Source organism: Natronorubrum texcoconense (assembly GCF_900100335.1).
GTDB lineage: Archaea > Halobacteriota > Halobacteria > Halobacteriales > Natrialbaceae > Natronorubrum > Natronorubrum texcoconense.
In genome coordinates, this window is sequence record NZ_FNFE01000001.1 from 1,016,639 (window position 1) to 1,238,521 (window position 221,883).

Here is a 221,883-nt window from a genome sequence, read left to right on the forward strand (position 1 = left end):
ACGAAAGACCGTGACCGTCCTCGAGACGCCTGAGGAAGACGCCACGTTCGACGAACTCGATCTATCAATCTATCGATCGTTCGCACGTCAGTCTCTTCGCGACTCGTGAGATGCACCGCGACGTATCCGGATGTCGAATCCCGAGCCGGAGGCGGTACCTCTCGAGTCTACGCAGTGCTCCCGTCCGTATCGAACGAAGAGCGGTTCGGCGTCGTGGTCACCCCTTGATGTTACACACGGGGAACGTCCGCGCCACCCTGTCGCCGATGCCGAGTTCGTCCGAGACGCGGACGACCTCGTCGACATCCTTGTAGACGCCCGGCGCCTCCTCGGCCACCGTCGCACCCGACTGCGCTTTGACGTAGATCTGATCCTGCTCCTCGAGGTCCTGCTGGACGTCGCCGCCCCAGAACTCGTCTTTGGCCTGCGTGCGGCTCATCAGCCGGCCCGCGCCGTGGGCCGTCGAGCCGAACGTGAGGTCCATCGAATTCTCGCCGCCCCGAAGGACGTAGCTGCCGGCACCCATGCTGCCGGGGATGATCACCGGCTGGCCGACGTCGCGGTAAGCCGCCGGAACCTCGGGGTGGCCCGCAGGGAAGGCCCGCGTCGCGCCCTTCCGGTGGACGTAGAGTTCCCGCTGGTCCCCGTCCTCGCCGACCGTGTGAGTCTCCTTCTTGGCGATGTTGTGCGCCACGTCGTACAGCAGGTCCATCTCCATCTCCTGCCACGAGCGGTCGAAGACCCGCTCGAAGACCTCCCGCGTGCGGTGCATGATCAGCTGGCGGTTGACCCACGCGAAGTTGATCGCCGCGTTCATCGCGCCGTAGTAGTCCTCGGCGAGCTGTGAGCCGGCCGGCGCGGCCGCCAGCTCCTTGTCCGGAAGCTGATCGAGGAGCCCCTGGTGTTGCTTCTCGATTTTGCGCAGGTAGTCGTTACACGTCTGGTGGCCCAGCCCGCGCGAGCCGCAGTGAATGAGGACGACGATCTGGTCTTCCTCGAGGCCGTACGCCTCCCCTACGTCGCCGTCGAAGACGTCGGTCACGCGCTGGACCTCGAGGAAGTGGTTCCCCGAGCCGAGCGAGCCGATCTGATTCTTCCCGCGATCTTTGGCCTTCTGGCTCACCTTGTCGGGATCTGCACCCTTGCGCATCCCCTCGTCCTCGCAATGCAGGAGGTCCTCTTCGACGGCGTGGCCGTTCTCGAGGGCCCAGTCCACCCCACGAGAAAGGATCTCGTCGACGGTGTCGATGCCGGCTTCGACGATGCCGCCGCCGCCGAGACCCGACGGAACGTTGGCGAATAGCGAGTCGACGAGCTCCCGTTCGTTGCCCTGTAGCTCGTCGTAGGTCAGGTTCGTCCGCATCATCCGGACGCCGCAATTGATGTCGTATCCGACCGCGCCCGGCGAAATACAACCGTTCTCGGCGTCGAGTGCGCCGACCCCGCCGACCGGGAAGCCGTAGCCCTGGTGGCCGTCGGGCATACAGATCGCGTAGTTGGTGATTCCGGGCAGGTGGGTCGTGTTTTTGATCTGCTCGAGCGTTTTGTCGTCCTGAATCTGCTCGAGGAGCGCTTCGCTCGCGAGCACTCGCGCAGGGACGCGCATGTCGCCCTCCCGCGGAATCTCCCAGACGTATTCACGCACTTTCTCGAGCGTGATGCCGTCGGCGTCGAACGTGGTGTTGCTCATACGTACAACTGGACGCCGGACGGTGAAAGAAGTTCGTCTCTGCCGCCGCCGTCGCGAGTCGGAATCGCCGTCACCGAACGTTCGAAACCGATCTCGTGCGGTCGATCGGTAACGGGGTTTGACCGCCCCGTCCGTATTTGGTCGTCCCTCGAGTTGGGAGGCGTATGAAGCGACGAACTGCGCTCGCGGCTGCGGGGACCGGCGGATTCGGCCTCGTCGCCGGCTGTCTCGGCCGGCTTCCGCTCGTCGGCTCGAGCGTGCAGACGGAGTTCGAACTCGTCGATCCCGAACTCGAGGTCGAGGACGATCCGGACGTGAGGGTCGAGGACGATACCGTCAGGGTTTCGGGAACGGTCGAGTACGCCTCGAGCGAGTGCGGCACGGTCGATCTGGCACACGTCGAGTACGAGGCCTCACAGGACCGACTGGACGTGCTCGTCGTCGCCGCGGACGACGGCGGCGGACTCCGCGGGTGTACGGACGATATCGTCCAGACGGGTTATCGTCTCGAGGCCGTGGTCGACGGACGGCTTCGCCGCGTCTCGGCGACCGAACATCACGCCTTCGGCGACACGTACTCGACGTCCGTCGACGGACTCGACCGGTGAGACGTGCGGGTCACTCGGTGCTGGTCGAGAGGGTCTCGACGCGCTCGTCGTCGATCCCGAGCCGCTCGAGGTGGCCGTCGGCGGCGTACGGACCGCCGCCCGTGATGAGCAAAACGGAGGCCATTCCGAACAGCGCGACGTGGGCGAGCACGGGATCGTCGGGGAGGGCAAACAGCGTGAGCGTGAAGATCGCGATCGCCGTCCCGGCGCTCGCTCGGGTGAACAGACCAGCGATCAACGCCAGCCCGAGGGCGACTTCGGCGAGGCCCGCGCCCAGGACCCACAGCTCGGGGCTGGCAGGAACGGTCGCGGTCAGATCGTAGCGATCGACGACCGCGAGCGCGAGTCCAGGTTGGAGGAGTTTCTGTGTCAGGCCGAGATAGATGAACGTCGATCCAAGACCGAGTCGGACGACCGTCGGGAGGTAGCGTCGGTAGTCGTCGACCCGCTCCTGTAGCGCTCGCGCGCGGTCGTACACCGGATCGACTCGGCCGTAGACGGTCCCCCGCGTCCCCGCGACCCGTTGGAGGACGTGATCTGCGCTCGGCCGGCCGCTCCCGATCAGCGCGATCGCGAGCAGGCCGCCGACGAACTCCAACTGTAGGAGGAGTATCGGCCAGATCGAGACGCCGACGAGATAGGCCGCGAGAGCGATCAGCGCGACGACCCGCGTCGCAAGCCCGAACAGCAGGCAGAAGCCGAGCGCCACCTGCAGAATCCGCAGGTCGACCTCGAGTGCGGGACTGACGAAGTAGCCCGTGAAGCCGGCGCCGATCAGCGGGATCCCCAGTGAGATGCGCAACAGCCAGGGGACGTAGTCGGTGTACTCTCCCATCGCCGTCTGGAACGCGCCGAGGTCCCGCTGGAACGGCCGGAAGCGGAGATAGCCCGCGATGACGGCGACGACGGCGAGCGCGCCCGCTAACAGGGGCCCGACGACGAACGGGTCGGTGAGCGCGTCGTCGAAAAACGTCGCGACGTCGACGTCGCGTTCCTCGTCGACGACGTACTCCTCGTGTGCGGCGACCGTGCCAGTAGCGACGACTGCGAGAGAGGCGATACTCGCGGCGAGAAATCTCGAAACCAGGCGACGTCTCTGATCCACTCTCGAGCGTACCGTGGCGAGCGTGAAAACACGTCTGCCGTTCGGCCGTGCGTGCGAATCGGCGTCCAGCTGCGTTGGGCGTCCAGCCGCGGATGGGTGCGAAGACCTGGAAGGTCACACGTCGAAGACGACGTACGCCTCCCAGCCGCCCTCGTCGGTCGCTCCAGCCTCGACTCGCTCGAGGCGCATCTCCGAGTAGGTCACGGCCTTCACCTCGCGCGCGTCGACCTCGTCCAGTGGGACGCCACGCGTGCTAGCCTCGAGGGTCCACTCGGTCTCGTCGTCACCAGCTGTCCCGTCTCCCGGACTGATTTCGCCGACCGTCTCGATCCGTTCGACGCGGTGATCGACCGGGAGCGCCGCTCGTACGTCCCGTTCGTAGATCAGTTCGTCGAGATAATCGAACAGCAGGGCCTCGCGGCTCTCCGCGCTCACGGAGAGCGGAAATCGGTCCCCCGCCGCCTCGGGGATGTCGTCGGCCGAGGCGGCCGCGAGGCCGTCGGCGACCGCGGCGAAGACGGCCTCGAGCGTGTCGCCGGTCGCCGCGACCGCGATGTCTGCCGTGTGGTCGCGGAGTTCGAATCGTCCGCCCTGCGCTCGTGTCATCGGTTGCTGGCTCGGACTTCGACGACCGGGATGGTATGCCCGTCGGTTTCGCCGGCGCATGGTTTCGCCATCCCGAGATCCCGCAGGGACGTTTCGGTCGACGACCGATTGACGCTGCGGTTCTCGAAGCCGGTCACTCGTTTGACGATACGAACCGCCGAGTGCCGGTGGAATTATATTGGCGACGATGGTAGGGTGAAATAGTGAGCGTCAATATCGACAGCTGCGTCGTCACGCCGGGGAGTGACGACTACGTCGACGAAGCCTGGCAGCTCAAAGAGGAGATCAACGAGCGGGAAGGCGTGCTCAAACAGCGCCACGATTTCTTCTCCGACGCCTACCGTCGGTCGACGGTCCACTGCTACGTCCGAGAGGGGGAGCTGATCGGATTCGCGGCCGTTCGACGCGACGGCTACATTCTCTTTCTGGCGGTCTCTCCGAAGCTCCGCGGCGAGGGCATCGGCAAACAGCTCGTCGCCCGCGTGGCCGAAGACCACGACACGATCACGTGCCACGCCCGGACGAGCAACGAGAACGCCCTCCAGTTCTACGAACACCTCGGCTTCGAGATCAAACGCCGCATCGACGACTATTACGAGGACGGCGGCGACGCCTACTACCTGAAACTCGGCTCCGACGTCGGCATCACCGACAAGATTTCGGAACTGATGCGTCGCTAAAGCGGCCGTTTTCCAATCGGAGTAAACCGGAACTCGATCTCGTATTGGATCCGACAGCGCTCGAGACGTTCTCGTTCCGAGTCGCGATATCTTCGACCGTGAGCTCCGACGTGAGTCCGGCATCGCGAGGTGATCGGGAGCAGACTCGTAGCCGTCGTTCAGCGGAACGGCCGCAAGGGCCAAAGTGTATGTCTCGTGCCAACTGATCACACTCATGACTGAGCACGGGGACACGGTCGAGACCGGTTCACTCCAGCGTCGAGGCACCGTCGACTACATGCGGATGGCCGGCCGGCGCAGCGTCGTTCACGGACTCGTCGAGGTCGACGTCACCGAGGCAAAACGGCGCATTCGCAACCGAGAATCGAACACGGGAGAACGTCTCTCGTTCACGGCGTTTCTCGTGTGCTGTCTGGCTCGAGCCATCGACGCCCATCCACACGTTCAGGCGTACCGGGACTGGCGAGGTCGGACCGTCCAGTTCGACGATGTCGACGTAAACGTCCTCGTCGAACGGCAGATAGACGGCGAGCAGATCGGGGTTCCACACGTCGTCAGGGCGGCCGATCGGCGTTCACTGCAGTCGATCCACGACGAGATACGAGCGGCCCAGACGGATCCGGTCGGCGGACGACTGACCGGAACGGCGTCTCTGGGTCTCCGGCTACCCGGCCCGATCCGGCGGCAGTTGTGGCGCATTCCGCAGCTGTTTCCTCGGCGCTGGAAACGCATCGCGGGCACCGCCGCCGTAACGTCCGTCGGAATGTTCGGTACCGGCGGCGGCTGGGGAATCAGCCCGACGAACTACACCCTCCAGCTCACGGTCGGCGGAATCGAACGGAAGCCGGGAATCGCCGACGACGAAATCGTGCCTCGAGAGCTCTTGAGCCTCACCGTGACGTTCGACCACGACGTCGTCGACGGCGCGCCCGCCGCCCGATTCGTCCGGCACTTGACGGAACGCATCGAAGCGGCCGACGGGATCGAAACGGAACTCGAGTCGTTGTGATCGGGATCCCTCGAGCGCGCCACCGCCACCGAACGCGTCGAGCGTGCAGGGCACCAGTACGGTCGGGAGTTCACGTCTCACTCCGGTTCGCCACCGAGTAGGTACCTGAACGCAACGTACAACACGGCGAACAGCACGACGAAGACTAATAGCCCCTGAGCGACCATCGTGAGCCGGCTCTTGGCGCCGGTCTCGGCTTTCTCGTCAGCAGTCGGTTCGTCGTCTGCAATCGGTTCGTCGCCGGCAGTCGCCTCGTCGTCGCGTCGTTCGTCGAGTGATTCACCGATCGTTTCGTCGACGGCCTCGAGAATTGGGTCACGTAACGGCGTCTCCAGTCCAGCGCGCACCGCTTCCGAGACGAACAGTTGGATCAGGTCGTTCTCCAGGTCGACGTCGTCGAGTACCGCATCGAGTGACGGAGCCATTGGTCTGTCACGTGAGTACACTGTGCAGTCGGATAACTGTTACACGAGAGGCCGGATCGGTAGCACGCCTATCGTCCACCGATTCGAGCGTGAGATCGAATCGGCTCCCACCGGGTACGATCTCTGCCAGTCTATGGAGAACTCGTAATCGGGTGACGTATCGATGGACGAGACAACTGTACTCGAGGGGGTCTGTGACAAGCATCTAATCGCCGTCCTAACAGCGAAAAACCAGCATTCGAAAACCTGTTTTCGCCTTACGACAAGCACATCGTGATTGTAGCGGATGAACGCGGCCCGAACGGGTTACTACTAATCCTCATACGGTCTGCTGTAACTGTTTTCTGGAACGACCGTAAGACGGCCCGCTGTCACTCCGGAAATGACTTACAGTAGACCGTATCAGCACCTCACAAAGCCGTTAGTTGAGAAACCCGTTTGCCGAGTTGTGTGTAACGATCAGAAACAAGCGGACGGTGAACTCCACGAAGACCAGCTCGTTGACTTTCTCGCCACCGTTCTCATCAAAGCATTACACGCTATACCTCGGTGAGAACGCAGAAGTCGATCCAGGCCATCTTCGAGGGTCTCCTCGGCGTGACCGCCGGCGGGACCTCAATTTTTCACTCTGCGAGAAGAGTACGGGAGCATCCGAAGGAAGACTATTGTCCTTAATTAGTTAATTATTCATCATTTGGTGAGGGGACTCCCTATTCACCGTCATCATCATCATGATTATTTAGACATCCACTTGGGCCACAAATCGGCGGGCTATAAATCTCTGGCAAATTAGAGGGTTCACCTTCACTATTTTCTGGGAATTCCACTGTCCAAGAAGTGTGTTCTCTATTTTCGAGCCAATTTTCGAGATTTATGTCATCCGCTAATTTTTCTCCTCTGACAAATGAATCCGCCACGTTGTATTCATCCTCAAAACGGATTCGATAGGACTCTCCAACTGGAACAAATATCGAGAAATAACAGTGGTGCTCAAATGCCCATTGGCCAGTACTTACTCCACCAGATTCATACAAGTAGGAGTCTCCGCTAAATTCCTCAGAACCGCTATCTGGCTGCCCCACTAACTCTGCGGCGAGAGCAGTTCCACTGAGTGCTATACCGCCGGTCTTAAGAACGGTAGCCAACCCTCCCGTTCCAACCGTTGAACCAACTCCAAGAAGAAGCCCTATTCCGTTAGTAAGTGCTCCTGGTTCACCCATATTATAATCTGCCTCGTCAAAGTCTACATCTGTTACCCAATCAGAACTACTACCCAGTACATCTTCACCATTTATTTCTCCAAACATATCGTCCCCGACTTTAATCAACTGATCATCAGGGCGCATAACATTTTCGAGACTGCGTGGACCACTCACACCTTCTACCCCGATTTTATGTCCGCTTTGTGAGAAGGTACAGACTGAACGGCCAGGATCATCATTGGTAGAACAATTGATGATTGTGTCACTTCCTGATTTTTCTGCATCAGCGCCGAAAGATGTTAGCGCAAAATCATATTTATGGCATGGTCCAGTATCAAGTCGATCATCACCTCTTGAGAGATAATTCCAGTTTCGGAATTGAAGAGCTCGGTGAACACCAACACCATATTCTGAAGTGGGGCTTGGACCACTCCGATAAGAAAAGTCTTGAAGCCCATCATCACAGGACCATTCTTCATTGAGATAATAGGTCTGTGTTTTATCCCAGCCATCGACGTTTTCTACGTCATTAAATATTGACGATTCTGAGTCTACAGCAGAACCGACTGCAGAAAGACCACTAAGCCCAATTATTGTAGCGGCACTCGTTTTAAGAACGGATCTCCTATTTGTACTATTGAATTTCTCTCTTATACAATTAATAGCTATATTATAGAATAATAAACCTTCTGGTAAGCCATCTCTTTCCCACCACAGTTTTATCGGCCACTGAATTACCATTGTTATATTCAAATATAATATATTTTATTATAATAGCCCTGTATCCAGGGCTATAGAAAAGTATATCTTCAAATAGTTGGCATCGTATTATATGGAAGAACGCAACCAAAATCCGGTCTTAGGCAGTCTCACCTTCGCTATCTTTGCGGTAGTGATGTATCTCCAGAGCAATTTCATTGCTATGACTATGTGCTTAGTTTTGCTTGTATGGTCTTTAATATACTCGTTATCAGAAAACGTAAACAAGTGGGTAGATGACAACCTTGCGGTTGTGGTCTCTATAGCAGTAGTTGTTGTACTAATTGCGGTTGTAGATATGATGAATTAGAACTATTGTTACGGCTGCGTTAGCATACCGGCTACTTGGGCCCGACGAACTCCCGTTCGCACAGGGCCTTCCACTAGAGTACGAATTTGCGGGTAGGTGTAAGAAGGCTGCTCGCAACAGATTGGGAACGCCGTCCCGTTCGGTCTCGCGAAGTCATTGGCACAGCACATCCTCACCGATGAGGCGCCGAGTCTCAAGATCGACGACAGTGAACCACAGTGACGATTCTCCGCCGCGACCGGCACCCCGAGAATGTGTTCACCGCTGTAGATTCACCTGAGATAAACCCACGCTAGTTACTTGGTACGCTTATTCCCGGAGGCGATCGTCTCGACGCCGGGGCTGTAGAAGTGAACCGGGTCGGACTCCGGCGTCGAGAACCCGTTGGCGCGAAAGAGCGTGTTGGTCTCGATCTCGACGGCGGCGTCGTACAGTGGCCACGGCTCGTGATCGATGGTTGCGTAGCGAAGCGTTCCGTCCGGGGCTTCGGTGTAGTAGCGGTAGCGTGCCGTGAGAAACGCGGCGAGCGTGCCCGGTTCGGCACTGTAGCGGTCGCCGACCGGGCCGTAGGTCGCGTCGAACTGGACCGGTCTGGCCCCCGGATGACGTCGGCGATTCGTGAATCGAACACGACCGTTTGTCGTGCGAAGATCGATCTTCGCGTAGTAGTACGGGAGATAATGGAAGAGCCGAGCGCCGAGCACCGCGAGGAGCCCGTCCGCGTCGAGGCTGAAGAAGTACACGCCCGGCGCGCCGTCGTGGCTCACGTAGGTCCGGAGGTTGAGTTCGGGGAGCGGAATCCCCGCGCCGGACGGGAGCATTCGCGGTCGGACATCGACGTTCGTAAACGGAACGACCGAGAGCCACGCCCGTCCGTCGTGGGTCTCGAGTGTGAGCGCCTCCGGGAGGTGGGGTTCGACTACGGCCGGATCAACCGGCCAGTTCGCGAAGAGGACGTGACGCCAGCCCATGTGCAGTGACCCGAGCATCGGTTCACGATAACGGAAGACGACGAGACGGAAATAGCTGCGTTCGGAGTCGACCATCCGGCAGGATTATACCCCCGCACGCACGACTACCCCAGACGCATGGAGGAGCGAACGAGGGCCTATCTTCGCGGTCGATTTCGTGATCACTACCGGCGGACGGAGATCACGCCGCCGCCCGCGGCCAACGAACGCGAGTGGGGCTACATCCCCTGGACCGAGGGCCCGGATACGACGATGGTCCGCCACCGGTCGCTCCTCGAGCTAGGCGATCTTTCGGAGTTTCTCGTTCGAAAACGACCGCAGCACGTCTACTTCTCGGCGGGACGGTTTCGCGATCCCGGCGCCAGTTCGATGCACGCGAAAGATTGGCAGTCGGCAGATCTCGTCTTCGACTTAGACGCGGACCACCTGCCGAGTGTGACCCTCGGCGAGGACTCCTACGCCGAGATGCTCGCGAAGTGTAAGGACGCACTGTTCCGGCTGATCGAGTTCCTGGAGGACGATTTCGGCTTCGAAGAACTCGAGTTCGTCTTCTCGGGCGGCCGCGGCTATCACGTCCACGTCCGCGACGAGAACGTCCTGCATCTGGATCGAGAACACCGCCGAGAGATCGTCGACTACGTTCGGGGAATCGGAATGGACTATGAGGAACTGATCGACACCGAGACCGTCGCAGGGCTCGGGCGAAAGACGCCGACGGAGCGACGAACGCTCGAGATCGACGGCGGCTGGGGCGCCCGAACCCACGACCACCTGATGGCGTTCGTCGAAGACCTGCTTGCGATGGACGACGAGGACGCCTTGGAGCGCCTCCAAGAGTTCGACGGCATCGGCGAGGGGAAGGCGACGGCGACGCTCAACGCGGCCCGGAACAACCGCGAACAGCTCGAGGCCGGTAACGTCACCGTCCACACCGCGGTCTCCCAACTGGCAGAGCGATTCGCCAGTCAGGCGGTCGAGCGCGACAACGCGCCGATCGACGAGCCGGTGACGACCGACACGAACCGGCTCATCCGCTTGCCGGGGAGTCTCCACGGTGGCAGCGGACTGAAAACGGTGCGACTCGAGCGGGACGAGCTCGTGGAGTTCGACCCCTTAGACGACGCCGTCCCCGAGACGTTCCGGGGCCACGAGATCACCGTCGACGTCACCCGCGGCGGCGAGGTCGAACTCGGGGGGGATAGTTTTACGGTCACGGAGGGTGACCAGTCACTACCAGAGTACGTTGCCGTGTTCCTGATGGCACGCGGCCGCGCCGAGAAGGAGAAAGAATGAATTTAGACGAGTTGCGTTCGGTCCAGAGCAAGGAGCGCCAGAAGGATAGCCTCCAGAATCTGCGCCCCTCGTTCTACCAGGAGGTCGGCGAGTATATCGCCGATCTCGAGGACGAACGCGACCGCGTTGCAGAACAGGCCGACGACCCCTTTTCCTCGCCCGAAGTCGGCCGGCTCACCGACGAGATCGAGACTGCCAAGGACGTCGTCGAAGCCGTCTACGAGCGACGCATGGGCAAACTCGTCAAACAGGCCAGCCTCGCCGCGGCGGGGATGCCGGCCGACGACGACGGGCTGACCGCGGAGGAGGCCGACCTCTTCGACGACCTCGTCGATCGCATCTCGTCGAACAAGACTCGTGTGCTCGACGTTCTCGAGGGACTGGATACTGAGCCAGCGGCAGGTGCAACTGACGAAGCGGCTCCCGAAGCTGGAACGGACGCCAGTGTTGACCCCGATCCCACGACCGTCGAACGCGACCCCACGGCCGTCGATCCGATCGACGATTCCGGCACGACGGAGCCAAAGGCCCCGCCCGAGGACGCGCCACCGGTGCCACCGCAGGATGCGCCGACCGACGTCGACTCGGGCCCCGAACCCGACGGAAGCGAGACGGCCGACGATGGGTCCGACGACTCGAGCGGCGTCACGCCCGCGGACGTCATGGGCGGCAGCGGACCGGAGATCGACGATTCAGCGTCGCCGTCGGAGGGGGCTCCGGCACCGCCGGAGGACGTCGGCGACGACGGGAATGCGGGTGCAAACGATGGCAGCGAAACCGACGTCGACCGCGTCACCGTCAAAATCACCCGCGACATCGGTTCGATTCTCGGTGTCGACGACCGCGAATACTCGCTGTCGACGGACGACATCGTCACCCTTCCCGAACAGAACGCGACGCCGTTGCTCGAGCAGGAAGCGGCCGAACCGCTCGAGTAGCATCTCTGAACCTGGTGTTGTTGTGAGTATCCGGTCCGCTCAAGCGGGCTGTAGACACTGCCAACGGTGATCTCTCCGACCTCTCCAACCGAGTTTCGCTCACGGATGCTCCGAGACGTCCAAGTTTGTGCTCACAGAGTTCGCGTATTATCGATCTAAAAGTAGTCTTATTTCCTCCGTATTCTACTTCCCATCGCTTCGATTATGGTTTCGAAAGCCCTCAGCGGCCTCGCGGTCGCTGCGGCGGATATCCTCCTTTCAGTCGGATAGGGCCGCCGCAGCGACTCCACTGCGACGCGAGCCCACTTCGCCCTTTCAGTCCGCCAGGGTCGGCTGTATGCCTACCCTCCCCCGGTGAGGGGAAGCTTTGCTTTCGCGATGCTCGGAAGCGCACGCGCTTCCGTAGGATCGTGCGGCTCTCGCAGCGCTCGAGCCCCACTCTCGGCCATGGCGCGCGCTGACGGCGCGCCCGAGCACTACGAGGGTGCGCCGTCGACATTGTGCGAGGGGCGAGTGAGCGTAGCGAACGAGTCGGCTGGGGAGGATGGGGGCCTGTGGGTGGGACTGAAAGGGGCCGGCGCGTTGAGCGAACGCGAAGCGTTCGCGATGCTCGGGAGAGCTTGCTCTCCCGATGTTCGAGGAAGGCAGGCGACGCAAGGACCGCAACCGACTGCAAGGAGGTGAGGCCCGCAGCGAGCCTCCCGACTCGAGCGCGCCGGGGGCTTTCGAGGTCGTTCCGTCTATTTTCCTCTTCTCTCCGTTACATACCGTGGACTGATGTTACTACAAACCAACCGATAACGCCTTCGTCGATACCGAATACGAGTATCGATCCGAAATCAAGCCGTCCCTAAACCACAACGCATACATCGACCCTCGCTAACAGACGGCCATGCTCGACGTCGGCGACGAAGCACCCGAGTTCGAACTATCTAACCAGCACGGCGAGACCGTCCGCCGCTCAGATTTCGACGGCGAGCGACTCGTCGTCTACTTCTACCCGCGCGCGAACACCGACGGCTGTACCACCGAAGCCTGCGGGTTCAACGACGCGCTCGCCGAGTTCGACGACCGCGACGTGAACGTCGTCGGCATCAGCGACGACCCGGTCGAGGACCTCGAGTCGTTCGCCGCAGAGTACGACCTCGAGTTCGATCTCCTCTCGGACGAACTCGGCGAGGTCGCGACGCTGTACGACTCCTACGGCGAAAAGAAGATGTTCGGTAACACCTTCGACGGCGTCTTCCGCAACACGTACGTCGTCGGCCCGGACGGCTCCGTCGAGGCCGTCTACGAGGGTGTCACCCCCGAGGGACACGCCGAGGAGGTGCTCGACGATCTCGAGGACTCGTCGGCAGAACTCGCGCAGTAACCGACTCGCAAGTTCCGTTCGCGGTGGCTCCCTGACTGACTTCAGCAGCCGCTTTGCCGACTGGTCGTCGCTCGAGACCGGTGTCGCCAGTCGTCCTCCGAGACCCGGTCGACCAGGTCGGTTTGCTCGAGTCCATATCACCGAAGCCGTCGCTACGCGGGGTTCGATGCGTCAGAAAAATCGCACGCGGTAACTGAGAACGTCTCAGTTCGCCTTCGATCGCTCGAGACCGCCCTTACTGGAAGGTGCGGCCGAGCTGATCCTGTTCCTGGGCCGGTTCGGCCTGCTGGAACTGCTCTTCGATCTCCTCGTAACGCTCGCGCGTCTCGGGAGTCACGCTCGGGAGGACTTCATTGAGCGCGTGTTCGAAGTGCTCCTTGCTGATGCGGACGTTACCGATGGAGTCGGGCATGTCCTCGGGATCGACGGAGTTGATGAACTCGCGGCTGGCGGCCATCGACGCCTCGCGGCAGACCGCTTCGATGTCGGCACCGACGTAGCCTTGCGTCTCGCTCGCGAGCCAGCCGAGGTCGATCGCGTCGGCCAGCGGCTTGTTGCGGGTGTGGACCTCGAAGATCTTCTCGCGCGCCTCCTCGTCGGGGACGGGAACGTGCACGTGTCTGTCGAGGCGGCCCGGCCGGAGCAACGCCTTGTCGATCAGGTCGGGACGGTTGGTCGTCGCGATGACGACGACGTCCTCGAGCTCCTCGAGGCCGTCGAGCTCCGTCAGGAGCTGGCTGACGACCCGTTCGCCGACGCCGGAGTCGCTCTGGTTCTTCCCGCGTTCGGTGGCGATCGAGTCGATCTCGTCGAAGAAGATCACGGTCGGTGCGTTCGACCGCGCCTTCTCGAAGATCTCTCGGACGCCCTTCTCGGACTCCCCGACGTACTTGTTCAGCAGTTCGGGGCCCTTGATCGAGATGAAGTTCGACTCGGCCTCGTTGGCGACGGCCTTGGCGAGCAGGGTCTTCCCCGTGCCCGGCGGGCCGAACATCATGACGCCCTTGGCGGCTTCCATGTCCATGGCCTCGAAGACCTCGGGGTAGTCGAGGGGCCACTGGATCGTCTCGCGGAGGCGTTCTTTGGTGTCGCCGAGTCCGCCGACGTCGTTCCAGGTGACGTCGGGGACTTCGACGAAGACCTCGCGCATCGCGGAGGGCTGGATGCCCTTGAGCGCCTCCTTGAAGTCTGCCTTCGTGACCTGCAGCGACTCGAGCACCTCGGCGTCGATCTCGTCTTCCTCCAAGTCGAGGTCGGGACGGATGCGACGCAGCGCGTTCATCGCGCTCTCGCGAGCGAGGCTCTCGAGGTCGGCACCGACGAAGCCGTGCGTGTTGGACGCGTAGTGGTCCAGGTCGACCGAGTCCACGAGCGGCATGCCGCGGGTGTGGACCTGCAGGATCTCCTTGCGGCCGTCCTTGTCCGGGACGCCGATCTCGATCTCGCGGTCGAACCGACCGCCGCGACGGAGCGCGGGGTCGATGTCGTCGACGCGGTTCGTCGCGGCGATGACGGTGACGCGGCCGCGTTCCTCGAGCCCGTCCATCAGGCTCAGGAGCTGAGCGACCACGCGCCGTTCGACGTCGCCGCCGGCGTCTTCACGTTTCGCGGCGATCGAGTCGAGTTCGTCGATGAAGACGATCGCGGGGGCGTTCTCCTCGGCCTCTTCGAAGACCTCGCGGAGCTTCTCCTCGCTCTCGCCGTAGTACTTCGACATGATCTCCGGGCCGGAGATCGTCTCGAAGTGGGCGTCGATCTCGTTGGCGACGGCTTTCGCCATCAGGGTCTTCCCGGTGCCCGGTGGGCCGTGCAGGAGGACGCCCTTCGGCGGTTCGATCCCTAACTGCTGGAACAGTTCGGGGTGGCGCATCGGCAGTTCGATCATCTCGCGGACCTGATCGAGTTCGCTGTCCAGGCCGCCGATGTCCTCGTAGGTGACGTTCGGAACGCCCTCGGCGGAGCCGCCGGGGCCGCCCGAGCTAACCTGTTCGGCCGGCGTTTCGGAGATCTCGATGTTCGTCGAGTCCGTGATGACCACGGTGCCCGACGGCGACGTGCTCGCGATCTTCAGCGGCACCGACTGGCCGGAGCTGGCCATCGGACCGAACGAAAGCGAGAACGGGACGGTCTGGCCTTCGGTGACGGCCTGTCCCGAGAGTTTGTCGCGGACGAGCGGGCCGATGTCTCCGCGAATACGGAGATTCTGGGGGAGCGCGACGGTGACCGATTTGGCGGGGTTGACGTCCGCGGGCTCGATCTCGACGCGGTCGTCGATCCCGACGTCGGCCTCCTGGCGGAGGCGACCGTCGATGCGGACGATCCCGCGACCCTCGTCTTCGGGGTAGCCGGGCCACACTCGCGCGACGGCCTGGCTGTCGCCCTTGCCGTCGATGACGATGTAGTCGCCGTTCTCGAGATCGAGTTCGCGCATCGATACGCGGTCGATCGCGGCCAGTCCACGCCCTGCATCCTTCTGTTTGAGTGGTTTAACTGTGAGTTTCATAGGTCACCTTCTAGCTCGACAGTGAGGACGCCGTTTTTCATAAACGTGTGCGCGTCGTCTGCACCGTCGGGAAGATCGAATTCGTACTGCTGATCGTCAGCGACTACGATAACCGTGTCGTCGACGAGGTCGACCGTGGCCTCGATTCCGTGGGCCCCGAAGTCGACGGCCAGCACCGAACTGTCGTCGTACTGGTACTGGCGTGCTAACTGCCCTTCGTTCCGGGTGAATTGTTCGAGTGTCATGCTTCAACTAACCCAAGGTAAGCATCCAAAGTATATAAATCTTTCGCCAACTAAGGCGCAGACGGGGCCGTTTTCGGAGAAAGAGCATTGTTCGTAGTTCACACCAAATCGTGGCCGAGTTAGATGACCGCTTCTCTCGAAGAACGGGGCTCGGGTCGACCGGGCTGTGTCCGCCCACGAGTTCGTCGACCGGCTGGTTCCGATTCGGACTCGAGGCGAACTGAGCGAGGACTGGCATCGGTGCGACGCTCCTCGAGAATTTAAGCCACCACCCCTCGTTCGAACGAGTATGGAGACGGTAACACACCACGGCCGAGAGACGGCCTACGACGTCGCCGACCGCGGCGGAGACGGCTCGCCGATCTGTTTCGTCCACGGAAGCGGCGGGTCGCGAGACGTCTGGTCCGCCCAGCATCGCCTTGCCGACCGAAACCCCGTCGTCACGCTCGATCTGAGCGGTCACGGCGAATCCGACGATATCGACGCCCAGGCCGGCTACACGACGCTCTCCGCCTACGCTGACGACGTGTTGGCCGTCGTCGAGGCGACCGAGAGCAGGGTTCTGGTAGGCAACTCGCTGGGTGGTGCCGTCGTCATGCAACTCCTGATCGAGCGCGACCCGGATATCGACGCCGCCGTGCTGGTGGGGACCGGCGCCCGTCTGGGCGTCCTCGAGGATCTTCTCGACTGGCTCGAAGACGATTTCGAACGCGCGATCGAGTTCTTACACGGGCCGGATCGCCTCTTTCACGACCCCGACCCGGCGCTCCAGGAGGAGTCGATCGAACAACTCCGCGAGACCGGCCAGGCAGTCACCCATCGGGATTTCTTGACGTGCCACGAGTTCGACGTTCGCGGCGAGCTGTCGGCGATCGACTGTCCCGCGCTCGCAGTCTACGGCGAACACGATAAGCTGACGCCGCCGAGATACCACGACTACCTCGCCGAGGAGATCGACGACGCCTGGATCGCGGCGCTCGAGGACGCCGCACATCTGGCGATGATCGAGCAACCCGAGGCGTTCAATGCGGCGATCGACGAGTTTCTGGATATCGTCTCCGAGCAGGGTGGAGACACCACCGAGGAGTGACGGCAGCCGACCGACCCGACGCGAGAACAGTCGACGATTTCGGCGACGACTGCGTCCCGACGAAAGCGGGAAACGCGTGGCGTCCTCGGAGGCGATAGCGATGTCTCGACGCCGAAGCCACATTTCGAATCTGCGGCCGAACCGTGCGTGTCTGCACCAGCGGAACTCGTTTCTGCGGTTGCGAAACTCGCCTCGTTGCGATCAGTAGAGCTCCTCGAGGTCGCTCTCCTCGTGGCTGTGTTCGTCGGCGGGGAACTCGCCGGATTCGACGGCCGAGACGTAGTCGTTGACGGCCGACTCCATTTCGGCGCGGACGTTCCCAAACTGCTCGGAGAACGTGGGCGTCCACTCGCTGATACCGACGGCGTCGTCGAAGACCAGCACCTGGCCGTCGCAGTGGGGCCCCGCGCCGATGCCGATCGTCGGAATGTCCAGCGCGTCGGTGATTTCGGCCGCCAGATTCGAGGGCACGTGCTCGAGCACCAGCGAGAACGCGCCCGCCTCCTCGTGTTCGATCGCGAGTTCGAGCATTCGTTCGGCGGCCGCCTGATCGGTTCCCTGTCGGGGGTAGCCGCCGTACTGGTTGACGTGCTGTGGCGTGAGGCCGAGATGGGCCATCACCGGAATGCCAAGCTGAACCATCTTCTCGGTCAGTTCGACGGTGTGGGGGCCGCTCTCGAGTTTGACCGCCTCCGCACCCTCCTCTTTGAGCATCCGTCCGGCGTTCTCGAGGCTGTCTTTCTCGTCGACGCCGAAGGAGAGAAACGGCATGTCGGCGACGACCAACGCGTCTTCGGTCGCGCGCGAGACCGCGCCGACGTGATGGGCGATCCCGTCGACGGAGACGGGAACCGTCGTCTCGTGGCCGAGCACCACGTTACCGACGCTGTCGCCGACGAGAATAACGTCGACGCCGGCGTCGTCGACGATTCCGGCCGTCGGCGCATCGTAGGCCGTCAACATCGTGATCCGTTCGTCGCCTGCTTTCTCTCTGATATCCCGCACGGTAGCCATACCCACAGGTTCGTCGCCGACGATTAAATGCCACCGTTCTTCGGCGAGACCGACAGGAGGGGGTCGAGACTGCCGTACGACCGACTCGTTCGCGGACGAACGTGCACTCACGCCTACGTTCGAGCGGAACGCCGAAGCGTCGAACACGGAGAAATTAAGAGGGCTGGGTCGCCACTGTCGGTCGTGCCAGAACCCGTCGAAACGACCACCCCCGAGGGCGTCGACTACGGCTGGGTGATGCAGGTCACCTTCGTCGCCACGATCCTCGTCGGTGCACCGATCGTCGCCCTGCTCTCGGTGAACGCCGATCTCCCGAGTTGGGGCGCTCGAGCCGAGTTCGCGATCCGCGTCGGAGCCCCGATCTGGTTTCTGACGGCGATCGCCGTCTTCGCGTACGCGAAGCGAACGCAGGGGTAGTCGACGGAGCCGAACAGCCCGTTAGACGCCCGCCGGACCGTCGTCCACGAACTCGAACGCGACGCCCGCTCGTTCTGCCGTCAGTCGATCTCGCGGCGAATCTCCGACGAACAGCGACGTTTCAGGCTCCGCCTCGAGCGTCCGAACCGTCTCGAGCAGCGGCTCCGGATGGGGCTTTTGCGTGCCGACCGTATCTCGGCCGACGACTGTATCGACCGCGTCGAGCAGATCGTGCGTCTCGAGTGCGATTCGACAGGCCGCCTCGCAGTTGAGCGAGCAGACGCCGACGGGGACCGTTTGCTTGAGTAACTCGTCCGCGTGAGTGAGCCGCGGTGCGGTCTCGGCGCCGGTCCGTTCGTGGGCGGCGATGGCAGACTCGACGTCCACACCCAACCCCACGTCGCTCGCGGTCTCGAGCAGTTCCCACAGGTCCTGGCCCGGTGGCTCGACGTCAGCGCGCTCGTAGACCTCGAGGACGTCGGTAGCCACGGCGTCCCAGTCGACGTCGAGGTCGACGAGCGTTCCGTCCAGATCGTAGACGACAGCGTCGTAATTGGTCACGCCTCGTGATACGAGCGGTGAACGAATAGTGACTTCGGTCGCGAGAGCGAGGTCGACTGCGAACGCCGTGCGAGGATCTGGAGTGACAGTTGTTAACATGACTGTGGCGCTTCAATTATTGACCGTGGCAGATTACCATAGGTACAGGAGAATCGGAAATACTATTTAATTATACTATTATCAGTGACACGATGGTGGAGGATATTTCACGACGGAACTTCGTCCGAAACGCAAGCGCAAGTGCACTCGCAGTTGGGATAGCCGGACTCGCCGGCTGTACGAGCAGTCTCCCGGTCGTGGGCGATAGTTCCAGTGGACCTGGGGTGGAGAACTGGCTTGCTGCGCCTTCGTTTGCCGATATTCTCGACGAAGACGAACTAGGGGAGTACTACGAAGACCCCGAGTTCGAGGCGGCCGAAGCAGGAACGCGGGCGTTCGAGTACACCGTTCCCGAGCCGTTCTTCGACAACGAGGAGGAGACGAACGCCTACTCACAGCTCAGTACCGGTAGCGAGTTCCGAAGCAGAGTCGGCGTGTCGGCGACCGAGATCGACTGGCAGCTCTCCTCGCGTACGAACTGGGAGTTCGAGTTTACACACACCGAGCGAGACAGAAGCGGCGAGGAGTACGAACAGGACGGGTCCGCTAGCACGAACGTCGAGATGCGGGGGATCTCGGGAGCGTTTGACCCTGAGGATATCGAGGAGAGTCTCGAGCGCTGGGCGGAAGAGGAGTACGACGACGAGGAGGAACTCTCGAGCGAAGGCAACCGCGAAGGGCTCGACCTCTACGAGATCGACGACAGTGCGCTCGCCGTCGGCGAGGAGTACGTGCTGCAGGTAACCGTCGGCCAACACGTCGAGCCGATCGCCGCGCTCGAGACGGTCATCGACGCTCGTTGGCACGGCGACGAGCTCTGGGTCGACGATGACGACGACGCCCGGACCCTCTTGGACCAACTGCCGTCGGGGGACGACGTCAACGGGTTGTTCTTCGAGCCGATGACGCTCGAGAACGCCTTCGAAGACGAGTTCGGTGACGAGTACGACGATATCGACGAGCTGCCTGACTACCAGCGCGAGTCGTTCGAAGACCAACACGACTACGACGACTGGCAGTCCGGCCTCATGGGTACGATCTCGGCGAGCGAAATCGACGGCGAGACGACCGACATCACGACCGTCTTCCTGTACGAAAACGAACGGGACGCGGACGCGGATGCCCTCCGTGAGCACGTCGACGCCAATCGGAATCTCGGAGAGGAGTGGGAAACGCTCGAGGACCAGTCCGTCAGCGACGAGGGTCGAACGCTGATCCTCACCGGAACCGTCCGCTCGCGGGCCGTCTTCTAGACTGGCGACGACTGATTTTTTCAGCGACGTCGAACGCTGCGATTCGATCGCGACACGACGGTCGAACTGCGAGGCGTGTTTCCCCGGTTCTCACACGTTCGTGAGGATGATTCGTCGGGAGCCAGCGCGGATCGAGGACCGAAATATGCGTCATAATAACATGCAAGATAGCCAGAAATACTATTTAGAGATACTGTCTCTTCAGACGTGATGAGAGGGGACATTTCACGACGGACGCTTCTTCGAAACGGGGGGATCGGGCTCGTTGCGATGAGCAGTGCAGGACTGGCCGGCTGTACGAGCAGCCTTCCGGTCGTCGGCGACGACGGTGCATCGGGGCCGGCGGTCGACCGCTGGCTCGTCGATCTCTCGTTTGCCGATCTCTTCGACGAGGACGAACTGACCGACGAGTACGACGACGCTGAACTCGAGGGGTACGACCGGACCGGGTTCGAGTTCGACACCGTCGTTCCACAGGCGGTCTTCGACAACGAAGAAGAACTCGTCGTCTACTGGCCGCTCGAGCAGGGGTCGGAGCTTCGAAGCACGGCCGGCGTGGCCGCGACGGATCTCGACTGGGAGCTCACCCAGCGCGTCGAGTGGGAGTACGACGTAAGCTACACGCGAGAAACCTGGGACGGGACCCAGTCGTCCGAGGACGAGCGGAGCGCATCGATCGATATCGGGACGCTCGCCGGTACGTTCGCTCCCGCGGACGTCGAGGAGAGTCTCGAGGACTGGGCCGAAGATCGGTCCGTTGAGGATGCGGAACTTTCCAGCGAAGGTGAGTACGAGGGGTTCGATCTGTACGCCTTCGAGGGCTACGCTTTCGGCGTCAGCGAGGCGTACGTCGTCAGGGTCGCCGGCAGCCAGCCTCTCGATTCGCTCGAGGCGCTCGAAGCCGTGATCGACGTCCAGACGACGTCTGTCGGCGGCCTGTCCGAGACGGACGACGGCGACGCGCTGCTGGCGCAGTTCGAATCGGCCCACCTCGCGAGCGGCGAACTCCACGAGCCGCGGTCGGTCGAGTCCGAAATAGAGCGCCAGTACGGCGATATCGACGACGTTCCGGAGTGGCAGCGCGACGACCTCGAGGAGGAGTTCGAAGATCGACTCGACGACTGGGAGCTGGGGCTCGTCGGGTCGGCGAGCGCGTACGAGTTCGACGGCGACACGACCGACGTCCACGAGGTCTACCTCTACGAAACCCAGAGCGATGCGGACGCGGGCGAACTCCGCGCCCACGTCGAGTCGAACCGCGATATCACCGATCAGTGGGCGACGATCGAAGAGCTCTCGATCGACGACGCGGGACGGGCGCTCGTCCTGTCCGGACGGGTTCGAACGCGGGCGCTGCTGTGAACGGGAGCCGCTGAGCGACACGATCTCGGACGCCTAGTTGCTCGCGCATCGTCGGAGCCCGAATCGTGAACGGGCACGACAGGGTCCGCGACGAGCCTGTATCATTGTCGGCCGTCAGCTGCTTGAACGGCCGTGCTGGCGGTACTCACCGCCTTAGTCGGTTGCCAACTCTCCCGATGGGTCGTCCAGTTGCTCGCTCGCGAGCACGCGGTTCGCGCGGCGAAGCCGCTCGGAGAGCGCCTGATGGGAGATGTCGAGTTTGTCCGCCAGTTCCTCGAGCGAGATTTCGCGCGGCACGTCGTAGTAGCCCTGCCGGTAGGCCTCGGAGATAGCCTCCTGCTGGGGTTCGGTTAGTGCGGCCGTCGTCTCGAGGTCGTCGTCCTGGCCGGCTTCGACCATCCGGCGGACGTCGACGCGAACGCCCTGGTTCTCGATGGCGGAGACGGTTTCGGAGAGCTCCTCTCGCTCGGGAAAGAGCAGTCGGAGCGTCCACTGGCCGTCGGCGACCTGCGCGTCGAGGACGGTGCCGCCGTTGGCGTAGACCGATCCGCAGACGGAGCTGACGTCTTCGCCGTACTGGAGGCGGTAGAACCACTCGCCGTCGTCGGCGGTCTCGAGCAGACACTGGAAGTCGTCGACGGTCGGATCCGCGTCGAGCGCCGCCTCGAGGTCTTCGGGATCGTCGGTCGAGAACCAGACGAGGGGCATCGTTCGCGTCGGCCCCTCGGCGACGACGCTCTCGACCCTGACCGTCAGGTCCGGCAGTCGGTGGAGCGTCTTCGCGAGCGCGAACTCGTCGGTCGACAGCGTGAGTTCCGCAATCGTCGTCATCGGTCGATCACCCCGTACGCCAGGCTCGAGTCCGGTTGATGAACGGTGCGGCTATCGTAGGTAGATCGGGACTCGAATCGTGTCATAGTACCACGTCGATCCGCGCGTCGGGGTGGCGAGCACGTCTCGTCAGCGTTTCGTCGATGAGAGTCGCTGCCCGCCCGTGACACTCCCGCTTGGATCGTGCTACCACTCGATAGCGCGCCGATCCGATTGATGAGCGGGCTTTTGTGTTCCAGCCGTTTAAGACAGCACCTCACGGTCGGTGACGGTCAGTGAGGCGTCAGTGTCGAACGGACGCGGTGGGACGGCGGTAGTATCGAACGGTCTCAGAGAGACGGTATCGAACGGTCTCAGCGAGTCACCTGAACCGTCTTAATCGAGGCGGGCCAGCCGGTTCAGCGCGTACACCGTCCGGAGGATGTCGACGCTCTTCCCGCGGTCGAAGACGAGTTCGTCCGTCTCGAGAACGTGCTCTAAGGTATCTTGCGAGGCGTGTTCGGGTGCGGCCGCGATTCCCGCGTCGGTTTCGTCGACCCACTGCATGACGCGCAGATCGCTCTTCGAGTCGCCCATCACGAGGCTAAACGGATCGTCGACGTCCAGGACGTCGAGCGCCCGCTCGACGCCGACGACCTTGTTCAGTTCGAGACTACCGATTTCGGCCGCGTCAGCCTCGTAGTAGGCGACGTCGATCCGCTCGAGGACGTCAGCGAGCGTGTCGGGGACGGCGTCGGGTTCGAGGTCGGGGTACGCTCCCTCGCTCTCGAGGACGCCCCTGATTTCGGGGTCCTGATCGGCGTAGAAGGCGCGCGTCCAGTCGACGACCGTCTCGTCGTCGAGTACGGCCGTACCGTTCCCGTCGTCGTTCGACTCGAGTGCCGTTCCGACGGCGTCGGCGAGCAGGTCGATCAGGTAGACCAGCGCCGTATCGATGGTCTCTCTGGCCTTCGTCGAGCCGGTCTCGTAGTTCGGCTTCATCGTGACGTTGAACTCGTTGCCCTGCAGGTGACAGCCCCGCCGGAGGTCCTCTGGGGCCTCCGGGAGCACTCGCGAGCGAACGTCGTCGAAGACGTCCCGGATCTCGTCGTCCAGTTCCTCGTAGAGGAGCTGTTTCGTGTCCGCACCGTGGCCCGGCGTGAAGACGCCCGTTCCGGCCTCGTAGACGATAGAGAGCTCACCCGAGTGGACGATTTCGCTTCCCAGTCCCTGAATCGCGAACCCCTTGACGTTCTCCAAGGTCTGGCCCGTACAGATGACGATGGGAACGCCGGCCTCGTGGAACTCGGTCAGTTCGTGAAGCGTGTCGCGTGGAATCTCGTTGTCGGTGCTGCCGGCCGACCGTAGCGTCTCGTCGACGTCCAAAACCAGTACGTTCACCGCGCGGCCGTACTTGGCCTCGAGATCCAGCGCCGTGAAGGCCTGATCCCGGTTGGCTCGAGAGGCGACCTCCGCGAACGTCTCGCCGGATGCGAAGTCGGATCGAATCTCGTTCTTCCGGTGCTCGAGTTCCTCGTTCGCACCCTGCCAGTGCTCTAACGCGACGCGGGAGTCGACCGCCGGGAAGACGTCGACGAACGCCTGATACTCACGTAGCGTCTCGGTATCGTAGTCGTCGTACAGCTGATAGACGAGATCGTAGCGCTCCATGCGTACAACAGGCGGGAGCAGGCAGATAATCGTTTTCAGTACCAGTCGTCCGGGAAGGGTCACTCGAGGACGGGGCGTACAGGGTGTACTGGGGACGGTCTCTTGGACTCTACTGGTCGGCGAATCTTCGATTCGGCTCGATATCGGACCGGTTTGCGTTCTGCGGACGGCTAACGCCGTGGGTTTTCACCTCGCAACTTCTATAAAAACGGCGCTCGAAATCCCAGTTATATGAAAAACGTCGACGACCTGATCGAGAGCGCGGCCGAGCTCGCAGCGCGCGGGCTCTCGAAGGGGGAGATCGCGGACGAACTGAACGTCTCGCGGGAGACTGCGAGCTGGCTCGTCGAACGCAGCGGCGCGACGACGGAGCCGACGGATCAGCCGACACAGGCCACCCAACCCGCGGGCGGCCCACAGGACATCCACGTCGACTGGTCCGCGATTGGAAGGGACAGCAAACGGATGGGAGCGATCGCGGAAGCCATGGCCGACATGCTCGCCAAACACGGCGAGGACGTCGATCTGACGATCGGTATCGAGAAAGCCGGCGGTCCGATCGCGACGCTCATCGCGCGCGAGCTCGAGACGGATCTGGGGACGTACACTCCGGCGAAACACCAGTGGGAGGAAGGCGATATCGAGGAGCTCGGCGGTACGTTCAGCCGGAACTTCGCGGGGATCCGAAACCGCGAGTGTTACATCGTCGACGACACCATCACCAGCGGAACGACGATGCGCGAGACCATCGAGGCCATCCGGGCCGAAGGCGGCGAACCGCTCGCCTGTGTCGTCCTCGCGGACAAACAGGGACTCGAGGAGCTCGAGGAGGTCCCGGTCTACTCGCTGTTGCAGGTCATCAGCGTCGGGAAGGAGGAGTAGCCGAGTCGGACGCGATCGACGTATCAGACCCTGTTTACGAGTTTCTCGAGTGAACCGATCAAGGCTGCAACGATGCGGGTAACTACCCGTTTTCGGACGCCGTATCGATCGACGCCCACTGCGGGTTTCGGCTGAAACGGTCGCCAGTCGAACCCATCAGTGTGCCAATCAAAACGTCGTCGACCCACGTCTATTTTCACGGCACAATCAGTTCGATATAACAGCCGTTTGTCGCCCAATCACTGATACTAGGCTCCGAATTCTATTGACCATCAGTCGCCCCGTGTTGAGTGGAGAGAGATGACAGATCGACTCACACGCCGACGACTGATCGCACTAAGCGGCGCAGTCAGTTTCGCTGCGATCGCTGGATGTAACGACAACGGGGAAGGCCCCGGCGAGGACGAGGAAGATGTCGAGGACGACGTGGAGGACGACGAAGAGGACCTCGAGGACGATGCGGAAGATGAGGAAGACGACCTCGAGGACGATGAAGAGGATCTCGAGGACGACGCGGAAGATGAGGAAGAGGATCTCGAGGACGACGAAGACGATGCAGAGGACGACCTCGAGGACGACGAAGACGACGTATAGGAGTCTTCAGTCGGGGAGTACGAGCAGTCGGAAGCGATTCGCGGAACGGCTCGTTCTTCTCTCGTCCCGCTTCGATGCGAACGACGCTTCGGACGGGATCGGCTGCGCGTTCTGGGAGGGCCGATTTGCCTAGCGACAGCGACGACTGGCAACGGAAACGAAGCCATAGCAAGGGCAGGGCGTGAGCTTTTCGACGCGAAAGCGCGAGCTAGCGGTACCGCTCGTCGGCTCACTGCCGTGCTCGCAACCGGTGAGGGACAGGCATCTCAGGCGCGGGACTGGTCGCCTGCTGGAGTACGCCCCCAGAAATGTGACCGCCCGATTTCGAGCCGCAGTGTGGACCGAGCGATCGAGTTACTATGACACGATCATCGACACGACGACGATATCTCACGGCGAGCGTTACAGCCAGTATTGTGGCGCTCGCAGGCTGTAGCGATCTGATAGAAGATTACGACGAAGACGACGGTCCCGAGGAGGAAAACGGCGACGGGGAGCAGGTCGAAGACGTCGATCACGAGAATCCGGAGGGCGAACTCGAGGTCGTGAGTCCGGACGACGGCGACGAGGTGACGTCCCCCGTCGAGATCGAGATGGACGTCGAGGACTTCGAACTGCAGGCGGTCGAAGACGACGACGGCGACGACGATGAGGCCGACGCTCCCGACGACGGCGCCGGACACCTTCACGTCATCGTCGACGAGGGCTGTGTCGATCCGGGGTACCTGATCCCGCTCGAGGACGGCTACCACCACCTGAGCGAGGGCGAAACCGAGACCGAACTCGACCTAGAGCCGGGAGAGTACGACCTCTGTGCACAGGCCGGCGACGATCAGCACAACGCCTACGACATGACCGACGAGCTCTCGATCGAGATCGTCGAGGAGGATGCCGACACTGACGACGAAAGCGAGACCGACGATGACGGCGGAACTGGAACTGGTGACGGCGACGACGATGGCAATGACGAGAACTGAGGCGACGATATCTGACGCCCGACGACGAAACAACACCGCCACGGCCGGCATCCGTGAGGGGAATAGATCGATGCGGATGGCGCCGGTGCGGACGACATCGATGCGGACGAGTAATCACACGATCCGTCGGGACGCGTTGCTCGCTGCAGATGCTGGCTTCCGATCGATCGTGTAAAAATGATGAACTGGTGAGCGGACGAGTTAGCCGTGGATTCCCATCGCTTCGATCTGTTCCTGATAGCGGTTCCGGATCGTGACCTCGGTCACCTGGGCCACGTCAGCGACTTCACGCTGGGTCTTCTTCTCGTTGCAGAGCAACGATGCAGCGTAGATCGCGGCGGCGGCGTAGCCGGTCGGCGACTTGCCCGAGAGAAGCCCTTCTTCGGCCGTCTTCTCGATGATTTCGTTGGCCTTGGTCTGGACCTCTTCGGAGAGTTCGAGTTCGGAACAGAAGCGAGGGACGTACTTTTTCGGGTCGACGGGGCGCATCTCGAGACCGAGTTCCTGCGAGATGTACCGATAGGTGCGACCGATTTCTTTGCGTTCGACGCGTGAGACTTCCGAAATCTCCTCGAGACTTCGCGGGATTCCTTCCTTACGACAGGCGGCGTACAGTGCGGACGTCGCCACACCTTCGATCGATCGGCCGCGGATGAGGTCTTCTTTGAGCGCGCGTCGATAGATGACGGACGCGACCTCGCGGACCGAGCGCGGAACACCCAGTGCGGACGCCATTCGATCGATTTCGCTCAGTGCGAACTGCAGGTTTCGCTCCCCGGCGTCTTTGGTACGAATGCGTTCCTGCCACTTACGCAGGCGGTGCATCTGGCTGCGCTTTTTCGAGGAAATAGACCGGCCGTATGCGTCTTTGTCCTTCCAGTCGATCGTCGTCGTCAGTCCCTTGTCGTGCATCGTCTGCGTCGTCGGCGCGCCGACGCGGGACTTCTCCTGGCGCTCCTGGTGGTTGAACGCACGCCACTCAGGACCCGGATCGATCTTTTCTTCCTCCACGACGAGCCCACAGTCTTCACAGATGAGCTCACCCCTGTCGGAGTCCTTTACGAGATTGTCCGATTCACACTCGGGGCAGGCACGCACCCCTTCCTGATCCTCGGTCTCGTCCGTCTCACGCGTTCGCTCCCGCTGGCGGGTGGACCGTGTCATCGCACTTTTATAGTAGTATCACCATAGTATATAAATCCTTGGTGGGCGCTTTGGTCTATCCACGCTAATGTGCCGAAATGGGGCGACAGAGCTCTTCAAGATCGGGATTTACAATTCGGAACCGGAAAGACTTTATCCGGCTCTCGACGACAACAGCCACGAATGCCGGTTATCGAGTGCGACGTCGAGACGGCTCGAGAGCGACTCGAGGAAGCGGGTGTGACGGTCGAATCCGGAAACACGGACCACGAGCGCTGGCGTGCGAGCCGCGGTGGCGCGACCGCTGTCGCGTACGACGACAAAGTCGTCATCCAGGGCGGGGACCCACAGGATATCGAGGCACTGCTACGCGAGGGTGGTGGTCGCGCACACGCATACTTCGACGGCGCGTGTCGCGGGAATCCCGGTCCCGCAGCGACCGGCTGGGTGATCGTCAGCGGCGACGGGATCGTCGCCGAAGGGGGCGACCGGATCGGCACCGCGACGAACAATCAGGCCGAGTACGAGGCGCTGATCGCGGCTCTCGAGGCCGCTCGCGACTACGGGTTCGACGAACTCCACGTGCGCGGCGACTCCGAACTCATCGTCAAGCAGGTTCGCGGCGAGTACGACACCAACAACCCCGAACTGCGGGAGAAGCGCGTGACCGTCCACGAACTCCTCGCCGCGTTCGACGAGTGGTCCTTAGAACACGTTCCCCGGGAGGTCAACGACCGCGCGGACGAGCTCGCCAACGAGGCGCTGGATCAGGGCTGAGACCGAGAGCAGACGTCACCACCGAAGCCCAGACCAGCAAGGGAAAAAACCCTCGAGCGCGTACCGATCGTTAATGTCCGATTCGAACGACCCGTCCGCCGGCTCCGGTCGGGAGCCCGAGGGGTCCCAGCCTGGGAGGGATACTACTGCCGACGAAGAGCTTCCTGCCGAAATCGTCGACGAAGCGGAGCGGCTCACGCGGCTCGAGCGCACCGTCTCCGACGAGGGCGAAGCACAGGCTCACGCCGAGCGACGCGACAAGCTTCTCGACGACCACGACTTCACCTTTCGGATCCGCGAGGACGATGGCGACGACGTACTCGTACTCCACCCCGATGAGTGGCACGACGACGAGGCGGGCGTCATCCGAACCGACCGCATCGACGACATCTCGCGGGGCGTCGAGATCCCGCTCGAAGGCGCGGCGGATCCCGACGACTGGGACGCAGTGGAAACGCACAACCGCGACCTCGTCGAACGCGTCAGGGAACGCCACGGCGACGTACACGGTGATAATGCCTCGCTGCTCGCCGACTTCGTCGGCAACCACTACGCGAAGCACATCGAGGACCTGGCCGGCGCGGAGCTACGGGAGTTCCGGTCGGAGTACTTCGTTAGAAACGCCTGGCCGTCGGACGCACAACGAGACGCGCTCGAGGAGTCGATCACGCTCGTCTACGAGACGGCCGGGGTATCGGTCCCTGAACGGCGGGTCCGGTGAATCGCCTCGGGGTCAAGTGGTTCGAGAATCGAAGATTCTCGTCATCACGAGAGACCTTTGCTCTCTCGATCGACCCCGAGGCTTCCTGATTCAACGACGCGCTTTGCAGACACGCGCTGAAAGTCAGCGGTGTCCGTAGGGAGCGCAGTCTCCACAGGCGTGTCTTCGGGCCATCCCAACCCTAATTTAGAAAATCCACGTTGTAGGACGTTCATCGCCGTCGCAAAATCGCACGCGATTTTGCTGCCCGTCAGACGTAGTCTGACGACCGCGTTCGCATCTCTATCCGTCTCAAACCCGCAAGACGGACACGAATGTTCACGTACCCAGATAGGCTTTGCCGTCTTCACGCCACACGATGCACACTCTTTCGTCGTTCCACGAGCAGGTACTTGCACAACGTGTGTACCGTACAAGTCGCCCTTATATTCGAGGAGTGTGATGAACTGTCGCCACGCTACATCCTGCTTATTCCGAGCGTTCCCATCGCTCTGGAGCATTCCAGCTACGTCGAGGTCTTCGACGAATACGGCGTCGTACTCTGTGACGAGCCACGTTGTGATTTTGTGCTGGTAGTCCAGCACTTTTCGCTGAATCTTCCGCTTGACCTTGGCGACTTCTTGGCGTTGTTTCTCCCAGTTGTTCGACCCTTGCTCCTTGCGCGAGAGTTTGCGCTGTTCTCGGCGCAAGCGTTCGTACTCATCTTCGAGGTCGATCCAATCCACGGTCTTACCGTCGCTGGTGTGGATGTAGTTCAAGATACCGAGGTCGATTCCGACGCTATTTCTCGCGTTAAGCGAGTCTACGTCGGGTTTCTCTGGAACGTGTTCGTCGTCCGTTTCGAGACTGAACGAGACGAACCACTCACCCGTTACTTCCTTCTTCAGCGTGACTTCTTTGATAGTGGAGTGTTCGGTGAGTGGGCGGTGGTATCGGATTTTCACCCAGCCGATTTTACTGAAGCGGACGTACGCGAACCCGTTTCGGCCCCTCTTGTTATCAAGGTCGAAGCCTGACTGGTTGTACGTGACGCTTCGGTATTCGGCGGGTGATTGCCGTTTGAGCCATCCTACGTTGTATCCTTTCTCTTTCTTCTTGCGAAGGTTTGAGAGGTTGTCGTGGAAGCGTGCGACAGTGGCTTGGGCGGCTTTCGAGTGAAGTTCCGCGAATACGGGCCACCGCCGTTTCCACTCTGGGAGTTTGTTGTTCTGCTGGTATTCGCTTGGTTTGTCGTCGTCGGGACTGATAGTGTAGTCCCATCGGACGTGGTTGTAGAGTTGGCGATGAACATCCAGGTGATGTTCGGCAGCCGTCGCTACCTCGCCGCTTGGATAGGCGCGGTAACGGTGGCTGTATTCCATCGCTATCTACGTGTTAGAATTTTGTCTACTTAATGGTTAGCTTCGCTATGCCTATCGGATTCATCCCCGACCTCAAGGGTCGGGATATTCTCCTCTACCGCTGATAAAAACGTCTGGTGGAGTTGGTCGGGTCGCGCGTTCAGTAGCTGTTCTCGACGATCTCGCTGATCTCTTCGGCGCGGTCGTCGCCGGTGACGACCTTCGAGAGCGTCCACTGGATGCCGTCGAGGACGGCGTCGTAGCCGTCGTCGGTCAGCGAGTACTGGTTCGTTCGCTTGTCGAGTTCGCTCTTCTCGACGAGACCCAGATCGACGAGTTCGTCGAGGTTGGGGTAGAGACGGCCGTGGTTCACTTCGGTCCCGTAGTACTCCTCGAGTTCGCGCTTGATAGCCAGCCCGTACATCGGCTCTTTCGCGAGGATAACGAGGATGTTGTTCTGGAACGCGGTAAGTTCGCGTGCAATACTCTGATCGCCGCTGATTGATTGTGCCTCTGACATACCTGTGCAAATGTCATCAGACTATTTAAGACTTGTCAACCATTTCTCGGTATCCACCGATCGCCCGCGGGCAGATCGGGTACCGCAACGCCGAATACTGGTGGATTCGGTCGAATCACGTCTTGGTGGTATCTGATGACCTTCACCCGTAAGCTGACATCGATTACGAAAATACTTTTTGATCGGCCATGAAGCCTCGGGTGCATGGGTAATCTCTGGGAAGATCTCGAGACTGGACCGAATCCACCCGAAGAGATTTACGCCGTCGTCGAGTGCCTCAAGGGCGAACGCAACAAGTACGAGTACGACAAGGACGTCCCCGGCGTCGTCCTCGACCGCGTGCTTCACAGCAACGTCCACTATCCGAGCGACTACGGCTTCATCCCGCAATCGTACTACGACGACGAGGATCCCTTCGACGTACTCGTCCTCGTCGAGGACCAGACGTTCCCCGGCTGTATCATCGAAGCTCGCCCCGTCGCGCTGATGAAGATGGACGACGACGGCGAGCAGGACGACAAGGTCATCGCCGTTCCCTCCGAGGATCCGCGCTACGATCACATCGAGGACCTCGAGGACATCACCCAACAGCAACTCGACGAGATCGACGAGTTCTTCTCGAGCTACAAGAACCTGGAGGAAGGAAAGGAAGTCGAAACCCAGGGCTGGGAGGATAAACAGGCCGCCTACGACGCGATCGAACACGCGCAGGAACTCTACGAAGAGAACTTCTAAGAGCCGTCTACCGGTTCGTTACGCGCCGTTTTTTGGATCAACACTCCCCAAGCCTCCGCTCTCGCTCTCTCATCGCACCACAGCGTATATCGCCACCATGATACACCCGTCCTCGTGTCGCGTTTGGTACCGTTCACGTCTCGTTACTCTTTGACTTCGTTCAGTCTCCCGTGACCGGAACACCTCACAACTCGCCCCGACACCGGACCCGTGCGGATGCACTGACGGTCACCGCTCTGTCGTCGCGGTAGCCACCGGATTCACGAGAGTTATGTTCGCCTGTTCGGCTCATGCATTATGAGCATGAGTAATTTTATCCGGCTTCCCGTCGTAGCTAGACTCGTTATGGCAGCAACCAACCCGTCCGCACGAACGTCCGCTTCGGCAGACGATCCAGCCGAATCCGGTGCCGGTATGGCCCATCTGACGGTCGTCCCCGCGAACTTCGAGGCGTCCGAGCAGGACGGGGACGAGGACTGAGTTCGTCAGTCGAGGAGGGAGTTTCAGCCAGTTCGCTCGAGCCGGCCCGGACGAGCGCGCACTCGAACGCGTACGAACGGAGAAGTACGTGAGGAGATGGCACGCCGTCTCAATACAGTGTCTCGAAACGAACCTTCTTGTATGCGGTCGAACTACGTCCGTCCATGGGTCTGTTCGATCGATTGCGGGGCGACGGAGCTCCCCGAGTCGCATTTATTGGGGTCGACGGCGTGCCGTACAGTCTCCTATCGGAGAACGAGGAACTGTTTCCAAACTTCGCTGCGATCGCCGACGAAGGGACGGCTGGCGAGATTTCGAGTATCGTCCCACCGGAATCCAGCGCCTGCTGGCCGTCGCTGACGACCGGGATGAACCCCGGCGAAACGGGTGTCTACGGCTTCCAGGACCGGGAGGTCGGTACCTACGACACCTACGTCCCGATGGGACGAGAGGTCCAGGCCGACCGGGTCTGGGACCGCGTTCAGGAGGACGGTCGCCGCGCGACCGTGATGAACGTCCCCGTCACCTTCCCGCCCCAGCGAAACGTCCAGCGGATGGTCTCGGGCTTTCTCTCGCCGGGGCTGGACAAGGCGGCGTACCCCGACGACGTCCGCGACTACCTCGAGACGCTCGACTACCGAATCGACGTCAATCCGAAACTCGGCCACCAGGGCGACAAGGCCGAATTCATCCAGGACGCCCACGAGACGATCGACGCTCGCTTCGAGGCGTTCGAACACTACATCGAGGAGGACGACTGGGATCTGTTCTTCGGCGTCTTCATGACGACCGACCGAGTCAACCACTTCCTGTTCAAAGACTACGAGCGCGACGGCGAGTACCACGACGAGTTCATCGAGTTCTACCAGAAGGTCGACGACTACATCGGCCAGCTCCGCGAGGCGCTGCCCGACGACGTCACCATGATCGTCGCCTCCGACCACGGGTTTACGAGTCTCGACTACGAGGTCCACTTCAACGAGTGGCTCCGAGAGGAGGGCTGGCTCTCCTTCGGCACGGACGAACCGGAAGAACTTGGCGACATCTCCGACGACACCAAGGCCTACTCGTTCATCCCCGGACGGTTCTACATCAACCTCGAGGGTCGCGAACCTCGCGGTGCCGTCCCTGAGGACGAGTACGACGCGGTCCGCGACGAACTCAAGGCCGATCTCGAGGCGCTCGAGGGGCCGGACGGCAAGAAGGTCGTCGAGCGCGTCGTCGAGAAGGAAGCCGCGTTCCGGGGCGACCACGACGATATCGCGCCCGATCTGGTCGCGATTCCGAACAAGGGCTTCGACCTCAAGTCCGGCTTCAAGGCCGATTCGGACATCTTCACCACCGGACCCCGAAACGGTATGCACAGCTTCGACGATACCTCGCTGTACATCGACCACCCCGAGGCGACGATCGGCGACGCGGACCTCTTCGACATCACGCCGACGATCCTCGATCTACTGGACGTCGAGTACAGCCGCGGCGAGTTCGACGGCGCGAGTCTCGTCTGAGCGTCGTCCCCCGGTAGCGATCGAAACGGTTTTTGTCATTCAGTTGGACTGTAACGCGTGAACGATTCGAGAGTCGTCGGTTTCTCGCTCCTCCTCGCCGTCGGTCTCGCTGGCGTCGTCAGCGTCGTGACCGACAGTCTCGCAATTCTCGGGCAGACACCGATCGGGCTGGCGATCTACCTCGCCGTCGGGATCGGACTGCCCCAATTCGTACTCGCTCGACGAACCGGATCGCCGCTTCGGCTCGGGCTGGCAGCGCTCGCAATCGGCGGGGCCGCGTTAGCCGTCCTCGGCGGCGCTGCGATGGGCTCGCTGACCGAGGAGTGGCGCCTCGGAATCGTGCCGATCCTCTTCCTCGCCGTGTTCGGAATGCTGATCGGCAGCATCGTTCGTGAGTTTCGTACCGGTTTTCGGACGCGGTCGTGACGTGGGCACACCGACAGTGATCGAATTCGAGGCCGTTTTCCGGCCCGCAACGAACTGCTGGGCATGGAAGAGATCATCCGCGCCCGCGGCCACGAACACGTTAGCGCCGAACACTCGAGCACGTTCGAAATTACGACCGACGACTTCCTCACGCCAGCCGGCGACTGCATTCTCGCGATCGAGGCCGACCGAGCGCCGGCCGATTTCGACTCCGAGTTCGTGGAGGCCTGCCGGGATGCCGACGCGACGATCACCGTGACCATCGAGGCCGGCGAGTACGCGGATTCGGTGACGGGACGGGGAGATCCCGACCTCGAGTTCACGAACGAGCGCAGCGCGGTGGGTCGAACGAGCGAGTACGTCGACGACCGAACGATCGTCAACGACGCCGAGTTCGCGGCCGCGGGGTTCGACCGGAATCTGGTTACCGCGCTGGCCGATGGGACCGAGGTGACGGTAACGATCAGCGTCGAGTGACCGGAGCGGAATCGTCCGTCGCGGTTTTGATTCGCGAGACCGTACGCGGTGGTATGAGCGACGAGCCGGACCTCGAGTCGGATCGCGAACCGTCGATGAACATCAGCGGCGGCGTCGAGGGCGGCGGTATCGCGGCTGACTTCGATCCCGCGACCGCGGACACCCGCGCCGAGGAGGTCGTCGATCGACTCGGCGAACTGTACTGGCAGAAGACCTACGGCGGACAGGATGCCTTCACCTGTCTCGTCCGGACGATACTGAGTCAGAACACCAGCGATAAGGCGAGCCAGCCGGCCCACGACGCGCTGATCGAGCGGTACAATGCCGAGGACGTCGATCTCGCGGGGTCGCTCGCGAACGCGGAACAGTCCGAACTCGCCGAGACGATCAGCGGTGCAGGGCTCTACAACCAGAAATCCGAGACGCTGATCGACACTGCAGAGTGGGTCTTAGCGGAGTTCGGCTCCGCCGCCGCGTTCGACGCCTACGTGAAAGACGAGGAACCCTCGGACGTCCGCGAGACGCTCCTCTCCGTCCGCGGCGTCGGGCCGAAGACCGCCGACTGCGTCCTCCTCTTTGCGGGCGGCCGCGGCGGCGTCTTCCCCGTCGACACCCACGTCCACCGGATCTATCGCCGGCTGGGAATCGCCCCGGCAGACGCGGATCACGAGGAAGTCCGTGCCATCCTCGAGCGCGACGTTCCCGCCGCGAAATGTGGCTTCGCCCACACGGCGACGATCCAGTTCGGCCGCGAGTACTGCACGGCGCGGAACCCGGCCTGTCTCGAGGATCCCGACGCCTGTCCGATGGGCGATCTCTGCGATCAAGTCGGGGTCTATCCCGAGACGAACGAGGTCGTCGACCCGGCTGAGGCACCCGAAGCGGACGACTGACATCGAACGAGCGTGACCACGCTCTCGAGTCGCTGCAACTGTTCGGTATCGATCGACGCCCGCCCCGATCACTGCGTTTATACAACCATGCTTTATCTACTGAATCAATGGTTTCATTTACGGCGGCCGAGCGGGACGCGGTCTACAAGACCATCTACGCTCGGCGTGATATCAGACGGTTTCGGCCGGAGCCGATTCCCGAGGACGTTCTCGAGCGACTGATTCAAGCCGCCCATCACGCCCCGAGTGTCGGCTTCTCGCAGCCGTGGGACCTAATCGTCGTCCGAGAGGACGAGACGAAAACCGAGGTCGCCGAGATCGCGGATCGGGCTATCGCGGCGGCTCGCGAGGGCTACGAGGAGCCCCGCCGATCCGACTTCGCCGACCTGAAACTCGAGGGAATCCGTGAGTCACCGATCAATATCTGCGTGACTTGCGATCCGACGCGCGGAGCGCCCCACGTCCTCGGTCGAAGTTCAATGAGACGCACGGACGTCTACTCGACCTGTCTCGCGGTCCAAAACCTCTGGCTGGCCGCCCGCGCGGAGGGCGTCGGCGTCGGCTGGGTGAGCGTGCTCTACCCCTACGAGGTCCAGGAGGTGCTGGGGATCCCGCCACACGTCAAGCCGGTCGCCTATCTCTGTCTGGGTTACCCCGAGGACGGCTTTCCGGACGAACCCGTGCTCCAACAGGAGGGCTGGCGCGAGCGCCTCGCGGTCGAGGAACTCGTCCACGAGGAGGGTTGGGAGGGCGAGCGGAACCGCGACGACGACGCGTAACCTGCGTTCGTGAACCCGACGAGGGTTAGCTCGCGAGCAGGACGACCGCCAGTATTGCGAAGGCGATCCCGAGCAGGTCCGTCGGTGCGAGCGACTCGCCGAGGAACACCGCGGCGAGAATTACGGCGACGATGAAGTACATCGCCGAGACGGTCGTGACGATCCCCGCCCGCCCGGCGTTCAGACCGACGTAGAACGCGACGGCACCGATACCGGCGAACACCCCCGCGACGAGCGCGAGCACCACGCCCGTTCGCTCGAGCGAGACGGGGTCGTTCAACACCGAGACGTAGCCGACGGCCACGGCGACGGCGGCGGAGTAGGACAGAATCATCGCGAGTTCGGGATCGATCGTTCGGGTGGCCTCGTTCGCGATCACCGTCCAGACGCCCCAACTGAGCATCGCGACCACGGCCAGTGAGACGGCGTATCGACTCATGATCGAACGAACGGTATCCGGCTCCGAATAGGCGTCGAAAGAGCGCCCGTAACAGCCGTCTATTGCGGCGTTCGGCCGGCACTCGCAGGCCAACCGCGAATGAAATTTCGAACGTGAGAGACGATCCCGAGGCGGTTAGAGGAACCGGAACGTCTCGAGGTTCTTCGGCGCGAAGGTGCGCATGTTGTAGTCGTGGTAGAGCGCCGAGGAGAGATCCTGCGTGGATCGCTCGTCGCCGTGGACACAGAGGACCTTCTCGGGTCGGGGGTTCATCGTCTTGACGAAGTTCTCGAGGCCGGCGCGGTCCGCGTGGCCGGAGAAGCCGTCGACGGTTTCGACGTTCATGTTCAGCGACAGCGTCCCGCGGCCGTTGCCGCTCGAGCCCATCGCACCGACCTCGCTGGTCGGAATCTCGTCCCAGCCGTTCTGGATTCGGCGGCCGAGGGTTCCCTGGGCCTGGTAGCCGACGAAGACGAGCGTCGAGTCCGGGTCGGGGCCGAGGTGGCCGAGCCAGGACATGATCGGACCGCCGGTAACCATACCGGACGTCGAGAGGATGATGCAGGGTTCGCCGTCGGCGACCTCCTGTCGCTCCTCCTCGCCGGCGTCGATGTGATTGAACTCCTCGGCGAGGAACGGGTTCTCGTCGTCGTGGAAGATACGATCTCGGAGGTCGTCGCGCAGATACTCCGGATAGGTCGTGTGGATCGCGGTTGCCTCCCAGATCATCCCGTCCAAGTGGACCGGCATCTCGGGGATGTCGCCGCTGCGCATCGCCTGCTCGAGAACGAGCATAATCTCCTGTGAGCGACCCACCGCGAACGCGGGGATGACGACTTTACCGCCCCTCTCGTAGGTCTCCGTGATGACCTCTTTGAGCTTTGCTTCGGAGTCTTGCTGATCGGTCTGGTAATCGTTGCGACCGCCGTAGGTCGACTCGAGGACGAGCGTCTCCACCCGCGGGAAGTCGTTGGTCGCGCCGTTGAACAGCCGCGTGTCCTCGTAGTGAATGTCACCCGAGAAACAGACGTTGTAGAGGCCGTCGCCGATGTGGAAGTGCGAGACGGCCGAGCCCAGAATGTGACCGGCGTTGTGGAAGGTGAGTTTGACGTCGGGTGCGATGTCCGTGACGTCGCCGTACTCGAGCGGGATACAGTGTTTGATCGCCTCACGAACCTGCTCCGACTCGTACGGCGGCGCGCGGCCTTCCTTGGCCGCGACGTCAAGGTAGTCAAGCGTGAGCAGCCCCATCAGATCTCGCGTGGGCTCGGTACAGTAGATCGGGCCGTCGTAGCCGTACTTGAACAGCAGCGGGATGAGCGCGGAGTGGTCGAGGTGGGCGTGAGTGAGGACGACCGCGTCGATGGTCTGGGGACCCGCACCGAGCGCCTCGGGGGCGTGGAGATACGGCACTTCGCCTTCCGCGCCGGGCTTGTCTCCGCAGTCGATGAGAATGCGGGTTTCCGAGGTCGAGAGGATAAACGAGGCGCGACCGACCTCGCGACAGCAGCCGAGCGTAGTGATGCGGACGTACTCGTCGTCGGACATCTCCTCGCGGTGGATCTGTCGACCGACCTTCTCTAAAATGTCGCGTCGCTCGTCGCGTTCCTGTTTGAGGAAACTCCGAACGTTCGAGACCGTCGAGGACTCGATCGGCGGCGTGCGGACGACTTCCGGCGTCCAGCCGACGCTCTTCGTGATATCGCGAAGCGTCGAGCCGTGACGGCCGATCACCATCCCGGGCTTTTCGGCTTCGATGACGACCTCGCCGGTATCGGCGTGGAAGTCCAGATCCGTGACCCCCGCCTCCTCGGGGATGACGTTCATAATCTGCTCGCGAGCCTCGTCGGGCCGCGAGAGGACGCTCGGGTCCGGGCGAACGGTGATCCGCTTTCGGAGTTTACTCGCGAGTTTTCGAATGAGGTCGCCCTGCTGGGCGAACTTCTTCGGGTCGCGGGTGTAGACCACCAGTTCGGGGCCTTCGTACTTCACCGAGGAGACCGAGATATCGGTCGGTAACTCGCTCGTGATCTCTGCTTTCAAATCGTCGAGTTGCTGCTCTACAGTACTCATAATCGCCAATTGTGGCTTGCGTGAACTCGCCGCCAGGGAGCGGACGTCCAACAGGATACGTGGAGTCGGGATCCAGTCCTCGAGTCAGTGGCCGCGCGAGAACCGCCACGCGCCGGCTGCGTCGTCGAGAGCCGTGGTTCTGAAACAACGTCGGTCGTCTGCAGTCCAGTATCCCGGATCATCGCGTTGTACCGTGCTGTGACAAACACGCTCCCAGAACGGTTGTCCTGGTTCGTGCGGGAAGATTCCAGGGAGAACCCGCTTATTCGACGCTATTCTTTGCGTCGTATATAAGCCTTCGCAAAACCCAGGGCCGTTCGGCACGAACGGGGGGTATGCACCTGACACCGGAGCGCGTCGCAAACGAGCGTACCTGGGTCGCTGAACGGGTCGAGACTGTCGTTCCGATCATCAACGGCGTCCGCGACGATCTCGGCGAGATCTTCGACACCGACGTCGACCACGTTACCGAAAGTCAGTATCTCGAGGAAGTCGACGTCGTCTTCGCGGACGGGGATCTGGCGGTCAACGTCGCCGCGATGGTCGCGATTCTCCGGGATCTCGACGTCGAGGGCGACTATCCCGGCTTCGTCGTCGACGAAATCCTCGGGCGAGAGCTCGCCGCGACGATCGCCGGCACGCAACCGTTGCGGACGCTCGGCGAGGCGACCTTTCACTACGCCGATCTGCAGGTCCACGGTGACGGCGACGAGAATGCGGGGGTCGACGACTGCGAAGCCGCGCTCGCGGCCGGCTTTCAGGAGCGAATTCCGGGCTGGAACTGGACCGAGCGCGAGAGTCCGTTCAGCGTCGAGTAATTAGTCCGACTCTTCGTCGTCCGCGTCGTCGCTATCCGATCCATCACCGGATTCCGCGTCCGTGTCGTCATCGGAACCCTCATCGTCCGCGTCGTCGCTGTCCGAATCCTCGTCAGCATCATCATCCGAATCGTCGTCGATGTCTTCGTCGGGTTCGGGTTCTGGCTCGGGTTCGGGCTCTGGTTCAGCGCCGGCCTCCTCTTGGGCCTGCAGTGCCTCCTCGTACTCTTCGCCGGGAAGCAACGCGTCGACGTCGTTGTTGCGGAGCAGATCCATCAGCTCGTCGTCCGACCCCGTCATCAAGAACGCACCGTGTTCGCCAAGCGCGGCTTCGATCGAGATATTGGTGTCCGCCATCTCTTCTTCGAACTCGATCGACCGGGACATGAACAGCTCCTGCTGTCGTTCCTGCATCTCGAGCTGGGCCTCTTGTTGGTCGAGCTCGCCGTCTTCGGCGTCGGCCATGACCTCCTGTTGGGCCTCCATCAACGCCTCATCGGTGGGGCGGACGACAGCCGTAATTCCCTCCGACGGATCGATATCGGGCTCCGAATCCGCGTTGAGTTCGCCCTCCGACTCCGAAAAGATGCTCGTACAGCCGGCGATCGATGCGGTCGCACCGGCGCCGGATAACTGCAGCACGCGGCGTCGAGTTGGATCGGATGTCATCGTGTCCGATTTCCGGGACGGGCGCGAATAAACCCTCGTGATATCCGACAGAACCCGATCCATTTCTAACACTATTTGGCTGATAGAAAAGGCGTAGATCACCGAAATACCCGTCCAATCCACCACGTCGCCCCAGTCCGGGGTCCTTTTATTCGCTCGAGAGCTACGTCGTCGCAGTGACATCCGGGACACCGACGACGCAGCGGTCGCAGGCGATCACCCTCGAGCAGCCCACCCTCGAGGCGGCCTGCGAGGCGATCGCCGACGGACTCGAGCGCGAGGCGTTGGTGACGGTCTTCGGCCGCTGTACGGTCGAGTACGACGGCCGCGCCTCGAGTACGCTCGAGGCCGGCGACCGTCACCTCATGCTCAAACCCGACGGCGCGGCGCTGGTCCACACCGACGAGGGCCAACAGCCGGTCAACTGGCAGCCGCCGGGCTGTGACCACGACGTTCGCTGTGATGGTGGGGCCGACGGCGAGAGCGACTCCGAACTCGTCCTCGAGAGCGTCCGCTCGACGCCGAACGAGCGACTGTGCGTTCGCTTCGAGGAGGTCCTGCAGGTCTCGACGTTCTCCGGCGCGGACGAGAACGAACTCGCGCTTTCGGGGACTGAAGAGGATCTCCGCCAGCGGATCCTCGAGGATCCCGCCCTGCTCGAGACCGGCTTCACCCCGCTCGCGACGGAGCGCGATACGCCAGCCGGCGCGATCGACATCTACGGCGAGGATGCGGCGGGACGGAGCGTCGTCGTCGAACTCAAACGTCGCCGCGTCGGGCCGGACGCGGTGAGTCAGTTACGGCGGTACGTCGACGCCCTCGAGCGAGATCTCCACGCCGACGCGTCCGTCCGCGGGATTCTGGTCGCCCCGTCGGTCACCGATCGAGCGGACGGACTGCTGTCCGACCACGGACTCGAGTTCGTCCCGCTCGAGCCGCCTGCGGAGTGAACGTGATTGCCGTCTTGGCGTCTGGTATCGGGATACGTGCTGTACGTAGCGTCAAGATCACGGTGTGACTACCACGGAAGGAGTGACAGTGGGTAGCGGTGACCGGGCACGATCACGCTTCGTTTTCGAACCAGTGTTTTGCGGCTTGGACGGCCTCTGAGATCGTGTCTACGATCGCGTACTGCTCTGCAGTTTCGTATCCGCGTTGGGTACCGTACCCAACCGTGATCGCGTATGTATCATACTCGCTCTGTATGGTGATCGTTGCAGCGGGTTCACCGTCTTCAAATCCGGCCCGTTTGCCAGTGGTCTTGTCTGAACTGTCCAATTCAGTCCCGAACGTAACGACACCGTACTCACCCCCGGGGTGACCGACATCGAATGTATCGATAGACACATCGTCAAAGCCGTGATCGTTGAGCCCCGCTACGAGGTCGTCACTCCGTTGCTCAATTGTCCCATCTCCATTACTCTCACCATCATCAGTTTGGTTCTTTCGTGTCATCCCACCTATTCCGAGGGACCGATCTATTAATCTTTGTAACACATCTATCGGGAGAAGCGAGAATGCTGTCCAAACAGTTTGCAGACTGGAAACCGCTGCGAGAGATCGGCGCGTCCGTCGAGGATACGGCCAGCGACTCGACGAAGCACTCGAGGACGGGTTCGAGAGTATGGGTATACAGAGACCGTCCTCGACACGATGTCAACCCTGACCGCAGCGCGTGAACTGACCGGTCGGATGCTGACGACCGCGTCACTCGTCGAGTAGTTGTTTTAGCCGGTCTAGCTCAGTCAGTGCCTCGACGGGCGTGAGGTGCGCGAGGTCGAGCGCCCGCAGTTCGGCCGCGACATCCGTTGGGACATCGCCCCCGTCCGGAGTGGTCGCCGCCATCCCGCCCGCCGAAGCCGCTGGCTCGGCCACACCGGCACCGGCGGCGTCGTCCTCGAGTGCAGTGCCTGTCTCACCAGTTGCGTCCGTTTCCGTAACCAACTCCCTCGAACGCTCGACGACGGCCTCGGGCACGCCCGCCGCGGTCGCGACCTCCACCCCGTAGGAGCCCGTGGCCGCCCCCGGCGCGATATCGTGGTGGAAGACCACCTCGCCGTCGACCTGATCGACCTCGAAGTGGAGCGTGAAGGCTGCCTCGAGTTCGTCCGCCAACTCGGTCAGCGGATGGTGGTGCGTCGCGAACAGCGCCGTCGCACCGACGGCGTCGTGGAGGTACTCGGTGATCGCCTGCGCGATGGCGAGGCCGTCCGCGGTCGACGTGCCTCGACCCACTTCGTCCAGCAGAACGAGCGAGTGTTCGTCGGCCTCGCGCAAGATGGTCGCGAGTTCGTCCATCTCGACCATGAACGTCGAGCGGCCGCCCGCGATGTCGTCGCTGGCCCCGACGCGGGTGAAGATTCGGTCGATCGGGGTGAGCCGCGCCGCCCTCGCGGGAACGAAGCTGCCGACCTGCGCGAGCAGGGCGATCTGGGCTACCTGCCGCATGTAGGTCGACTTCCCTGACATGTTGGGTCCCGTGATGACCGCCAGTCGCTGGTCGTTCGTGAGGCGGGCGTCGTTCGGAACGAACGACTCCTGGGTGCGCTCGACCACGGGGTGACGGCCGCCTTCGATGTCGATCTCGAGGCCCTCGCGCCCAGCCCCACCGCCACCTCCGTCGCGCTCGAGAATCTCCGGCCGACAGTAGTCGTACTGCGCGGCGACCGTCGCGAGCGAGACGAGCGCGTCGAGGGTTGCCAGCGCCTCGGCCAGTTGCTGTACGCGTTCGACCTCCTCGGCGATCTCGCGGCGGACGTCACAGAAGAGTTCGTACTCGCGCTCGTCGGCGCGCTCCTCGGCGCCGACGATTTGGTCCTCGCGCTCCTTGAGCTCGGGCGTGACGAACCGCTCTGAGTTTTTGAGCGTCTGGCGGCGCTGGTAGTCCTCGGGGACCGACTCGAGGTTCGGGTTCGTCACCTCGATGTAGTAGCCGTGGACCGAGTTGTAGCCGACCTTCAGCGAGTCGATTCCGGTTCGCTCGCGCTCGCCGTTCTCGAGGTTGTCGATCCACTGCTTCCCGTCGCGTGCGGTCGCACGAAGGTCGTCCAGCCCGTCGTCGTACCCTTCGGCGACGATGTCGCCCTCGGTGATCTCGATCGGGGGGTCCGAGACGATCGCGTCCTCGATCAACTCGCGGACGTCGACGAGCGGATCGAGACTCTCGTGGAGCGCTCGCAGCCGCGTACAGTCGGCGTCGGCGATCTCCTCGCGAATCTCGGGGACGACGGCCAGCGTGTCCCGGAGCGAGCGCAGATCGCGCGCGTTCGCCCGCTCGCGAGAGATACGGCCGATCAGCCGCTCGAGGTCGTAGACGTTCCGGAGTCGGTCGTGCAGCGACTCCCGCGTCTGGACGTCGCCCGTCAACTCCTCGACGGCGTCGAGGCGCGCCTCGATTCGATCGGGCTCGAGCAGCGGCCGCCGAACCCAGTCGCGGAGCGTTCGGCCGCCCAGCGCGCACGCAGTTTCGTCCAGCACGCCGACGAGGGTCGCCTCCTCGCGGCCCTCCACGGCTCGCGGCTCGAACAGTTCGAGGCTCCGCATGGCGACCGCATCGAGCAGGAGGTACTCGCGGGGATCGTATCGGGTGAGATGGGTGATGTACTCGAGGCGGTTGCGCTTCGGACCGTCGGCGTCGGTGTCGTTTTCACCGTCTTTCGCTTCCTCCTCGAGCGTCGTGTCGCGTTCCCCCTCGTGTTCGCCGCCGCGGACGTACTCCGCGTAGGCGAGCAACGCGCCACAGGCTCGAATCTCGGCGTCGCTGGCGAGCAGGGCGTCGGGGTTCCGGAAGTACCGCGAGACGGTTTCTCCAGCGCGCTCGCGGTCGAACGCCGTCGCGTCGTAAGGCGTCACCATACAGCCTTCTGCGAAGACGTCGGTCGGCGCGTTCGGGCCGACGACGGCCTCGGAGGGATCGAACCGGCTCACCTCGTCGGCGATGGCCTCGCTCGAGGTCGAACTCGTTGCGAAGAAGTCGCCGGTCGAGACGTCGAGCAGGGCGAGCGCGAGTTCGGCGTCGTCGTTTTCCGCTTCAGAGCCGCGTTCCTGAGCCACCGCGGCGACGAAGTTGTTGTCGTCGCTCGCGAGCAGTTCGTCCTCGGTGAGCGTCCCGGGTGTGACCACGCGCGTGACCGCGCGCTCGACGACGCCCGGCGACTCGCCGGGCTCTTCGACCTGATCCGCCACGGCGACCCGGTAGCCGGCCTCGAGCAACGTCTCGACGTACGATTCGGCGTTGTCGATCGGAATGCCGGCCATCGGATACTCGCCAGTGCTGTCCTCGCGGCTCGTGAGTGCGATCTCGAGCAATCTCGCGGTCCGCTCGGCGGCGCCACAGAACGTCTCGTAGAAGTCTCCTACCTGAAAGAGGACGATCGCGTCGTCGTAGCGGGCACAGAGGTCGTGGTACTGCGCCATCATGGGCGTCAGCTCGTCGCGTTTCTCGGCCATCGCCTCGGGAGGGCCAAGCGCCGGATCCATATCCGAAATCCGGCTTCGGACGCGGAAATAGCTTGCTGGATCGACCGCGTTCTGCACGGGGGTGAGGACCTCACAGTGACGGTCGGAGCGCTCGAGGATAGAGCCGGCTTCTACGTCGAAGACGACGGGTCGGGAATCCCAGACGACGATCGCGACTCCGTCTTCGAGAGCGGCTACTCGACCGAACCGGCGGGCACCGGTCTCGGACTCGCGATCGTGAGCGACATCGTCGACGCCTACGGCTGGGACTGTACATTGACTACGGGCACCGCGGGCGGTGCTCGGTTCGAGATTACCGGCGTGAAGTGGGCGGATGCCGACCCGCTTGCCGACGACTACGCTACGGAGCCGTCGGTCTCGAAGTAGCGGTCGGCGTGTGCCCGACAGCCCGGATTGAACGGCGCGTCACAGGACGGGCAGTGATGGTCGGCCCCGAGGTACTCTGGAACGGTGAGTTCGGTTTCACAGACGCCACAGAGTACCGAGCGCTCGTCAAAGCGCTCGCGGGGCCAGGGAACCGCCTCGTGGTCCGCCGTCTCCTCGTGACACCGGTAGCAGGGATAGTACTCCTCACAGCAGTCAAATCTGAAGGCGACGACGTCGCGATCGGTGTGATAGTGGGAACACCGAGTTTCCGAGTCGACGTCGACGCCGTGTACGGATGGGCCAGTCACAGGTTGTAATCGAACCTACGTACGGGAGGATTCTCAGCGTTGCGCCCCTCGAAGACGTGAGTACTGTCCCTGAATATCTAATAAACCATATTCGGCTACATGAAATTGGCGACGTCCGAACGCACAGACTATCGGAGGATGGATTTCTACAAATCATAAGAAACCTAATATCTGTGTGTGCTCTCACGTAACCTTACTGTTGACCCGCTACGAACCGTCTCCCCTCATCTCTATCTGTTGAGAGGTCGTTCTGAAGGAAGTCCGAGTATCAAATCACTAGGAACGGTGGTTCCACAACTAACCTGCTGAACAGACACATATCGACGGGCCTCTGCGAAAGGTGGAATTGCTACGTCTGCTTACTAAGCGTTACGGGTTTCGCCACATATAGACAAGCGGTGGTACGAATGAATACACAATCATGACAAGACTAAGGAGAAATAGGTAGAAATCCGTGTCAGATGGAGTGCTGCTAATAATATACGCGGCTGCGAGTACTGCAAGTGCCAAGCCGACTATTGCAGAGCGGATTGCACGAAGATGTGCAGAAAGCATCGAAGAGTGTTCATCATCCATACATAACATGCGCTGTTGCTACTATATCTATCTTTTGTCGATAAAGTCTGCTTGTCAAGTGATACATGAATCTTCTATACTGAATTCGAGTTTCACGACCCTCACTGGATAAAGAAATAGGGATGCCAACTACGTTAACGTAGGAATCATAGTGCAACATAGGTTCGACCGCGATTCTCTCCAGTCGCTTTGATAAGATTATATCGCTGCATCTTCTGTAGGTAATTCCGTACCATTCGGTCGCTTTTCGGTTCTTCAGCCCGCTCTCGGTACTGCTCGTATAGGTCACTTGGCGCAATCTCCTGCTCCTCTGTAATAATCTCGTAGAGGATGCGCTGCTCTTCGATGAGTTTCTCGACGTTCCGCTGGCGGATTTCCGATTTCGCTTCCGATACCGAGGTCTCGATGACCTCATCAGAAATGGTATCCAATCCTTGCTGAGTCGCTCGCCGCGCCGCCACGCGCAGCACTTCGATGCCGACTCGGGCGTCGCCCGCCGCAGCGTCCGCAATCAGCTCTAACTGCCCGTCTGTCACTGTATCTTCTCGGAGACCCCAGCGAACGCGGTCCTCCAGAATCGCCACGAGTTCCTCGACGCTGTAGCGGTCGAAGTCGATGCGGATGGCTGTTCGCAGGCGACTCGTCAGGCGCTCGTTCAGAGAGGCGAACAGTTCCGTCTCCTGGTTAGCAATGAGCACCATCGTTAGCCCCCGCGTGCGGTACAGTTCGTACAGGACGCTCTTGTCCTCCAGCTGGTCCACCTCATCGAGAATGATAACATACGGTGCCCCCTCATGCGCGTGAAGCCGTTCGAGGAGTTCGTCTTTCGGAGTGGACTGGCGGTGGATGTCCAGCGTGCGGTCAATCCCCTCCAGAATGCGGTATAGGGTTTTGAATCGAGAGTAGTCCTCCCAGCAGTTCACGTACTGGTAGTTGATGTCGATGACGTTCTCACGGAGTCGCTCGGCCACGAATTGAGCGATGCAGGTCTTCCCTGTCCCCGACGGACCATAGAGAAACGCGGTCTCGCCTGCATTCCCTTCCATCACGGGCTCTAGGGCGTTGGAAAGCGTGTTGACTTCTTGGGTGCGGTGGACGATGTCTCTGGGAACGAACTCGGGCTGGAGCACACGAGCATCCCGTATCATAGGTCCGTGATATGCTATTCGATAACATAAGTGGAAGCGTGTGATTTCCACTTTTCCGAAATCCGTTCGGCCATTGCTGGGCTGTATTGGAATTCTGGAAATCACACGCCCGAACTTACGAAGCGGTCAACCAATAACGTCGATATGGGCGACCTCACCCCACTCGCGTTCGACATCGAAACCTCAGGATTGGAACCTGGTTCTGTCATCACGGTCGGTGGACTCGCCTTTGACCTGGGCGCATGGCTCGTGCTGAACACCAGCGGGCGACATGCCGATGCGAATCGTCTCGAAACGGTCCTTGAAGACCAAACTGGGTCAACTGTCCACGTAACCGTCGTTGACGATGAACGAGCACTACTCACCGCTCTTGCTGATTGCGCAGCCGAGCGTGTTGATGGTGACCGCCACTACCTGACCGCGTTTAACGGCGAGGTCTGGAAAGGCGGGTTCGACTTACCATTTCTGCGCACCGCTTGTGTCCGTCACAACGTTGATTGGCCGTTCCCCGACGTTGCGTACGCTGACACAATGACGATGATGGACCGCTTCGATACGGGTGACGCGTCCGACTTGGAAGGAGTTTACGAGGTGCTTATCGGAAACGACTATTGTGACCCATTTGCTGATAGTGGGGCTGCGGTGGACGCGTTCAAGAACGAGGACTGGGTGCCCCTATTACTGCATAACCTTGCGGACATCCAGCGCACGCGTGAGTTGGCCGTCCTCGCTGGGCGCTACATCCCGAAATCAGACTTCAAGATGAAGAATTTAGAGCCGCCTAATCTCTGATATGAATTAGAAGTTGCTGAAATCAGAATTCCTTCAGCGTGTTCTCGAAACATCGAACGCACTCAGTCACCATCATCACCTTTCTCGCCATTTTCCAAGCTTTGCGCAAAGCATCTCAGTGCTTTTACCCCATCCGTATATCGGGAATTGGGACTTTCAACCGTTGCTTCAGAGGCTATTTCGCGTATCTCTTCTTTCTTCTCGTCCCATTGCTGCCTAGAGTCATTATACTGATGATATTTTGCGACTCCTTCTGGTTTTATCAGCTGCATTCGGAGAAGTATTCCTTTCTCAGATAATACGTGCTTGTGACTTGTCCCTCGCTCCCCCTGAATGGTTTCCTGCTCAATTAGGGAGGCTTCGCTCGCTTCACGTAGACGAACTGCAAGAGTCTGGCGGCTAACTGGGAGGTCGTCATTCAAATCTTCAAACCGTGACCCGTCAAGGTCAATTTCGCACAACAACTCGATAGCTCCTGTTTTGGAGAGAAACTCGTCAATAGGGCGTTCCATCTCGTTCAGCATTTCTCCATGAAGAATTATAACATCTTGACTTCGGTCTGTTTTAGACCAAAATATTGCCCTGACCTGGATATGGTATAGAGCCAAGTCTACGCAGAGTTCCTATTAACCCGCTTACCGTGACTCAGTATATCGGAAAAGCGGAAGCAGCACGCCGATAATTTAGTCAAAATCATACTAAATCATCCTACAGAATGAACGGCTCTGATACTGGCTCATCAGATTCCCTGTCCGAGGTCGCCGACGACCTCGTTACCCAGGCAGAAGACCTCTGTCGTATCCACGACCATATCACTCGTGTCATCGCTGACCTCGAATTACCCGAGGATGGCTTTAAAGACCCGTTCACTACGTCTCGGTACGAGTTCGAGCCGATGCTACGAGTCCTGCTATACATGGAGGCTTCTGGCTTTAGTCAAGCTGAAACGCAGCAACGGCTCGAACACTGGCCGTTTCTCCAAGTCCGCTTCGGATTGAATGGAGCCCCACGTCAGCAGACTATCTCCCATAACGTGCGAAATCGATTGTCACGCCGTGGGCGGCAAGCGCTCAAAACAGCAGCAGAGAAAATCCGCGAGATTGCGGCTGACCATGACCTTGTAAGTGCTCCAGATGAAGGACCGACAATCGACCCCAACGAGATGGGAGAGAAAGGACTTACCGAAGCGGAAATCCTGCGGGCTGTTCGGGTTGCACGTGACCGTGTGTTCACGGAATTCGTCACCGAACGCGCTCCAAACGCGAAATACGAGGACGAAGTCTTTTGGGAACTCCAGGGATACCTCTCGATGACTGCGAGCGGGAAACGGAAAATGAAACGTCGGTCCGCTCGCTTCAGTTGGCGAGGTGAAACGCCGCACGGTGATACACATACGCGGACAATCAAGAAACTGGGCGCTCCCGACCCACAGACCAGTCTGTCAGAGTTCAGTGACGCAACGACCCCTAAGAATTGGAAACGGATTCGGAAAACGCTGCTCGACCCGTTCGATGCGGCTATCGAGAACCTCATCGAGGGAACAGACTTCGGAGACGCGCTGCGTGAGCCAGTGAACGTTGCCATCGACGTGACTCCCTGGGTGTTCTACCCGTCACCGTGGAAGAACCGCGACCTCGAAATCCCCAAAGAGGATTATCCAGAGATGGTGAGCGGACTCAAAGACGAGCACGCACGCGGATACAAGTTTGCGACACTCACGGTGATAGGCAAGAATACGCCGATTGTACTGGCAATCGAGCCCGTGAAAGAGAATTCAGATTGGGAATCCGATACAGCTGAGAGTATCAAGAAAGCAGCAGTCGTGGAGCGCCTCTTAGCGAAGGCCCAAGAGTACGTGGATATTCACAAGGTCATGGCTGACCGCGAGTTCAGTACCCACACTGTTCGAGATGTGATTGACCGTAACGGGCTGACCTATCTCATTCCGAAGCCCGCGCAGGCAGACCAAGACCTCGAAAACATTGAGAAGGTAAAGACGCATCCAGACGCTGATGTTGGTGTGGTGAACGACGTGCTATTAACTGTTGATGGGCGGACCCACGGAGTGGACTTCATGTACGTTCCATCACGAGAGGAGACTGGAAGCTATGCTATTTTCACCACGAACGCTGATGTACCGCCCGACCGAATACAGGGTCTGACCGCCCAGTATCGGGACCGTTGGATGATTGAGAACGAGTACAAATCCATCAAGAAACACTTTCTGCCAACGACGGCATCAACGGATTATCGAGTGCGCCTGTTCTACTTCGTCGCTGGCGTCCTAATGTACAACGTGTGGCGATTGACAAACCTCCTGTTGCGGTCGTGGGTAGACGTGCATCACGGAGAGTCGCCACCAGTCCCTGCTGGGGAAATAACGGAGATTCTCTTGCTTTGTCTCGGCCCTGACGGGATTGGATAGCGGCGTTATATACTCCTCTAGTGAGCTTAACCCTGAGTGACAACTTTCGCTACGATAGATTGTTTTCGTCCGTTTGTGGCATGATTCTGATGGTGGGCGGGTAGCGAGAGTTGAACCAGTTCACGAACTGTTCTCTCTGAAGCAGAGAAGGTCGAATTACCCTCGTTTTCGTTTGTCAATCGGCCAAACTCCGAACTTCTGGAACGCACAGAGTTTCGGAGGGGAGGCTATTTTCGCGTGGGTTACGGACTGATCGTAGTCCGACGGGGCTGCTATGGTGAGGACTCAACCGTTCTCCTCGCCAGATCATATCGAGTACGTAGATACGGCCCAAAATTCTGCGTCTCTCAGAGTGTCGCCACTCACGATGAGTGGCCCGAGTCGGCGTTGAGCGTTATTCCGGCGAGATTAGTGCTGCACAGACCAACTCGACACATTCACCCGCCGTCAGAGTCGGCGCGTAGTTCATCTTGCCGTCGACACCAGCCTTCTACAAGAAATCGGTGAGCCACCAGATGTTGTGCAGTAACACCGCGAACACGAAGTAGAATAGCCGTACGCGGTAATCCTTGGAAGATGTCTTCGCTAAAAAGTCGTTCTTGATGCTCTTGTACTCGTTCTCGATCTGCCAGCGACGACTGTATCGACGACAGAACGTCTCAGCTTCCTTGGGACCGGCTGAGAGGTTCGTCGCAAAGACCGTTGTGCCCTCGCTCTTCTATCAGTTTTCTATCATCTAATATTAAGGGGGGAGGCTATTGTTCTATTCAGAAGAATGGTCCTTGACATACGTATCCCGGAACTCCTGAATGAGTTGACCAGTCTCAGCGTACCACTGATTGAGCATTCGTTGGAGCTCATTCGCGATCTCGTCAGGGTCAGAGACTCTATACACGTGGTGATAGCCTCCCTTTGGACAACTTTCTTGCTCTTCTACAGCAACCCCTGCTTCTTCGAGTCGTTTGACTGAACGGTAGGCAGTCGTCCGCTCTTTCCCAATAAACTTCGCAATGTAATCCACGGTAAGCGGCTCAGAAGATTCCGCTAACAGTCGAAATACGGCTCTGTCGAGCTCATTCAGTCCGAACATACAGTCAAGAAGACCCTCACACTCTCGTTCATCCCGGAGTTGATTTTGTACGGCGTCTGGCATTGTTATCAGCTCTTAGTGCTGCGACCACATAAAGTTTGCATTTGGTATGCACTTAGGAGCGAATTCGAAATCGATGTGAAGCAGTTCTGCGGAGAGGAAACCAAACAAATTCATCGACTGATACGGGCCATACAGGGCAAATTAGTCCAATATATCCTATTTAACGAGGGTCGCCCTCGACAGCAATAGCCTTATCAGCACACTCCTCATTGCATTAGGTATGCAAACAACTGATGGCAGTGAGTTGGAATACGACGTTCTCATTATCGGGGGCGGGCCTGCGGGCTTGAGTGCAGCCCTCCAGTTAGGGCGCTCGCTCCGTAGCGTCTTGGTCTGTGACAACGGCGAACCACGTAATGGTCCCGCAGCTGAAGCCCACGGATACCTGTCGAGAGACGGTATTTCACCGGAGGAACTCCGTCAACTCGGTCGTGAGGAAGTTCTGAAATACGGTGGTGAGTTCCGAGATACGAAAGTAACGGATGTCAGTAGAGACAACAACGGATTCACTAGTACCCTGGATTCCGGCGAGACCGTCACAAGTCGGAAGATCGTACTCGCGACTGGTGTCAGAGACAATCTTCCAGATACCGACGGTTTTGAAGAGTTCTGGGGAAGTGGCGTGTATCACTGTCCCTACTGTCACGGCTACGAAGTCCGTGATGAACCCCTCGGCGTAATCGTCACGAATCAACACATGGTCGAGTACGCGAAGCTCATCTACAACCTGAGTGAGGATCTCATCGTATTCGCCGATGGACAGGACGTCTTCGACGAAGAATTGCGGTCGCTGTTCGGCGAGCGCGGAATTAAAATCGAGGACGAACCGATTACCGCCCTCAACGGTTCCGATGGTGAACTTGAAAGCGTTACACTCGCGGATGGCCGCGACGTAGCTCGTCACGCCTTGTTCTATGTCCCACCGATGAGGCAGCACAGCGAACTGGCTGAACAACTCGACCTTCAGGTCAACCAGGCTGGACTCGTCGACGCAACGCAATCTCAGCGTGGGTTTGGGTTCACGTCGATCGAGGGTCTCTTCGTTGCAGGCGACGCCTCTAGTGGGTCCCCTCCCTCTATACCGTCCGCCGTCTCCGATGGATACGCAGTCGGCACGACCGTCAACATGGAACTATCAACGGAAGACTTCGAAGGGAGGTGGTAATAATGGATAAGCGCCTTCAGGATCTTGCCGATCGCTTCTCGCAGATAGCTCACCAGTACGACGACAAACACGGTAGTGAACAGAAGACAATCTACAATGCGTGCGCCTCGCTCGTCGTCGAGCACGCCAACCCTGGGCCCGAGGACGTCGTCCTCGACCTCGGAACGGGGACAGGCCTCATTGCACTCGCGCTGGCCGGAAACGCCGGCCACGTCGTCGGTCGTGACATCAGTGACGGAATGATAGAGCAGGCGCGGTCGAAGGCCGCCGATAGGGGTATCGAGAACGTGGAGTTCGGCTTTGGCCAGTTCCGTGACCCGCAGTACGACGGTGAGGTAGACATCGTGGTCTCGAACTTCGCCCTGCACCACCTCCCCGATGAGGAGAAACGCGAGGCTATCGAGGCCATCGCCGACCTCGGCCCGCGTCGATTCGTCCTCGGTGACGCGATGTTCTTCGGCTCGCCCGACCCTGAAGAACCGCTATTCGGCCACGGGGTGGATGGGGCGACCGTCGGAATGCTCGTGGACGCACTCACTGACGGCGGATTCGCGGTTACTGCACTCGAGCGTGTGCATGACCAAGTGGGTGTTCTTGTCGCCGAACGGGTCGGTGGCGATTAGAGATGGATACGCTCTCCACAGCGTGGATACCCGAGAAATAGGATGTTCTATGAACGGTCGGAGCTAGTCCTGGTACGACTGTCTGGGCCGCACCAAATGCCCTCGCTGGTTGATCGTATAGGCACGTACGCGAGCAAGCTCACCGGCCGAATCTAGTTTATCCAATCTACAAGGAAAATACGCATCAAAACCATCCGCCGAGATTGTGGAACGCGACTCCGCCAAAAAATACCGACGGATCGGACACGACTCGAGCGATACCCACGGCTCGAGCGGCCATGATGGCCACAGACAGGCGTGCAGAACCGTCTCGGTGAACGGACGATCGTTACTCGAACGTCGCCGTATCGCCGCGACGATACCGGTCGAGGCGACGGTAGCCGTGGACGGTCGCGTCTTCGTTGAGTTCGATTTCGTAGCGTCCGACGATGTCCTGCGTGTCGGGGACGGCCCGCCGTTCGACGACTTCGACGACCGCGCGCCAGCCGTCGTCGGTTGGCGCGATCTCGCTGACCGCATCGAACTCTCTGCCGATGAGTTCGCCCGCCGTCGATTCGACGGTGCGTCGAACCGCGAGGACGCCGGCGATTTCGTCGTGGTCGGTTTCGACGTCGGCGTCGACGTCATCGGGATCGGTTTTCTCGTCGGCGGTCATGTCGACCGTCCCTAACTCTTGACTCTCGGCCTCCTGCTCGGATCCCTCATCGCTCTCTGCGTCCTGTTCTTGCTCGTCCTGTTCGTCCTGCTCTGCCTCGGCTGTCTGACTGTCGCTCACAGTTTGATCACTCTCGTCGTGTTGGTAGCAAAACCCGTCGTCTCGGGCCGGCCGTGAACAGCGCTCGCCGTCCTCGGTGAGCGCCTTACACTGGTCCGTCGATTGGTGGGTGTCGGCTTCGGCCATTGGCGTGTGGTGAACCTATTCTCGGTTTCGCGTCTGGTGTCGGGGCCGTCGATCGGTCAGAGCGCTTCGGCGATCTGCGACCGGAGCTGTTCGACGTCGTCCGGGCCTTCGCCGGCGATCTTCGGCGCCAGCACGTCCATGAAGACCTCCGTCAGCAACTCGTCTTTGAACTCGCCGTTCTCGCTGCCGCTGTCGAACACCGTGAGCCCCTTCGCGGCTGTGATCGCCGCTCGCGTGCCGACGACGACATCGAGTTCGTCGCGCAGCGCTCGCGTCGTCTCGACGATCGTCTCGACGTCTTCCTCGGAGAGGTCGACGTGTGAGTTGACGATCTCGCGTTCGGTCTCCGCGTCGTAGTAGTCGATGTGGACGCCGACGAACCGATCGAGCAGCGCGTCCTGTTGGCGGTGGACGCCTGCGTACTCGACGTCGTTCGAGGTCAGGATCATCCGGAACTCGGGGTGGACGTCGATCGATCGATCCGACCCCTTCTTTCCCGGTCGCTCGAGGACGCCCTCCTCGAGCACCGAGAGCAAGACGTTGTGGGCGGAGGGATCGCTACGGGAGAACTCGTTGTAGACGAGCGTCGCGCCCTCTCGGACGGCCACCGAGAGTGGATTATCGACCCACCGCTCCCGGACTATCTCCGTCTGTTTGCTGACGCCGCTGACGAACTGGTCGCTCTCCTTGTAGCTCTCTCCGCCGGCGTTCGCGCCGACGAGCGCGGCCGTGTCGACGGATTCGTCACCGTTGATCCAGACGACCGGCCGTCCGCGTTCGGCGGCAGCTGACAGCGCAAGCGCCGTCTTCCCACAGCCCGTCGGGCCGATCAGGTGGACCGGCTGATCCGCCTGGAGCCAGCCGTTGATTCTGCCTCGTAGCGAGGCGACGGCGTCCGTCTCGACGAACGGCTCGGGCGCGACCTCCTCGGGGTCGGAAAGCGGGCTGTCGCCGTTCTTTTTGCCCACGCTCGAGGATTTTCGAGCGAGTTCCTTTTTTGCGCGCCGTCCCTCCTTGCTCGAGCGGCTGCTCGCGATCTTTCGTCCTCTGACCTTGCGCTTGCGCGAAGAATCGTCGGCCATGGAGTGTTATTCGGCGGACTGTGGTGACGATTCCGGTCGCGGTTCGACCTCGAGTTCCTCCAGATCTTCGAGGTCGCCCTCTGCCGTCGCTTGCTCAATTTTTGCGATCTCCTCCGCGTAGTGCAGGAAGGTGTCGACGGAGGCGACCACGACGCGGGCCTCGATCGTCAGCAGTTCGATTCCGACGACCGAAACGCGAGCCCAGACGTCGATGACGACGCCCTTGTCGAGGATACGGTCCAGTACCTCTGCGAGACTCGAAGAGTCGGGTCTTCGGCCTGATGATGCTGCCATGATACGGTCACAGGTTCACGCCGACTTCGTAACACGGCTTGCACTGCGACTGCAAGCCAGTTCACTGAATTCTCGGACAAAACGGCCGAAATCCTCCGATACCGGATCCGACACCGACTCGGATGGAACGACGTTCGCGCCTGCTGCGTTCTCGTCTCGGTCGTCGGCTGCAACTGCAAGCACCACGATAACCCGTCGGAGCGTCGAATTTCAGGTGACGAGTTCCTCGGCTACCCGCGGGTGACGTCCGTTCGCGTCCGACTGGTGCTGTGTTCGGGCTCGCGGCGAGTAGTCGAATTCCGTTCCCATGATATTCCGATCGATCCGTCTCGAGACCGGCGACGAATTACGCCCGCGCCTGCGGGCACGAGTATCGAGCGACAGCCGTCGGGTGTCGAACGCCGACACGCAGGTGATCGAGCGATGACCAACCGGTACGTCTACGGTGTGATGAACGACGATCCCGTCGAGTTCGAGACCGACGCCGTCGGTGGGGCTGACCGCGTGTACACGGTCTCGCACCGTCGTCTCAACGCTGTCGTCTCCGATATCGACACGACCAGTCCGGAGGAGACCGACGAGGACGCCCAGCGACACGACGACGTGCTCCGGGAGATCATGGAGCGCGACGGCGGCCGCGCGATCGTCCCGATGCAGTTCGGGATGGCCTTCGAGAGCGATCGAGCGCTGAAGAACGTTCTTCGCGGCGCCAGACCGGCGTTTCGGCGCGCACTGAACGACGTCGAGGGTCGGATCGAACTCGGGGTCAAGATCGTCCGCGAAGAGGACGCCGAGGTCGACGACGACGCGGTCGAGGAAGCCGTCGCGGACAAACTCGAGTCCATCGCCGCCCAGTCGGTCCCGAACGACCTGTTCAGCGATCGGCTCGTGCTCAACCGCTCGTATCTCGTCGAGCGCGAGGACCGCGAGGCGTTCGACGACGCCGTCGCCGAACTCGAAGAACAGTACGACGACCTCATGTTCCGGTACACGGGGCCGTTCGCGCCGTACAGCTTCGTCGACGTCAAGATCGGCGCCCAACAGTAACCATGTTCATCCTCGACGACCTCCTGATTCGACCGTTCGTCGGCATCGTCGACACGCTGCACACGATGGCGCTCAGCGAGTTGTACGATATCGAGGGCCTCGAGGACGAACTCAAGGAGAACCAGTTGCTGTACGAACTCGGCGAACGCTCCGAGGAGGAGTACCAGCGTCGAAAGGAAGAGATCGAAGCGGAGATCGAGATCGCCCGCGACGTCCACGAACGACTCGCGAGCGGCCGCGTGGAGGTAAAATCGTAATGACAGAAGAGGACTCCGATCCGGACGACCGACGCGACGAATCGAGCGACGAGTACGACGATACCGTCGACGACGCGAGTCCCGCTAACGACGACTCTGTGGACGACTCGACGGACGTCCCGATCGACGACTCACCCTCGAGCGACGAGTCCACGGCTGATGGGCCCACATCCGACCAGGGGCCGAGCGAGGGAGAATCGGACGACTCGCGAATCGGCGTCTCGGTGTCCGGAACGGATGCCGGCCCGGAATCCGACGATCACGAAGCGAACGACGGGGGAACACACTGGCTCTCGAGCCTGTTGTCCGCTCTCGAGTCACTCGACAGCGGCTCGACGTCGGGCCGCCGCCGGACCGACCGAACGATCCTCGATTACGATATCTCGGTTCGTTCGGGTGACGACCTCACCGACGAGTCGGGGTTCGAGCGGACATCGTTCACCGATGCGGGATCCGACGACCGGAATCGACACGCCGATTCCGATACGGGTCGGGCCCGAAAACGGCGTCGTCGGTCGTCCTCCTCGGAGGGGCACCTGACGACCCGCCGGCACGACGACGAACTGCTCGTCACCGCCGACGTAGCTGGCACCGATCCGGACGACGTCACCGTCGGCTTCGACGACTCGACGCTCGTGGTCGCCGTCTCGGGGAGCGAACTCGACCGGGTCGACGTCCCTTGGCGGGATCGAACATCGAAGGCAACGATCAAAAATGGCGTCCTCACCGTCCTGATCGAGCCGGCGACCGACGAAGCGGCGAGTACGGAGACCGAGGGAGGGGACGGTGATGAGTGACGAGACCGACGGCTTCGATGCCCTCCTCGACGAGGCGGAAGACGCCCTCGGCAACGTCGACGAACTGCTCGGCGGCGTCGAGAATATCGACGAACTCGACGACAGTGCGCTCGAGTCGGTGATCGGAGACGTCGAGACGCTCGTAACCGTCGTGAAAGAGACCGAAGATCTGCTCGAGGCGATCGATCTCACCGATCTTCCAGACGCCGTCGACGGCGACGAACTGCTCGAGGCGATCGAAGTGGGAGAGATCCCAGAAATAGTTGCGGACGACGAGCAGGGCGCGAGCGACCTCGTCAACTTCACGCAGCTGTTTCGGGCGATCGACCTGCTCAACGCCTGGGACGCCACCGATCTCTCCGATCTGTGGCAGGAGAAACGCGAACTCCAGGACGCGGTCGACGAGCTCGGAGACGGCGACGACGCAGGGATGGTCGAAGACGCGATCTCGGACGTTACCGACGGTGAGGACGGCGACTTGATCGGAAGCGACGACGAGGACGTGATCGAGATGGACGCTGGCGACGCGAAGGAGGCGCTCGGCGATATCGACGTCGCGGAGGATCCCGAGGCCTACCAGATCGCAATCCAGGAGCAGGCGATGAAGGGAATCGACGCCTTCCGCTCGGCGCTGCTCGAAACCCACGAGAAGTTCGAGGAGCTGTACGAGATGAACCGCGAGAAGATGCGTCGGCAGGATACGAGCACCAACTCGCGGAACCCGACCGCGGCGGCGACGATTCCGACCGACCGGCGCGATCTCGGTGGCGGCGCTCGCTACTCGACGGTACCACAGCAGGTCAAACTCTCGACGGCACCGACGCGAAAGCGGATCTACGGCCGCCGATTCGAGATCGAGCGGGAAAAACAGCGGAGAGCTAACAATGAGTGATCTACCACAGCGCACGACCGGACGACGCGGGGTGAGCCAGACGACCGATTCGAACGCGAACGCGGAATCGACCGGCTGTGGAGGTGAGTGCGATGGTTGACGACTTCCAGCCGAGTCGACAGAAGGCCGACCTCGCCGAGGTCGTCGAGATGCTGCTCGACAAGGGGATCGTCATCAACGCGGACATCGCCGTTTCGATCGGCGACACCCAACTGCTCGGCGTGCAGGTCAGAGCCGCCATCGCTTCGTTCGAGACCGCGGCGAAGTACGGGCTCGAGTTCCCCGAGGGAACCGACATGCGCCGGGTCGCCGCGGCGGTCGACGAACCCGAACTCGCGGAGATGGACCGACCGAAGCCGCCGATCGATCCGACCCGCGGCGTCAACGTCACGCCGGACGAGCGCTACGCGGACGAGACGCGCGATGAGTTTGCAGACGACGCGGACGACCGCGAAGCCGAGGACTCGAGCGACGGGAGCGAGAACGACGAGAGCGACGAGCAACCCGACCGCGGAACCGAACACGTCGGCGCGCGGCCGGACCCGGAGCGGCCGACGAGCGGCGGGTTCGATCTGCTCAGTGACGACGCGGAGTCCGGTGACAACGCCGACGAAGGAGCCAGTGAGAGCACCGATGCCGAGGGCGAAGAAACCGAAGACACCGAAACGGCGGACGCGGAGGCCGAGGACGCATGAAACAGATCGACGTCGGCGACGGTGAGGACGCACGCCAGGGGCTGGTCACGCTCGTCATCACGGTCGTCGAGATCCTGATCGACGCCTTAGAGCGCGAAGCGGTTCGGCGCATGGAGTCGGGGAACCTCTCCGACGAGGAGATCGAACGGCTCGGACAGCAACTCGCGTCGATCGAGGCCGAGATCGAACAGCTCAAAGACGACGAGGGGATCGAAGAGGGCGTCGACGACCTCCGCGGCGACCTGGACGGGCTGGTCAACGATGCCATCGAACAGCTCCACGGCGATCACACCGTCGCGAACAAACCCGGCTACTCCGTGTTCGGGGGTGACGAACAGTGAGCTCCGACCGCGCCTCAGATCGGCTCGAGGAACTCGAGGACGTCGACGGCGTCGATAGCTTCGACGCTCTCGAAAGCGGCGATTCGGACGACGTCGAGACGGCCGTCGACGACGACGTCATTCCCGATTTCGACGACGGGCGATACCTCTACTGCATCGTGCGAGTCGACGATGACGACGAGGTCGATGCGTTCGAGACGACCGGCGTCGACGGCGAACCCGTCTCGGTCGTCGTCGAGGACGGCATCGGCGCGGTCGTCCACGCCTGCGACGGCATCTACGACTCGGGGAACCTCACGCAGGTAAGACGCTGGCTCGTCCGCCACCAGACGGTGGTCGACGAGGCCGGCGAAGCCTTCGGGACGCCGATCCCGTTCCAGTTCGACACGATCCTCCGGGACGACGACGAGGGCGTCCGAGAGTGGCTGCGCGAGGAGTCCGACACGCTCGAGCGCGCGCTTTCGGGATTGGCGGACCACTGGGAGTACCGCGTCGAGGTCGTCGAAACCGACCCCATCAGCGACGAGGCGCTGATCGATCGGGACGAGCGGCTGGCCGAACTCGACGCCAAGATCGGTGACTCCGGGGAGGGGACGGCGTTCCTCCTCGAGAAGAAGTTCGACCAGCGGCTCACGGAGCTGCGGGCGGCCCGCCGCGAGTCGATTACGGGCGACCTGCAGGCGCGACTCGACGAGCACGCGAGAGAGGTACACCAACTCGAGCGGTCGCCGAGCGCCTCCCTCTCCGACGAGGTCGCGGGGGACGCGAGCGACGGCGAGACGCTCTGCCGACTCACCCTGCTCGCCCACGAGGACGACGAGGGAGCCGTCGGATCGGTGCTCGACGACGTGGCCGCGAACGACGGCATCGAGGTCAGGTTCACGGGTCCGTGGCCGCCGTACACGTTCGCGCCGGAACTGGGTGGTGACTCCGAGTCGGCCGACCAGCCCCGATCATGAGACCGCAAAAGAACGAAGAGACCCTCGTCGACGTCCTCGACGTCCTGCTCAGGGATGGAGCCGTCCTCCGTGCGGACGTCGTCATCTCGGTCGCGGAGATTCCGCTCGTCGGGCTCAAGCTGACGGCCGCCCTCGCGGGCATGGAGACGATGAACGAGTACGGCCTGTTCGAACAGTGGGATATCGAACGCCGACAGACGGCCGTCACTCGTCGACAGCACAGACAGGCCGGTCAGCAAGAGAAGCGCACCCGACGGCTGGAAGAACGGGAACAGGAACGAGACCGAGAGCGAAGCCGTGAGTTCGAGGGTCTCGACGAGATTACGGTCGACGACGAGCAGGATCGGGACTGATCGCCGAACGGATCCGATTCGGCGTATGCTGTCGACGGACGAACCGAGAGTGACACACGCGACGAATACGACCGACCGTCCAGTCTCGTATTCGATCCTCCCGGTGCTCGCGACTCGAGTCGCTGACTCCGATCGTCGACACGCGAACACAGAACGAGACGTTCGACCGCACGAATCGGGCGGCTGTCCGTCGAACGAGACCGCACCAGTCCGTCGCGCTGTCAGGCGAACTTCGGTCGCTCCGTCGTGAGTTCGACGTCGCCGGTGACGGTTTCCTCGTCGTGGTCCTCGTCGTAGATGTACTGTCCGGTCGCCCCGCAGAGCGTACACTCGTAGGTTTCGGAGATCTCGTTGATCATTTCGCCGTCTTCGAAGTAGACGCGGCTCTGCGTGATCTGCAGGAATTGGGCGGTCTCGCAGTTACTGCAGGTGATCATACTCGACCGAAAGCGAGGACCAGTTGTAGTTATCCGGCTTGTAACGGAAAGCCGCGACCTGCTATGCGTTTCTTACCCGGCGGTCGTCGACGGACCGGCCGCCGGCACCTGTGCCAACCGATTCCGTTCTCGCGACGCCGTCACATGGGAGAGTAAACAGCACATAACCGCACGACTGCGCCGGGATAGACTTGGGTTTTCGAAACTGAATTAGCTGCCGGTAAACTCCGTTCGATCTGACAGTTTATCGCGTTATTCGGACACTTCTCGTGGCCGTTTCCACACCCTCTCTGGGACGAATCAGTCGCGGCTACGGGGCGCCCGACCGCCACCGTTCGGCGACGACGTCACCCGCTGCTACCGTCGCGATGTCGTCCTCAATTCTCGAGCGAGACCGACACTCGATCGCCGGTTCGCGCCGCTTCGTAGGCCGCCTCCGTGAGTGCTGTCACCCGGAGTGCGTCTCGAGCCGTGGCCGGCGGCTCCTCGCCCGTCCGAACGCTCTCGAGGAAGGCCTCGGCGCGGTTCTGTTCGGTCCGAAAGTCGATGTAGGGGTCGTACTCGCCCGCGTCGGAATCGATCTCCGTGACCGTTCGCGAGCCCCACTGGCGGCCCTCGAGGTAGACCGCTCCCTCGTCGTCCCAGCAGTGGATGTGTTCGCGGACCGACGGAGCGTCGCCGTTGAACGAGAAGGTCCCGGTCGCCCCGTTCTCGAACCGAACGTCGAGATGCGCGCGTTCGTCGATCCGTTCCGCCTCGTCGTGAAACGTCATACTTGCGGCGACGGATTCGGGCTCGAGACCGGTCGTCCAGAGCACGCCATCGAGGACGTGGCTGCCGGTGTCGTAGAGGAAGCCGCCGCCGGAGAGGTCGGGGTCGAGCCGCCACGTTCCCATCGAGTCGTCGATCCAGTCCTGCGTAATGGAGGCCGTCAGCCAGTTCGGCGAGCCGTCGAGAAACCGCTCTCTCGCGGTTCGAAACGCCGTCTGGAGATGGCGCTGGTAGCCGACCATCAGCGTCTGCTCGCCCCGTTCGGCGCGCTCGGTGAGGTCGCGAGCGTGCTCGAGGTCGGTCGCGAGCGGTTTGTCGCAGTAGACGTGGTAGTCGTGTTCGAGTGCGGCGGCGACCTGCTCGTAGTGGAGGGTGTGGGGCGTACCGACGAGCACGGCGTCAAGTGGCTCGTCCTCGAGCATCGTCGCGTAGTCGGTGTACCGTCCGTCGGTCGGGACGCCGAACTCGGTTCCCGTCTCTTCGAGCCGGGCCGAATCGAGGTCACAGAGGGCTCGGACGGTTGCGTGCGGGTGTCGATGAAGCTGTCCGCCGACGGTCGTGCCGATGTATCCGAGTCCGACGATACCGATTCGAAGCGAGGCGGAAGCCTGATCGTCGCGCATGGCCCAGCGGATGGGCTACAGTACCATCGTTTGGGGGTCGTCACAGGCAAGCATCCGTGATTCGGGCGAGGTTCGGCGATCAGACGTGGCGGCCGCTCGGCCACCCGCGGCCGAAGGCAGCGCCAACCACGTCGAAGGGAGACGTTGTACGACGGTATCCGCCGCCTGTCGAGGTTTTGCCCCTGCCACCATCGCGCAAGTGGCTGCATAACAATGGGTCGGACTTGCAATGTACTGGTTGCGGGGACGCAAGCCCCCGCCGGGTACACGCTCCAACAGACGACGCGCTACCCAGTCGATTGCGTGTTCGTGCCCGGATCGCTCGAACGTGGACTCGCCCCCGCTTCGAGTTAGCTCATGTCTCTCACGCCGGGGCGGGCTCCCGCCCCCGCCCGGGTTTTCGACCCTGACTCGCCGCCGAACCGCGGTTGCGAACCCTGTCAAGGCGAGTCGGGACTCGATCCGAACGCTACTCCGACGCACTCTCGAGCGACGCAAAAACGGATTCGCGTTCGAAAACTGTCGGCGCCGCGTCGCCTCAGAACTCTGTGACGACGGGAATGCCGACCGTCTCGTAGTCGTCCATCGAGGCCAACGTCCCCGGGAGTTCGTCGAGACTTAGGGTTTCGCCGATGATCTTGCCCGGCTCGAGGGTCCCCTTCGCGATCAGTCGGAACAGCTCCTCGTAGCGGACCAACGGCATGCCGAAGGAGCCGTGGAAGTCGATCTCCTGCATCGTCATGACGTCGACGGGCAGGTCGATCTGGCCCTGTTCCTCGCCGGTCGTCAGGCCGACTTGAACGTGGCTGCCCCGCGTTCCGAGGCTGTTGACCGAGTTCTGGCAGGTTTCCGCGATACCGAGCGCGTCGATCGAGACGTCGGCGCCGCCACCGGTCAGTTTCTTGATCTCCTGTGGCGCGCTGTCGACGTCGGCCCCGTTGACCGTTTCGATGGCGCCGAGTTCCTCGGCGCGCTCGAGTTTGGAGTCGAGTACGTCGACGGCGATCGGATGGGCGCCCAGCGCCTGTGCGATGTGGATCGCCGAGAGACCGACGCCGCCGCAGCCGTGGACAGCGACCCAGTCGCCGGGCCGAAGGTCGGCTCGGTCGGCTAACGCGTGGTAGGCTGTCATGAACCGGCAGCCGAGCCCGGCCATCTCGGTGAAGTCGACTTCCTCGGGCAGTTTGACGCAGTTGAAGTCGGCTTCGCGGACCGCAAAGGCCTCGGCGAACGCGCCCTGGGAGTACTCAGAGAGACCGAGCGGCAGGACCGTTTCGCAGTTGTTCGCTCGCCCCTCACGACAGTGTGGACAGGTTCCGTCGCCGAGGTGGAACGGAACGGCGACCCGGTCGCCCGCCTCGAGCGTCTCGACGTCCTCACCGACTTCGGAGATGATTCCGGCGGGTTCGTGACCGAGAATCTGCCCCTCCGGGACGCCCGCGCCGATCCAGCTCCAGTCGCCCTGCCAGGCGTGCCAGTCACTGCGGCAGACGCCACAGGCTTCGGTCTCGACGACGACCTGATCCGGGGCTGGCTCCGGATACGACACGTCTTCGATCTCGAGCGGTTCTCCGTGCTCCTGGATTACGGCTGCTCGCATACGTTCATGGTTCTTCCTGATAGTACAAAAGTGTGCGACATGTGATTCGACGGTCGGCTGCGATAATCCGGTGCTCGAGCGTCTGAAACAGTTATAAACGCAACTTCCGTTTTTCGGACCGAGATCGTTTGCCACTCGTGATACACGAATCGCGAACGGCCGATAGGAGCTACTCAGTTCGATCATCGGTTGTACTGCGTTGGGTTCAGTAGCTGTCTGCTTGGGAATATGAAATTTTAGGAGAATACTATTTATTAATATGATTGTTATCTGTTTATTCTCACCTCGTCAGTAGCAAAGGCACTCAATTGAGCCGGTATATGGCCCATTCGCTCGAAATTGGCTATTGGGCTGTGCGTTTGGGATTCTCGAGAGGTATCTCGGTTTACTTGGAGAATACCCTGCTGAGAGCGACCAAAGGGCACATCTAGTTGAATATGTTCGACCGATCGCTTCCCGGACTGAGTGATTAATTATCTGACTATTGTGGCTAATAATCGAAAATATATCACTTCAAGCTCGAGCAGAGGACCTGATAGATTCAGGCGTATCGAACGCCGCTCACTCGTCCGCCGCCTCGCCGTCGCGATCCTCGAGTTTGAACTTCTGGATCTTGCCGCTGGTCGTCCGCGGAAGTTCGTCGATGAACTCGACCTCCCGTGGGTGTTTGTAGGCGGCGACACGCTCGAGGAAGTAGTCCTTGATGTCCTCCTCGGTGACGTCCACTCCGGCTTCGATATCGGGTGCGGGAACGACGAACGCCTTCGGTACCTCGTTGCGTCGGTCGTCCGGAATGCCGACGACGGCGCCCTCGGCGACAGCGTCGTGTTCCGAGAGGAGTTCCTCGAGTTCGCTAGGATAGACGTTGTAGCCGGCCGTGTTGATCATGTGCTTTTTCCGATCGACGATCTCGTAGTAGTTCTCTGCGTCCCGGCGGGCGATGTCACCGGTCCGGAAGTAGCCGTGTTCCGTAAAGGCCCGGTCGGTCGCGTCGGGCATGTTGTGATAGCCGTCCATCACCTGCGGTCCGCGGACGACGAGTTCCCCCTCCTCGCCCGCCGGAACTTCCTCGCCGGAGCTATCGACGATCTTGCAGTCGGTCTGTCGGGTCGGCTGGCCGATCGTCCCGTGGCGCAGGCCGAACGTCGAACTCCCCTGGGTGTGGGTCGCGCCGTGGGTTTCGGTGAGCCCGTACCCCTCGGTCATCTCGACGCCGGCGACCTCCTCGAACTCCTGTTGGACCGCGACGGACATCTTCGCGCCGCCCTCGCCCGCGGACTCGAGGCAGGTCAGATCGTAGTCGCCGAACTCGTCGCTGTTGACCATGTCGACGTACATCGCGGTGACGCCGACGTAGTGGGTGATCCCCGCCTCCTCGATGAGTGCCATCGCCGCGTCGGCGTCCCAGTTCGCCGCACTCCGGAGGAAGATACTGCCGCCGCGGAGCAGGGGCTGCCACGCGGTGTGCGTAAAGCCGGTGATGTGGTACAGCGGGAGCCAGACGAGGCTGCGGACGTCCTCGTCGTCGAGCTCGCTCGGTTGGGAGAGCACCGAGAACATCTGCGCGCGGAAGTTCCGGTGGGTGAGCCGGACGCCCTTCGGCTTGCCCGTCGTCCCCGAGGTGTACGGTAGGAGCGCCAGATCGTCGTCCGCGCGCTCGACGAACGTCTCCTCGCCGCGAACGTCGGAGAACATCTCGACGCCCTCCTCCGTGCTTCCGACGCCGATCACGACGGGGTCCCAGTCGATCTCCTCGAGCGCCTCCTGCAGGTACGGTAACAGCGCCGCGTGGGTCAGGACCGCCGTCGCCTGCGTGTCCTCCAGCTGATAGGCTAGTTCTCGCCGCCGGTACTGCGGATTGACGGGCGAGACGGCGACGCCAGCTTTGAACGCCCCGAGCGCACCGATCAGGTACGGCGGACAGTTCGGGAGATACTGGAGCATCACGTCGCCGGGCTCGATTCCGAGGTCGGCCAGCCCCCCGGCGAACTGCGCGCTCTCCGCGCGAAGCTCCTCGTGTGTCAGTTGCGTTCCGTGATATTCGATGGCCGTCGCCGACCCGTGGTGGCGCGCGGTTTCGTCGTGCAATCGAGCCGCATTCCCCGCTCTCGCCTCCTCGCGAACGTCTTCCAGATCCATGTTCTCACATAACACTGTGTGGTACTAAAGCGTATCCCGAGTGATCGGTCTCGAGACCGACGGGCCGATGCTCGGTCCACTATCGCTGGAACCGGCCGCCTCGAGAGTTGTGGGTCAGGAATCGCCGATCACGAACTCGAGTACACGCCGCTTCTCGGTTCGTCCGAGGCTCCCGGTCTGTCGACTCTCATCGCCTCGAGAGAGTTCGGTTTGCAACGTTGTATCTGACCGCTTTGTTGTACATTTACAATGTTGTATGTCTATTCCCTGGTATGGAGTACCACGACTCCGAGAAAGCGACGGAGGTCGCCGGGCGGGTAGAGGCGTTCATGGACGACGTCGTCATCCCGCGCGAGCGCGAAGCTCTCGCCACGGGCGAGCAGATCACGATGGACGAGATCCACGACTTCTGGGAGCAGGCGAAAGAGCGCGATCTGTTCGCGCCCCAGGTTCCCGAGGAGTACGGCGGGCAGGGACTCGACTTCAGCGACATGCTGCCGTCGTTCGAACAGGTCGGACGCTCGCTCATCGGTGCACTCGCCATCCGCGCGAACGCGCCCCAGGAGGGGAACATGCACACCTTAGAGATGGTCGGCTCCGAGCAGCAGAAAGAGGAGATCCTCCGACCGCTCGTCCAGGGTGAGATCACGACCGGGTTCGCGATGACCGAGCCGAAACAGGGCGGCGGCTCGGACCCCAAAATGCTCCAGAGCACCGCCGTCAAAGACGGCGACGAGTGGGTCATCAACGCCCACAAGTGGTGGACATCGGACGGACTGGACGCCGACTACTATCTGGCGATGGTTCGGACCGACCTCGACGCCCACCCCTACTCGGGGACGTCGATCATCCTCGTTCCGTCCGACGCAGACGGCGTCGAAGTCGTCCGGAACATCCCTCACGTCGGTGGGCACGGCATCACCGAACGAACGGGCGGCCACGCCGAGGTGAAGTTCAACAACGTCCGCGTCCCCGTCGAGAACACGGTCGGTGAGGAGAACGAAGGGTTCCAGATCGCCCAGATGCGACTCGGCGGCGGGCGACTCACCCACTGTATGCGCTACTCCGGGATGGCCGAGCGCTCGCTCGAGATTGCGAAAGCCTATCTCGCCGAACGCGAGGCTTTCGGCACGACGCTCGAGGAGAAACAGGCGCTCCGACACCGGATTGCCGACGCCGAAACGCGCCTGCACGCCGCCCGCTGTATGGTTCGCCACGCTGCGCGCGAACTCGACCGCAGCGACGCGCGCATCGAGGTCGCGATGTCGAAGATGTTCACCGCAAACGTCACGAACGAGACGATCGATCTCGCACTCCAATGTCTGGGGGGCAACGGCATCGGCAAAGACCTCCCGATCGCGCACTTCTACGAGAACGTCCGCGCGTTCCGAATCGTCGACGGGGCCGACGAGGTCCACCGCCGATCGATCGCCCGCTGGGCCTTCGAGGACGTCGACGAAGCCGAGGTCGAGAACGCGCTGCAGTTCGACGAGGACCTGCGCATCGACGCACTCGACGAGTAGGCTCTCGACCGTAAGACCTGATTTTTCACGCTTCTGACGGCCGTTTCGGGAGCGAACTCTGTCACGTGCTCGCTCAACGGACCGACGTCTCGTCTTCGCGCGAGTATAGACGCTTTCGGGGAGTCGATACCGGTAAACACTTTCCAACTAATGCGAACGAACACCTATGTATTTACATTGCTGTGTTCGGTTGTGGATGATATGGAATATCACGACTCGGAGAAAGCGAAAGAGGTTGCCGGGCGGGTAGAGGCGTTCATGGACGACATCGTCATCCCGCGCGAGCGCGAGGCTCTCGCCACGGGCGAGCAGATCACGATGGACGAGATCCACGAGCTGTGGGAGATGGCCAAGGAACGCGACCTGTTCGCACCGCAGGTCCCCGAGGAGTACGGCGGGCAAGGATTGGACTTCAGCGACATGCTGCCGTCGTTCGAACAGGTCGGCCGCTCGCTCATCGGTGCACTCGCCATCCGCGCGAACGCGCCACAAGAAGGGAACATGCACACCTTGGAGATGGTCGGCACCGAAGCACAGAAAGAGGAGTGGCTTCGACCGCTCGTCCAGGGTGAGATTCAGACGGCGTTCGCGATGACTGAGCCGAAACAGGGCGGCGGCTCGGACCCCAAGATGCTCCAGAGCACCGCCGTCAAAGACGGCGACGAGTGGGTTATCAACGCCCACAAGTGGTGGACGTCCGACGGGCTGGACGCGGACTACTATCTGACGATGGTTCGGACGGATCTCGACGCCCACCCCTACTCGGGAACGTCGATCATCATGGTTCCCTCCGAGGCCGACGGCGTCGAAGTCGTCCGTAACGTCCCGCACCTCGGTGGGCACGGCATCACCGAGCGCTCGGGCGGCCACGCCGAGGTGAAGTTCGACAACGTTCGCGTCCCCGTCGAGAACACCATCGGCGAGGAGAACGAAGGGTTCCAGATCGCCCAGATGCGCCTCGGCGGCGGCCGACTCACCCACTGCATGCGCTACTCCGGGATGGCCGAGCGTTCGCTCGAGGTTGCGAAGGCCTACCTGCAAGAGCGCGAAGCGTTCGGGACGACGCTCGAGGAAAAACAGGCGCTCCGCCATCGGATCGCCGACGCCGAAACGCGACTCCATGCCGCCCGCTGTATGGTTCGCCACGCCGCGCGCGAACTCGACCGCAGCGACGCGCGTATCGAGGTCGCGATGTCGAAGATGTTCGCGGCGAACGTCACCAACGAGACGATCGACCTCGCGCTGCAGTGTTGTGGCGGCAACGGCATCGGCAAGGACCTCCCGATCGCGTACTTCTACGAAGCCGTCCGCCGGTTCCGTATCGTCGACGGGGCCGACGAGGTCCACCGCCGCTCGATCGCCCGCTGGGCCTTCGAGGACGTCGACGAGGCCGAGATCGAGAACTCGCTGCAGTTCGACGAGAATCTACGTATCGACGAACTGGACGAGTAACAGCAGCGTCCGTATCGTCACCGACGTTTTTCAACGGACCGTCATCCATCGTCGCTACTCGATCGACAGGCGTACGGTGGCGCGCGCTGTCGGCCGACCGAACGAACGTGAGGTCGGCCGATGTCACTGCGCGAGGGATGAGCGAGCGACCAGTGGGAGCGAGCGAATCGGCTGGGGAGGGAGTGGCCCCTCATCGTTGCCACGGTAGCAGCGTGTTAGTCCTCCGTCCAGACGGTCTCGAGTACACCGCTTGAGTCCACGTCGAAAACCGGTGAACACGATCTGAGTTCCGGTTCCGGAACCGTCAGAAGACGACTACACCCGTTCGATAATCGTCGCGATGCCCTGCCCGAAGCCGATACACATCGTCGAGAGCGCACGGTCCTGCCCGGTACGCTCGAGTTCGTGCGCCAGTTTCGTCATGAGCATCGCGCCGGTCGCCCCCAGCGGGTGGCCGTGGGCGATTGCTCCGCCGTTGACGTTCACGTTTTCCCAGGAGACGCCGGTCTCCTCGAGCCAGGCGGCGACGACCGCAGCGAACGCCTCGTTGACCTCGAAGAGATCGATGTCCTCGAGTTCGAGGTCGGTTTGCTCGAGCACCTGCTCCGTCGCCGGAATCGGGCCCGTAAGCATCGTGACGGGATCGACGCCGACGACCTCGGTCTGGACAATTCGGGCCATCGGCTCCCAGCCGTGTTCCTCGGCGGCTTCCTCGCTGGCGACCAGCAGGGCCGACGAGCCGTCGACGATGCCCGAGGCGTTGCCCGGATGATGCCGGCCGTTGCCCTCCTCGCGGAACGAAAGCGGGAGGTTCGACAGCGTCTCGAGGTCGGTCTCCGGCCGCGGGTGTTCGTCCTGCTCGACGGTGATCGACTCGCCGTCCAACTCGGTCTCGACGGGAACGATCTGGCCGTCGTACCGACCCGCTTCCCAGGCCTCGCCCCACCGTCGTTGGGAGTCGACCGCGATCTCGTCGAGCTCCTCGCGGGAGAAGCCGTACTCTTCGGCGATCCGTTCAGCGCCCTCGCCCTGGTGGGTCAGCTCGTCGAAGTGCTCGAAGTAGGTGTCCGTGACGGCGCTCTTGCCGTCCACGCCGTCGGCCCCGTCGGACCCCATCGGGACGCGAGTCATGTGCTCGACGCCGCCGGCGATCAGCACGTCGTGCTGGCCGGCCATGACGTTCGCCGCGGCGAAGTTGAGCGCCTGCTGTCCGGAGCCGCACATTCGGTTGAGCTGCACGCCGGGAACGACGTCGCCCCAGCCGGCGACCATCGGCGCGAGCCGTCCGATGTTGAGCCCCTGCTCGTCGATCGGCGTCACGCAGCCGTAGATCACGTCCTCGATCGTCTCGGGCTCGAAGTCGTTGCGCGCTCGAACCGCCTCGAGCGGTTTCGCCGCCAGATCCTGCGGATGCGTGTCGCGGAACGAGCCGTCTCGCTTGCCGAAGGGCGTTCGAACCGCGTCGACGATGACTGCCTCGTGCATGGTATAGATCGACTACCACGGCGAGCCTGAAAATGGTTCTGTCCGGTCGGGACCGAAACGGCTCCGTCCGGCGAGGCACGATCGACGTACTCCGTCCGGCGAGGTACGGTCGATCCACTGTCGGCCCGCTTGACTTACGCCGAATCGTAGTACCGAACTCCGTCCTCGAGCCGCGATCGAACCGTCCCTTCGCGCTCGAGTACCTCGAGCGCGCCGACGAGTTCGGGAAGCACCCGCGCCCGTTCGCTGAAACTGTCGGTCAACTCGTCTGCGAGGTCCGTCGCGGTGGTGGTCCCGTCGCGGCCCGCGAGGGCGTCGGCGCAGCCGTCGATCCGGTCCTCGAGGTCCGCGACCGAGCGCTCGAGGGTCTCGTGATAGCTCTCGTGGATCGGGCCGTGGCCGGGATAGACGCGGTCGAAGTCGTAGCGTTGCAGTCGCTCGAGCGCGTCGATGAAGGCGTCGATCCCGTCGCGGACGCCGTCGTCGAAGTTGACGTGGATCGCCGCCGCGCGGAACGGCTCGACGGCCATGTCGCCGGCGAAGACGACCCGTTCGTCGCCGAGCGTCGTCCCGTAACAGTGGTGGGTGACGTGGTGGCCCGGCGTGTAGATGGGGTCGAACTCCCGTTCCCCGACGCGTATCGGCTCGTCGTCGTCGACCCAGACGTCGACCGCCTCGAGCGCCAGGGCGTCGCGATTCGATTCGTGGGCCTCGACCAGCCGGTCGACCGCGGAGTCGATGTACGCCGGGTCGACCCCCGCCTCGGCCAGATTCCGCCTCGTCGCGGCTTCGACGGTCTCGAGATCCCGCGCGAAGCGCTCCCGAATTCGCGTCGGCGCGTGAACGGTCGGATCGCCGGCCTCGCACAGCGTTTCGATCTGCCCGACGTGGTCCGTATGCGAGTGGGTGAGCAGCAGATGGTCGACGTCTTCCGGGACGTATCCGTGGCTGTCGAGCCCGTCGATCAGCTCCGCTCGGCCCTGCTCGCCGGCCATTCCGGCGTCGATCAGGATCGGTTCGTCACCGTCGAGGAGATACGCCGCCGCGTGGCCCGGGGGCCAGTCGACGGTGAACTCGAGGCGGTGAACGCGTGACCGGTCGTCCGCCGCGTCCGGCCGGTTCGTCCGTGACACGAACTCCCATACGGACGCCACCGCTGATACGTTTTGCGACCCGGCAAGCCGTACACGGTTCCGTGACCGTTTCCGGTCGGCTCGTCGGAGCGATTCGCGTACTTATTTAGTGATCGATAGTGACCATCAGACATGGACGACAGCCTCGACACGGTCGTAGTGGAGTTCGACAGCGAAACCGGCGTCGGCACGCTCACGATGAATCGACCGGACGCGCTCAACGCGCTCAGCGGACAGCTCAGAGACGACATCGTCGCCGGCCTGCAACAGCTCGAGGCCGAGAACGACGACGCCGAGGGGATCGCCCTGCGAGCCGTCGTCCTCGAAGGCGCCGGCGAGAAGGCCTTCTGTGCCGGCGCGGATATCGGCGGCTTCTCGGACGAATCGGCAGGCGGGAGTTCCGCGCCTTCCCACTACGATTTCGTCCGCGAGTTCCCGGTGCCCGTCGTCGCCAAGATCGACGGCTACTGTCTGGGCGGCGGCCTCGAGACCGCGCTCGCGTGTGACTTCCGACTGGCGAGCGAGGGCAGCACGTTCGGCTTCCCGGAGGTCAACCTCGGCATCCTCCCCGGTGCCGGCGGCGTCCAGTACGTCTCGAAACTCGCCGGCCCGTCCGTCGCGAAGGAACTCGCGATGTTCGGAAACCACATCTCGGCCGAGCGCGCCGCCGAGGAAGGCATCATCAACCACGTCTACGACGAGGACGCGTTCGACGACGAGGTCAAGGCGTTCGTCACCGAACTCGCCGGGCAGGCGCCGCTCTCGATTCAGGCGATCAAGAAATCCGCCGATATGGCGGTCCACTCGGGACTCGAGGAGGGAATCGCGTACGACGGTCAGCTCTTCGCGGAGCTCCTGAAGACCGAAGACCACGCGGAAGGCGCGGCCGCGTTCGGCGAGGACCGCGAGCCCGAGTTCCAGGGTAGATAAGCGGTCGAACGAGCACGCTGCAGATTTCTCCAGCCCGGTCAACCGCTTTGCGGTGGCGCGCGCTGTCGATCGGACCCGAGCGAAAGCGAGGGCCGAGCGACGACACCGTGCGAGGGATGAGCGAGTAAGCGAGCGAATCGGCTGGGGAGGATGTGGGACTCCTAGCCGCCAGCATGAGTAGCCATCACTATTGGCCTCTACGTCTATGAAGTTGTGACCACACTACTCAAACTGGCACCGATGATTTCCACGCCCTCCCCAGCCGATTCGCTTACTCCTTTTAGTCGTTCGCTCATCCCTCGCACGGCTTCGCGCCGTGGTTCGTCGACGGCGAACCACGACACAGCGCGCGCCACCGCCGATGGATTGCTCCGGCCGCGTAGTACGGCTCTTGCTTGATCGGCTCACCCACGAAAAAATCACGACGGATAGTGCAGCGATTCTAGTCCCACTCCTCGCCGATACCGCGCAGCGAGAACGGCCCGACGGGGAGGTTGTATCCTTCCTCGAGCGCCTTATCGACTTGGTCCTCAGTCGCGATTCCCTCGTCGACGATCTTCTGGGCCTCGGCGCGCATCGCCGCGTGACAGCGGTTCGCGATGAAGCCGTAGGAGCCCGGATCGTCGTCGATGGTGACCCGCGTCTTGTCGAGTTCGTCGACCAGTTCCTCGGCGCGCTCGACGACCGCCTCGTCGGTTTCGGGGGCTTTCACGACCTCGACCATCGACATGATCGGGACCGGATTGAAAAAGTGCATCACGGCCACGCGCGAGGGATCCGAGACGGCGTTCGCGATCGACGTCACGGAGAAGCCGCTCGTGTTCGAGTACAGCGGCTGATCGTCGGTGACCTCGTCTAAGTCACGAAAGACCTGCCCCTTGATCGAGAGCTTCTCGGTAACGGCCTCGATGACGAACTCGGTGCCGTCGGTGGCCTCCTCGAGATCCGTCGTGAACGTGAGTCGCTCGAGCGTCTCCGCCTTCTCGTCCTCGGAGAGGTAGCCGCCCTCGACGGCGTCGTTGAGACCGTAGTTCCCCTCGATGATGCGCTCTTCGGCTTCGGCGGCCAGTTCCTCGTTGATCTCCCGGACGCGAACGTCGTAGCCGTTGCGGGCGAGTACCTGCGCAATTCCAGCACCCATGATGCCGCCTCCGACGACGGCGGCTGCTTGTTGTGCCATGTCCACAACCTCCACAGTAACATTGTTAACGGTTTCGAATGGGTGCTGTGATTCCCACAAGCGGCAAGCGGACGGTCCGAGCCGAATCCGGTGGTCGAAGCCGAAACCTGAGACGCTTCAATCCGCCTTGACGGCGGACGTCGTGACCTTCGGATTCCGGAGTAACGGAACGGAGACGACCAGCAGACAGCTGAAGACGAGCGCGGCACAGAGCGCGTAGGTCCACTGGAAACCGATCGCGTCGACGGCCGGCAGCGCGACGAGCGGGCCGAGACTCAGTCCGATATCCCCCATCACGTTGTAGACGCCGCCCATCCGACCGAGTTCGTCGCCGGGCGTCAGATCGCCCAGGATCGCCATGAGCGCGGGTGCGGCGGCCCCCATCCCAAGCCCGATGAGGAAGATCGCCGCGAACAGGGCCTCGAGCGTGGGTACGTACGCGATAACCAGGAAGCCGACGCTCATCGCACAGAACGCGGGCAGCGTCAGCAGCGTCCGGTCGCTGACGCGGTCCGAGACCCGGCCCATGATCACCGTCGTCGTTCCGGACGTGAGCACGCCGACAGCCATGACGACACCGCTGACGCCCGCGGCCTCGAGCAGCGATAGCTCGAGACCGAAATCGCTCGCGTAGCGGGCGAGCGTCGCGAGGATGACCCCGCCCCAGAGGAACTGAAGGGTGAAGTTGCCGAAGCCGATGACGAGCACCGCCGGACGACCCCGGAGCAAGGTCGGCAGCTCCCGCAGCTTCGCGGAGTCGGTGTCGGCGCCGCCGTGGATGTCCGGGAGAACGAGCGTCGCGACGGTCCCCGCGATCAGCGCGAGGAGGCCGGCGGCGAGGAACGCGATCTCCATGCTCGCGATGTCGGTCAGCACCCCGCCGAGGATGAGTCCGGCCGGGAAGCCGAGCGACTGCCCGCCGCGCAGGTAGCCGACCCAGCGACCGCGATTGTCCGACGTGGTTACGTAGGTGACCGTCGCGAACGCGCCGATGAAGACGAACGCGCTGCCGATCCCCCAGAACAGCCTCGAGAGGACGAAGACGAGACCCGGAAGCGATACCTGTCCGAAAATGGGAATCGTCCCGAGTACGACTTCCGGAACGTACAGCCCGAGAATGTAGCCGAAGGGCGCGAGCGCCTGCGTGAAGAGCCCGACGATCATCGGCGTTCGCGCGCCGACGCGGTCGATGATCGTCCCGGCCGGCGTGTTCATGAACAGCCGCGCGATGCGGTTAGCCGAGAGGATCACGCTGAGCATCAGCGTCGAGATGATCAGCCGCTCGTCGAGCAGCGGCAGCGTCGGAAAGGCGACGCCGGTGGCGACGCCACCGAAGAAGATCCCGGCGATGACCGCGAGGGCGATCGTCCTGATCTCGCCGGACGAGTACGTGTCGTCGTCGGTCATCTGGTTCGGTTCACCGTTTCGGTCTCGCTGTGTTCAAGGTTGTGTTCGATCGGTGTGGCGATTGCCGGTTCTCGCAGCCATCCTGCAGATCGCCGTCGTTGCTGTTGGCGGATCTCGATTCGAGTTCCGTTTCGGAGTCGACGCACGGACGACGTGATACCACGCGTATCGCCTCAGTCCGTGTCGTAGCACGTCTGTCGCCTCAGTCCGTGTCGTACGTCTCCCGAAACTCCTCGCGAAGGATCGTCTTGCGAATCTTGCCGCTCCCGGTCTTGGGCAGTTCCTCGCGAACCTCGACGTACCGCGGGTGTTTGTACGGGGCGAGTTCGCCGAGGACGTAGGCTTCGACCTCGTCCGCCTCGAGTGATTCCTCGTCGGTCGGGACGACCGCCGCGGCGACGGTCTCGCCCCGGCGCTCGTCGGGGACGCCGAAGACGGCGGCCTCGAGCACCGCCGGATGGTCGTAGAGCGCGTTCTCGATTTCGCGGGGGTAGACGTTGTACCCAGCCGTGAGGATCATCTCCTTCTCGCGGCCCTTAATGTAGTAGTAGTTGTCCGCGTCTCGGGAGCCGATGTCGCCGCTCCGGAAGAACCCGTCCTCGGTGAACACCGCCTCGTTGGCTTCGGGGTTCTCGTAGTAGCCTTTCATCACCTGCGGTCCGGCGATGAGGATTTCGCCCTCCTCGCCGACGCCGACTTCCTCGCCGTCTTCGTCGACGATCTTCGAGCGCGTGTGGCCGACGGGCTGGCCGACGCTGCCCGGCCGATTCCCGAGCGTCGACCAGCGGACGGTGTGCGTCGCCGCCGTCGTCTCGGTCAGTCCGTACCCCTCCGAGAGCGACACGCCGAACGTCTCCTCGAACTCCTGTTGTACCGGCTTCGGGAGTTTGTCGCCACCCTGTCCGGCCCGTTCCAGCGCCTCGAGATCGTACTCGTCCGGATCGTAGGCCTCGAGCAGATCGTTGAACATCGTTGCGACGCCGACGAACGCGGGGATATCGTGCTCCTCGACGAGTTCGAGCACCCGTTCGGGATCCCACTGATCGGGCCGCATGAGGTGCAGCGTCCGACCGGCGCACAGCGAACTCATCATCTGGAGCAACCCGGTGATGTGGTACATCGGGAGGATGATCAGCCCGTCGCCCTTGATGGGACTCGCGCTGTAACTCGAGACGCTCTGGGCGATCTGGACTCGGAAGTTCCGGTGGGTAAGTAGGACGCCTTTCGGATCCCCCGTCGTCCCCGACGTGTACGGCTGGAGCAGCACGTCGTCGTCCGACCGTTCGACGAGGCCGCCGTCACCGTCGGTTGCACGATCGCTTGCTGCGAGCGCGGGCAGAGACTCGTGACTGCTGTCGGCGCTCGTGCTGACGAGTTCGGCCTCGAGGTCCGCGACCGCACTGACGACGTGATCGCTAGCCTCGTCCGCGACGACGACGGCCGCCGCGTCGGCGTGGTCAACCTGGTACTCGATTTCGCGGCGTCGATAGGCCGGGTTCAGCGGGCTGGCGACGATACCGCCCCGACAGCACGCCCAGACGACCGCACAGAAGGCGATGCCGTTCGGAATGTAGACGCAGACGCGGTCGTCGGGCTCGAGTCCGAGCGCTCGGAATCCGCGCGTGTATCGTTCGACGAGATCGGCGAACGCCCGGTACGTAACGGTCTCGCCGGCGTGCTCGATTGCAATCTGGTCGGGCCGTTCGGCGACCGCTCTGTCCAGTAGTCGGGCGACGTTCCCATCGTACGGCGACTCGAGGAGCGTCTCCGCTGGAACCAGCTCGAGGTCCTCCATATGACCGCAGATTTGTCGATAACACTGAAAAGCGTATGGGTTCTGGTAACATGGGTCGATCTAAGGATCGAGTGCGGACTCGGTCGGCTCACTCCGACAGTCGCGGCGTTCCCTTGATCGTCATCGTCTCGCCGACGATGTACGACGAGGCGGGACTCGCGAGGAACTGCGCGAGGTCGGCGACCTCCTCGGGGGTGCCGATCGTTCGATCGGCGGTCGTCCGGTCGATTTCGGCGGCGTCGTCCTCGACGCCCATCTGGGACTTGACGCCCTCCGTCGCGACCAGACCGGGCGCGATGCAGTTGACCCAGACGTCGTCTTCGGCCCAGTCGGCGGCGAGCGACGACGTGAAGTTGATGACCGCTGCTTTCGCGGCGCCGTAGGGGCTCATCCGCCTCGAGCCGCGCTGGCCGGCGACGCTCGCGATGTTGATGATCTTGCCCCCGCCGTTCTCGCGCATGTACGCTCCCGCAGCCTGACAGCCGTGGAACGTGCCGTGGAGGTTGATGTCGACGATGGTCTTCCAGCCGTTCTCGCTGATCTCTGCCACCGGGGCCTGAAAACTCGCGCCCGCGTTGTTGATGAACACGTCGAGCGAGCCGAATTTCTCAACAGTTCGCTCGACCAATTCGTCGACCGACTCGCGGTCGCGAACGTCGCACTCGATGGCGAGCGCTTCCCCGTCCGCTTCGCTCTCGTTGATCCCGTCCGCGACGGGTTCGACGTTCTCGAGTTCCCGGGACGTGACGACGACGTTCGCGCCGTCGTCGGCGAACTGTTCGACCATCGCCTTCCCGAGACCGCTCGAGGAGCCGGTGACGACCGCCGTCCGTCCCTCGAGGCTGAACTGGCTGGTCGTCATCCGTCGGTCCTCTCGATCGGTCGGGAGCGTTTCGACTCCAGCGTGGTATTTGCTGACATGGTGCAACAGTTGGTTCGACGATCCGTCAAATAAGTCATTCGACCGGTCACGTACTCGAGAGTCGGGTGCAGGTCACCGCGCGTTCGCCATCCGGATGCGAGGTGAAACCGAGATCACCCGCGAGGAATACAATTATGCGTGCCGTCGAGAAACCAATCCGGCATGGAACGAACCCGGATCGAGACCCCGTCCCGAACGCGGCCGACGGATCGTCAGCACGGATCACCGCAGCGCTCGCTCGCTCGAGGTGTCGCCCGTGCCGAATAAGCCGCTGGCCGACCTCGAGGCGATGGTCGGCGACTCGAAGGTCACCGTCGAGGCGTTCCGGATCGAGGCCGGGAAGGTCGAGGAGTTCGCGCGCTCGATCACGGAGCCCGATCCGGTGTTTCGCGACGCGGACGCCGCGGCGGACCGCGGCTTCGACCGCGTTCCCGCGCCGCTGACCTATCCCCGCGTGAGCCGGTTCCCGCGATATCGGCCCGAGGATATCGAGATGTACGGCTTCGACCTCGGCTTCCAGCCCGAGTACGTTCTCCACGGCGAACAGGCCTACGAGTACGAACGCCCGCTGCAGGTCGGCGACGTGCTGACGGGGACGACGACGCTCGCCAACGTCTTCCAGCGCGAGGGCGGCCGCGGCGGGACGATGACGTTTGCCGTTTACGAGACCGAATACCGGGACGAAGACGACGACCTCGTGCTCACCGATCGCGCGACCGCCATCGAGACGTCAGGGGCCGTCCAGGACGATGGCGACGACGGCGGCGGCGAGGAGTCGACGGACTCGAGCGACGCTGATGATGCGGAGGCCGAAGCCGTCGCCAACGGCGGACGGGTTCCGGAGCCCGAATCGCTCGAGACGGTGTCGTCCGTCGACGACGTCGGCGTCGGCGATACCGGCCCGACGGTCGTCGTCGAGGACCTCGAGCGCAAACACTTCGTCAAGTACGCGGGTGCCAGCGGGGACTTCAACCCGATCCACTACGACGAGCCCTACGCCCGCGGGGCGGGCAACGAGAGCGTCTTCGGACAGGGGATGTTCACGGCCGGCGTCGCCTCTCGAGTGGTGACCGACTGGTTCGGTCTCAAATCCGTCGACTCGTTCGGCGTGCGGTTCCAGTCGCAGGTCTTCCCCGGCGACGCTATCGTCGCGACCGGCGAGATCGTCGACGGCGAGTCCGACGACGGTGTCGTCGAAGTGGATCTCGAGGCGACGAACCACCACGGCGAGACGCTGCTGACCGGGTCGGCGACGGCGACGCTCGACGAGGACTGAACGGAACTGGCGTCTCGAGTCGCTGATTTTCGCGACGAGGTACTGCAGGCCGGTATCTTTCTCCGCGGTGGCGCGCACTGGCGACGGTTCCGAGCACTGCGAGGAAGCGTCGCTATCGTTGCGCGAGGGATAAGTGAACGAGCGAAGCGAGTGAGCGAATCGGTCGGGGAGGGCGTGGATATCCCTAGCCGCCAGTGTGAGTAGTTTACTCGAGTTGCAAGCATCTCAATCTAATCTGCTCGAGTTACCATCAATCCCGATTCAAACAAATGCGAAGAAGACCACCGATTCCACTCACTGCGGTACGAACACGGGTAGCGCAGCCTCGTCGGAGACCTGCCAGAACGTGACCTCGAGCGCCATCCCGATCTCCACCCTATCTGGGTCACAATCCACCAGCGCCAGCAACCGCGGCCCCTCCTCGAGATCCACCGCCGCGACGACGTACGGCGTCCGATCCCCGAAACCGGGTTCTCCCGGGACGTGACACACGGTGTACGTGTACACTTCGCCAACGCCCGAACTCGCCTCGAACGGAGGATCCACAGCCCCACAGTCGGTACAGACGGCTCGCGGGTACAACTGGGCGGTCCCACACTCCTCGCAGTGCTGGTGCACCAACTCCCCCTCGAGCGTCGCCGCCCAAAACTCGCTATTCGCCCCAGTTGGTACCGGAACCGGCCCCTCCCAGGAGTCGCGGCGATCCTCGACGGGCCCCGACTCAGCCCCCGTCATGCTTCCCTCCGGAGGACGACGGTGCTACTCGAGGACAACACGCCACCCGTCCCGTGGGCCACGGCAACCTCCGCTCCATCGACCTGCCGATCGCCGGTATAATCCCCTCGCAACTGCCGGACGGCCTCGATGAGGACGAAGACGCCGAAGTGGCCCGGATGGCAGTACGAGAGCCCGCCACCCTGCGTGTTCATCGGCAACTCGCCGCCCGGTGCGGTTGTTCCGCCCTCGACGAACGACCCGCCCTCGCCGTTCTCGCAAAAGCCGAGCTCCTCGAGGGTCACGAGCGCCGTGTAGGTAAACGAGTCGTAGAGCTGAGCCACGTCCACGTCCGCGGGCGTGATCCCGGCTTCGTCGAACGCCTTCGGCCCGGTTACCGCTGCCCCGGTCGTCGTCATATCCGGCATCTCGCTGATGTCCTGGCGGTGCGTACTGGTCGAGGCTACGCCTGCGACCGAGATCTCCGGCACGCCCAACTCCCGAGCTTTCCCCGCCGAAACCAGCACGACGGCCCCACCGCCGTCCGAGACGAGACAGCAGTCGAGCAGGTTGAACGGCTCGGCGACCGGCCGGGACTCGAGGACGTCGCCGACCGTGATTTCTTCTTGGTGGGCCGCCTTCGGGTTCATCGACGCCCACTCGCGGGTCGAGACCGCGATTTCGGCGAGTTGCTCCTCCGTCGTGCCGTACTCGTGCATATGCCGTTTCGCGGCCATCGCGTACGCACCCGGCGGGCGGAACAGTCCCGTCGGCCGGAGGAAGCCGTCGACGGGGTGGGTTACCTCGAGCGAGCGATCCCGCCCCGGACCGGTCTTGCTGGTCGAGCCGTAGGCGATTACGACGACGTCCGCCCGACCGCGGGCCATCGCGTCGCCGACGTGCCCACAAAAGTGTTCGAACGAGGAGCCGCCGATCTCGGTGCCCTCGAGCAGCGAGGGTTCCTCGAGGTCCAGATACTCCGACAACACGAGCGCGGGCATGTAGTCGTCGCCGCCCGCGACGGCGACGCCGTCGACGTCCGAGAGGGCGAGTCCGGCGTCCTCGAGCGCTCGCACCGTCGCGATCCCGGCGTTGTCGAGCCAGTTCCGATCGGGCGTCTCGCCGAGGTCGCTCTCGGCGACGCCGGCGACGATCGGCTCAGCCATGGCAGTGCCTCCGGACGGCGAATGCGGTCATACCCTGCGTTTTTCCGACGGTCGCTAAATAGGTTGTGGTAGTTTACCACGGTGGGTGGTGGCACGATCCTCATCACCCGAATTTTGGGCGTCCCTCCCGTCAGGTGGTTCGAGCGAGACAGTCGTTGAACCAAGTCGACTCGTGAGCACGCAAACTATTATGTGAGTGGGTTGAGTTATCACGGACCGTACCATGTCCGAGCCCGACGTCGAAGAGATTCGAGCACAGCTAGTCGACGCGTTCGAGGGTGCAGACTACCCCGTATCGAACCCGATGGAGTTCCTGCCGGCGCTGCCGAACGGTCCCGCCACGACGTTCGAGTCCGGCGACTTCTCGATGTCGATCATGGAGCTCCAGAACGCCTCCGACGGCGGCGACGACCGATTCCCCTACCACGGTCCGGAGGAAGTCGCCGACGACATCGTCGAGGGACTGCAGGACGCCGGCGAACTCCCGTCCGAGTAGGTCTGGGTGGTCGTTTTTTTTTTTGGCGATAGCGTCCTCGAGAAGCGAACTCGGGCGTCACCTGAGCAGTCGTATGTAGCGATCGTGTTGCGTGGGAAGATTTAATCTCGTCTGGCAAGATAGTTGGCTCGCTGTCACGAGTGACAACACAATGATGCTCACTGACGAACAAGAGATGATCCGCGACTCCGTCCGCGAGTTCATGGACGAGGAGATCGCACCCGAGTTGCCCGAAGCCGACCGAGAGCCCCTCTCGAAGGACGACGCGATCAGCTACATGCAGCAGATGGCCGAAATCGACGTCGGCCCCTACGCCGAGGAGCGCTTCGACGACCCGCTGACGAGTACGATCGTCAGCGAGGAGGTCTCGAGAGTCTGGCCGAGCCTCCAGGTGACGATGGGGATGTCACTGCCCGTAACGATGTTCGAAATCTTCTCCGAGCGGACGCGAGACGCCTACGCGGAGGAGTACGAGGACGACAGACTCGTCGGCTGTTTCGCCATCACCGAACCGGCCGGCGGCTCCGATACGAAGGTGCCGAACACCACTGCGAAAAAAGACGGCGACGAGTACGTCATCAACGGCGAGAAGACGTGGGTGTCGAACGCCCCCATCGCCGACATCGCGCTCGTCGTCGCGTGGGACGACGAGGCCGACCGGCGGGACATGTTCCTCGTCGACCAGAAAACGGCCGGGTTCGATACCCGTCCCCTCGAGAAACTCGGCTGGAAGGGGTCGCCCACGGGCCAACTGTTCTTCGACGACTGCCGCGTCCCACAGGAGAACAAGCTCTCGCGGGCGGTGATGGAGGCCATGAGCGACGGTCGGATGGGCCCGAGCGAGTCCTCGTTCGCCACCGGTGGCGGTGCCGGCGGCAATCCGCTAAACACGATGTTCGCCTCGATGCGCAACGGCATGGCCGCTATCTCGGTGGGGATCATGCAGGCGGCCTACGAGGCCGCACTAGAGTACGCGACCGACCGCGAGGTCTTCGGGAAACCGATCGGACAACAGCAGCTGATTCAGGAGAAGCTGTACGATATCCGTGCAGGTCTCGAGACGGGACGGCTCCTCACCCGCCACACCGCCCAGAAGATCGCCGAGGGCGACGAGGAGGCGCGGATGCTCTCCTCGCTGTCGAAGGGCTGGGTCTGCGAGAAATCGGTCGAGGTGGCCGACGATGCGATGCAGATCTACGGCGGGAACGGGCTGTCGACGGACTATCCCCTCGAGCGCTACTACCGGGACGCCCGCACGATGACGATCCCTGATGGCACGACCGAGATTCAGAAACTCATCGTCGGCTACGAACTGACGGATATGCAGGCCTACAAGTAGTCGGCATTCGGTCCGTTGGTATTCGGTACTGGTGATGGGTGTCCTGACTGACCGACCACCGAGAACCCGTTGCAACGATTCGTCTCAGCCGTTGGCTGACGACTCTTTTCGGATGAGGATTACGGTGTCTGTTCCCTTTCATCGTGAAAGCTGACCGCTAGATTTACGCCGTTCTGTGCATATGTTTGTCGTATGACTTTCCAGTCGTGGGTGGGGCCCGCCCGGGGGAGACGGATGGCCACGTGCGCCCATAGTGGACGCCAGTTCGACGTCTGTACGAGTCGCAAACTCGAGGGTCGGCTGTGTACGAACCGCGGACTCGAGGACCGGCGACTCAGAACCGGTGTCGCCAGTCGACGGTGCCACCGCAGATCGGATCAGCGCGGCGACGGAGTGACCGCCTGAGATGTCGGACGCAGAGTTCAGCCTGATCGACGAGAAGATCGGGCTGTTCGGCGGTACCTTGCTGATCGTCGGCAACGTCATCGCGATGACGGCGTTTCTGTTGCCCGCCCACCTCATCGCCGACGACGGACTCGGTCCCGAGGTCGCGGTCGCGATGTTGCTCGTGATCCTCCCGGTCACGTTCAGCATCCTCAGCACGCTCCAGATCGGCGGAGCCATGCCGGCCGCCGGCGGGAGCTACGTCTACGGCTCGCGGCTGATCGGCCCCTTCTTCGGCTTCCTGCTGCCGTGGCTCGTCATCCCGTCGATCTGGCTGGGCCAGCTCTATCTCGCCTTCGGCTTCGCCGAGTTCATGCAGTTTTTCCCCACCTTCGACTGGATTCCGATGTGGGCCCTGATGTACGCCGTCATGATCCCGTTTATCGCCCTCAACATTCTGGGGATACGGCTGGTCACGCAGGTCCAGATCGTGCTGGTGTCGATCATCATCGGAGGCATGTTGCTCTTCATCGTCCCGGGAACCTTCGAAATCGACACGGCGAACTACTCCGGAATGTTCGAGTCGGGGACCGGGGCCTTTTTTGTCGCTCTCGTCTCGCTTTCGATCGCGATGCACGGCTTCAACCTCGCGACGGACCTCGGTGAGGAACTCGAGGATCCGGTGACGAACATTCCGCGGGTGCTCGGACTGAGCGCCATCATCTCGATCTCGCTGATGACGGCGCTCGTCGTCGTCGCCGTCGGCGTCGTGCCGCTCGACTTCTACGTCGAGAACCGCGACGCGGGGGTCGCCTACGCCGCCTTCGAGTTCCTGCCGACCGCGGGCGCCTACCTCGTCGCGACCGCGGCCGTCGTCGGCGCGTTTACGTCGCTCAACACGCTCTATACGGCCTACTCCCGACAGCTGATGCGAGCCGCCCGCGACGAGGCGATTCCGCTGTTCTTCGCGAAACTCCACCCCGAGTACCAGACGCCCTACCGCGCGATCCTCCTGCTGGCCGTCCCCGCACTGATCATGGTCCCGCCGATCAGTTCGACGACGCCGGTCTTGATGGCCTCGGTGCTCGCGATGACGTCGCTGATCGGAGCGATCATCAGCTCCGTCGCGCTGTGGAATCTGCCCAAGCGATTCGAGCGACGCTACGAGTACTCGATCTACAAGCTGCCGTTGCCCGTCCTGAAGTTCGTCGCCGTCGCGAGCGCGCTCGTGGCGACCGTTTTCCTGGCCGGCGTCTCACTGGAGCTGGGATGGGTGCTCGGGATCATCCTCGGTTGGATGGTACTCGCCTATCCGGTCTACAAGTATCGCGTCCGCTCCCTTCGAGCGAAGAAGGGCGTCGACCTCGAGAAGCGGATGAAATCGTTACACGACTACGAGGAGGAACGCGCCGAAGCCGGTTCGCGCGCCGGTCGTGAGAACGAGTCCGACTCCGGTCGGGAAGTCGAGACCGATGCCGAAGACTGACGACCCCACCCTGCGTATCAGCTCGCGTGGACCGTCCGAAACCCACTCTCGGCCGATCAGCCGACCGCTGTCGTGCGGGTGAGCGACGATGAGCGTATTAGACTGGATTCCGACGAAACGAGTGCCCGACCCCGACCCCGAGTCGGCGTCGCCAGCGCTGCTCAAGCGTCGCGCGATCGCCACCGTGATCGATCTCGTGATCTGTTACGTCCTCATCGAGACCGCGATACTGGCGGTGTTGATGGTCGTGTTCCTCGAGTACTTCCTTGCGAACACGGGTGAAGCGATCGCACTGAGCATCGTCGGACTCGTGCCGGTGTATCTACTCTATACGTTCGTCTTCGAGTGGCGGTACGCTCGGACGCCGGGGAAGAAACGAATGGGAATTCTCGTCGTCGACGACGACGGAAGCCGGCTCTCAGCCCGTAGTGCGGCGATTCGAAACGTACTGCGGTACGTCGATTGGCTCCCCGTCGGCTACGCCCTCGGCTGGCTGTCCGTTCGCAGATCTCCACGCGGTCGGCGACTCGGTGATCGGCTCGCCGGGACGCTCGTCGTTCGTCCAGTTACGGAGGCCCAACCGCTGTATTCGACGGATCGAGCTACAGAAAACGCCGACGAACAGCCCGCTGAGTAGCGGTCAGTAGTCCGCCTGCTGATTGACCTGTTCCCACCGATCTTCGTACTGATCGACACCCCACTCGTAGACGTCTTCGGCGTCGTTGTCGTCGACGAGCAACCGGTTGACCATCTGGGCCTGAATGTCGAACGTCTGTACGTGAAGGGTCTCAGGACTCGAGACCACCTCGGGGCTGTCCATTTCGGGAACGAGCTCCTCCATGATGTACTCGTTCTTTGCGAGGAACGCGCCGTCGTGCATCTCGAAGACCTCGGCGCTGCGGTACTCCTCGTCTTCGATGATATCCTCGTACGGCGGGATAAAGCGCATCGGTTCGACGAGCGAGACGTCGACGTGATGGTCGGCACCGTACATCATCCGTTTGAAGTCGCCAGCCTCGTCGGGGTTGCTCGAACCCTCGATGATCGGCGTCCCGTTGACGAGTACCCACCCGCGCGTGATCGGATCGGATCCTTCTCGAGCCGGGATCAACGCCTGCTCCGTCGCGAGGCCGATCGGCTCCGCGGGGGTCCCGATCGTCGGGCCACAGAGCCACGCGTTGTTCATGAAACACTGGCCGAACCGGCCGCCGATCCAGTACTCGATGGTTTCCGACCAGTTCAGGCTCGACGGATCGGGCGAATACTCGGACAGTTCCTCGAGCATCTCGAGGACGGGCATGACGTGCTCTTCGTCGAACCACAGTTCGATGTCGCCGCCGTTTTCTTGCCAGACGTCGCCTCCGGAGTTGTACAGCCAGTTCGAGAAGTCCGACCCCGCTTTCCCATCCGGCTGACCCGGGATTCCGAACCCGCGCATCTCTTCGAAGTCGCCGCCGGCTTCGTCGATCGCTTCGGCGTTTGCGAGGAGTTCGTCCCACGTCTCGGGAACCTCGAGGTCGAGCGCCTCGTAGACGTCCGAGCGGTAGTTGAAACAGCCGCCCACGTAAACGCCGTGGGGGATCGAGTGCGTTTCGTCGTCCCGGTCGCCGGTCATCGGCTGGAGCGTGTACTTGAACAGTGCGTCGCCCCACTCGTCTTCTAAGTCGTCGACGACGTCGTCGACCTGTCGCGTCAGCCCCTGGTTGATCAGGTCACCGATCTCGGAGGTCGTCGCGTGGTAGAACTCGGGTGCATCGCCGGACTGCATCAGCGTCGCGAGTCGTTGTTCTCCGGTTCCCTGGAAGCCGGTGTACTCGACCTCGATCGGGACGTCCGACTGATCTTCCCAGGCTGGAATGAGTACGTCATCCCAGTGATTCTCCCAGTCATCACCGTCGAAGTCGGTCAGAACGTGTATTTCGTCGTCGTCGTCACCGCCGCCGAGACACCCCGCAAGGAGTCCAGCCGCACCGACTCCAATTCCTTGTAGTGCTCGCCGCCTGTGAATACCATTACCCGGCATGTATCGTGTGTGTTGTTAACAATCATTATAAAACTATCGTTTATTTTACCGCTTCTTTGCCGAGAAGCCGTCGTTACAACCGAACGAGACGCGTTTGGATACGGATCAGTACATCGTTCAACCGGTGTTCGGTCGGACACGGCAGCGATCACCGGTACCGAATAACGACGGACCGATCGCGATCGGCAGGGCTGTGACTACTGGATTCGGAGACCGCTTTTCGGATCGAACGCTTTCATCGCGTCCGTGTCGAACTGCAGGCCGTACTGTTGTTCTCCGCCGCGGAACCGCGGCGGCGTGACGACGGTGATCCGACCGAGCGGCGTGTCGAAGAGACTGTGGGTCTGATCACCGAGCGTTTCATCGAACACGTGGTCGCCGGTTACACCGTCGTTCGGATCCTCGACAACCGTAATGTCCTGCGGTCGAATCCCGATCCGCACGTTCCCACCCGAATACTGCGCGAGTGCGTCCGTCGTCGTGATCTGGTGGACGTCGTCGCCGATACTGAGATCGATGGTTCCGTTCTCCCGATTGACGCCCGCGTCGAAAAACTCCATATTCGGTCGTCCGATGAACTCGCCGACGAACGACGTCTGGGGTTCGTCGTACACCTCCTCCGGCGGACCGACCTGCTCGAGTTCCCCGTCGTTCATGACGGCGATCTGGTCGCTCATCGTCATCGCCTCCTCCTGATCGTGCGTCACGTACATCGTCGGACAGCCGACCTTGTCGGTCACTTCCGCGAACAGCGGCCGCAGTTCGTGTTTGAGTTTCGCGTCCAGGTCACTCATCGGCTCGTCGAACAGGAACATCGCAGGCTCTCTGACGATGGATCGTCCCAACGCGACGCGCTGTTGCTGTCCCCCCGAAAGCGAGCTTGGATGTTTGTCCAGCTGATCGACGATCTGGAGCATCTCCGCGGATTCGCGCACTCGCTCGTGGCGCTGTTCCTTGCTCATCCCCTCGAGTTTCAGCGGGTAGGCCATGTTCTCGCGGACGGTCATGTGGGGGTAGAGCGCGATATCTTGGAACAGCAGGGCGATTCCCCGTTGCTGGACCGGGAGATCGGTGACGTCGTGGTCGCCGAACATGATTTGCCCCGAGGTCGCGCTCTCGAGGCCAGCGACACAGCGTAGCGTCGTCGTTTTCCCGCATCCGGATGGACCGACGAGCGTGATGAACTCCCCGTCCTCGATGGTGAGGTTGAAGTCGTCGACGGCGACGAGCGATCCGAACTTCTTCGTGAGGTTCTGAATGTTGATTTCGACCATGGGTTCGTGTTGTGTGTGGTGTTGAAGTGGTGTGTGGTTGTCTAGCTGTGCTTCAGAGCGCCCGGATCTTGAATCCCTTCAGGAGATACGACTGCAGGAAGAACGCGAACAGCAACGCCGGTAGCGAGACGAGCAGGCTGATCGCCATGAACTCGGCCCAGCCGGTCTCCCACGAGGAGGTAAACACGCGGAAGATGCCCGGCGGGAACGTCGTGGCCTCGTTCGACGGCATCAGGATGTAGGAGATGGTGAAGTCGCCCCACGCGATCGCGAACGCGAACACCGAGTTGGCGATCATCGCCGGCTTGGTCTGTGGGACGATCACGTCCTTGAACCCCTGCCATCGCGACGCACCGGCGACCCATGCGGACTCCTCCAGCGAGGTCGGTATGGTCTGGATGTACTTCCACATCAGCCAGACTGCAAACGGCATCGACAACGCGCTCAGCGCGATGATCAGTCCGACGTACCTGTTCAGGAGCCCGAGGTAGTCCCAGATGAGATACAGGGGGATCGCGATCACGATCGGGCTGAACATGTAGCCCACCAGCAGGAAGCGGGCCACCTTGACCTTGTGTTTGTAGTCGAACCGCGCGAGACCGTAGCCGGCGATCAGCGAGACCACGATAACGGTGATGACGACCCCAGTGGTAACGATGATACTGTTGAGGAGGTATCGACCGACCGTTGGGTTGAAGACGATATCGAACTGCTCGACCGTGAACGTCTCCGGGGTCGGCAGGAACGTGATCCCGTCCTGAATACCCTCACGCGTCGTGAACGCGCTCTGGGCCATCCAGTACAGCGGGAACGCGAGGATCAGCAGCAACGTTGCCACGCTGCCGTAGAGGCCCGCTCGGTAGATGATGCTGCGGTAGGTGTGTGAGACCCGGAACGTGCGACCGAACGCCGGCTGGTCGGATTCCTCTTCGGTGCTCATGTTTCCACCTCCTCGCTCGGATTGGCGTACTTCAGGTAGACCAGCCCGAACGCGAGCAGGAACAGGAACATCACGATGGCAATCGCGTTACCCATGCCGTAGGCGCCCAGATCGAACGTCTCCCGGTAGGCGAGGATCGGCATCGTCGTGGTTGCGCTGCCCGGCCCACCCTGGGTGAGCTGCCAGATGATGTCGTACTTGTTGAACATGAACACCGCGCGGAGGAAGATCACGACCAGTATGGCTCCGTAAATACGCGGAAGCGTGATATCCCGGAACATCTCCCACGTCGTCGCCCCACAGACCTTCGCCGCCTCGTAGAAGCGGTCCGGAATCGACTGGAGTTGGGCGAGCGTAAACAGCGTCACGAACGCCGAGAACTTCCAGCTACTGATGATGACGACCGTGATCATCGAGAGGCTCGTGTTCCCGAGCAGGTAGTCGTCCCAGAGACCCAGTGAGCTCCCGGCCGCGTGTAGGACACCGTCGTAGGGATCCAGCATGAACAGGAACATCATCGTGACGATGATCGTCGGAATGAGGTACGACGTGAACACGAGCGTACTCAGGATTCGGCTCCCGCGGGAGATCTTGTTCAGGACGAGCGCCATCCAGATACCGACCGTGAGCTGAATGACCGTCGATCCGATCATGAACACGAACCCGCGCCACATCGAGCCCCAGAATCGATCGAGCTGGAAGACCTCGATGTAGTTGTCGAATCCGACGAACTCCCACTGTGGGTTCAACAGGGGAACGCTGTGGAGTGATGCCAGGATTGCAAAGCCAATCGGGATCAGTGCAACGAGCGTATACAGGGCCACTACTGGCAGAATTGTCAGCCAGCCCCAGAAGTCGTCTGAGGTAATTTCGAACCTCCCGATCGAAAACCCGTCGTCGTAGAACCGACGAGATCGATCTAGTGGCTCGAGATCGGTTGCCATGCCATCACAATACACAAGGTATATGTTAACAGTTTCGCTGTTGGCAGGATGAGTAGCCGTTCACAGATTCTTACAAAAGCCACACTATCTCGACCACTATCCGATTTAGTCGAGTATACAGTACCTTATTCGCCAAGAAGTGTCTAAAAGGCCATTTCCTTCCACAACGAGTCGTTCGAAGTTGGCACGATGATCGGTCGCAGATTACCAAATACAACCGGTTTACAGTTCCTCTAGCGGCGCCACTCGAGCGACGGAACCACCTGATGACGAGACGGCAGCTATCTCTGGGGCGGGGATACCAGCTATCCCTAGGGCCGAGATACCAGTGATACCAGGTATCGACACGCACTATTTTACCAGTTCCGGCAGTACGGTAGGCCATGGAACGACGACACGGGCCTCAGTTGCGAAGACGGTGTCAGCTACTCAGCAAGCGGTCACGGTCGACCGACCATCGACGCGGTCGGCAACAGCGGACGGATACCGCCGGCCGGAACCGGCAGGAACGAGCCGACGGGGCAGGCTCCCGGACGGTGAGCGTATGACCATCGTCGTTACACCCTACGTATTCGGGGGCGGTGGCCCGATTCTGCTCGAGGAGATCCGCCACCGCCGGTCCGACATCGACCTGGTGCATCCCGACGAGGACGATCTGCTCGAGGTAGTCGCCGAGGCGGAGATCGTCGTGACCGGTCGACTCCCCGAGGAGGTGCTGGCCGCGGCCGACGATCTGCGTTGGGTGCAGGCGCTCAGCGCCGGGACGGACGCCTACGATCACGACGCGCTCGACGCTCGCGACGTCGCGCTGACGACGGTTTCGGGGATCCACGCGAAGCCGATCGCCCAGCAGGTGTTGGGCTATCTGCTCCACTTCGAACGGCGATTCGATCGCGCGATCGCCCAACAACGAAGGAAGACGTGGGAGCGATACACCGGCGGTGAGCTCGGCGACCACACGGTCGGAATCGTCGGCCTCGGCGCGATCGGGTCGCAGATCGCAGACTACTGTACCGCGTTCGACGCCCGCGTGATCGGAACGAAACGCGATCCGACCGACGCTCCGGCGGCCGTCGACGCCGTCTACGGTCCGGACGGGCTCGAGACCGTCCTCGCCGAGAGCGACTACCTCGTGCTCGCCTGCCCGCTCACCGAGGAGACGCGCGGACTGATCGACGCGGAGGCGCTGGCGACGCTCGCCGACGATGCCGTCCTCGTCAACATCGCCCGCGGCGAGGTCGTCGATCAGGAAGCGCTCGTGGACGCCCTCGAGGCCGACGAACTCGGCGGTGCTGCGTTAGACGTCTTCGAGGAGGAACCGCTGCCCGAGGCGTCACCGTTGTGGGACCGCGACGACGTGCTCGTGACGCCACACATGGCCGGATCGACCCCCCACTACTGGGAGCGCTGTGCCGACGTGTTCGTCCGGAACTACGACCGATTCCGGGACGGCGAGGCCCTCGAGAACCGGGTCGTCTGAGTCGAGTGCCCGATCGACCGACGGTCGGTTACCGACCCGTCGACGTCCCGTTTCGGCGGTAGATTCAAGCCTCGAACCGTCGATCACACCGTATGTCAACGCTTCGCATTGACGCGAACGTGCCGCATCTTTCAACCGAGACCGGCGACGCCGCCGAACGCGCCGAGGAACTCGGCTTCGACGGCGTCTGGACGGCGGAAACTGACCACGACGCCTTCCTCCCGCATCCGATCATCGCGGATCGGACCGAGCGGATCCAACAGGGCACGCGCATCGCGCTCGCATTTACTCGGAGTCCGATGGCCCTCGCCTACACGGCCTGGGATCTCGCGCAATACTCCAACGGGCGGTTCGTCCTCGGTCTCGGCACGCAGGTCAAGGGACACAACGAACGACGGTTCAGCGTGGACTGGGAGTCACCAGGTCCCCGACTGCGCGAGGTCGTCGAATCGCTGCGCCACATCTTCGACGTCTTTCGGGGCGAGGCCGAACTCGACTACGAGGGCGAGCACTACTCGTTTTCGCTGATGACCGAGACGTTCGATCCCGGGCCGATCGACCACCCCGACGTGCCGATCTACATCGCGGGCGTCAACGAGTACAACATCCGGCTAGCGGGCGAACGCTGTGACGGACTGGCGATGCATCCGTTCAACACACCCGCGTACGCGAGCGACGTTATCGCCCCTACGGTCGCCGAGGGAGCGGACCGCGCCGACCGATCTCTCGAGGACGTCGCCCTCTCGGCGAGTCCGTTCGTCGTGACGGGCGCAACCGAAGACGAGCGTGATCGCTCGCGCGAGGAGGTTCGCCGTCGAATCGCGTTCTACGGCAGTACGAGGACTTACCACGACGTCCTCGAGCACCACGGCTGGGGCTCGATCGGCGAGGAACTCCACGACCTCTCCAGAGACCAGCGATGGGAGGAGATGGCCGACCGCGTCACGGACGAGATGCTCGCGACGTTCGCGATCGAAGCGCCGCCCGAGGAACTCCTCGACCGTGCTCGAGACGCCTACGGCGGGATCGCGGACCGACTCGTCCTCCCCCTCGATCAGGGTGCAGCCTTCATGAACGAGTAACGACGAACGCCGTCGGAGCTGTCGAACGAGACGCGGCCCCGTCGCTCCAGCGTTCCGAGCGCGCCGAGGGTGTCGAGCAACTGCGCCGGATACCGAACCTCGCCGGCGCGGTTGCGGGTGATCTCCATCGGCGTCGCCGGCCCAACGGTCACGACGGCTTCGAGGGTCGCCCCAGTGAGCGACTCGAGTTCGTTCCGCGTGAACTCGATGGTCTCCTGGTACGTCGTGAAGACCGGCCCGTGACCGGGGAAGATCCGATCGTACGACCGGGACTCGAGTCGGTCCATGGCGTCGTGAAACGCGTCGACAGCCTCGTAGGCGCCGTGGTCGATCCCGACGTGGATCGCCCCGGGTCGGAACGGTTCGACGAGCGCGTCGCCGCTGAAGAGAACGCGCTGGTCGCCGACCGTCGTTGCGAGGCTCGCGTGATCGATCTGATGGCCGGGCGTGTGGATGGGGTCGAACTCGAGATCCGCGACCGAGAACGAGTCGTCGAACGCGAAGCCGACGGCCTCGTCCGGGGCGAGCAGTCGCCGGTTGCGTTGCAACGAACTCCTGGCGCGTTCGACCTCGCGTTCGATCGCCTCGCCCCGGTAGCCCGCCGAGCGGCCGACTTCGCGGACGCCGTCCGCCAGATCGTCAGGATTTCGCTCGAGTCGCTCGAGGACGGGTTCGGGCGCGTAGACGGTCGCGCCCGCCTCGCGCAGCAACGGCACCTGGCCGATGTGGTCGCTGTGGGGGTGGGTAACGACGACCGCCTCGACGTCTCCCGGCTCGTAGCCGCGTTCGGCCAGCCCCTCCCGGATCGTCTCCTCGGCCCGGTCGCTGGGGTCTCCGGCGTCGACGAGGATCGGTGCCGGCGTCTCGAGCAGGTAGGCCGCCGCGTGTTTCGGCGGCCACTCGATGTCGAACTCGAGTCGCGTGATCTCCGTTTCGGCTGGTCCCGTCGCCGGGTCCGTCGGTTTGCTCATCGGCCCGCCTCAGATTAGCTCGCGGGCGATCGTTCGTTTCTGGATCTCGTCGGTACCCTCGAAGATGCGGAACACCCGCGCGGAGCGGTAGTTGCGTTCGATCGGAAGCTCCTTCATAAAGCCGGCGCCGCCGTGGACCTGCATGGCGATGTCGGCCGCGTCGTTCGCGAGTTGGGCGCCGCGGAGCTTCGCCATCGACTCCTCCTTGCGGGCGCGCTCGCCGTTGTCCATCTTCCAGGCCGCATAGCGGTAGAGCTGGCGAACCTGCTCGATGTCCGTCGCCAGTTCGGCGAGCTGGAAGGAGACGCCCTGTCTGTGCCCGATCGGCTTGTCGAAGGTTTTCCGGTCGCGGGCATACTCGACGGAGATATCGAGTAAGTACTGGGCGGTGCCGACGGAGCCCGCGGCGATGTTGATCCGGCCGCCGCCGATCCAAGACATCGCCGACTGGAACCCGCGGCCAACTTCGCCGAGCACCTGATCCTCGCCGACTCGGCAGTCGTTGAAGTAGAGTTCCGAGTGCGTTCCGGGGGTCATCCCCATCGCGCGGTGGATCGTGCCGACCTCGAAGCCGGGGTTGTCCGCGTCGACGAGGAAGCAGGTGATCCCCTCGAGATCGCCGTCATCACCGCTCGTTCGCGCGAAGACCATCGTGAAGTCCGCGTACGGGCCGTTCGTGATGTAGCACTTCTGACCGCTGATCACCCACTCGTCACCGTCCTTCTCGGCGGTCGTGTCCATGTAGTGGGCGTCGCTCCCGTGGCCCGGCTCGGTGAGCGCGAAACAGGTCGTGATCTCGCCGTCCATCAGCGGTTGAAGGTACTCCTCGCGCTGGTCTTCGTCACAGGCCAGCAGGATCGGAGTTGGGCCGCCCGCGCCGCCGAAGATGGCGCTGTGGAACCCCGGCGGCCGGTTCGACATGTGTTCGCCGACGATCGCCCGCGTGAGGATATCGACGTCGCCGCCACCCGCCTCCTCGGGCATCGTCATCCCGTAGAAGCCCGCTTCGACTGACTTCTGCCGGATCTGTTCGACGATGTCGCGGTATTCGGGGACCTGCCGGTGATTCTCGTCGACGATGTGTTTCTCGTAGTCCGCCCCGAGGAACTGATCGTACTCGTTCTCGAGCGGTTTGACCTCCTGATCGACGAAGTCGTCGAGTGCCTGCTTGATCTGCACCGCTTCGGACGGTTCGCTAAAGTCCATAGCCTATATGACAGAACGTGGTACATAAGTGTTATCGTGTCGCATACGTCTGCCGGGAGGAGATGAATCGGTCTCTCTCGAGCGCCAATCGAACGCAAGCGTTCGACAGAACAGAACAATTATGTCACCCCAGCGGCAACCTATTGGTATGACAATCCAGGGCACGGATAAGGGCGACAGGGTGCAATCGGTCGTCAAGACGCTCGATATTCTCGAGGCCCTCTGGCAGTCCGAGGGCGCGGGCGTTACCCAGTTGACCGAGCGGACTGGCCTCCCGAAGAGTACGGTTCACGCCCACCTGACGACGCTCCGCTCGAAGGGGTACGTGGTCCAGGACGGCGACGAGTACCGACTCGGCGTTCGATTCCTCTCCTTTGGCGAGCACGTGAAACACGCCGAACCGCTGTACGCTGCGTCCGAGACGCCGATCGAGGACCTCGCGGACTGGACCGGCGAGCGCATCCTCTGTTCAACTGAGCAGAACGGCCTCGGAACCGTCATTCGGGCCTGCGACGGAGAGCGATCGGTCTCCTCGAGTATCAGCGTCGGGACGCCGACGTACCTCCACTGTTCGGCCGCTGGAAAGGCGATGCTCGCTCACTTCGATCGGTCGAAAGTTGATCGAATCGTCGACACCTGGGGGCTCCCGGCCTTTACGGACGAGACGATTACGGATTGGGCGACGCTGGAAGCCGAACTCGAAGCCGTCCGCGAAGACGGTGTCGCGTACAATCAGGGGGAGTATCTTCCCGGTATCAGCGCGGTCGGCGCTCCTGTACTCGACAACGACGGTGACGTTCACGGCGCACTGACAGTCGTCGGCCCACAACATCGACTCGAGAACGAGTGGGAACACGAGGAACTGCACAATCAGCTGCTCTCGGCTGCGAACACGATCGAAGTCAACCTCCTGTTCTCGGAGTGAGCCCGCATCGCAGTCTGTCTCGATCGTCGGCGTTCAGCTCGACTGAACAGCACTCAGAGGCGAGATCGACTGCCAGGTCCGTGTGTCTTAACATCTCAGCGAAGATTGTGCTCGATTACCGCGTTCCGTCTGTCCGAACGAAGTCTAATTTACAACCATATGGTTGTAATTTTCCCAACCGTCGATCGACAGTTGTCGTCGTTCGCGGAACCGGCAACGTCCCTCGAACGTAGTGGAACGCCATCACGATTGTTCACGGGAACGCTCCGTTTTTAGAGTTATATAGCGGTAGTAGTGGCCCCTGTAGGCGGTTTTCGTCGACTCGGAAATGAAGATTTTGAGGAAGTCGATGCTGTATATGTATTCTAAACTATTATATTAAAATCAAATAATTTTATAACATTCTCAATAGTGTTTCGAGCTACTACCAGAATATGTATATTATGATCGACTGTTTGTGGACCAGAGACTATTTCCGCTCCGTTTTGAGCTCGAGACCGACCAATTTGAGGGCGCAAAAATATCCGCCATACATGGCCCTATACATCGATATCGATTAGAGTGGTCATTGGCATTTCGCTTCGTACGACACGAGCACCGATACAAGGTCGCTCGTTCCGTGCTAAACTATCAGAAAGACATCTATCACAAAAATCACTCAACTCAAAATAATTATGTGTGTTTAGTATATTATTTATTTCGAGGAATGTATTTTCGGTCGGATGGTCTGCGAACTTGTTACCTTTCGCACAATGCTGGCAGTTCGATTAATGGCCGTCTGGGCCAAACGGATCGATGGGATGGGAGTGGTCACAAGACTTCGACTGATCATCGGCGACGACGGAGAGTTGTACGAGTGTCGCAACTGTGGGTCGAAGTTCGACCACGAACCGGACACGTGTCCGACCTGTGGGTCGGCCGAAATCGCTCACTACGAGTTTTAAACGAGTCGCCATTTTCAACGCCGCTGGCCGTTGAGATCCGTCCATACAGACGGTAGTCCGGAACCGACTGTGCCGGTCGATTGCGCGTCGCAGTGTCGATCTCCGGCGGCGACGAAGCCATCCGTCTGGACGGCGAAAAACGGGCATGAATCACTCGAGTGCGGATGCGACGACCGCGCCAGCGAGCGAGCAGGACGCGAGGACGCCGACGGCGGACGAGACGAGAACGGCGACGCTCGGAATGGGCTGCTTCTGGGGTCCCGACGCCCGCTTCGGTGCGATAGAGGGCGTCGTTCGAACGCGTGTCGGATACGCTGGTGGGACGTCGCCGACCCCCAGCTACCACTCGCTCGGGGACCACACCGAAGTCGTGCAGGTCGAGTACGATCCTGATACACTGGGCTACGACGATCTACTCGAGGTCTACTGGACGAACCACGACTGGGGATCGACGGCGCCCAAACGCCAGTATCGGAGCGTCGTCCTCGCGGCTGACGACGACCAGTTGGCGGCTGCCGAGCGGTCCCGAGACGTACTCGAGGAGCGGACCGGCCGATCGGTCGCGACCGATCTCGAACGACTCGAGGCGTTCACCCGCGCCGAAGACTACCATCAGAAGTACGAACTCCGCTCGACGCCAGTCGTTGGCGACGAACTCGCGACCCGCTACGGCGACGCGTTCGTCGACTCGACGGTCGTTGCACGGCTCAACGGCTTCGTGGCTGGACACGGCGAGCCGTCACAGCGTGCGGCCCTGTTTGAGCGTGTCGAACTCGAGCCGACACAGCGCTCGGAACTGCAGCGGCGCTTCTGATCCGGGCGTTTGGTGACCCTATAGTAGACACTGAAACGATTTACACGCCGATCGCAACGCCGTCCGACGAACGGGTGTGCATTGACTTTCAGTGTCTACTATACTTGTACGTCGACCACGAAGGAGGAGGTATGACCGACGACGATCGGTACAAACTGTTCGGCGTCTACCTGTCGGAACCAACTGTCGACGCGCTCGCCGAGTCGCTGTACGAGGAGGCAGGCGTCGTCGACCTCGAGACCTATTTCGACGAGACGGCGGATTTCGTCCCCGCCGGCGATCCGGGTGCCGACGCGACCGACGCCCTGCTCGCGGACGTCCTCGAGTCGTTCGCGACGCGCTACGATGAGGCAGCGTTTGAGACGGCGGAAACCGTCGATCCCGACTCGTTCACGCTCGTCCATCTCGCGGCCAAGCCGCGACGCGTCACGGAGCTTCGCGAGCGTTTTCAGGCCGCGGCAACGATTCAGGAGACCGACCTGCGGACGGTCCAGACGGCGATTCTCGCGGCACACCTCGAGACGGAACTCGAGGCCTAGCAGCGAACGACGGCTACTGTTCCGGCTCTCGTCGCTCGATCATTCCTAAGGCGATAAAGGAGACCACGACGTCACCGTCCTGGTTGTATCCCTCGACGTGGGTATCAACGTACCCCCGCTTTTGGTCGCTCTCCGAGACGCGCTTGTCCAGGATCTCTGTTCGGACGGTGAGCGTGTCGCCGGGTTTGACCGGCCGTTTCCAGCGCAGTTCGTCGACCCCGCGAGCACCCATGCTCGCGCGGTCGTCGATCGGGCCGTCGACGAGCAGCCGCATACACATCGAGGCGGTGTGCCAGCCCGAGGCGACGAGCTCGCCGAACGCGGACTCCTCCGCTGCGTCGGCGTCGGTGTGGAACGGCTGCGGGTCGTACTGCTCGGCGAACTCGACGATTTCGTCGGCCGTGACGGTGTACTCGCCGAATTCTCGAGTGTCTCCGATCTCGATGTCTTCGTAGTACTGCATTTCCCCCAACTGTGGCGCACGCGACCAAGAGTGTATGGAAAGGCGAACGGGCGACGGCCGATCGCTCGTCAGGCCGCCTGGAGATCGTGGATGCTCACCCAATGATCGGGATACTCTCGCTCGTGGTCGCTCGCATCGCGGTTCGCGTCGGGCCAATCGGCACACTCGCGCTCGAGGTCACAGCTGTCGCAGCGAAGTTCGTATGCCATAAGTTCTCGTATGACAGAGGGAGCTGTAAGCGTTTGTCGGGACGTGACGGACTGTCTTTCAGTTGGACTCGTGGTGTCGTGGATTTTTTGTTTGTGGCTCGAGTCCCACTACCTCGATTCGTGAGGACTGGGCGAAGTAGATTTGCGACGTACACAGCGTACTGGGCGGATGCGATTAGTAACTCTCTCTACTGAGTATTAGCACACCAACCATTACGGCCGCTCCACCAGCAGTACAGAGGAGAGCTGTCAGAAACGGATTGATCGCTTCAAACCCGAGTCGATACGCACAAAGGCGACCGATTGCTCCCCCGACAGCAATCGCAGCATAAAATTCCAGTCTACTGAGAGCGGATACGCGACACAAATCCATATGGTCGTACTGGATTGGTGTCACGATAACTATGTCGCCCGTGCTGACAATACGTTCTCACGGACGAACTGAGCGAGTAGGTTGGGGCAGATTTGAACCACGGTCGTTCCGCTTCGCTCCACTCCCTGATTCAAATCTGCCTAACGTAACGAATTTGCTGCTCGCGGATTGCTCGCAGCAAAATTAGTGGGTTGGGGCAGATTTGAACTGCCGACTTCCTCCGTGTGAAGGAGGTATCATAACCAGACTAGATCACCAACCCGCACGGGATTGTATCCGTGCGTTTAACTTAAGACTTCCTTTCAGCGGTCGTCAGCTGGGTCTGCCGCGTCGGACCGTGAGAGCGTCGCTCGAGCGTTCCCAACGACTGCACGGGCCTGCCCGGCGGCGTTGCGCTCCAGATCGGACACGCCGTCCCGAACCGCCTCGAGGCGGCTCGGTTCGGGTTCCGGTTCCGACTCGCGGCCGACCAGGTCGCGGAGTCGCGTCGCGTAGGGCTCGAGGGCTTCACTGAGACCGAGTTTCGCGTGTTCGCCGGCGCGGCTGAGGTAGTAACGGCTGTCGTCGAAGTGCTTATTCATGTGACCTTCTACCAAGGGGAGGACCCCATCCGATATAGCCCTTTCGTAGGCAACAGGATGGGGTCGGTACCGATCCCGACGCCGACCTGCGAGTCTGTCTCGAGCCCAGGGCGAACGGACGGCGGTGTCGAGTTCGGTCGAGTGCCAGCGAATTAGTACTGCGGCGAGTCTTCCGGCTCGCCGTCGCGTTTGTTGACGACGCGACCGAAGGTGAACAACCCGTCCGAGAGGCGGTTCAGGTACTGCACGGCTTGCTCGTTGATCTGCTCCTCGCTCGCGAGGGCGACAGCCCGACGCTCGGCGCGTCGGCAGACGGTTCTGGCGTGGTGGAGCGCCGCCCCGTGTTCGCTGCCCGTCGGCAGGATGAAGGAAGTCAGCGGCTCGAGTTCCTCGTCGTACGCGTCGATCCAGTCCTCGATGGTTTCGACGTGATCGGCGCGGACGGCGGGATCGTCCTCGTCGGGGTCGGGGTTCGCGAAGTCAGCCTGCACGACGTGGAGGTGGTTCTGAACCGTTCGTAGCTGCTCGTCGACGTCGTCGTAGCCGGTCGGTCGGATCGTCCCGATCAGGGCGTTGAGTTCGTCGACGGTTCCGTAGGCCTCGATGCGCGCACTGGTCTTCGAGACGCGAGTCATATCCCGGAGATCGGTCTGTCCGTCGTCGCCGCGACCGGTATAGATCGTCATACGCGAGTCGACGGACGGCGGCCACTTAACTGCTGACGCATCGGTAGGTCGTCAGATTGGGTCCGCTCGCAGTACGGACAGGCGATACGATATCGGGACACGACTGGAAAATGGCCGTTCTCTCGAGGAGACCTCATTCCCCCGGGTAGCGCAGCTATGAACGTATCAGTTTGGACCGGACGCAACTTATGGTCCTGCTCGGTATACGAGACCCCCGTGACTGAAAATAACGCACCCGTGGCCCGGGATTGCGGAGGTCGATCGTAGATGTGCACGCGATTAGTGTATCTGGGACCCGACGACGTCGTTATTACCGGTCGGTCGATGGACTGGCACGACGAGATCGGAACCAACATTTGGGTGTTTCCACGTGGGATGGATCGAACCGGTGCGGTCGGTCCGAACTCGGTGGAGTGGTCCGCAGAGTACGGCAGCGTCATCGCCTCTGCGTACGACATTGCGTCGACAGACGGGATGAACGAGGCAGGCCTGGTCGCGAACCTTCTGTGGCTCACCGAATCCGACTACCCCGAGTGGGACGGCGACTCACCTGGACTGGCGATTTCGATGTGGGTACAGTACGTCCTGGACAACTTCGAGTCGGTAGCCGAGGCGGTCGAGAATCACCGGGAAGACGAGTTCGTCGTCGTCTCCGAGGAAATCCCCGACGAAGGCCGGTTCGCCACCTTGCACCTGTCTCTGTCGGACGCCACGGGTGACAGCGCCATCTTGGAGTACGTCGATGGCGAGCTAACGATCCATCACGGTCGGGAGTACCAGGTGATGACGAACTCCCCACCGTTCGATCAGCAACTCGCACTCGACGAGTACTGGTCGGAGATCGGCGGCACGGTCATGTTACCGGGAACCAATCGCCCGGCCGACCGGTTCGCCCGGGCGAGTTTCTACGTGGACGCGATACCACAAACCCAGGACCGTCGAATCGCGACGGCGAGCGTCTTTGGCGTAATCCGGAACGTCTCCGTTCCGTACGGTATCAGTACGCCGGACGAACCACACATCTCCTCGACGCGCTGGCGTACGGTCGCGGATCACCGAGACCGACGCTACTACTTCGAATCCGCGCTCTCACCGAACGTCTTCTGGCTGGATCTCGACGAACTCGACTTCGCCGCCGACACCGGTGTTCGAACGCTTCCGCTCGGTCAGGACCAAGCGAACGTCTTCGCTGGCGACGTCGCCGGAGAGTTCGTCGACACCGAGCCGTTCGAGTTTCTCGGCGTCCCCGCTCCTTCGAGTTAATCTCGATCGAGAGACGAGCGCCGGCGGTAGCGATCGGTACGTTAAACACGCGCCGCGCCAAACGCCCGCGTATGGCCATGGAACTCGACCACGACTGTCCGAACTGCGGTGACGAGCGGACCTTCTACCGTGCGGCGAGCACCACGCTCCACCTCGGCGAGAAGGTCAAGTGGCACTGCCCGGACTGCGACTACGGCTTCGTACGGATCGGCGACAACGGCACCGCCGTCGACTCGAGCGCGACATAACGACGACTAACTCCCTTCTGGTTTTAGTACGGTCCATCGCCGTCGCTTCGCGGCAGTCGCTCGTAGGCTGGCGACACCGACCGGATAATGTTCGCGACCTGCTGGAGTTCCATCCCAAGGAGCACGACGATATCGCTCAACGAGACGATGCCGACCAGGTCGCCGTCCTCGACCACGGGGACCCGACGGACGCCCTTGCGCGACATTCGCTCGAGGAGCTCGGAGATCCCCGCGTCGGCGGCGACCGTCAACAGGTCGCCAGAGACGATCTCGCCCACCGGCGTCGAGCTCGTCGCCCCGTCTCCGCCGAGGACCTCGAGGGCGAGGTCGCGGTCGGAGACCAACCCGACCGGTTCCCCCTCGGCGATGACGATGACGCTGCCGACGCGTTTCGTCCGCATCGTCTGGACGACGTCGGATAGCGCGGTTTCCGGTTCGACGGTGACGACCGTTTGCCGTGCGATATCGATCACAGCCATACGAGACCCGTCGTCGCCGATCGAGACAAGCGTTGTGCCGCGTACGGAGCCGTTCGACGATCGGCCACCGGCCTTCCCCGTCGAACGCATCGATCGCTCGGGTCCTCAATCGAGAACGCATACAAGATTACTTCTGGGGAGGAGTTCGTGGGATACGTATGCAAGGACGCAGGCTCGCCACGACGGACGAGATCATCGCGATCGTCAGTCCCGACAGCGACGAGGCGCTCGCGTCGCTCACCGAGTGGACCGAGGAACGGGGACTCGGGCTGGCGACCGTCGCCGTCGGGGACGACATCGGCGACGTCTACGACGAGAGTCGAGCGACGTTGGGCGTGACGCTCGGTGGCGACGGAACGTTTCTGGAGGGCGTCAAGACGTTCAGTCCGCGGGATATCCCGCAGCTGGGCGTCAACACGGGAACGCTCGCGTTTCTGGCCCGCGTCGAACCCGAGGACCTCGAGGACGCGCTCGACGAGACGCTCCGCGGGCGGGCCTCCGTCGACAGCCGCCAGCAGGTTCACGTCGAGGCACCCGGCGTGGACGCAACAGGGATCAACGATGTCATGGTCCAGCAGGTGCCCCCGGAGAACCCGATCGACCGGAAGGTGACGCGACTCGACGTCTACGCGGACGACGAGTACGTCGGCGAGTTCGAGGGGACGGGCCTGGCCGTCTCGACGCCGACCGGCTCGACCGGCATCTCGCTGTCGGCTAACGGGCCGGTCCACTACCCCGTGAACAACCATACGCTCCAGATCGTCCCGCTGCACACGCACAAACTCGGCGTCCGTCCGATCGTGGTCTCCCCCGAGACGGAGCTTCGAATCGTCACGCAGGAACAGGCGAGTCTGCTCGTCGACGGCGGACGGGCTCACACCATCCTCACCGAAGGTGACGAGATCACGGCCACCGGCGCTGACAAACTGGCCCACATCGTCCGAACCAGTTACGACGACCACTTCTTCACCGCGATCACGAAGAAACTCGGTTGGGACGTTCGGGATGTCGACGTGCCGGCGGCGAAGCGTCGCGAGCCGCTGTCCGCCGCGTCGAAGAAGTCGATAACCGCCGACGAGGAGACGGATACCGTCGAACGTGCGCTGACGGTCGCAACGGAGGCCGCGAAGGCCGCCGGCGAACCGCTTCGCGAACTCCACGGACAGGTGGAATCCATCGACGTCAAAACCGACAAATCCGATATCGTCACGGAGGCCGATCACCAGGCCGATCGGATCATCACGACCGTTATTCGCAACGAGTTCCCCAACCACGCAGTCTTTTCGGAGGAGGGAGCGCGCCAGCGAGGCACTGACAGCGACTACACGTGGGTGATCGACCCGCTCGACGGCACCGGAAACTTCGCTCACGGCAACCCCAACTACTCGATCTCGGTCGCCCTCGTCGAGGACGGCGAGCCGGTGATGGGCGTCGTCTACGTCCCCGAGACCGACGAGCTGTTCTCCGGAATCGCCGGGAATGGCGCCTGGCGCGACGGCGATCCGATCGAGACGACCGACCGTGACCAGCTCGACGAGAGCATGCTGATTTCGGGCTACGATCCCGACGGCACCTTCCTCTCGCACTTCTATCAGGCCTCGCGCGGCGTCAGACGGCTCGGCTCCGCCGCGCTCAATCTCTGTTACCTCGCCAGCGGCAGCGCGGACGCCGTCTGGGAGCACGACACGTACCCCTGGGACATCGCGGCCGGACTCGTCATCGCTCGCGAGGCCGGCGCGACGCTCACCGACCAGACGGGCGACCCCTACGAGTTCGACTTCGATACCGACGACCGAACGCCGCTGCTCGGCTCGAACGGCTCGCTCCACCCGGCGCTGCTCGAGCACCTCGAGGACGGATTGCCGGCCCGCTCACAGTAAGGGAAAGACGTACGAGTGTAGCCGAAAGCGACAAACGAGCGTGGCTGAACGCGACGGACGGCCGTTACTCGTCGTCCGTGTTTCCGATCGCGTGCCACGACAGCCGCGGATTCCGTGCGGCGCTGGTCTGGTCGATCCGGCGAGCCGTGGTGCGGCCGGGTGCGGCCTCGAGCGTCTCGTCGTCCTCCGCTGCGACGGCGTTGAAGGCGGCGGCGAGCCGGTCGAGCGTCCCCTTGCTCTCGACCTCCGTGGGTTCGGTCATCAGCGCCTCGGAGACGATCTCGGGCCACTTGGTCGTCGGCGGGTGGACGCCGTAGTCGAGCATCCGTTTGGCGACGTCGGCGGCGTCCTGGTCGCCCGCGCTGGCGACGAACTCGTGGTGGAACGGCTCGTAGGGGATGTCGTACTCGAGCTGACTCGCGAGGTAGTTCGCGTTGAGCACCGCCTTCGCGCTGGCGTCCGAGAGACCGGCATCACCCAGCCGAGCGATGTAGGCGAACGCCTTGACGAGAACGAGCCAGTTGCCCTGGTAGCCGTGTACGTGGCCGATCGTGTGTTCCGGGTCGAACAGCTCGTAGGTCGACTCGCCGCTCTTCGTCTTGTCGCCTTCACGCACTCGAGGGGCCGGCAGGAACGGTGCCAGTTCGTCGACCACGCCGACGGGACCCGCGCCGGGACCGCCGCCGCCGTGGGGCGTCGCGAACGTCTTGTGGACGTTGTAGTGCATCACGTCGAAGCCCATATCGCCCGGGCGAGCGCGCCCGAGCAGGGCGTTCAGGTTCGCCCCGTCGTAGTAGAGCAAGCCGCCCACGTCGTGGACCATCTCGGCGATCCGTTCGATGTCGCGCTCGAACAGCCCGAGCGTGTTCGGATTCGTGAGCATGAGCGCCGCCGTCTGCTCGCTCAGGGCGGCCTCGAGCGCCTCGAGGTCGACCCGACCCTCGTCGTCGCTCGGCAGCGAAACGACGTCGTAGCCGCCCAGCGCGGCGGTCGCGAAGTTGGTTCCGTGGGCGCTCTCGGGGACGATGACCTCGTCGCGGTGGTCCTCGCCGTTGTGCTCGTGGTAGGCCGCGGCGACGCGGATGCCGACGAACTCGCCGGCCGCGCCGGCCGGCGGCTGGAGCGTGACGGCGTCCATGCCACCGATTCGGCCGAGGTAGTCCTGCAGCCGGTACAGTAGCTCGAGGGTCCCCTGCAGCGATCGTTCCGAGCGGTCGGGGTGGACCGCGGCCTTCGGCAGCGCTGCGACGTCCTCGGTGAACTTCGGGTTGTACTTCATCGTACACGACCCCAGCGGGTAGGGGCCGCTGTCGATCCCGTAGATCATCTGGGAGAGCCGCGTGTAGTGGCGCGCCAGTTCGGGCTCGGAGAGTTCGGGGAGCTCGAGGGAGTCCCGCGTGAGGTGGTCGGGGAGGGGCGAGTCGCTGCCGTCGCCGCCGTCGCCGTCGTCCGTCTCGTCACCCTCGGCACCGATTTCGACGCGCGTCAGATCCTTCTCCGAGAGCAGCGGCTCGTACTGGCCGTTCTCGACGTACCGGGCCTGATCGTAGCGGACCCCCTCGGCTCGAGGCGCTGCGCTTGCGTCGTCGGAACGCTCGCTCATCGGGCCACCTCCTCGAACGCCGCGACGAACGAATCGATCCGTTCGTCCGTGACGCCGGCGACGCAGACCTGAATCAGGTGTTCACCGACGACGTGGACCGCGAAGCCGCGTTTCTCGAGGTCTTCGGCGATCGCGGCCGCGGGCTGGTCGACGTGGGCGACGAACTCGCGGATGTGGTGTCGGTCGTGAACCGGCGCCTTGACGCCGACGAGGGCGTCGAGTCGCGCCGCGAGATCCGACGCGCGGGTGACGCCGCGCTCGGCGAGGTCGACCATGCCGTTCGGGCCTAGGGACGCCGCGTGCATCGCGGTTCGGAGCGCGACCCACGCCTGATTCGTACAGATGTTACTCGTCGCGCGCTCTCGGCGGATGTGCTGTTCGCGGGTCTGTAGCGTGAGGGTGTACGCCCGGCGGTCGGTCGCGTCCTCGCTCACGCCGACCAGTCGGCCGGGGACCTGTCGGAGGTAGTCCTCGCTCGTCGCGAACAGCCCGAGTCCCATCCCGTAGCTCGTCGGGAGTCCGAGTACGCTTGCATCGCCGACGACGACGTCGGCACCGACGTCCGCCGGCCGCTGGAGTACAGAGAGCGCGACGGGATCCGAGCCGAGGACGAACAGCGCGTCGTGGGCCGCGGCGAGGTCGCCGATCGCCGTCAGGCTCTCCTCGATCGTTCCGCGAACGGTCGGATTCTCCGCGTAGACCATGACGCTCTTCTCGTTGACCTGCTCTTCGAGGGCGGCGAGGTCGACGTTCCCGTCGTCGGTCGGATACTCCTCGATCTCCAGATCGGTGCCGGCGACGTAGTTCTCGAGCGTCGACCGTCGCCCCTCGCGAAGGAGGTCGGGCACGAGCACGCGGTGGCCGCTCGTGTCCCGAACGCGCTCGGCCAGCGTGGCGGCTTCGCCGAGCGCCGTCGCGGCGTCGTACATCGAGCAGTTAGCGATCTCGAGGCCCGTCAGTTCGACCAGCAGCGACTGGTACTCGAACAGCGCCTGCAGGAACCCCTGGGAGACTTCGGGCTGGTACTGCGTGTAGGAGGTGAGAAACTCCGAGCGGTCGGCGAGGTGGTCGACCAGCGACGGCACGTAGTAGCCGTAGTGGCCTCGACCCAGCAGCTCCGTCAGGTCGCTGTTTCGGCCCAGGATCGAGCGAACCAGCCGTCTCGTCTCGCGTTCAGAGCGTGCGTCGATACCGAACTTCCCGTCGAACTGGACGGCCGTCGGGATGTCGAAGAGGTCGGCTTCGGTTTCGACGCCGACCGCCTCGAGCATCCGCGAGCGTTCCGCGTCCGTGTGGGGAGCGTACGGACTCCCCGTGGCGTGTGATCCGTGCATAGTTAGTAGCGGTCCCGGTCGAACGTCGCGGCCCGTCCCCAGCGTGGTCCGCCCCGTGCGATTCGAGACATGATACCAGCCAGTAGCGGTCACGGGGTAATGAACGCACCTCTTCGGCTCCGGGAACCTGTCGCCGAAAGCGATCGATCACGCCACGCGGAGACCGACCAACGATGGACCGCTACCCGCTCGAGTCGCACCGTCGTGCCTGCAGACGCGCCGTCCCCACCTTTGACCGCCGCCGGCGTGGGCCACCCGCATGGACAGTTCAGGCAGCCGAGACGACGATCGAACGCCGCCGTTCGACGGGTCCGGAGGCGGGGAGTCGCCGCTCGGGCGTGAAGATCAGGAGGTCGGCGCCGAGGTCGCGACCGACCCCGACTCGTTTCTCGGCGTCCTCCCGCACTTTTATCGCGGCGAGGTCAGTCAGGCGAGCGGTGCACAGGATCGGATCGACCGCACGACGGACTGGGCGATCGCCCTGCTCGCCGCGTTGCTCTCGCTCGTCTTCTCGAGTCCGGAGATGCCCGCGTTCCTCCTCCTGATCGGGCTCTTCACCCTCTGTATCTTCCTGTTCTTCGAAGTTCGCCGATACCGGTTCTATGACCACTGGCGCGCTCGCGTCCGATTCGTCCAGGAGAACGTGTTCGCGAACGCGATCGATCCCGTCGGCGTCGAGCATCCGAACTGGCGCGAAGAGTTGGGCGACGATCTGCGCAGTCCGACGTTCAAAGTCTCGTTCGTCGAGGCGCTCTCCCGACGGCTGCGCCGCGTCTACGGCCTGTTGTTCGCCGTAACGGGAGTCGCGTGGGTGTTCAAGGTCACGCTGTTCACGCCCGAACAGCAGTGGACCGAAGCGGCCGAACTCCCCGGCATTCCGGGGCTCGCGGTGGCAACAGTGCTCGGCGTCTTCTTCGTCGGCATACTCGTGTTCGCCTTCTGGCCTGCCAAGCGCAGGGCGAAAGGCGAGATCCACGGGCAAGAGTCCGGCGACTGGAAGAACGATTGAGGAGAGAGACGCGCTCTCGAGTCGGACGAGTTATCGATCGGTATCAGTGGAATCGCCGTCCCGCTCGACTGGTCGGTCAACCTCGGCATCGACCCCTGCACCCCCGCTCGAATCGGTCGACGTGGTCGATTCGTCACTGGTCACGTCGGGCGATTCGTCACTGGTCACGTCGGGCGATTCGTCACTGGTCTCGACGCTCGAACCGTCGCCAGTGTCGGCCGGGACCTCTCGAGCGCCGTCACCTCTCTCGTTCAAACCTTCGTCCGCATCCGTCCGAATACCGGTTTCTTCCTCCGTGTCGACGGCCGGATCTTCGGTCTCCTCGTCGTCCTCGAGCCCCGGTTCCGCGTCCGTCTCCGCGGCCCGTTCTCGAGCGAAGGCGTCGAGCGTGACTTTCGCGCCGCCGAGGACGACGGGACCGACGAACAGTCCGACCGCGCCGAAGACGACGATGCCGCCGAAGATACCGACGACGATGATGGCGGAGTTCAGGGCGCTCGTCCGACCGATGAGCGCGGGCCGCAGGTAGGTGTCGGAAGCGCTGACGATCGAGCCGTAGACGACGAGCGCGACCGCGCCGACGATATCGCCGGCGACGAGCAGGTAGAGCGAGACCGGAACCCAGACGCCGAACGCGCCGATCAGCGGGAGCAGCGCGAGGACGAACGTCATGACCGTGAGCAAGACGACGGCCGGGACGCCGAGGACGGCCAGCCCGATTCCCAGCGCAACCGCCTGAATCGCCGCGACGACAACGTTGCCGACGACCGAGGCCCACATGAGCTGGTCCAGATCGGCGAGGAGCTCCCGCTGAATGTCGTCGTCGATCGGGAGGACGTGACGGATCCAGGCGACGAGTCGGTCGCCGTCTCGCAACAGCGCGAAGAGGACGAACACCGTCACGGTGAGCCCGATGAGCAGCCCCGGCAGTCCGCTGACGAGTTCGATCCCGCTCGTCGCGAGCCCCTGTGCCGCCGTCCCGATCGGCTCCTGATACGTCTCGAACAGTTCGATGAGATCGTCGGGTTGGCCGATTACCTCCAGTCGACGCTCGACGTCGGCCATTCCGAGCGACCCCTCCTGGACGGCCGTAAGCAGTTCGAGGGCCTCCCGGAGCGCGACCGCGAGAACGTACAGCATCGGCAGCAGTATCGCGAGAATCGCGACGACGACGAGCGTGAGCGCCGCGGTCATCGATCCGACGGAGCGCTCGAGGCGGCGCTGGGCCGGCATGAGAATGTACGCGAGCACGACGCCGAGCAGGATGTACTGCAGATACGGGAGGAGAATGAGCGTCGCGAGGATGGCACTCACGAGCGCGAGGAGGGTCAATCCGGTCCGTTCGGAGAGCCACTCCGGTCGGCTGGATCGATCGGTCATAGTCCACCATACGGTCACCTAACAGATTACTGCACTGGAAGATTCTCGCTCGACGTAGCCGACTACGCCTCGTCGTCGAGCAGCGAGCGCGAGGAGTTCGTGACGACCAACAGGCTGCTCAGCCCCATCGCGACCGCAGCGAACAGCGGATTGAGCAGTCCCGTCACGGCGAGCGGGATCGCAATGGCGTTGTAACAGAACGCCCACCCGATGTTCCCTTTCACGCGCCGATCGGTGGCTCGAGCGAGGTCGAAGACGGTGTCGACTGACGACAGATCGTCGTCGACGAGGGCGACGTCCGCCGCGTCGGCTGCCATCGCGGTGCCGCCGCCGAGTGCGATGCCGAGGTCGGCGGCCGCGAGCGCGGGCGCGTCGTTGGTTCCATCGCCGATCATGACCGTCTGACCCCTACGCTTGAGCCGTTCGACGGTCTCTGCTTTCCCCTCCGGCGGGACGCCCGCGAACACGCGGTCGACGGCGTCGTGCTCTCGGAATCGAGTCGCTGCGCGCGCATCGTCGCCGGTGAGGACGACGACCTCGGTCCCGGTCTCGGCGATCGCCGTCAGCGTCTCCGCCCAGCCCTCGCGCAGGTCGTCGCCGACGACGATCACGCCCTCCGCCGCCCCGTCTCGACCGACGGCGACCGGAACGCGACCGGTCTCGCGGCTCTCGGCGATCCGCTGCTCGATCGCCTCGGATACCGACCAGCCGCGGTCGCGAAACAGGTCCGGGTGGCCGACGACGATCTCCTCGCCGTCGACGACGCCGACGACGCCGTTTCGGTGGCTCTCGAAGGACTCGACGCGTTCGGCCGCAGCATCGTCGCCATCGGCCGCGTCCGGGTCGGGGTCGGTAACCGCAACGGCGTCGGACTCGACGGCACCGCCGTCGGCGACCGGTCCCTCGGCGGCGATCGCCTTCCCGATCGGGTGGGCCGACTGGCGCTCGAGCGTCGCCGCTTGCTCGAGCAGGTCGTCGTCGCAGTCGGCGTCGACGACCGTCATATCGCCGGTGGTCAGCGTTCCGGTCTTGTCGAAGACGACGGTGTCGGCGTCGCGAAGCCGCTCGAAGACGCTGTCGTCGAAGACGACGATCGATCGCTCGAGCGCGTCGCGGATCCCCGCGGCGACGGCCAGCGGTGTCGCAAGCCCCAGCGCGCACGGACAGGAGACGATCAGGACGGTGAGTCCGATGAGGAGGGCGGTAGCGAGCCCGGAGCCCAGGATGAGGTAGACGACCGTGACGACCGTCGCGAGCACGAGCACGAGCGGGACGAAGATCGTCGCCAGCTTGTCCGCGAGCTTCTGGATGCCGTGGGTCCCGCTCTGGAGGTCCCAGACGAGTTCGCTGATACGGTCGACGGTGCTCGTGGCGTCTTCGCCGACGCAAATCGTGAGGGAGCCGTCGGAGACCGTCGAGCCGCCGACGACGTCGTCGCCGCCGACTTTGGTAACCGGAAGGGACTCGCCGGTGACGACCGCCTCGTCGACTGCGGCCTCGCCGTCGACGACCGTGCCGTCGATCGGAATCCGCTCGCCGGCGCGGACGACCACGCGCTCGTCCGGCTCGAGGTCGTCGACGGCGACGTCCTCCGTCTCGCCGGTCTCGAGGAGTCGCCTGGCTTCGTCGACCTGGACGGCCGTCAGGTCCGAGAGGCGTTCGGTCGCCTTCCGCTTGATCTCGGACTCGTAGTAGCCGCCGACGGAGACGATGACGATGATCGCGACCGTCACGTCGTAGTAGATGTGCGGGCCGCCGACGACGATCGAGAGCGTGCTGTAGAGGTAGGCGCTGACGGCTGCGATCGAGACGAGCAGGTCCATGTTCGGCGAGCGCGTCTTCACGGCAACGTAAGCCCCTTGGAGGATCGGCTTCCCCGTTACGCCGAGAACGATCGTCGTGAGCGCGGCGATCATGAGGTAAAACGGCGTCGCGAGATCGCTTGCGAGCGCCTGCGTGAAGAACTCCGTCGTCCGTTCGTCGTAGAACAGCCCGCCGAAGTACGTCGGGTAGATGATGAGCAGGTACTGCATCATCACCGCCATCCCCATGAGCACGCCGACCGCGATCCGTCCCGTGGCCCAGTTGTCGGCCCGCCGGCGGCTGATCGAGTCCTCGCGGTCGTACGCGCTGTAGCCGAGTTGGCTGATTTCGGTTTTCAGCTCCTCGACGGAGGCGACCGCGGGGTCGTGGTCGATCCGGACTGTGTCGGTGACGTAACTGGAACTGACCGAACTCACGCCGTCGGCTTCGCCCGCGACCGACTCGATGAACGCCTCGCAGGTCGCACAGTACATGCCGTCGACCTCGAGGAACGTCGTCTCGTAGCCATCGGGGACGACTCGGTCCTCGGAGTCGTCCTCGCTCGAGTCGGTTCGCGCGTCGCGGACGTCGTCGGCCTCGACCGCGTCGATATCGCCGAGGGCGTCGTACACCTCGCGACAGCCCGCACAGCAGAACGCCTCGCCGCCGGCGGTCACGCCGCTCTCTTCGACGGGGAGTTCACACAGCGTACAGGTGGATTGATTCGACATGGATGATCGTGAGTTCCGTGAGTGTCGTCAGTGGGATTCGTGGCTACCGGCTCCGAGGCCGTCGTAGAACGGCAGTTCGGGGTGTGGAACGTGGATTCCCAGGCTCATCAGCCCGTGGGCGAAGAGGACGTAGCCCAGCGCGACGAACGCGACGCCGAGCAGTCGGTGGACCCGGCGGCGGTGGGCCACGTCGACCGAATCGATGATCGTCCCGTAGGCGAAGACGGCCGGCACCGTTCCGATTCCGAGCGCCGCGAGCGCGAGCGCGCCGCTGATCGGCGAGCCGGTCGCGAACGCGTAGAGGAACGCCGGGTAGAGGATCGGACAGGGGAGCAGTCCGTGCACCGCGCCGAGGCCGACGATGCCGGGGCCGTTCGCGAGTCGGTCGACGCGTCCGGCGAGCCAGCCGGTGAGTCGCTCGAGACCGGGAAAGGAGATCCCGCCGGTCGTCCGCCCCAGCGCGTAGTAGACGCCCGTTACGATGACGAACGCGCCGACGAGAAGCCCGACCGCACCGCGGGCGACGTCGACGGCCGGCGTCAACTCGGCGGTCGTGACGAACAGCAGACCGCCGAGGGCGCCGAAGGCGGCCCCGAGGAGGGTGTAGCTCGCCGTCCGGCCGAGGTTGAACAGCGCGTGCTGGCGCACTTCGTACATCGAGAGGTGACCCGCACGCCCGGCGCTCGAGGCGGTCGCGGTCGTCCCCCCGTCGGTCGCGGCGCCGTCCATCCGACTCGCGTAGACGGTCACGAGCGGGCCGCACATTCCGATACAGTGGGCACCCGCGAGTAGCCCGATGAGCAGGAACAGCGCGACGTCGACGCCGAGGAACGTGAACGGGTCCATAGCTTCACTCTCGAGGTGGTCGTTGGTCGACCTAGTCAGCCAACGGTGTAGTGCGTTTCGCTCGAGGAACGGGTTTCGATGATCGTACCTCAGGGTATGTCTATCAGTATCGCTGAAGTCGTTATCATTCAGACTAACCAAACCGCGTACAGTGGCGCACGCTGTCGGCCGACCGAACGAGTGTGAGGTCGGCCGACGAAAACGTGCGAGGGATGAGCGAACGACCGGAGGGAGTACGCGAATCGGCTGGGGAGGATGTGGGAATCATCGCCGCCAGCGGCAACAACACGCTCGCCCTCTCTAAATCCTCATAAAAACAACCCCGCTCACTAAGCTACTCGACGTATCGGTACTTCCGTTCGCCCATTCGCCCCCAGCCGTCGAAGACGAACTCGGACTCGGGCGCGGTGAACTCCTCGACGTCGACGTCCATGTCGTGGTTGTGGACGTCGTGGATCTCCTCGTAGTCGTCCCAGCTCATGTCGTACCGGTTCTCGAGCTGTTCGTCGACGTTCAGCGCCTCGATTTCGTCCTTCCAGCCGTCCTGGATCGTCTCCGCGTGGCCCTCGGCCTGCGCGCCGGAGCCGTAGGAGCCGACGAGGAGTTTACTCCCCGCGAGGTCGAGGTCGTTCTCGAGGCCGTGTTTCAGCGCGCTCACGCGGGCGACGTGGACCGAGCCGGTGTACCAGTTGCCGACCTCCCGGGAGAGCGTGAGGGTCGGATCGATCGTCGCCTCGTACCACTCCTGGTAGGTCTCGGTGTCCTTGAGCGCGTCCATGTACTCCCGCAGCGCGTCGTGGAACGCTTCGTCGTCGTCGAACGCTTCGGCGCGGGGCTGGCGACCGATCTCCTCGGCCAGTTCGTCCTCGATGCTGGTGTCGCGGATCATGTGCCGGTAGACCAGCATCCCGGCCTTACGGACCATCCCCGGGAACGGGGTGTGGAACGGGATGTAGGCGAACTGATCGGGATGGGTTTCGCCGGCGACGCTCTCGAAGTCTTCGAGTGCCTCGCGCATGCGGGCGAGGTACACCTGCACGGAGCGTTTGCCGTCGACGGACGGGAACTGCTGGTTGGGTTTGAGGAAGTCCGTCTCGTCGGCCGAGCCGTAGCCCTGTTCGGTCGAGAGTTCGACGAGGCTCGGATCCTCGCTGATGAGCATCGCGACGGCACCGGCACCCTGGGTCGCCTCGCCGGCGTCACCGCGGGCGTACAGCGCCGTGTCGGTGGCGATGACCAGCGCCGAGCGACCGCGATTTCGGCCGGCCTGGATCCAGTTGAACGCGTCGTCTAAGCTCTGCGTTCCGGCGATACAGGCGAACTTCCGTTCGCCCTTGTTCGCGTGGTGGAAGTCCTCGCCGTAGACCTGCTCGAGACAGCCAGCGACGTACGTCGAAACCGGTTTCGAGTTGTCGAACGCGCTCTCGGTCGCGACGTCGATGCGGCCGATATCGTCGGGCTCGAGGCCCTTGCGTTCCATCAGCCGGTGGGCGGCGTTTGCCCCCATCGTGACGATGTCTTCGTAGCTGTCGGGGAACGAACTGGCGTTGAGACCGAGTCCTTTCGTGTACTTTTCGGGGTCCTCGCCCTTCTCGGGCGCGAAGGTCCCGGGTAAGTCGAGTTTGAGATTCCCGGTCCAGATTTCGATGGCGTCGATACCGACTGCAGTCATGCATCGACAATGCGGACCGAGATACAAGATATTGTCGTTCGACATTTCGACGTGTGTCGAACTTACCGCCGCAGTCCGCGACCCCTTCTGCAGGACCGATTAGCCAGCGTACTCGACCGTCGTCGTTCGAGTACCCTCGCTCTCGCCGTTCGAGACGGTGACGGTGACCGTGTACGTCTGTGCGTCGGGGTTTCCAGTTTCCCTGAGTTCGGTCTCCCCGCTCGCGGTCGTCCCGGAAACGTCGACCCGTTCGCTGTCGACCTCGTCGCCGGCTTCATTTTCGAGCAAGACCGTTACCGTCTCGAGCGCGCCGTCGGTGTCGCTGACCGTCCAATCGACGTCGAGTTCGACCTGATTTCCGCTCCGGTCGTCGACTGCTAGTTCGTCGACGCTGAGCGTCTCCGGTTCGGCATCGACGGTGACGGTCGCCTCGTCGGACTCTTCGCCCCACCCGTCGGCGATTACGGTAATCGTCCGTTCTCCCGCGTCGCCGCTGTCGGTGTCCCAGGTGAGCGTCACTTCGCCGTCCTCGTCGACCGACGTTCGGTCGACCTCTTCAGCGTCTATCTCGAGCAGAACGTCGGCCCCGATGGTCTGTCTGACGTCCGCGGTCACCTCGAGCGTCTCGCCTTCGGTCACCGGGGCGTTCGTGCCGACGATTTGGACGTCGAGCCAGTCGCCGAGTTCGTACACGTCTGCGGTGCTGACGATACCGTCTGCATCCTCGTCGGTCGTGCCGCGCACGTCGATTTCGGGCGAGTCGTCGTCTTCCGTCCGGTAGGTCAGGGTGACCGTCTCCATCTCGCCGCTCCCGATCGTCACCTCGCCGCTGTCGACCTCGTCGAACGCACCGTTTCGGTCGCCATCGACCAGCAGGGAGACGTTCTGCGTTCGGTCGTCTTCGTGCAGGTTCTCGACGGTAACCTCGACGTCGAGGTCGGTGCCGGATTCGACGGGATCCCGGGGCTCGACCGACCGAACGACGACGCCCTGCCTGACGTCGACCGTGATCGAATCGCCGCTCCCGCCGCTCGAGACGAACAACTCGAACGTCCCGTCACCCGTCGCCTCGAGTTGGACCGTGCCCGCGTCCCGGTCCTCGTCGAACGACTCGATCGTTACGTCACCGGCGCTATCGTACGCGAAGTCGAACGATGCCGCTTCCACGTCCGCGACCGCCTCGAAGCTCGCGGTGGAGCCGGTGCTGAGGTGATAGTCACAGCCCGCTCCGTCATCACAGGTGGTCGCACCGCTACTGGGACCATCGAAGGAAACGTCGTACTGGCCGGCCGTTCGGTCACCGTCGTCGGAGGAACGGTCGCTTCCGATACTGAATCCGCCGTCCGAGCTGCCGCCGGAACCGACCCCGACGCGGGCGATCTCGAGTTCGAACTCCGCTTCGAGTTCGACCGTGACCGTATTGTCGTCGGGCTGGCTGTCGACGTGGCGCACGCCGTCGGCTTGGTCGATCTCGGACTCCCAGCGGTCGATCAGCTCGGTCGGGAGCGTGAGTTTCGTTCCGGGATCGAGCGTTTTCGTACGCGCCGAATTGAGGGACTCGACGCTCACAGACGCTGTTCCGGACGTCTGTTCGTGGAGTTCGCCGTCGAGGAGCAAGAGCGTGATGCGATCGCTGCCGATCAGCTGTTGCTCGCCGACGGTGACCGCCGCGTCGTCGAACTCGTTGTAGACCGTGGAGTGTTCGACGACCGTGCGCGGCGCGTTCTGGTACTCGTGGTAGCCGGGTTCGTACACCAACTGGCGCGTCTCGAACGTATCGTCCGCCGCCGAATTCGGATACTCGATCGTCACGTTCGATTCCGGCTCGATCGTTCGCAACGTTCCCGTCGGATGTGGCGGATTAACGGCGGCGACCCGCGACTCGTACTGCGTCCCGAGCTCGACCGAGACGCCCCGTGTGGCACCAGTCGTGCCGGTGGTCAGGATCGAATCGCGCAACTCGAGGAGATCCCCTTCGATCCGCTCGCTGTGGTCGAACTCGACCCCTCGGTTCTGTTCCGGAACGGCGTTGACCTGGTAGAGCGCGAGCGCGGAGAAGACGATCGCGAGCAGCAGTATCGCCCCGATCTGGACGGTGACTGCTCGGTCGTCTCCCCGACGTATCATACCCGTGAATGATCTCCACAGTGTAAACGTGTACTGGCCGCCACGGGCCGCGCGGCGTGTGAACCTGTCGCGGCTGACGGTATCCGCTCGTCCCGACGACGGCACTCGTGTTGTCGACCCATCGGTCGGTTGTCCGACGGTGAAGGGAGTGGCTTACTATGTGCTGGCTCGGGCTACCAGCAGTCGAATGAGACCCGCGGAAGAGCGGTTCACGAGGCATCTGGTCGAGGGCGAATCGGTGCAGAATCTCGTGCCCGGGACGCTGCTCGAGGATGCCGTTCGCGGCACCGCAGCGGTCGGTGCGACCGACCGCCGGATACTGTGCGTTTCGAAGACCGGCGAGTTCGTCGACGTCGGCTACGACTACATCTGCTCGATCGAAAGCCAACGGCGAGCCAGAACTGAGTATCGGCCCGGGGACGAGAACGACCGACTGCTCTCCCTTCTGGGTGGGATCGTCGGGCTGGCCGCGCTCGCCCTCGTCGTCGCCGCCAACGTCCCCGTCGACGCGTTCGGTGGTTCCCTTTCGGTCGGTCTCGCAACCGCGACGGTCGGCGTCGCGGGCGCCGTCGAACACGTCCGCAGGCAGCCTGCTATCGGCCGAGCGTACGCACCGGTGTTCGTCGGCGCCGGCATCTTCTCGCTCCTCGCGCTCGTCGGGGTCGCGCTCGTCGTACCGAACGTGTACGTTCCGCTGTACCTGCTCGTGACGCTCGGCGGGGGCGGACTGGTGGCCTACGCGGCCCGTCACCGAACGCACCTCAGCGGCCCGGGACTCGAGCGTCATCGCGAGACCCACCTCAGTATCAACACGATCGACGGCGAGACGGTACGGATCGCAATCGACGCCGAGACCGATTTCGACCGCGAACTCAGCGCGTGCGTTCACCGGTACGAGGGCTCGACTATCGATCGAGCCATCGCTGGAACTCCAACGGAGTGAGCTCGGTCTCACATTCGCCCCCGTCGAGGCGCGCGAACGCGTCGATAAACGGATGCCGGTAGCTATCGCTTACCACGCTGGGGTCGGTTCGTCCGCAAAATAGTCGGCGATTACGGATCGTTCGGTTACCGCGCGAGAGGGAGAGCGGCGCTCGTTTGCCGTTCCCGTTCCCGACAGTCAGTCATCGTCGGTGTCCGCGGTGGGTTCGGAGTCGCTCGAGGCCATCTCGCCGGAGCTCGGGACGTCGACTTCGTCCTCGTCGCGCAGGAACAACGATCGCTGGGTGCCGAACGCGAGCGCCATCGAAGCGACGGCGATCAGCGTGATGACGGAGAACGGACCGCCGGTGATGATCGCGGCCGCCTGCAGCGCTTCGACGCCGCCGGTGACGATCAGCAGCGACGCGAGGGCACCGATAAGAAAGCCCCAGATGACGCGGTTGACCGTCGAGGGTCGCTGTGCGCCGCCCGTGGTGAGCATTCCGAGCGCGAGCGTCGACGAGTCCGCGGACGTGATGAGGAACAGCAGCACCAGCAGGAGGAACATCGCGGTCAACAGCCACCCGAGCGGCAGGGCCTCGAAGAGCGGATAGCCGGCGCCGGCTTCGTCGAACGTCGCCATCGCCGAGAGGATGTCGGCTTGGCCGTCGTTCTGGAGGTAGATCGCCGTCCCGCCCATCGTCGCGAACCACGGGATCGTGATGCCGGTCGACGCGAGCACCCCCGTCGCGGCGACCTGCCGGACGGTTCGACCCCGCGAGATTCGGGCGATGAACAGCCCGACGAACGGCGTCCACGAGAACCACCAGGCCCAGTAGAAGATCGTCCAGTCGCCGACCCAGCCCGAGACGCCGCCGTTGCCCGTTTGGGCGGTGCCGGTGTAGAAACTCATCTGGACGAACTGGCTGATGTAGGTGCCGAGCGCTTCGGTGCCGATCGCCGTGATATAGTTGGTCGGACCGAGCAGGAACGTGACGATAGTCAGCAGTCCGAACAGCGACAGGTTGACGTACGAGATTCGGCGGATTCCCTTCTGTACCCCGAGTGCGACGGACGCCGTGAACGCGACGGTCATGCCGGTGATGATGAGAACCGTCCCCAGATCACCGACGGAGACACCCGTGGTCCACTCGATACCGACCAGGAACTGGCTGCCGACCAGTCCGAGGGTCGTTGCGACCCCGCCGATCGTCGCGAACACCGCCAGGATGTCGACGGCTTTCGCGAGCGGCCCGTCGAGGTTGTCGATGCCGATCCAGGGCGCGAGCACCGTCGAGATCCGCATCGGTGCGTCGTACCGGTACGCGCAGTAGGCGATCGGCAGGGCGACGACGACGTACGCCGTCCACGCCGAGACGCCCCAGTGGAAGAACGTGTACTGAATCGCCCCGACGGCCGCCTCGGAAGACTGCGGATCGGCGCCGATAAACGGCGAAACGTCGTCGTAATGCGAGACCGCCTCCGCCGGCCCCCAGAAGACGATTCCGGCGGCGATCCCGGCCGAGTACAACATCGCGAAGTACGAGAGGAAGGCGAACTCCGGCTCCTCGTCCTCCTCGCCGAGTTTGATGTTCCCCCAGGGACCGAAGATGAGGAAGATGACGAACGCGACGAGGAAGAACATCACGATCAGATACCACCAGCCGAACCCGGTCCAGATGACCTGGTTCGCGCTGTCCATGTACCCCGTCGCCGCATCCGGCGCGACGACGAAGGCGATCACCGCTGCCACTGCGATCGCGAACCCGACACCGAACACGACGGTGTCGAGTTCCTCGAAAAAGCCGTCCGCTGGACGTTGTCGATCTGAGTCAGTCATTGAATAGGGGGAGTGTGGCGTCGTTGTGAGTGTTGAGCGGGTCGAGTATCGAGCGTCTCGAGTATCCGAACATCGAGTACGGACAAGTGTGCTGGGCTTGCACCGATGAGGAGATATCAGTGTTGCGAATCGGCCCCAAGTGTCCAGATCTCGAGAGATAGGACTGACGGATCTCGCCGGTCGTTGCAGCCGACCTGAGAGGGACTCGAGCGGTGTTCCAATCGGTGCCGTCCGCTATCGGTTTCTGCTGAACTCATCAGTAAGAGCGATCAGTTTCGGGATTGCCGCCAGAATTCGCGTCGTACTTAGTCGCTGATGAACTTGTTATCTCGCCAGTTGACGCCGCTCTGTCCCGAGGCGTTCTCGCCGGGGCCTTCGACGACTTCGATGTCGGCCGGCCGGGGTTCGCCCTCCACGATTCGGGTCGCCTCGAGGTCGCCGTCGCGCTCCGAAATCGCGGTCAGCGTTCCCTTCTCGGCGGCCTCGGCGATCCCACAGAGAACGAGGAACATCTGGTACTGTAACAGCGAGTTCTGCAGGACCGTCTCGCGGTCGCCCTTGAACGCTGCGAACTCGACGAGTTCGGACTCGATCTCTTCTTCTTCTTCCTCGTCCCAGCTAAAGGACTTCTGCCGGCGTTCGTCCGGATCCTCCTCGTAGACCCGGTTTTCGGTGACGCTGGCTTTCAACTGGGCCGTCGGCGTGTACTTGCTGACGGACTCGTCCTCGGCGACGGCCTTGAGAATGAGCGTGTTGTTTCGCCGCGTTATCTCCACGTCGGCGACGCCATCCGGGTACGTGGCCTCGTCGATGTGTTCGCGAAGCTCTTCGAGGGGCAGTTCGAGGGTCGAGTGCAGCCGATATACGTGTCTGGATTCCTCTGTTGACATAGTGGGATGGTCTGCGGCGATAGTCGCTGGTGGCTAGTACGGGTGCGTGACTTATATGACCTGCTATTGAATACGTGGCCGAATTAGCCGGATAAATTTAATCGATAGTTCCGCGTTCGGATTACGCCGTCTCGAGCGTCTCGGCCAGTTCGCCGCGCTCCTCGAGTTCCTCGAGTACGTCCGAGCCGCCGACGAACTCGCCGTCGACGAACGTCTGGGGGATCGTCTCCCAGCCGCTGTGACGGTTGAGGGCGGTGCGGTACTCGTCGAGCGACTCGAGGACGTCGACGACCTCGACCTCGTCGCGGTGCTGGGAGATGAGCCCGAGCGCCTTGCGGGAGTAGCCACACTGGGGCATCAGTTCGGTCCCCTTCATGAAGAGGACGACCTCGTTGTCGGCGATGAGTTCGTCGACCTGTTCGTCGACTTCGTCCTGATCGAGACCCTGATTCGGTGGGAAGTCCATACTCGACACATGTCGACGAAGGGGGATAGACCTTGCGTCATCCCCTCGAACGCGGTGTCGACGACGACAACAAACGGAGTCAGGCCGGATCGAGACGGACGATCCGGTCGTCGTCCTCGAGCGGAAACCCGTCGCCAGCCCGGCCATCCCGATTGGACGTGAGTATGTAGAGCAACCCGTCCGGGCCGGGTTCGACGTGTCGAATCCGACCGAACTCGCCCTCGAAGAGGGTGTGAGCCGTCGCCTCGAATCGGTCGTCGAGCCAGTCGTCGTCGTACCGAGTTCCGTCGCCGGATTCGGCAGAATTTTCGGCTCCGTCGTCCGCCGGCTGCAACGCCACCGCGTACAGCGCGTTCGACGTGAGTCCGGCGACGAAGACGTGATTCTCCCAGGTCTCGATCGTCTCGTCGTCGTAGAACGCGAGCCCGGAGGGTGCCCACGTGGTTTCGGGACCCGTGTTGACCACCGGCGGCGTCGCCTCGTCGTGTTCGTCGTAGCCGTCGTAGTCGGGATCGTTCGGTCCGCCGCGGAGGAGATCCCAGCCGTAGTTACCGCCGGGTCGGAGGATCGACAGCTCGTCTCGAGCGACGGGACCGTGTTCGGCGATCACCGGCGTCCCCTGCGGGGTGAAGGCGATCCCCTGCGGGTTTCGGTGGCCGAGCGTGTACGTCCGCGGATCGCCGTCGTCGCCCCAGTCGACGGACTCCGAAGCGGGGTCGCCGTCGGGCGTCACTCGGAGCACCGCGCCGGCACGAGAGCCGGGGTCCTGCGTGAGTGCGGGCTCCTCGGCGTCGCCCGTCAACACCCAGAGCGCGTCGTCGGGACCGAACGCGATTCGGCCGCCGTTGTGGGTCGTCGCACCCGGTATGTCGTCGAGAATCGTCTCGAGGTCGTCGCCCTCTAGGTCGTAGCGAACGACACGGTTTCCGGTCCCGTCGTCGTCGGTCGTGTAGTAGACGAACAGCTCGGATGCGTCCGGATAGTCGGGATGGACGGCGATTCCGAGCGTGCCACCCTCGCCGGGGGCCGCTCGGTCCGGGAGATCCTCGGCCTCGAGAATCGTCTCGCCGTCGTCGGGACCGAGCGGCGTCTCGTCGGCCGCGGCGAGAGCGTCCGCGTCGAACCGACGCACGCCGCCGTCGCGTTCGGTGAGGAAGGCGTCGTCGTCGGCGAACGTGAGGTCCCACGGAATCTCGAGGCCAGCGACGACCGTCGTCGCGTCGACGTCGTCCTCGGTGGGCGTGGCGTCCGCCGGACGCCAGTCTGGTTCGGACCAGTCGTCGTCCGGCGTCGCTTCGGGCGTGACGAGCTCCAGGCCGTCGGAGTCGACGCCCGTGAGACAGCCGGCCAGCGGGGCGAGCGAACAGCCGGTCGCCGCGAGCACGCGCCGCCGTGTCGGAGGCATACTCGACACGAGGGAGTCGAGACGTGTGAACGCTACGGTGAACTCGAGTCGATCCGACGCGATTCCGAGGAGCGCAAAAAGGGGTCAGTCCGCGGCCGCCGCGGGCGACTCGCTCTCGGTGCGTACCGAACGCCAGTAGCCCTGGACGTACGCGCCGACGAACATGCCGGCGATTCCGTACAGAATAAAGATATTCCCGACGCCGAGGCTGGCGTAGGCCGCACCGGGACAGATTCCCGAGAGCCCCCAGCCGACGCCGAAGATGCCGCCGCCAATGACGACGTTCGTGTCGAGCGTTTTGAGTCGACGGCCGTAAATCGCCCCCGTCAGCGGCGCTTCGCTGCGGAACTGCTTCACGCCGAAGAAGGTGATTCCGGTCACGACGGCCGCACCGAACATGACGAACAGCAGTCCGAAGTCCTCGAACTGCAGGAAGTTCAGGACGACCTCTGGTTGGGCCATGTGACTGAATCCGAGCCCGAAGCCGAAGATCAGTCCGCCGACGAACACCAGCGGCAGGAACAGCGGGTGTTGCTCGTGTTCGGCTGCCATCTACGGGTTCACCCCCGTTGCCGCCACCAACTGGGCGACACCGATCGCTACCAGCAGGAACGTCGTGACGCCGACGAACGACGCACCCGAGGCCGACCCGACGCCACAGACGCCGTGACCGGAGGTACAGCCCTTGCCGAGTCGGGTCCCGATCCCGATGAGGATGCCGCCGAGGAACAGCCGCCAGGGCTGGACCTCGGTCAACCAGATCGTTACTCCGCCGACCTCCCGGAGTTCGCCGGTGGTCGCACCCGGTTGGAGGCCGCTCGAGAGAAGCCCCGACTGAAAGGTCAGCGCGTAGACCGCCGCGCCGGCGACGATCCCCAGCGTGAAGACGACGCGCCAGTCGCGGGACGTACGATACCGTTCGAACCGGGCGAGACTCGAGCCGTAGGAGAGCGTCGACTCGAGGAACGTACTCGCGCCGGCTGGAATGCCGGTGCCGAGGTAGATCACGGCGACCCCGAGACCGACGAGCAGGCCGCCGATCACGTAGTGGCTGATCCCGTTGGGGAACAGCTCCGCGAACATGGCGACGATAAGCGTTGCAGTCATCGTTCTTCGGAAGGAAGTGTGGGGGTATCAAAGCTATCGACGCGGGGAAAATTGTGTCCATCTCGGACCGTCTCGCGAGCGGATCGACGCGATCGGAGGGCGGCGTCGTTCGAAGCGGCCGGCGTTCCAGTTCGTTCGAAGCGGCCCGTGTCCCGACTTAGCTGCTCTCTACGCCAGCCGGTAGTTTGGCGACCGAGAGCCAGAAATCGGTGTACACCCCGATAGTGTCCATGAACTCGCCCGGCTCGACCGCCTTGTGGAGGCAGGCGTTCGCGTGTTTCTCGTAGGACCGGACGACGTCACCTTCGTCTTTCGAGCCGGTTAGGACGGTGACGGGAATGTGCTTGAGATCCGGATCGCCTTTCACCTCCGTCAACACGGTCTCGCCGCTCGTCCGCGGAATGTTCCAGTCGAGTAACACCAGGTCCGGTCTCGGCGCGGCCGCATGATCGCCGCGCCGATAAAGAAAGTCCATCGCTTCGTCGCCGTCGGAGACGACGTGGAGCCGATTGGGGTTCGGACAGTCCCGAAGCGCTTCCTCGACGAGTCGTGCATCCCCCGGGTTGTCCTCGATCAACAACAGCTCTGCTGGCCGCGTCGGATGCGAGGACGAATCGCTCATACCCCGGTCGTTCGGTCCGACGACGGATGAAGGCACTGCCTGAACGTGGTGACTGTCTCAACGATCGCACCGATAGTTGCGGCAACTGGTCGCCGAGTACGGAGCAGTAGGTCGGGGGAATCGCACGCTCGAGCCGGAACGGCCGGTCCCCTCGAGACGTTGCAAACGCACGCAGTGCTGTGGTCCAAGGACTTTAGGTGTCCCACCTATGTCCGTGTGCCCTGTGGGGTACGGTAGTGGAGATGGATCAACGGGACGCGTTTCGAGTGCTCGCCAGTGCGGACCGACAGTTCGTTCTCCACGAGTTAGTCGATCGCGACGGATCGGTATCCGTCGACGAACTCTCACAGGCGGTCGCCGCGCGGCGACACCGCGTTTCGACCGAGGCAGTGAGCGACGCACAGGCCGACCGAGCACAGGTCCGACTGGTTCACCTCCATTTCCCCCAACTGATGGACCGAAATATCATCACCATCGACTGGGCAGATGACGAGGTTTCACTGGCCGACACCGAGCACGTCGACGTCTTGCTCGATGCCGCCGAGGAACTCGAGCCGTGGCCGCCGAGCGATATGCCGGGACGGTACTCCTGGTGACATCCTCCCCGGCGTAAAGGGCGGGACTCTCGTCTTGATTCAGGTAGCTCCGATATCGGTCGTCGATCCGACGGCTACGCGAAACGTCGAAACTCAGTCCGCGGCCGGCGACGGTGTCAACTCGTCGATCTTCTCTGCGGCGTAGCCGAAGACGTTTCGATAGCCGTTCGGTGACATGAGCACCGGGTAGAACGGCTCCTGTGCGACCTGCATATCGCCGTCGGCGGCCGCGAACGGATCACCGGGCTCGACTTCGGCGAAGTTGTCGACGAACACCTCGTAGGTGTCGGCTCGCTCCTTCCGAATAACGTCGGTGAGACGGTAGACCGGCAGATCCCGCGCGACCGTATCGCCGGGTAACGCGCCGACGGCCGTCAGGAATGCTCGCGTCAGGCGGTCGGCGTTCTGGGCGGCCGTCTCGGAACCCTGCAGCCCGCACTCGACTTCGATCGTGTCGATCTCGGAGAAGAGCCGTCCCTCCGCGAAGTTACTCGTTTCGACCATCGCTGCCACCGGGAGCTGTGGGACCAGTTCCCTCGCCGTCTCGCTGAGTTGGTTGACGATCGCGAACGGCTCGGCGTGGCTCTGCGTCGAGTGCATCGAGAACGCCAGACAGCCCTCGAGTTCCTCGATGAGTTCGTGTGCGAGCCGGCCTTCGTGTGTCTCTGCGTCTGTACCGCCCGGGAACGCGCGGTTGAGATCCTCGTCGACGAACCGTACCTGACGCTCGAGCGCCGCCTCGTTGACGACGACGAGTTTGACGGGTCGTTCGACAGTCGGGCGTTCGTCGAGCAGCCGTTTGACGGCGCGGACGCCGCAGGGTTCGTCCCCGTGGACGCCCGCGACGACGGCGATCTCCGGCGTTCCCGACCCGAGCTGTGCAACTCTCATTATCCAATAGTTGGTCTCGGTGGCCAAAGGCGATTCGGTCTCTCACGCACGCGAGAATTCACCGAAACGGAAACGTCGTCGTTTGTCACGGTACAGTGTGCCATCGATACGGGCAGTCCGCTCTCGGAAACCGTCGATCTGTCACTCCTCGAGCCCGTCGACGTACTCGAAATCGGCCGCTCGAGCGGACGGTCGCTCTCCGTCGATGGGGATCCGCCACTCGTCGATTCGGCTCGGGTCCTCGATCGCGTTCGTGAGCGTCGTCCGGACCTCGAGGACGTCCACACCGTAGTAGTCTCGAGGGATGCCGTGGAGGTACTGGAGTGCGGTTCGAAAGAGCGACCGCATTCCGTCGACGTTTCCTCGCGGCCGTTGCCCGCTCGCGGGTTCACCGTTCGATCCATCGAGACTCTCGCTACGTTCGCGCCTCGCACCGCTCGGGTGGTCCGCGGACCGTCGCTCCACGCTCTCGTCGAAATCGGCCCGTTTGTACGCGCCGGCGGCGACCTGGACCATCCCGTGGAGGAAGGCGCTCTCCTCGGTTCCGCGGCCGTAGTTGTACCACTCGAGTTCGAAGCAGTCGTGACTCTCGTGGTAGGCTCCGCCGTTGAACAGTCGGACGCCGTGGATCGTTGCGCGACGGAGCGTCGCATGTTCCCAGTGGCCCTCAGCGGCGTTCCAGCCCGCCGGCGTGGTACCTCCGGGTGGTGGGGTCACCGACGGGTCACTGGTGTGATCGTCCATACGTAATTGTGATCGAACAGACGGGTAATTCCATCGCCGTGGTCCCTGAGACGGTCCGCTGTGCCGACCGACCGGTGCAGCCGCGGTCGTCCTGCGGGTGCCCCGAAACTGACGGACAGCGGTCCGAACGAGAGGGGGCGAACCGCATTTAATGTGGCCAGTGCCATAGCCGAGGCTTTATTTCGGTTTGATACCTTCCCGCCGATAGATGAGATACCCCATCGGCCGATGTCACCACTGCGGGGAGCGGCTGTACGAGCACATCGAGGGCGATTACCAGTGTTTGAACTGTAACCGACGGTACGAATCTCTCGAGATCGAATCGCGAGCGGCCTGACACTGCAGGTTGCCGGGAGCGTTTCGAACGACTCAGTAGCGATGGGGCACAATCGATACCCGTCGAGATTCATTGGATCGAACGTGACAAGCGGGTGAGTAATTGGTCGGTCGCGAGTACACCGTCGAACGGGTCGTTTCCGAACGCCGAGTGACGCTCGGAGTGGGAGGCCACCCGTCGAAGTTGTGTATACAACCATCTTTCTCTTGCTAAAAGAGCTATTTTTGTCGCACGTGCAATCCCTCACGCCGTTACGCGATGCTGCTACTCCCACATTCGAGCGTTCGGCACACCATCGGCCTCGAGACGCAATGCAGCGACTCCGGGAGGACGACGGCCCGCTCGGAGGGGGTTTTGGAGAGCACGCAACGCAGATCGATCGATCGACGTACCACGCGCCCGTTCTCGCACAGGTAGCTGCGAACTGCGTTTCGTATAGCCAAAAACAGTGTACCGTTTCGGCGCGAGCCCGAACCGAACAGTTCGCGGACGTCCGATCGACGGTCCACACAGGTCATGTCACAGCATAGCGATCGGCCGAAAGTGGCTGCCCAGTGTTGTGAGTGTGGAGCCGTGTATTCGGCGTGGATTCTCTCCGACGAGACGGTACAACCGATCGGTCGGAAAGACGGCTGTCGATGCGGCGGTGATGCGTTCAAATCGATCTCGACGGAGTAAACGCTGGCAGCGGGTTGACACGGCGTACTACCGGCTTCGGTAAGTCACCGTCACTGACTTACGGGAACTGCCACCCCATCCGGTGAGTCCTCGACGCGTCTCCGGGCAGTTTCGACGACCCGCGTCCCCGGTTATTGGGGACGGTATAACGGATGTCAGTTACGAACGGCGTACCGATCGTAATTCTACTACCGAATAGGTTCGCACTCGAAACCAGTATTAGTTATCTTCCGAGGGAATAGGAACTGAAGGTGGTTATATGTGCGGCCGAGTCCGAACAACACTGTATGAACACGGCTGGCGACCAGGTCGGATGTCGGATGCGTCGCCGTTCGGTACTCGCGACGACCGGGACGTTCGCCGGGCTCGGTTTCGCAGGCTGTCTCGGGAGCACGGCGAATTCGGTGCGCGTGCTGGCAGCGGGGAGTCTCGCCCGGACCTTCGAGGACCACGTTAGCCCGGCGTTCAGGGAGGAGACGGGGATCGAGGTTCGCGGCGAGTACTACGGTGCGAACGCCGTGATGCGGATGGTCGAAGATCGGACCAAACACCCCGACGTCGTCGTCAGCGCCGACGCGACGCTGCTCCGCGATCGGCTGTACGGCGAGTTCACCGACTGGGACGTCGCGTTCGCGACCAACAGTATCGGGATCGGGTACGCCGAGGAGTCGACGTTCGGACAGCGTCTCGAGGACGGCGAGCCGTGGTACGAACCGGCTCGAGAGACCGACGAGGGCGACCTCGCGATCGGCGATCCGAACCTCGATCCGCTGGGCTATCGCGCCGTTCAGGCGTTCGATCTCGCGGCGACGGAGTACGGTCTCGACGGGTTTCGCGAGAACATGATGACCGTCGTCTACGAGGAGCCCGACGAGCCACAGCTCATGGTCGGCGTCGAGAGCGGTTCGCGCGCCGGTGCGATCGTCTACCGGAATATGGCGGTCGATCACGGGGTCCCCTTCCTCGAGTTCCCCGACGAGTACAATTTCGCCGACCCCGAACTGGCCGACCACTACGCGACGGCCGAGTTCACGACTGACGAGGAGGGGTACACCGCCGAAGGCCGACCGATCGTCTACAACGCGACGGTCACCGACGACGCGGACGAACCGGATGCCGGCCACCGACTGATACAGTTTCTCGTCGATCGGCCCGACCTCCTCGAAGAGGCGGGGTTGACGGTCGGATCGAACGTCCCCACCCCGAACGGCGACGTTCCGGAGGCGGTCGACGTATGAGCCGCTCCGAATCGGCTCGTCTCCGGCGAATGCGAGCACCAGAACTGCTCGTCCCGGCCGCGCTCGGCGGACTCATCCTCGTCTACTTTGCGCTTCCGTTCGTCACCTTTCTCTCTCGGACGGGGACCGCGACCGTCGTCGCCGGGCTGTCGACCCCCGAGGCACAGGTTGCGATTCGCAACTCGCTGCTCACCGCGCCGGTTTCGACCGCGATCGCGACGATTCTCGGCGTGCCGCTCGCGTACGTCCTCGCCCGGACGTCGTTCCCCGGAAAGCGCCTCGTCGAAGCGCTGGTGATCCTGCCGCTCATCGTCCCACCCGTCGTCGGTGGTGCGATGATCATTACTGCGGTCGGGCGGTTTACGCCGATCGGCTCCGCCGCGACCGCCGCGGGAATCCCCCTTACCGACAGTCTGATCGGGATCGTCCTCGCCCAGACGTTCGTCGCCGCGCCGTTCGTGATTATCACCGCTCGAGCGGGCTTCGGCGCCGTCGACGAACGCCTCGAGCAGGCCTCCCGGTCGCTCGGTTACGGACCGCTCGAGACGTTCTGGAACGTCTCGCTTCCGCTGGCTCGCGGCGCGATCCTCGCCGGGATCAGCCTGACGTTCGCTCGAGCGATCGGCGAGTTCGGCGCGACGATGATGGTCGCCTACAACCCGCGGACGATGCCGACGCGCATCTGGGTCGACTTCATCACCGGTGGGATCGACGCGACCGTCCCGCTCGCGCTCGCTCTGTTCGCGATCACGCTCGTCGTTCTCGCGGCCGTCCAGCGATTCGGTCGGGTTCCGACGGTGATCGATCGATGATGCTCGAACTCGAGTCGCTCACCCACCGATACGGGACCGAATCGGCCGTCGACGACGTCTCGTTCGGCGTCGCGGAAGGCGAACTCGTCGCGCTGCTCGGCCCGAGCGGCTGTGGCAAGACGACGGTCGTACAGGCGGTCGCCGGCCACGTTCGTCCGACCGCGGGCCGGGTGACACTCCGCGGCGCGGACGTCACCGACGCGCCGCCCGAATCCCGGCAGGTGAGCGTCGTCTTTCAACAGTCGACGCTCTACCCCCACATGACCGTGAGCGAAAACGTCGCGTACGGTCTCAGGGCACGCGGCGTCGAATCGGGCCCACGGGCCGACGTCGTGAGCGAGTATCTCGAACTGGTCGACCTCTCGGAACAACGTGATGCGTACCCGGCGGAACTGAGCGGCGGACAGCGACAACGGGTCGAACTGGCTCGAGCGGTCGCCCCTGAACCCGACGTGCTCTTGCTCGACGAACCGCTCTCGGCGCTCGACCGGTCGCTGCGCGAGCGCCTGCGTGGCGAGATCGCCCGTATTCAGCAAGAAACCGGCGTCACGACGCTGTTCGTCACGCACGACCAGGCGGAGGCGATGGCCCTCGCCGACCGACTCGTCGTGATGGACGACGGTAGCGTCGCCGGCGTCGGGGAGCCGCGGACGCTCTACGAGTCACCATCGACGCCGTTCGTGGCCTCCTTCCTCGGTCGGTCGAACGAGCTTTCGGCGACGGTCGTCAGACAGGAGCCGCTGACGTTCACAGTTGGGGGCCAGGAGGTCGTGCTACCCGACTCGAGAGCCGACGGTTCGATCGGTTCCGCCGTCTCGTGTCACGTTCGGCCGGACGATCTCACGCTGGACGCTGGCGGTGGACTCGGTTCGGACGGGCCATCGGTATCGTTGCCGGGAACGGTGGCCCGCGTCGCCGATATGGGCTGCCGCTACGACGTGACCGTCCGACTCGAGACCGAGGAAGAAGTTATTGTCGAGCGGACCGAGACGCCGCCAGCGACGGGCGAGTCGGTTTCGGTGGGGCTGCTCGCGGAGAACCTAACGATATTCGGTGCTGGTCAGCGCGACCGTATCGGTGTCGACGTCGCGAGGCTGTGAGTACGTCAGTAGCGACATCCCTCGCGACCGTGCTCTCGCCGATCTCGAAGGCCGTGCTGGTATTTGCCTTCCGAGTGTGCGAAGATCGACAGCATTCACGGACCCCTACGACCCGACCAGGAGGTCATCGTCGTCATCCTCGTCATCGTCGCCTTCAGTCTCCTCGATCGCCTCCTCGACCTCGTCCTGTGTTGCCTCCTCGAGTTCATCCTCCATTCTAGTGGTAAATACGAGTACGAGGTCATTATGACCGATGAGCGTTTTCACGGTCAGATAATATCATGCTTGACTGCTCTCGTCCAATACGTCGTACACGCGTTTTGTGATGGTCTCTGCGAAATGTGCTCCGTCAGGGATTTGAACCACGCGAAACGCTCGCTTCGCTTGCGTTTCTCTCATTCAAATTCCTTCCGTCCGCTTTCGCTCACTACGTTCGCAAAAATGCTCCGTCAGGGATTTGAACCCTGGTCATCGGCTCGAAAGGCCGAAATGATTGGCCGGACTACACCAACGGAGCCTATCTTACTCTGCAATCAGTCATTGCCGAGGCCTAGTAAAAAGCGTTCCGTTCCGAGTCGACGGTGGCACAGGCTGACGCACCTGAACGTCACGCACAGTACACACTCCCGCGTTCACCGCAGTCGGCCTCCATCTCAACGCTTTTGAAGCCTCGTGACAACCTATTTGGCATGAAATACGTTCGATTCCGTGACCCGGCCGGTGCGATTCGACGCGGCGAGTTCGAGAGCGGCCACGTTCACTTCGCGAACGAGAGCTACGACCTCGAGGACGATGCGATCGACGTCCTCCCACCGTGTGAGCCCTCGAAGATCGTCTGCATCGGTCGCAACTACGCCGACCACGCCGACGAGATGGGGAACGACGTACCCGACCGGCCGCTGCTCTTCTTGAAACCGCCGAACGCGGTCGCCAGTCACGGCGACACCGTCACCGCACCCGCCGGAAAGGAACGGATCGACCACGAGGCGGAACTCGGCGTCGTCATCGGTGAACAGTGTCGCCACGTCCCCGAAGCCGAGGCGATGGACGTCGTCGAGGGCTTTACCTGCGTCAACGACATCTCGAACCGCGACGACCAGGAGAAAGAACAGAACTGGATCCGCGGGAAGGCGTTCGACGGCGCCGCGCCGATCGGGCCGCTGCTCGCGACGCCCGACGAGGTCCCCGACGACGCGAGCGTCCGGACCCGCGTCAACGGCGACCTGAAACAGGACGGCTCGCGCGAGCAGCTCATCTTCCCCATTCCGGAGCTCATCGCCGAGATCACGACCTACATGACTCTCGAGCCGGGCGACGTGATCGCCACCGGCACGCCGGAAGGCGTCGGCCCGCTCTCCGACGGCGACGAGGTCGAAATCGAGGTCGAAGGCGTCGGCACGCTGTCGCACTCGATTCGACGTCCCTGAGCGGTCCCGTTTCCGATACGACAGTCAGTCGGCCACCGTACCGACTCGAACCGAACCGTTTTCGCCCCGCACTACTGAAAACAGTGGCATGACCGTTCGATTCGGTGCGGTGACCGTCGACTGGCTCGGTCTCGCGACGATTCGCCTCGAGGGCCAGACGGGGGCCGTCATCTACACGGATCCCGGGCCGGAGACGTACGGCGTCCTCGACGGCCTCGAGCCGCGAGACGGCGATCTGATTCTCGTCAGTCACGACCACCACTACGATCCCGACTCGATCCGACGGGTGGCTCACGAGGACGCCATCGTCGTGGTTCACGAATCGATCGACGCCCGCGAGATGGATCGGGAGGTCGAACAGCCCGAGGCACTGCCCTACGAGGTCGAACGCGTTCGCGCCGACGAGTCGTTCGTCCTCGGACCGTTGGATCTGTTCACCACGCCGGCGTACAACGATCCGGCGGGTCCACACGTCGACGAGGCGGGAACGCCGTACCACCCCGAAGGACGAGGCTGTGGCTTCGCGGTCACCGTCGACGGCGTCTCGGCGTTCTGGCCCGGCGACACCGACGTGCTTCCGTTCCACGAGGAGCTAGACGTCGATCTCTTCTGTCCGCCGGTCGGCGGCACGTTCACGATGGACCGCCACGAGGCCGCCGATCTGGCCGATCGAATCCGGCCGGATCTCGTCCTGCCGGTCCACTACGACACCTTCGAGGCGATCGAAATCGACGCGGACGCGTTCGTCGTCGACGTCGCAAACCGCGGTGTCCCGGTGGTTCTCGACGAACAGAACTAACCACTCTCACACATTCGGGGACGAATCCGTGGACATAAGTTGACGGTTGGCCACTCTCTCGCATCTGCCATGCATACTGGTACCAATCCGACAGCTTTCGGAGGCGACCACGTGAACAGTCGTCTGAGACCGACTCTTTCGTATTCACGAACGGGTGACCGACGTGGCCAATAGCGCGGCCGACGAGAGCGGCCCAAAGGATTCCGAACTCACCTACCCATCGTCCGACTGGCGCGGGTTCTTCGAGAACCACTTCGGACCGTCGATGCTCTGGGCGCTGATCAGCATCGGCGGGAGCCACATCGTCCTCGCACCGACGCTCGGCGGAACGTTCGGGCTCGTCGCGATCTGGATGTTCGGCCTCATCTACGTCGCCAAGTACGGCGCCTGGGAACTCGGCATCCGCTACAACTACGGAGTCGGAGCGAACCCGATCGAAGCCTACGGCGACCTCCCCGGGCCGAAGAACTGGGCCCTCTGGCTGACGATCCTCGTGTTCACCGTCATGTACACGTTCATCACGGCCAGCGTCGGGATGAGTACCGCCGCATTCGTCGCCGCACTCACGCCGGGGTGGCTCACCGCCGCCTGGGCGTACGTGCTCTTCGTCGGCGCCGCTGGGGCTCTCGTGATCACGTCTCGATACTCCGTCCTCGAGAAGGCCCTGATCGGTTTCACGATCGCGGTGGGCGTCCTCGTTCTCCTCGGCGCGCTCGTCGGACCGCCCTCTCCGGAACTGATCGCTGACACGGCGTTCGCGGTACCGGATCTCACCGGCCCGGCGTTTATCGCGCTGTTCGCCGCCGCAGCGGGCTTCGCACCGACCGGCTTCAGCACCAGTATCCTGATCGGGAGCTGGAGTATGGCCAAGGGGGAAGGCGCCGGCGAACTCCGCGAGAAGGGGCTCGATCCGAACGATCCCGCTAATCACGACTACATCCGCGCGTGGATCCAAACCGGGCGGCGGGACTTCAACGTCGGCTACGTCTTCAGCTTCGTCCTGATCGCGGCGATGGTCGTTCTGGCGACGAACGTGCTCTACCCGAACCCGCCGACGGACGCCAACCTCGCTTTCGCCATTGGAAACATATTGAGCGACTCGTTCGGGGAGTGGTCGTACTACGCCATGCTGATCGGTGCGTTCGCGGCGCTGTACTCGACGGTCATCACGCTCCTCGACGGTGCCGCCCGCGCAACCGGGGATATTCTCCCGATGGCACTCGAGGACGAGAGCATCGACAGCGAACGGGTTCGAAAGCTCGTCGTCGTCGGTGTGGTCGTCGTCAGCAGTGCGATGGTCGTCGCACTCGGTGACGTTCCAGTGACCCTGTTGCTCTACGTCGCCGCGATCCTCGCGGTCACGGAGATCTTCTTCTACCCGGCGAACTGGTACGTCGTCGAGAAGCACCTCCCGGAACCGTTCCGTCCGTCTCGAGCCTGGCACGCCTACTACGTCGTGAGTCTCGTGCTCGTCCTCGTCTTCGGTGCGATGGGGGCCGCGCTCCGACTCGGGTTCATCGGTTGAGACGCCGTTCGGATCGTTATTTGCGCCGGAATACTCCGATCCGGTCGATTGAGTACGTCCGCGTGGAACTAGTTAGCTATCCGACCGGACCAAAGCGTTACTGTCACTGCTGACGACTCCACGACTATGAGCACCGATCGCCGATCGAATCGAACCGGGGGCGGGCCGCCGTACTGTTCGAACTGCGGCACCGGTCTCGAGCCGTCGGCGAACTTCTGCCCGAACTGCGGACTGTCGAACGGTCGTCTGACCGACCGATCGAGTGCCGAGTCGTCGACCGTGCGAGAACGAACGGGTCCGCGTGCCAGCGCGAGTACGGATTCGAGCGGCAGTGTGACCGACCGCGAACACCTCGAGCATCGGATCGCGACGGCGCTGCAGGACGGCTGGGAACTCGAGCACGACTTCGGCGACCACGCCGTGATGGTGAAACGGTCGTTCGGCAGCAGGGACGAGCACCTGGTGGTCGCGCTGATCACCGTCTGGTTCACGATGGGAATCGGGAACGCACTCTATGGCGCATACCGGTACGTCGGCGACGCAGAGCGGATGGTGTTACGAACGGACCACGTCGAGAACAGCGACGCCGATCGCGAGTCCACCGGCTCCGCGCTCCGCTGGCGCGTGACGGCTGCGGTCTGCTGGCTCGCGGCCGCGATCGTCGCCGTGGTCGGTCTGCAGGTCGTCACGGCAGCCGCGAGCTACCCCCTCTTTCTCCTCGCGTTCGTGTTCGCGGCGATGGGTGTGAGCGCCCTGCCGTCGGTCCAGCGACGACTCGAGAGCCGCCACTCGGTGACGGCCAACGGCCGGGTCCGATCGGTCGACGAACGTACCGTCGTCGCTTACGACAGACCGTGTGCGGCCTGTGCGGATCCCGTCGGTCGCGGACTCGAGCGAATCTACCGAAAGGAGTTCTGCCTGCTCGGCGTCCCGCTGGCGGCCTCCGAGGGGCGCAACTACTACTGCAAACAGTGTGCGAACGGAACGAGGCCCACGACTCCGGACCGGTCCGGCCCGCCCTCGTCCGCGAGCAACGCGAAGACGGACCGGTTGCTGGAGACGGATCCAGAGACGGAACGAGAATCGGTGTAGTCCAGTCACGACAGGGGCGTCACAGCAGTGGCATTTCGAGGGAGCCGCGTCGCGGATACGGTGTGTGGCTCGAACGTCACTCGAGGAGTTGTGGTTCGACGAGGCGACCAGCAGGCTCTCGGCGGCGCTGCCGGAGCCGGTGAGTGTCCGACGGTACCGGAGCCGGCGAGGCGCCGATTGTTCCGGTTTGGGAATACTTTCCACGGTCGGCGTGCCAGTGGTGGTAGTGTGAGCGTCTCTTCGCCGCCGATCTGGTCGAACGTCTGGTCGAATCCGTACCGCCGCCGATGGATTCTGTGGGGCATCCTCGCGACGACGTTCCTGCTCGTGAGCATCTACCGGCTCTTGACGGCAGTCATTGCGGGGCCGGTGATGTCCGCGTTCGGAATCACGGGGACCCAGCTCGGAACGCTGCACGCGATATTCTTCGTTATCTACGCGCTGATGCAGATTCCGACGGGTATCCTCGTCGATCGGATCGGTCCCCGCCGGACGGCCACAGCCGGGGCGGCAGTGATGAACGTCGGGGCGGTCTGGTTCGCACTCGCCGGCGGATACGGAGGCGCACTCTCGGGACGGTTTCTCATCGGACTCGGCGGGAGCGTGATCTTCGTCTCGTTGCTTCGGTTCTGCGCGAACTGGTATCGAGCCGACGAGTTCGGGACGATGAACGGGCTGTGTTTCGCCGTCGGTGGGGTCGGCGGTATCCTCGCGACGACGCCGTTCGCCATCGCGGTCGACGTCGCGGGGTGGCGGACGGTCGTACTGGCCCTCGGAACGTTCGGACTCGTGGTAGCGGTCGCGACGTTCGTCTTCGTCCGAGACTCCGCCGAGCGGGCTGGTCTGCCGGCGATCGAAGGCGCTCCCGAACGGTCGATGTTGTCGGTCGGTGAAGTGAGGGAGTTCTCCGTGCGGATCCTCTCCGACCGATGGACGTGGGTCGCCGCCGTCATGCTGTACTGCACCGGCGGGGTCAATTTGACGCTCGTCGGCCTCTGGGGGATCCCCTACGTCGTTCAGACCTACGACGTCTCGGTGACGGTCGCCTCGACGATCACGCTCTTCGGCGGGATCGGGCTCGTCGTCGGGCCGCCCGTCATCGGTCGCCTCTCGGACTCCCTCGAGCGCGATACGGAGTTCATCGTCGTCGGCTCCGTCCTGTATACGATAGCGCTGGGATTCGTTGCCGCAACGGGTGACCCCCCACTCGTTACCGTCGGCGTCGTGTTCTTCCTGACCGGAAGCCTGTTCGGTACGTTCGTCCTCACCTATCCGATCGTCCAGAATCGGTACGACGACAGAGCCAGCGGTATCGCCATCGGAACGATAAACGGCGCGTCGTTCTTCGGCGCTGCGACCTTCCCGACACTGATGGGGTGGGTTCTCGACGCCTACTGGACCGGCGACGTTCTCGACGGTGCCCGCGTGTACACCGAGACCGGCTACCGTGTTGCGTTCGCAATCGGCACCGTCGCCGGTCTCCTCTCGGTCTGCTGTGCCGTCTGGCTCCACCTTCACGACCGCCAAGAGTAGGAAGACGGAGTAAGCGTTCGGCGGAACAGCGGCGGTCGCGACGCTCACGAAACTTCGTTTAAACCTCGGTAGGACGACTCACCCTCACTGAGAGCTCCGGTTCATCTCCCGAACCGTCGGTTCGAGGACCGTCTACAGGACGCCCATCTCGGTGAGACGCTCCGGCTCATCTCCCGAACCGTCGGTTCGATGGCCGTCTACAGAACGCCCATCTCGGTGAGACGCTCCGGCTCATCTCCCGCAACGTCGGTTCGATGGCCGTCTACAGAACGCCCATCTCACTGAGACGTTCCGGGAGATACGTGTCCGTCACGAAGTCGAGACCGCGAGCAGCGAGCGACTGCTGTTCGGACTTCTTGCCGATCTCGAGCTGTAACTCGATCTGTTCCTCCCAGTAATCGGTCTGGAAGCGCGGGTCCTCGAGTTCGCTCTCGAGAGCGTTGATGTCCGAATCCGAGAGGGGATCGGTCGGGAGGTCGTACTCGACGATGTCGGCGGGCTGGATGCCGATGTACTGGGCCTCGGGGGTGGCGAGATACTCCGACAGGTGGGCCGACTTGATCGAGCCGTAGGCGACGGAGCCGTAGATGCGGTACGACCACGGGTCACCGTCGGCGAAGACGGTGACGGGGAGATCGAGTTCGTCGTGGAGTCGCTTGGTCAGTCGTCGCGTCGCCCGCGCCGGCTGCCCGCCGAGGTGGACGATGAGGGCGTCGTACTCCTCGTCGAACCCGTTCTCGACCAGTCGGTCGCGCATGCCACCGGTCTCGACGCAGAGGACGAACTCGGCGTCGTTGTCCAGGAACTCGATGGTGTCCGGGTTATTCGGGATCTGATACCCGCCCTGTCCCACGTCGAGCTGACAGTGGATGTCGCGGTCGCCGCGGTTGGTCTGCTCGCGGATGCGAAGCGGCCCCATGACCTTCGCGCCGGACTCCTCGGGGCGCATGTGAAAGTCCTCGCGGGTGACTCCCGAGACGATCTCTAAGTCTTCGATCAGCCCGTTCGACTCGTCCTGATCGTTGAACTGGGCCTCCTTGTTGTCCCAGCTCTCCGAGAGGTAGTAGAGTTCACGCAGGGTAGACGAGCGATCCTGCTCGAGTTGGTCCGCGAGGAACTCGATGGTGTAGACGGCCTTCAGGAGCTTTCGGGCTCCGCGAACGGAGTTGGCCGAGCGCGTCGACTCGCGGTCGCCGTACACCCAGACGTTCAGCTCCTCGCTGTACTCGATGTTGTTCTTCGTCCGCGTCGGGACGGACATGTGCGGGATCTCGCCCAGTTCGAACTGGTCGTAGAACTGCGCCGCGAGATCGATCAACTGTTCTCGTGCCTGCTGGTCGTTGTCTGCGCTCATTGGTCTGTGACGGTCAGTTTCTCGGTTTCGACACCCTTCACGTCGAGATCGAACTCGGCGTCGTCGGCCACCTCGTACTCGAGGGCGGCGTCCTCACCGCTCGAGACGTCCGGTTCCCACTTGACGAACCACTCGCCGTCCATCTCGACGACGGTCGCGTCGTCGGGGAGACCGGTCGGTTCGGCCGAGACGATATCGGTGATCTCGAGGGACTCGCTGGTGTTGGAGTTGTTTTCGACCGTGACCGTAACGGCCTGACTGGTTCCGTTCTCCTCGAGCGATCGCTCGACGAGGACGTTGTTCATGATACGGGCGATGGCGTCGTCGATGTCGGGTTCGTCGCGCTCGGTTACCTCGGCGACCTTCGTGGCCATCTCGGGGAGGATCTTCCCGAGGACGTTCTGTTTCTTCCGGCGTTGTTGCATCGATCGCCGCTTGTTCAGATAGCTCTTGAGTTCGCGTGCGGCCTCCCGGATCGCGAGTTCGATCTCGTCTTCGATCGCGGGGACGTTCGCGACCGCGTCCTTCGACTCGCTGGTGAAGGGGACGTTCGTCGACGCGACGTGGACCATGATGACGGCCGGGCCGTTCGGCAGGCCGGAGCCGCCGGGCTGGTCGAGCCCGTAGTTTCGCCAGCCGATCGACTTGACCACGTCGGTCGTCGCACACGCGCCGCGCTGGTAGACCAGCGGGACGCGGTTGGCAAAGCGCATGACGTCGGCGCTCCCTTCGGCCTCGAGGTCGCCGCCGTAGGCGATGCCGGCTTCGACGATGAACGGGTCGCCGCCGTGAACTTCGGCGTCTCGGGTCGCCGAGGAGTAGAAGTCGGCCTCGAACTCCTTTTCGAGCCCGGCCGAGATCAGCTCCTCGGTGATGGGGGCGAGACACCGCGTCGGCGGTGCCATGATATCGGTCTCGCGCATCCCGTCGACGAGGTTGCTGGCGGCGTCGCGGTCGCCTTTGAACTCCCGCACGAGCGGCGGGTCGTCCGGGACGGTCGCCATGACTCCCCAGACGGCCTCGAGGACGTTCTCCCGGGCGGTGTCGCCGAACGAAACGTCATCGTACTCCTCGGTGAGATCCGCCGCGCGGTCGACGAACGAGCGAAGTCGCTTGTGCGTGAGTCGGTGGCGGGTGAGCGCGTCCTCGTCGCCCTCCTCGCGTTCGTCCTCGAACTTGGCCGCGAGGCGCTCGGCGAACGCGTGGATCACCTCGTCGTCCTTGCGGGTGCTCGTCGCGTCGTCGGCGAGCGCGTAGAGGTCGGCGACGAGTCGCGACTCGCTGTCGACGTCGTCCTCGTCGAAGTCGACCGTCTCGTCTCCCTCCCCTGTCGCGTCGTCGCCGGGCGCGTCGATCAGCGCGCGCCAGACCACGTCGACGGCGTTCTCGCGGACGGTGTCGCCGAACGTCGTTCCGTGCTCGGACTCGACGTCGTCGGCGGCCGAATCGACGACCGCGAGGAGTTCGTGGTGGGCGATCCGATCGCGATCGTCGACCGCGTCGACGATGGCGTCGGCGAATGCGTCCGTCGCGTCGGCGCCTTTGTTCACGGTCGCGTCCGTGATCGACGATCGGAGGTCGATATCCTCGTGGCTCGCGGGCGGTCGCCACCGCATCTCGCGACCGTAGTGGCGGTCGCGGAACTCGTCGATGATCGACTCGGCGCTCTTCTTGCCCACGCGCGTGAACTCCTCCTGGAGGAAGCCCGAGACCGTCTGGGAGTCCGTCGCCGACAGCATCTTCATCACGGTGCCGAGTTCGACGCCGTGGGGGTGTGGACGGATCTCCTCGGTTTCCTCGGGTAGCTGATCCGTCGCGCGTTCGAACTTGAAATGCTCCTGCGGTTCGCGCAGTTCGAGGCGCGCGTGAGGGTTGACGACTGCGGTATGCTTGATATAGTCGTGAAGCTGGTTGCGAGCGCGCATGTTCGCCTCCATCTCGAGGACGATGCGCGTGCCGTGGGGCCGATCCCACGTGGTCGTCTCCTCGACGCTGATCTCGGGTTCGTTCTCGTCGGTATCGACGATGAGCTCGAAGTACTCCGCCTCGCTCGCACCCTGGGTTCGACTGGTGATTTTGGCGGGCTTCCCGCTCGTGAGCTGGGCGTAGAGCACCGCCGCGGAGATCCCGATCCCCTGCTGCCCGCGGGACTGTTCGCGGGCGTGGAATCGCGACCCGTACAGCAGTTTCCCGAAGACCTTCGGGAGCGTCTCCTTCGTCAGTCCCGGTCCGTTGTCCTCGACGATCAACCGATAGTAGTCGCCCGCTTCCTCGATCTCGACGTAGATATCCGGCAGAATGCTCGCCTCCTCGGCGGCGTCTAAGGCGTTGTCGACGGCCTCCTTGACGGCCGTGACGAGCCCTCGAGCCCCGCTGTCGAAGCCGAGCATGTGCTTGTTCTTCTCGAAGAACTCCGCGATCGAGATCGCCTGCTGGCTCTCGGCCAACTCCTCGGCGATCCCCGCCTCGTCCTCGAGTGTCGACTGAAACGACGTCATTGTCCCTCCATACTAACGGCGGGGCTAAAAGGTGTGTGTTACCGGAGTGAAAGTGAACCCGGTGAGGGCGGCGGGGGTCGGGGGTGGACCGATCGTGTGGGTCCACGAGTCGACGCCCGTCCGTCTCGGGCGGCGTTCGATCCGTTTCGGGCGGCCGTCAGTCGTTCTCGAGCGGCGGCCAATACCACGCGTCGGCTCGGACGACGCCGAGCAGCTTCTGCCGTCGATCCGTCAGGTCTTCGAGCGCCCCGTCGAACTCCCCGTCGGCCATCGGGATATCGTCGTCGCGGAGCCGATCGAGATCCGGCGCTCGCGGCACGTCGTCGGCGGGTTCGATGAACGCCGTGCCGAGCGTGTCGAGGTAGCTGTCGACGCTCGAGCGCGCGTTTTCGACCAGCGTTGGATTCGGTTGGGCTTCCTCGTCGACCCCGTGTCGGAAAATGGTCAGCGCCTCGTCGAAGATGGGGACGGCCATCGCCGAGGCCCGCGTGGCCTGTTCGCTGTGGTAGTAGTGGAGGATCGGGTAAGCCTTGTGCTGGTCCGCGAGCAGGGAGAGCTGGGCCGAGAGCGATTCGAGGGGGAGATCGAGCCCGTCGAACTCCTCGCTCTCGCCGGCCCAACCCGCGCGGACGAACGCCTCGCTGCGTTCACCCAACCCGGTGACGTCGCTGGCGAACGAGCGCTTCTCCGAAACGGCTCCGAGGACGGTGAGGACGTAGGAAACGCCCAGCGTCACGAAGGCCATGCCCGTCGCCGTCGTGAACGAACTCGCGATCTCCCAGGTTCCCGTCGTCGGCGAGTAGTCACCGTTTCCGTTCGTGAACATCGTGTAGGCGACGTAGTAGAGCCGTCCCGTCCAGTCGGCGTACTCGCCCGTCTGGGGGCTGACGAGGGCCGTCTGGTCGCCAGCGAAGAGAAACGTCCAGCCGAGCCACAGCAGCGCGATCCACATCGCGAGCGTGAGCGCGAGGATGAGCGGGCCGGCGACGCTCAACGCGCGCGGGTGATCGCCGCTTACCGTCCGGAGGCCGCGCCAGGTCCAACTGGTTAGCCGTCCCGAGAGCGGACCCGACCCTCCGTCGACCCAGAGCGTCGTCCAGAGAATGTCGACGATCACCGCCGCGAGTACGACGGTACCGGCGGCCAGATACAGCGGTCTCATTTCACTCCCAGTACAGGGCCGAACTCCGTCAACGATGGCCCGGTCACTGACGCGGCTTTTTCAGTTCGGACCGCGCCGGTGGCAATGCTCCAGCGATGATCCGTGCCTGAAAAAACCGTGTAGTGTGCCAGAGGGTTTATACTATTCACGGTACACCACCGACTATGAGTACACGAACGGGTGCCACCGATGGATCCTTTTGGGGGGAGGTCGACGACGACCTGGCACTCTCTCGGTATCGGGCGCTCGTCGAAACGATCGACGATGGTCTCTATCAACTCGACGCTGACGGACGGTTCGTCGCGGTCAACGACGAACTCGTGGATGCGACGGGCTACGCTCGCGACGAACTCGTCGGCGAGCACGTTTCCCTCCTGCTCGACGATTCGACTATCGATGCGATCGAACGTGAAATCGCCATTCGACTGCGGTCGGACGACGACGCTGCGACCCTCGAACTCGACGTTCGAACGGCCGACGGCGGAACGCTTCCCGTCGAACTGCGGATCAATCCGATCGTGGACGGCGACGAGTTTCGGGGGACGATCGGCGTCGCCCGCGATCGTTCGAGGCCCACCCGGAAGGTACACGCGACCGACGTCGAGCGATCGACACCGACGGATATCGCGGACACTTCCTCCGGGTCGATCACGACCATTCTCGACGATGCCAACATCGGCGTCGTCGTGCTCGACGACGCGTTTGACGTCGTCTGGGTCGACGAGACGTTCGAGGACGTTTTCGGACTCGAGCGCGAGTCGATCGTCGGTCGTGACAACCGGGCGGTGCTCGAAGACACCCTCGCGGAGACGGTCGCCGAACCCGGTTCGTTCGCGGAGACCGTCTTGGCCACGTACGACGAGGGTAGCTACGCCGACGGTCTCGAGTGTCGAGTCATCGGAACCGCAGGCGACGATCTCGAGGAGCGGTGGCTCGAGTACCAGAGCGAACCGATCGAGTCGGGCGAGTACGCCGGCGGACGGGTCGAACTCTACTACGATATCAGCGATCAGAAGCGGTCGGAAGGCGCCCTGCGGGAGAACCAGGCGGAGTTTCACTCGCTGGTGGACGCCGTCGAGGAGTACGCGATCTTCCGGCTGGATGCGGACGGCCACATCATTAGTTGGAACGAGGGCGCGGCGCAGATCAAGGGCTACGACCGCGAGGAGATCCTCGGCGAACACATTTCGACGTTCTACACGGACGCGGATCGGGCCAAGGGCGTTCCCGAGCACAATCTCGAGCAGGCGCTCGAGAACGGCTCGGTCGAAGACGAAGGATGGCGCGTCAGGCAGGACGGAACGCAGTTCTGGGCGAACGTCACGATAACGGCGGTCCGAGACGACGACGGGAATCACCGGGGCTACCTGAAAGTGACTCGCGACATGACCGATCGGTGGGAGCTCGAACAGGAGCTCGAAACCGAACTACAGCGCATGCTCAGCCGGATCTCCGACGCGTTCTACGCCGTCGACGACGAGTTCCGATTCACCCACGTTAACGACCGCGCCGAGGAGCTTCTCCAGCACTCCGAGGAGGAGTTAGTCGGCGAGGAGCTCTGGGACGTTTTCCCCGACCTCGTCGATCTCGACGAGGTTTGGGACGCCTTCCACACGGCACTGGAGACGCAGGAACCGACCAACTACGAACTCTACTACGACACGCTCGACTTCTGGGTCGAGGCGAACCTCTACCCCTCCGAAACCGGTATTTCGGTCTACTTCCGAGACATCACCGAACGAAAAGAGCGCCAGCAGGCCTTAGAGGAGTCCGAGCGGCGCTATCGAACCCTCGCCGAGTACTTCCCGAACGGACTGGTCACACTGTTCGACCCCGATCTCGAGTACACGCTGGCAGCGGGTCAGGGCTTCGATCGGATCCCCGTCGACCCCGAGGACCTCGAGGGCGCGAATTTCTACGACGTGTGGCCCGAGGAGATGATCGACGACCTCGAACCGGCGTTTCTGGCCGCACTCGAGGGCGAGGAGCGAACGATCGAAATTTCCTACGCCGACCAGGAGTGGGCCATTCACGCGGTGCCGATCACCGACGAGCGCGGTACCGTCATCACCGGGATGATGATGGCCCAGGACATCACCGAGCAAAAGGAACGAGAACGGTATCTGGAAGACGCGAAAACGCAACTCGAGGCCGCGACTGAGGCGGGTGCCGTCGGGACCTGGGAGTGGCACATTCCCGAAGATCAGTTCGTCACGGGTCGATCGTTCGCCAAGAAGCTCGGCGTCGATCCGAACGCGGCCCGCGAGGGCGTTCCGCTCGATCGAATCACGTCGTCGATTCACGAGGCAGATCGCGACCGCGTCGAGCGACGGATCGAGGCTGCCGTCGAGTCGGGCGAGGAGTACGAGGAGGAGTACCGCGTCTGGAACGCCGACGGCGAACTCCGATGGGTCGTCGCTCGCGGGCACGTCGAGTACGACGAGAGCGGTACCCCCGAGACGTTCCCCGGTGCGCTCACCGATATCACGGAGCGAAAGCGAACCGAACTGGAACTCCAGCGGAACAAAGAACAGTTTCAGTCCCTGTTCGAGATCCTCCCCGTCGGGGTCGTCGTCGCGGAGCAAAACGGCGGTATCGTCGAGGCGAACAGGGCCGCCAAGGAGATCTGGGGCGTCGACGAGTTCGACGCCGACTCGTTCGACGATTACGATCAGTTCTCGGTTAGATGGGCCGACACGGGCGAGCCGCTCGAGCGCGACGAGTGGACGATCGCTCGCGTGCTTCAAGGCGAGGAGGTGACCGAGCCCGGAACCTTCGAAATCGATTCCAGGGACGGCGAGAGACGTATTCTCAGCGTCAGAGGGATGCCGATCAGGGACGCACGCGGCGACGTGACCCGCGCCGTGATCACGCTCAGCGACATCACCGAACGCACGGCCTACCAGCGCCGCCTCGAGGAGACGGTCGCCCAGCTCGAGGAGTCGAACGAACGGCTCGAGCACTTCGCGTACGCGGCCAGTCACGATCTGCAGGAGCCGCTGCGAATGGTCTCGAGCTATCTCCGACTCATCGAGCAGCGGTACGGGGACGAACTCGACGCCGACGGTGAGGAATTCCTCGAGTTCGCCGTCGACGGCGCCGATCGGATGCGCGAGATGATCGAGGGGCTGCTCGCCTACTCCCGAGTGGAGACGCGCGGCGACCCGCTCGAGCCGGTCGAGCTCGACGCGGTGCTCGCGGACGTCGTGTCGGATCTTCAGTTCCAGATCGAGGAGTCCGAGGCCGAGATTACGGTCGATCGACTGCCCCGCGTCGAGGGCGACGCGAGTCAGCTACGCCAGGTGTTCCAGAACCTCCTGACGAACGCGATCACGTACAGCGGAGACGAGCCGCCTCGAATTCATGTCGACGCCGAGCGACGAGGACGCCAGTGGGTGGTGTCGGTCCACGACGAGGGGATCGGCATCGATCCCGAGGATCAAGAGCGCGTGTTCGAGGTCTTCCAGCGGCTGCACAGCCGCGGCGAGCACACCGGAACGGGAATCGGGCTCGCGCTCTGTCAGCGCATCGTCGAGCGCCACGGCGGCGAAATCAGCGTCGAGTCCGAGCCCGGCGAGGGGACGACGTTTTCGTTTACCCTGCCGGCGGCCGAGGGGCAGTGAGAAACGCCGGGTCAGCGACCGTCGAACCGCGTCTAACAGGGGTGTCACGGCCCGATTATTCGTTAGACACCACGTATCGCTCGCGTAGCGACCGCTCGCTCACTCGATGGCATCGAGAAAATCGCCACAGGGTTCGGCGAGTTCATCGATCCACTCGCCGTTCTCCCCAGGAACGAACCGGACCACGGTCGTGTCTCGCTCGTCTTCCCTGCGCGCCGTCTCGAGGCGCTGGATGCGTTGGGTCCGCTTCCAGATCCCCGTGACTTCGACGCGACCGTGTTCGGCGTGGTCGTACGTCCCTCCGTCCTCGATGAGCCGGTCGTCGGCCGACCCGTACTGCTGTTTCCCGTCGGTCATACGGGTCGGTACTGATCCGCACGGTTTCCGTTCGTTGCCTGCAATAGTATAAACGCACTCGTCTCCCCTCTGGCGGCAGTCAGACGGGTTCGAGTCCGGCGCCGGCGATTCGTCGACCGTCCACCCAGGGACGACTCGTCCCGTTCTCGAGCACGCCCGACACACGGTCCTCGACGACGATTTCCACAACCGTCGTGATATCCCGATTCGTCTCGGGGACGGTCGCGGCGGCCCTCGCCGCGTTCGGCGTATCGACCCTCCAATCTTCTATTACTCGGCCGCCGAACGCAACTAATACGGTGTTGTAGCTCCCTCGATACGATCAACCGACTGTTACCGAGCGCTCGCCCGCGCGCGTACGTGACTTTTATTAGGGACCGACCACTACCCGAAAGCAGGTTTTACATGTCCCAGGAAAGTGAGTACGGCGCCGGACAGATTCAGGTCTTAGAGGGCCTGGAGGCCGTGCGAAAACGGCCGGCGATGTATATCGGCTCTACGGATTCTCGAGGACTCCACCATCTCGTCTACGAAGTGGTGGACAACTCGATCGACGAGGCACTGGCAGGTCACTGCGACGACATCACCGTCACGATCCACGACGACAACTCGGTGAGCGTCTCGGACGACGGCCGCGGCATCCCCGTCGACACACACGACGAGTACGAGCGCCCGGCTCTCGAGGTGATTCTTACTGTTCTCCACGCCGGTGGGAAGTTCGACAACAAGTCCTACCAGGTCTCCGGCGGCCTCCACGGCGTCGGCGTGAGCGTCGTCAACGCGCTCTCCGAGCGCCTCGAGGCCGAGGTCAAACGCGACGGCGCCGTCTTCCGTCACGCCTTCGAGGCGGGCGAACCCGTCGGCGACATGGAGCGCGTTCGCGACATGGAGCCGGACGAGGAGACCGGTACCCAGGTTCGGTTCTGGGCCGATACTGGCATCTTCGAGGCCGACGAATTTTCGTTTTCGACGCTCTCGAATCGGCTTCGCGAACTCGCCTTCCTCAACTCGGGCGTCCGCATCACGCTGCGTGACGAACGCGAACAGACCGACGACGGCGAGTTCGTCACGGACACCTACGAGTACGACGGTGGCATCCGCGAGTTCGTCGAGTACCTGAACGAGACGCGCTCGGCGATGCACGACGAGATCATCTACTTCGAGGACGAGGATCAGAACATCCAGGTCGAGGTCGCGATGCAGGCCACCGAGGAGCTGCAGGGTTCGATCCACGCCTTCGCGAACAACATCAACACTCGAGAGGGCGGCACCCACCTCACCGGGTTCAAGACCGCGCTCACGCGGACGGTCAACGACTACGCGGGCGACAACGGCCTGCTCTCTGACTTAGAGGAGAACCTCACGGGCGAAGACATCCGCGAGGGACTCACCGCGGTGATCTCGATCAAACACCCGGACCCGCAGTTCGAGGGCCAGACGAAGACGAAGCTCGGCAACTCGGAGGTTCGTGGGATCGTCGAGAGCGCGATGCACGAGGGGCTGGGCACCTACTTCGAGGAGCATCCCGACACCGCCCAAGCGATCGTGATGAAGGCCGTCGAGGCCGCGAAGGCCAGAAAAGCGGCCCGGAAGGCCGAGGAGCTGACGCGACGCAAGTCCGCGCTCGACTCGACCTCGCTGCCCGGAAAGCTGGCCGACTGCCAGACCAAAGACCCCGACGAGGCCGAACTGTTCATCGCGGAGGGTGACTCCGCAGGCGGCAGCGCGAAACAGGCCCGTAATCCGGAGTTCCAGGCCGTCTTGCCGATCAAGGGGAAGATCCTGAACGTCGAGAAACACCGACTTGACCGGATCCTCGAGAACGACGAAATTCGGAACATGATCACCGCCATCGGTGCGGGGATAGGCGACGAGTTCGACGTCGAGGACGTCCGCTACAAGAAGATCATCATGGCGACCGACGCCGACGTCGACGGCGCCCACATCCGGACGCTCATGCTCACGTTCTTCTACCGGCACATGCGTCCGCTGCTGGAAGGTGGCTACGTCTACGCGACCCAGCCGCCGCTGTACCGGATTCGCTACCGCGGCGAAACGTACGACGCGATGACCGACGCCGAGCGCGACGAGATCGTCGAAGAGAAGTGCGACGGCAACCCGACTCAGGTCCAGCGGTTCAAAGGACTGGGCGAGATGAACCCCGAACAGCTCTGGGAGACGACGATGAACCCCGAGAACCGCATCCTCAAGCAGATCACGGTCGAGGACGCGGCCGCCGCGGACAAGATGTTCTCCGTGCTGATGGGCGACGCCGTCGAACCGCGCAAGCAGTTTATCAAAGATCACGCTCCCGAAGCCGAGTGGATCGATATTTAGACGAGGTGACGTAACTACATGAGTTCAGACGTACCCGAACCGACTGACGTAGAGGCACGGGCGGTCGAAAACGTCCGCATCGAAGACGAGATGGAGCAGAGCTACATCGACTACGCGATGTCCGTCATCGCGGGGCGGGCCCTCCCGGACGTCCGGGACGGGCTGAAGCCGGTCCACCGGCGCATCCTGTATGCGATGCACGAGATGGGCGTCTCCTCCGGCAGCAGCCACCGGAAATCCTCCTCGATCGTCGGGGAGACGATGGGTGACTACCACCCGCACGGCGACAGCGCGATCTACGACACCCTGGTCCGACTGGCCCAGGACTTCTCGATGCGCTATCCCCTCGTCGACGGGCAGGGGAACTTCGGTTCGATGGACGGCGATCCGGCCGCAGCGCCTCGATACACTGAGGCTCGGATGGCTCCCGTCGCCGAAGAGTTGCTCGAGGACATCGACAAGGACACGGTCGACTTCTCGGCGAACTACGACGACCGCCTGCAGGAACCCGACGTGCTTCCGGCGGCGTTCCCGAACCTGCTGGTCAACGGCTCCTCAGGAATCGCTGTCGGGATGTCGACGAACATCCCGCCGCACAATCTTGGCGAGGTGATCGACGCGACGGTCGAGCTGATCGACAACCCCGACGCGACGGTCGAGGACCTGATGGAGCACGTCAAGGGCCCCGACTTCCCGACCGGCGCGAACATCGTCGGTCGCGACGCCATCTACTCGGCGTACAAGACCGGTCGCGGTCGGATTCGCGTCCGCGCGGAGTTCGAGGTCGAAGAGTGGAAGAACGACCGAGAACGCATCGTCATCACCGAACTCCCCTATCAGGCGAACAAGGCTCGGATGGTCGAGCGCATCGCCGAGGACGTCAACGAGGGCCTGATCGAAGGCGTCTCGGACCTGCGCGACGAGTCGGACCGCGACGGCGTCCGCGTCGTCGTCGAGTGTAAACGCGGCGCGAACGTCGAGGTCGTCAAAAACCGGCTGCTCGAGAACCATCTCGAGAAAACGTTCGGCGTCATCAACCTCGCGCTGGTCGACGGCCAGCCCAAGGTGCTCTCGCTTCGAGAGACCTTGGAGGAGTACGTCGCCCACCGACGCGAGGTCGTCCGCCGTCGCAGCGAGTACGATCTCGAGGAAGCCGAGGATCGAGAACACATCCTTGAGGGTCGGCTGACGGCCGTCGAGAACGCCGACGACGTCGTCGAACTGATCCGGAACAGCGAGGATCGCTCGGCCGCGAAAGAAGCCCTGCAGGAGGCGTACGACTTCTCACAGGCCCAGTCCGAACACATCGTCCGGATGCAACTCGGCAGCCTCACCTCGATGGAGACCGCCGAGATCGAAGACGAGTACGAGGAGGTCCAGGCCGAGATCGAGCGCCTGACGACCATCCTCGAGAGCGAGCAGGAACTGCTCGCGGTCATCAAAGACGAGTTGCTGGAGATCAAAGACGAGTATTCGGACGATCGTCGCACCTCGATCATCGAGGATCAGGGGACGGTCACCCACGAGGATCTCATCCCGGAAGAAGAGGTTTTCGTCGTCATGACCGAAGACGACTACGTCAAGCGGATGCCCATCGAGAACTTCGATCCCCAGGGACGCGGCGGCAAGGGGATCATCGGCGCGGACGTCAAGGAGGGCGACCGCGTGACGACGGTGTTCCGGGCGAACACCCACGACTACCTGCTCTGTTTCACCAATCAGGGCAAAGTCTATCAGCTCAAGACCTACGAAATTCCCGAGATGGGCCGGACGGCCCGCGGGAAATCGGCGGTCAACATCCTCGATCTCGACCCCGGCGAGGACATTACCGCTATCGTCGACACCGACGCCTTCGGCGAGGACGAGTACGTGACCATGGCGACCCGCCACGGCTACGTCAAGCGAACCGCCGGCGACGACTTCGAGAACATCCGCACGACCGGGATCATCGCGGCCGACTTGGAGGAAGGCGACGAACTCGTCGACGTCGAGGTCACCGACGGCTCGCAGGATCTGGTCATCGCCACCGAGGGCGGGATGACGATCCGGTTCGACGAGAGCGAAGTCCGTGCGATGGGCCGAAACGCCCGCGGGGTCAACGGCATCAAACTGCAAGAGGGTGACGCGGTCGCCGGCCTCGTTGCGACGGACGAGGAGGACGGACAGGCGCTGTTGACCGTCACCCGGAACGGCTACGGGAAACGGACCCGGCTCTCCGAGTATCGCACTCAGTCGCGCTACGGGAAGGGGTTGATCGACATCAAGACGGGCGAGCGAAACGGTCCCGTGACGGCCGTCAAGGCCGTCGACGACGACGACCAGCTCGTCATGATGAGCGAGCGCGGCCAGATCGTCCGCACTCGCGTCGACGAAATTTCCGAAGTCGGTCGGAACACGATGGGCGTGATCGTGATGGCCGTCGAGGACGGCGACGCGGTTGCGAGCGTCGACGACATTCCGGCTGCCGCAGCGGCCGACGCCGAGGCCGACGACGATGGCGAGGCAACCGATGCTTCCGATGCGGACGGCGAAGTCGAGGCGGACGGCGACGAGAACTGAGCGGCCCGCAGCAATTTTTTTGCGCGTCGAAGCGCCGTCGAGCACAGTAGGCGAGCGGAGCGTCGTTGGATACTCTCGAGTACGGGGTACGCTATGAAGGGGCGAGAACTGTAGATGACTCAGTGTGCAGGCTCTTCGGCTGGCGCAACCATGTCTTCGATTCGCAGGATGAGAATGTTGTTGGTGTCGTCCTTGCCGTCCACGCGGCCCTCGATGACCAGTTTCGACAGCGGCGTCGGGCCGACGATGACCGAGTCGTCCTCGTGAATCTCGCCCATCGGGCCCTGCATGTGAATCTCCGCGCGGCAGAGTTCGGGGTGGTGGACGCTCGAGAGGTCGATCTCCTCGACGATGACGTCCTGGACGGGGTTGCCCTCGTGCTCGAGCGGGACGGAAGCGGGGTCGTCCATCTGCTGGATCTCGAGGGCTTCGTAGGCTGCGGCAGTCGGCTTGTAGCCACCTTTCGGACCTGGTACACCTTCGACCAACTGCAGGGCCTTGAGACTCTGCATCTGGTTGCGGATCGTTCCGGGGTTCCGGTCGACCTGCTCGGCGATGTCCTCGCCCTTGATCGCGGATTCGGACTCCTTGTGGAGATTTGTCAATGCACGGAGAATCTTCTTCTGGCTGGGGGTGAGTTCGATGGATGACATACTTTATTGTTCGTAATTGATTTCCTTAAACCCGACGGGTATGTCGGGCTGATTCACTCAGATTTTGCTGTTTGAACCGGTCATAGTAAGGCGTTTGGGTTCGTCGTCCGTCGCTCGCTTCGACCGACGGCGATCGACCGCTTACGCCGGAATGAGCCAGCCTTCGAGGAGGACCTCGGTGAGGACGTCCTCGAGGAAGAACATCAGGACGAAACCGAACGAGAACGTCGCGGCGTTGACCCGGGTGAACACGGCTTCGGCGTCGAACCGGATGAGTTCCGCGACCTCGATGAGCACCTGGAGGATCGCGCCGATCGCGATGGCGTAGAACAGGATCGCGAGCAGAGTGGACTGGGCGAAGCTGCCGACCCAGCCGCCGAGAATAACGGTGCCCCCGGCGATGGTGCCCATTGCGACGAAGTGGTACAGCGGCGGTGCCGCCCTGTCGCGGGCGACCGCGGCGACGATGGTCGGTCCCTCCATCACGTTGTGCATCACGAACGCCAGAACGAGCAACATCACCAGCGACGCGTCGCCGGCGACGTAGGCGACGCCGATGCCGAGCCCTTCGCCGAGGCTGTGCAGGCCGAGCGCGAGCGCGACCAGATAGGCGATCTCGAGGCCGCTTTTTTGCTGGTCCGCCATTTTGCGCTGACGCCACTCGCTGGCTGCGTACATGACGAGAAACGTCCCCCCGACGCCGACGACGGCCAACGTGGCAGCGAGTACGGTGCTCTCGGCGTCGGCACTGTACTCGAAGACCTCTTCGGTCATCTCGACGGCAATGAAGACGAGGACACCAGCAGCGAGCGCCATGAAGGCGTGTAAGTACCGCGGATCGAGATCGCGAATGAACGGAAACCAGAGCATCCCGACTAACACCGGAATGATACCGGCGATCGCCCCGATTATCGTCAGCATCCAGAGCATATCCGCCGTGCTCGCTTCGTCCACGCTTCCGAGGTCACCGAACGGCGAAGTGAGATAGAGCGCTCCGAAAATAGCCCCCAACACGAGGAGGGGACCGATCGCTAACAGCCAGCGAGGGAGATCGTATATCGATCGATCCGTCATCGCGAACCGTCACCTCCAGCAACACACACTCGAGTCGTCATTACGCATCGATTAGAGACGTCTAAACATATATCTTTTCCACGCACGATCCGTTAGATCGAGTCTAAACAAACTTCCAGATCGATTTTGTGTACGGATATGGTCCGGCCCGCGCTATTGTTCGATCTCCGCTCCACGAGCTACGCGCACGTGGTGTGCGACGGTGTCGGGGAGTGAGACCGACTCGTCGTGCTCGCTCGAGCGCGCCGTGATCATCCCGAACGGCGCGACCTCGACGATCTCGAGTTCGACCCCGGGTTCGACGCCGTGGTCGGCGAGGTAGGAGAGGACGTCCGCGTCGCGGTCGGCGACCTCCTCGACGACGACGACGTCGCCCTCTTCGAACTCGGTGACGGATTTGCCGTCGGGACGCTCCGGCGGCTCGAGGTCGGCGCTGGGGATCGGCGAGCCGTGGGGGTCGACCGTCGGCTGACCCAGTGCGTCCGCCACGCGGGCCTCGAAGTCCTCGCTGATGTGGTGTTCGAGCCGGTCGGCCTCCTCGTGGACCTCCGCCCAGTCGTAGTCTAAGTGTTCGGTGAGATAGGCCTCGAGCAGTCGATGGTGGCGGACGACCTCGAGGGCGACGGTCTCGCCCTCGTCGGTCAGCGTGACGCCGCGGTACTTCTCGCGGTCGACGAAGCCCCGTTCCTCGAGTTTATCGAGCATGCTCGTGACGGTCGGCGACGTGACGTCTAGCTCCTCGGCGATGGCCGACGTCTTGATCCGCTCGTCGGTCTCGCGCTGGAGCTGATAGATCGCCTTGAGGTAGTCTTCCATCACGTCGCTCAGCATCATTCTATTTGAGATTTAGGGCCATCTAACCCTAAATCTGTCGCCGTCTCGACCGTCACCATCAAATCGCCCGGTCGTAAACTGGACGTATGGGCACGACTGTCAGAATCATCGGTGCGCCGATGGACTACGGCGCGGATCGTCGCGGAGTCGACATGGGACCGTCCGCTATCCGGTACGCGGGACTCTCCGACAGACTCGAGCGCGCGGGTGTCGATCCGGTCGACGCCGGGGACCTCGCTATCCCACGGGCCGAAGAACGGGATCCGGACGCCGGCGGCCCGAATCGAGGGAACGCCAAGTTCCTCCAGGAGGTCGAAGATATCTGTACGCGGCTGGGAGACCAGGTCGCGGAGACGCTCGCCGACGGCGAGTTTCCGCTCGTCCTCGGCGGCGACCACTCGGTCGCCATCGGGTCGATGCACGGCGCCGCTCGAGACGCCGACCTCGGCGCGATCTGGTTCGACGCCCACGCCGACCTGAACACGCCCGAGACCTCACCCAGCGGAAACGTCCACGGGATGCCCCTCGCCGCGACGCTCGGCCACGGTGCGTTCGCGGAGATGGAGTGGGCCACCGCGCCGCGCGTCCGAGAGGAGTCGATCGCGTACGTCGGCCTCCGGAGCATCGACGAGCGCGAACGCGAACTCGTCCGAGACAGCGAGATGACGGCGTTTACGATGGCCGACATCGACGAACGCGGCATGACGGCCGTCGTCGAGGATGCACTCGACGTCGCAACCGGCGGCACCGACGGCGTCCACGTCAGCCTCGACCTCGACTGGCTCGACCCCAAAGCGGCTCCCGGCGTCGGGACGCCCGTCCGCGGCGGCGTCACCTATCGGGAAGCCCACGCCGCACTCGAGACCGTCTCCGAGCGCCACGACAGCGAGGAAATCCTGCGGTCGATGGACGTCGTCGAAGTGAACCCGATCCTCGACGAGGGGAACGAAACGGCGACGCTCGGAGCCGAACTGACTGCAAGCGCGTTCGGAAACAAAATTCTCTGAGTTCGACACCTGTCAGGAGTCCGATTTTCCGAACATCGGATACTGTGAGGTGAGAACACGCCACAACACGATGCGTGTTCCAACACCTTTGTATCGTAGTGTATCAGACTGTCGAATATGACTGAGAACGTCGTCGTGCTCGGCGCGGGCTATGCCGGTGCTGGTGCGATCAACAAGCTCCAATCGGAGCTCGGGGGCAACGCGCGGCTAACGTGGATCGCAGACGTCGACTATCATCTCGTTTTGCACGAATCTCACCGCGTGATTCGCGACCCGAACGTTCGATCGGACATCACGTTCCCGGTCGAAGATATCGCCGATCCGTCGACCCGGTTCATCCAGGACGAAGTCACCGGCCTCGACGTCGACGAGCAGGTCGTCGAACTCGCCGACGGCGACGACGTCGACTACGACTACGTCCTCGTCGGCCTCGGCAGCCAGACCGCCTACTACGGCATCCCCGGTCTCGAGGACCACTCGCTGACGCTGAAGAGCCTCGACGACGCCCTCGAGATCCACGAGGCCGTCAAAGACGCCAGTCAGGCCGCCACCCGCGGCGAACCCGCACAGGTCGTCATCGGCGGCGCCGGTCTCTCGGGCATCCAGACCGCCGGCGAGATCGCCGAGTTCCGCGACAACCACCGCGCGCCGATCGAGATCCACCTCGTCGAGGCGCTCGAGGAGATCTTCCCCGGCAACGATCCGGAAGTTCAGCAGGCGCTGCGCGACCTCCTCGAGGACGCCGGCGTCCAGATCCACACGGACGACCCGATCACCGAAGCCAAAGAGGACGTCATCGAGTTCGACGAGGGCGAACCGCTCGACCACGACGTGCTCGTCTGGACCGGCGGCATCACGGGCCGCGACGCGATGGACGGCGTCGACCTCGAGAACGAACACAACCGCGTCAACACGGAAGCGAACTTCCAGACCTCCAACGAACGCGTCTTCGCCATCGGCGACTCGGCGATCATCGATCAGGGCGACCAGCCCGCACCGCCGACCGCACAGGCCGCCTGGCAGGCCGCCGAGGTCGCCGGCGAGAACATCTCGCGCGCCATCGAGAACCGCCCGCTCAAGACCTGGGAGTACAACGACAAAGGGACCGTCGTCTCCGTCGGCGAGAAAGCAGTCGCCCACGACGTGCAGATGCTCCCCGTCGACACCTTCGGCGGCTTCCCCGCGAAGAACCTGAAAAAGATGATCGCCGCCCGCTGGATCGCGGACATCACGTCCTGGAACGTCGCCCGAAAGTCCTGGTCGTCGCTGTAGCCCGGCCACGTCCCAGTTCCGAGCGCTCGAGTCGATCTTTTCGCAGTGCTGGTGGGATCCGTTGCGTCGATATTCACAGTGTCGTCGATAGCGTCCACACGTACAACAGGGGACGCGTGACGTCTCAGAACCGACCGTCGAGATAGCTCCGTGCGAGCGTCGCCTCCGCTTTCCGCAGGTGGTCGCCGGCCGTACTCGTCGCGAGTCCCAACTCGTCTGCGACGTCATTTACGGTTCCCTCACGCGGGATGTCGTAGTAGCCGACTCGCTCGGCGGCCGCCAGTGTTTCTCGCTGTCGTTCGGTCAGTCCGACGCGACCGCCGGTCGGCCCCATCGCAGTCACGGCCTCGAGTTCGACGTCGAACCCGCCGGGGAGTGCGTTTACGACGGTATCGACGTCAGCGGCAGTTCCCAACATCTGTATCGTGAGTCGACCACCAGAGAGGAACGTGATCGGCGGCACGGCGACGAGGTTCGTTGCCGTGAACGCGTCGTACAGCTCCCGATCGCTCTCTGTAGGCGTATCCCTGACGTAGAGGTACAGTTCGTCGGCTCGGCCGTCTACCAGTTCGTACTCGCGGATCGACGCCGTCTCTCGGAGCGCCCGCTCGTAAACGTCGCGGTCGGCGAGCACGCGAAACACCAGTGCAGTACGCTGCTCGCCCGTGACGTTCCACTCGAGTAGCTCGCTCCGATGAACCGCCTCGTGGTCGTCGATCAATCGATGCATCGGATGCTGGACCCACTCCGGAATTCGGATCGCCACCGTAAACGATCGCATACCGATACCGACGGGTTGAGCTTATAAATAGGCGGATGTATCCGTGAGAACGACGAGGGTTTCAGGGCATCGATTCGCTGGTATGAGCGAGGAGACACGTGCTTCAGAGAGGACCAGCACCGGTAGCGACGCGGCGTCCACCGACGAGGACCGCGGTGATCCCACCGATATTGGCGGCGACCGAACGGATCGTCCGAAACCGCTACCCGTAATCGGCAACCTCCACCAGATAACCGGCGACCCGCTCGGGTTCTTCGACGCGGCACGCGGACACGACTTGCTGCCCTACCGAATGTTCACCGACCAGTGCTACGTCGTCGTTCATCCCGAAGGGGTCCAGACCGTCCTCGTCGACGGCGACGATGCGTACCACAAGGGAGAGATGATGCAACGACAGATCGGGAGCCTCCTCGGCGACGGGATCTTCCTCGCCGAAGGCGACGACTGGCAGCGCCAGCGGTCGACGATGCAGCCCGCGTTCTACCGCGAGCGGATCACCGGCTACGCCGACGCAATGACTGAGAACGCCGCGACGATGGCCGACGGCTGGACGGACGGCGAAATCGTCGACGTTGCCGACGCAGCGAGCGAGCTCACCCTCGCGGTCCTGGCGGACACCCTGCTCGGAATCGATCCCGGTTCGGAGCGGGACGTCGTTGCTCGAGCGGCCGACGCTATCGCCGCGAGATACGACTCCCGGCGCGTCGGCGCGTTCCTCCCGGAGTGGATCCCCTCACCGACAAACCGACGCTACAGACGTTCGCTCGTGGATCTCCGTCGGACCATCGATCGGATTATCGACGACCGACGAACCGCTATCGAGGACGAGCGCTATTCCGGAACGGACCTCCTGTCGATGCTCATCGCCGCGACCGCAGACGGCAGCATGGACGACGAGACGCTCCGGGACAACGTCGTCACGTTCCTGTTCGCCGGCCACGAAACGACCGCACTCGGCCTGACTTACGCGCTCCACTCGCTCGCGACCGAGCCCGACGAACAGGCGACGGTTCGAGACGCGATCGCCGAGTTCGGCGACCCCGCGACCGATCCGGACGGCGCGGCTGCACCCGACGCGCTTCCGGCCGTCGACCGCGTCGTCGACGAGACGCTTCGGCTCTATCCGCCGGTACACGTGTTCTTTCGCGAGCCCGCTCGTTCGGTCGACCTGCTGGACACTCGAGTCCCGGCCGGAACCGTCCTCGCACTGTCGCCGTGGACGTGCCATCGAGACCCGCGCTGGTGGGACGACCCCGAGTCGTTCCGTCCGGATCGCTGGACGACATCGAAGGGAGAAGGGAGAGACCGGGGGTCGGCACCGAAGTCGTCCCGTCCGGAGTACGCGTACTTTCCGTTCGGCGGGGGCCCACGCCACTGTATCGGGATGCGCTTTGCGCTGCTGGAACTCCGGCTGACTCTCGCGGTGGTGCTCTCTCGGTACCGGTTCAGCCCGGTCACCGAGACGCTGTCCTTTGCCCCGAGCGCGACACTACAGCCCGACGGCCCGGTTCGACTGCGAGTCGATGCTGACGCTCTTTGAGACGACCATCATCTCCTGACTGGATCCAACGAGGTCGACACTTTCAGGCGATGCAACGGCGGGGATCGCTTTGGCTTGGCTAATCGCGACCGAAATCTGTCGTGTTCAGCCGTACAGAATCGTCTCTGCTCGCATTCGCGCCCCGTCTCACTCTTCGGTTTCGCCGTCGTCGCTCTCTACAGCGTCGTCGGTGGTCTGTGATCCCATCGGCTCGGCCGGAACGCCCGCAACCGTCGTCCCTGGCGGTACGTCCCTCGTCACGAGCGAGTTCGCCGCGACGCGCGCGTCCGCGCCGATCTCGACCCCCGGGAGCACGATGGCCCCGGCACCGATCATGGCCCGTTCGCCGATTCGGACCTCCCCCGTCCGATACTCGTCCTGTAGAAACTCGTGACAGAGGATCGTGGCGTCGTAACCCACGATCGCTTCGGCTTCGACGGTGATCAGTTCGGGCCAGAAGACGTCCGGCGTGGCCTCGAGTCCCCAGGAGACGCCCGGCCCGACGGTGACGCCGATGCGTCGGAGGAGCCAGCGCTTGAGCCGTAGGCTCGGGGAGATCCGCACGAGCCAGACGACGACGTACGAGATCGCGACTCGAAGCGGATTACGAGCGCGGGTCCAGTCAGCGAGCGAGTTCCCCGATCCCGGCGTCGGATGGCGCCGGACGCGGTCGTGGCGGGACGGCGTCTCGTCAGTCACTAGCCGAAGGTATAACCTATCACTACATGAAACCGACCGATCGTCGTTCGGGTCGACGACTCGACGGTTCCTTTCGAGGCTGTCTCAGATAATCCGTTACGGACCCGACGGTAATCACAATAGAATATCACCGTTCGTTGACCATTCGACGATCGGATACGATAGTTGGGGACCCAACCAGTTAGGGCCAACCGTTGTTTCGGATGGCCTCATTGTGTCGAACGTAATGTCGCTTCAACGAGATACCCTCGAGCGGGAAACGGTGTATTCGCTTCTCGCCAACCGAGTCCGTGGGTATTTACTCAGGTATCTATCGGTCACCGATCGGACGACGGTGTCGGAAGCCGCCCAGCGGATCGCCGACTGGCAACGCGAGACGACGGCAACGACGCTCGAATCGGATCGGACGGCCGTCCTCGTCCAGTTGGTCCACAACCACTTGCCGCGGCTCAGTCAGTACGATATCGTCGAGTACGACCGCACGACCGAGGAGATTACCCCCGGCTCGAACTTCGAAGCGGTAGCGCCGTACGTCTCGGATCTCGAGATCACGGTCGATCACCAGTGACGCACTGCTAGGCGGGCTCGACCGCCGCGTCGTCGGCGGTTCGCTCGCCTGGAGCGCCGACGAGTCGCCGGAACGCATCCCCGGAGATTCCACAGCGATAGGCCGGTTTGTACATCATGTTCTCCCCGCCAGCACGGACGTCGAACGCGCTCGCGATCGACTCTCGCAGATAGTACTGCGCCCGTTCGTTCCCCGACTTGACGTAGTAGTCCGACAGCTGAATCGGGTGGCGCTCGAACAGACCACCGGGTTCGCGGCCGTCGACGAGCACGACCGGTTTCTCGAGGTAGCACTCGCCGTCGCGGGCGCGTTTGGTGTGGGCGTTGTCCGGGTGTGCCGCGAGGACCGATTCGCGTTCGTCCCGGGGCATCTCGGGCGTGACGACATCCACGCGGTCGACTGTGAAGTAGCCGATCAGGTAGCGATGAGCGCGGTCGCCATCGGGTCGGCGCAGGCCGGCGTAGAAGCCGACGACGTCGTCCGGCTCGAGCGCGCGCAGCCTCGAGACGTAGCCGCTGGTACGGTGTTCGCCGTAGGTCAGGGCCTCGAAGTTAGGATCGTGGTGGAACGGCCAGGACTCGAGTTCGTCACCGGTAACGGTCCGGTCGGCGTCGCCGATCGGCTGGGGTGTGATCCGGGTCGTGAGGTCCGCCGCGGTCTCGTCGCTCGTGCTGAGCTCCCAGGAACCGAGCGTGGCCGTTTCGTCCGTCTCGCAGGTCTTCTCGGGAATCGGGACGTATTCGAAGCGGCCGTCGTCGTACAACGGCGCGAGCGCGCCCAGATTCGTGCTGTCCGCACCGACTCCGGCCAGAACCACCGTCATTACTCGTCCGTGGGGATGGCTGGGACGTAAAGCCGACGGTCGCGATAGCGATGGCGTGGGTGCGACCCCGTGGAGAGCTACCGGGTCGTCGACCGGGCCGAGTAGAACAGGGGGACGAGTAAGACGAGAAAGAGACAGCCCATCACGGCGATCCCGATCCAGATCGTCGACAGCCACGGTTCGGGGACCACCCCCGCCAACTCGAGCACCCAGAGCAGGCTGTAGCCGCCGACGACCACGAGCGAACAGACGTAGAGTCGGAGGCCCCAGCCGACGACGTGGTACAGGGTCGTCTTCGTCACCTGCGGCGGAACGTACTCTTCGAGCCCGAACATCAGCGTCTCACCTCGACGATGGAATTGGCCTCGCGGTCGATCGATGACTCGAGTGAGATACGCATCGGATTCGATACCTGTAGCCAGTCATCGCAGTACGTGCGCTTGAATCTGTTTGCCGTCAGTGACCCACGACTGAAGTCGTGGGCTTACTCCTTGCATTTCTGTGAGTCAGTTGTCGACGCCGAACGCAGCCTCGATCTCACGCAAGCGACCGGCCCTCCGTCGACACTGGACGGCTACGAAACGGAGTCTCGAGCGGTGTCGCCCTTCTCGGTTGTGAACAGCGGTCGGCGATCGCCCGATCCGGCTCGCTCGACGCGGTTCACGTCGATGTACTCCTGCACTCGGTCGGCGACTTCCCGCGTGAGTGCAATCGGCCGCTCGCCCTCGCGTTTGTTCTTCAACGGCGTCTCCGGTCGGTGACGGAAGTAGACGAACGGCAGTTCGACCGCCTCGAGGGCCTCCTGATCGATGTCGTCCTGGTGTCGGAGCCGCTCGAAAAATCTAAAGTTAGATTAAAACTGCAGTGAAATATATACCGATTTCAGCTACTGTCGTCCCATTCGATATCGATTTCGTAACTACCTAACGAGGAGGACGAACCGTCAGACTCCCAAATGACATCAACATCCTCGTTGAGTTCTCCTTCACCAGATCCTTCATATTCGAACGTGATTTCATATGTACTTCCAGCACTTATTTGATCTCCATCAAATTCGTCAGAAGTTACGGAATCAATATCATCTATCTCAGTTGCAACATCTTCGTATTGGACATCAATTTCATTGATATCTATGCTGTCACCGCTAGTGTGGGTAACCGTTAGGACAGCTCCGGCATCACCATTGTTCTCACTATCGTAATTCAAATCAAACTGAATGTCTGCATTTGGAGCTGAGTCTCCCATATCACCCATATCTAGCACGAAGGCTGCAATCACAGCTGCGAGAATGACAGTTATTGCAACCATGAGGATGACCCCAATTACGGGTGAGACTGCTCGCTCTTCTTCGTCTCCAACCAGTTTCGTTTTGAGGGTCATTTTAGATTATACCTCGAATTCTGCGAGGGTACTCGAGCTGCCATCGGATTCCCACGTAATAGTTACTTCTTCTACATCAGTTTCACTACCATCAAGATCGCCATCAATTTCGAGTGTGTTACCTGCACTGATCTCTTCGTTGCCGTCCCAGTCACCTCCATCCAAGTCCTCAGATTCGTAGGAGGTACCATCAACAATCACAGTCAAGGTATTGTAATCTACTGAGTCACCACTTGTGTGTTCAACAGCGACAATGTATCCATCCGAATCAGTATCGTAGTTGAAATTTGCATTCGGTGCTGAGTCTCCCATGTCGCCCATGTCCAACACGAAGGCTGCGATCACGGCTGCGAGAATAACGGTTATCGCAACCATGAGGATGACCCCAATTACGGGTGAGACCGCTCGTTCGTCTTCGTTACCAATTAGCTTGTTTCTGTATTTTGTCAGATCCATTGTTGGATTCTCGTTTGTCACGCACCCGCGAACGGTAAGAAAGCTTATCCCGGGAAGTGTGGTAGCCACCCGGTGACGCTCGAGGGGGATTGGAAACCACAACACCTCGGCGTCGCCTTCTCGTCGTTTCCGGTGCTGATAGCATCCAGCTAATTCAGAGTATATATAATTAGTTGATAGTGAAGGTATTCATATCAGATGTTCTAAATTAGGCGCTTTCAATACTGATAATCAGGTGGGTACAGAAACCCTACAGCACGGTCTTGAAGCCACACCGTCTTGCGATATCAGATGTGAGACCGTAGACGGTACCATTTTGCCATCTCGAGGCAATCGCCAGCTATGGAGTGCGAGGAACCGTTGATCGACGAACGCGACCTGGCGCGCACCTACGATGGCGGGGCATATAGCGATCCGTGGGCTGCCGTTCTCGTCAATCAGTCCCTCGAGTCGGAGATCGTCTTTCGGCATTGTGACTCCGGCAGAGTTCCCATCGAGCTGTCGCAGTTTGTTCAAGGCCATACGTCGGCTCGCAACCCGCCTTGGTATACAATGTGGTGAACCGATAGACCGCCAATAGATCCCCACTGTATTCCGGAGTTTTTCGGCACGAGGTGGAGACGCGGGAGCGTATGGCACTCAGTCTACCACAGAAGTACGTTCCTGACTCGATTCGTCAGGCGGACGGTATCGACCTCACAGACAGCATTCTCGCACCGTTGTTCGTGCTCGCGTCGTTCTCGATCGGCGCAGTCGGCACCCTCGAGTTCAGCGGCCCGCCGAACGTCGCGCTGACGGACGCACTGTACGGCGGCGCGGTTCCGCTCGCGATCGCGTCAGTCGGGGTCTCCGCCTGGATCATGTTCGCGGTCGCTCGAGCCGACCGGCGCTGGCGTGACGAACGGAGGGACGATCCGTGAACCGCTCGAAGCGAGCGAACCACTTCGGGACGGCCTGCGAGAAGTGGATGGCGAAGATACGACGGTTCACGCTCGAGTGGGCCAGCTGGCACGATGCTCGGTTTCAAAACGGAACGCCGGTCGAGATCAAATCGACGATGATCGAGCACAGCAACGGCCAGCCGGGGAATTTCAAGGTCTACCGGGAGTACCATGAGAAACTTCGACGATACGACGGCTGGTACTGTTTCGTCGTCTACAAACCGCACGGTCGCAGCGGCTGCACGATCCTCGAGGATAAGATGGTTCGATCGTGTGATCTGCCACTATTGCGCTGGCACGGTGGCGGTGACCATCGAGGAACCGAACAGGCAAAAAAAGCGATATCGGACGTATTCTAACGAATTACTCTTCAACCGGTTCGAGTGTCGCTAGCGCTTCTATCGCCACTTCGACTGCGCTCATCTCATCAGCATTGTATGCTTCGGCCCATTCCCTCTCGATATACCATTCCGATATCGGTTCGCCTGCTAGGTCGAGTGCTGTCGCTTCTAACCGCTCGGCCTCCAGTCCCATATTAACCGCTTCGGCAAAGGCACCGGTAGCGTAGCCGATCTCTTCCCCGATTTCTTCTTCAGTTGTCCCGAGCGGGTAGTATTCAAACGAGAGGATCCTTGAATCTTGCAAGCCCTCCTCTTCGATCTCTAATTCAGCTATCTCAATGCCCTCGCCTTCGATGACAATCTCGAGCAGTGTGAGTATCTCCTCCTCAGTGAACTCGTCCTCGTGTTCTTCGGCACTTCCAATCGGAACACCTACTGCTGTTGCTAGGGCCACACCACTGGCCGCTAGTATGCTCCGCCGCCCACAATTGATCTTTTCTTCGTTGCCTCCTTCGTCTGTCTGATGATCAGACGCTTTCTGCGCCATGGGGACATGTTCCACAACCAAGATGAAATAACCTAATCGCAGGTTGTGTTGACATTCGTTAAACTCACACAACAAGAGTGTAAGGAATACCTCTAACGAACAATAACAACGCAGAGACGGCTAATCACATCTCTCCCTTTGTCTGAACGGCCACTCCAAACTCAGCATCGAAGGAAACCGCTCGAGTACTCAGCGTCTCGGTGATCTCCCGGCGCTGTTCGCGAGTGAGGTCGTCGCGCTCGAGGACGCGCGTGGCTGCGGCGACGAGCTGGTCGACGTCATTGCAGGCGAACGCGACCGCGTTGCTCCGGTTGCAGTCGTAGAACCGAGCGGCTTTCTGGATCGCGTCGAAACGCCATTCGTTCCCGTCGTCAGTCCGGATGCGAACCGATCCGGGCGTCTCTGAGTGAGACATAGCCGTGAACACAACCCGCCTCTCCTCGTTTTTTCGGTTCACTCGAGCGGTCTTAGTTTATAAAGAGGGGGTGACACCCGCCGTGACCGGCGCGACGGCTGAGGCGATCTCGTGGACTATGGGCTGAATATGAACACGGCCGGTACTCGTCTCGTGTTCCTATTGGGAAACCGTTCTTCACGACGTCCAACTGCAAGTGGTCCAGGGTTACCCGTCTACAACAGTGGTTAGAGCTGTGAGAAAGGATCAATATATACAAGAGAAATAGCAATCAACGCTACAAGAATTATTCCACCACCAACAGTTAAATATGCACTCAGATATGATCCTTGGTTGACAAACACATAAGCTGCCGAATCTAAAACAGTGATAGACAGAAGGCCAAATGTCAATAGACCAATTATATAATTAATTGAATCTTGTCTGTCAGAGCGTTCATCCTCGCGGTTTTGCTGCTGTTCTTGCATTTGTCGCTGATGAGCAACCAAGAAGCCTCTTTCAGTCAGACCTATATGTGTGCCTCTTATCCTTGCCGATTTTGTAGTCCCTATGACACCTTCCTTTCCGGGGCGACTGACATCTGCTTTGAGACCCACTTGAACACGACCAATTAATCCAGTCTGTGATAGAAATGCTAAACATCGTTTTACAGCTTCTGGATCCATATCGACAGTAGCAACGACAGGATGGTTCATGTCAATATCTACGTCAGCCTCCCACACCAGATCCTCCGAATAAATTTCTTCAAGTACTTTACCCCAATCTGGTTCACTCTTCATGAGCTGTCTCTTGATTTTCCGGCCCAAATAGCAATTTGAACGGGAGAGCAACGATGAACCACGCTATTCTCAGGGGCAGGATCACAAATAGCTCGACCAATCCTTTCAAAAGAGATCCGTTCGGCGTATATCTACTGAGGACTCTCTCAGCACCTTCGTCAATAATGAGATCGGCGAGTTCCTCTCCATTGAGGACTGTAACTTCTTCCCGTTTTTCCTGCTTTCGCGCCCCATCGGTGAATTCGGTCGTTGTCACTACCACGATTTCGTCGATATCGTCTCCCCAACGGAGATCGAGGACTCGATTCACGTCCGACTTATCTACTTTGTAACCTTCTCGGTAGAGTGGCTGTATCAGCTCAGTTGTCGATGAACGAAGAAATCCCCCTCCTTTGACTGCTTTGAACGTCGCACGACGACCATCAGCATCTTCGATATCGTATCCCTGGTGCTCCCACAGATCGCTCACAAAATCACTGAATTCGTTAGTATCTATTTCGAATAGCTCTTCTCGAATCTCGTCACGCTTTTCCATTACGGTAATTGCCTCGCATAATTACAACTTGAACTTTTTGGGAGATGTGAATTTGATAGAGATACGCTCTACGCGTGTTTGAATAGAAGCTATCTCTAAGAAGACGTCGGTGGTGGACCGACGTCGGAGCTCCCCATCCGCTGGTGGTGTGTCAATCGGACGGGCCGGTCAGAGATCAGGCGTCGGTGGCTATCGACGTTGGAACGATCTCGACCGGTGACGATGGGTTACGGATGTCTCACGTCGAATGGAACCTGTCGGCAACGACAGTACTCCTCCCCCCGTCGGGTGGACCATTCGAGCAGCGCGGATTAAGCCTATTGGCCGTCAGTGGACTCTTTGGAGAGGTTTTCGCTGGAATTACTGATACGCTCGTTCACAGACTCGAGTTGCTCCTCGAGGTCTGCGATCCGGCACTCCTGAGCGGGCAGCATCGAAATGAGGTGTGTAGTCGTTGGATCGGTGTGATTCTGAATCCCACCAGCATCCGCGAAGTTCCGTGCTTGGACGAATAGTCGCTCGAAGTGATCTTGGTACTCGAACCGAAGTGCTCTGTGGTACGGTGACCACTCGTTTTCGAATTCACGGAGCGTATCGCGATAGGTTGGTTTTGTCTTGCCCATGTACCCCAAAGCGATCGAACAACAGATAAGCAACGGAGGGCGGTTTCCGGAATTCCGATACGGTCTCTCATTTGGAGATGCGTCATCGTATACACGAGTATTCGCAACTCGTGTGCATATTCGGGAAACCGGATTTGTCGACGTACAATACCAGGGAGTGGGAATCAAAGCAGCTTTTCTCGAGATTCATTCCCCCCACTCTAAAAGAATTAAGTAGTATAACATCTCTTAATATTAAAGGATAGAAGTATGCCTATTCCAAACCGCGGAGTTCCACAAGAGTATGCCACTGTAACGTTGATTCAGTATCCGAATTCAAATAGCCACGCTACTGGGTTCTTTTACACCGACCAAGATGAAAATCAATATCTGATTACAAACAAACATGTGGTAGATCCCGAGGATGAAGATCCAGAGGAAATCCGAATTCTATTGCGCGATACTCCGAACATTTCCAACCTACATTATGAAGACATCGAATTAGTAGATGGTAGTGGTGAGAGGAACTGGCTCTCCCACCCTACCGATTCAGATGTAGATATAGCTGCTATTCCCCTAGATGTAGATCTTCAACAATATGGGAATATGGCGTTTAGCCAAGATGTGTTTATGCCTGATGACGTACAGATTGGGGCAGGGGAGCAGGCGATGATCATAGGCCATCCATTTAAAGGGAACCGTCCATATTTTCCTGTTGCCCGAAGCGCACTGATTGCCAGTCCATATGGAGTACCATTTGAAGGGATGAAATGTTTCGCTACCGATGCTAACATGCATTCAGGTACCAGCGGAAGTCCGGTTTTAACCATACCTTCAGCGATTCAGGAAACAGAGGGTGGAATTTCGATGTTTGCTGGAGAGAGGACATACTTATTAGGTGTTCATTCAGCAACTTTACATTCTGATCATGATCCCGAAGAAGGACCTCTGAATCTAAATCTATCATGGTATGCTGAATTGATAGAAGATATCGTGAATTCTTCTTAAGCACTCCGTCTACACCGTGATTTGAGTCGTCCATTGATTATCTCTGAACCCTTGTTTCAGATGCTTCAACAGGAGATCTGCGTGCGGAGGTGGGGGTGGGGCGTTGTAATTTTTTGGCTCAGTCCCCTTGGGGACACCCGCCAAGGGGGTTTTCGCGAGAAGCGTGAAACGACCCCGCAGGCGTTGCGGTGCGATCGCGGTGCCGACCCCGCCCTCGAGAGTCCGAATACAATCGAATTTGTGAAAAACAGCCGCTACTGAAGTTCTGGTTGTATAAACGAAGGGAAGGGGTAGCGTTGCCACTACTCGAGCCGGTTCACCGATCGGCGACAGCGCTGACGAATCCGGTTTCGCTCCCGCCGCTGGGAGTCTTCCAGGTCAGCTCGGCACCGCGAAGAACCGTCGGATCGTTCCCCGACTTCGACCACTGCTCGAGGGCGTCCGCAGTGACCGCCTCGAGGGTCTCGAATCGATCGGCCTTCGGTCGCGAGGGAATCCACTCTCTTGGCTGCTTTGTCGCGAAACGTGGGACCACGGTCGCAGCAAAGCTGCTCCCTGCTCCCATTTTCCCTCCTCACATCACAGCGGTCGCCCCGCTCCCTCGTTCGTTGCGTCGTGAAAATGGGACCGCCGAGAATTGAACTCGGGTCCTACGGACCCCATCCGCAGAGGATACCACTACCCCACGGTCCCGCATTTTGGTGGAGGTCCGTCTGCTGTTTAAGCGTGTCGTTTCGGGTCGACTGCCGGTCCGGAAACTATCTCGGCAGCCGGTCTCGAGCACCAGACAATTCAAACCAGTACGCGCTCGAGCGACACCACAACTCCGCGGTCCGCATCGGCATCCCCGACGAACTCCCCGAGACACACGGCGGCCTCGTTCGGCGTGTAACAGGCGACGAGATCACCCGCCGTGACACCAGTATCGACTTCGAGCACGCCCGGTGCGTACACGGGCGCGCCGTTGGCCACCTCTCGAGCCGCGTTCTCCGCGATCGTGATCGACGGGAGATCCTCGAGAATCCGTTCGGCCGGGTCGACCACGTCGAAGAGTGGGCCGGGATCGTCGTCCTCGACCCAGAAGGCGAGCGCATCCAAGAAGTCGGACGTGCTGTGAAGATCGCTGTCGTCGAACGGGGTCGTAGCCGATCGACGCAGGTGGCCCATGTGGCCGCCCGTCCCGAGCGCGAGACCCAAGTCGTGACAGAGCTTGCGGACGTAGGTCCCGCTCTCGCAGCGAATCCGCAGGAGAACCTGCCGATCGTCGGTCTCGAGCACCTCGAGATCGTATATCTCGCGGACGCGCAGGCGCCGCGACACCGCGCTCTTGCGCGGCGGCTTCTGGTAGATCGGGCCCTCGAACTCGGCGACGACCGATTCGACGTCCGCCGGCACCGGGGCGTGACACTCGAGGACGGCGATGTACTCCTTCGATCCCTCGAGGAAGACCTGTGCCAGTCGGGTCGCTTCACCGAGCATGAGCGGGAGACAGCCGGTCACCTTGGGATCGAGCGTCCCGGCGTGGGCGGCTTGTTCGAGCGTCGCGTCCGCACCGCGTTCGGCGAGCGTCTCGGCGACCGAGTCGCGCAACCAGCCGCTCACCTGGTGTGAGGAGGGGCCGGGTGGCTTGTCGAGATTGACGACGCCGAACGTGAGGAGTTCTACGGGCGAGCGATCGCCGGGCGGGCCGCGGAGACGAGGTCGATCAGCCATGGATCAGAACTCGTACTCGATCGGGATCGGTGCCTGTCCCTCGTCGCCCGCAGCCTCGTACTCCCCGACGGCGGTGACGAGCATGTCGAGCACTGCGTCGGGCTCCCAACGGGCCGTGTTCACCGAGAGATCGTAGATCGTCAGATCCTGGATATCGATGCCGTAGTACTCCTGATAGCGCTTGGCCTCGCTGGCCTCGCGTGCCTGCGTCTCCTCCGTCGCACGGACGGGGTCTTTCTCCTCCCGCTCGGCGATCCGCTCGCCGCGAACCCGTGCCGGTGCGTCGAGCCAGAACCGGAAGTCGGCCTGCTCGCCGGCCAGCCAGCCCGCGAGCCGGGACTCGAGGACTAGATCGTCCTCCTCGACGGCGATTTCGCGGAGCCGACGGTCCAGATCGCGGTCGATCTGGGCGTTCTCCTCGGCGAGTTTGTTGAACTCGAGGGGGGTGTAGCCGCGTTCGTCGGCCAACTCCCGAAAGATGTCGCCGCCGCTGACGTGATCGAGATCGAACGCGTCGGCGAGCAACGCCGCGGTCGTGCTCTTCCCGCTCCCTGGCGGGCCGGAGACGGTGAGTAACATAGTCGAACTGCGCGGTGACTGGTAAAATGGGTTTTGAATCGCTCGACAGAGCACGAACGTATCCCCGAACGAACGAGGAGTCACCGAACCGAAGAAAGCCGGGCTGTCTGAATCGTCTTTTCGAGGGCTTCAGGCCCCGGACGGCGTCATATCGATGTTCAGCGCCTTGCGCAACAGCTGCGTAAAGCCCATCGAGCACAGGAAGTACCAGACAATCCAGGCCGGCATCGGGCCGAGCAAGCCGGCGTTCCAACTCGTCTCGCCGATCAATGGCATGACGACGGTGCCGTCGATACCGACGCCGTGGATCTTCCAGTACATCCAGAGGAACAGCGGAATGGTAAAGAGCATGATCCAGACCATCGGTCGTAGCTGCTCTTTGAACATGCCGAGGTTTTCCGCCATGGCCTCCATCTGCTCTTCGCGGACCTTCTCGAGTTCCTCGTCGAGACGCTCGATTTCGGCCTCGCTCGCGCCGCGCTCTTCGGCCTCTTTTTTGGCCTCGCGGGCGTCTTTCTGTTTCTCCTGCATCGCCTTCATCCGCTCCTGGTATTTCCCCATTATCTCGGGGTTCATGAGGTTCGCCTGCAGGAGCGTCGAGTACAGTCCCGTCAACAGCGCCACCGAGAGAATTACGCCGTAGAACGGGAGCGCGGCGTCGAGTGGTCCCAACGCCATGTCGAGGGTTCCACCGACCGTATCCCGAACGGACTCGATCCAGTAGCCGAACATCAACAGGAGCGAGCCCACGCCGGCCAGTTTGTCCCACTGTGACCACGACGATTCCTCGGCGTCGATATCGACGTCGGTGTCGTAGCTCTTGGTGTCACCGTCGCCGTCGAGCGCCTGATCGTAGGCCTCGCGATCGGTGATCTCGAACCCTTCGTCGCCGTCGACTAATACTCCTTTTTCGATCAGTCGGCCCCATTGTCCGCTGGTAAGCTCCTCGCGGACGTCGGCCCACTCGACCTCGCCCCCGTTTCGATCGGCCGCCTCGCGAATGGCCTCGAGGGCGTCCGTCATCGAAGAATCCTCGCGGACGAGGTCGTTGATCTTCTCCGCTGTACGCGTCATCTGTGTTGGGCTAGGGTACGTTCGGTATACAAGTGTTTATCTTCGGCCGGCACTCGAGCGAGCCGTCCGGACTCCCGTCCCACCCCACAGCTAGTTCTTGTTACAGTTTTTCGCACGGATCCGAAATAGTGGCCTCGAGGGCGTTACTCGCCGAAAATACCGCCTATGAACGAATATAAACGATTCAGAAGTATTTGATCTACCGACATTACTATTATCCATATTATCAAGATAGCGTTCATGAGTATTCCGTTCGGGCGTGGGACAATTACACCGTCACGAAGAGGGCAATCGACGGTGCTGGGGATCGTCCTGTTGATCGGGATGGTCGCGGCGGGCAGTATCGGTATTCTTCTCGTCGCTGGTGATTCGATCAGCGAGATCGAGCACGAGTCCGAACAGGAACGGATCGAAAGCGCGTTCGTCGAATTGAGCCAACAGATGGCGTCGTCGTCGTCGAATAGTGACGTTCCCCGTACGATGGACATGGATATTGGAGACAGTGGTGCCGTCGTGATGAGTGATACTGGGAGTCTTCGGATTCAAGGCGGTGACGTAGACAAGGAGATTCCAATTGGGGCAATCGAGTATACTAGCGATGACGGTACCAAAATCGCGTATCAAGCGGGTGGTGTCTTCCGTGAAACGGGCGCCGAAACTCGAGTCGTTTCTGCACCACCAGTTCAGTACGATGCGGATTCTGAGACGCTCTCGTTCCCGATCATCAAGACACGGGGTGAGACAGAACTCAACTCCGGAGATCTCACTGTCACACACCACAACACCGATCCACTCCAAGACGCAAGCCTTGTTGAGAACGACTCTGTAACGATAGAAGTCCGAAGTGACTATTACCGTGGTTGGGAGGATTATTTCGAGCAGCAGGGAGGTGCGACGACTGTTCAGGATGTCGATCCCGAGAATCGAACAGTTCGGGCTGTGTTCGGCTACGACGAGATCGAAAATGCGTTCGACTCGGGTGTCTCGTACAATTCCGATGACTTCCACGATGGCCACGATCATTTCGATGATCCCGAGTCGTCTGTACCGTTCCCACCGTTGGACTCGACGATTAACCCGATGATTGCCGATGCGAAGGACGGTGGAACCGAAAAGATGGAAATCGACCAAAACCTATCAGAGGAGGGCCATGAAGAGACCTTATCAGAGGGGACGTACTTCATCGAGGAAATTCAAAATGACGACGAACTTTCGTTCGACATCTCTGAAGGAAATGCAACACTGATCGTCGAAGGCGATATCGTCGTCGGCGATGCAGGGCATATACGAGTAGATGATTGGAGTGAGGGGAACTCTCTGAAAATCTATTCGGGCGGCGATCAGTTGAACGTCGGCGGTGAGATCTGTGTGGACGACTGTCGTAAAGTCGGTGCCCAGTACATCCAGATCTACGGAACCTCCGAGATGAGAGTGGATTCCGGTCCCGGTGGCAACCAAGGTGGAACCATTGAGGGATTACTGTACGTTGCAGCTGATGAGCACATGGGTTGGTGGGACGGTGACGAACCGAACGGCAGATGTGGTTCCGAGCATCAGGTGATTATGCAAGCCGGCGACGAGGATTTCTACGGATCGATAGTTGCGTACTCCATCTGTGCCCATTCTAACGGCATGGAGTTCGAGTACGATGAAGACCTCAAAGACGCAGAGATAGACATCTATCCGGAGAGCTATCCACTCCCACCGCAGATCACCTACCTAAACGTTGCCGAACACATAGTCGACGTCGAAGGAAACTGAAAACCGCGATACTCCGAAAACCGGCTCAGGCCGCGTCTTCGATCGTCGCCTTCACTTCTTCCCAGACTTCGTCGGGTGCCTGTTCACCGTTGACGCGCTCGAGCGCCCCCTCATCCTCGTAAAATTCGATAACCGGCTCGGTGTTCTCACGGAACACGCGGAGTCGTTCTTTGACCGTCTCCTCGGTGTCGTCGTCGCGCTGCTCGAGTCGAGCCTCCACGTCGGGATCCTCCGGCGGGTTGTACTCGATGTGGTAGATGTCACCAGTTTCGGGATCCATCCGACGACCGGTGAGTCGGTGGACGAGTTCGTCCTCGCCGACGTCGAGGTAGAGAACGACGTCCAGATCGGTCATCCCCTCGAGTTCTTCGGCCTGCTCGATGTTTCGCGGGTAGCCGTCGAGGACGAAGCCGTCGGCCTGCGAGAGGGCCTCGTCGACGATGGCGTTGACCACGTCGTCGGGAACGAGCTCGCCCTGGTCCATGTACTCTCGTGGCGTGTCGTACTCGGTGTCCATCTCCGAGATGTCCATGTCCTTGTTCGCCCGAAGCGCGTCACCGGTGGTGATGTGCTCGACGTCGAACTCTTCGGTGATCTTTGCACTCTGGGTCCCCTTGCCTGCCCCGGGCGCCCCCAGGATCAGAATTCGTGGCTGTGCCATACTCGCTCGTTCACCGGCGTCACATAAAGGCTTAAAGAAACGCGCACATCTACTGCGGTATGACGCGTTTCGAGGCAACCGATCCGGCGGAGCGACGAGCGTTGTACGTCGACGCCATCACGGCGCATCGACGTCGAGGGAGCGAGTTTTTGACCCTCGAGGTCGACGGTGAGGTGTTCGAGAGCGACGGTGACGATGGAACCTTCGAGGACGGCGGCGGGGACGAAAACGACGACGGCACCGACGACCAACTCGATCCGGAACTCGGTCTCCCCTGGATTCAGTTCGGCGACGGAACGATCAATGTCGATTGCACCGATACGGAACTCGAGACGCTCAAAACCGTCCTCGGAGAGTTTCCGGCGTTCAAGATCGACGAGATCCACCGGCCGGACGACGCCGAAGGCGTCAACGTCCGGATCAGCGCGAAAGCGGACCCCAACCGGATCGCTCAGTGTCTCGACGCGATCTTCCAGCGAGTCTACGAACTCCCGGACGACGTTCGTATCTGGGTCGTCGAGATCTGACTCGGCGGCCGCTGTGAGAGCGTCTCGAGATCCGAGGCGATCCGCCAGCTACTCGATCGAGAGCGTTCCGTCGCCGGCGCCCTCCCCGTCTTCGCCTTCGTCCCACTCGAGTTCGAACTCGAGACCGAGTTCGCCCGGTCCGTCGGGCGCCGAGCTCGACGTCTCTCGTTCGGCTTTGATCTCGAACGTCGGCTGAGCAGGCGGATTCATCGTTACCGACTCGCCGCCTGCCTCGAGCGAGATTGACTCGCCGTTCTCTAGGCTGTCCGCGACGGTTCGGAGGTAGTCGGCGATCTCGGCGCGCTCCATTCGCTGCTCGAACTTGAAGAGGACCTCTTCTGGCATATGTAACCGTACGTGATCAACGCTATAGAACGTTCCGCAGACTGTCGTCCCAGACGCGGCCCGTTTTCGTCTCGATCACGACACCACGGAAGCGCGCGCGAGCGAATTACCACGTGGTACGACGGGGATTGATGTGACGTTGCGGTTTCTCCCTCGCTTGCGATCCGAACACGTTCGCTTTCGGGCGAACATTCTCCGGATAGGTGTCCGATCGAAGACACGAATTCCGCCCCACAGCGATAGAAAAAAGGTCTCTCCCCCAAAGCGGATGTTGAGGGACTGAGAAATAGTGGCAAGGGTCACCGCGTCGGAACAGCAATATCCGCGGTAGCAGTGGACGACGAGACCGATTCGATCGGGTCGTTTCCAAATAGATAAGTGCCCCCGGCCATCATCGTCCGACATATAAGCGGTATACAAACGAGGTGAATACAATCTTCAGCGCACTTACGACTCCGATGCAGGTGCAGACGCGCGTAGACGTGTTCGAGAGCATCTTTCAGGTGTTTCTCGCACTCGGAACGCTCGTCGGTGTTGTCGTCGTCGCGTACACCTTGTACAACGCGTACAAGTATCGCGACACTGACGACGCGAAAGCCGACGATTCGCTGCCCACGCTCGGGGAGTTACCGACAGGCGGAGAGGGTGGAAAGAAACTGTTCCTATCGTTCGGTATCAGCGCGATTATCGTTATCTCGCTGGTTATCTGGACGTACGGAATGCTGTTGTACGTCGAGGACCCGGAAGACGACTTCGAGGAGGAACCGATCGATATCGAGGTCGTCGGCAACGGCTTCGCTTGGCACTTCGAGTACGAAAATGGTGCCCAGGAGAGCGGAACGATGACCGTTCCCGCTGATCATCCGGTCGCAATTCAGGTGACTGCCGGCGACGTCTGGCATACGTTCGGGATCACGGATCTCCGCGTGAAAGCGGACGCGATCCCTGGTGAACACGACGAAACGTGGTTCATCGCCGAGGACGCCGGTGCGGAACACGAAATCGAGTGCTTCGAACTCTGCGGTGACCAGCACACGCAGATGGACGGGACCGTCCAGGTCCTCGAGCAAGACGAGTTCGATCAGTGGCTCGACGAGCGGTTCCACCTCGATATCAGCTTCGAAGACCCTGAGGGCGAGCCGATCAACGACACCGGTCCGCTCACGCTCGAACTCGTCCACCAGGAGAACGACGAGTTCGATGAGGACCTCGCCTACTCCTACACCGAGGAGGACTTCGATAACGACACGATCTCCATCGAGGACATCGAACAGGGTGGCGAGTACGATCTGGTCATCGAGTTCGAAGAGGAGGAGTTCGAGACGATCGAGGACGAACTCTCCATTACCAGTCCGTCGAGCGAGACCTACACGCTCGGTGAGGAAGACGAAGACGAGGAGGACGATGACAACGACGAGGACGAAGAGAACGACGAAGAAGCGGACGATGACGACGAAAATGGAGGTGACGACGAATGAGTGACCTTCCGCCAATGACGTCCGTCAAGCGCTGGCTCGTTACGACGAACCACAAGGACGTCGGGATCCTGTATCTTGCAACGTCGCTGTTCTTCCTTCTGCTCGGCGGCGTGCTCGCACTGATATTCCGTGCCCACCTCTGGGAAGCCGGTGGTACGGGGCTGCTGACGGGGAACGAATTCAACCAGGCCGTCTCCGCTCACGGGCTGTTGATGGTCTTCTGGTTCCTGTCCCCGATTGCGTCCGGATTCGCGAACTACTTCGTGCCGCTGCAGATCGGTGCGAAGGACCTCGCGTTCCCGCGACTGAACGCCCTGAGCTACTGGTTCTACCTGTTCTCGGGCCTTCTCATCATCATCTCGTTCTTCCAGCAAGGAACGTTCGCAGGCGGCTGGACGATGTACGCACCACTGAACGTGCCGACGTACACCCCTGCGATGGAGGCGACGACTGGCAGTAACGCGACAGTTCTCGCACTGATGCTGTTCGTCTTCTCGATCACGCTCGGGACGGTGAACTTCCTCACGACGATTCACCGTTCGCGCGCAGAGGGCCTCGGCCTCTGGAACATGCCGATGTTCACGTGGTCGTGGCTGCTGACCGTCTGGATGATGCTGTTCGCGTTCGCCGCGCTGCTCGCCGCACTGCTGTTGCTGTCGATCGACCGGCTGTTCCTCACACAGTACTTCGCGACCGATCAGGGTTCGGGCCTGCTGTGGGCGCACCTGTTCTGGTTCTTCGGCCACCCGGAGGTGTACATCGTCTTCTTCCCCGCGCTGGGGATCATGTTCGAGACGTTCCAGACCTTCTGTGGTCGGCGACTCGTCGGTCGGAAGTGGGTCATCATCTCGATGGTGCTCGTGGCTGTCCAGTCCTTCCTGGTCTGGATGCACCACATGTTCCTGACGACCATCAACCTCGAGATCAAGACGCTGATGATGGCGACGACCATCGGGATCTCGCTGCCGTTCGACCTGATGGTCTTCGCGCTGATCTACACGATGGTCAAGGGACGCGTTCGATTCACGACGCCGTTCCTGTTCAGCCTCGGGGCGCTCGTGTTGTTCATCCTCGGCGGCATCACCGGGGTCTTCCTCGGCGCCGTCGTACTGGACTACGAGTTCCGCGGCACCTACTGGGTTGTCGCACACTTCCACTACGTGATGGTCTCCGGCGTGACGGCGCTGATCGCCGGGCTCTACTACTGGTGGCCGAAGCTCTCTGGAAAGATGTACTCCGAGACGCTCGGCAAGCTCAACTTCGCGGTCTACTTCATCGGGTTCAACCTGCTGTACTTCCCGATGTTCCTCGCCTGGGAGACGCCGCGGCGCGTCTTCAACTTCAGTGAGGGCATGGAGATCTACCATCAGATGGCGACCGTCGGGGCGTTCGTCCTCGGCGCGTCGTTCCTGATCATGTTCTACACGTTCGCGAAGAGCTGGGTTTCGGGTCCGGACGCACCTGACAACCCGTGGGAGTTCTCCCGCACCGCCGAGTGGGCGATCCCCTCGCCCCCGCCGCTCGAGAACTGGAGCGGCCGGCCGAGCTACGCCAGCGGCCGACTCGAGTTCGTCGACGACTCGAAGGCGGCTACCGACGGCGGCGTCGCCACCGGCCACGGTGAAGCGACCGCAGTCGACGCAGATCACGAAGAAGAACACGCCGACCACGCCAGCATCTGGCCGCTCGGCATCGGGTTCGGGACCTTCGTATTCTTCCTCGGCCTGACCGGCATGACGCCGTACATGATCGATTTCGCCTCGGAGCGCGGACTCGAGGGCGTCAGCCACGCGGTCGAAGAGCCGGACATCATGTACCCGATCATCACGGTGGTCGGACTGGTGATCCTCGCGTACACGCTGTTCAAGTTCGGCGTCGAGGAGTTCAACGCCCCCGAGATGGCCATCGCCGAGCGCTGGCCGTTCGAGGGTGTCGGCAACACGAAACTCGGCGTCTGGATCTTCCTGGCGTCCGACGTTGTCGTCTTCGGTGCCGCGATCGGCGCGTTCATCTTCATGCGCCTGCACATGGGCTGGGGTAACTGGGAGACGATTCCGTTCGCCTCCTGGCCCGGCCTGCTCAACACCTACGTGTTGCTCACCTCGAGTTTCACGGTCATCATGGCGCTCGTCTTCGCAGAGCGTCAGAACAAGAAGGGGCTGCTCGGCGCCATGGGCGCGACGCTCCTCCTTGGGCTGACGTTCATGGCCGTCAAGGCCTACGAGTACAACTACAAGTTCGCGATCGGCGAGTACTGGTGGACCAGCATCGAGCACTCCATCTACTTCGTCACGACGGGGTTGCACGCCCTGCACGTGATCCTCGGATTGCTCATCGCCATCTTCATGATCTACCGGATCATCAGCGTCGACGCCTACCTCGAGGACCACCGGCCGGTCGAGTTCTTCGGACTCTACTGGCACTTCGTCGACATCGTGTGGGTCTTCCTGTTCCCGCTGTTCTACCTGATGTAGCGGCCATCCGCTACACGGAATTCGAGCGCCGTTTTTTTGGAACCGCAGTTGGCCTCGAGCGATAGCCAATCGCCACGACGAGTCGGATCCGCCTGGAAACCGCTGCCCCACGAACAGTCCCGGTCAGCTACCCACCGTAGCTACGCTACGAGTCGCTCACGCGTCGCCGAGTGGCGATCTCCGCATCGTCTGAACTACCTGTGACTCAGCCGGGAGCATGGCGACCGATCACGGATCGTACGCTCGCCTATCGGAGCGGCTGTTAGGACACACGACGTTCGGAAAAGTCGCTGAGAACCCATCTCCTGTCCCCAAGAAACGGTGGGCCGAGCCGCGTGCGCGGCCGAGATGTTCCCGTCATTTCAGTGCTCGGTCTCTCGAGAGACCGAGCGCGCTGCAAGCAGTGTGACGGCAGCGACGAGCACCACGATGACCGAGACTCCAGCGGCGAATAGTTGGCTGTACGGTGCCGTCGTCTTCGATTCCGTTTCGGTCGCGCCGTCCGCGGAACCGGTATCGATCGCCTCTCGAGTGTCGACGAGTGCGTCGGTAGCAGCCTTGGCGTCGACGATGCCGTGCCCGTAGCGCGTGTCCATCGTGTCCGCGTCCGCGCCGTCGGGTTTCCAGGTCGTCCCGTAGAGTGCCGTCGAGATCTCCTCGGCCGTCGCATCGGGTTCGGCCGACAACATCAGCGCGATCGTTCCCGAGACGTGTGGGGTCGCCATCGAGGTGCCCGGCATGGGCTGATAGCCGCCGCCGGGGACCGCGCTGAAGACGGCGACACCGTGTGCCACCACGTCGGGGACGACGTACGACGACGGCCACGACGCTTGCTCGTGAGTCCAGTCGCTTCGATCGATCGTTTCGCCGCCGGAGAAGGAAGCGACGGTCCCGTCCGCGTGAACGGCGCCGACGCTGATGGCCTCGTAGACGTTTCCGGGCGAGTTTGAGGTCTCCTCGCCGTCGTTGCCGATCGCTGCGACGACGACGGCACCGCTATCGACGGCGTTTTGCACCGGATCGATCAGTGCGCTCTGTGTGCCCGTCGACCCGAGACTCATACTGATCACGTCCGCGTCCTCCTCGAGCGCCCACTCCATGCCGGCGATGATCTGTGCGAACGAACCGCTAGTCTCGTGTAGGACGAGTCCGTGGAGCAACTCCGCGTCCGGTGCGACGCCGATCTGCGCCCCGCTCGCGGCGTTGCCTGCGACCGTCCCGCTGACGTGCGTGCCGTGAGTGCCGGAGTCGTGCGGCGTCGACCCCTCGACGCGCTCGCCCGCCGCGTCGAACTCCGCCCAGCCGCCCGGGTACGTCGGATCCGACGGATCTTCCGTGTGGAGATCGATCGAGGGATGATCGGCGTCGACGCCGGTGTCGAGAACGGCAACCCTGACGCCGTCACCGCGGGTGTCGTACGAGTCCCAGACCGCCGGCGCGTTCAGTTGTGCGATACCCGGTGTCGTCAACCGAGTCGTAGCACTGGTTTCGTCGCCATCGACCGGCATCTCTGCCGTACTATTCGTCCCGTCGACCGTCGGCTCCTCGGGAACGGAGAGCTCGAAGTTTTCGTGGACCGCTTCGACGGGGTCGGCGGCCGCGAGGAGCTCGAGCGTCTCGAGGTCGATCCGGTCGGCGTCGACCTCGAGGAGGACGGCGTTGGTCAGCCAGAACTCCGATTCGACGCTGACGCCGGGCGTGTCGGCGACGTGCTCGAGAAGCGACTCCTGTGTCTCCGCGGCGTGGTCCTCGAGGAGTCGTTCGGCCTCCGTCTCGGTCGCGTCCGCGGGGATGGTCGCTTCCTCGAGTCGAAGCACGACCTCGATCGTTCCGGTAGCCGATTCGATGGAGTCCTCGACGTCGGTGTGGATCGTGCCGTTCGCGGAGCCGGCCGTCGTTTGACCCTGAACCATCCCTGTTCCGCCGTCGGCAGCGGTGGTCGGTTCGAATCCACTGGACGCAGCGAGCGCGGGCGTGAGCAGCGCCGTCGTCACCAACAGACAGACGAGTGTAACGGTGAGAAGACGAACGGCCCCGGCAGTCGGAGCCGCACGGTGTGCCGCCATGATACGCCAACTGGGTAGTCATGGGATAAAGATATTCTGGAGACTGAACTGGTCCGTTCAGCCGGCCCGGACGAGCGCGTAGACGGAGGGAAACACGAAGGAGGCCGGAGAGACGGTGACGGCCGCTTTGAGGTGGGACGTGAAGAGTTCGTACTCCTCACCGCCACGCTCGTCCTCGAACGCCGCTCGTTCGTCCGCGGTGAGTTTGTCGAAGTGGGTGATACAGAGGTGATCGTGGCTTGGTGGGTCCGACACTGTGTATTTCGGTGTCCGATCGCTGCGACTGGCGACCGTCTGTCGGACCGGGACGGTTCAGCCAGGTACGTAGACCGGTTCCATAGCGGGCGCCGAGACGAGATACAGACTCACTATGGTAAAAAGAATCATGACGACGATGAAGGGGTACTGGCTCCGGATCGCTTGCAGCTTCTCAGGGAACAGTTCGAACGAGACGGTGTGAGAGATCCAGACGGCGAGGAGATGGCCGACGAGGATTCCGGCGATCTCGACGTAGCCGAACCACGACGTCAGCACGTACTGGGTCGGGTTCTCGGGCGGATTCAGCGGGGCGACCATCGTATCGACGAGCGACGGCCACAGCGAGATCGAGAACCCGATGTAGTGGGCGAAGTGATAGCCGGCCGCGATGGCGAGCAGCGGCGGTGCGAACCGGAGGGCGAGATACCGCTGCGAGAGGTGCGTCCCAGCACGCTCGCGCGTCCTGGCGGCGGCGAGCCAGTACACCGTCCAGAAGAGGGCAAAGCCGGCCAGCAACAGCCCCAGATAGACGATCTGGGGTGGGATCCCGAGAGCAACGAACAGTTCGACGGTTCGAACGCCCGGTACGGTGACGATGAAGCCGCTGTAAATCAGCTCCCAGACGAGCACGAGGACGAACGCGACCAGCGAGACGTCGGTGACCACGTCGTCGTCGCTGAGCCTCGAGCCGGGATAGCGAACCTCGAGCCCGTCGTCGGTTCGCTGGATGGGTGCGACCGCCCCGTAGAGTCGGAACCAGACGGAGATCGGATCTCCCCTCCGGAACCACGTCTCGGGGGAGAAGACGACGGCACAGCCGATCGTGAGCGCGGAGTACGCGAGAACCACGGCGACGAGCGCGCGCGCCGAACTGCTCAACGGCACGAGTAACTCGAGCCAGATGAGCGCGAGGAGCGTGCCCACGGCGGGCCAGGAGTCGAGCCACGCGGGGTAGGTGGCGTAGCCGTTCGGGAGGGAGACGGCGATCCGACGCCAGGGGTTGAGCGCGTGCCACGGACTGCCGATCGTGTACGCGACGATCGTCAACAGCGCACGGCCACCGACGAACGTCAACAGGACGGCGGCGCTGAAGTTGCCGAGCTGGGGGCCGACGAGGCCGACGACGACGATGAACACCAGCGCAGCGATGCCGAGCGTTCCGAGCAACAGCGAGCCCGCCGTCTGAAGACGTGTCGTAGGGAACGCAACCGTATCGTCGTGGAAGCTGGCGATGACGTCGCGATCGGTTACCAACATCGTCATCAGCGCCGACGCGCCGACGACGCCGCCACCCGTCGCGAGATACAGCCACGTCGGGACCGTCGTCTCGCCGCTTTGCTCCGAGAGTCCGACGGCGACGTTGCTCGCTGCGACGATGCCAGCGCCGACGGCGAGCGCGACGAGCACGAACGCGCCCGCGAGTCCGGCCCGTCGGAGGAGTACCCAACGTCTACCCATTGCTCGAGCGTTAGCCCGTGGTTCTATTTACGTGTCGTTTCGGACGACGAGCCTACCGAAGATGTTCGCCAAAAGCACGCGTTGCGGAGCGGGACGGCCCGTCGGCGAACGGCCGTGACCGATCGTATGAGGAAGGTATAAGTGGCCGTCATCCGGATTGTACACCAATGGCTGACGTTCGGACATACACTCTCATATACGTCGTACTGTTAGCGCTCGGAACGGGCAAGTTCCTGTTCTTCGAGCTCGACCAGATATTCTCGGAGCAGATGGCGATTATCGGGACGATTATCCTCGCGGTCGTCAAGTCGCTGTTGATCGCCGGCTACTACCAGCACCTCCGAGACGAACCGCGCTCGATCACCTACATGATGCTCGTTGCCGTGTTCATGGTGTTCCTGCTGACGGTCGCAGCGGGCTACTCCATCCAGTAACGGTCACGAACTCGCCGTTCTTTCCGAGCGACGTCATCCACTCGTCTCTTCTCTCACGTCCGACTTGCGAAGAGCGGTTCGTCACGCTCCGCTCGACAGTTACCGAAAGCGTTGGTCCGACGTCTCGAGTCGATCAGCGCGCGCTTGATCCGGGCTGTTACCGACCGCTATCGAACGGACCGCGTAGACGGCCGACTGCGGCCGAATTTTCTGTGTCCTCGTTCGAGTTGTGCTCGAGTGGTGGGTCGCAGTAGCCGCTGAGCACTCGCTGCCGGCCGGCCACCGTTGATCAGAGGCGAACGATGAGTGACGAGCGACCGGTGACCGCACGAACGCGGGGAGCGCGGAGAACGATTCGATACGTGACTCGAGCCGGCTCGATTCGGCGTTGACGCGTCCGACGCGCTCGTCGTCTCCGAAGGTCTCGCGATAGGGACTGCTTCGCTCTTGCGTACTGTGTGCGACAACACGAGCGCGGGCCATGCGCTTGCGAGCGGCGTTCGTCGTCGAGACGCGTCGCTGTCACTGGTGTGAGAAGCGAACGGGAGAACCGCAAAGAAAAACCGTGGATCGAGACGTGCGCCGGTTATTCGCGGCCGAACATCTGGCGCATCATCGGGTGCATCTCCATCATCTGCTCCTCGGCGATCTCCTCGTACAGCTTGTACGTGATGGAGACTGCCAGCAGCAGCCCGGTTCCCGTCACACCACCAACCGTTCCGAGCATGTTCGCCCAGACGGCCAGCAGGCCGACGAGTGCACCGCCAATGACGGTCACTTGCGGGATGTATCGCTCCATGACCTTCTCGATGACGCCGACGTTCTGTCGGAAGCCGGGGATCTGCATCCCGGAGTTCTGGATCTGGCGCGCGGTCGCCTCGGGACCCATGTTGGTGGTCTCGACCCAGAAGATGGCGAAGATCGCCCCGCCGATGACCATGAACGTCAGGTCGACGGAGATACGGATCAACACCATCCACGCGTCCTGCGTGACGGCACCGGTCCACCACATCCAGTCCTGTGGCGAGTAGATCGGCGCGGTGTAGTAGAAGAACCCGCTGACGGGTTCTTCACCGGAGTAGTTACCCAGCCACGCGGGCATCCCGGCCCACTGACTGTTCAGGATCTGGCCCATGAACTGAATGTTCGCCTGCAGCGCGCGAACGAGGATCATCGGCAGGACGCTCGCATAGATGAGCTTCACCGGGAAGCGTCCGCGAGCACCCTTGACGCGGGCGTGACTGAGCGGGATCTCGACCCGCACGGACTCCGCGTAGACGACGATACTGAAGATCAGCAGCGTCGTCAGTAAGGCGACGATCTGGCCCTCGCCGAGCAAGAGCGTGTAGAGTCCGTCGCCGGAGACGAGCGAACCGGTCTCGATCTGACCGGTGAGGATCCGGTACCAGTCGTAGAAGAACCCGTCGGCGCTGGGCTGGATGAACCCGGTGACGAGTCGCTGGCTCACGCTGGCGATGATGAACAGCCCGATCCCGCTGCCGATCCCCCACTTACTGACGACCTCGTCCATGTACAGGATGAGGATCCCGCCAATGAAGATCTGGGTGAACATCAGCACCTGGATTTCGGTCTGTCCGAACTCGAGACCGCCGAGAGCCAGTGACTGCTGGGCTGGCAGGAAGCCGCCGGCGAACACCATCGGGAGCGCAGTCAGCGCCGTCATGATGATGACGAGCAGTTTCTGCAGCCCCTGGTAGAGCACCTGGTCCCGCGGATCGTCCGTGTCGAGACCGAGCAGGTTGGCACCACCGAGCAGCTGTAAGACGATGCTGGCGGTGACGATCGGTCCGATACCGACCTGCATCAGCGACCCCATCTCGCCGGCGAGCACCGAACGGAACTCGCCGAAGATGTCGGTCGCCTCTCCGCCCTGCAACCCGAGCAAGGCGATGTTCGTCAGGAAGAAGTACAACACGAGGATCCCCGCAGTCCACGCCAGCTTGCGCTTGAAGGGAACGTGTCCCTCCGGACGGCGGACTGCAGGCATCCGCGTCAAGACCGGTTCAGCGGCTTCCTTCCATCCCATATGTTAGTCCTCGTTCTGTTCGTCGTCGGCTTCTTCGGCCTCAGCTTCGGCTTCCGCGGCCTGCTGTGCTCGTTCCGTGAGCACGGCCTCGCCGCCGGCAGCTTCGAGTTTCTCCTCGGCGGATTCGGAGAAATCGTCTGCCGTAATCTCGAGGGAGTTTCGAACCTGTCCCGAGCCGAGAACCTTCACCTTGTCGACCTCGTGTCCGTCTTCGACGACGTCGCGAGCGTCGATCGCGTAGCCGTCGTCGGTTTCATCTGCGAGATCGTCGGCGACGTACAGGATCGCGTCCTCGTCGAGTTTCTGGACGTCGATCTCCGCGACCTCGTCGCGGATGTTCTGCGGTCGCTTGAAGCCGTGTTTGCCCTTCGGTTCGTAGTTGTGGAACTCGTGTTTGCTACGTCCAGCACGGCCGCGGCCACCGCGATGGCCCGCACCGCGTCGGTTCTTGTGGGTGCCGCCGCTGTGGGTGCGCGATCCGCGCTGGCGTCGTTTTTTACTCGTCATGGTTATCGCATCGATTCTAGCAGGTCGTTAATCTGCGCTGTTGTATGCTTTCCGAGTTGGCCGCCTTCGACAGTCGGCTTCTTGATGCCGTCGTGGCCGCCTCGTGGTGGGTGCAGTCGAAGCGTCGGCGACAGACCCTGCTCGCGCAGCGTCGTCTCCTCTGCGAGCAGTGCCTCGGCGAGTCCACCGAAGTCGTCGAAGTCGGTGTGCTCACCGAGCCACTCCTCGTCGACGTCTGCCTGTTTGCCCTCGAGGGGCTCCGCTCGCTTCGCGAGCAGCGTCTCGAGGACGTCGGCATCCGGTTCGCCGACAGCGACGTAATCGTTGACCTTCGAGATCATGCCCTGATAGGCGTCGGTCTCGGGGACGAGCGTGCAGTGGTTGACGCTGTGAATGTTGAGCATCTCCAGGGTGTCCTGGATATCGCCCTTACGATTTACCTCACCGCGGACCTGAACGATCGCTTTCATTGGTCAGCCACCTCGGCTTCGTCCTGTCGACCCCGCTGCTGGGGCTGGCGCGACTGCGATGCGTTCTCGAGTGCGTTGAACGTCGCCTTCGCGAGGTTGACGGTCGTTCGGGTGTTGCCGTGACTCTTAGTCCAGGCGTTTTCGATGCCGGCCAGTTCGAGGACGTGACGGACGGTGTCGCTCGCGGCCAGTCCGAGCCCTTCGGGCGCGGGAATGACTTCGACCTCGACGGAGCCGGCTTTGCCGGTCGTCCGACGGGTCAGCGAGTGTGGCCGATCCGAACGGTCCTCCCAGGAACCGGAGCCGCGTGGCACCTGGATGATGTTCAGCTTCGCGATACCGATCGCCTTCTGGATGGCGGAGCCGACCTGATCGTCTCGGCCTTCCGCGTAGCCGACGTAGCCGTCGCGGTTACCGACCGCGACGACACACCGGAACTTCACGCGGCGTCCGGAGTCGGTCATCCGCTGGACCATGTTGATGTCCAGCACTTCGTCGTCCAGTCCGGGGAGGAGCTGGTCGACGATCTCGGGCTCCTTCAGCGGGAGTCCCGAGGCGAGGGCGGTCGCCATATCGTCGATCTCGCCCTCTTGGACCTTCCGACCGAGACGGGTGACGGGTTCCCATCCGCTGTCGTTGTAGTTGCTCATTCGAGAATCGCCTCTCGTACTTCGTCGAAGTGATCTGGGAGATCCGCTGCGTCGAACTCCCCGCTGTACAGCGGCTCGTCGAGCTGTTCGGCGTACTCGGCGATGTGTTCGCCGCGGGTACGCGACCAGTCTGCGAGCACGCTATCGTTGTGCGGAATCTCGAGACCGGCGTCGATGGCCCCTTCCTGCACTGCGAACACCTTGTTCCCGGGCGTGGCCGTGTTGAGACCGATGTCGAGGACCGCTTCCTCGAGACCGGCGTCGACGGCTCGTTTGCCGGCCAGCAGTCCGGTCAGATACGCCGCGGAGATGTTGCTTGTCGGGGCTTCCCAGCCGTACTCCTCTAGGTCGCTGGAGTGTGCGCTTGCGAGCGTCTCGTCTCCCTGAGGTCCGGGAGTGATCAGCTGCGCCGTAGTGTGCTTGTTGCTCTTGCGAGCGACGAGGCGGGGCTTTCCCGATTTCAGCAGGCGCAACCTCTGGTGGTAGTCCGTCCGGACCTCACGGCGACGCCGCATCGGTACCTTATATCGTGGTCCTGTCGCCATTATTGGTCACCGTAGGTTTCGTCGATGTAGTTCAACAGGTACTGGACGCTCCGGAACTCCCCACCGCCAGCCTTCTTGTAGAGCTGTCGGTACTGCGTGGGCGTCAGCTCGCCCGAATCGCGGAGTTCACGCAGCTTCCGTCGCTGTGCGCGAATCTTGTTCTGCCACTCTTCTTTCTCGTTCTGGCGTGCGCCCTTCTTGCCGCGGCGCTTGCCCGGGCCTTTCTGGTGTCCGTACGCGCGCTTCTTGTTGCGCTCACGGGCACGGCCTCGAGAGTTGCCGGAGGCGTCGTCGGCCTGAATGCGACCTTCGTCGACGAGGTCGCGGATCTCGTCGCGGGTGATCGCTTCGGCGATCTCCGACTGGGCGTCGGGATCGAGCCAGACGCGGTTCTGACCGACGTCCAAGACGTCGGCTGCGAGTCGCTTCTGTGCGGAGAGATCAGTCATTTGATTCCACCTCGACTTCTTCGTAGGTCGGGTTCAGGACGCGAACGCCCTGTTCCTCTGCTTCCTCTTCGATCCGTTCGCGCTTGCGCGCGCCGACCGAGGAGGCGATGCGGACCGCTTCGCGAGAGCCGTCGACACCCTCGAGGTCGTTCGTGTTCTCGACGTAGACCTCGTCGAAGCCACTGGGGTGTTTCCCTCGCACGGCTTCGGGGGTGCGGTAGCCGGCCTGGACCTTGGGGCCCTTGCCTTTGACACCGCGGCGTTGTTTCGACAGCTGCCCGCGCGGGCGGCGCCAGGACTCCGGCGTCCGCTTTTTCTTGTGGTAGTCCTGTCGGTTGAACTGCGGCTTTCCTTCGCTCTGCCGGCGACCGAGGAGTCGCTCCTCGTCGTCGGAGAGTTCGGGCGTCTTCTCGGTCAGCCCGCGGGGCTGCAGTTCGGTTTCGACGTCGTCTGCCACGTCGGCCTCCTCGTCGGCGCCTTCGTCTTCGATCTCGGCGTCGGTCTCTTCTGAGACCTCGAGGTCGCCGACGTCGGCTTTGATACGGGCCGCGAGTGCGTTCCCGATACCTTCGGCTTCGGCCAGGTCGTCCTGGTCTGCCTCTTTGACGTCCTCGATGGAGTCGAATCCGGCGTCGCGCAGGGCCTCTGCCTTGCTCGCACCGACGCCGCTGATGTCTTCGAGCTCCTGGGGCTCGTCTTCGGCCGAGTTGTCTTCGGGTTCTTCGTCTGCCATCTATCAGGCACCTCCTTTGACGGGTTTCTCGGTGATGTAGACCCCGTCCTAGAAGACGCGGGTGTCCTTGTCGTTGACGCGTGTCAACTGTTCGATGTCTGCCGCCGTCTGGCCGACGTCCTCCTTGTTCGGACCGGAGAGGACGAGCCGTTCGTCGTCGACGGAGACGTCGGTCTCACCGTGGATAGTCGTACGTCGCGGTGCCTTTTCGCCGAGGAAGTTCTCGATGACGACGTCGTCACCCTCCACGCGGACCTGCATCGGGAAGTGAGAGTAGAAGACTTCCATCTTGTACTCCCAGCCCTCGGTCACGCCGTGGAAGGCGTTGCGGATGTGGCTCTCGAAGGTGCCAACGGTCGCGTTCGTTTTCGCGTCCTCGTTGTCGCTTTCGATCGCTACAGTGTCGTCTTCGAGTTCGACGGACACGTCGGGGTACCAGAGACGTCGCGTGACGTTGCCCTCTGGACCGTCGACGGTCACGTCGAGGTGGTCGATCTCGACGGATACGTTTTCGGGAATTTCCAGTTCGACTCGCATGGTTAGTAGACGTATGCGATCACCTGGCCGCCGATCCCCTGCTCACGAGCCTCGTAATGGCTCATGATACCGCTGCTCGTCGTCACGACGAGCGCACCGAAATCTCGAGCGGGGAGATAGCGCTTCTCCCACTTCTCGAAGTCCTCGGCACCTGCGGCGTAGCGGGGCTTGACGGGGCCACACTGGTTGATCGCTCCTTTCAATTCGACCTCGAACTGACCGGCTTTACCGTCGTCGACGTACTCGAAGCCGTCGATGTACCCGCGGTCGTAGAAGACCTCGAGCACGCTGCCGATCTCGTTCGAGGCGGGCGTTACCTCGTGGGACAGATGTCCCACACTCTCGGCGTTGTCGATTCCCGAGAGCGCGTTACTGAGTGGATCGTTTCCGGTCATGTTATCGATACTTCTTGAATCCCATATCACGAGCGATTTCGCGGAAACACTGGCGACAGAGGTTGATGTCGTACTTGCCGACGAGCCCCTGTTTACGGCCACAGCGCTGGCAGGCCGCTTCCTGCCCCGTGCGCTTTGCGGCGTGTTCGCCCGTTTGCTCGCGTTCTACGTCAGTTTCAGTTTCACTCATCGTCTGCCTCCTCGACGTTCACGTCGAAGTTCGCCTCGAGGAACGCGATGGCGTCCTCGGGGGTGAGTCGGTGGTTCGACGGAATCGACCGGTTGGCCTTGTCGCGCTTGGCCACGCGGTAGCCCGGTCGGACCAGATTGACCGTCACGTCCATGCCGTAGATACCGACGTTCGGGTCGTACTCCTGGCTCGGGAACTCCGTGTGTTCCTCGACACCGAAGCTGAAGTTGCCGGTGTCGTCGAACTGCTTCGCGGAGAGCTCCGAGAGCGGCAGGGACGTCTCGAGGAAGTCGTAGGCGTCCTCGCCGCGGAGGGTGACCTTCGTGCCGATCGGGTCGCCCTGGCGGATACCGAAGTCGGGTTCGGTCTTTTTCGCCTGGGTACGAACGCTCTGCTGGTTCGTGACCGCCTCGATGATGTCTTCGGCTTTCCCGAGTTCGCGGCCACCGCGGCCGACGCCCATGTGGACGACGACTTTCTCGACGCGGGGTTCGCGCATCTCGTGGAACTCGCCGGCTTCAGCCTCGCTCATTCGTCATCACCCGTGAAGTTCTCGTCGATGACGACGACGTACTCCTGAATCGTTTCGAAGCCGCCGTCCTCGGTGTCGACACCGATCGTGTTCGGGCCGCTGCCCGGCGTAATATCGATCGCGTCGATCTCGCCGATCTTGCCGCCGTGGTTGCCACGGACGGCCGTCACGAGCGCACCCTCTTCGAACGGGAAGTGGGCGACGATGGACTTGTCCTCGTTGTCGACGACGATCGAGTCATCCGAGTTGTACTCGGCCTCGTCGTCGACGATGACGTTCGTGCCATCGTGGAGGGTCAGCTGCGTCTGTCCACCGGGAACCTGCTGTTTGCCCTCGATCTTTCCGAGGCGGCTTCCGGCGGCGTCCTCGTCGATTTCGGTCAGCGCGAGCCGACCGCCTTCGTCGGGGAAGACGCGGTAGTACTCCTCTCGGCCGGGGAACGCAACGATGTCGAACATGCCGATCGGGCGCTGTTCGTCGTTGATCGGTTCCCCGTTGACGAGGATCGCATCCTCGGAGAGGGCGTATCGTGCTTCTTTCTTGGAGTCGACGTAGCCGAGTACGTCCCGCAGCAAGACGACGAGCGGCACGCCGTCCTCCCCGTGCGGTCCAGCGCCGGCTTTGACCGTGAAGGTCTCAGTCTTGCGCTCGACCGGCCAGGACTTCGGTACTGACAGTCGTTTCTGGTGTTTCGTCATTCGCTATCACCTTCGAGGCGTGCTTCACGACGCTCGTCCTCGAGATTGAGGTCCGTGAGACGGACGTTCGAGGGGGCGAGTGGCCGCGGCACTTCTTCGCCGTCTGCCGTCTCGACCGTCACGCCCTCGACGTGTATCTTGCCGTCCTCGAGGATCGCGCGGAGGACTTCGCCGGATTCGCCGGCGTCGTCGCCGCGCATGACCTCGACCGTGTCCCCCGCGTTGACGCGGGTTCGACGGGTGCCGTACTCCTCGCGGAGGTCGTCGGACAGCGTCGCGTGGAGCTGCGATCCTCGCTTGTGCAGCGGTGCACGCGCAGTTTCGTTTCGCTGTTTGGTTGGTTGTTCGCTCATAGTTCTATACGATCATCGTTGCGGTAGAGGCGATCGCTCCGAAGCGCTCTGCGACTTCGCGGGCGATCGGGCCCTTGATCTCCGTACCGCGGGGCTCTTCGTTCTCGTCGATGATGACGGCCGCGTTGTCCTCGAACTTCAGGCGCGTGCCGTCGGGCCGGCGGATCGATTGCCGCTGGCGGACGACGACGGCCTCGAGGACCTGACGGCGCATCTCGGGGGTACCCTTGGTGACCGAGACGGTCACTTTGTCACCGATTCCCGCCTTCGGCTGGCGGTTCTTGGTGCCGTGGTAGCCCGCGACGCTGATGACTTTGAGTTCGCGTGCGCCGGTGTTGTCGGCACACGTGACCAGCGACCCCTTCTTGAGTCCCTGCGTGACGTCGGCTTTCATCGCCTCCATCACTCATCACCCTCATCAGTTTCGTCGCTCTCGGCGCTGAGGTCTTCGGCCGAGAGCTGTGGGTCCGGCTCCGCTTCGCCGGTGAGTTCAGCGACGTCCTCTGCCGTCGCTTCTTCGGTTACTTCGACGACCACGTGCGATTTCGTCTTCGACAGTGGTCGGGTCTCTGCGATCTTGACCGTGTCACCGACCGAGAGTGGCTCGAGCACGCCCGGCACGTGTGCCGGAACGCGCGAGCGACGTTTCATTTGACGGTCGTACTTCGGAACCGTCACGTCGTACTCTCGCTCGACGACTACGGTCTTATCCATGTCCGTCGAGACGACCTGCCCTTCGAGGATCTGTCCTCGAACGGGAAGCTCGCCGTAGAACGGACACGTCTCGTAGTCGTATTCCTCCGGGTTTTCGGGTTCCGGAGGGGTTTCAACGTCTAGTCCTATTGCCATGGTGAGTCACCATTCGTTTCCGTGCGTCGGGCGGGTCGTGAGAGCAGCCGCGATCCATCGACCGTAACGTAGGCTACGCCCTCGCCGGCGTGCCCGCTGGCACGAGCACAGCCGGCGGCATCGCCGCCGGCTCCGTCCGACTCGTCCGATTCTTCGGACGGGTCGGGTTGAGTATCGGCCAGTTTGGACGCAGTCCCCGAGGACTTCTCGTCCCCGGCGGCTTCATCTGTGATCGCGAACTCGAACGTCGAGCCCGACTTCGGCACCATCAACACCTGAGACTCGCCATTGTCCCGAACTTCTATCGAAAGGGTGTTCGTCGTCTCGATGACGACGCGTCCCTCGAGGCCAACCCGCGAGGCGTCGTCGCTCTCGACGACGCGGACGGGAAGCCCGTTGAGTTCGTGTCGGGGGAGAGTCTCGGGTGTCAGTGCCATTGTTATATTACTCGTCGTCCAGGTCGCCTTCTTCTCGCTGGATCGTCTTGACCCGAGCGATCGTCCGGCTCAGTTCGCCGATGCGGCCCGGGTTCTCCGGGGCACCACCGGCGGCGAGGACGGACTTCTGGTTCAGCAGCTCCGTCTCGAGTTCCTCGAGTTCCTCTGCGCGTTCCGCAGGGGTCATGTCGCGAACCTCTGCGACGTGGAGGATCGCCATCAGGCGTCACCTCCCTCGTCTGCGTCGTCCGCGTCCTCGGCAGCCGCTTCGTCGGCGTCGGCGTCCTCCTCGTCCATCTCCGCGACGAGTTCCTCGGCCTCGGCTTCGACGTCTTCCTCGAGTTCGTCGAGATCGTCCTCGATCGGGGACTCGTCGGGGATGTCGACTTCTTCTTCGTCGGTCTCGACTTCCGCTTCGATGACCTCCTCGACGTCCTCTTCCTCGAGTTCTGGCTCGGGCTCGACGGCATCCTCGGCAGGGGCTTCGGCGCCGTCGTCGGCGGCCTCGGCCTCCTCGGGTTCGCCCTCGAGCAGCTCCTCCACACCTGCGGCCTTGTTGGCCTCGACGGCGTCGGGAACGACCTCTGCGGGGTCCATATCTTCGTGGACACCGAAGTCGTCGGGCAGTTCGGCTCCCGGCGGGATGATCTTGACGTCGACCCCGATGGTACCGAGTTTCATCACTGCGACGCCCTGGCCGTGGTCGACGACCTCTTCGGCGGGTTCGCCGTTGTGCTTGATGTAGCCGCGGTTGAACTTCTCGACGCGCGAGCGGGCACCGGTGACCTTTCCGGAGAGGACGATCTCGGCGCCGAGCGCGCCGGCGTCCATGATGCGGTCGATCGTCGTGTGACCGGCCTTCCGGAAGTACCAGCCACGCTCGAGTGCGTTGGCCAGTCGGTCCGCGACGATCCGTGCGTTGAGGTCGGGTTCGTCGACCTCTTGGACGTCGATCTGTGGGTCCTCGAGGTTGAACTTCTCCTCGAGCGCCGTCGTGACCTTCCGGATGTTCTCGCCACCTTTGCCGATGACCATCCCGGGCTTTTCGGCCTTGAGGACGATCTGGGTTCCCATCGGCGTCTTGGCGACGTCCATGCCACCGTAGCCTGCGCGGCCGAGCTCTTCCTGGAAGAACTCGTCGATCTGGGACCGCTGAAGGCCGTTTTCGATGAATTGATGTTCGTCAGCCATTAGTTATCGTCCTCCGTTTCTTCGTCGACTTCTTCGACGACGATCTCGACGTCGACCTCCGGCGTGTTCCAGGCCGAGGCACGCCCCATCGCGCGGGGCTTGCGACCGACCGATTCGCCGACCTTGTGGGCGGCGATGTGGACGATCTCCATCGATTCGCCGTCGAAGCCCTGGTGGTCAGCGTTCGCCGCGACGTTCTCGAGCAGGTCGAGGAACTCGCCCGAGACCTTCTCGGGGTACTTTCCTGCGTCCCAGCCGTCGATGTCGGAGCGGTGACCCGCACCGGTGTTGTGGGACTTGAACGGAACGGACTGCTCTTCGTCGATGACGTCCTGAAGGAACGCCTGCGCGTTCGCGACGGTTCGGCCCTTCAGTTCGCGAGCGACCTCCTTGCTGTGCTTGTGGCTCATGTGACGCTCCCGAAGCATCGCTTTCGCGGTCTTGTCCGGGTCGGCGTCGACTGAGTAGTTGATTCCCATGCGATGATCACTTCAGTGGGACGAACTTCGAGGAGCGAGTCGCACCGATCCCTGCCTGTCCGTGTTCGACGGAGTTGCGGGTCAGCTGGAACTCGCCGAGATAGTGTCCGATCATCTCGGGCTCGACGCGGACGCGCTCGAACGACTGTCCGTTGTAGACCTCGAAGGTCAGGCCAACGAACTCCGGCAGGATCGGCATATCCCGCAGGTGCGTTCGGATCGGCGCGTTCGCCGTCTCCTCTTCTTCTTTCTCGCGGGCCTTCTCGAGCAGCTTCTGCTTCTCGACGGAGAGGCCGCGTTCGATACTTCGCCGCTTTCGAGCGGGCAGCAGTTCTGCGACTTCGTCGATGTCCAGATCCTGCAACTCCTCGAGCGTGTGACCGCGGTAGGTGAACTCACCTTCGCGGCCGGTTCGGTACTCCTGACTCATTTGTTTCCACCTCGGCCGGTACGGCGCGAGGAAATGTCACCAACTTTCCGTCCCGGCGGGGCATCCCGCGAGACGGACTTGGGTTTGCCCGGGTGCTGTCGGCCACCGCCACCGAACGGGTGGTCGACGGCGTTCATCGCGACACCACGGACGCGGGGGTATTTCGTCCCCCGTGCCTTCATCTTGTGATACTTGTTCCCGGCCTTGACGAACGGCTTCTCCGTTCGACCGCCGCCGGCGACGACGCCGACGGTGGCACGGCACTGCGGATCGAGGCGCTTGACCTCGCCGCTGGGAAGCTGGACGACCGCAGCGTTGCGGTCGTGGGTGATCAGGTCCGCGTTGACGCCGGAGGCCCGGGCGAATCGACCGCCGTCGCCCTGGTTCGCCTCGACGTTACAGACCGGAATCCCTTCGGGGATCTCCGCGAGCGGGAGCGTGTTACCCGGCTTGATCTCCGCGGAGACGCCGACCTGAATCTCCTCGCCGACGGCGATGCCTTCGGGGGCGAGGATGAGCCGCTGGTCGCCGTCGTCGAACTCGACGGCGGCGATCGGCGCGGATCGCGCCGGGTCGTGTTCGATATCCACGACCGTTCCGCGGACGAGGTCGTCGTCCTCCTGCTTCTTGTGGTCGAGTTTCGCCTTGTAGCGGTGTGACGGGGCACGGAACGTCGGGCCACCGCGACCGCGTCGTTGTCCCTGAATACGTCGTCCCATCTTCAGAACACCCCGATTCGCGAGGCGACTTCCTGTGCGTCGTCGTCCTCGGAGAGTTTGATGATCGCTTTCTTTTTGCCTTTCATCGTCACTTGCGTGTTGATGTTGTCGACCGAGACGTCGAAGCGCTCCTCGACGACCGAGCTAATCTCGGGTTTCGTGGCGTCGGGGTTGCAAACGAACTGGAGCTTGTTCTCGAAGTCCATGTCGTTCATCGCCTTCTCCGTCACGAGGGGGTGCTCGATGATCGAACTCATCGGTCTGCCACCTCCTCGAGTGCGCTCTCGGTCCAGACGGTCAGTCGACCCGGCTGTGCGCCGGGTGCGAGCTCTTCGGCGTTGACCTCCGCGGCCGTCGTCACGTCGGCACCGGCGAGGTTCCGAGCCGCTCGGGACGGGCCGGACTCGCTGGAGGTGACGAACAGGATCGACGTCGGCGTCTTGTACTTCCGGCCACGGGCTTTCCCCTGTCCGGATCGGACGCTGCGACCCTCGTCGGCGCGTTCGATGTCGTCCGCGAGACCGGCGGCCTCGAGGAACGAGACGACTTCCTTCGTCTTCTGGAGGTCTTCGAACTCGTCGCTCACGACGACCGGAATCTCCGCGTCGTCGTCGAACTGGTGGCCGCGCTCGGCGACCAGGTCGGCGTCCGTCGTCGCCGCGATGGCGCTGCGGACGGCGAGTTTCTTCGCTTTCGTGTTGATCGAGTCGGACTGGTCCTTTTCGGCCTTCGGTGGGTGGGATTTCCGTCCTTTGATCGCCTGAGGAACGCGTCGCGCGCGTCCGTCCTGGCGTGGCACGTGAGCCATCCCGCGACCGCTACCGAACGACTCCGCAGGCGTGCGCATGCCCGCGAACTCGTCGGCACCGTAGGCCTGTTTTCGGTTTGCCTGGGCGACGCGAACGGCGCGGGCGATCAGGTCCGGGCGGTAAGTGGTCTCGAAGACCGCCGGGAGCTCGATCGAGCCCGCGTCGTCGCCGTCCAGGTCTCGTACTGTTGCTTCCATGTGTTATCCCTGGTTAGATGCGGTGGAGACGTAGCGAACCTCGGGATCGAGGCGCGGCTGGTCTCCGGGTCGGATCGCCGGGCGGAAGCGCACGAGGCGCTTGTTCGGCCCGGGGAGCGAGCCCTTGATCAGCGCGTGCGGTCCGTCGACTTCGCCGTAGTTGACGAAGCCGCCGTCGACCGTCGCGTCTGCGCCGTCGCCGATATCGACGAGGCGTTTGTTCAGTTCCGTCCGCTGGTGGTAGCCGGTCTGTCCCTGCTGGGGGACCGTCGACCGAACGCGGGACGGGTTCCATGGACCGAGGTTCCCGATGCGGCGGCGCCATCCCTGCCGGGCGTGCTTGCCCTTTCGTTTCTGGACGCCCCATCGCTTGACGGGACCCTGGGTACCCTTTCCTTTCGTGACACCGCTCGCGTCGACGTACTCGCCCGCGCGGAACACGTCGTTCATGACGTGTTCGCCGCCGTCTGCGACGGTCTCGAGGGCGAAGTCGACGCGCTCCTCAACGGAGCCGCCGCCGACTCGCGTCTCCATCACGTCCGGTTTCTTCTTCGGCATCGAGGGAATGCTCCCTGGAACCGTATGCGTGATGACGCGAACGTCGTCGACGCGTCCTTCTTCGAGGTAGCCCCGAAGCTCGTCTTCGGCGGCGTCGGCGTCGTAGTCATCACCGGGGACGTCGAGGACGCGATCGAGTTCGGAAACGAACTCGTCGGTCCAGACCTCGGTGACCGGCTTCATGCCGTATGGCGTTGCTTCGTACGCTCGTAGTGCGACCGCGCGCATCGGCGGCGTCTCCACGATCGTCACGGGGACGGTCTGTTCCATCCCCTCGGTCGGCGAGTTCGCTTTATCGTCGACCATAACGACGTGGGTCATGCCGGCCTTGTAGCCCGCGAATCCCTGGAGCGTTGGCTGTCCGTCGTCGTCCGGCCACGAACTGAAGCGTGGGACCTCGCTGGTCGCACGCTGTCGTGGGCCGAACCCGAGTGAGCCTTTGCGTGGTGAATTTGCTTGTGGCATTCTATCACTCTCTCAGTGAGAGGGGAGCGAGGCTTGCGAACAGAGCCTCCTCCGTTCGCACAACCTCGCTTCCCTGGTCCGGAACCGTATTTAGCCAGAGGTCGAACCCCGGATCGGCAGTGGGTTCGACTCCGTCGACCGCGTCGCCCGTTCCATCCGCAGGGGTGACGGCGGAAGCCTCGATGTCGAGGATGTCCGGCAGCCCTCGTTCGGGCGCCCCGAACGCGACGGTCATCCCGTCTCGTTCGACGCGTCCGGCCAGCGTCTCGAGCCGCCCGACGGTGAGCTTCTCACCGAATCGGGAGGCTGCGATACAGACGCCGGCGTCCTCACGGCCGAGTGCTGCGGAGAGGTCCGTCCGCTCGACCGACAATCCCGGAAGGGGATCGTCGACGAGTTTCGCCCGGACCGGTCGTCGCGAAGAGATCCTGACGGTCACGCGCTCCCCCTCCTCGACCTCCATTTTCGGAGGAACGTTGAGGGAGATCGGGTGTTGCAAGCCGCAATTGACCCGGACGCGCCCTTCAGGTCCGACCTCGGTCACGATTCCTTGTCTTGACGACCCCGAACCGTCAGATTCGGAGCCGGTCTGTGACATGGCGCGGAGCGGCGGCAAGATGCCCACATACTCCAGTTCGTCCCGCATCCCCCATGCCTCGTTGCGGAGGTATGGCGGCGTTGCGGCGTACCGCAAGACGGTGTGTACGAACCCGCCGTCGAATCGCCCGGTTTCGCCATCCCGGTCGGGATAGACGATCAGGCGATCGGCCCGGAAGATCGTCGCCGCGCGGGCGACGTATCCGAGTTTGCGAGTTGCCTCGCGTTTGTCCTCGGCTTCACGGGTGAGCGACGACGGGACGAGTATGCTGACGGTCATGCCGAAACGCTTCGGCGCCGCGTCACTAGACTGTAGCGATGTGTTGCCGGTAATGTCTTAAAAGGGTAGCGGATTCGATCCCGGCTGTGAACGGCTCACACCCACGAATTCGTGTGTTACAGCCACACACTCTGTAAAAGTGATAACTACGTGACCGATTTGGGGAAAATGGGTTCGTTGGGACGGGTGTGAGGACTCGAGAACCGATAGCGGGCGGTCAGATAGCGACATGTTCCGACATGGCGATGCCGCTCCGATTCGCAACCCTTATACATCCCTCCGGGAGTAGAATAGAGTGCAGCAGGGCGCTGGTAGTGTAGTGGTATCACGTGACCTTGCCATGGTCACAACCTGGGTTCAAATCCCAGCCAGCGCATTTCTCCGAACACAACACCACGAGCGTTGCGTAGCAACGCGAGTATTCCGTGTTCGGAGAAATCGTTCTTGGATTTGAACGAGACCAGTCGCGCGCAGCGGAGCGAGCACGTCTGGGCGTTGTTCAAATCCCGGCCAGCGCACTTCTGCGGCGAACAACTCCGACGAGCACACGCTACGCGGTGCTCGTCACTCGTGAGCCGTGAAGTCGCTCTGGGTTTGAATCAGACTGAGGTTCTGCGAGCGTAGCGAGCAGGTTCTCAGGCGTTGTTCAAATCCCAGCCAGCACATTTTGACGGCGATCAGTTCCGATCGAGCACCGCGTACGCACGCTCGGTATCGGGAGCCGTGAAGTCGTCAGATCAGTCGCACGCAGCGTACGAGCCTGTCTGGCCGTTGTTCAAATCCCAGCCAGCACGCGTATCTAGTGATTACTCGTGGATCCGGCAACTATCCTCGAGCCCGGACTCTCCCTCGAGGGCCACAACCGAGAATCAACCCGGCCATCGAGGCGGTGAGCAACCGATTACGTCGGAACTCGTGAAGAGCGATAGCGCATCGCCGTGTCGGAGCGTCATCTCGCTGGGAACCGCCATCTGCCCGCAAATAGGCTCGAAGGCGTCGTTTACGAACGGAAACGACGAGTCTACGCTCGGTAACACGTGATTGTACTGACGGGACGACAGAGATATCCGTCTCGGTGACCATCAATAAAAGAATACTATCCGACTGATCGAACAGTTCTCGCAGGGTTTGGGTCAAAATCAGTAACTAATGCTGCCTGCGATTGGCTTTTATACCGTGGCTTGCTACGGGTCAATGGACAATTGAACTCGTGATTTAGCAATGCAAACTGAACTCCCTACCCCCGACGACGCGAACGACCTCCAGTACGACCAGACCAACGATCGCTACGTCTTTCACCACGATTTCGACAGCACCGCGACGATCACCACGACGATCGTCCACGCCATCGCATCGATCGCGGACACCGACGTCTCCCAAGGCGAGTTCTCCCTCTACGACAGCGTCGATCCGGACGCGCTCGATCGCATCTTCAGCAAGAAGGCCGACGGCACCGAACGCTCCGGCGGTCACATCGCCTTCACCGCGCTCGAGCACGAGGTGTACGTCTACGCGAACGGCGACGTCATCGTCTACCCGCCGACGGAGACGAGCCGTCCCGGCCAGCCCAACTGAACCTGGCACCTGTCCGTCCCCGTCGCTCTCTACTCCCCGTTTTTCGACGCTCGAGAGCCGTCGCTTCGGCGCTCCGCGAGCTATCGAACCGCCGGGGCCACTGCCGCGTGAGAGCGCCGGAGCTGAAATTCGTCGCGGAGGTCGACGACTCGAAATCCGCATGGAACGGGTTTAGGAGCCTTCGCGTCGTCAGCAAACTCGATGACGGTAATCGCACTCCTGAGCGTCGCACCGGTGGTCGAAGATAGTATGTCCGGCGAGATCGCGAAGGCCGTCGACGCGCTCGAGGCGTACGACGTCGAGTACGAGACGAATCCGATGGGGACGGTGATCGAGACGGACGATATCGGCGAACTGTTCGCGGCCGCGCAGGCGGCCCACGAAGCGGTCGACCACGATCGCGTCAGCACCGTGTTGAAGATCGACGACAAACGGAACCGAGACACGAACGCGGCGGCGAAAGTCGAGGCCGTCGAGGAGCACCTCGGCCGGGCAGCGAGAAACAAAGACGAGTAGGGGAGTACGCGTGGGAGGAATCTCGCGTTTGAGCGCGGCGACAAACGCTCGATCCAGGCGGCGAGCAGCGCCGTGGAGACGAGTGACCGACTTCAGGCGGGGACGACTTTTACCGGTCGATCGGTGTCGAGGATGACGGACTGGGCGACGCTGCCGAACAGTACTTTCCCGACCGGCGACTGTCGGCGAGCGCCGACGACGAGTTCGTCGACGTCGAACTTGTCGGCGACGTCGACGATGGCCGCGGCGGGGTTGCCGGTTGCCGCGTGAATGGTGGTGTCGACATCGGCTTCAGCCAGTTCGTCGACGGCCAGCGAGAGCGTCTCGATCAGCTCATCGAGCTCGTCGACCGAGAGATCGGAGCGAATCTTCCCGATCTCCACGTCCTCGTCGCTGTCGGCGAACTCGAGTTCCTTCCTGACGTGCAGCAGTTCGACGGCGACGTCGTCGGCTGCGTTCGGGAGATCGAGAACGGCCTCGATCTGCGCGCTCACTCGGTCTGGTTGTTCGTCGACCGGGACGAGTACTGTGTACATGGTCGAAAGAACAGTCCAATCACATATCAAACCACCCATTGAAACACGTGCGTGGGAAAACCGGCACACGCCGGGCCCGCAGTCGCTCGTAACGACCCAATCTGCGCCGCCGTCGACTTGCTCTGCGAACGAACGGTCGAGAACGAAGTCGATCGGCTCGAGTCCGGTACTCGAGTTTCCTCGGACGCTGTTAGTCCAGGTGCTCGACGAACTCGACGACGTAGCCGCTCGGGTCGTAAACGAAAGCCGCCCGGACGTCGATGTGGTCCATCGTGACGGGTTCGATCTCGACGTCACAGTCGGTCTCCTCGACGACGTGTTCGTACGTCGCGTCGGTGTCGTCGACCTCGAGTGCGACGTGGTCGATCCCGGTCGGTTCCGGTACGGCGTCGCCGCCGGGATCGTACTTGAACTGGAGTTCGGCTCCGTCTTCGGTCCCGATGTAGACGTTTTCGACGCCGTCGTCGGCGGTGAAGCTCCAGACGCGCTCGAGGTCGAGGACGTCGGTGTAGAACTCGAGAGTCGCGTCGATATCGTCGGTCCAGAGTGCCGTGTGGATGACCTCCATACCGGCGCTTTCGGATCTGCGACCATAATAGTTGTTCCTCGGAAGCGGAGGCAGTGGTGGATGTGGTGAGCATTCCTCGAGCCGTTCGCGGGAGTCGGATACCGCCAGAATCGACCGATGCTCACCGAACGACGGTCACGGGGACGGGCGACCGCCTGACGACGGTTTCGGCGATGCTCCCGAGCAGGATTCGGGTTGGACCGGATCGTCCGTGGCTCCCCATGACGACGTGATCGACGCCGTGTTCGTCGACGTACTCATTGATCGCCCTCGCTGGGACGCCCTCTATCAGCGCCGTTTCGATTTCGACGTCGTGTTCACGGCTCGTCTCACGGGCGCGCTCGAGTAACTCCTCACCTCGCGCCTCCACCTGTTCTATGAGTTCCGGCGTGTACGCGTACCCCTCGTCGTACAGGTGATACTGACGCGGGTTGAGTACGTGGACGACGGTCAGTTGCTCCTCGGGATATTCGCGGAGCGCGTACTCGAGAGCCTTCGTCGACGGGGGCGAGTCATCGAACGGGACGAGGATGTGGCGTGCCATGATACCAATACGCATTGTACGAGCAAATCGTCATCGGTCGAGTTGTGGAGACCGTACCGAATGCCGTAACGACGAAGCGTGTCAACGGGTGCTCGAGCGCGTGACGGACGGTCGAACGGCTGGTAGCGAACGGACCGAACACCTGAGAGGGCGAGTCGGTCGCGAATCGATGCCGAGGACGCCGCTCGATCGGCCAAATTACGTGAAAAAGTGGTATGTGTTATCGTGACGAACTACTACGTATGAACTCCGAATGCCCCGACTGCGGATGGTTCGGCGACGCGAACGAACTGAACTGGATGATCGTCGAGGGAAACACCGGTGTCGGTGGCGAACGCGTCTGTCCCGACTGCCGGAGTTCGAGCGTGCTTCTGTTAGCGTGAGCGCCTACGAGTTTCGACGGTAGAGCACGATCAGGAGACCGAGGGCGACGAGCGAGGAGAGCGCGAGCAGCGACCACGCCGCACCGTAGCCGATACTGTCGACGAGGTAGCCAAACGCCGGTGGCGCGAACAGCGCGCCCGAGTTGAGCGCGAGTTGGCCGCCCGCCGTCGCGCTCGCGATGCCGTCGGAGGAGACGAGCGAGCCGATACAGGAGTAGTAGATGCCGGTGAATCCGAGGATAACGAAGCCGAGCAGCGAGAAGAGGACGAGCGCGACGACCGGCGAGTCGACGACCGTGACGGCGACGAAGAGGACGACCGACGCGCCCGCTTGCGCGATGAGAATTGCAAGCGTCGAGGTCGTGAGCGATCCCGAGAGTCGATCCGCGAGCCAGCCGAAGGCGATTCGGCCGGTGCTGCCGGCGACCTGTGCCGCGGCGAGAGTTATCCCCGCGAAGACGACGCCGGCCCCGACGACCTCGTCGACGTAGAGGATGGTGTAGCCGGTCGTCGTGAACAGTCCGGCGCCGAGGAAGAAGCCGGCGACGGTGAGAATCGCGTACTCGACGTTCGCGAGGTGGCCGCGGATCCCGCCGTCGTCATCGGTCTCGCTCGGCCCACCTTCGTCGTACGCGATCCAGAATCCGACGGCGACGAGCAGGGCAATCGCGCCGGCGAGGATGAACCCGGCTTCCCAGCCGAATCGCGTCGCCCCGAACCAGGGGATGACGAGGGCGCTGATACCGCTCCCTGCCGTCACGCCGACCTGTTTGATCCCCATCGAGAAGTTGAGTCGCTCCTGCGGGATCGCGTTGAAGACGGCCGTGTTCGTTCCTGGCATCGCCGTGGCGTAGAAGGCACCGAGCACGAAGACACAGACGAGCAGTACGGGATAGGAAGGTGCCATCGTAAGAACTACTGCAGCGACGCCGAGTCCGAGCAGTCCGACCGACAGGACGAGCGCCTCGCCGTACCGATCGATGATCGAACCGACCGGAAGCAAACAGAGCGTATACCCCGTCATGAGCGCCGTCATCATCACGCCGATGTACGTCGCCGACACGCCGTACTCGTTCCGGACGAACGGCGTCACCGCGTAGATCGAGTAAAAACAGATGCTCGCGGTGACCTGCCAGCCGAGGATGAGCGCGGTGTATCCTTTCCAGCCGCGGGCACGCACGTTGGAACTCACGTCAGTGAGTCCGCTCACTGTCGATCACTCCATCCGCCGGGCCGAGCGGTCCCGTTTGAATCGGGGTGGTCGGAGACGATAGCGGCTCGAGCGTGCGCTCTCGAACCGTCGCCGTCGTCCGAAACGAGGGCGGCGTACATACAGACATGCACTGAGACCGAACTATAAAACACGTTCACTCCCGGAATCGAGCTGTCAGTCGAGCACGACGATCGAAGCTGGACCGATGAGCACGGACCGGTCGGTGGCGGCGAGAGCCGAGAACGGAACGCTCAACAGGCCCGCGGAGGTAGCGGTCGTATGGAGCGTACGACCCTGACGGTCGACGGAATGGCGTGCGACGGCTGCGAAGCAACCGTGACGGACGCCCTCGAGTCGCTCGAGGGCGTCGTTTCTGCGACGGCCGATCACGAGACGGCGGCGGTACGGATCGAATACGACGAGGGATCGGTCGACGAAGCGACGTTCGGATCGACGATCGAAAACGCCGGCTACACGGTCCCGTCCTGAGCGCGGCTCGTCCGAATACGGTCCGACCGGGTCGGTTTTGCCTGCAGCTCGAACGCTGTCCGTAGTACAGCACGCTGCAATCGCTGCTGTTCGTAGCGAGCAAGCGACTGTGGACGAGTCGAACGAATCAAAAACGGGTCCACCGTCGAAACGGTCGGCCGCGCGTTACTTCTGGCGGTCGTTGATTCCGGACGTGATCGTCGTGAGTCGGCTGAGCGGCGTCTCCTCGCCGACGGCCGCCTGCGTGAGGTAGAGGAAGCCGACGACGGCGAGCGCACCGACCTGAACGATGAACTCGGGGAAGACCATCAACGTGACGCCGAGCGCGAAGAACACCCCGCGAAGGGCGAGCGCTGGCGCTCGATTGAGATCGAACTGGTAGTTCAGTCCGTGGATGATCGCGAGCGCGCCGAGCAGGATGAGGAAGCTCGTCAGAAGCACCCCGCCGCCGAACTCACCGCCGTGGTCGACGATTTCGGGGTGATAGAGGAACGAGAACGGTAGGATGAACAGCGGCGCGGAGATCTTCACCGCCTCGAAACAGGTCCGCCAGAAGTTCGAGCCGGCGATCCCCGTCGCCACCGCGACACAGGTCGCGATCGGCGGGGTGAGCCCCGCCAGAATCGCCGCGTAGAACACGAAGAAGTGCGCGGCGAAGTCGGGCAGCAGGAAGTCGTGGACGAACGTCGGGGCGATCAGCAGCGCGACGACGGTGTAGGCGGCCGTCGTCGGCATTCCGAGTCCGAGGATGATACAGATGATCATCGCCATGATGGCGCCGAGGACCAGCACGCCGCCGGAGAGGTCCATCAGGGCGAGCGAGATCGCACCGGGGACGCCGGTCGCCTCGAAGAGGTCGACGACGCCGTTAATCGCGGCCAGAATGATCGCGACTGGCGCGAGGACGACGACACCTTCGCGAAGCCCGTCGATCGTCTGTTTGATCGTATCGACGAACTGCCAGAAGATGAGTCGGATGCTGGACGTGTCGTAGGCCGTCTTCGAGGTCGGAATCGCGATGCCGAGCGCCGCCATCGAGAGGACGGTGTAGAACGCGGAGGTCTGGACCGTCCACTGGGCGATCCCGAGCAGGTAGATGAGGATCAACAGCGGAATACCGAACTTGATCCCTTCGAGCGCGAGCTCGAGCTGGCTGAGTTTCACGTCGAAGTGTCCCTTCATCTCCGGGTTTTCGATCTGCGGTGCCGCCACGTAGTGGACGGCGACGACGATCGAGATCATGAGGATCGCCGCGGGGATCAACCCGGCGACGAGCACGTCGACGTACGAGACGCCGGTGATGAGCGAGGCCATAACGAACGCGCCGGCTCCCATCACCGGCGGCAGAACCTGACCGGACGTCGACGCGACGGACTCGATCCCGCCGGCTGTCGCCGGTTTGACGCCGTTTTTCTTCATCATCGGGATCGTGAACGAGCCGGTCATCCCCGCGTTTGCGGTCTGACTCCCGTTCACGGAACCGATGACGGCGCTCGCCAGCACCGCCGTCTGTGCGACGCCGGAGCTGATGTACTTCGCCGAACGAACGGCCGCACGGAGAATCAGGTCGAACGCACCGTAGGCCTTCAACATCCCCGCATAGAGCAGGAACAACGCGATCCAGGCGGCGGTCAGCTGGGTCAGGAATCCGAAGAACCCGTCGACGGTGATGACGAGGATTCGGAACGTTCGGTCGAGCGAGAGTCCGCCGTGACCGAGCGTTCCGGGAACGAAATTCCCGTACAGTCCGTACGCGATTCCGGCGATAACCACCGCGAGGAACGTCATTCCGAACGAACGCCACGTGAGGTACAGCATCACGAGCGTAAAGGACGCGGCGATAACCGTCTCGGGTTGCGTGATGTATCCGCGATCGATGAGCGACCTGAAGTTCGTGTAGAGATAGACACAGGTCACGAGCGTAATCGCCGCACACGTGAGCAAGGCCGCCGTGTCGAGTACGTTGTCGCGTGCGAAGAGCCGCTTGACGTCTTTTGTGATGAAGTCTGTACCCCCGTCGACGTTTTGAATCAGTTCGTAGAGGATGTACAGCAACAGAATCCCACCGAGGAATCCGATCCCGAACAACCCTCGTGGTGCCCCGGACGTCGACATGTGCATGATGTAGATCCAGAAGGGGATCGTCAGCAGAACGAAAAGCGAGTGGAGCGTCGTATATCGCTTGATGTTCTCGCTCGAGAGTCGCTTTCGTACGTTCTCCATGATCGGGCGCTCCCCGAGTTCTGGGTCTACGTATCTTTGGTGCCCGTCGTCGGTTGCCGGTGATGCAGATTCGTCCGGATCACCAGCGTTAGTTGTATTGTCGTCTACCATCGTTTGCTGGCCTCTCGTTGGTCAAAATGATCCACTGGTCCAAGTAAAATTCGGTACTTGTTAGCCGATTAGTCGTCGGCTTCGCCTTCTTCCCAGTCGTCGTCCCAGACGTCGTGTTCCTGCATGAACTCGGCGACGCCGGGGTGAACCTCGAGGTCGGGCATGATCGCCTCGGTGAACACTTCGGGATCGTCGTAATCGAGCGTCGTGTTGTCCGCCTCGCGCATCGTATCGTGGTGTTCGTGGGCGATACGAGCCAGCTCGTAGGTTGCCTCGGCGGAGACGTCCGATCCGAACGCCCACTGGCCGTCGAGGACCCAGCTCGTCACTTCGTCGACGCCGAGTTCCTCGGTGACGTCCTGTTCGAACCCGTACGGCTCGAAGGAGTCGACACGTGCACCCTCGTGGTCCTCGAGCGTCTGCTCGAACTCGTCGTCCGTCTCGATGGTGTACAGCGAGCCGTCGCTTCGGACGTCGACTTCCTGACACCAGCCGGCGAGTTCGACCCGGTTCGATCCGTAGAGGACGAGCGCGTCGACGCGGCCCTCTTCGACGGCGCCGGGAATGTCGTCCGTGTTCTCCTCGTTGACGTCGTTCGCGTCGAGGATACCGTCGTCTTCGAGCAGCTCCGTCGTGATCAGGTTCGTCCCGAAGCCGGGCTCGATCGGGTAGATCGTGTAACCGCCGTCACGGAGATCGGCCGTCGATTCGATTCCGGAGCCGTCGAGTGCGACCCAGAACATCTCGAGGCTGGTGAACACGAATCCCTGCATCGGGAGCTCGTCGACGGGCTGTTCTTCGAACGGTCCCGTACTTTCGATCGCGTTCGCCAGGGAGTTGTTGTCGACGCTGATCGTGCTGAAGTCGCCAGCGTCGAACTCGTGGAGGTTCGCCGTCCATCCCTCGGAGGTCTGTACGTTTACGTCGACTTCCTCGCTGTGTTCGTCCGCGGCGCGTGCGAGCGCCTGTCCCGCTGCCTGCGATGCACTCCCGCTCGACGTCCCCGCAATCGTAATCGTGTGTTCAGCGCCGTCACCGAGACAGCCCGCAAGACCGACGACCCCAGCCGCAGCAGTTGCCTTCAGTACGTCTCGTCGTGACCCCTTCGCCTTTCGATCCATATGTGAACGTGTTTCTTGGTAGGTTTAATCATGTATAACTGTTTTGGTCCAAGAAAGTGATTTTTTATGAAACGTATTTGCTACCCATCACAACTAATGAAAGATAATTCGTAAAGAGATATTTTTCCAAAACCTTACAATCGATCTACCCACTACGAAAAAGTGAAACGACGGTTCCGTGCGCAGGACGATACGGAACCGACGTCTGCGAGCGTCCCGACGCATGCGAAACTGCAAGAGGTTTCAGGACGGACGCAGAAGCAGTTCTATGGAAAGTCTCAATCGGATGGCGATCGAGTTGGTCGACGAGGCCCTCGAGTACGCCGAGGAGCTGAATATCGGCGGCTACGACCTCGAGAACGAGGCGAGCGTCCTCGACTTCGGTCTCGAGTTCGACGGCGGGATCGAGGCCGGACTGTTGCTGACGGAGATCCAGACGGCGGGGATGGCGACGCCGAGTCACCGACTCGGCGAGATCGGTGGGGCACCGATCCCGTTCGTCGAACTCTCGACGGATCAGCCGGCCCTCTCGCTGCTCTGCTCGCAGAAGGCCGGCTGGGAAGTGATGACGGAGGACTTCGAGGGGCTTGGCAGCGGCCCCGCCCGAGCGCTCGTCGCCGAGGAGGAGGAGTTCCACCGCGTCGGCTACACGGACGCCTTCGATCTGACGGCGCTGGCCGTCGAAACAGATCAGGATCCGACCGAAGCCGCGGCCGAACACGTCGCGGACCTCGCGGAGGTCGAGACGAGCGGCGTCTTCTTGCTTGCCTATCCGACCGCAAGCCTGGTCGGGAGCGTCACGAACGCCGCCCGGACGGCCGAATTGGCGACGTTCCGCCTCTCCGAACTGGGCTACGACCCGCTGGATATCGTCTCGGCGACGGGCCGAGCGCCGGTGGCCCCCGTCGCCGCGGACGAGCGGACGGCGATCGCCCGGACGAACGACGCTATCGCCTACGGTGGGACGGCCCACCTCACGGTTCGCGAGGATGCCGACGTCTTCGAGGACGTCCCGTCGACGGCTGCCGAGGGCCACGGTCGGCCGTTCGGCGAAATCTTCGACGATCTCGAGTGGGACTTTGCGGAAGTCCCCGCGGACCTCTTCGCGCCCGCGAAGGTGACGATCGACGTGCTCGGCGGGCCGACGTACGTCCACGGTGAGACGGACGAAGCGCTGCTCGTCGAGTCGTTCGATCTGTAGCCGTGCAGTTCAAACCGGTTCCCGAACCGCCCGACGACTTCGAGACTCTCGAGGCCATCCTCGAGGCGGTTCCCACGGAAGCCGGCGTCGTCGACGACTGCTGTCGGCATCTCCTCGAGGAGACCCGTCTCGACGCACGAAACGAGGCCGAGGCGTGGCTCGTCTTTCTGCGGGCGCTCGAACTCGTGACCGAGGAGCCAGCGGGGTATCGTCGGTGCTCGAGCGCGAAGGGCGTAAGTGACGACACAGCGCTCGATTCAGATCGCCTCCAGCAGGCGTTTCGCGACCGTGTCTACGGAGCGAATTCGGTGCTCGAGAGACTCGAACGAGCCGAGACGCCGCGCTCCACCGAGGATGTCGTTGCTGAGCTCCGTCAGCAGTCGACCGTTTTCGACGGTCGGAGCGACACCCGTCGAAATCGCTTCGACGATGGCGTTCGCGTTCACCGACTGCTCGAGTGGGCCACGCTGTTAGGGCTCGGAGAACGAACCGACGACGGCCAGTACAGGTAGTCGTCACTGCGGAGAGACGAAGGCTCGCCTGCCATCCACCGGTTTCGTGAACGGAATCGACGTGGCGACCAATTCGTTCGGTAGCCCATCGATGAATCATTTCTAGCGGTAGTTTACGCTCGAGCGCGGGTACCAAAAAGAATTTTACAGTTGCTTTCCCGCGTTATCCTATGCTTCCAAATATTGTATTACAACAAGGTGGTGCCGCTATCGGCTTCCTCTTCTTTATCGTTTTCACCGTCATCTTTCTCGCGATGGTCGTGTGGGTGTACACCGATGCGGAGCAAAACAGCGACCACCCCGCGTTTCTCTGGGCGATCGTCGTCTTCCTCGCGCCGCTGTTGGGACTCGTCCTGTACTTTCTGCTCGGACGGAACGCCCGCAACAGTGGCTTTTAGCACCAGTATCACGGTCTCGCGAACCGACTACCGGTCCGTTGGCACTCGAGGATCAATCGGCCGATTTTACCCGCTCGCGCTCGAGGTCGTACTCGATGACCGACCGCGCGCTCAACTTTCGAGCAATCGTCGATTCGATACGCAACGATGCGGAGTCGAGCGACGAATCGACCATGATCGTCAACGCGACCGGAACCGATCCGGTCGACGTCTGTCAGGCGGTGTATCGGCGCCTCGAGGAGCACACCGACCACGCCGACTGCGAGTTCTACATGAGTCTCAACACGCGTCGCGAGATGGAACGCGGGCTCGTGAAACGCGGCCCCGAGGCAGCCTCGCTTGACTTTCTCGAGCGACAGATCCGAACCGACGTCTCGATGCCCGACGAGACGGTGCTGTTCATGGAACCCGACGCAGTTACGCTCGGCGGCACGATCACCGGCTCGTCGCCGATCGGGGTGGGAACGATCTCGAGCGCGGAAACCGAGTGAAAACGAGAATCAGTCAGTCCATCGAGTGGACCTCGGTCACCGTTCCGACGCCCTTGCTCCGGCCCTCGCGGAAGACGAACTTCTGGCCCTCTTCGACGAGATACGGGCGGAACTTGAATCGAACCGTGGTTTCACCGGTGTCTCCCGGCAGGAGGCGGCCGTCCTCGGGGTGGAAGGCGGCGGCCTCGCCGATCGTCTCGAGGTGGACGACGGGCTCGTAGCCGTCGCCGATCCGGGTTGGATGGTTGAGCACCATCACTTCGGCTTCGAACTCCCGGACCGGTTTTGGATCGGCCTCGCGAGGCAGGAGGACCATCCCGCGCTCGATGGCGCTCTCCTTGACGCCTTTCAGCGCGATGCCGACGATACGGCCGGCCTGGGCTTTGTCGACGCGGTGGTAGTGCATCTCGATCGAGCGGACCTCGACCTCCTGGAACCGGCCGTCGGGCATCGGTCCGAGCAGCAGTTCGTCGCCCGCCTCGACCTCGCCGGACATCACCGTCCCCGAGGCGACCGCGCCGACGCCGGTCACCGAGTAGCTCCGATCGACGTACATCCGGAACTCGCCGGTGTCCTGGGAGGTCTTCGGCAGTCGGTGGAACAGTTCGTCCAGCGTCTCGAGTCCCCCCATCGTGATCGCGCTCGTTTCGACGATCGGGACGACGCGGTCGCCGATCTCGTCGATCGCGGCGTCGACGCCGTGGCGGGCGACCCGCAGCGGCGACTTCTCGACCTCGCGGAGGAGGCGTTCGACCTCGCGTTCGACCTCCTCGACGCGCTCGTCGTCGACGGCGTCGGTCTTGGTGATCGCGACGATGGTCGGGAGTTCCGTCGCGAGCAAGACGCCGAGGTGTTCGCGCGTGGTGCGGGTCGGGCCGTCGTCCGCGGCGACGACCAGCAGGCCGTAGTCCAGTTTCTGCCCGACGAGTCCCCGGATCGTCGTCCGAAGCCACGGCTCGTGGCCGACGGTGTCGACGAAGGAGACGAGTCGGTCGGCTTCTTCGACGACGGCTGCTCGATCCGCCTTGCGGTTCGGGTTCCCGACCCGTACCGGGCCGCCATCGTCGTCGAAGCCGTAGACGGCGTAGGAGAGATCCGCGGAGAGTCCGCGCTCGACCTCGTGGGGCTGGACGTCGAGATAGGCGCGCGTCGCACCGTCGCCGTCGTCCGGCTTGCCGGTCACGAGCGAGCCGACTAGCGTACTCTTCCCGTGGTCGACGTGGCCCGCGGTGCCGACGACGACGTGTTCGTCGTCCGTCTCGAGGACGCCGCCTTCCCGAACCATTGCGACCCCCACGAGTCCTCCATTGACGCCCCACGTCTGGACGTCGTCGATGTGTGCGTCGGCCTCTTCGGCCAGCAAGGAGAGAACGTCCATCGTCTCGGAGAACGTATCGGGATCGATGCCGGCGAGTCCGCCGTCGTCCGTCACCCCGACGACGTACGTCGCCTCGCCGTCCCCGGAGAGAATTCGGTGACGGAGTTGCGCGGCCAAACTCTCTCGGCGCCCACCCTCGAGGTGAACGTCACGTGACAGTCGTTCCTTGAACTCGACGTTGCCACCGTCCTGTTCACCACGGTCCAGGGCTCGCTCGAGGAGAGCCCGGTCACGGCTCATGTAGACCGGTAGCTGCTCACATGGCAAAAACCTTCCCGTGGGTTGTTAACATAGTGCATGACTGTGTCGAATAATAAAACCCTCGCAGAAGGTCCAACGGCTTCGATTCTTCGGCTGGACGTCACTCCTCGACGTGAATGTAGCCGAGCATTCGGCGCGGGTGCGGCTCGCAGAGGTACTCGTGCATGTTGGTGTTCGCCTCGAACTCGAGGGTCGCCGTGTCGCCGCGACTGCGCACGTCGGACGTTCGGAGGCCCCTGATCACCTGGTTGTCCTCGTTTCTGATCGCGAGGTTGTGGTTGACGCCGTCACCGTTCTCCCAGGTCAATTCGTACTCGTTGCCGTCGAACAGGAGCAGCGTCGGATTTCGAATGCCGTCGATGAGATCCGGTTCGGCGCCTTCCCAGCCACCGGTGTACCCCATCAGCCGAATCTCGTCGACGTCTTCCCAGTCGTCCGGATCGAGCGGCTGTTGCCACTCGTCGCTATCGTCGCTCTCATCGTCACTGCTGCCGGTACAGCCGGCTACTCCTGTCGCGAACGCGGCTCCGGATAGCGCGAGCGCTCGACGGCGGCTCACGAAACTACGGTCAGTCATAATCGTGCAGTAGAACGTTACCGTCTTAAATCCTGATGTGAACGCACTGGCCGTTGACGTCATCGAGGAGGTCACCGTGATCGCGCCACTGGATCGTTCCAGCCCCGGTTTCAAGTCGATCCGGATCGTACGACCGGTATGAGCGTCAGTGGTCTCTGTCAGATCTGCGAGTCACGGCCGGCCCAGGAGCGGTGTGCGAACTGCGGCACGCTCGCGTGCGACGTTCACTTCGAGGATCCGAAGGAACTGTGCGTCCAGTGTGCTACACAGGCGGATCCGAGTCGCCAGTCGGACGACGTCGACATCCACCGGTTCTGATTCTTCGTGACCTCCTTCCGCGATCTGCTCGGCGAGTCGCTGGCCGTCGGCGAACAGTTCTGCCTTCGTCTCGAGGAGCGGGACGGAACGCTCGTCGCCGACCACCCCCACGACTCGAGTCCGATGGATATCGCCGTCGTCGAGGGTCTGGAGCTGCTCGAGGAGCGACCGCCGTCCGAACCGGTTTTAGTCGAACTGCTGGGAAAGCGAGTCGGTAGTCGAATCGCCGGTCGCGTCGTCGGGGTCGACTGTAACGATTCGCCAAGCGAAGACGACGGGAACTAGTCGCGGTATTCGTTGAGCCGCTTTTGCAGCCGCTTTGCGGCCTGCCCGCTCGCGCTCGCGAACCGCTCGCCATCGTGTTCTCCCGCAAAAATGATTCCCCGCGAGGAGTTGACCAGCCCGACGCCGTTCGCGAGGCCGTACTCGACGGCCGCCTCGGCGTCGCCACCCTGTGCCCCGACGCCGGGGACGAGGAAGGGGAGGTCTGGTACCTGCTCGCGGAGTTCCTCGAGTTCGTCGGGCGTCGTCGCGCCGACGACGAGGCCCACGTTGTCGTTTTCGTTCCAGAGGTCGGCCAGCGCGGCCACGCGCTCGTAGAGCGGTTCGCCGGTCTCGAGTTCGAGATCCTGGAGGTCCGCGCCGCCGGGGTTCGAGGTCCGACAGAGGATGAATACGCCGGACTCCTCGTCCGCCAGGAACGGTTGCAGGGAGTCCCGCCCCATGTAGGGGTTGACCGTAATCGCGTCCGCGGTGTCGAGCAACTGGGCGTACTGGCGGGTGGTGTTGCCGATATCGGCCCGTTTCGCGTCGAGGAGAACAGGTACCCCTTTTCCGTGCGCGTACGCGATAGTCTCTTCTAGCGCGCGCCAGCCGTCGGGATCCTCGTAGAACGCGGCGTTGGGTTTGTAGACTGCGGCGTGTTCGTGAGTCGCGTCGATGATCCGGCGGTTGAACGCCCAGCGGGGCAGGTCGTGCTCCCGTAGGTGGTCCGGGATCCGCGATAGATCGGGGTCGAGACCGACGCTGACGACGCTGTCGACCGTCCGAATGCGGTCGTGCAGGCGATCGAAGAAGTTCATACCTCCGAGTGGTTCTGCGGCGGTCGAAAAGGTTGCTATCCGTATTGGTGCTTCGTAGGGTACACGTTCGGCCAGAGTTGCTTGCTAACAGGAAACAAACGATGCCGCTGAGACGGTCTAATCGAACGGATTGCGGTGGTATTCGCGTGAGAACGGCACGCTTCGTTCGCGTTTTTGCGCGTCGGTGCCGACCGACCTCCAAATACTTTAGACGTCAGGTACTTCGGTACTATAATCGTCCGCTACAGTATGGCTATTCGAACCAACGAGAAATCTAACTCGCGTCTCGGTCGGCTTCGAGATCGGATCCGGTCGACGCTGTTCGCCGAACGGGACGCGTCGGGCGAGGACGCCGTCGACAAGTCGGCAGCCGAACAGCGGCCGACGAACCCGGACGCCCCCGGAAACCTCTTTCACTGTTCGACCTGTGGAAACGTCTACATCGACTCCGAGAAGAGTAGCTGTACCGCGTGCGAAGAGGACGTCGAGCAAGTGTCCTCGACGCTCGACTCCTCGCCCGTTCGTCACTGACGCCGATCCGAGTGAGCCGCACGACTGTCCGACTCGAGCGACGACCCGTCTGATTCGAGCATCCCTCCTTCCCCTCGAGCGTCCCGTCCGATTGGACCTCGAGTAGGCTTACGCTTCGAGTACTTCGATCAGGTTCTCTTCCGGATCGTGGAGAAACACGATCGACGTCCCGCTGGCCGTCGTCCGCGGCTCGCTGATCGTCGAGACGTCGTTGGGAAGGCCCGCGTAGAAGGTTTCGAGGTCGTCGACCGCGAGACCGACGTGCGTCGCACCGGGCTGGTTGAGCCCGGCCGCGGGCGAGCCGGGCGCTTCGGGCTCGTACTCGATCAGTTCGATTCGGATCCCGTCTGCCTCGAGGTGGGCGAACTCGCCGCGGGCGCCGTCGACGCCGACGGCGTCCGAGAACGCCTCGCCGTCGACGCTGAACCGATCGGCGACCTCGAGGCCGAGCACGTCCCGATAGAACGGCAGCGTTTGCTCGAGGTCGTCGACGGTGATCCCGACGTGGTGTGCGCTGAGAGACGGCATTAGCTGGTCCGTACCGGCCCGTCGAAAAAACGGTTCCGGCTGGCCGGTGGAGTCCCGTCCCGTCCGAGACTGGTGCTCACGGTTCGCCGACGTCGAGTGTCCAGTCGCCATCGGCCTCGACGTCGATCCAGGAGACGCCGCTCGCGCCGGCCGATCTCGAGGCGTCGAACTCGCCGCGCTGGTTGACGAGCTGTTCCCAGCCGCCGTCGGCACCGTAGCCGTCGACGACGAACGCCCCGTCGCCGTCGTGAGTCACGGAGAGGGTGAGACCGTCGTCGGCCCACAGCGGCCCGACGAATCCGGAGCCCGATCCGGACGCCTCGACCGGTGGCTCCTCGAGGTCGTCGCCGTGGACGGCAGGCTGCTCCAGGTCGATCGACCACGGGCCGTCCGCGTCGACGGCGAGCCGGTACGTTCCGCCCCCGACGGGCGCCATCGACTCGCCGTCGGTGACTCCGGCCGTGGTACTGAGCCGTTCGTTGGGGAGGTCGCCATCGACCGGTAGCAGCTCCACGGCGAACGATCCATCGCCGTCGTGAGTGAACTGTGCCGTGACGATTCCCTCGTCGAGATCGAACGCGTCGGATTCGTCCGTTCCGTCTCCGTCGAACGAGTGGGATCTCCCCGCCTCGAGGATCGTTCCGTCCGGTTTCCCGCCGCTTTCGTCTCCAGTTCCGCGGTCGATATCGTCCATCCCGTCGACGATATCGGAGGGCGTGATCACGTCGAGACCACGGTTTTCGATGTGATCGAGCAGGTGTTCGAAATCCTCGAGCGACATACTGTTGCTCCCGGCCTCTCCCTCGACGATTCGGGGGATCCGAATCACGGTGAGCTGGCGGTACTGATCGCAGAGGTTGATGTGTCGTCGAACGCCGTTGTGGAGCGCGGGCCCCCAGATCACCGGGGTCATATGGATCCCGGTTGGCGGCGCGCCGGTCGTACAGCTTCCGAACAGGAAGCCGGATTCGTGGTACTCCCGAACGATCTCGTGGGTTTCCGGCGTCATGCGACGCCAGTCCGGGGCGAAGAAGTGCCGCGAACCGTCCTCGAAGCCACGATCCGCGAGCGAATCCCGGGTGCTCTCGACGACCGTTCGCTGTCGCTCCGCGGGCTGCTCGGTGAGGTCGCTCTCTCCCCGCGGATACGAACAGACGTCCCAGCCGCGGTCCCGAAGCTCGTGTAACTCGTCGGTCCCCATCCGGCCCTGTCCGCCGATGCGCCCGGGATCGACCGGAACCGCGGCGGCCCAGCCCCGTTCCTCGAGCAGTTCGGCTGCGATCTCGTAGTGAGAGTCGTGTCCGCCGTAGCACGCGAGAATCGCTTTTCCGTTGTCGACCGCCTCGGTTCGTCGGAGGTCGTCGACCAGCATCCGGGTCGGGCCGTCGTCGGGTCCGACCGCGATCACGTTCAATCGGGTGACGTTCGACAGCTCCGGCTCCCCTTCTGGCTTGTGTTCGTAGCCGCAGTCGAGCCGAAACCAGCCGTCGTAGCCGTCGGGAACCGCTCGAACGGTGTTCAGCCGTTCGTCGCGGGTCGGGGCGATAAACTCCACGACGATCTGCGTCGCGGATTCCGGTTTGACCGCGAGCGAGGTGTCCCACCCCTCGAGGTCGAGTCCGTCGGAGAGGCCGATGGTTATCCCGGCGGTCCGCTCGTCGCTCTCGACGACGGCCGCTTGCGAGCCGGTTCGCGCTTCGTCCGGAGCGGCCTCGAGACGACCGTTTCGAACACCCCACCGGTCGAGGTCCTCGAAGTCGTCGATGACCTCGCCGGATTGGATCGCGGGCCACGTCGAACCGGCGCCGTCCGTGCCATTCCCGCCGTCCTCCTCGGATTCGTCGTCAGTTCCGTCGCCGGAGAGGAAACCGAGACAGCCGGCCAGTGCGGTCGACCCGACAGCGACCGTCGCCAGTGCGTGACGTCGGGAGAGATCGTGATCCATGCACTGTTCCTACGAGCGGTTACCCTTGGTGATGGATCTGTTAAGCGAGGTTTCCTCGAGCGGGAGTTTACGAGCCCGCGTTCGCGCCGCGGTGAGGACGTTTATAGAGGTGTTAAACGCCCGTTCAGGCGGTCAGCGGGTCGCCGAACCGTCGGGAGAACGTCGCTCGCTCGCGTCTCTCGGTACGGCTGTGAAATCGAATACCCGACGGTGGGGCGCCAGTTTTACTCGATATTAATAATCACCCCTCGACGACGATGCTCGCGTATCTGATGGAACGGAACGCGGGGACCACGAACGCGCGGAGGGATCGCAATCGGATGGACGCACTACTTATCGGGATCGATGCCGGCTGTCCGTCGGTGTTCGACCGGCTATCGGACGAGGGCGTGATACCGAATCTACAGTCGCTGCTCGATGCCGGCACCAGCGGCCCGCTCGAGTCCCAGATTCCGCCGTGGACGCCGAGCGCGTGGCCGTCGCTGTTCACCGGCGTCAACCCCGGGAAACACGGCGTGTTCGGGTTCACCGGGTTCGACGGCTACGATTTCCACGTCGTGAAAGGGAGCGACGTCCGCGAGCACCGACTGTGGACGCTGCTCGACCGACACGATCGCTCGAGCGTCGTCGTCAACGTCCCGGTCACGCACCCGCCGGACGAGATCGACGGCGCGATCGTCCCCGGGTTCATCGGCCCGGAGGAACCGCCCTGTCACCCCGAGGGGATCCTCGACGACATCCGCGAGGAGATCGGGGCGTACCGCGTCTATCCCAGCTACTCGAGAGGCGACGAATCGCTGTCGGACGCCGAAAAGATGGACGAGTACTGCAGGCTCGTCGAGATGCGCGGCGAGGCGTTCCAGTACCTGAGCGGGCGCTTCGAACCCGACTTCGGCTTCCTCCAGTTTCAGAAGACGGACACCGTCTTCCACGAGTTCGACGGCGACTGGGAGAAGGTCAAACGGGTCTACGCCGCCGCCGACGAGCAGATCGGGGCCGTGCTCGAGGCGTGTAACCCCCGCCAAGTGTTCGTCGCGAGCGATCACGGCATGGGGCGCTACGAGAAGCCCGAGTTCCGCGTCAACGCCTTCCTCGAGGACGCCGGCTACCTCGAGACGACGCTTGGCGGCAAGGGGATGCCCACGTGGAACGTGATGCGAGACGATCTCCGAGACGGCGAACAGGCGGAGGAGTGGGAGCCGAACGCCGTGGAGCGACTCGCCGCGGCGATGGCGAGCGTCGGACTGACGGCGCACCGAATCGGTCTCGTGCTGGACCGACTCGGCCTCGCGGAGTTCGCGAAAGCGCACGCTCCGGACGGCGTCGTCCGAACCGGGAACGAGCAGGTCGACTTCCCGAACTCGAAAGCGTACGTCCGCGCGCGGACCGAACTCGGCGTTCGGCTGAACGTCGAGGGTCGCGAACCGAACGGGCAGGTGCCAGACGAGGAGTACGACGAGGTCAGGGCGGCGCTCATCCGGGACCTCGAGTCGGTGACCGCCCCCGACGGCGAACCCGTGTTCCAGACGGTCGCCCCTCGAGAGGAGTTCTTCGAGGGGCCGTACACCGATCGAGCGGTCGATATCGTCACGATCCCGACCGACTTCCAGCACTTCCTCTCGGCGCAACCGGCCGACGAGTACTTCGCCGAGACGACGGAGCCCTGGAACCACAAACTTGACGGGATCTTCGTCGCCAGCGGGGAGGGGATCGACGCCTCGCAGGCGATCGAGGACGCCCATCTGTTCGACGTCGCGCCGACGATCCTCTCCGCGCTCGACGTGCCCTACAGCGACCGAATGGACGGACGCGTACTCCCCGTCGTCGACGCGACCGAGCCGACGAGCTACCCGGAGTACGCAGCGTCGAAGCGAACGGCGATCGATTCGGCCGTCGAGGGACGGCTCGAGGACCTCGGCTACGTCGAGTAACGTACCCATGATACCCGAACCAGTCCCCTGGCCTCCGACACCGAAAACGGCCTCTTGCGGTTCCACCCTCCCGATGAGACACCACTCACACAGCCGACCACACAGCCGATCACGCAGACGAACCAACACATGAGCTACACCCTGTCATTCAAGCCGGCGATCGACCTCTACGGCCAACACGATCCGAGCGCGGCGCTGTTCGAAGACGGCGAGCTCCGCTTTGCGATCGAAGAGGAGCGCCTGACGCGGGACAAACACGCGGTCGACACCTTCCCCGAGCGGGCGATCCGCGCCTGTCTCGACCACGAGGGGATCGAGCTCGCCGACCTCGAGAAGATCGTCCTTCCCTACGATCCGAAACTTCGACGGAAGATCCTTCCCCACTACCTGAAAAATACCGTCCAGCTGGAGGGAACGCTTCGGAAAGTCACGCACCTCCGGAACGTTGCCAGAGACCAGTTCGTGGCACGGTTCCTGCCGACCCGAGCCGTCGAATCCCGGCTCCAGCGGATCGGAACGCCGGTGCCGCCGATCGAGTGTCGCTCCCACCACGAGTGTCACGCCGTGAGCGCGTTCCACCCGTCGACGTTCGAGGAGGCGCTGGTGGTGACCATCGACGCGAAAGGGGAGTACGATTCGACCGTGGTCTGGCACGCCACCCCCGACGGACTCTCGCGCGTGCGTACGTACGACCACCCCAACAGCTGGGGACTGTTCTACGCCGCGATCACGAACTACCTCGGCTATCGGATGTTCAACGGTGAAGGGAAGGTGATGGGACTTGCCCCCTACGGCGAGGACAACCCCGAGATCGAGCGTCGGCTGCGGGAGACGATCGATACCGGCGTCGACTACGACGTGACGGCGCTCACCGGTCGCTGGGGAACGGAACACGGCGTGGCCGCCCTCGAGGAGCTGTTCGGTCGACCGCGGTCGACCGACACCGACGAGTTCGACCAGTTCGAGAAAGACCTCGCACACACCGCACAGAAACTGCTCGAGGAGTCCGTCACGGAGATGGTCGGCACGTACGTCGACCGCGTCGGGACCGAAAACGTCGGCCTGGCCGGCGGCGTCGCCCTCAACTGCAAGCTGAACAAGGCGGTCAGGGAGCACCCGGCCGTCGACGAGGTGTTCGTCCAGCCCGTCGCTCACGACGCCGGTCTCGCACTCGGCGGCGGCTGGATCGATCGTCGCCCGGCCGACGTCGATCCGATGACGACCGTCTACTGGGGCCACGAGCACGCAACCGACGAGATCCGAGGGCTCCTCGAGACGAACAAAATCGAGTATACCGAACCGGACGACCTCGAACGGCGGATCGCCGAACGCATCGCGGACGGTGCGCTCGTCGGCTGGTTCCAGGGTCGATCCGAGCTCGGCCCGCGGGCGCTCGGCAATCGGAGCATTCTCGCGGATCCGCGGACCGAAGCGTCCCGCGACCGGGTGAATCGGTTCGTCAAACACCGCGAGGAGTGGCGGCCGTTCGCGCCGTCGATGATCGAGTCGGCCGCCGACGAGTACCTCGAGAACGCGACCACCAGCCCGTTCATGATCGACACGTTCGACGTGCGACCCGAACGACGGGACGATCTCCGAGCGGTGGTTCACCCGGCGGACGACACCACGCGAGCACAGACCGTCCGCAAGGACCAGAACCCGCGATACCACCGGTTGCTCCGCGAGTTCGAGGACGCGACCGGCGTGCCGGTCCTCCTCAACACCTCGTTCAACGACCACGGCGAACCGATCGTCGACACGCCGACGGAGGCGCTGAAGGATTTCTTCGGGATGGGGCTCGACGTGCTCGTCCTCGGAGACTGTGTCGTGGAGAAATCCGGCTCGAGCGACGCGTCGCCGTGACGTAGCTCGATTCCGCGCGCGGTCTGCGTCAGCGCTCCCCACCGTCTCACGGCGCCCCGGTTGTGGAATAACGTTATCCCGTCGCCGGTGATTGTTCGCCCTATGACCCGTGTGGCGCTCATCGCTCACGACGAGAAGAAGCCGGAACTGATCGAATTCGCCCAGAGCCACGAGGAACAGTTACGCGAGTACGAGCTGATCGGAACCGGAACGACGGGCAAGCGACTGATGGAGGCGACCGACCTCGAGGTCGAGCGCAAGGAGTCGGGACCGCTCGGCGGCGACCTGATGATCGGCTCGGAGGTCGCCGAGGGACTCCTCGACGGGATCGTCTTCCTCCGGGATCCGCTTCGCGCCCAGCCCCACGAACCCGACATCTCGGCGCTGTTGCGGATCTGCGACGTTCACGACACGGCGCTGGCGACCAACCTCGCCTCGGCGGAGTTTCTGATCGAAGGGCTCGCGGACTGACCGTTACTCGGCCGCGTCGCTCAGGAGGACGTCCGGCCGAACGATGAAGACGTCCGCGGGCGCTTCGTTGACGATATACTTCGACACCGTGCCGAGAAGTTTTTCCGAGACGTCGGATGCGCCAGTCGACCCGATCACGATCAGCCCGATGTCGTGGTCGTCGGCGTACTCCTCGATCGTCGTCCGGGGCACGCCCGACGTAACCGTCTCCTCGGTCTCGACGCCGACCTCGGTCGATCGATCGACGACCGACTCGAGGACGTCCTCGCCCGTCTGCAACTCTTCCGTGATTTTTTCGTCGAAGCCTTTCCGTGTCGGTTCGTCTCGCGTTCGCTCTGCAACGTAGAGGACGTGCAACCCAGCGTCGTGCCGAGCCGCCATGTCGATGGCCCGCTCCGCGGCCAGGTCTGCGGTGTCGCTTCCGTCGGTGGGAAGGAGGATTCTGTCGTACATGAATCGAAGCTACTCGCTTTTCTCGATCTGACCGGTTTTGACTTCTGCCAGAATACGACACGTCTCTCGGCCGCGAACGGGGAACGGCTCGGAAGGTTCGCGGGGTCGTACGCGATCCGCGTCGGGACGGCCCGAAACGGCGACTTCGCAGTCAGTCGGCGAGCCGTTCGACGAGCGCCTCACGCACTGATCGATTCGTTTTGTAGGGACCGCGAACCATGACCACGTTGCCGCCTGCCTGTTGCTGGACGTTCTCGGCGATCGAGCCGTACAGAATCTTCGAGAAGTCGCTCTTCTCGGAGACGCCGGCACAGACGGTGTCGTACGTTTCGACGTGGTCGACGATTGCCGACTGTACCTCGTCGACGACGATCACCTCGGACTCGTAGGAACCGGCCTCGAGCCCGGCTTCCGCCGCAACGTCGTCGATCATCTGCTCACCGAGTTCGGCGGGATCGATATCGGGATCGTCCGACGGTTGCTGTGCGTTCAACAGCGTTGGCTTCGAGTCCGAGAGCTTCGCGAACTCGGCCGCGCGCCGGGCAGCAAACGGCGCGTGGGGACCGGGACCAGCCAGTGCAACGGACGACCCGATAAGGTCTTTCTCGAGATCGACGATCGAAACCTCACAGGGCGCTCGTTTCAGGACCGGGTCGATAGTCGACCCGAACACGAAATCCCGCTTCCGTCGCTTCCCTCGCCAGCCGAGCAGTACGTGATCGGCCGCTTCTTCTTCGACCACCGAGAGGATCGTCCGCCCGATATCGCGGCCGACGATCGCCCGCGTTCGCAGGTTGACGTTGAGGTCGACGGCGGCTTCGCGCGCGTTCTCGAGTAACTGTCGCTGCGCTTCGATCCGCTCTTCCTCGAACTGGACGTTCTGCTCGAGCGATGTCTGACTGGGGACCTGAATGACGTTTATCGCGACGATTTCTGGCTCGGCTTCCCCGGCGTGGGTGTGGGCGTTGACTGCGGCGAGACGCAACAGGTCCCGCTGGGTTTCGGGGTTGGCAACCGGAACGACGACCGTGTACCCTTCGCTCGGCTCGCCAGTCGACGCGGGTTCGCCAACGATCGCTTCCCCCATCAGACTCTCGTCGACGTCACGGTGGCGGACGTATCCGATGTACCACGCGACGCCGAGCGCGACGACACCGCAGCCGATGGCGATGACGACCGGATCCATCTGCGTGATGATCCCGAGCGAGAGGATGACACCAGCGATCGGGACCCAGGGATAGAGGAGGCTCGGAATTTCGAAATCCGGCTCGTAGGCGTCCGGGTTGGCCCGTCGAATCACGACGATGGAAACGTGAACGAGCGCGTAGGAGATCAGAAAGCTGAAACTCGCGACTTCCGCCAGCAGTGCGATGATCTCTTCGACCTGAAGGCCGGCCGCGATTAGCATCGCGGTGATCGCACCGGTTGCCATAACCGCCCGGTGGGGCGTCCGGAACCGGCTGTGGGTCGCGTTCAGCCAGTCGTTCATCAAGTTGTCACGCCCCATCGCGAAGACGACCCGCGCAGCGGCAAGGATCGACGAGTTCGAACTCGAGATGGCCGCGAT

General features: G+C 62.5%; 227 protein-coding genes, 4 tRNA genes and 3 pseudogenes (2 of these 234 only partly in view). 98 read left to right on the forward strand and 136 right to left on the reverse strand.

Going from position 1 to position 221,883, the window contains the following annotated elements; translation table 11 throughout:
* A protein-coding gene (locus tag BLT08_RS04795) for an orc1/cdc6 family replication initiation protein (RefSeq protein WP_090303614.1) crosses the window boundary here: on the forward strand, positions 1-109 show its 3' portion. The gene continues 98 nt to the left of window position 1, outside the view; the window shows 109 of its 207 coding nt (coding positions 99-207); its start codon lies beyond the left edge, outside the window; it ends in the stop codon at positions 107-109.
* Between the two features lie 108 nt (positions 110-217).
* Here the strand turns inward: BLT08_RS04795 and BLT08_RS04800 are convergent, their stop codons facing one another.
* Positions 218-1,690 carry an RtcB family protein gene (locus BLT08_RS04800; protein ID WP_090303615.1) on the reverse strand — a complete coding sequence of 491 codons (1,473 nt, stop codon included), beginning with the start codon at positions 1,688-1,690 and terminating at the stop codon, positions 218-220.
* Between the two features lie 164 nt (positions 1,691-1,854).
* On the opposite strand from BLT08_RS04800, the gene BLT08_RS04805 reads away from it, so the two are divergent.
* A complete protein-coding gene (locus BLT08_RS04805) occupies positions 1,855-2,298 on the forward strand; it encodes a hypothetical protein (RefSeq protein ID WP_090303616.1) in 444 nt (147 codons plus the stop codon).
* A 10-nt stretch (positions 2,299-2,308) separates the two neighbouring features.
* On the opposite strand, the gene BLT08_RS04810 is transcribed toward BLT08_RS04805, so the two are convergent.
* Together BLT08_RS04810 and BLT08_RS04815 are read right to left on the reverse strand one after the other, a co-directional pair.
* The gene (locus BLT08_RS04810) at positions 2,309-3,358 is read right to left on the reverse strand and encodes a DoxX family protein (protein WP_245724166.1); all 1,050 of its coding nucleotides are present in this window, start codon (positions 3,356-3,358) and stop codon (positions 2,309-2,311) included.
* Between the two features lie 159 nt (positions 3,359-3,517).
* Positions 3,518-4,009 (reverse strand): archease, encoded by a 492-nt coding sequence (locus BLT08_RS04815; RefSeq protein ID WP_090303618.1) that lies wholly within the window; start codon positions 4,007-4,009, stop codon positions 3,518-3,520.
* A gap of 203 nt (positions 4,010-4,212) precedes the next feature.
* Here BLT08_RS04815 and BLT08_RS04820 point away from each other — a divergent pair, with 203 nt between their 5' ends.
* Both BLT08_RS04820 and BLT08_RS04825 read left to right on the forward strand, forming a co-directional pair.
* Positions 4,213-4,689 (forward strand): GNAT family N-acetyltransferase, encoded by a 477-nt coding sequence (locus BLT08_RS04820; RefSeq protein WP_090303619.1) that lies wholly within the window; start codon positions 4,213-4,215, stop codon positions 4,687-4,689.
* A 214-nt stretch (positions 4,690-4,903) separates the two neighbouring features.
* Positions 4,904-5,698, forward strand: a complete 795-nt coding sequence (locus BLT08_RS04825; RefSeq protein WP_090303620.1) for a 2-oxo acid dehydrogenase subunit E2 — start codon at positions 4,904-4,906, stop codon at positions 5,696-5,698.
* 77 nt (positions 5,699-5,775) lie between these two features.
* Here BLT08_RS04825 and BLT08_RS04830 read toward each other — a convergent pair whose 3' ends face one another.
* A complete protein-coding gene (locus BLT08_RS04830) occupies positions 5,776-6,123 on the reverse strand; it encodes a hypothetical protein (RefSeq protein ID WP_090303621.1) in 348 nt (115 codons plus the stop codon).
* A 710-nt stretch (positions 6,124-6,833) separates the two neighbouring features.
* Complete coding sequence (locus tag BLT08_RS22465) at positions 6,834-8,066, reverse strand: hypothetical protein (RefSeq protein ID WP_139171267.1); 1,233 nt, start codon at positions 8,064-8,066, stop codon at positions 6,834-6,836.
* 91 nt (positions 8,067-8,157) lie between these two features.
* Here BLT08_RS22465 and BLT08_RS22470 point away from each other — a divergent pair, with 91 nt between their 5' ends.
* Positions 8,158-8,394: a hypothetical protein gene (locus BLT08_RS22470; protein WP_139171268.1), complete on the forward strand. Its 237-nt coding sequence runs from the start codon at positions 8,158-8,160 to the stop codon at positions 8,392-8,394.
* Between the two features lie 296 nt (positions 8,395-8,690).
* On the opposite strand, the gene BLT08_RS04840 is transcribed toward BLT08_RS22470, so the two are convergent.
* Positions 8,691-9,383, reverse strand: a complete 693-nt coding sequence (locus BLT08_RS04840; RefSeq protein ID WP_217636368.1) for a YqjF family protein — start codon at positions 9,381-9,383, stop codon at positions 8,691-8,693.
* 99 nt (positions 9,384-9,482) lie between these two features.
* On the opposite strand from BLT08_RS04840, the gene priS reads away from it, so the two are divergent.
* The 4 genes from priS (at position 9,483) to bcp (ending at position 12,968) form a co-directional block, all read left to right on the forward strand.
* Positions 9,483-10,658: a DNA primase small subunit PriS gene (priS, locus tag BLT08_RS04845; protein ID WP_090303623.1), complete on the forward strand. Its 1,176-nt coding sequence runs from the start codon at positions 9,483-9,485 to the stop codon at positions 10,656-10,658.
* Positions 10,655-11,596, forward strand: a complete 942-nt coding sequence (locus BLT08_RS04850) for a hypothetical protein (protein WP_090303624.1) — start codon at positions 10,655-10,657, stop codon at positions 11,594-11,596. The genes priS and BLT08_RS04850 overlap by 4 nt, the downstream gene beginning before the upstream one ends.
* Positions 11,597-12,227: 631 nt before the next feature.
* Positions 12,228-12,374 carry a hypothetical protein gene (locus BLT08_RS23275; RefSeq protein WP_217636369.1) on the forward strand — a complete coding sequence of 49 codons (147 nt, stop codon included), beginning with the start codon at positions 12,228-12,230 and terminating at the stop codon, positions 12,372-12,374.
* 114 nt (positions 12,375-12,488) lie between these two features.
* Positions 12,489-12,968, forward strand: a complete 480-nt coding sequence (bcp, locus tag BLT08_RS04855; RefSeq protein ID WP_090303625.1) for a thioredoxin-dependent thiol peroxidase — start codon at positions 12,489-12,491, stop codon at positions 12,966-12,968.
* A gap of 235 nt (positions 12,969-13,203) precedes the next feature.
* Here bcp and BLT08_RS04860 read toward each other — a convergent pair whose 3' ends face one another.
* Positions 13,204-15,471 carry a CDC48 family AAA ATPase gene (locus BLT08_RS04860; RefSeq protein WP_090303626.1) on the reverse strand — a complete coding sequence of 756 codons (2,268 nt, stop codon included), beginning with the start codon at positions 15,469-15,471 and terminating at the stop codon, positions 13,204-13,206.
* On the reverse strand, positions 15,468-15,716 hold the full coding sequence (locus tag BLT08_RS04865; RefSeq protein WP_090303627.1) for a DUF7127 family protein: 249 nt from the start codon (positions 15,714-15,716) through the stop codon (positions 15,468-15,470). Before BLT08_RS04865 ends, BLT08_RS04860 begins: the two co-directional genes overlap by 4 nt.
* 289 nt (positions 15,717-16,005) lie before the next feature.
* Between BLT08_RS04865 and BLT08_RS04870 the strand changes: the two genes are divergently transcribed.
* Positions 16,006-16,806, forward strand: a complete 801-nt coding sequence (locus tag BLT08_RS04870; protein ID WP_175529232.1) for an alpha/beta fold hydrolase — start codon at positions 16,006-16,008, stop codon at positions 16,804-16,806.
* 201 nt (positions 16,807-17,007) lie between these two features.
* Here BLT08_RS04870 and panB read toward each other — a convergent pair whose 3' ends face one another.
* Positions 17,008-17,820, reverse strand: coding sequence for a 3-methyl-2-oxobutanoate hydroxymethyltransferase (gene panB, locus BLT08_RS04875; RefSeq protein ID WP_090303629.1), 813 nt, complete (start codon positions 17,818-17,820; stop codon positions 17,008-17,010).
* Between the two features lie 183 nt (positions 17,821-18,003).
* Between panB and BLT08_RS04880 the strand changes: the two genes are divergently transcribed.
* Positions 18,004-18,237: a DUF5822 domain-containing protein gene (locus BLT08_RS04880; RefSeq protein ID WP_090303933.1), complete on the forward strand. Its 234-nt coding sequence runs from the start codon at positions 18,004-18,006 to the stop codon at positions 18,235-18,237.
* A gap of 21 nt (positions 18,238-18,258) precedes the next feature.
* Here BLT08_RS04880 and BLT08_RS04885 read toward each other — a convergent pair whose 3' ends face one another.
* The gene (locus BLT08_RS04885) at positions 18,259-18,798 is read right to left on the reverse strand and encodes an HAD family hydrolase (protein WP_245724145.1); all 540 of its coding nucleotides are present in this window, start codon (positions 18,796-18,798) and stop codon (positions 18,259-18,261) included.
* Between the two features lie 191 nt (positions 18,799-18,989).
* On the opposite strand from BLT08_RS04885, the gene BLT08_RS04890 reads away from it, so the two are divergent.
* On the forward strand, positions 18,990-20,150 hold the full coding sequence (locus BLT08_RS04890; protein ID WP_139171269.1) for a hypothetical protein: 1,161 nt from the start codon (positions 18,990-18,992) through the stop codon (positions 20,148-20,150).
* Positions 20,151-20,360: 210 nt separating this feature from the next.
* Entirely contained in the window at positions 20,361-21,512 is a 1,152-nt protein-coding gene (locus tag BLT08_RS04895) for a hypothetical protein (protein WP_090303632.1), read from the forward strand.
* 153 nt (positions 21,513-21,665) lie between these two features.
* Here BLT08_RS04895 and BLT08_RS04900 read toward each other — a convergent pair whose 3' ends face one another.
* Both BLT08_RS04900 and BLT08_RS04905 read right to left on the reverse strand, forming a co-directional pair.
* Positions 21,666-22,343, reverse strand: a complete 678-nt coding sequence (locus BLT08_RS04900) for a helix-turn-helix domain-containing protein (protein ID WP_090303633.1) — start codon at positions 22,341-22,343, stop codon at positions 21,666-21,668.
* Positions 22,344-22,718: 375 nt separating this feature from the next.
* Positions 22,719-23,993 (reverse strand): HAD family hydrolase, encoded by a 1,275-nt coding sequence (locus BLT08_RS04905; protein WP_090303634.1) that lies wholly within the window; start codon positions 23,991-23,993, stop codon positions 22,719-22,721.
* 231 nt (positions 23,994-24,224) lie between these two features.
* Between BLT08_RS04905 and gfcR the strand changes: the two genes are divergently transcribed.
* The 3 genes from gfcR to BLT08_RS04920 all read left to right on the forward strand — a co-directional run bounded on the left by gfcR (position 24,225) and on the right by BLT08_RS04920 (position 26,446).
* Positions 24,225-24,875, forward strand: coding sequence for a transcriptional regulator GfcR (gene gfcR / locus BLT08_RS04910; protein WP_090303635.1), 651 nt, complete (start codon positions 24,225-24,227; stop codon positions 24,873-24,875).
* Positions 24,876-25,175: 300 nt separating this feature from the next.
* Positions 25,176-25,469, forward strand: a complete 294-nt coding sequence (locus tag BLT08_RS04915; protein WP_090303636.1) for a hypothetical protein — start codon at positions 25,176-25,178, stop codon at positions 25,467-25,469.
* 359 nt (positions 25,470-25,828) lie between these two features.
* On the forward strand, positions 25,829-26,446 hold the full coding sequence (locus BLT08_RS04920) for a DUF4399 domain-containing protein (protein WP_175529233.1): 618 nt from the start codon (positions 25,829-25,831) through the stop codon (positions 26,444-26,446).
* A gap of 201 nt (positions 26,447-26,647) precedes the next feature.
* Here BLT08_RS04920 and BLT08_RS04925 read toward each other — a convergent pair whose 3' ends face one another.
* On the reverse strand, positions 26,648-27,610 hold the full coding sequence (locus tag BLT08_RS04925) for a transcription initiation factor IIB (protein WP_006108914.1): 963 nt from the start codon (positions 27,608-27,610) through the stop codon (positions 26,648-26,650).
* Between the two features lie 162 nt (positions 27,611-27,772).
* Here BLT08_RS04925 and rnhA point away from each other — a divergent pair, with 162 nt between their 5' ends.
* A complete protein-coding gene (gene rnhA, locus BLT08_RS04930; protein WP_090303637.1) occupies positions 27,773-28,366 on the forward strand; it encodes a ribonuclease HI in 594 nt (197 codons plus the stop codon).
* Between the two features lie 73 nt (positions 28,367-28,439).
* Entirely contained in the window at positions 28,440-29,087 is a 648-nt protein-coding gene (locus BLT08_RS04935; protein WP_090303638.1) for a DUF7108 family protein, read from the forward strand.
* Positions 29,088-29,131: 44 nt separating this feature from the next.
* On the opposite strand, the gene BLT08_RS04940 is transcribed toward BLT08_RS04935, so the two are convergent.
* On the reverse strand, positions 29,132-30,448 hold the full coding sequence (locus tag BLT08_RS04940) for an RNA-guided endonuclease InsQ/TnpB family protein (RefSeq protein ID WP_090303639.1): 1,317 nt from the start codon (positions 30,446-30,448) through the stop codon (positions 29,132-29,134).
* A 139-nt stretch (positions 30,449-30,587) separates the two neighbouring features.
* The gene (locus BLT08_RS04945) at positions 30,588-30,947 is read right to left on the reverse strand and encodes a PadR family transcriptional regulator (protein ID WP_006088545.1); all 360 of its coding nucleotides are present in this window, start codon (positions 30,945-30,947) and stop codon (positions 30,588-30,590) included.
* A gap of 204 nt (positions 30,948-31,151) precedes the next feature.
* Between BLT08_RS04945 and BLT08_RS04950 the strand changes: the two genes are divergently transcribed.
* From BLT08_RS04950 to bluB, 7 genes are all read left to right on the forward strand, one after another.
* Positions 31,152-31,682 carry an inorganic diphosphatase gene (locus BLT08_RS04950; protein ID WP_090303640.1) on the forward strand — a complete coding sequence of 177 codons (531 nt, stop codon included), beginning with the start codon at positions 31,152-31,154 and terminating at the stop codon, positions 31,680-31,682.
* Between the two features lie 345 nt (positions 31,683-32,027).
* Entirely contained in the window at positions 32,028-32,162 is a 135-nt protein-coding gene (locus BLT08_RS23560; RefSeq protein ID WP_281245251.1) for a hypothetical protein, read from the forward strand.
* A 164-nt stretch (positions 32,163-32,326) separates the two neighbouring features.
* Complete coding sequence (locus BLT08_RS04955; protein ID WP_090303641.1) at positions 32,327-33,670, forward strand: alkaline phosphatase family protein; 1,344 nt, start codon at positions 32,327-32,329, stop codon at positions 33,668-33,670.
* 57 nt (positions 33,671-33,727) lie between these two features.
* Positions 33,728-34,096, forward strand: coding sequence for a hypothetical protein (locus BLT08_RS04960; RefSeq protein WP_090303642.1), 369 nt, complete (start codon positions 33,728-33,730; stop codon positions 34,094-34,096).
* Between the two features lie 63 nt (positions 34,097-34,159).
* The gene (locus BLT08_RS04965; RefSeq protein ID WP_090303643.1) at positions 34,160-34,573 is read left to right on the forward strand and encodes a DUF371 domain-containing protein; all 414 of its coding nucleotides are present in this window, start codon (positions 34,160-34,162) and stop codon (positions 34,571-34,573) included.
* A 53-nt stretch (positions 34,574-34,626) separates the two neighbouring features.
* Complete coding sequence (locus BLT08_RS04970; protein WP_175529234.1) at positions 34,627-35,466, forward strand: endonuclease III domain-containing protein; 840 nt, start codon at positions 34,627-34,629, stop codon at positions 35,464-35,466.
* Between the two features lie 107 nt (positions 35,467-35,573).
* Positions 35,574-36,245, forward strand: a complete 672-nt coding sequence (bluB, locus tag BLT08_RS04975) for a 5,6-dimethylbenzimidazole synthase (RefSeq protein WP_090303645.1) — start codon at positions 35,574-35,576, stop codon at positions 36,243-36,245.
* A gap of 25 nt (positions 36,246-36,270) precedes the next feature.
* On the opposite strand, the gene BLT08_RS04980 is transcribed toward bluB, so the two are convergent.
* Together BLT08_RS04980 and BLT08_RS04985 are read right to left on the reverse strand one after the other, a co-directional pair.
* Complete coding sequence (locus tag BLT08_RS04980) at positions 36,271-36,684, reverse strand: EamA family transporter (protein WP_090303646.1); 414 nt, start codon at positions 36,682-36,684, stop codon at positions 36,271-36,273.
* A 135-nt stretch (positions 36,685-36,819) separates the two neighbouring features.
* Entirely contained in the window at positions 36,820-38,757 is a 1,938-nt protein-coding gene (locus tag BLT08_RS04985) for a beta-CASP ribonuclease aCPSF1 (protein ID WP_090303647.1), read from the reverse strand.
* 335 nt (positions 38,758-39,092) lie between these two features.
* On the opposite strand from BLT08_RS04985, the gene BLT08_RS04990 reads away from it, so the two are divergent.
* Positions 39,093-39,575, forward strand: a complete 483-nt coding sequence (locus BLT08_RS04990) for a DUF7984 family protein (protein WP_090303648.1) — start codon at positions 39,093-39,095, stop codon at positions 39,573-39,575.
* Here BLT08_RS04990 and BLT08_RS04995 read toward each other — a convergent pair whose 3' ends face one another.
* A complete protein-coding gene (locus tag BLT08_RS04995; RefSeq protein WP_090303649.1) occupies positions 39,576-40,244 on the reverse strand; it encodes a hypothetical protein in 669 nt (222 codons plus the stop codon). It lies immediately after the preceding gene.
* Positions 40,245-40,420: 176 nt separating this feature from the next.
* On the opposite strand from BLT08_RS04995, the gene nucS reads away from it, so the two are divergent.
* Positions 40,421-41,194, forward strand: coding sequence for an endonuclease NucS (gene nucS / locus BLT08_RS05000; protein ID WP_175529235.1), 774 nt, complete (start codon positions 40,421-40,423; stop codon positions 41,192-41,194).
* 112 nt (positions 41,195-41,306) lie between these two features.
* Here nucS and BLT08_RS05005 read toward each other — a convergent pair whose 3' ends face one another.
* The gene (locus BLT08_RS05005) at positions 41,307-41,699 is read right to left on the reverse strand and encodes a hypothetical protein (RefSeq protein ID WP_090303650.1); all 393 of its coding nucleotides are present in this window, start codon (positions 41,697-41,699) and stop codon (positions 41,307-41,309) included.
* 252 nt (positions 41,700-41,951) lie between these two features.
* Positions 41,952-44,723 carry a DNA mismatch repair protein MutS gene (gene mutS, locus BLT08_RS05010; RefSeq protein WP_090303651.1) on the reverse strand — a complete coding sequence of 924 codons (2,772 nt, stop codon included), beginning with the start codon at positions 44,721-44,723 and terminating at the stop codon, positions 41,952-41,954.
* Between mutS and BLT08_RS05015 the strand changes: the two genes are divergently transcribed.
* Positions 44,646-45,089, forward strand: coding sequence for an ATP-binding protein (locus BLT08_RS05015; protein ID WP_090303936.1), 444 nt, complete (start codon positions 44,646-44,648; stop codon positions 45,087-45,089). The genes mutS and BLT08_RS05015 overlap by 78 nt on opposite strands.
* Here the strand turns inward: BLT08_RS05015 and BLT08_RS05020 are convergent.
* Positions 45,059-45,397 (reverse strand): CHY zinc finger protein, encoded by a 339-nt coding sequence (locus tag BLT08_RS05020; RefSeq protein ID WP_090303652.1) that lies wholly within the window; start codon positions 45,395-45,397, stop codon positions 45,059-45,061. The two genes, BLT08_RS05015 and BLT08_RS05020, sit on opposite strands and share 31 nt — an antisense overlap.
* Positions 45,398-46,119: 722 nt before the next feature.
* On the reverse strand, positions 46,120-47,121 hold the full coding sequence (locus tag BLT08_RS05025) for a Cdc6/Cdc18 family protein (protein ID WP_090303653.1): 1,002 nt from the start codon (positions 47,119-47,121) through the stop codon (positions 46,120-46,122).
* A 144-nt stretch (positions 47,122-47,265) separates the two neighbouring features.
* Between BLT08_RS05025 and BLT08_RS05030 the strand changes: the two genes are divergently transcribed.
* Positions 47,266-47,913, forward strand: coding sequence for a 3'-5' exonuclease family protein (locus BLT08_RS05030; RefSeq protein WP_090303654.1), 648 nt, complete (start codon positions 47,266-47,268; stop codon positions 47,911-47,913).
* Between the two features lie 62 nt (positions 47,914-47,975).
* Here the strand turns inward: BLT08_RS05030 and BLT08_RS05035 are convergent, their stop codons facing one another.
* Positions 47,976-48,425 carry a hypothetical protein gene (locus BLT08_RS05035; protein WP_139171270.1) on the reverse strand — a complete coding sequence of 150 codons (450 nt, stop codon included), beginning with the start codon at positions 48,423-48,425 and terminating at the stop codon, positions 47,976-47,978.
* Positions 48,426-48,628: 203 nt separating this feature from the next.
* Here BLT08_RS05035 and BLT08_RS05040 point away from each other — a divergent pair, with 203 nt between their 5' ends.
* Positions 48,629-50,338 (forward strand): transposase, encoded by a 1,710-nt coding sequence (locus BLT08_RS05040; protein WP_217636370.1) that lies wholly within the window; start codon positions 48,629-48,631, stop codon positions 50,336-50,338.
* 394 nt (positions 50,339-50,732) lie between these two features.
* Here the strand turns inward: BLT08_RS05040 and BLT08_RS05045 are convergent.
* Together BLT08_RS05045 and BLT08_RS05050 are read right to left on the reverse strand one after the other, a co-directional pair.
* Positions 50,733-51,050 (reverse strand): annotated as a pseudogene (locus tag BLT08_RS05045) (transposase); the annotation flags it as partial.
* Positions 51,051-51,101: 51 nt separating this feature from the next.
* Positions 51,102-51,491, reverse strand: a complete 390-nt coding sequence (locus tag BLT08_RS05050; RefSeq protein WP_090303656.1) for a helix-turn-helix domain-containing protein — start codon at positions 51,489-51,491, stop codon at positions 51,102-51,104.
* Positions 51,492-51,711: 220 nt separating this feature from the next.
* On the opposite strand from BLT08_RS05050, the gene BLT08_RS05055 reads away from it, so the two are divergent.
* Together BLT08_RS05055 and BLT08_RS05060 are read left to right on the forward strand one after the other, a co-directional pair.
* Positions 51,712-52,656: an NAD(P)/FAD-dependent oxidoreductase gene (locus BLT08_RS05055; protein ID WP_090303657.1), complete on the forward strand. Its 945-nt coding sequence runs from the start codon at positions 51,712-51,714 to the stop codon at positions 52,654-52,656.
* A gap of 2 nt (positions 52,657-52,658) precedes the next feature.
* Positions 52,659-53,279, forward strand: a complete 621-nt coding sequence (locus tag BLT08_RS05060) for a class I SAM-dependent methyltransferase (protein ID WP_090303658.1) — start codon at positions 52,659-52,661, stop codon at positions 53,277-53,279.
* Positions 53,280-53,607: 328 nt separating this feature from the next.
* Here BLT08_RS05060 and gvpO read toward each other — a convergent pair whose 3' ends face one another.
* The 3 genes from gvpO to gvpA are packed head-to-tail and all read right to left on the reverse strand — an operon-like array spanning position 53,608 to position 55,556.
* The gene (gene gvpO / locus BLT08_RS05065) at positions 53,608-54,180 is read right to left on the reverse strand and encodes a gas vesicle protein GvpO, halophile-type (protein ID WP_090303659.1); all 573 of its coding nucleotides are present in this window, start codon (positions 54,178-54,180) and stop codon (positions 53,608-53,610) included.
* Positions 54,181-54,236: 56 nt separating this feature from the next.
* A complete protein-coding gene (gene gvpN / locus BLT08_RS05070) occupies positions 54,237-55,262 on the reverse strand; it encodes a gas vesicle protein GvpN (RefSeq protein WP_090303660.1) in 1,026 nt (341 codons plus the stop codon).
* A 6-nt stretch (positions 55,263-55,268) separates the two neighbouring features.
* A complete protein-coding gene (gene gvpA, locus BLT08_RS05075; protein WP_090303661.1) occupies positions 55,269-55,556 on the reverse strand; it encodes a gas vesicle protein GvpA in 288 nt (95 codons plus the stop codon).
* Positions 55,557-55,979: 423 nt separating this feature from the next.
* Between gvpA and BLT08_RS05080 the strand changes: the two genes are divergently transcribed.
* From BLT08_RS05080 to gvpM, 8 genes are all read left to right on the forward strand, one after another.
* On the forward strand, positions 55,980-56,603 hold the full coding sequence (locus BLT08_RS05080) for a GvpL/GvpF family gas vesicle protein (RefSeq protein ID WP_090303662.1): 624 nt from the start codon (positions 55,980-55,982) through the stop codon (positions 56,601-56,603).
* Between the two features lie 2 nt (positions 56,604-56,605).
* On the forward strand, positions 56,606-56,860 hold the full coding sequence (gene gvpF / locus BLT08_RS05085) for a gas vesicle protein GvpF (protein WP_090303663.1): 255 nt from the start codon (positions 56,606-56,608) through the stop codon (positions 56,858-56,860).
* The gene (locus BLT08_RS05090) at positions 56,860-57,657 is read left to right on the forward strand and encodes an Hsp20/alpha crystallin family protein (RefSeq protein ID WP_090303664.1); all 798 of its coding nucleotides are present in this window, start codon (positions 56,860-56,862) and stop codon (positions 57,655-57,657) included. Before gvpF ends, BLT08_RS05090 begins: the two co-directional genes overlap by 1 nt.
* A complete protein-coding gene (locus tag BLT08_RS05095) occupies positions 57,650-58,549 on the forward strand; it encodes a hypothetical protein (RefSeq protein ID WP_090303665.1) in 900 nt (299 codons plus the stop codon). Before BLT08_RS05090 ends, BLT08_RS05095 begins: the two co-directional genes overlap by 8 nt.
* Before the next feature lie 92 nt (positions 58,550-58,641).
* A complete protein-coding gene (gvpJ, locus tag BLT08_RS05100; protein ID WP_090303666.1) occupies positions 58,642-59,244 on the forward strand; it encodes a gas vesicle protein GvpJ in 603 nt (200 codons plus the stop codon).
* The gene (locus BLT08_RS05105; protein ID WP_090303667.1) at positions 59,241-59,585 is read left to right on the forward strand and encodes a gas vesicle protein K; all 345 of its coding nucleotides are present in this window, start codon (positions 59,241-59,243) and stop codon (positions 59,583-59,585) included. The genes gvpJ and BLT08_RS05105 overlap by 4 nt, the downstream gene beginning before the upstream one ends.
* Positions 59,582-60,544, forward strand: coding sequence for a gas vesicle protein GvpL (gvpL, locus tag BLT08_RS05110; protein ID WP_090303668.1), 963 nt, complete (start codon positions 59,582-59,584; stop codon positions 60,542-60,544). The genes BLT08_RS05105 and gvpL overlap by 4 nt, the downstream gene beginning before the upstream one ends.
* A complete protein-coding gene (gene gvpM / locus BLT08_RS05115; RefSeq protein ID WP_090303669.1) occupies positions 60,541-60,897 on the forward strand; it encodes a gas vesicle protein GvpM in 357 nt (118 codons plus the stop codon). Before gvpL ends, gvpM begins: the two co-directional genes overlap by 4 nt.
* A gap of 221 nt (positions 60,898-61,118) precedes the next feature.
* Here the strand turns inward: gvpM and BLT08_RS05125 are convergent, their stop codons facing one another.
* The 4 genes from BLT08_RS05125 to BLT08_RS05140 form a co-directional block, all read right to left on the reverse strand.
* Positions 61,119-61,334, reverse strand: coding sequence for a hypothetical protein (locus tag BLT08_RS05125; protein WP_090303671.1), 216 nt, complete (start codon positions 61,332-61,334; stop codon positions 61,119-61,121).
* A 377-nt stretch (positions 61,335-61,711) separates the two neighbouring features.
* Positions 61,712-62,728 (reverse strand): Gfo/Idh/MocA family protein, encoded by a 1,017-nt coding sequence (locus BLT08_RS05130; RefSeq protein WP_090303672.1) that lies wholly within the window; start codon positions 62,726-62,728, stop codon positions 61,712-61,714.
* Between the two features lie 538 nt (positions 62,729-63,266).
* Positions 63,267-64,328 (reverse strand): zinc-dependent alcohol dehydrogenase family protein, encoded by a 1,062-nt coding sequence (locus BLT08_RS05135; RefSeq protein WP_090303673.1) that lies wholly within the window; start codon positions 64,326-64,328, stop codon positions 63,267-63,269.
* A 561-nt stretch (positions 64,329-64,889) separates the two neighbouring features.
* Positions 64,890-66,467 (reverse strand): class I adenylate-forming enzyme family protein, encoded by a 1,578-nt coding sequence (locus tag BLT08_RS05140; RefSeq protein ID WP_090303674.1) that lies wholly within the window; start codon positions 66,465-66,467, stop codon positions 64,890-64,892.
* A gap of 272 nt (positions 66,468-66,739) precedes the next feature.
* On the opposite strand from BLT08_RS05140, the gene BLT08_RS05145 reads away from it, so the two are divergent.
* Together BLT08_RS05145 and BLT08_RS05150 are read left to right on the forward strand one after the other, a co-directional pair.
* The gene (locus BLT08_RS05145; RefSeq protein WP_090303675.1) at positions 66,740-67,990 is read left to right on the forward strand and encodes an acyl-CoA dehydrogenase family protein; all 1,251 of its coding nucleotides are present in this window, start codon (positions 66,740-66,742) and stop codon (positions 67,988-67,990) included.
* Positions 67,991-68,191: 201 nt separating this feature from the next.
* Complete coding sequence (locus BLT08_RS05150; RefSeq protein ID WP_090303676.1) at positions 68,192-69,442, forward strand: acyl-CoA dehydrogenase family protein; 1,251 nt, start codon at positions 68,192-68,194, stop codon at positions 69,440-69,442.
* Positions 69,443-69,757: 315 nt separating this feature from the next.
* Here the strand turns inward: BLT08_RS05150 and BLT08_RS05155 are convergent, their stop codons facing one another.
* Together BLT08_RS05155 and BLT08_RS05160 are read right to left on the reverse strand one after the other, a co-directional pair.
* Entirely contained in the window at positions 69,758-70,927 is a 1,170-nt protein-coding gene (locus BLT08_RS05155; protein WP_090303677.1) for a thiolase family protein, read from the reverse strand.
* Positions 70,928-71,061: 134 nt separating this feature from the next.
* Positions 71,062-72,060, reverse strand: a complete 999-nt coding sequence (locus tag BLT08_RS05160) for an MBL fold metallo-hydrolase (RefSeq protein ID WP_090303678.1) — start codon at positions 72,058-72,060, stop codon at positions 71,062-71,064.
* A gap of 132 nt (positions 72,061-72,192) precedes the next feature.
* On the opposite strand from BLT08_RS05160, the gene BLT08_RS05165 reads away from it, so the two are divergent.
* A complete protein-coding gene (locus BLT08_RS05165) occupies positions 72,193-72,990 on the forward strand; it encodes an enoyl-CoA hydratase/isomerase family protein (RefSeq protein ID WP_090303679.1) in 798 nt (265 codons plus the stop codon).
* Between the two features lie 442 nt (positions 72,991-73,432).
* Here BLT08_RS05165 and BLT08_RS05170 read toward each other — a convergent pair whose 3' ends face one another.
* From BLT08_RS05170 to BLT08_RS05185, 4 genes are all read right to left on the reverse strand, one after another.
* The gene (locus BLT08_RS05170) at positions 73,433-74,170 is read right to left on the reverse strand and encodes a 3-hydroxyacyl-CoA dehydrogenase family protein (RefSeq protein ID WP_090303680.1); all 738 of its coding nucleotides are present in this window, start codon (positions 74,168-74,170) and stop codon (positions 73,433-73,435) included.
* Positions 74,171-74,287: 117 nt separating this feature from the next.
* Positions 74,288-75,577 carry an MFS transporter gene (locus tag BLT08_RS05175; protein WP_090303681.1) on the reverse strand — a complete coding sequence of 430 codons (1,290 nt, stop codon included), beginning with the start codon at positions 75,575-75,577 and terminating at the stop codon, positions 74,288-74,290.
* Positions 75,578-75,779: 202 nt separating this feature from the next.
* Entirely contained in the window at positions 75,780-77,372 is a 1,593-nt protein-coding gene (locus tag BLT08_RS05180; protein WP_090303682.1) for a class I adenylate-forming enzyme family protein, read from the reverse strand.
* 88 nt (positions 77,373-77,460) lie between these two features.
* Positions 77,461-78,234 carry an SDR family NAD(P)-dependent oxidoreductase gene (locus BLT08_RS05185; protein WP_090303683.1) on the reverse strand — a complete coding sequence of 258 codons (774 nt, stop codon included), beginning with the start codon at positions 78,232-78,234 and terminating at the stop codon, positions 77,461-77,463.
* A 316-nt stretch (positions 78,235-78,550) separates the two neighbouring features.
* On the opposite strand from BLT08_RS05185, the gene BLT08_RS05190 reads away from it, so the two are divergent.
* On the forward strand, positions 78,551-79,570 hold the full coding sequence (locus BLT08_RS05190; protein WP_245724146.1) for an FAS1-like dehydratase domain-containing protein: 1,020 nt from the start codon (positions 78,551-78,553) through the stop codon (positions 79,568-79,570).
* 294 nt (positions 79,571-79,864) lie between these two features.
* On the opposite strand, the gene BLT08_RS05195 is transcribed toward BLT08_RS05190, so the two are convergent.
* Both BLT08_RS05195 and BLT08_RS05200 read right to left on the reverse strand, forming a co-directional pair.
* Complete coding sequence (locus BLT08_RS05195; protein WP_090303685.1) at positions 79,865-80,305, reverse strand: Zn-ribbon domain-containing OB-fold protein; 441 nt, start codon at positions 80,303-80,305, stop codon at positions 79,865-79,867.
* Positions 80,302-81,450 (reverse strand): acetyl-CoA acetyltransferase, encoded by a 1,149-nt coding sequence (locus tag BLT08_RS05200; protein ID WP_090303686.1) that lies wholly within the window; start codon positions 81,448-81,450, stop codon positions 80,302-80,304. Before BLT08_RS05200 ends, BLT08_RS05195 begins: the two co-directional genes overlap by 4 nt.
* 223 nt (positions 81,451-81,673) lie before the next feature.
* Between BLT08_RS05200 and BLT08_RS05205 the strand changes: the two genes are divergently transcribed.
* The 4 genes from BLT08_RS05205 (at position 81,674) to BLT08_RS05220 (ending at position 85,792) form a co-directional block, all read left to right on the forward strand.
* Positions 81,674-81,946, forward strand: coding sequence for an MTH865 family protein (locus tag BLT08_RS05205; RefSeq protein ID WP_090303687.1), 273 nt, complete (start codon positions 81,674-81,676; stop codon positions 81,944-81,946).
* Between the two features lie 151 nt (positions 81,947-82,097).
* The gene (locus BLT08_RS05210) at positions 82,098-83,285 is read left to right on the forward strand and encodes an acyl-CoA dehydrogenase family protein (protein WP_090303688.1); all 1,188 of its coding nucleotides are present in this window, start codon (positions 82,098-82,100) and stop codon (positions 83,283-83,285) included.
* Between the two features lie 406 nt (positions 83,286-83,691).
* The gene (locus BLT08_RS05215) at positions 83,692-85,155 is read left to right on the forward strand and encodes an APC family permease (protein WP_090303689.1); all 1,464 of its coding nucleotides are present in this window, start codon (positions 83,692-83,694) and stop codon (positions 85,153-85,155) included.
* An 88-nt stretch (positions 85,156-85,243) separates the two neighbouring features.
* Complete coding sequence (locus BLT08_RS05220; protein WP_090303690.1) at positions 85,244-85,792, forward strand: RDD family protein; 549 nt, start codon at positions 85,244-85,246, stop codon at positions 85,790-85,792.
* Between the two features lie 3 nt (positions 85,793-85,795).
* Here BLT08_RS05220 and BLT08_RS05225 read toward each other — a convergent pair whose 3' ends face one another.
* The 4 genes from BLT08_RS05225 to BLT08_RS05240 form a co-directional block, all read right to left on the reverse strand.
* The gene (locus BLT08_RS05225) at positions 85,796-87,178 is read right to left on the reverse strand and encodes an ABC transporter substrate-binding protein (protein ID WP_245724147.1); all 1,383 of its coding nucleotides are present in this window, start codon (positions 87,176-87,178) and stop codon (positions 85,796-85,798) included.
* Between the two features lie 197 nt (positions 87,179-87,375).
* Positions 87,376-88,452, reverse strand: a complete 1,077-nt coding sequence (locus BLT08_RS05230; RefSeq protein WP_090303691.1) for an ABC transporter ATP-binding protein — start codon at positions 88,450-88,452, stop codon at positions 87,376-87,378.
* A gap of 52 nt (positions 88,453-88,504) precedes the next feature.
* Complete coding sequence (locus tag BLT08_RS05235) at positions 88,505-89,392, reverse strand: carbohydrate ABC transporter permease (protein ID WP_090303692.1); 888 nt, start codon at positions 89,390-89,392, stop codon at positions 88,505-88,507.
* A complete protein-coding gene (locus BLT08_RS05240; RefSeq protein ID WP_090303693.1) occupies positions 89,389-90,336 on the reverse strand; it encodes a carbohydrate ABC transporter permease in 948 nt (315 codons plus the stop codon). The genes BLT08_RS05235 and BLT08_RS05240 overlap by 4 nt, the downstream gene beginning before the upstream one ends.
* A gap of 544 nt (positions 90,337-90,880) precedes the next feature.
* On the opposite strand from BLT08_RS05240, the gene BLT08_RS05245 reads away from it, so the two are divergent.
* Positions 90,881-91,816: a D-2-hydroxyacid dehydrogenase gene (locus BLT08_RS05245; RefSeq protein WP_090303694.1), complete on the forward strand. Its 936-nt coding sequence runs from the start codon at positions 90,881-90,883 to the stop codon at positions 91,814-91,816.
* Positions 91,817-91,908: 92 nt separating this feature from the next.
* Positions 91,909-92,898, forward strand: coding sequence for a TIGR03617 family F420-dependent LLM class oxidoreductase (locus BLT08_RS05250; protein ID WP_090303695.1), 990 nt, complete (start codon positions 91,909-91,911; stop codon positions 92,896-92,898).
* Here the strand turns inward: BLT08_RS05250 and BLT08_RS05255 are convergent.
* Together BLT08_RS05255 and BLT08_RS05260 are read right to left on the reverse strand one after the other, a co-directional pair.
* Positions 92,871-93,869, reverse strand: coding sequence for an MBL fold metallo-hydrolase (locus tag BLT08_RS05255; protein ID WP_090303696.1), 999 nt, complete (start codon positions 93,867-93,869; stop codon positions 92,871-92,873). The genes BLT08_RS05250 and BLT08_RS05255 overlap by 28 nt on opposite strands.
* Positions 93,870-93,878: 9 nt before the next feature.
* On the reverse strand, positions 93,879-95,075 hold the full coding sequence (locus tag BLT08_RS05260) for an acyl-CoA dehydrogenase family protein (RefSeq protein ID WP_090303697.1): 1,197 nt from the start codon (positions 95,073-95,075) through the stop codon (positions 93,879-93,881).
* Between the two features lie 148 nt (positions 95,076-95,223).
* Between BLT08_RS05260 and BLT08_RS05265 the strand changes: the two genes are divergently transcribed.
* The 3 genes from BLT08_RS05265 (at position 95,224) to BLT08_RS05275 (ending at position 98,297) form a co-directional block, all read left to right on the forward strand.
* The gene (locus BLT08_RS05265; RefSeq protein ID WP_090303698.1) at positions 95,224-96,000 is read left to right on the forward strand and encodes an IclR family transcriptional regulator; all 777 of its coding nucleotides are present in this window, start codon (positions 95,224-95,226) and stop codon (positions 95,998-96,000) included.
* Between the two features lie 1,089 nt (positions 96,001-97,089).
* Positions 97,090-97,758 (forward strand): peptide-methionine (S)-S-oxide reductase MsrA, encoded by a 669-nt coding sequence (gene msrA / locus BLT08_RS05270; RefSeq protein WP_090303699.1) that lies wholly within the window; start codon positions 97,090-97,092, stop codon positions 97,756-97,758.
* Between the two features lie 131 nt (positions 97,759-97,889).
* Complete coding sequence (locus BLT08_RS05275) at positions 97,890-98,297, forward strand: hypothetical protein (RefSeq protein ID WP_090303700.1); 408 nt, start codon at positions 97,890-97,892, stop codon at positions 98,295-98,297.
* Between the two features lie 13 nt (positions 98,298-98,310).
* Here BLT08_RS05275 and BLT08_RS05280 read toward each other — a convergent pair whose 3' ends face one another.
* The 5 genes from BLT08_RS05280 to BLT08_RS05295 form a co-directional block, all read right to left on the reverse strand.
* Positions 98,311-98,760 (reverse strand): MaoC family dehydratase, encoded by a 450-nt coding sequence (locus tag BLT08_RS05280; protein WP_090303701.1) that lies wholly within the window; start codon positions 98,758-98,760, stop codon positions 98,311-98,313.
* Positions 98,761-98,828: 68 nt separating this feature from the next.
* Complete coding sequence (locus BLT08_RS22875; protein WP_175529236.1) at positions 98,829-98,969, reverse strand: hypothetical protein; 141 nt, start codon at positions 98,967-98,969, stop codon at positions 98,829-98,831.
* A 560-nt stretch (positions 98,970-99,529) separates the two neighbouring features.
* A tRNA-Val gene (locus BLT08_RS05285) sits at positions 99,530-99,604 on the reverse strand.
* A 40-nt stretch (positions 99,605-99,644) separates the two neighbouring features.
* The gene (locus BLT08_RS05290) at positions 99,645-99,923 is read right to left on the reverse strand and encodes a DUF7553 family protein (protein WP_090303702.1); all 279 of its coding nucleotides are present in this window, start codon (positions 99,921-99,923) and stop codon (positions 99,645-99,647) included.
* Positions 99,924-100,075: 152 nt separating this feature from the next.
* Positions 100,076-100,609: a cob(I)yrinic acid a,c-diamide adenosyltransferase gene (locus tag BLT08_RS05295; protein WP_090303703.1), complete on the reverse strand. Its 534-nt coding sequence runs from the start codon at positions 100,607-100,609 to the stop codon at positions 100,076-100,078.
* Between the two features lie 267 nt (positions 100,610-100,876).
* Between BLT08_RS05295 and BLT08_RS05300 the strand changes: the two genes are divergently transcribed.
* Together BLT08_RS05300 and BLT08_RS22880 are read left to right on the forward strand one after the other, a co-directional pair.
* Positions 100,877-101,872 (forward strand): linear amide C-N hydrolase, encoded by a 996-nt coding sequence (locus tag BLT08_RS05300; protein ID WP_090303704.1) that lies wholly within the window; start codon positions 100,877-100,879, stop codon positions 101,870-101,872.
* 71 nt (positions 101,873-101,943) lie between these two features.
* On the forward strand, positions 101,944-102,120 hold the full coding sequence (locus BLT08_RS22880; RefSeq protein ID WP_175529237.1) for a DUF7838 family putative zinc beta-ribbon protein: 177 nt from the start codon (positions 101,944-101,946) through the stop codon (positions 102,118-102,120).
* Between the two features lie 23 nt (positions 102,121-102,143).
* Here BLT08_RS22880 and BLT08_RS05305 read toward each other — a convergent pair whose 3' ends face one another.
* The gene (locus BLT08_RS05305) at positions 102,144-102,599 is read right to left on the reverse strand and encodes a CBS domain-containing protein (RefSeq protein WP_090303939.1); all 456 of its coding nucleotides are present in this window, start codon (positions 102,597-102,599) and stop codon (positions 102,144-102,146) included.
* A gap of 158 nt (positions 102,600-102,757) precedes the next feature.
* Between BLT08_RS05305 and BLT08_RS05310 the strand changes: the two genes are divergently transcribed.
* Complete coding sequence (locus tag BLT08_RS05310) at positions 102,758-104,479, forward strand: NAD(+)/NADH kinase (protein ID WP_090303705.1); 1,722 nt, start codon at positions 102,758-102,760, stop codon at positions 104,477-104,479.
* A gap of 64 nt (positions 104,480-104,543) precedes the next feature.
* Here BLT08_RS05310 and gcvPB read toward each other — a convergent pair whose 3' ends face one another.
* Together gcvPB and gcvPA are read right to left on the reverse strand one after the other, a co-directional pair.
* The gene (gene gcvPB / locus BLT08_RS05315; RefSeq protein WP_090303706.1) at positions 104,544-106,082 is read right to left on the reverse strand and encodes an aminomethyl-transferring glycine dehydrogenase subunit GcvPB; all 1,539 of its coding nucleotides are present in this window, start codon (positions 106,080-106,082) and stop codon (positions 104,544-104,546) included.
* Positions 106,079-107,416, reverse strand: coding sequence for an aminomethyl-transferring glycine dehydrogenase subunit GcvPA (gene gcvPA / locus BLT08_RS05320; protein ID WP_090303707.1), 1,338 nt, complete (start codon positions 107,414-107,416; stop codon positions 106,079-106,081). Before gcvPA ends, gcvPB begins: the two co-directional genes overlap by 4 nt.
* Positions 107,417-107,675: 259 nt before the next feature.
* On the opposite strand from gcvPA, the gene BLT08_RS05325 reads away from it, so the two are divergent.
* Positions 107,676-108,425: a DUF2270 domain-containing protein gene (locus tag BLT08_RS05325; protein WP_090303708.1), complete on the forward strand. Its 750-nt coding sequence runs from the start codon at positions 107,676-107,678 to the stop codon at positions 108,423-108,425.
* A 30-nt stretch (positions 108,426-108,455) separates the two neighbouring features.
* Here the strand turns inward: BLT08_RS05325 and BLT08_RS05330 are convergent, their stop codons facing one another.
* The 5 genes from BLT08_RS05330 to BLT08_RS23340 form a co-directional block, all read right to left on the reverse strand.
* Positions 108,456-109,805 carry an AI-2E family transporter gene (locus BLT08_RS05330; protein WP_090303709.1) on the reverse strand — a complete coding sequence of 450 codons (1,350 nt, stop codon included), beginning with the start codon at positions 109,803-109,805 and terminating at the stop codon, positions 108,456-108,458.
* A gap of 62 nt (positions 109,806-109,867) precedes the next feature.
* Entirely contained in the window at positions 109,868-112,339 is a 2,472-nt protein-coding gene (locus tag BLT08_RS05335) for a heavy metal translocating P-type ATPase (RefSeq protein ID WP_090303710.1), read from the reverse strand.
* Between the two features lie 27 nt (positions 112,340-112,366).
* Positions 112,367-113,185, reverse strand: coding sequence for a sulfite exporter TauE/SafE family protein (locus BLT08_RS05340; RefSeq protein ID WP_090303711.1), 819 nt, complete (start codon positions 113,183-113,185; stop codon positions 112,367-112,369).
* A gap of 334 nt (positions 113,186-113,519) precedes the next feature.
* Complete coding sequence (gene hmgB, locus BLT08_RS05345; RefSeq protein ID WP_090303712.1) at positions 113,520-114,857, reverse strand: hydroxymethylglutaryl-CoA synthase; 1,338 nt, start codon at positions 114,855-114,857, stop codon at positions 113,520-113,522.
* Between the two features lie 99 nt (positions 114,858-114,956).
* Positions 114,957-116,984, reverse strand: coding sequence for a COG1361 family protein (locus BLT08_RS23340; RefSeq protein ID WP_090303713.1), 2,028 nt, complete (start codon positions 116,982-116,984; stop codon positions 114,957-114,959).
* A 187-nt stretch (positions 116,985-117,171) separates the two neighbouring features.
* Between BLT08_RS23340 and BLT08_RS05355 the strand changes: the two genes are divergently transcribed.
* Complete coding sequence (locus BLT08_RS05355) at positions 117,172-117,927, forward strand: hypothetical protein (RefSeq protein WP_090303714.1); 756 nt, start codon at positions 117,172-117,174, stop codon at positions 117,925-117,927.
* Positions 117,928-118,104: 177 nt separating this feature from the next.
* Here the strand turns inward: BLT08_RS05355 and BLT08_RS05360 are convergent, their stop codons facing one another.
* From BLT08_RS05360 to BLT08_RS05390, 7 genes are all read right to left on the reverse strand, one after another.
* On the reverse strand, positions 118,105-119,745 hold the full coding sequence (locus BLT08_RS05360) for a BCCT family transporter (protein ID WP_090303715.1): 1,641 nt from the start codon (positions 119,743-119,745) through the stop codon (positions 118,105-118,107).
* Between the two features lie 305 nt (positions 119,746-120,050).
* On the reverse strand, positions 120,051-120,635 hold the full coding sequence (locus tag BLT08_RS05365) for a DUF7110 family protein (RefSeq protein WP_090303716.1): 585 nt from the start codon (positions 120,633-120,635) through the stop codon (positions 120,051-120,053).
* A gap of 121 nt (positions 120,636-120,756) precedes the next feature.
* A complete protein-coding gene (locus BLT08_RS05370) occupies positions 120,757-121,101 on the reverse strand; it encodes a glutaredoxin family protein (protein WP_090303717.1) in 345 nt (114 codons plus the stop codon).
* Between the two features lie 79 nt (positions 121,102-121,180).
* Positions 121,181-122,506: a PQQ-dependent sugar dehydrogenase gene (locus tag BLT08_RS05375; RefSeq protein ID WP_090303718.1), complete on the reverse strand. Its 1,326-nt coding sequence runs from the start codon at positions 122,504-122,506 to the stop codon at positions 121,181-121,183.
* An 84-nt stretch (positions 122,507-122,590) separates the two neighbouring features.
* Positions 122,591-123,058: a DUF6691 family protein gene (locus tag BLT08_RS05380; protein WP_090303719.1), complete on the reverse strand. Its 468-nt coding sequence runs from the start codon at positions 123,056-123,058 to the stop codon at positions 122,591-122,593.
* Positions 123,059-123,613 carry a YeeE/YedE family protein gene (locus BLT08_RS05385; RefSeq protein ID WP_090303720.1) on the reverse strand — a complete coding sequence of 185 codons (555 nt, stop codon included), beginning with the start codon at positions 123,611-123,613 and terminating at the stop codon, positions 123,059-123,061. It abuts the gene before it with no gap.
* A gap of 157 nt (positions 123,614-123,770) precedes the next feature.
* Positions 123,771-124,235, reverse strand: coding sequence for a response regulator (locus BLT08_RS05390; protein WP_090303721.1), 465 nt, complete (start codon positions 124,233-124,235; stop codon positions 123,771-123,773).
* 242 nt (positions 124,236-124,477) lie between these two features.
* Here BLT08_RS05390 and BLT08_RS05395 point away from each other — a divergent pair, with 242 nt between their 5' ends.
* Entirely contained in the window at positions 124,478-124,831 is a 354-nt protein-coding gene (locus BLT08_RS05395) for a DUF7344 domain-containing protein (protein WP_090303722.1), read from the forward strand.
* 93 nt (positions 124,832-124,924) lie between these two features.
* Here the strand turns inward: BLT08_RS05395 and BLT08_RS05400 are convergent, their stop codons facing one another.
* Both BLT08_RS05400 and BLT08_RS05405 read right to left on the reverse strand, forming a co-directional pair.
* Entirely contained in the window at positions 124,925-125,722 is a 798-nt protein-coding gene (locus BLT08_RS05400) for a M14 family metallopeptidase (protein WP_090303723.1), read from the reverse strand.
* Positions 125,723-125,863: 141 nt separating this feature from the next.
* Positions 125,864-126,466, reverse strand: a complete 603-nt coding sequence (locus tag BLT08_RS05405; protein WP_090303724.1) for a DUF309 domain-containing protein — start codon at positions 126,464-126,466, stop codon at positions 125,864-125,866.
* A 208-nt stretch (positions 126,467-126,674) separates the two neighbouring features.
* On the opposite strand from BLT08_RS05405, the gene BLT08_RS23565 reads away from it, so the two are divergent.
* The 4 genes from BLT08_RS23565 to BLT08_RS05425 all read left to right on the forward strand — a co-directional run bounded on the left by BLT08_RS23565 (position 126,675) and on the right by BLT08_RS05425 (position 130,631).
* Positions 126,675-126,803 (forward strand): hypothetical protein, encoded by a 129-nt coding sequence (locus BLT08_RS23565; RefSeq protein ID WP_281245252.1) that lies wholly within the window; start codon positions 126,675-126,677, stop codon positions 126,801-126,803.
* A 965-nt stretch (positions 126,804-127,768) separates the two neighbouring features.
* The gene (locus BLT08_RS05415; RefSeq protein WP_090303726.1) at positions 127,769-128,719 is read left to right on the forward strand and encodes an extracellular solute-binding protein; all 951 of its coding nucleotides are present in this window, start codon (positions 127,769-127,771) and stop codon (positions 128,717-128,719) included.
* Positions 128,716-129,531, forward strand: a complete 816-nt coding sequence (locus tag BLT08_RS05420; RefSeq protein ID WP_090303727.1) for an ABC transporter permease — start codon at positions 128,716-128,718, stop codon at positions 129,529-129,531. The genes BLT08_RS05415 and BLT08_RS05420 overlap by 4 nt, the downstream gene beginning before the upstream one ends.
* Positions 129,528-130,631, forward strand: a complete 1,104-nt coding sequence (locus tag BLT08_RS05425) for an ABC transporter ATP-binding protein (protein ID WP_090303728.1) — start codon at positions 129,528-129,530, stop codon at positions 130,629-130,631. The genes BLT08_RS05420 and BLT08_RS05425 overlap by 4 nt, the downstream gene beginning before the upstream one ends.
* A gap of 442 nt (positions 130,632-131,073) precedes the next feature.
* On the opposite strand, the gene BLT08_RS05430 is transcribed toward BLT08_RS05425, so the two are convergent.
* Positions 131,074-131,148: transfer RNA gene (locus tag BLT08_RS05430), tRNA-Glu, on the reverse strand.
* Positions 131,149-131,320: 172 nt separating this feature from the next.
* Between BLT08_RS05430 and BLT08_RS05435 the strand changes: the two genes are divergently transcribed.
* The 5 genes from BLT08_RS05435 to BLT08_RS05455 all read left to right on the forward strand — a co-directional run bounded on the left by BLT08_RS05435 (position 131,321) and on the right by BLT08_RS05455 (position 137,007).
* Positions 131,321-132,058: a fumarylacetoacetate hydrolase family protein gene (locus BLT08_RS05435; protein WP_090303729.1), complete on the forward strand. Its 738-nt coding sequence runs from the start codon at positions 131,321-131,323 to the stop codon at positions 132,056-132,058.
* An 88-nt stretch (positions 132,059-132,146) separates the two neighbouring features.
* Positions 132,147-132,857, forward strand: coding sequence for an MBL fold metallo-hydrolase (locus BLT08_RS05440; protein WP_090303730.1), 711 nt, complete (start codon positions 132,147-132,149; stop codon positions 132,855-132,857).
* 154 nt (positions 132,858-133,011) lie between these two features.
* Complete coding sequence (locus BLT08_RS05445) at positions 133,012-134,382, forward strand: Nramp family divalent metal transporter (protein WP_090303731.1); 1,371 nt, start codon at positions 133,012-133,014, stop codon at positions 134,380-134,382.
* Positions 134,383-134,508: 126 nt separating this feature from the next.
* Positions 134,509-135,474 (forward strand): zinc ribbon domain-containing protein, encoded by a 966-nt coding sequence (locus tag BLT08_RS05450; protein WP_090303732.1) that lies wholly within the window; start codon positions 134,509-134,511, stop codon positions 135,472-135,474.
* Between the two features lie 228 nt (positions 135,475-135,702).
* Complete coding sequence (locus BLT08_RS05455; protein WP_245724148.1) at positions 135,703-137,007, forward strand: MFS transporter; 1,305 nt, start codon at positions 135,703-135,705, stop codon at positions 137,005-137,007.
* Between the two features lie 262 nt (positions 137,008-137,269).
* Here BLT08_RS05455 and BLT08_RS05460 read toward each other — a convergent pair whose 3' ends face one another.
* The 3 genes from BLT08_RS05460 to BLT08_RS05470 form a co-directional block, all read right to left on the reverse strand.
* Positions 137,270-138,361, reverse strand: coding sequence for a DNA topoisomerase IV subunit A (locus tag BLT08_RS05460; RefSeq protein WP_090303733.1), 1,092 nt, complete (start codon positions 138,359-138,361; stop codon positions 137,270-137,272).
* A complete protein-coding gene (locus BLT08_RS05465; RefSeq protein ID WP_090303734.1) occupies positions 138,358-140,859 on the reverse strand; it encodes a DNA topoisomerase VI subunit B in 2,502 nt (833 codons plus the stop codon). Before BLT08_RS05465 ends, BLT08_RS05460 begins: the two co-directional genes overlap by 4 nt.
* A gap of 157 nt (positions 140,860-141,016) precedes the next feature.
* Complete coding sequence (locus BLT08_RS05470) at positions 141,017-142,021, reverse strand: potassium channel family protein (RefSeq protein WP_090303735.1); 1,005 nt, start codon at positions 142,019-142,021, stop codon at positions 141,017-141,019.
* 164 nt (positions 142,022-142,185) lie between these two features.
* Here BLT08_RS05470 and BLT08_RS05475 point away from each other — a divergent pair, with 164 nt between their 5' ends.
* Entirely contained in the window at positions 142,186-145,644 is a 3,459-nt protein-coding gene (locus BLT08_RS05475) for a PAS domain S-box protein (protein WP_090303736.1), read from the forward strand.
* A gap of 99 nt (positions 145,645-145,743) precedes the next feature.
* Here the strand turns inward: BLT08_RS05475 and BLT08_RS05480 are convergent, their stop codons facing one another.
* Positions 145,744-146,001, reverse strand: a complete 258-nt coding sequence (locus BLT08_RS05480) for a hypothetical protein (RefSeq protein WP_090303737.1) — start codon at positions 145,999-146,001, stop codon at positions 145,744-145,746.
* A 405-nt stretch (positions 146,002-146,406) separates the two neighbouring features.
* Between BLT08_RS05480 and gyrB the strand changes: the two genes are divergently transcribed.
* Both gyrB and gyrA read left to right on the forward strand, forming a co-directional pair.
* Positions 146,407-148,338, forward strand: coding sequence for a DNA topoisomerase (ATP-hydrolyzing) subunit B (gene gyrB / locus BLT08_RS05485; protein ID WP_090303738.1), 1,932 nt, complete (start codon positions 146,407-146,409; stop codon positions 148,336-148,338).
* 18 nt (positions 148,339-148,356) lie between these two features.
* Positions 148,357-150,897 (forward strand): DNA gyrase subunit A, encoded by a 2,541-nt coding sequence (gyrA, locus tag BLT08_RS05490; protein WP_090303739.1) that lies wholly within the window; start codon positions 148,357-148,359, stop codon positions 150,895-150,897.
* 119 nt (positions 150,898-151,016) lie between these two features.
* Here the strand turns inward: gyrA and BLT08_RS05495 are convergent, their stop codons facing one another.
* From BLT08_RS05495 to BLT08_RS05505, 3 genes are all read right to left on the reverse strand, one after another.
* The gene (locus tag BLT08_RS05495; protein ID WP_090303740.1) at positions 151,017-151,550 is read right to left on the reverse strand and encodes an Rrf2 family transcriptional regulator; all 534 of its coding nucleotides are present in this window, start codon (positions 151,548-151,550) and stop codon (positions 151,017-151,019) included.
* A 141-nt stretch (positions 151,551-151,691) separates the two neighbouring features.
* A complete protein-coding gene (locus BLT08_RS05500; RefSeq protein WP_090303741.1) occupies positions 151,692-152,624 on the reverse strand; it encodes a ZIP family metal transporter in 933 nt (310 codons plus the stop codon).
* 153 nt (positions 152,625-152,777) lie between these two features.
* Positions 152,778-153,458, reverse strand: coding sequence for a metal-dependent transcriptional regulator (locus tag BLT08_RS05505; protein WP_090303742.1), 681 nt, complete (start codon positions 153,456-153,458; stop codon positions 152,778-152,780).
* 86 nt (positions 153,459-153,544) lie between these two features.
* Between BLT08_RS05505 and rocF the strand changes: the two genes are divergently transcribed.
* Positions 153,545-154,465 carry an arginase gene (rocF, locus tag BLT08_RS05510; protein WP_090303743.1) on the forward strand — a complete coding sequence of 307 codons (921 nt, stop codon included), beginning with the start codon at positions 153,545-153,547 and terminating at the stop codon, positions 154,463-154,465.
* 117 nt (positions 154,466-154,582) lie between these two features.
* A complete protein-coding gene (locus BLT08_RS05515) occupies positions 154,583-155,737 on the forward strand; it encodes an NAD(P)/FAD-dependent oxidoreductase (RefSeq protein ID WP_090303744.1) in 1,155 nt (384 codons plus the stop codon).
* A 124-nt stretch (positions 155,738-155,861) separates the two neighbouring features.
* Here the strand turns inward: BLT08_RS05515 and BLT08_RS05520 are convergent, their stop codons facing one another.
* Positions 155,862-156,518, reverse strand: coding sequence for a helix-turn-helix domain-containing protein (locus tag BLT08_RS05520; RefSeq protein WP_245724149.1), 657 nt, complete (start codon positions 156,516-156,518; stop codon positions 155,862-155,864).
* 82 nt (positions 156,519-156,600) lie between these two features.
* Here BLT08_RS05520 and BLT08_RS05525 point away from each other — a divergent pair, with 82 nt between their 5' ends.
* The gene (locus BLT08_RS05525) at positions 156,601-158,058 is read left to right on the forward strand and encodes a cytochrome P450 (protein WP_090303745.1); all 1,458 of its coding nucleotides are present in this window, start codon (positions 156,601-156,603) and stop codon (positions 158,056-158,058) included.
* Between the two features lie 147 nt (positions 158,059-158,205).
* Here the strand turns inward: BLT08_RS05525 and BLT08_RS05530 are convergent, their stop codons facing one another.
* A complete protein-coding gene (locus BLT08_RS05530; RefSeq protein ID WP_090303746.1) occupies positions 158,206-158,757 on the reverse strand; it encodes an acyltransferase in 552 nt (183 codons plus the stop codon).
* Positions 158,758-158,983: 226 nt separating this feature from the next.
* Between BLT08_RS05530 and BLT08_RS05535 the strand changes: the two genes are divergently transcribed.
* Positions 158,984-159,325: a DUF7344 domain-containing protein gene (locus tag BLT08_RS05535; RefSeq protein ID WP_090303747.1), complete on the forward strand. Its 342-nt coding sequence runs from the start codon at positions 158,984-158,986 to the stop codon at positions 159,323-159,325.
* A gap of 7 nt (positions 159,326-159,332) precedes the next feature.
* Here the strand turns inward: BLT08_RS05535 and BLT08_RS05540 are convergent, their stop codons facing one another.
* From BLT08_RS05540 to BLT08_RS05560, 5 genes and pseudogenes are all read right to left on the reverse strand, one after another.
* Positions 159,333-160,148 carry an Nmad3 family putative nucleotide modification protein gene (locus BLT08_RS05540; RefSeq protein WP_090303748.1) on the reverse strand — a complete coding sequence of 272 codons (816 nt, stop codon included), beginning with the start codon at positions 160,146-160,148 and terminating at the stop codon, positions 159,333-159,335.
* A 77-nt stretch (positions 160,149-160,225) separates the two neighbouring features.
* Positions 160,226-160,483: a hypothetical protein gene (locus tag BLT08_RS05545; protein WP_090303749.1), complete on the reverse strand. Its 258-nt coding sequence runs from the start codon at positions 160,481-160,483 to the stop codon at positions 160,226-160,228.
* Between the two features lie 242 nt (positions 160,484-160,725).
* A pseudogene (locus BLT08_RS05550) lies at positions 160,726-160,983 on the reverse strand (tyrosine-type recombinase/integrase); the annotation flags it as partial.
* 47 nt (positions 160,984-161,030) lie between these two features.
* Positions 161,031-161,528 carry a type IV pilin domain-containing protein gene (locus BLT08_RS05555; protein WP_090303750.1) on the reverse strand — a complete coding sequence of 166 codons (498 nt, stop codon included), beginning with the start codon at positions 161,526-161,528 and terminating at the stop codon, positions 161,031-161,033.
* A gap of 6 nt (positions 161,529-161,534) precedes the next feature.
* Entirely contained in the window at positions 161,535-161,984 is a 450-nt protein-coding gene (locus BLT08_RS05560) for a type IV pilin domain-containing protein (RefSeq protein ID WP_090303751.1), read from the reverse strand.
* A gap of 632 nt (positions 161,985-162,616) precedes the next feature.
* On the opposite strand from BLT08_RS05560, the pseudogene BLT08_RS05570 reads away from it, so the two are divergent.
* Positions 162,617-162,832, forward strand: a pseudogene (locus BLT08_RS05570) (hypothetical protein); the annotation flags it as partial.
* A gap of 68 nt (positions 162,833-162,900) precedes the next feature.
* Positions 162,901-163,284: a PD-(D/E)XK family putative nuclease gene (locus BLT08_RS05575; RefSeq protein ID WP_090303754.1), complete on the forward strand. Its 384-nt coding sequence runs from the start codon at positions 162,901-162,903 to the stop codon at positions 163,282-163,284.
* Between the two features lie 4 nt (positions 163,285-163,288).
* Here BLT08_RS05575 and BLT08_RS05580 read toward each other — a convergent pair whose 3' ends face one another.
* The 4 genes from BLT08_RS05580 to BLT08_RS05590 form a co-directional block, all read right to left on the reverse strand.
* Positions 163,289-163,813: a DUF8159 domain-containing protein gene (locus tag BLT08_RS05580; protein ID WP_139171271.1), complete on the reverse strand. Its 525-nt coding sequence runs from the start codon at positions 163,811-163,813 to the stop codon at positions 163,289-163,291.
* A gap of 124 nt (positions 163,814-163,937) precedes the next feature.
* Positions 163,938-164,228, reverse strand: a complete 291-nt coding sequence (locus tag BLT08_RS05585; RefSeq protein ID WP_090303756.1) for a DUF7692 domain-containing protein — start codon at positions 164,226-164,228, stop codon at positions 163,938-163,940.
* Positions 164,229-164,455: 227 nt separating this feature from the next.
* Positions 164,456-165,007, reverse strand: a complete 552-nt coding sequence (locus tag BLT08_RS22475) for a hypothetical protein (RefSeq protein ID WP_139171272.1) — start codon at positions 165,005-165,007, stop codon at positions 164,456-164,458.
* A complete protein-coding gene (locus BLT08_RS05590) occupies positions 164,997-165,542 on the reverse strand; it encodes a restriction endonuclease (RefSeq protein ID WP_090303757.1) in 546 nt (181 codons plus the stop codon). The genes BLT08_RS22475 and BLT08_RS05590 overlap by 11 nt, the downstream gene beginning before the upstream one ends.
* Positions 165,543-166,414: 872 nt before the next feature.
* Here BLT08_RS05590 and BLT08_RS05600 point away from each other — a divergent pair.
* Entirely contained in the window at positions 166,415-167,152 is a 738-nt protein-coding gene (locus tag BLT08_RS05600; protein WP_090303759.1) for a S1 family peptidase, read from the forward strand.
* Positions 167,153-167,468: 316 nt separating this feature from the next.
* Here the strand turns inward: BLT08_RS05600 and BLT08_RS05605 are convergent, their stop codons facing one another.
* From BLT08_RS05605 to BLT08_RS05625, 5 genes are all read right to left on the reverse strand, one after another.
* Positions 167,469-167,717, reverse strand: a complete 249-nt coding sequence (locus tag BLT08_RS05605; RefSeq protein WP_245724150.1) for a hypothetical protein — start codon at positions 167,715-167,717, stop codon at positions 167,469-167,471.
* A 57-nt stretch (positions 167,718-167,774) separates the two neighbouring features.
* Positions 167,775-167,845, reverse strand: a tRNA-Pro gene (locus tag BLT08_RS05610).
* Between the two features lie 99 nt (positions 167,846-167,944).
* Complete coding sequence (locus BLT08_RS05615; RefSeq protein ID WP_090303760.1) at positions 167,945-168,865, reverse strand: RNA-guided pseudouridylation complex pseudouridine synthase subunit Cbf5; 921 nt, start codon at positions 168,863-168,865, stop codon at positions 167,945-167,947.
* A gap of 3 nt (positions 168,866-168,868) precedes the next feature.
* Complete coding sequence (gene cmk / locus BLT08_RS05620; protein ID WP_090303761.1) at positions 168,869-169,444, reverse strand: (d)CMP kinase; 576 nt, start codon at positions 169,442-169,444, stop codon at positions 168,869-168,871.
* 129 nt (positions 169,445-169,573) lie between these two features.
* Positions 169,574-170,518 carry a DUF106 domain-containing protein gene (locus tag BLT08_RS05625; protein ID WP_090303762.1) on the reverse strand — a complete coding sequence of 315 codons (945 nt, stop codon included), beginning with the start codon at positions 170,516-170,518 and terminating at the stop codon, positions 169,574-169,576.
* A gap of 240 nt (positions 170,519-170,758) precedes the next feature.
* On the opposite strand from BLT08_RS05625, the gene BLT08_RS05630 reads away from it, so the two are divergent.
* Positions 170,759-172,279 (forward strand): DUF7289 family protein, encoded by a 1,521-nt coding sequence (locus BLT08_RS05630; protein ID WP_449406629.1) that lies wholly within the window; start codon positions 170,759-170,761, stop codon positions 172,277-172,279.
* 25 nt (positions 172,280-172,304) lie between these two features.
* On the opposite strand, the gene BLT08_RS05635 is transcribed toward BLT08_RS05630, so the two are convergent.
* On the reverse strand, positions 172,305-172,940 hold the full coding sequence (locus tag BLT08_RS05635; protein WP_090303764.1) for an adenylate kinase: 636 nt from the start codon (positions 172,938-172,940) through the stop codon (positions 172,305-172,307).
* 59 nt (positions 172,941-172,999) lie between these two features.
* Here BLT08_RS05635 and BLT08_RS05640 point away from each other — a divergent pair, with 59 nt between their 5' ends.
* A complete protein-coding gene (locus BLT08_RS05640) occupies positions 173,000-173,467 on the forward strand; it encodes a DUF7975 family protein (protein ID WP_090303765.1) in 468 nt (155 codons plus the stop codon).
* Between the two features lie 48 nt (positions 173,468-173,515).
* Here BLT08_RS05640 and BLT08_RS05645 read toward each other — a convergent pair whose 3' ends face one another.
* Positions 173,516-173,812: an amphi-Trp domain-containing protein gene (locus BLT08_RS05645; protein WP_090303766.1), complete on the reverse strand. Its 297-nt coding sequence runs from the start codon at positions 173,810-173,812 to the stop codon at positions 173,516-173,518.
* 458 nt (positions 173,813-174,270) lie between these two features.
* On the opposite strand from BLT08_RS05645, the gene coxB reads away from it, so the two are divergent.
* Positions 174,271-175,290, forward strand: a complete 1,020-nt coding sequence (gene coxB, locus BLT08_RS05650) for a cytochrome c oxidase subunit II (RefSeq protein ID WP_090303767.1) — start codon at positions 174,271-174,273, stop codon at positions 175,288-175,290.
* The gene (locus BLT08_RS05655) at positions 175,287-177,764 is read left to right on the forward strand and encodes a cbb3-type cytochrome c oxidase subunit I (protein WP_090303768.1); all 2,478 of its coding nucleotides are present in this window, start codon (positions 175,287-175,289) and stop codon (positions 177,762-177,764) included. The genes coxB and BLT08_RS05655 overlap by 4 nt, the downstream gene beginning before the upstream one ends.
* A gap of 362 nt (positions 177,765-178,126) precedes the next feature.
* Here BLT08_RS05655 and BLT08_RS05660 read toward each other — a convergent pair whose 3' ends face one another.
* The 3 genes from BLT08_RS05660 to BLT08_RS05670 are packed head-to-tail and all read right to left on the reverse strand — an operon-like array spanning position 178,127 to position 181,546.
* On the reverse strand, positions 178,127-179,830 hold the full coding sequence (locus tag BLT08_RS05660; RefSeq protein WP_090303769.1) for a S8 family serine peptidase: 1,704 nt from the start codon (positions 179,828-179,830) through the stop codon (positions 178,127-178,129).
* A 57-nt stretch (positions 179,831-179,887) separates the two neighbouring features.
* A complete protein-coding gene (locus tag BLT08_RS05665; RefSeq protein WP_090303770.1) occupies positions 179,888-180,085 on the reverse strand; it encodes a hypothetical protein in 198 nt (65 codons plus the stop codon).
* Between the two features lie 57 nt (positions 180,086-180,142).
* Positions 180,143-181,546 (reverse strand): hypothetical protein, encoded by a 1,404-nt coding sequence (locus BLT08_RS05670; RefSeq protein WP_090303771.1) that lies wholly within the window; start codon positions 181,544-181,546, stop codon positions 180,143-180,145.
* A 167-nt stretch (positions 181,547-181,713) separates the two neighbouring features.
* Between BLT08_RS05670 and BLT08_RS05675 the strand changes: the two genes are divergently transcribed.
* Positions 181,714-181,980: a cytochrome C oxidase subunit IV family protein gene (locus BLT08_RS05675; protein ID WP_090303772.1), complete on the forward strand. Its 267-nt coding sequence runs from the start codon at positions 181,714-181,716 to the stop codon at positions 181,978-181,980.
* A 586-nt stretch (positions 181,981-182,566) separates the two neighbouring features.
* Here the strand turns inward: BLT08_RS05675 and secY are convergent.
* From secY to BLT08_RS05805, 25 genes are read right to left on the reverse strand one after another with little or no spacing between them, the layout of a single operon-like run.
* Positions 182,567-184,027 (reverse strand): preprotein translocase subunit SecY, encoded by a 1,461-nt coding sequence (gene secY, locus BLT08_RS05685; RefSeq protein ID WP_090303774.1) that lies wholly within the window; start codon positions 184,025-184,027, stop codon positions 182,567-182,569.
* Between the two features lie 3 nt (positions 184,028-184,030).
* Positions 184,031-184,534, reverse strand: a complete 504-nt coding sequence (locus tag BLT08_RS05690; protein WP_090303775.1) for an uL15m family ribosomal protein — start codon at positions 184,532-184,534, stop codon at positions 184,031-184,033.
* 2 nt (positions 184,535-184,536) lie between these two features.
* On the reverse strand, positions 184,537-185,004 hold the full coding sequence (locus BLT08_RS05695; protein ID WP_090303776.1) for a 50S ribosomal protein L30: 468 nt from the start codon (positions 185,002-185,004) through the stop codon (positions 184,537-184,539).
* Positions 185,001-185,654: a 30S ribosomal protein S5 gene (locus BLT08_RS05700; protein ID WP_090303777.1), complete on the reverse strand. Its 654-nt coding sequence runs from the start codon at positions 185,652-185,654 to the stop codon at positions 185,001-185,003. The genes BLT08_RS05695 and BLT08_RS05700 overlap by 4 nt, the downstream gene beginning before the upstream one ends.
* Positions 185,651-186,199: a 50S ribosomal protein L18 gene (locus BLT08_RS05705; protein ID WP_090303778.1), complete on the reverse strand. Its 549-nt coding sequence runs from the start codon at positions 186,197-186,199 to the stop codon at positions 185,651-185,653. Before BLT08_RS05705 ends, BLT08_RS05700 begins: the two co-directional genes overlap by 4 nt.
* Positions 186,199-186,648 (reverse strand): 50S ribosomal protein L19e, encoded by a 450-nt coding sequence (locus BLT08_RS05710; protein ID WP_090303779.1) that lies wholly within the window; start codon positions 186,646-186,648, stop codon positions 186,199-186,201. Before BLT08_RS05710 ends, BLT08_RS05705 begins: the two co-directional genes overlap by 1 nt.
* The gene (locus tag BLT08_RS05715; protein ID WP_090303780.1) at positions 186,641-187,381 is read right to left on the reverse strand and encodes a 50S ribosomal protein L32e; all 741 of its coding nucleotides are present in this window, start codon (positions 187,379-187,381) and stop codon (positions 186,641-186,643) included. The genes BLT08_RS05710 and BLT08_RS05715 overlap by 8 nt, the downstream gene beginning before the upstream one ends.
* Before the next feature lie 48 nt (positions 187,382-187,429).
* Positions 187,430-187,918 (reverse strand): 50S ribosomal protein L6, encoded by a 489-nt coding sequence (locus tag BLT08_RS05720; protein WP_090303781.1) that lies wholly within the window; start codon positions 187,916-187,918, stop codon positions 187,430-187,432.
* A gap of 2 nt (positions 187,919-187,920) precedes the next feature.
* Positions 187,921-188,313, reverse strand: a complete 393-nt coding sequence (locus tag BLT08_RS05725) for a 30S ribosomal protein S8 (protein WP_090303782.1) — start codon at positions 188,311-188,313, stop codon at positions 187,921-187,923.
* A gap of 1 nt (position 188,314) precedes the next feature.
* The gene (locus BLT08_RS05730; RefSeq protein WP_006088310.1) at positions 188,315-188,503 is read right to left on the reverse strand and encodes a 30S ribosomal protein S14; all 189 of its coding nucleotides are present in this window, start codon (positions 188,501-188,503) and stop codon (positions 188,315-188,317) included.
* Positions 188,496-189,035 carry a 50S ribosomal protein L5 gene (locus tag BLT08_RS05735; protein ID WP_090303783.1) on the reverse strand — a complete coding sequence of 180 codons (540 nt, stop codon included), beginning with the start codon at positions 189,033-189,035 and terminating at the stop codon, positions 188,496-188,498. The genes BLT08_RS05730 and BLT08_RS05735 overlap by 8 nt, the downstream gene beginning before the upstream one ends.
* Positions 189,032-189,733 (reverse strand): 30S ribosomal protein S4e, encoded by a 702-nt coding sequence (locus BLT08_RS05740; RefSeq protein ID WP_090303784.1) that lies wholly within the window; start codon positions 189,731-189,733, stop codon positions 189,032-189,034. Before BLT08_RS05740 ends, BLT08_RS05735 begins: the two co-directional genes overlap by 4 nt.
* Positions 189,730-190,086 (reverse strand): 50S ribosomal protein L24, encoded by a 357-nt coding sequence (gene rplX, locus BLT08_RS05745; RefSeq protein WP_090303785.1) that lies wholly within the window; start codon positions 190,084-190,086, stop codon positions 189,730-189,732. The genes BLT08_RS05740 and rplX overlap by 4 nt, the downstream gene beginning before the upstream one ends.
* Before the next feature lie 4 nt (positions 190,087-190,090).
* On the reverse strand, positions 190,091-190,489 hold the full coding sequence (locus tag BLT08_RS05750) for a 50S ribosomal protein L14 (RefSeq protein WP_090303786.1): 399 nt from the start codon (positions 190,487-190,489) through the stop codon (positions 190,091-190,093).
* Positions 190,489-190,935: a 30S ribosomal protein S17 gene (locus tag BLT08_RS05755; protein ID WP_090303787.1), complete on the reverse strand. Its 447-nt coding sequence runs from the start codon at positions 190,933-190,935 to the stop codon at positions 190,489-190,491. The genes BLT08_RS05750 and BLT08_RS05755 overlap by 1 nt, the downstream gene beginning before the upstream one ends.
* Complete coding sequence (locus BLT08_RS05760) at positions 190,926-191,372, reverse strand: ribonuclease P protein component 1 (protein ID WP_090303788.1); 447 nt, start codon at positions 191,370-191,372, stop codon at positions 190,926-190,928. Before BLT08_RS05760 ends, BLT08_RS05755 begins: the two co-directional genes overlap by 10 nt.
* 7 nt (positions 191,373-191,379) lie before the next feature.
* Positions 191,380-191,592, reverse strand: a complete 213-nt coding sequence (rpmC, locus tag BLT08_RS05765) for a 50S ribosomal protein L29 (protein ID WP_090303789.1) — start codon at positions 191,590-191,592, stop codon at positions 191,380-191,382.
* On the reverse strand, positions 191,592-192,563 hold the full coding sequence (locus tag BLT08_RS05770) for a 30S ribosomal protein S3 (protein ID WP_090303790.1): 972 nt from the start codon (positions 192,561-192,563) through the stop codon (positions 191,592-191,594). Before BLT08_RS05770 ends, rpmC begins: the two co-directional genes overlap by 1 nt.
* Positions 192,563-193,042, reverse strand: a complete 480-nt coding sequence (locus tag BLT08_RS05775) for a 50S ribosomal protein L22 (protein ID WP_090303791.1) — start codon at positions 193,040-193,042, stop codon at positions 192,563-192,565. The genes BLT08_RS05770 and BLT08_RS05775 overlap by 1 nt, the downstream gene beginning before the upstream one ends.
* 7 nt (positions 193,043-193,049) lie before the next feature.
* The gene (locus BLT08_RS05780) at positions 193,050-193,472 is read right to left on the reverse strand and encodes a 30S ribosomal protein S19 (RefSeq protein ID WP_006088300.1); all 423 of its coding nucleotides are present in this window, start codon (positions 193,470-193,472) and stop codon (positions 193,050-193,052) included.
* Entirely contained in the window at positions 193,469-194,191 is a 723-nt protein-coding gene (locus BLT08_RS05785; protein ID WP_090303792.1) for a 50S ribosomal protein L2, read from the reverse strand. Before BLT08_RS05785 ends, BLT08_RS05780 begins: the two co-directional genes overlap by 4 nt.
* Before the next feature lie 2 nt (positions 194,192-194,193).
* Positions 194,194-194,448 (reverse strand): 50S ribosomal protein L23, encoded by a 255-nt coding sequence (locus BLT08_RS05790; protein WP_090303793.1) that lies wholly within the window; start codon positions 194,446-194,448, stop codon positions 194,194-194,196.
* Positions 194,445-195,197 (reverse strand): 50S ribosomal protein L4, encoded by a 753-nt coding sequence (rpl4p, locus tag BLT08_RS05795; protein WP_090303794.1) that lies wholly within the window; start codon positions 195,195-195,197, stop codon positions 194,445-194,447. Before rpl4p ends, BLT08_RS05790 begins: the two co-directional genes overlap by 4 nt.
* Positions 195,198-195,200: 3 nt before the next feature.
* Positions 195,201-196,220, reverse strand: coding sequence for a 50S ribosomal protein L3 (locus BLT08_RS05800; RefSeq protein WP_090303795.1), 1,020 nt, complete (start codon positions 196,218-196,220; stop codon positions 195,201-195,203).
* A 4-nt stretch (positions 196,221-196,224) separates the two neighbouring features.
* Positions 196,225-197,097, reverse strand: a complete 873-nt coding sequence (locus tag BLT08_RS05805; RefSeq protein WP_090303796.1) for a putative RNA uridine N3 methyltransferase — start codon at positions 197,095-197,097, stop codon at positions 196,225-196,227.
* Positions 197,098-197,402: 305 nt separating this feature from the next.
* Between BLT08_RS05805 and BLT08_RS05810 the strand changes: the two genes are divergently transcribed.
* From BLT08_RS05810 to BLT08_RS05820, 3 genes are all read left to right on the forward strand, one after another.
* Positions 197,403-197,473 (forward strand) — tRNA-Gly (locus tag BLT08_RS05810).
* Between the two features lie 845 nt (positions 197,474-198,318).
* Positions 198,319-198,672 (forward strand): HalOD1 output domain-containing protein, encoded by a 354-nt coding sequence (locus tag BLT08_RS05815; RefSeq protein WP_090303797.1) that lies wholly within the window; start codon positions 198,319-198,321, stop codon positions 198,670-198,672.
* Positions 198,673-198,873: 201 nt separating this feature from the next.
* On the forward strand, positions 198,874-199,188 hold the full coding sequence (locus BLT08_RS05820; RefSeq protein WP_090303798.1) for an MTH1187 family thiamine-binding protein: 315 nt from the start codon (positions 198,874-198,876) through the stop codon (positions 199,186-199,188).
* A gap of 92 nt (positions 199,189-199,280) precedes the next feature.
* On the opposite strand, the gene BLT08_RS05825 is transcribed toward BLT08_RS05820, so the two are convergent.
* From BLT08_RS05825 to BLT08_RS05835, 3 genes are all read right to left on the reverse strand, one after another.
* Complete coding sequence (locus BLT08_RS05825; protein WP_090303799.1) at positions 199,281-199,724, reverse strand: universal stress protein; 444 nt, start codon at positions 199,722-199,724, stop codon at positions 199,281-199,283.
* A gap of 190 nt (positions 199,725-199,914) precedes the next feature.
* Entirely contained in the window at positions 199,915-200,292 is a 378-nt protein-coding gene (locus BLT08_RS05830) for a VOC family protein (protein ID WP_090303800.1), read from the reverse strand.
* 121 nt (positions 200,293-200,413) lie between these two features.
* On the reverse strand, positions 200,414-200,836 hold the full coding sequence (locus tag BLT08_RS05835; protein WP_090303801.1) for a universal stress protein: 423 nt from the start codon (positions 200,834-200,836) through the stop codon (positions 200,414-200,416).
* 242 nt (positions 200,837-201,078) lie between these two features.
* Here BLT08_RS05835 and BLT08_RS22885 point away from each other — a divergent pair, with 242 nt between their 5' ends.
* On the forward strand, positions 201,079-201,219 hold the full coding sequence (locus BLT08_RS22885) for a hypothetical protein (RefSeq protein WP_175529238.1): 141 nt from the start codon (positions 201,079-201,081) through the stop codon (positions 201,217-201,219).
* A 4-nt stretch (positions 201,220-201,223) separates the two neighbouring features.
* Here the strand turns inward: BLT08_RS22885 and BLT08_RS05840 are convergent, their stop codons facing one another.
* Both BLT08_RS05840 and BLT08_RS23570 read right to left on the reverse strand, forming a co-directional pair.
* Entirely contained in the window at positions 201,224-202,429 is a 1,206-nt protein-coding gene (locus BLT08_RS05840) for an MFS transporter (protein ID WP_090303802.1), read from the reverse strand.
* On the reverse strand, positions 202,426-202,551 hold the full coding sequence (locus BLT08_RS23570) for a hypothetical protein (protein WP_281245254.1): 126 nt from the start codon (positions 202,549-202,551) through the stop codon (positions 202,426-202,428). The genes BLT08_RS05840 and BLT08_RS23570 overlap by 4 nt, the downstream gene beginning before the upstream one ends.
* 160 nt (positions 202,552-202,711) lie before the next feature.
* Here BLT08_RS23570 and BLT08_RS05845 point away from each other — a divergent pair, with 160 nt between their 5' ends.
* Positions 202,712-202,921: a heavy-metal-associated domain-containing protein gene (locus tag BLT08_RS05845; protein ID WP_090303803.1), complete on the forward strand. Its 210-nt coding sequence runs from the start codon at positions 202,712-202,714 to the stop codon at positions 202,919-202,921.
* A 165-nt stretch (positions 202,922-203,086) separates the two neighbouring features.
* Here the strand turns inward: BLT08_RS05845 and BLT08_RS05850 are convergent, their stop codons facing one another.
* Together BLT08_RS05850 and BLT08_RS05855 are read right to left on the reverse strand one after the other, a co-directional pair.
* Entirely contained in the window at positions 203,087-205,144 is a 2,058-nt protein-coding gene (locus tag BLT08_RS05850) for a TRAP transporter permease (protein ID WP_217636371.1), read from the reverse strand.
* A gap of 179 nt (positions 205,145-205,323) precedes the next feature.
* A complete protein-coding gene (locus tag BLT08_RS05855) occupies positions 205,324-206,376 on the reverse strand; it encodes a substrate-binding domain-containing protein (RefSeq protein ID WP_217636372.1) in 1,053 nt (350 codons plus the stop codon).
* A gap of 268 nt (positions 206,377-206,644) precedes the next feature.
* Between BLT08_RS05855 and mch the strand changes: the two genes are divergently transcribed.
* The 4 genes from mch (at position 206,645) to BLT08_RS05875 (ending at position 208,978) form a co-directional block, all read left to right on the forward strand.
* Positions 206,645-207,577, forward strand: coding sequence for a methenyltetrahydromethanopterin cyclohydrolase (gene mch, locus BLT08_RS05860; protein WP_090303805.1), 933 nt, complete (start codon positions 206,645-206,647; stop codon positions 207,575-207,577).
* Positions 207,578-207,579: 2 nt separating this feature from the next.
* A complete protein-coding gene (locus tag BLT08_RS05865) occupies positions 207,580-208,089 on the forward strand; it encodes a double winged helix-containing putative transcriptional regulator (protein ID WP_090303806.1) in 510 nt (169 codons plus the stop codon).
* A 170-nt stretch (positions 208,090-208,259) separates the two neighbouring features.
* Entirely contained in the window at positions 208,260-208,487 is a 228-nt protein-coding gene (locus BLT08_RS05870) for a PLDc N-terminal domain-containing protein (RefSeq protein WP_090303807.1), read from the forward strand.
* A gap of 95 nt (positions 208,488-208,582) precedes the next feature.
* Positions 208,583-208,978, forward strand: coding sequence for a hypothetical protein (locus BLT08_RS05875; protein ID WP_090303808.1), 396 nt, complete (start codon positions 208,583-208,585; stop codon positions 208,976-208,978).
* A 13-nt stretch (positions 208,979-208,991) separates the two neighbouring features.
* On the opposite strand, the gene BLT08_RS05880 is transcribed toward BLT08_RS05875, so the two are convergent.
* Together BLT08_RS05880 and BLT08_RS05885 are read right to left on the reverse strand one after the other, a co-directional pair.
* Positions 208,992-210,596 (reverse strand): GTPBP1 family GTP-binding protein, encoded by a 1,605-nt coding sequence (locus tag BLT08_RS05880; protein ID WP_090303809.1) that lies wholly within the window; start codon positions 210,594-210,596, stop codon positions 208,992-208,994.
* Between the two features lie 121 nt (positions 210,597-210,717).
* Complete coding sequence (locus tag BLT08_RS05885; protein ID WP_245724151.1) at positions 210,718-211,194, reverse strand: cupredoxin domain-containing protein; 477 nt, start codon at positions 211,192-211,194, stop codon at positions 210,718-210,720.
* Positions 211,195-211,332: 138 nt separating this feature from the next.
* Here BLT08_RS05885 and BLT08_RS05890 point away from each other — a divergent pair, with 138 nt between their 5' ends.
* Both BLT08_RS05890 and BLT08_RS05895 read left to right on the forward strand, forming a co-directional pair.
* Positions 211,333-211,512 (forward strand): hypothetical protein, encoded by a 180-nt coding sequence (locus BLT08_RS05890; protein WP_090303811.1) that lies wholly within the window; start codon positions 211,333-211,335, stop codon positions 211,510-211,512.
* A gap of 6 nt (positions 211,513-211,518) precedes the next feature.
* Complete coding sequence (locus BLT08_RS05895) at positions 211,519-211,797, forward strand: hypothetical protein (RefSeq protein ID WP_090303812.1); 279 nt, start codon at positions 211,519-211,521, stop codon at positions 211,795-211,797.
* Here BLT08_RS05895 and pyrF read toward each other — a convergent pair.
* Positions 211,794-212,594: an orotidine-5'-phosphate decarboxylase gene (gene pyrF, locus BLT08_RS05900; RefSeq protein WP_090303813.1), complete on the reverse strand. Its 801-nt coding sequence runs from the start codon at positions 212,592-212,594 to the stop codon at positions 211,794-211,796. The two genes, BLT08_RS05895 and pyrF, sit on opposite strands and share 4 nt — an antisense overlap.
* A gap of 249 nt (positions 212,595-212,843) precedes the next feature.
* Between pyrF and BLT08_RS05905 the strand changes: the two genes are divergently transcribed.
* Positions 212,844-213,125, forward strand: coding sequence for a hypothetical protein (locus BLT08_RS05905; protein WP_090303814.1), 282 nt, complete (start codon positions 212,844-212,846; stop codon positions 213,123-213,125).
* Between the two features lie 108 nt (positions 213,126-213,233).
* Here BLT08_RS05905 and BLT08_RS05910 read toward each other — a convergent pair whose 3' ends face one another.
* Positions 213,234-213,653, reverse strand: a complete 420-nt coding sequence (locus tag BLT08_RS05910) for a VOC family protein (RefSeq protein WP_090303946.1) — start codon at positions 213,651-213,653, stop codon at positions 213,234-213,236.
* 76 nt (positions 213,654-213,729) lie between these two features.
* Complete coding sequence (locus tag BLT08_RS05915; RefSeq protein ID WP_090303815.1) at positions 213,730-215,598, reverse strand: polysaccharide deacetylase family protein; 1,869 nt, start codon at positions 215,596-215,598, stop codon at positions 213,730-213,732.
* Between the two features lie 272 nt (positions 215,599-215,870).
* Here BLT08_RS05915 and BLT08_RS05920 point away from each other — a divergent pair, with 272 nt between their 5' ends.
* The 3 genes from BLT08_RS05920 to BLT08_RS05930 all read left to right on the forward strand — a co-directional run bounded on the left by BLT08_RS05920 (position 215,871) and on the right by BLT08_RS05930 (position 219,863).
* Positions 215,871-217,529: an alkaline phosphatase family protein gene (locus BLT08_RS05920; protein ID WP_245724152.1), complete on the forward strand. Its 1,659-nt coding sequence runs from the start codon at positions 215,871-215,873 to the stop codon at positions 217,527-217,529.
* A gap of 129 nt (positions 217,530-217,658) precedes the next feature.
* Positions 217,659-219,392: a carbamoyltransferase family protein gene (locus BLT08_RS05925; RefSeq protein ID WP_090303817.1), complete on the forward strand. Its 1,734-nt coding sequence runs from the start codon at positions 217,659-217,661 to the stop codon at positions 219,390-219,392.
* Between the two features lie 102 nt (positions 219,393-219,494).
* The gene (locus tag BLT08_RS05930; RefSeq protein WP_090303818.1) at positions 219,495-219,863 is read left to right on the forward strand and encodes a methylglyoxal synthase; all 369 of its coding nucleotides are present in this window, start codon (positions 219,495-219,497) and stop codon (positions 219,861-219,863) included.
* A gap of 3 nt (positions 219,864-219,866) precedes the next feature.
* Here BLT08_RS05930 and BLT08_RS05935 read toward each other — a convergent pair whose 3' ends face one another.
* Together BLT08_RS05935 and BLT08_RS05940 are read right to left on the reverse strand one after the other, a co-directional pair.
* Positions 219,867-220,316 carry a universal stress protein gene (locus tag BLT08_RS05935; protein ID WP_090303819.1) on the reverse strand — a complete coding sequence of 150 codons (450 nt, stop codon included), beginning with the start codon at positions 220,314-220,316 and terminating at the stop codon, positions 219,867-219,869.
* 151 nt (positions 220,317-220,467) lie between these two features.
* Positions 220,468-221,883, reverse strand: the 3' portion of a protein-coding gene (locus BLT08_RS05940; RefSeq protein ID WP_090303820.1) for an amino acid permease. The gene runs 846 nt beyond the window's last position; only the last 1,416 of its 2,262 coding nucleotides appear in the window; its start codon lies off the right edge, out of view; its stop codon occupies positions 220,468-220,470.

What these genes read in the sequence shown, in the direction of transcription:
- BLT08_RS05520 (WP_245724149.1), bottom strand. Translation starts at nt 156,518, where the DNA reads ATGCGATCGTTTACGGTGGCGATCCGAATTCCGGAGTGGGTCCAGCAT.
- BLT08_RS23275 (WP_217636369.1), top strand. Translation starts at nt 12,228, where the DNA reads ATGTTCGAGGAAGGCAGGCGACGCAAGGACCGCAACCGACTGCAAGGA.
- BLT08_RS05580 (WP_139171271.1), bottom strand. Translation starts at nt 163,813, where the DNA reads ATGGCGCAGAAAGCGTCTGATCATCAGACAGACGAAGGAGGCAACGAA.
- BLT08_RS04900 (WP_090303633.1), bottom strand. Translation starts at nt 22,343, where the DNA reads ATGACGACGATTGCGGAACTCACGCTGTCGACCGACGAGTTCGCGCTC.
- BLT08_RS05250 (WP_090303695.1), top strand. Translation starts at nt 91,909, where the DNA reads ATGTCAACGCTTCGCATTGACGCGAACGTGCCGCATCTTTCAACCGAG.
- rpl4p (WP_090303794.1), bottom strand. Translation starts at nt 195,197, where the DNA reads ATGGAAGCAACAGTACGAGACCTGGACGGCGACGACGCGGGCTCGATC.
- BLT08_RS22885 (WP_175529238.1), top strand. Translation starts at nt 201,079, where the DNA reads ATGAACTCCGAATGCCCCGACTGCGGATGGTTCGGCGACGCGAACGAA.
- BLT08_RS05500 (WP_090303741.1), bottom strand. Translation starts at nt 152,624, where the DNA reads ATGACGGATCGATCGATATACGATCTCCCTCGCTGGCTGTTAGCGATC.
- BLT08_RS05695 (WP_090303776.1), bottom strand. Translation starts at nt 185,004, where the DNA reads ATGAAAGCGATCGTTCAGGTCCGCGGTGAGGTAAATCGTAAGGGCGAT.
- BLT08_RS05050 (WP_090303656.1), bottom strand. Translation starts at nt 51,491, where the DNA reads ATGCCAGACGCCGTACAAAATCAACTCCGGGATGAACGAGAGTGTGAG.
- BLT08_RS05735 (WP_090303783.1), bottom strand. Translation starts at nt 189,035, where the DNA reads ATGAGCGAGGCTGAAGCCGGCGAGTTCCACGAGATGCGCGAACCCCGC.
- BLT08_RS05400 (WP_090303723.1), bottom strand. Translation starts at nt 125,722, where the DNA reads ATGAGAGTTGCACAGCTCGGGTCGGGAACGCCGGAGATCGCCGTCGTC.
- BLT08_RS05590 (WP_090303757.1), bottom strand. Translation starts at nt 165,542, where the DNA reads ATGGAAAAGCGTGACGAGATTCGAGAAGAGCTATTCGAAATAGATACT.
- BLT08_RS05385 (WP_090303720.1), bottom strand. Translation starts at nt 123,613, where the DNA reads ATGACTGCAACGCTTATCGTCGCCATGTTCGCGGAGCTGTTCCCCAAC.
- BLT08_RS05425 (WP_090303728.1), top strand. Translation starts at nt 129,528, where the DNA reads ATGATGCTCGAACTCGAGTCGCTCACCCACCGATACGGGACCGAATCG.
- BLT08_RS05215 (WP_090303689.1), top strand. Translation starts at nt 83,692, where the DNA reads ATGTCGGACGCAGAGTTCAGCCTGATCGACGAGAAGATCGGGCTGTTC.
- BLT08_RS05365 (WP_090303716.1), bottom strand. Translation starts at nt 120,635, where the DNA reads ATGTCAACAGAGGAATCCAGACACGTATATCGGCTGCACTCGACCCTC.
- mutS (WP_090303651.1), bottom strand. Translation starts at nt 44,723, where the DNA reads ATGGATCCGGCGCTTGGCCCTCCCGAGGCGATGGCCGAGAAACGCGAC.
- BLT08_RS04995 (WP_090303649.1), bottom strand. Translation starts at nt 40,244, where the DNA reads ATGACATCCGATCCAACTCGACGCCGCGTGCTGCAGTTATCCGGCGCC.
- mch (WP_090303805.1), top strand. Translation starts at nt 206,645, where the DNA reads ATGGAAAGTCTCAATCGGATGGCGATCGAGTTGGTCGACGAGGCCCTC.
- BLT08_RS05740 (WP_090303784.1), bottom strand. Translation starts at nt 189,733, where the DNA reads ATGACGAAACACCAGAAACGACTGTCAGTACCGAAGTCCTGGCCGGTC.
- BLT08_RS23560 (WP_281245251.1), top strand. Translation starts at nt 32,028, where the DNA reads ATGGCAGCAACCAACCCGTCCGCACGAACGTCCGCTTCGGCAGACGAT.
- BLT08_RS05905 (WP_090303814.1), top strand. Translation starts at nt 212,844, where the DNA reads ATGGCTATTCGAACCAACGAGAAATCTAACTCGCGTCTCGGTCGGCTT.
- BLT08_RS05870 (WP_090303807.1), top strand. Translation starts at nt 208,260, where the DNA reads ATGCTTCCAAATATTGTATTACAACAAGGTGGTGCCGCTATCGGCTTC.
- BLT08_RS05040 (WP_217636370.1), top strand. Translation starts at nt 48,629, where the DNA reads ATGAACGGCTCTGATACTGGCTCATCAGATTCCCTGTCCGAGGTCGCC.
- BLT08_RS05255 (WP_090303696.1), bottom strand. Translation starts at nt 93,869, where the DNA reads ATGAGCAAACCGACGGACCCGGCGACGGGACCAGCCGAAACGGAGATC.
- BLT08_RS05025 (WP_090303653.1), bottom strand. Translation starts at nt 47,121, where the DNA reads ATGATACGGGATGCTCGTGTGCTCCAGCCCGAGTTCGTTCCCAGAGAC.
- BLT08_RS05145 (WP_090303675.1), top strand. Translation starts at nt 66,740, where the DNA reads ATGGAGTACCACGACTCCGAGAAAGCGACGGAGGTCGCCGGGCGGGTA.
- BLT08_RS05310 (WP_090303705.1), top strand. Translation starts at nt 102,758, where the DNA reads ATGCAAGGACGCAGGCTCGCCACGACGGACGAGATCATCGCGATCGTC.
- BLT08_RS04990 (WP_090303648.1), top strand. Translation starts at nt 39,093, where the DNA reads ATGCACCTGACACCGGAGCGCGTCGCAAACGAGCGTACCTGGGTCGCT.
- rplX (WP_090303785.1), bottom strand. Translation starts at nt 190,086, where the DNA reads ATGAGCGAACAACCAACCAAACAGCGAAACGAAACTGCGCGTGCACCG.
- BLT08_RS05290 (WP_090303702.1), bottom strand. Translation starts at nt 99,923, where the DNA reads ATGAATAAGCACTTCGACGACAGCCGTTACTACCTCAGCCGCGCCGGC.
- BLT08_RS05470 (WP_090303735.1), bottom strand. Translation starts at nt 142,021, where the DNA reads ATGAGACCGCTGTATCTGGCCGCCGGTACCGTCGTACTCGCGGCGGTG.
- BLT08_RS05825 (WP_090303799.1), bottom strand. Translation starts at nt 199,724, where the DNA reads ATGTACACAGTACTCGTCCCGGTCGACGAACAACCAGACCGAGTGAGC.
- BLT08_RS05060 (WP_090303658.1), top strand. Translation starts at nt 52,659, where the DNA reads ATGGATAAGCGCCTTCAGGATCTTGCCGATCGCTTCTCGCAGATAGCT.
- BLT08_RS05340 (WP_090303711.1), bottom strand. Translation starts at nt 113,185, where the DNA reads ATGGACCCGTTCACGTTCCTCGGCGTCGACGTCGCGCTGTTCCTGCTC.
- BLT08_RS05325 (WP_090303708.1), top strand. Translation starts at nt 107,676, where the DNA reads ATGGACAGTTCAGGCAGCCGAGACGACGATCGAACGCCGCCGTTCGAC.
- BLT08_RS05640 (WP_090303765.1), top strand. Translation starts at nt 173,000, where the DNA reads ATGACGCGTTTCGAGGCAACCGATCCGGCGGAGCGACGAGCGTTGTAC.
- BLT08_RS05230 (WP_090303691.1), bottom strand. Translation starts at nt 88,452, where the DNA reads ATGGTCGAAATCAACATTCAGAACCTCACGAAGAAGTTCGGATCGCTC.
- BLT08_RS05170 (WP_090303680.1), bottom strand. Translation starts at nt 74,170, where the DNA reads ATGGCACAACAAGCAGCCGCCGTCGTCGGAGGCGGCATCATGGGTGCT.
- BLT08_RS04830 (WP_090303621.1), bottom strand. Translation starts at nt 6,123, where the DNA reads ATGGCTCCGTCACTCGATGCGGTACTCGACGACGTCGACCTGGAGAAC.
- BLT08_RS05910 (WP_090303946.1), bottom strand. Translation starts at nt 213,653, where the DNA reads ATGCCGTCTCTCAGCGCACACCACGTCGGGATCACCGTCGACGACCTC.
- bcp (WP_090303625.1), top strand. Translation starts at nt 12,489, where the DNA reads ATGCTCGACGTCGGCGACGAAGCACCCGAGTTCGAACTATCTAACCAG.
- BLT08_RS04840 (WP_217636368.1), bottom strand. Translation starts at nt 9,383, where the DNA reads ATGCTCGGGTCACTGCACATGGGCTGGCGTCACGTCCTCTTCGCGAAC.
- secY (WP_090303774.1), bottom strand. Translation starts at nt 184,027, where the DNA reads ATGGGATGGAAGGAAGCCGCTGAACCGGTCTTGACGCGGATGCCTGCA.
- BLT08_RS05600 (WP_090303759.1), top strand. Translation starts at nt 166,415, where the DNA reads ATGCCTATTCCAAACCGCGGAGTTCCACAAGAGTATGCCACTGTAACG.
- BLT08_RS05800 (WP_090303795.1), bottom strand. Translation starts at nt 196,220, where the DNA reads ATGCCACAAGCAAATTCACCACGCAAAGGCTCACTCGGGTTCGGCCCA.
- BLT08_RS05720 (WP_090303781.1), bottom strand. Translation starts at nt 187,918, where the DNA reads ATGCGAGTCGAACTGGAAATTCCCGAAAACGTATCCGTCGAGATCGAC.
- BLT08_RS05240 (WP_090303693.1), bottom strand. Translation starts at nt 90,336, where the DNA reads ATGGCAACCGATCTCGAGCCACTAGATCGATCTCGTCGGTTCTACGAC.
- rpmC (WP_090303789.1), bottom strand. Translation starts at nt 191,592, where the DNA reads ATGGCGATCCTCCACGTCGCAGAGGTTCGCGACATGACCCCTGCGGAA.
- BLT08_RS05405 (WP_090303724.1), bottom strand. Translation starts at nt 126,466, where the DNA reads ATGGACGATCACACCAGTGACCCGTCGGTGACCCCACCACCCGGAGGT.
- coxB (WP_090303767.1), top strand. Translation starts at nt 174,271, where the DNA reads ATGCAGGTGCAGACGCGCGTAGACGTGTTCGAGAGCATCTTTCAGGTG.
- BLT08_RS04915 (WP_090303636.1), top strand. Translation starts at nt 25,176, where the DNA reads ATGACAGATCGACTCACACGCCGACGACTGATCGCACTAAGCGGCGCA.
- BLT08_RS05225 (WP_245724147.1), bottom strand. Translation starts at nt 87,178, where the DNA reads ATGCCGGGTAATGGTATTCACAGGCGGCGAGCACTACAAGGAATTGGA.
- BLT08_RS05625 (WP_090303762.1), bottom strand. Translation starts at nt 170,518, where the DNA reads ATGACGCGTACAGCGGAGAAGATCAACGACCTCGTCCGCGAGGATTCT.
- BLT08_RS05915 (WP_090303815.1), bottom strand. Translation starts at nt 215,598, where the DNA reads ATGGATCACGATCTCTCCCGACGTCACGCACTGGCGACGGTCGCTGTC.
- BLT08_RS05710 (WP_090303779.1), bottom strand. Translation starts at nt 186,648, where the DNA reads ATGACTGATCTCTCCGCACAGAAGCGACTCGCAGCCGACGTCTTGGAC.
- BLT08_RS05375 (WP_090303718.1), bottom strand. Translation starts at nt 122,506, where the DNA reads ATGCCTCCGACACGGCGGCGCGTGCTCGCGGCGACCGGCTGTTCGCTC.
- BLT08_RS05480 (WP_090303737.1), bottom strand. Translation starts at nt 146,001, where the DNA reads ATGACCGACGGGAAACAGCAGTACGGGTCGGCCGACGACCGGCTCATC.
- BLT08_RS22880 (WP_175529237.1), top strand. Translation starts at nt 101,944, where the DNA reads ATGGCCATGGAACTCGACCACGACTGTCCGAACTGCGGTGACGAGCGG.
- BLT08_RS05125 (WP_090303671.1), bottom strand. Translation starts at nt 61,334, where the DNA reads ATGATCACCTGCAGTAACTGCGAGACCGCCCAATTCCTGCAGATCACG.
- BLT08_RS05135 (WP_090303673.1), bottom strand. Translation starts at nt 64,328, where the DNA reads ATGCGAGCAGCCGTAATCCAGGAGCACGGAGAACCGCTCGAGATCGAA.
- BLT08_RS22875 (WP_175529236.1), bottom strand. Translation starts at nt 98,969, where the DNA reads ATGGCATACGAACTTCGCTGCGACAGCTGTGACCTCGAGCGCGAGTGT.
- BLT08_RS05475 (WP_090303736.1), top strand. Translation starts at nt 142,186, where the DNA reads ATGAGTACACGAACGGGTGCCACCGATGGATCCTTTTGGGGGGAGGTC.
- BLT08_RS05645 (WP_090303766.1), bottom strand. Translation starts at nt 173,812, where the DNA reads ATGCCAGAAGAGGTCCTCTTCAAGTTCGAGCAGCGAATGGAGCGCGCC.
- BLT08_RS05545 (WP_090303749.1), bottom strand. Translation starts at nt 160,483, where the DNA reads ATGTTCGGGCTCGAAGAGTACGTTCCGCCGCAGGTGACGAAGACGACC.
- BLT08_RS05265 (WP_090303698.1), top strand. Translation starts at nt 95,224, where the DNA reads ATGACAATCCAGGGCACGGATAAGGGCGACAGGGTGCAATCGGTCGTC.
- panB (WP_090303629.1), bottom strand. Translation starts at nt 17,820, where the DNA reads ATGGCTACCGTGCGGGATATCAGAGAGAAAGCAGGCGACGAACGGATC.
- BLT08_RS04955 (WP_090303641.1), top strand. Translation starts at nt 32,327, where the DNA reads ATGGGTCTGTTCGATCGATTGCGGGGCGACGGAGCTCCCCGAGTCGCA.
- BLT08_RS05760 (WP_090303788.1), bottom strand. Translation starts at nt 191,372, where the DNA reads ATGGCACTGACACCCGAGACTCTCCCCCGACACGAACTCAACGGGCTT.
- BLT08_RS05130 (WP_090303672.1), bottom strand. Translation starts at nt 62,728, where the DNA reads ATGCGCGACGATCAGGCTTCCGCCTCGCTTCGAATCGGTATCGTCGGA.
- BLT08_RS05090 (WP_090303664.1), top strand. Translation starts at nt 56,860, where the DNA reads ATGACAGAAGAGGACTCCGATCCGGACGACCGACGCGACGAATCGAGC.
- BLT08_RS05205 (WP_090303687.1), top strand. Translation starts at nt 81,674, where the DNA reads ATGTCCGAGCCCGACGTCGAAGAGATTCGAGCACAGCTAGTCGACGCG.
- bluB (WP_090303645.1), top strand. Translation starts at nt 35,574, where the DNA reads ATGGTTTCATTTACGGCGGCCGAGCGGGACGCGGTCTACAAGACCATC.
- gvpF (WP_090303663.1), top strand. Translation starts at nt 56,606, where the DNA reads ATGTTCATCCTCGACGACCTCCTGATTCGACCGTTCGTCGGCATCGTC.
- hmgB (WP_090303712.1), bottom strand. Translation starts at nt 114,857, where the DNA reads ATGACTGCAGTCGGTATCGACGCCATCGAAATCTGGACCGGGAATCTC.
- gvpJ (WP_090303666.1), top strand. Translation starts at nt 58,642, where the DNA reads ATGGTTGACGACTTCCAGCCGAGTCGACAGAAGGCCGACCTCGCCGAG.
- BLT08_RS05925 (WP_090303817.1), top strand. Translation starts at nt 217,659, where the DNA reads ATGAGCTACACCCTGTCATTCAAGCCGGCGATCGACCTCTACGGCCAA.
- BLT08_RS04965 (WP_090303643.1), top strand. Translation starts at nt 34,160, where the DNA reads ATGGAAGAGATCATCCGCGCCCGCGGCCACGAACACGTTAGCGCCGAA.
- BLT08_RS05775 (WP_090303791.1), bottom strand. Translation starts at nt 193,042, where the DNA reads ATGGGAATCAACTACTCAGTCGACGCCGACCCGGACAAGACCGCGAAA.
- BLT08_RS05845 (WP_090303803.1), top strand. Translation starts at nt 202,712, where the DNA reads ATGGAGCGTACGACCCTGACGGTCGACGGAATGGCGTGCGACGGCTGC.
- BLT08_RS04805 (WP_090303616.1), top strand. Translation starts at nt 1,855, where the DNA reads ATGAAGCGACGAACTGCGCTCGCGGCTGCGGGGACCGGCGGATTCGGC.
- BLT08_RS05080 (WP_090303662.1), top strand. Translation starts at nt 55,980, where the DNA reads ATGACCAACCGGTACGTCTACGGTGTGATGAACGACGATCCCGTCGAG.
- BLT08_RS04950 (WP_090303640.1), top strand. Translation starts at nt 31,152, where the DNA reads ATGGGTAATCTCTGGGAAGATCTCGAGACTGGACCGAATCCACCCGAA.
- gyrA (WP_090303739.1), top strand. Translation starts at nt 148,357, where the DNA reads ATGAGTTCAGACGTACCCGAACCGACTGACGTAGAGGCACGGGCGGTC.
- BLT08_RS05420 (WP_090303727.1), top strand. Translation starts at nt 128,716, where the DNA reads ATGAGCCGCTCCGAATCGGCTCGTCTCCGGCGAATGCGAGCACCAGAA.
- BLT08_RS05535 (WP_090303747.1), top strand. Translation starts at nt 158,984, where the DNA reads ATGTCGCTTCAACGAGATACCCTCGAGCGGGAAACGGTGTATTCGCTT.
- gcvPA (WP_090303707.1), bottom strand. Translation starts at nt 107,416, where the DNA reads ATGCACGGATCACACGCCACGGGGAGTCCGTACGCTCCCCACACGGAC.
- BLT08_RS04970 (WP_175529234.1), top strand. Translation starts at nt 34,627, where the DNA reads ATGAGCGACGAGCCGGACCTCGAGTCGGATCGCGAACCGTCGATGAAC.
- gvpM (WP_090303669.1), top strand. Translation starts at nt 60,541, where the DNA reads ATGAGACCGCAAAAGAACGAAGAGACCCTCGTCGACGTCCTCGACGTC.
- BLT08_RS05635 (WP_090303764.1), bottom strand. Translation starts at nt 172,940, where the DNA reads ATGGCACAGCCACGAATTCTGATCCTGGGGGCGCCCGGGGCAGGCAAG.
- BLT08_RS05460 (WP_090303733.1), bottom strand. Translation starts at nt 138,361, where the DNA reads ATGAGCGCAGACAACGACCAGCAGGCACGAGAACAGTTGATCGATCTC.
- BLT08_RS05770 (WP_090303790.1), bottom strand. Translation starts at nt 192,563, where the DNA reads ATGGCTGACGAACATCAATTCATCGAAAACGGCCTTCAGCGGTCCCAG.
- BLT08_RS05815 (WP_090303797.1), top strand. Translation starts at nt 198,319, where the DNA reads ATGCAAACTGAACTCCCTACCCCCGACGACGCGAACGACCTCCAGTAC.
- pyrF (WP_090303813.1), bottom strand. Translation starts at nt 212,594, where the DNA reads ATGAACTTCTTCGATCGCCTGCACGACCGCATTCGGACGGTCGACAGC.
- rocF (WP_090303743.1), top strand. Translation starts at nt 153,545, where the DNA reads ATGGGCACGACTGTCAGAATCATCGGTGCGCCGATGGACTACGGCGCG.
- BLT08_RS05525 (WP_090303745.1), top strand. Translation starts at nt 156,601, where the DNA reads ATGAGCGAGGAGACACGTGCTTCAGAGAGGACCAGCACCGGTAGCGAC.
- BLT08_RS04800 (WP_090303615.1), bottom strand. Translation starts at nt 1,690, where the DNA reads ATGAGCAACACCACGTTCGACGCCGACGGCATCACGCTCGAGAAAGTG.
- BLT08_RS04890 (WP_139171269.1), top strand. Translation starts at nt 18,990, where the DNA reads ATGGTGGAGGATATTTCACGACGGAACTTCGTCCGAAACGCAAGCGCA.
- BLT08_RS05540 (WP_090303748.1), bottom strand. Translation starts at nt 160,148, where the DNA reads ATGACGGTGGTTCTGGCCGGAGTCGGTGCGGACAGCACGAATCTGGGC.
- BLT08_RS05555 (WP_090303750.1), bottom strand. Translation starts at nt 161,528, where the DNA reads ATGACCCTCAAAACGAAACTGGTTGGAGACGAAGAAGAGCGAGCAGTC.
- BLT08_RS05175 (WP_090303681.1), bottom strand. Translation starts at nt 75,577, where the DNA reads ATGACCGACGACGACACGTACTCGTCCGGCGAGATCAGGACGATCGCC.
- BLT08_RS05245 (WP_090303694.1), top strand. Translation starts at nt 90,881, where the DNA reads ATGACCATCGTCGTTACACCCTACGTATTCGGGGGCGGTGGCCCGATT.
- BLT08_RS05185 (WP_090303683.1), bottom strand. Translation starts at nt 78,234, where the DNA reads ATGACGACCAGCCAGTTCAGCCTCGAGGGACGGACGGCGGTCGTCACC.
- BLT08_RS05835 (WP_090303801.1), bottom strand. Translation starts at nt 200,836, where the DNA reads ATGGCACGCCACATCCTCGTCCCGTTCGATGACTCGCCCCCGTCGACG.
- BLT08_RS05395 (WP_090303722.1), top strand. Translation starts at nt 124,478, where the DNA reads ATGGATCAACGGGACGCGTTTCGAGTGCTCGCCAGTGCGGACCGACAG.
- BLT08_RS04925 (WP_006108914.1), bottom strand. Translation starts at nt 27,610, where the DNA reads ATGACACGGTCCACCCGCCAGCGGGAGCGAACGCGTGAGACGGACGAG.
- BLT08_RS04895 (WP_090303632.1), top strand. Translation starts at nt 20,361, where the DNA reads ATGAGAGGGGACATTTCACGACGGACGCTTCTTCGAAACGGGGGGATC.
- BLT08_RS05380 (WP_090303719.1), bottom strand. Translation starts at nt 123,058, where the DNA reads ATGGCAGCCGAACACGAGCAACACCCGCTGTTCCTGCCGCTGGTGTTC.
- BLT08_RS05330 (WP_090303709.1), bottom strand. Translation starts at nt 109,805, where the DNA reads ATGACCGATCGATCCAGCCGACCGGAGTGGCTCTCCGAACGGACCGGA.
- BLT08_RS05655 (WP_090303768.1), top strand. Translation starts at nt 175,287, where the DNA reads ATGAGTGACCTTCCGCCAATGACGTCCGTCAAGCGCTGGCTCGTTACG.
- BLT08_RS05890 (WP_090303811.1), top strand. Translation starts at nt 211,333, where the DNA reads ATGAGCGTCAGTGGTCTCTGTCAGATCTGCGAGTCACGGCCGGCCCAG.
- BLT08_RS05505 (WP_090303742.1), bottom strand. Translation starts at nt 153,458, where the DNA reads ATGATGCTGAGCGACGTGATGGAAGACTACCTCAAGGCGATCTATCAG.
- BLT08_RS23570 (WP_281245254.1), bottom strand. Translation starts at nt 202,551, where the DNA reads ATGTACGCCGCCCTCGTTTCGGACGACGGCGACGGTTCGAGAGCGCAC.
- BLT08_RS05785 (WP_090303792.1), bottom strand. Translation starts at nt 194,191, where the DNA reads ATGGGACGACGTATTCAGGGACAACGACGCGGTCGCGGTGGCCCGACG.
- BLT08_RS04815 (WP_090303618.1), bottom strand. Translation starts at nt 4,009, where the DNA reads ATGACACGAGCGCAGGGCGGACGATTCGAACTCCGCGACCACACGGCA.
- BLT08_RS05560 (WP_090303751.1), bottom strand. Translation starts at nt 161,984, where the DNA reads ATGGATCTGACAAAATACAGAAACAAGCTAATTGGTAACGAAGACGAA.
- BLT08_RS05935 (WP_090303819.1), bottom strand. Translation starts at nt 220,316, where the DNA reads ATGTACGACAGAATCCTCCTTCCCACCGACGGAAGCGACACCGCAGAC.
- BLT08_RS05880 (WP_090303809.1), bottom strand. Translation starts at nt 210,596, where the DNA reads ATGAGCCGTGACCGGGCTCTCCTCGAGCGAGCCCTGGACCGTGGTGAA.
- BLT08_RS05755 (WP_090303787.1), bottom strand. Translation starts at nt 190,935, where the DNA reads ATGGCAATAGGACTAGACGTTGAAACCCCTCCGGAACCCGAAAACCCG.
- BLT08_RS05690 (WP_090303775.1), bottom strand. Translation starts at nt 184,534, where the DNA reads ATGACGAGTAAAAAACGACGCCAGCGCGGATCGCGCACCCACAGCGGC.
- BLT08_RS05585 (WP_090303756.1), bottom strand. Translation starts at nt 164,228, where the DNA reads ATGTCTCACTCAGAGACGCCCGGATCGGTTCGCATCCGGACTGACGAC.
- gvpO (WP_090303659.1), bottom strand. Translation starts at nt 54,180, where the DNA reads ATGGCCGAAGCCGACACCCACCAATCGACGGACCAGTGTAAGGCGCTC.
- msrA (WP_090303699.1), top strand. Translation starts at nt 97,090, where the DNA reads ATGAATCACTCGAGTGCGGATGCGACGACCGCGCCAGCGAGCGAGCAG.
- BLT08_RS05715 (WP_090303780.1), bottom strand. Translation starts at nt 187,381, where the DNA reads ATGGCAGACGAAGAACCCGAAGACAACTCGGCCGAAGACGAGCCCCAG.
- BLT08_RS04860 (WP_090303626.1), bottom strand. Translation starts at nt 15,471, where the DNA reads ATGAAACTCACAGTTAAACCACTCAAACAGAAGGATGCAGGGCGTGGA.
- BLT08_RS05660 (WP_090303769.1), bottom strand. Translation starts at nt 179,830, where the DNA reads ATGGCGGCACACCGTGCGGCTCCGACTGCCGGGGCCGTTCGTCTTCTC.
- BLT08_RS05210 (WP_090303688.1), top strand. Translation starts at nt 82,098, where the DNA reads ATGATGCTCACTGACGAACAAGAGATGATCCGCGACTCCGTCCGCGAG.
- BLT08_RS05805 (WP_090303796.1), bottom strand. Translation starts at nt 197,097, where the DNA reads ATGACCGTCAGCATACTCGTCCCGTCGTCGCTCACCCGTGAAGCCGAG.
- BLT08_RS05675 (WP_090303772.1), top strand. Translation starts at nt 181,714, where the DNA reads ATGGCTGACGTTCGGACATACACTCTCATATACGTCGTACTGTTAGCG.
- BLT08_RS05155 (WP_090303677.1), bottom strand. Translation starts at nt 70,927, where the DNA reads ATGCACGAGGCAGTCATCGTCGACGCGGTTCGAACGCCCTTCGGCAAG.
- BLT08_RS05200 (WP_090303686.1), bottom strand. Translation starts at nt 81,450, where the DNA reads ATGGCTGAGCCGATCGTCGCCGGCGTCGCCGAGAGCGACCTCGGCGAG.
- gvpN (WP_090303660.1), bottom strand. Translation starts at nt 55,262, where the DNA reads ATGGCCGACGATTCTTCGCGCAAGCGCAAGGTCAGAGGACGAAAGATC.
- priS (WP_090303623.1), top strand. Translation starts at nt 9,483, where the DNA reads ATGGAGGAGCGAACGAGGGCCTATCTTCGCGGTCGATTTCGTGATCAC.
- gyrB (WP_090303738.1), top strand. Translation starts at nt 146,407, where the DNA reads ATGTCCCAGGAAAGTGAGTACGGCGCCGGACAGATTCAGGTCTTAGAG.
- BLT08_RS05235 (WP_090303692.1), bottom strand. Translation starts at nt 89,392, where the DNA reads ATGAGCACCGAAGAGGAATCCGACCAGCCGGCGTTCGGTCGCACGTTC.
- BLT08_RS05450 (WP_090303732.1), top strand. Translation starts at nt 134,509, where the DNA reads ATGAGCACCGATCGCCGATCGAATCGAACCGGGGGCGGGCCGCCGTAC.
- BLT08_RS04825 (WP_090303620.1), top strand. Translation starts at nt 4,904, where the DNA reads ATGACTGAGCACGGGGACACGGTCGAGACCGGTTCACTCCAGCGTCGA.
- BLT08_RS23565 (WP_281245252.1), top strand. Translation starts at nt 126,675, where the DNA reads ATGAGATACCCCATCGGCCGATGTCACCACTGCGGGGAGCGGCTGTAC.
- BLT08_RS04985 (WP_090303647.1), bottom strand. Translation starts at nt 38,757, where the DNA reads ATGAGTACTGTAGAGCAGCAACTCGACGATTTGAAAGCAGAGATCACG.
- BLT08_RS05360 (WP_090303715.1), bottom strand. Translation starts at nt 119,745, where the DNA reads ATGACTGACTCAGATCGACAACGTCCAGCGGACGGCTTTTTCGAGGAA.
- BLT08_RS04865 (WP_090303627.1), bottom strand. Translation starts at nt 15,716, where the DNA reads ATGACACTCGAACAATTCACCCGGAACGAAGGGCAGTTAGCACGCCAG.
- BLT08_RS05415 (WP_090303726.1), top strand. Translation starts at nt 127,769, where the DNA reads ATGAACACGGCTGGCGACCAGGTCGGATGTCGGATGCGTCGCCGTTCG.
- BLT08_RS05140 (WP_090303674.1), bottom strand. Translation starts at nt 66,467, where the DNA reads ATGGATCTGGAAGACGTTCGCGAGGAGGCGAGAGCGGGGAATGCGGCT.
- BLT08_RS05300 (WP_090303704.1), top strand. Translation starts at nt 100,877, where the DNA reads ATGTGCACGCGATTAGTGTATCTGGGACCCGACGACGTCGTTATTACC.
- BLT08_RS05515 (WP_090303744.1), top strand. Translation starts at nt 154,583, where the DNA reads ATGACTGAGAACGTCGTCGTGCTCGGCGCGGGCTATGCCGGTGCTGGT.
- BLT08_RS04935 (WP_090303638.1), top strand. Translation starts at nt 28,440, where the DNA reads ATGTCCGATTCGAACGACCCGTCCGCCGGCTCCGGTCGGGAGCCCGAG.
- BLT08_RS05280 (WP_090303701.1), bottom strand. Translation starts at nt 98,760, where the DNA reads ATGCAGTACTACGAAGACATCGAGATCGGAGACACTCGAGAATTCGGC.
- BLT08_RS05295 (WP_090303703.1), bottom strand. Translation starts at nt 100,609, where the DNA reads ATGACGATCTATACCGGTCGCGGCGACGACGGACAGACCGATCTCCGG.
- BLT08_RS05095 (WP_090303665.1), top strand. Translation starts at nt 57,650, where the DNA reads ATGAGTGACGAGACCGACGGCTTCGATGCCCTCCTCGACGAGGCGGAA.
- BLT08_RS04920 (WP_175529233.1), top strand. Translation starts at nt 25,829, where the DNA reads ATGACACGATCATCGACACGACGACGATATCTCACGGCGAGCGTTACA.
- BLT08_RS05275 (WP_090303700.1), top strand. Translation starts at nt 97,890, where the DNA reads ATGACCGACGACGATCGGTACAAACTGTTCGGCGTCTACCTGTCGGAA.
- BLT08_RS05195 (WP_090303685.1), bottom strand. Translation starts at nt 80,305, where the DNA reads ATGACGGGGGCTGAGTCGGGGCCCGTCGAGGATCGCCGCGACTCCTGG.
- BLT08_RS05260 (WP_090303697.1), bottom strand. Translation starts at nt 95,075, where the DNA reads ATGGACTTTAGCGAACCGTCCGAAGCGGTGCAGATCAAGCAGGCACTC.
- BLT08_RS05885 (WP_245724151.1), bottom strand. Translation starts at nt 211,194, where the DNA reads ATGACTGACCGTAGTTTCGTGAGCCGCCGTCGAGCGCTCGCGCTATCC.
- BLT08_RS04940 (WP_090303639.1), bottom strand. Translation starts at nt 30,448, where the DNA reads ATGGAATACAGCCACCGTTACCGCGCCTATCCAAGCGGCGAGGTAGCG.
- BLT08_RS05875 (WP_090303808.1), top strand. Translation starts at nt 208,583, where the DNA reads ATGACCGACCGCGCGCTCAACTTTCGAGCAATCGTCGATTCGATACGC.
- BLT08_RS05670 (WP_090303771.1), bottom strand. Translation starts at nt 181,546, where the DNA reads ATGGGTAGACGTTGGGTACTCCTCCGACGGGCCGGACTCGCGGGCGCG.
- BLT08_RS04980 (WP_090303646.1), bottom strand. Translation starts at nt 36,684, where the DNA reads ATGAGTCGATACGCCGTCTCACTGGCCGTGGTCGCGATGCTCAGTTGG.
- BLT08_RS05730 (WP_006088310.1), bottom strand. Translation starts at nt 188,503, where the DNA reads ATGAGTGAAACTGAAACTGACGTAGAACGCGAGCAAACGGGCGAACAC.
- BLT08_RS05390 (WP_090303721.1), bottom strand. Translation starts at nt 124,235, where the DNA reads ATGAGCGATTCGTCCTCGCATCCGACGCGGCCAGCAGAGCTGTTGTTG.
- BLT08_RS05305 (WP_090303939.1), bottom strand. Translation starts at nt 102,599, where the DNA reads ATGGCTGTGATCGATATCGCACGGCAAACGGTCGTCACCGTCGAACCG.
- BLT08_RS05165 (WP_090303679.1), top strand. Translation starts at nt 72,193, where the DNA reads ATGGACGACAGCCTCGACACGGTCGTAGTGGAGTTCGACAGCGAAACC.
- BLT08_RS05150 (WP_090303676.1), top strand. Translation starts at nt 68,192, where the DNA reads ATGGAATATCACGACTCGGAGAAAGCGAAAGAGGTTGCCGGGCGGGTA.
- BLT08_RS05830 (WP_090303800.1), bottom strand. Translation starts at nt 200,292, where the DNA reads ATGGAGGTCATCCACACGGCACTCTGGACCGACGATATCGACGCGACT.
- BLT08_RS05005 (WP_090303650.1), bottom strand. Translation starts at nt 41,699, where the DNA reads ATGACACGAAAGAACCAAACTGATGATGGTGAGAGTAATGGAGATGGG.
- BLT08_RS05370 (WP_090303717.1), bottom strand. Translation starts at nt 121,101, where the DNA reads ATGGACTTCCCACCGAATCAGGGTCTCGATCAGGACGAAGTCGACGAA.
- BLT08_RS05850 (WP_217636371.1), bottom strand. Translation starts at nt 205,144, where the DNA reads ATGGAGAACGTACGAAAGCGACTCTCGAGCGAGAACATCAAGCGATAT.
- BLT08_RS05605 (WP_245724150.1), bottom strand. Translation starts at nt 167,717, where the DNA reads ATGGGAGCAGGGAGCAGCTTTGCTGCGACCGTGGTCCCACGTTTCGCG.
- BLT08_RS22475 (WP_139171272.1), bottom strand. Translation starts at nt 165,007, where the DNA reads ATGAAGAGTGAACCAGATTGGGGTAAAGTACTTGAAGAAATTTATTCG.
- BLT08_RS04850 (WP_090303624.1), top strand. Translation starts at nt 10,655, where the DNA reads ATGAATTTAGACGAGTTGCGTTCGGTCCAGAGCAAGGAGCGCCAGAAG.
- BLT08_RS23340 (WP_090303713.1), bottom strand. Translation starts at nt 116,984, where the DNA reads ATGATACGTCGGGGAGACGACCGAGCAGTCACCGTCCAGATCGGGGCG.
- BLT08_RS05820 (WP_090303798.1), top strand. Translation starts at nt 198,874, where the DNA reads ATGACGGTAATCGCACTCCTGAGCGTCGCACCGGTGGTCGAAGATAGT.
- BLT08_RS05030 (WP_090303654.1), top strand. Translation starts at nt 47,266, where the DNA reads ATGGGCGACCTCACCCCACTCGCGTTCGACATCGAAACCTCAGGATTG.
- BLT08_RS05465 (WP_090303734.1), bottom strand. Translation starts at nt 140,859, where the DNA reads ATGACGTCGTTTCAGTCGACACTCGAGGACGAGGCGGGGATCGCCGAG.
- BLT08_RS05055 (WP_090303657.1), top strand. Translation starts at nt 51,712, where the DNA reads ATGCAAACAACTGATGGCAGTGAGTTGGAATACGACGTTCTCATTATC.
- BLT08_RS05780 (WP_006088300.1), bottom strand. Translation starts at nt 193,472, where the DNA reads ATGAGTCAGGAGTACCGAACCGGCCGCGAAGGTGAGTTCACCTACCGC.
- BLT08_RS05920 (WP_245724152.1), top strand. Translation starts at nt 215,871, where the DNA reads ATGGAACGGAACGCGGGGACCACGAACGCGCGGAGGGATCGCAATCGG.
- cmk (WP_090303761.1), bottom strand. Translation starts at nt 169,444, where the DNA reads ATGTTACTCACCGTCTCCGGCCCGCCAGGGAGCGGGAAGAGCACGACC.
- BLT08_RS05930 (WP_090303818.1), top strand. Translation starts at nt 219,495, where the DNA reads ATGACCCGTGTGGCGCTCATCGCTCACGACGAGAAGAAGCCGGAACTG.
- BLT08_RS05220 (WP_090303690.1), top strand. Translation starts at nt 85,244, where the DNA reads ATGAGCGTATTAGACTGGATTCCGACGAAACGAGTGCCCGACCCCGAC.
- gcvPB (WP_090303706.1), bottom strand. Translation starts at nt 106,082, where the DNA reads ATGAGCGAGCGTTCCGACGACGCAAGCGCAGCGCCTCGAGCCGAGGGG.
- BLT08_RS05355 (WP_090303714.1), top strand. Translation starts at nt 117,172, where the DNA reads ATGAGACCCGCGGAAGAGCGGTTCACGAGGCATCTGGTCGAGGGCGAA.
- BLT08_RS05855 (WP_217636372.1), bottom strand. Translation starts at nt 206,376, where the DNA reads ATGGATCGAAAGGCGAAGGGGTCACGACGAGACGTACTGAAGGCAACT.
- gvpA (WP_090303661.1), bottom strand. Translation starts at nt 55,556, where the DNA reads ATGGCAGCATCATCAGGCCGAAGACCCGACTCTTCGAGTCTCGCAGAG.
- BLT08_RS05705 (WP_090303778.1), bottom strand. Translation starts at nt 186,199, where the DNA reads ATGGCGACAGGACCACGATATAAGGTACCGATGCGGCGTCGCCGTGAG.
- BLT08_RS05790 (WP_090303793.1), bottom strand. Translation starts at nt 194,448, where the DNA reads ATGAGTTCGATCATCGAGCACCCCCTCGTGACGGAGAAGGCGATGAAC.
- gfcR (WP_090303635.1), top strand. Translation starts at nt 24,225, where the DNA reads ATGAAAAACGTCGACGACCTGATCGAGAGCGCGGCCGAGCTCGCAGCG.
- BLT08_RS05495 (WP_090303740.1), bottom strand. Translation starts at nt 151,550, where the DNA reads ATGTCATCCATCGAACTCACCCCCAGCCAGAAGAAGATTCTCCGTGCA.
- BLT08_RS05750 (WP_090303786.1), bottom strand. Translation starts at nt 190,489, where the DNA reads ATGGAGGCGATGAAAGCCGACGTCACGCAGGGACTCAAGAAGGGGTCG.
- BLT08_RS04905 (WP_090303634.1), bottom strand. Translation starts at nt 23,993, where the DNA reads ATGGAGCGCTACGATCTCGTCTATCAGCTGTACGACGACTACGATACC.
- BLT08_RS04870 (WP_175529232.1), top strand. Translation starts at nt 16,006, where the DNA reads ATGGAGACGGTAACACACCACGGCCGAGAGACGGCCTACGACGTCGCC.
- BLT08_RS05440 (WP_090303730.1), top strand. Translation starts at nt 132,147, where the DNA reads ATGACCGTTCGATTCGGTGCGGTGACCGTCGACTGGCTCGGTCTCGCG.
- BLT08_RS05700 (WP_090303777.1), bottom strand. Translation starts at nt 185,654, where the DNA reads ATGAGCAACTACAACGACAGCGGATGGGAACCCGTCACCCGTCTCGGT.
- rnhA (WP_090303637.1), top strand. Translation starts at nt 27,773, where the DNA reads ATGCCGGTTATCGAGTGCGACGTCGAGACGGCTCGAGAGCGACTCGAG.
- BLT08_RS22470 (WP_139171268.1), top strand. Translation starts at nt 8,158, where the DNA reads ATGGAAGAACGCAACCAAAATCCGGTCTTAGGCAGTCTCACCTTCGCT.
- BLT08_RS05725 (WP_090303782.1), bottom strand. Translation starts at nt 188,313, where the DNA reads ATGACCGGAAACGATCCACTCAGTAACGCGCTCTCGGGAATCGACAAC.
- BLT08_RS05105 (WP_090303667.1), top strand. Translation starts at nt 59,241, where the DNA reads ATGAAACAGATCGACGTCGGCGACGGTGAGGACGCACGCCAGGGGCTG.
- BLT08_RS05435 (WP_090303729.1), top strand. Translation starts at nt 131,321, where the DNA reads ATGAAATACGTTCGATTCCGTGACCCGGCCGGTGCGATTCGACGCGGC.
- BLT08_RS05335 (WP_090303710.1), bottom strand. Translation starts at nt 112,339, where the DNA reads ATGTCGAATCAATCCACCTGTACGCTGTGTGAACTCCCCGTCGAAGAG.
- BLT08_RS05180 (WP_090303682.1), bottom strand. Translation starts at nt 77,372, where the DNA reads ATGGAGGACCTCGAGCTGGTTCCAGCGGAGACGCTCCTCGAGTCGCCG.
- BLT08_RS05615 (WP_090303760.1), bottom strand. Translation starts at nt 168,865, where the DNA reads ATGGCTGATCGACCTCGTCTCCGCGGCCCGCCCGGCGATCGCTCGCCC.
- BLT08_RS04945 (WP_006088545.1), bottom strand. Translation starts at nt 30,947, where the DNA reads ATGTCAGAGGCACAATCAATCAGCGGCGATCAGAGTATTGCACGCGAA.
- BLT08_RS05630 (WP_449406629.1), top strand. Translation starts at nt 170,759, where the DNA reads ATGAGTATTCCGTTCGGGCGTGGGACAATTACACCGTCACGAAGAGGG.
- BLT08_RS22465 (WP_139171267.1), bottom strand. Translation starts at nt 8,066, where the DNA reads ATGGTAATTCAGTGGCCGATAAAACTGTGGTGGGAAAGAGATGGCTTA.
- BLT08_RS05035 (WP_139171270.1), bottom strand. Translation starts at nt 48,425, where the DNA reads ATGGAACGCCCTATTGACGAGTTTCTCTCCAAAACAGGAGCTATCGAG.